General features: G+C 73.3%; 214 protein-coding genes, 4 tRNA genes, 1 other RNA gene, 3 pseudogenes and 1 riboswitch (1 of these 223 running past the window's edge). Of the genes and pseudogenes, 114 read left to right on the top strand and 108 right to left on the bottom strand.

What is annotated here, in order from left to right:
• A protein-coding gene (locus BGO37_RS09755; RefSeq protein WP_291754367.1) for an SDR family oxidoreductase crosses the window boundary here: on the bottom strand, positions 1-210 show its 5' portion. It extends 609 nt beyond the left edge of the window; only the first 210 of its 819 coding nucleotides appear in the window; it begins with the start codon at positions 208-210; its stop codon lies beyond the left edge, outside the window.
• 79 nt (positions 211-289) lie between these two features.
• Here BGO37_RS09755 and recQ point away from each other — a divergent pair, with 79 nt between their 5' ends.
• Positions 290-2,158: a DNA helicase RecQ gene (recQ, locus tag BGO37_RS09750; RefSeq protein WP_291754366.1), complete on the top strand. Its 1,869-nt coding sequence runs from the start codon at positions 290-292 to the stop codon at positions 2,156-2,158.
• Between the two features lie 13 nt (positions 2,159-2,171).
• Positions 2,172-3,068: a hypothetical protein gene (locus BGO37_RS09745; protein WP_291754364.1), complete on the top strand. Its 897-nt coding sequence runs from the start codon at positions 2,172-2,174 to the stop codon at positions 3,066-3,068.
• A 20-nt stretch (positions 3,069-3,088) separates the two neighbouring features.
• Here BGO37_RS09745 and BGO37_RS09740 read toward each other — a convergent pair whose 3' ends face one another.
• On the bottom strand, positions 3,089-4,138 hold the full coding sequence (locus tag BGO37_RS09740) for an aldo/keto reductase (RefSeq protein WP_291754362.1): 1,050 nt from the start codon (positions 4,136-4,138) through the stop codon (positions 3,089-3,091).
• Positions 4,139-4,197: 59 nt separating this feature from the next.
• Here BGO37_RS09740 and BGO37_RS09735 point away from each other — a divergent pair, with 59 nt between their 5' ends.
• From BGO37_RS09735 to BGO37_RS09720, 4 genes are all read left to right on the top strand, one after another.
• Positions 4,198-4,656: a tRNA (cytidine(34)-2'-O)-methyltransferase gene (locus BGO37_RS09735; RefSeq protein WP_291754360.1), complete on the top strand. Its 459-nt coding sequence runs from the start codon at positions 4,198-4,200 to the stop codon at positions 4,654-4,656.
• Positions 4,657-4,721: 65 nt separating this feature from the next.
• The gene (locus BGO37_RS09730; protein WP_291754359.1) at positions 4,722-5,483 is read left to right on the top strand and encodes an ABC transporter ATP-binding protein; all 762 of its coding nucleotides are present in this window, start codon (positions 4,722-4,724) and stop codon (positions 5,481-5,483) included.
• A 61-nt stretch (positions 5,484-5,544) separates the two neighbouring features.
• A complete protein-coding gene (locus BGO37_RS09725) occupies positions 5,545-5,907 on the top strand; it encodes a helix-turn-helix transcriptional regulator (protein WP_291754358.1) in 363 nt (120 codons plus the stop codon).
• Positions 5,904-6,359 (top strand): SRPBCC family protein, encoded by a 456-nt coding sequence (locus tag BGO37_RS09720; RefSeq protein ID WP_291754357.1) that lies wholly within the window; start codon positions 5,904-5,906, stop codon positions 6,357-6,359. Before BGO37_RS09725 ends, BGO37_RS09720 begins: the two co-directional genes overlap by 4 nt.
• Here BGO37_RS09720 and BGO37_RS09715 read toward each other — a convergent pair.
• From BGO37_RS09715 to BGO37_RS09670, 10 genes are all read right to left on the bottom strand, one after another.
• Positions 6,356-7,852 carry an amino acid permease gene (locus tag BGO37_RS09715; protein WP_291754355.1) on the bottom strand — a complete coding sequence of 499 codons (1,497 nt, stop codon included), beginning with the start codon at positions 7,850-7,852 and terminating at the stop codon, positions 6,356-6,358. The two genes, BGO37_RS09720 and BGO37_RS09715, sit on opposite strands and share 4 nt — an antisense overlap.
• Positions 7,849-9,315 carry a serine hydrolase gene (locus tag BGO37_RS09710; protein ID WP_291754354.1) on the bottom strand — a complete coding sequence of 489 codons (1,467 nt, stop codon included), beginning with the start codon at positions 9,313-9,315 and terminating at the stop codon, positions 7,849-7,851. The genes BGO37_RS09715 and BGO37_RS09710 overlap by 4 nt, the downstream gene beginning before the upstream one ends.
• Positions 9,316-9,446: 131 nt before the next feature.
• The gene (locus BGO37_RS09705; protein ID WP_291754353.1) at positions 9,447-12,026 is read right to left on the bottom strand and encodes an ATP-dependent Clp protease ATP-binding subunit; all 2,580 of its coding nucleotides are present in this window, start codon (positions 12,024-12,026) and stop codon (positions 9,447-9,449) included.
• A gap of 226 nt (positions 12,027-12,252) precedes the next feature.
• Positions 12,253-13,047 (bottom strand): hypothetical protein, encoded by a 795-nt coding sequence (locus tag BGO37_RS09700; RefSeq protein WP_291754352.1) that lies wholly within the window; start codon positions 13,045-13,047, stop codon positions 12,253-12,255.
• Positions 13,044-13,589, bottom strand: coding sequence for a sigma-70 family RNA polymerase sigma factor (locus tag BGO37_RS09695; RefSeq protein WP_291754350.1), 546 nt, complete (start codon positions 13,587-13,589; stop codon positions 13,044-13,046). Before BGO37_RS09695 ends, BGO37_RS09700 begins: the two co-directional genes overlap by 4 nt.
• Positions 13,590-13,758: 169 nt before the next feature.
• Positions 13,759-14,676 (bottom strand): alpha/beta fold hydrolase, encoded by a 918-nt coding sequence (locus BGO37_RS09690; protein WP_291754349.1) that lies wholly within the window; start codon positions 14,674-14,676, stop codon positions 13,759-13,761.
• 44 nt (positions 14,677-14,720) lie between these two features.
• A complete protein-coding gene (locus BGO37_RS09685) occupies positions 14,721-16,070 on the bottom strand; it encodes a glycoside hydrolase family 36 protein (protein WP_291754348.1) in 1,350 nt (449 codons plus the stop codon).
• 93 nt (positions 16,071-16,163) lie between these two features.
• Positions 16,164-16,586, bottom strand: a complete 423-nt coding sequence (locus tag BGO37_RS09680; protein WP_291754346.1) for a hypothetical protein — start codon at positions 16,584-16,586, stop codon at positions 16,164-16,166.
• Positions 16,583-16,882, bottom strand: coding sequence for a hypothetical protein (locus BGO37_RS09675; RefSeq protein WP_291754345.1), 300 nt, complete (start codon positions 16,880-16,882; stop codon positions 16,583-16,585). The genes BGO37_RS09680 and BGO37_RS09675 overlap by 4 nt, the downstream gene beginning before the upstream one ends.
• A 198-nt stretch (positions 16,883-17,080) precedes the next feature.
• On the bottom strand, positions 17,081-17,284 hold the full coding sequence (locus BGO37_RS09670) for a cold-shock protein (protein WP_291754343.1): 204 nt from the start codon (positions 17,282-17,284) through the stop codon (positions 17,081-17,083).
• Positions 17,285-17,515: 231 nt separating this feature from the next.
• Between BGO37_RS09670 and BGO37_RS09665 the strand changes: the two genes are divergently transcribed.
• The 4 genes from BGO37_RS09665 (at position 17,516) to BGO37_RS09650 (ending at position 20,719) form a co-directional block, all read left to right on the top strand.
• A complete protein-coding gene (locus BGO37_RS09665; protein WP_291754342.1) occupies positions 17,516-18,268 on the top strand; it encodes a Sir2 family NAD-dependent protein deacetylase in 753 nt (250 codons plus the stop codon).
• 66 nt (positions 18,269-18,334) lie between these two features.
• Positions 18,335-18,985 carry an ElyC/SanA/YdcF family protein gene (locus BGO37_RS09660; RefSeq protein WP_291754340.1) on the top strand — a complete coding sequence of 217 codons (651 nt, stop codon included), beginning with the start codon at positions 18,335-18,337 and terminating at the stop codon, positions 18,983-18,985.
• Positions 18,986-19,051: 66 nt separating this feature from the next.
• Positions 19,052-19,756, top strand: coding sequence for a purine-nucleoside phosphorylase (deoD, locus tag BGO37_RS09655; RefSeq protein ID WP_291754337.1), 705 nt, complete (start codon positions 19,052-19,054; stop codon positions 19,754-19,756).
• Positions 19,757-19,864: 108 nt separating this feature from the next.
• A complete protein-coding gene (locus tag BGO37_RS09650; RefSeq protein WP_291754334.1) occupies positions 19,865-20,719 on the top strand; it encodes an HAD hydrolase family protein in 855 nt (284 codons plus the stop codon).
• Positions 20,720-20,815: 96 nt separating this feature from the next.
• On the opposite strand, the gene BGO37_RS09645 is transcribed toward BGO37_RS09650, so the two are convergent.
• The 8 genes from BGO37_RS09645 to BGO37_RS09610 form a co-directional block, all read right to left on the bottom strand.
• Positions 20,816-21,340: an O-acetyl-ADP-ribose deacetylase gene (locus BGO37_RS09645; protein ID WP_291754331.1), complete on the bottom strand. Its 525-nt coding sequence runs from the start codon at positions 21,338-21,340 to the stop codon at positions 20,816-20,818.
• A 728-nt stretch (positions 21,341-22,068) separates the two neighbouring features.
• The gene (gene dtd / locus BGO37_RS09640) at positions 22,069-22,500 is read right to left on the bottom strand and encodes a D-aminoacyl-tRNA deacylase (protein WP_291754329.1); all 432 of its coding nucleotides are present in this window, start codon (positions 22,498-22,500) and stop codon (positions 22,069-22,071) included.
• 3 nt (positions 22,501-22,503) lie between these two features.
• Positions 22,504-22,887: a DUF2516 family protein gene (locus BGO37_RS09635; protein WP_291754327.1), complete on the bottom strand. Its 384-nt coding sequence runs from the start codon at positions 22,885-22,887 to the stop codon at positions 22,504-22,506.
• Positions 22,884-23,324 (bottom strand): type II toxin-antitoxin system VapC family toxin, encoded by a 441-nt coding sequence (locus BGO37_RS09630; protein WP_291754324.1) that lies wholly within the window; start codon positions 23,322-23,324, stop codon positions 22,884-22,886. The genes BGO37_RS09635 and BGO37_RS09630 overlap by 4 nt, the downstream gene beginning before the upstream one ends.
• The gene (locus BGO37_RS09625; protein ID WP_291754323.1) at positions 23,324-23,587 is read right to left on the bottom strand and encodes a type II toxin-antitoxin system prevent-host-death family antitoxin; all 264 of its coding nucleotides are present in this window, start codon (positions 23,585-23,587) and stop codon (positions 23,324-23,326) included. The genes BGO37_RS09630 and BGO37_RS09625 overlap by 1 nt, the downstream gene beginning before the upstream one ends.
• Positions 23,588-23,700: 113 nt before the next feature.
• A complete protein-coding gene (locus BGO37_RS09620; protein WP_291754321.1) occupies positions 23,701-25,023 on the bottom strand; it encodes an aromatic acid exporter family protein in 1,323 nt (440 codons plus the stop codon).
• Entirely contained in the window at positions 25,020-26,129 is a 1,110-nt protein-coding gene (locus tag BGO37_RS09615; protein ID WP_291754320.1) for a glycine cleavage T C-terminal barrel domain-containing protein, read from the bottom strand. The genes BGO37_RS09620 and BGO37_RS09615 overlap by 4 nt, the downstream gene beginning before the upstream one ends.
• The gene (locus BGO37_RS09610) at positions 26,126-26,683 is read right to left on the bottom strand and encodes an FABP family protein (protein ID WP_291754319.1); all 558 of its coding nucleotides are present in this window, start codon (positions 26,681-26,683) and stop codon (positions 26,126-26,128) included. The genes BGO37_RS09615 and BGO37_RS09610 overlap by 4 nt, the downstream gene beginning before the upstream one ends.
• A 146-nt stretch (positions 26,684-26,829) precedes the next feature.
• Here BGO37_RS09610 and BGO37_RS09605 point away from each other — a divergent pair, with 146 nt between their 5' ends.
• A complete protein-coding gene (locus BGO37_RS09605; protein ID WP_291754318.1) occupies positions 26,830-27,189 on the top strand; it encodes a DsrE family protein in 360 nt (119 codons plus the stop codon).
• A 40-nt stretch (positions 27,190-27,229) separates the two neighbouring features.
• Here the strand turns inward: BGO37_RS09605 and BGO37_RS09600 are convergent, their stop codons facing one another.
• Genes BGO37_RS09600 through BGO37_RS09590 form a run of 3 tightly spaced genes read right to left on the bottom strand, consistent with a single transcriptional unit; the run spans position 27,230 to position 29,045 of the window.
• On the bottom strand, positions 27,230-27,805 hold the full coding sequence (locus tag BGO37_RS09600) for a DUF4395 domain-containing protein (RefSeq protein ID WP_367188099.1): 576 nt from the start codon (positions 27,803-27,805) through the stop codon (positions 27,230-27,232).
• A gap of 38 nt (positions 27,806-27,843) precedes the next feature.
• Positions 27,844-28,320 carry a thioredoxin family protein gene (locus BGO37_RS09595; RefSeq protein WP_291754316.1) on the bottom strand — a complete coding sequence of 159 codons (477 nt, stop codon included), beginning with the start codon at positions 28,318-28,320 and terminating at the stop codon, positions 27,844-27,846.
• A complete protein-coding gene (locus BGO37_RS09590; RefSeq protein ID WP_291754315.1) occupies positions 28,317-29,045 on the bottom strand; it encodes a hypothetical protein in 729 nt (242 codons plus the stop codon). The genes BGO37_RS09595 and BGO37_RS09590 overlap by 4 nt, the downstream gene beginning before the upstream one ends.
• Positions 29,046-29,160: 115 nt before the next feature.
• Here BGO37_RS09590 and BGO37_RS09585 point away from each other — a divergent pair, with 115 nt between their 5' ends.
• A complete protein-coding gene (locus BGO37_RS09585; protein ID WP_291754314.1) occupies positions 29,161-29,895 on the top strand; it encodes a response regulator transcription factor in 735 nt (244 codons plus the stop codon).
• Here the strand turns inward: BGO37_RS09585 and BGO37_RS09580 are convergent.
• Positions 29,892-31,124 carry an alpha-amylase family protein gene (locus tag BGO37_RS09580; protein ID WP_291754313.1) on the bottom strand — a complete coding sequence of 411 codons (1,233 nt, stop codon included), beginning with the start codon at positions 31,122-31,124 and terminating at the stop codon, positions 29,892-29,894. The two genes, BGO37_RS09585 and BGO37_RS09580, sit on opposite strands and share 4 nt — an antisense overlap.
• Positions 31,125-31,264: 140 nt before the next feature.
• Here BGO37_RS09580 and BGO37_RS09575 point away from each other — a divergent pair, with 140 nt between their 5' ends.
• Entirely contained in the window at positions 31,265-32,185 is a 921-nt protein-coding gene (locus BGO37_RS09575; RefSeq protein WP_291754311.1) for an alpha/beta fold hydrolase, read from the top strand.
• Here BGO37_RS09575 and nth read toward each other — a convergent pair.
• Positions 32,175-32,900, bottom strand: coding sequence for an endonuclease III (nth, locus tag BGO37_RS09570; RefSeq protein ID WP_291754309.1), 726 nt, complete (start codon positions 32,898-32,900; stop codon positions 32,175-32,177). The two genes, BGO37_RS09575 and nth, sit on opposite strands and share 11 nt — an antisense overlap.
• A gap of 139 nt (positions 32,901-33,039) precedes the next feature.
• On the opposite strand from nth, the gene BGO37_RS09565 reads away from it, so the two are divergent.
• Positions 33,040-33,453 (top strand): hypothetical protein, encoded by a 414-nt coding sequence (locus BGO37_RS09565; RefSeq protein ID WP_291754307.1) that lies wholly within the window; start codon positions 33,040-33,042, stop codon positions 33,451-33,453.
• Between the two features lie 58 nt (positions 33,454-33,511).
• Positions 33,512-34,186 (top strand): Crp/Fnr family transcriptional regulator, encoded by a 675-nt coding sequence (locus tag BGO37_RS09560; RefSeq protein ID WP_291754305.1) that lies wholly within the window; start codon positions 33,512-33,514, stop codon positions 34,184-34,186.
• Between the two features lie 21 nt (positions 34,187-34,207).
• On the opposite strand, the gene BGO37_RS09555 is transcribed toward BGO37_RS09560, so the two are convergent.
• From BGO37_RS09555 to BGO37_RS09545, 3 genes are read right to left on the bottom strand one after another with little or no spacing between them, the layout of a single operon-like run.
• Entirely contained in the window at positions 34,208-34,693 is a 486-nt protein-coding gene (locus BGO37_RS09555; protein WP_291754304.1) for a RidA family protein, read from the bottom strand.
• A complete protein-coding gene (locus BGO37_RS09550; protein ID WP_291754303.1) occupies positions 34,693-34,851 on the bottom strand; it encodes a hypothetical protein in 159 nt (52 codons plus the stop codon). The genes BGO37_RS09555 and BGO37_RS09550 overlap by 1 nt, the downstream gene beginning before the upstream one ends.
• A gap of 23 nt (positions 34,852-34,874) precedes the next feature.
• The gene (locus BGO37_RS09545; protein WP_367188101.1) at positions 34,875-35,171 is read right to left on the bottom strand and encodes a WhiB family transcriptional regulator; all 297 of its coding nucleotides are present in this window, start codon (positions 35,169-35,171) and stop codon (positions 34,875-34,877) included.
• A gap of 332 nt (positions 35,172-35,503) precedes the next feature.
• On the opposite strand from BGO37_RS09545, the gene BGO37_RS09540 reads away from it, so the two are divergent.
• The 4 genes from BGO37_RS09540 (at position 35,504) to BGO37_RS09525 (ending at position 39,767) form a co-directional block, all read left to right on the top strand.
• On the top strand, positions 35,504-37,978 hold the full coding sequence (locus tag BGO37_RS09540; RefSeq protein WP_291754300.1) for a transglycosylase domain-containing protein: 2,475 nt from the start codon (positions 35,504-35,506) through the stop codon (positions 37,976-37,978).
• Positions 37,978-38,931: a metallophosphoesterase gene (locus BGO37_RS09535; RefSeq protein ID WP_291754298.1), complete on the top strand. Its 954-nt coding sequence runs from the start codon at positions 37,978-37,980 to the stop codon at positions 38,929-38,931. The genes BGO37_RS09540 and BGO37_RS09535 overlap by 1 nt, the downstream gene beginning before the upstream one ends.
• 89 nt (positions 38,932-39,020) lie before the next feature.
• A tRNA-Pro gene (locus BGO37_RS09530) sits at positions 39,021-39,094 on the top strand.
• Between the two features lie 280 nt (positions 39,095-39,374).
• The gene (locus tag BGO37_RS09525; RefSeq protein WP_291754296.1) at positions 39,375-39,767 is read left to right on the top strand and encodes a hypothetical protein; all 393 of its coding nucleotides are present in this window, start codon (positions 39,375-39,377) and stop codon (positions 39,765-39,767) included.
• Between the two features lie 56 nt (positions 39,768-39,823).
• On the opposite strand, the gene BGO37_RS09520 is transcribed toward BGO37_RS09525, so the two are convergent.
• Complete coding sequence (locus tag BGO37_RS09520; RefSeq protein ID WP_291754295.1) at positions 39,824-40,441, bottom strand: TMEM175 family protein; 618 nt, start codon at positions 40,439-40,441, stop codon at positions 39,824-39,826.
• A gap of 60 nt (positions 40,442-40,501) precedes the next feature.
• Between BGO37_RS09520 and BGO37_RS09515 the strand changes: the two genes are divergently transcribed.
• Together BGO37_RS09515 and BGO37_RS09510 are read left to right on the top strand one after the other, a co-directional pair.
• Positions 40,502-40,975, top strand: a complete 474-nt coding sequence (locus BGO37_RS09515; RefSeq protein ID WP_291754294.1) for a nitroreductase family deazaflavin-dependent oxidoreductase — start codon at positions 40,502-40,504, stop codon at positions 40,973-40,975.
• A 302-nt stretch (positions 40,976-41,277) separates the two neighbouring features.
• Positions 41,278-42,435 (top strand): endo-1,4-beta-xylanase, encoded by a 1,158-nt coding sequence (locus BGO37_RS09510; protein ID WP_291754293.1) that lies wholly within the window; start codon positions 41,278-41,280, stop codon positions 42,433-42,435.
• Positions 42,436-42,530: 95 nt separating this feature from the next.
• On the opposite strand, the gene BGO37_RS09505 is transcribed toward BGO37_RS09510, so the two are convergent.
• From BGO37_RS09505 to BGO37_RS09495, 3 genes are all read right to left on the bottom strand, one after another.
• Complete coding sequence (locus tag BGO37_RS09505) at positions 42,531-42,926, bottom strand: VOC family protein (RefSeq protein WP_291754291.1); 396 nt, start codon at positions 42,924-42,926, stop codon at positions 42,531-42,533.
• Positions 42,927-43,053: 127 nt separating this feature from the next.
• Positions 43,054-44,166 carry an aspartate-semialdehyde dehydrogenase gene (locus BGO37_RS09500; RefSeq protein ID WP_291754290.1) on the bottom strand — a complete coding sequence of 371 codons (1,113 nt, stop codon included), beginning with the start codon at positions 44,164-44,166 and terminating at the stop codon, positions 43,054-43,056.
• Positions 44,163-45,422, bottom strand: coding sequence for an aspartate kinase (locus BGO37_RS09495; protein ID WP_291754288.1), 1,260 nt, complete (start codon positions 45,420-45,422; stop codon positions 44,163-44,165). Before BGO37_RS09495 ends, BGO37_RS09500 begins: the two co-directional genes overlap by 4 nt.
• Positions 45,423-45,615: 193 nt before the next feature.
• On the opposite strand from BGO37_RS09495, the gene BGO37_RS09490 reads away from it, so the two are divergent.
• The gene (locus tag BGO37_RS09490) at positions 45,616-46,653 is read left to right on the top strand and encodes an ABC transporter ATP-binding protein (protein WP_291754287.1); all 1,038 of its coding nucleotides are present in this window, start codon (positions 45,616-45,618) and stop codon (positions 46,651-46,653) included.
• Positions 46,650-47,771, top strand: coding sequence for an ABC transporter permease subunit (locus tag BGO37_RS09485; protein WP_291754286.1), 1,122 nt, complete (start codon positions 46,650-46,652; stop codon positions 47,769-47,771). Before BGO37_RS09490 ends, BGO37_RS09485 begins: the two co-directional genes overlap by 4 nt.
• Positions 47,772-47,830: 59 nt before the next feature.
• Here the strand turns inward: BGO37_RS09485 and BGO37_RS09480 are convergent, their stop codons facing one another.
• The gene (locus BGO37_RS09480; RefSeq protein WP_291754285.1) at positions 47,831-49,042 is read right to left on the bottom strand and encodes a glutamyl-tRNA reductase; all 1,212 of its coding nucleotides are present in this window, start codon (positions 49,040-49,042) and stop codon (positions 47,831-47,833) included.
• A gap of 126 nt (positions 49,043-49,168) precedes the next feature.
• Between BGO37_RS09480 and BGO37_RS09475 the strand changes: the two genes are divergently transcribed.
• Positions 49,169-50,221: a TIGR03118 family protein gene (locus tag BGO37_RS09475; protein WP_291754284.1), complete on the top strand. Its 1,053-nt coding sequence runs from the start codon at positions 49,169-49,171 to the stop codon at positions 50,219-50,221.
• Between the two features lie 62 nt (positions 50,222-50,283).
• On the opposite strand, the gene hemG is transcribed toward BGO37_RS09475, so the two are convergent.
• Together hemG and BGO37_RS09465 are read right to left on the bottom strand one after the other, a co-directional pair.
• The gene (hemG, locus tag BGO37_RS09470; protein ID WP_291754283.1) at positions 50,284-51,687 is read right to left on the bottom strand and encodes a protoporphyrinogen oxidase; all 1,404 of its coding nucleotides are present in this window, start codon (positions 51,685-51,687) and stop codon (positions 50,284-50,286) included.
• Positions 51,684-52,820 (bottom strand): TIGR04053 family radical SAM/SPASM domain-containing protein, encoded by a 1,137-nt coding sequence (locus tag BGO37_RS09465; protein ID WP_291754282.1) that lies wholly within the window; start codon positions 52,818-52,820, stop codon positions 51,684-51,686. The genes hemG and BGO37_RS09465 overlap by 4 nt, the downstream gene beginning before the upstream one ends.
• A gap of 93 nt (positions 52,821-52,913) precedes the next feature.
• Here BGO37_RS09465 and hemE point away from each other — a divergent pair, with 93 nt between their 5' ends.
• From hemE to BGO37_RS09420, 9 genes are all read left to right on the top strand, one after another.
• Entirely contained in the window at positions 52,914-53,984 is a 1,071-nt protein-coding gene (gene hemE, locus BGO37_RS09460) for a uroporphyrinogen decarboxylase (protein WP_291754281.1), read from the top strand.
• Between the two features lie 52 nt (positions 53,985-54,036).
• The gene (gene hemQ / locus BGO37_RS09455; protein ID WP_291754280.1) at positions 54,037-54,726 is read left to right on the top strand and encodes a hydrogen peroxide-dependent heme synthase; all 690 of its coding nucleotides are present in this window, start codon (positions 54,037-54,039) and stop codon (positions 54,724-54,726) included.
• On the top strand, positions 54,723-55,769 hold the full coding sequence (locus tag BGO37_RS09450) for a ferrochelatase (RefSeq protein WP_291754279.1): 1,047 nt from the start codon (positions 54,723-54,725) through the stop codon (positions 55,767-55,769). The genes hemQ and BGO37_RS09450 overlap by 4 nt, the downstream gene beginning before the upstream one ends.
• Positions 55,766-56,689: a hydroxymethylbilane synthase gene (gene hemC, locus BGO37_RS09445; RefSeq protein ID WP_291754278.1), complete on the top strand. Its 924-nt coding sequence runs from the start codon at positions 55,766-55,768 to the stop codon at positions 56,687-56,689. Before BGO37_RS09450 ends, hemC begins: the two co-directional genes overlap by 4 nt.
• A complete protein-coding gene (gene hemB / locus BGO37_RS09440; RefSeq protein ID WP_291754276.1) occupies positions 56,686-57,654 on the top strand; it encodes a porphobilinogen synthase in 969 nt (322 codons plus the stop codon). Before hemC ends, hemB begins: the two co-directional genes overlap by 4 nt.
• Before the next feature lie 118 nt (positions 57,655-57,772).
• Complete coding sequence (gene hemL, locus BGO37_RS09435; protein ID WP_291754274.1) at positions 57,773-59,092, top strand: glutamate-1-semialdehyde 2,1-aminomutase; 1,320 nt, start codon at positions 57,773-57,775, stop codon at positions 59,090-59,092.
• Positions 59,093-59,112: 20 nt separating this feature from the next.
• The gene (locus BGO37_RS09430; protein ID WP_291754273.1) at positions 59,113-60,204 is read left to right on the top strand and encodes a uroporphyrinogen-III synthase; all 1,092 of its coding nucleotides are present in this window, start codon (positions 59,113-59,115) and stop codon (positions 60,202-60,204) included.
• A 167-nt stretch (positions 60,205-60,371) separates the two neighbouring features.
• Positions 60,372-60,575, top strand: coding sequence for a DUF6767 domain-containing protein (locus tag BGO37_RS09425; protein ID WP_291754272.1), 204 nt, complete (start codon positions 60,372-60,374; stop codon positions 60,573-60,575).
• A 231-nt stretch (positions 60,576-60,806) separates the two neighbouring features.
• Positions 60,807-61,745 (top strand): hypothetical protein, encoded by a 939-nt coding sequence (locus tag BGO37_RS09420; protein WP_291754271.1) that lies wholly within the window; start codon positions 60,807-60,809, stop codon positions 61,743-61,745.
• A 67-nt stretch (positions 61,746-61,812) separates the two neighbouring features.
• Here the strand turns inward: BGO37_RS09420 and BGO37_RS09415 are convergent, their stop codons facing one another.
• From BGO37_RS09415 to ffs, 4 genes are all read right to left on the bottom strand, one after another.
• Complete coding sequence (locus BGO37_RS09415; RefSeq protein ID WP_291754269.1) at positions 61,813-62,376, bottom strand: DUF5063 domain-containing protein; 564 nt, start codon at positions 62,374-62,376, stop codon at positions 61,813-61,815.
• A 13-nt stretch (positions 62,377-62,389) separates the two neighbouring features.
• Positions 62,390-62,989, bottom strand: a complete 600-nt coding sequence (gene recR, locus BGO37_RS09410; RefSeq protein ID WP_291754267.1) for a recombination mediator RecR — start codon at positions 62,987-62,989, stop codon at positions 62,390-62,392.
• Positions 62,990-63,051: 62 nt separating this feature from the next.
• Positions 63,052-65,688, bottom strand: a complete 2,637-nt coding sequence (locus BGO37_RS09405) for a DNA polymerase III subunit gamma and tau (RefSeq protein WP_291754264.1) — start codon at positions 65,686-65,688, stop codon at positions 63,052-63,054.
• A gap of 142 nt (positions 65,689-65,830) precedes the next feature.
• Positions 65,831-65,927, bottom strand: an RNA gene (gene ffs, locus BGO37_RS09400) — signal recognition particle sRNA small type.
• A 158-nt stretch (positions 65,928-66,085) separates the two neighbouring features.
• Between ffs and BGO37_RS09395 the strand changes: the two genes are divergently transcribed.
• From BGO37_RS09395 to BGO37_RS09380, 4 genes are all read left to right on the top strand, one after another.
• Positions 66,086-66,613, top strand: coding sequence for an NAD(P)H-dependent oxidoreductase subunit E (locus BGO37_RS09395; protein ID WP_291754263.1), 528 nt, complete (start codon positions 66,086-66,088; stop codon positions 66,611-66,613).
• Positions 66,613-69,717: an NADH-ubiquinone oxidoreductase-F iron-sulfur binding region domain-containing protein gene (locus tag BGO37_RS09390; RefSeq protein WP_291754261.1), complete on the top strand. Its 3,105-nt coding sequence runs from the start codon at positions 66,613-66,615 to the stop codon at positions 69,715-69,717. Before BGO37_RS09395 ends, BGO37_RS09390 begins: the two co-directional genes overlap by 1 nt.
• A gap of 12 nt (positions 69,718-69,729) precedes the next feature.
• The gene (locus tag BGO37_RS09385; RefSeq protein WP_291754259.1) at positions 69,730-71,547 is read left to right on the top strand and encodes an NADH-dependent [FeFe] hydrogenase, group A6; all 1,818 of its coding nucleotides are present in this window, start codon (positions 69,730-69,732) and stop codon (positions 71,545-71,547) included.
• 201 nt (positions 71,548-71,748) lie between these two features.
• Positions 71,749-74,937: an NAD(P)-binding protein gene (locus BGO37_RS09380; RefSeq protein ID WP_291754257.1), complete on the top strand. Its 3,189-nt coding sequence runs from the start codon at positions 71,749-71,751 to the stop codon at positions 74,935-74,937.
• Between the two features lie 51 nt (positions 74,938-74,988).
• Here the strand turns inward: BGO37_RS09380 and BGO37_RS17845 are convergent.
• Positions 74,989-75,096: pseudogene (locus BGO37_RS17845) on the bottom strand (hypothetical protein); the annotation flags it as partial.
• Between BGO37_RS17845 and BGO37_RS09375 the strand changes: the two are divergent.
• The 9 genes from BGO37_RS09375 to BGO37_RS09335 all read left to right on the top strand — a co-directional run bounded on the left by BGO37_RS09375 (position 75,047) and on the right by BGO37_RS09335 (position 83,452).
• Positions 75,047-76,048, top strand: a complete 1,002-nt coding sequence (locus tag BGO37_RS09375; protein ID WP_367188098.1) for an ABC transporter substrate-binding protein — start codon at positions 75,047-75,049, stop codon at positions 76,046-76,048. The pseudogene BGO37_RS17845 and the gene BGO37_RS09375 overlap by 50 nt on opposite strands.
• Before the next feature lie 28 nt (positions 76,049-76,076).
• Positions 76,077-76,811 (top strand): ABC transporter permease, encoded by a 735-nt coding sequence (locus BGO37_RS09370; RefSeq protein ID WP_291754255.1) that lies wholly within the window; start codon positions 76,077-76,079, stop codon positions 76,809-76,811.
• Positions 76,808-77,389, top strand: a complete 582-nt coding sequence (locus BGO37_RS09365; protein WP_291754254.1) for an ATP-binding cassette domain-containing protein — start codon at positions 76,808-76,810, stop codon at positions 77,387-77,389. Before BGO37_RS09370 ends, BGO37_RS09365 begins: the two co-directional genes overlap by 4 nt.
• Positions 77,390-77,451: 62 nt before the next feature.
• The gene (locus BGO37_RS09360; RefSeq protein ID WP_291754253.1) at positions 77,452-78,261 is read left to right on the top strand and encodes an LLM class flavin-dependent oxidoreductase; all 810 of its coding nucleotides are present in this window, start codon (positions 77,452-77,454) and stop codon (positions 78,259-78,261) included.
• Between the two features lie 222 nt (positions 78,262-78,483).
• Positions 78,484-79,173, top strand: coding sequence for a hypothetical protein (locus BGO37_RS09355; RefSeq protein ID WP_291754251.1), 690 nt, complete (start codon positions 78,484-78,486; stop codon positions 79,171-79,173).
• Between the two features lie 92 nt (positions 79,174-79,265).
• A tRNA-Ser gene (locus BGO37_RS09350) sits at positions 79,266-79,350 on the top strand.
• A 284-nt stretch (positions 79,351-79,634) separates the two neighbouring features.
• Positions 79,635-80,597: an AAA family ATPase gene (locus tag BGO37_RS09345; RefSeq protein ID WP_291754249.1), complete on the top strand. Its 963-nt coding sequence runs from the start codon at positions 79,635-79,637 to the stop codon at positions 80,595-80,597.
• A gap of 116 nt (positions 80,598-80,713) precedes the next feature.
• Complete coding sequence (locus BGO37_RS09340; protein ID WP_291754246.1) at positions 80,714-83,182, top strand: S8 family peptidase; 2,469 nt, start codon at positions 80,714-80,716, stop codon at positions 83,180-83,182.
• Between the two features lie 48 nt (positions 83,183-83,230).
• Positions 83,231-83,452 carry a hypothetical protein gene (locus BGO37_RS09335; protein WP_291754244.1) on the top strand — a complete coding sequence of 74 codons (222 nt, stop codon included), beginning with the start codon at positions 83,231-83,233 and terminating at the stop codon, positions 83,450-83,452.
• 12 nt (positions 83,453-83,464) lie between these two features.
• Here BGO37_RS09335 and BGO37_RS09330 read toward each other — a convergent pair whose 3' ends face one another.
• Both BGO37_RS09330 and BGO37_RS09325 read right to left on the bottom strand, forming a co-directional pair.
• The gene (locus BGO37_RS09330; protein ID WP_291754242.1) at positions 83,465-85,321 is read right to left on the bottom strand and encodes a hypothetical protein; all 1,857 of its coding nucleotides are present in this window, start codon (positions 85,319-85,321) and stop codon (positions 83,465-83,467) included.
• Positions 85,322-85,650: 329 nt separating this feature from the next.
• Positions 85,651-86,397, bottom strand: coding sequence for an SDR family NAD(P)-dependent oxidoreductase (locus tag BGO37_RS09325; RefSeq protein WP_291754240.1), 747 nt, complete (start codon positions 86,395-86,397; stop codon positions 85,651-85,653).
• A 222-nt stretch (positions 86,398-86,619) separates the two neighbouring features.
• On the opposite strand from BGO37_RS09325, the gene BGO37_RS09320 reads away from it, so the two are divergent.
• Both BGO37_RS09320 and BGO37_RS09315 read left to right on the top strand, forming a co-directional pair.
• Positions 86,620-87,168, top strand: a complete 549-nt coding sequence (locus tag BGO37_RS09320; RefSeq protein WP_291754237.1) for a hypothetical protein — start codon at positions 86,620-86,622, stop codon at positions 87,166-87,168.
• Positions 87,169-87,293: 125 nt separating this feature from the next.
• Positions 87,294-87,674, top strand: a complete 381-nt coding sequence (locus BGO37_RS09315; protein ID WP_291754235.1) for a VOC family protein — start codon at positions 87,294-87,296, stop codon at positions 87,672-87,674.
• A gap of 145 nt (positions 87,675-87,819) precedes the next feature.
• Here BGO37_RS09315 and BGO37_RS09310 read toward each other — a convergent pair whose 3' ends face one another.
• From BGO37_RS09310 to BGO37_RS09290, 5 genes are all read right to left on the bottom strand, one after another.
• Positions 87,820-88,152 carry an SHOCT domain-containing protein gene (locus tag BGO37_RS09310; protein ID WP_291754234.1) on the bottom strand — a complete coding sequence of 111 codons (333 nt, stop codon included), beginning with the start codon at positions 88,150-88,152 and terminating at the stop codon, positions 87,820-87,822.
• Between the two features lie 121 nt (positions 88,153-88,273).
• A complete protein-coding gene (locus BGO37_RS09305; RefSeq protein WP_291754232.1) occupies positions 88,274-88,939 on the bottom strand; it encodes a response regulator transcription factor in 666 nt (221 codons plus the stop codon).
• Positions 88,936-90,333 carry a histidine kinase gene (locus BGO37_RS09300; protein WP_291754230.1) on the bottom strand — a complete coding sequence of 466 codons (1,398 nt, stop codon included), beginning with the start codon at positions 90,331-90,333 and terminating at the stop codon, positions 88,936-88,938. Before BGO37_RS09300 ends, BGO37_RS09305 begins: the two co-directional genes overlap by 4 nt.
• Before the next feature lie 177 nt (positions 90,334-90,510).
• Positions 90,511-91,773: an MFS transporter gene (locus tag BGO37_RS09295; RefSeq protein WP_291754229.1), complete on the bottom strand. Its 1,263-nt coding sequence runs from the start codon at positions 91,771-91,773 to the stop codon at positions 90,511-90,513.
• On the bottom strand, positions 91,770-93,122 hold the full coding sequence (locus BGO37_RS09290; protein WP_291754227.1) for a GH1 family beta-glucosidase: 1,353 nt from the start codon (positions 93,120-93,122) through the stop codon (positions 91,770-91,772). The genes BGO37_RS09295 and BGO37_RS09290 overlap by 4 nt, the downstream gene beginning before the upstream one ends.
• 255 nt (positions 93,123-93,377) lie before the next feature.
• Between BGO37_RS09290 and BGO37_RS09285 the strand changes: the two genes are divergently transcribed.
• Complete coding sequence (locus tag BGO37_RS09285) at positions 93,378-94,754, top strand: FAD-binding oxidoreductase (protein WP_291754226.1); 1,377 nt, start codon at positions 93,378-93,380, stop codon at positions 94,752-94,754.
• Positions 94,755-94,799: 45 nt separating this feature from the next.
• Here the strand turns inward: BGO37_RS09285 and BGO37_RS09280 are convergent, their stop codons facing one another.
• Positions 94,800-96,356 carry an MFS transporter gene (locus BGO37_RS09280; RefSeq protein ID WP_291754225.1) on the bottom strand — a complete coding sequence of 519 codons (1,557 nt, stop codon included), beginning with the start codon at positions 96,354-96,356 and terminating at the stop codon, positions 94,800-94,802.
• Between the two features lie 60 nt (positions 96,357-96,416).
• On the opposite strand from BGO37_RS09280, the gene BGO37_RS09275 reads away from it, so the two are divergent.
• From BGO37_RS09275 to BGO37_RS09260, 4 genes and pseudogenes are all read left to right on the top strand, one after another.
• Positions 96,417-97,040 (top strand): TetR/AcrR family transcriptional regulator, encoded by a 624-nt coding sequence (locus tag BGO37_RS09275; protein WP_291754224.1) that lies wholly within the window; start codon positions 96,417-96,419, stop codon positions 97,038-97,040.
• A gap of 168 nt (positions 97,041-97,208) precedes the next feature.
• Positions 97,209-98,942 (top strand): ABC transporter ATP-binding protein, encoded by a 1,734-nt coding sequence (locus BGO37_RS09270; protein ID WP_291754222.1) that lies wholly within the window; start codon positions 97,209-97,211, stop codon positions 98,940-98,942.
• Positions 98,939-100,931, top strand: a pseudogene (locus tag BGO37_RS09265) (ABC transporter ATP-binding protein). Before BGO37_RS09270 ends, BGO37_RS09265 begins: the two are co-directional and overlap by 4 nt.
• Complete coding sequence (locus BGO37_RS09260) at positions 100,928-101,509, top strand: GNAT family N-acetyltransferase (RefSeq protein WP_291754221.1); 582 nt, start codon at positions 100,928-100,930, stop codon at positions 101,507-101,509. Before BGO37_RS09265 ends, BGO37_RS09260 begins: the two are co-directional and overlap by 4 nt.
• Here the strand turns inward: BGO37_RS09260 and BGO37_RS09255 are convergent.
• Together BGO37_RS09255 and BGO37_RS09250 are read right to left on the bottom strand one after the other, a co-directional pair.
• The gene (locus tag BGO37_RS09255; RefSeq protein ID WP_291754219.1) at positions 101,506-102,465 is read right to left on the bottom strand and encodes an LLM class flavin-dependent oxidoreductase; all 960 of its coding nucleotides are present in this window, start codon (positions 102,463-102,465) and stop codon (positions 101,506-101,508) included. The two genes, BGO37_RS09260 and BGO37_RS09255, sit on opposite strands and share 4 nt — an antisense overlap.
• 92 nt (positions 102,466-102,557) lie before the next feature.
• Positions 102,558-103,886, bottom strand: a complete 1,329-nt coding sequence (locus BGO37_RS09250; protein ID WP_291754217.1) for a S53 family peptidase — start codon at positions 103,884-103,886, stop codon at positions 102,558-102,560.
• Between the two features lie 176 nt (positions 103,887-104,062).
• Here BGO37_RS09250 and BGO37_RS09245 point away from each other — a divergent pair, with 176 nt between their 5' ends.
• The 3 genes from BGO37_RS09245 to BGO37_RS09235 all read left to right on the top strand — a co-directional run bounded on the left by BGO37_RS09245 (position 104,063) and on the right by BGO37_RS09235 (position 106,333).
• The gene (locus BGO37_RS09245; protein ID WP_291754216.1) at positions 104,063-104,938 is read left to right on the top strand and encodes a pyridoxamine 5'-phosphate oxidase family protein; all 876 of its coding nucleotides are present in this window, start codon (positions 104,063-104,065) and stop codon (positions 104,936-104,938) included.
• A gap of 114 nt (positions 104,939-105,052) precedes the next feature.
• Positions 105,053-105,460 carry a VOC family protein gene (locus BGO37_RS09240; RefSeq protein WP_291754214.1) on the top strand — a complete coding sequence of 136 codons (408 nt, stop codon included), beginning with the start codon at positions 105,053-105,055 and terminating at the stop codon, positions 105,458-105,460.
• Between the two features lie 153 nt (positions 105,461-105,613).
• Entirely contained in the window at positions 105,614-106,333 is a 720-nt protein-coding gene (locus tag BGO37_RS09235) for an SRPBCC family protein (RefSeq protein WP_291754213.1), read from the top strand.
• On the opposite strand, the gene BGO37_RS09230 is transcribed toward BGO37_RS09235, so the two are convergent.
• Complete coding sequence (locus tag BGO37_RS09230; RefSeq protein WP_291754211.1) at positions 106,313-106,681, bottom strand: GntR family transcriptional regulator; 369 nt, start codon at positions 106,679-106,681, stop codon at positions 106,313-106,315. The genes BGO37_RS09235 and BGO37_RS09230 overlap by 21 nt on opposite strands.
• On the bottom strand, positions 106,678-107,481 hold the full coding sequence (locus BGO37_RS09225; RefSeq protein WP_291754210.1) for a hypothetical protein: 804 nt from the start codon (positions 107,479-107,481) through the stop codon (positions 106,678-106,680). The genes BGO37_RS09230 and BGO37_RS09225 overlap by 4 nt, the downstream gene beginning before the upstream one ends.
• Before the next feature lie 54 nt (positions 107,482-107,535).
• Here BGO37_RS09225 and BGO37_RS09220 point away from each other — a divergent pair, with 54 nt between their 5' ends.
• From BGO37_RS09220 to BGO37_RS09210, 3 genes are all read left to right on the top strand, one after another.
• The gene (locus BGO37_RS09220; protein ID WP_291754207.1) at positions 107,536-108,114 is read left to right on the top strand and encodes a hypothetical protein; all 579 of its coding nucleotides are present in this window, start codon (positions 107,536-107,538) and stop codon (positions 108,112-108,114) included.
• Between the two features lie 92 nt (positions 108,115-108,206).
• Positions 108,207-108,503 carry a type II toxin-antitoxin system VapB family antitoxin gene (locus BGO37_RS09215; protein WP_291754206.1) on the top strand — a complete coding sequence of 99 codons (297 nt, stop codon included), beginning with the start codon at positions 108,207-108,209 and terminating at the stop codon, positions 108,501-108,503.
• A 38-nt stretch (positions 108,504-108,541) separates the two neighbouring features.
• Positions 108,542-109,129, top strand: coding sequence for a LytR C-terminal domain-containing protein (locus BGO37_RS09210; RefSeq protein WP_291754203.1), 588 nt, complete (start codon positions 108,542-108,544; stop codon positions 109,127-109,129).
• A 68-nt stretch (positions 109,130-109,197) separates the two neighbouring features.
• Here BGO37_RS09210 and BGO37_RS09205 read toward each other — a convergent pair whose 3' ends face one another.
• Positions 109,198-110,523, bottom strand: coding sequence for a solute carrier family 23 protein (locus BGO37_RS09205; RefSeq protein ID WP_291754202.1), 1,326 nt, complete (start codon positions 110,521-110,523; stop codon positions 109,198-109,200).
• A 131-nt stretch (positions 110,524-110,654) separates the two neighbouring features.
• On the opposite strand from BGO37_RS09205, the gene BGO37_RS09200 reads away from it, so the two are divergent.
• Together BGO37_RS09200 and BGO37_RS09195 are read left to right on the top strand one after the other, a co-directional pair.
• A complete protein-coding gene (locus BGO37_RS09200) occupies positions 110,655-111,953 on the top strand; it encodes a glycosyltransferase 87 family protein (RefSeq protein ID WP_291754200.1) in 1,299 nt (432 codons plus the stop codon).
• A 166-nt stretch (positions 111,954-112,119) separates the two neighbouring features.
• On the top strand, positions 112,120-112,848 hold the full coding sequence (locus BGO37_RS09195) for a hypothetical protein (RefSeq protein WP_291754198.1): 729 nt from the start codon (positions 112,120-112,122) through the stop codon (positions 112,846-112,848).
• Between the two features lies 1 nt (position 112,849).
• Here the strand turns inward: BGO37_RS09195 and BGO37_RS09190 are convergent, their stop codons facing one another.
• Positions 112,850-113,206: a VOC family protein gene (locus BGO37_RS09190; protein ID WP_291754196.1), complete on the bottom strand. Its 357-nt coding sequence runs from the start codon at positions 113,204-113,206 to the stop codon at positions 112,850-112,852.
• 121 nt (positions 113,207-113,327) lie between these two features.
• Between BGO37_RS09190 and BGO37_RS09185 the strand changes: the two genes are divergently transcribed.
• Positions 113,328-114,305, top strand: a complete 978-nt coding sequence (locus tag BGO37_RS09185) for a zinc-binding dehydrogenase (protein ID WP_291754193.1) — start codon at positions 113,328-113,330, stop codon at positions 114,303-114,305.
• Positions 114,306-114,374: 69 nt separating this feature from the next.
• Here the strand turns inward: BGO37_RS09185 and BGO37_RS09180 are convergent.
• Positions 114,375-114,464: transfer RNA gene (locus tag BGO37_RS09180), tRNA-Ser, on the bottom strand.
• 61 nt (positions 114,465-114,525) lie between these two features.
• Between BGO37_RS09180 and BGO37_RS09175 the strand changes: the two genes are divergently transcribed.
• Positions 114,526-115,380, top strand: coding sequence for a Sir2 family NAD-dependent protein deacetylase (locus BGO37_RS09175; protein WP_291754190.1), 855 nt, complete (start codon positions 114,526-114,528; stop codon positions 115,378-115,380).
• Here the strand turns inward: BGO37_RS09175 and BGO37_RS09170 are convergent.
• A complete protein-coding gene (locus BGO37_RS09170) occupies positions 115,370-115,855 on the bottom strand; it encodes a nucleoside deaminase (protein WP_291754187.1) in 486 nt (161 codons plus the stop codon). The two genes, BGO37_RS09175 and BGO37_RS09170, sit on opposite strands and share 11 nt — an antisense overlap.
• A 154-nt stretch (positions 115,856-116,009) precedes the next feature.
• Between BGO37_RS09170 and upp the strand changes: the two genes are divergently transcribed.
• Positions 116,010-116,645 carry a uracil phosphoribosyltransferase gene (gene upp / locus BGO37_RS09165; protein WP_291754185.1) on the top strand — a complete coding sequence of 212 codons (636 nt, stop codon included), beginning with the start codon at positions 116,010-116,012 and terminating at the stop codon, positions 116,643-116,645.
• A gap of 148 nt (positions 116,646-116,793) precedes the next feature.
• On the opposite strand, the gene BGO37_RS09160 is transcribed toward upp, so the two are convergent.
• A complete protein-coding gene (locus tag BGO37_RS09160; protein ID WP_291754183.1) occupies positions 116,794-118,731 on the bottom strand; it encodes a sigma-70 family RNA polymerase sigma factor in 1,938 nt (645 codons plus the stop codon).
• A gap of 136 nt (positions 118,732-118,867) precedes the next feature.
• On the opposite strand from BGO37_RS09160, the gene BGO37_RS09155 reads away from it, so the two are divergent.
• A complete protein-coding gene (locus BGO37_RS09155) occupies positions 118,868-119,629 on the top strand; it encodes a hypothetical protein (RefSeq protein ID WP_291754182.1) in 762 nt (253 codons plus the stop codon).
• 132 nt (positions 119,630-119,761) lie between these two features.
• The gene (locus tag BGO37_RS09150) at positions 119,762-120,520 is read left to right on the top strand and encodes a phosphotransferase (RefSeq protein WP_291754181.1); all 759 of its coding nucleotides are present in this window, start codon (positions 119,762-119,764) and stop codon (positions 120,518-120,520) included.
• A 139-nt stretch (positions 120,521-120,659) separates the two neighbouring features.
• Here the strand turns inward: BGO37_RS09150 and BGO37_RS09145 are convergent, their stop codons facing one another.
• The 10 genes and pseudogenes from BGO37_RS09145 to BGO37_RS09100 form a co-directional block, all read right to left on the bottom strand.
• On the bottom strand, positions 120,660-121,424 hold the full coding sequence (locus BGO37_RS09145; protein ID WP_291754179.1) for an FAD:protein FMN transferase: 765 nt from the start codon (positions 121,422-121,424) through the stop codon (positions 120,660-120,662).
• A 1-nt stretch (position 121,425) separates the two neighbouring features.
• The gene (locus BGO37_RS09140; RefSeq protein ID WP_291754178.1) at positions 121,426-121,941 is read right to left on the bottom strand and encodes an FMN-binding protein; all 516 of its coding nucleotides are present in this window, start codon (positions 121,939-121,941) and stop codon (positions 121,426-121,428) included.
• Between the two features lie 52 nt (positions 121,942-121,993).
• Entirely contained in the window at positions 121,994-123,391 is a 1,398-nt protein-coding gene (locus BGO37_RS09135; protein ID WP_291754177.1) for a ferredoxin reductase family protein, read from the bottom strand.
• A gap of 69 nt (positions 123,392-123,460) precedes the next feature.
• A complete protein-coding gene (gene nrdF, locus BGO37_RS09130) occupies positions 123,461-124,438 on the bottom strand; it encodes a class 1b ribonucleoside-diphosphate reductase subunit beta (RefSeq protein ID WP_291754175.1) in 978 nt (325 codons plus the stop codon).
• Positions 124,439-124,470: 32 nt separating this feature from the next.
• Positions 124,471-126,569 (bottom strand): annotated as a pseudogene (nrdE, locus tag BGO37_RS09125) (class 1b ribonucleoside-diphosphate reductase subunit alpha).
• The gene (gene nrdI / locus BGO37_RS09120) at positions 126,548-126,943 is read right to left on the bottom strand and encodes a class Ib ribonucleoside-diphosphate reductase assembly flavoprotein NrdI (RefSeq protein ID WP_291754174.1); all 396 of its coding nucleotides are present in this window, start codon (positions 126,941-126,943) and stop codon (positions 126,548-126,550) included. The pseudogene nrdE and the gene nrdI (BGO37_RS09120) overlap by 22 nt, the downstream one beginning before the upstream one ends.
• Positions 126,944-127,173: 230 nt before the next feature.
• On the bottom strand, positions 127,174-127,419 hold the full coding sequence (nrdH, locus tag BGO37_RS09115) for a glutaredoxin-like protein NrdH (RefSeq protein WP_291754172.1): 246 nt from the start codon (positions 127,417-127,419) through the stop codon (positions 127,174-127,176).
• A gap of 468 nt (positions 127,420-127,887) precedes the next feature.
• Positions 127,888-129,690, bottom strand: a complete 1,803-nt coding sequence (locus BGO37_RS09110; RefSeq protein WP_291754171.1) for an AAA family ATPase — start codon at positions 129,688-129,690, stop codon at positions 127,888-127,890.
• A gap of 146 nt (positions 129,691-129,836) precedes the next feature.
• Entirely contained in the window at positions 129,837-131,141 is a 1,305-nt protein-coding gene (locus BGO37_RS09105; RefSeq protein WP_291754170.1) for a hypothetical protein, read from the bottom strand.
• A gap of 6 nt (positions 131,142-131,147) precedes the next feature.
• Positions 131,148-132,041, bottom strand: coding sequence for a MurR/RpiR family transcriptional regulator (locus BGO37_RS09100; RefSeq protein ID WP_291754168.1), 894 nt, complete (start codon positions 132,039-132,041; stop codon positions 131,148-131,150).
• A 140-nt stretch (positions 132,042-132,181) separates the two neighbouring features.
• Here BGO37_RS09100 and BGO37_RS09095 point away from each other — a divergent pair, with 140 nt between their 5' ends.
• The 9 genes from BGO37_RS09095 (at position 132,182) to BGO37_RS09055 (ending at position 142,099) form a co-directional block, all read left to right on the top strand.
• Positions 132,182-133,756, top strand: coding sequence for an ABC transporter substrate-binding protein (locus BGO37_RS09095; RefSeq protein ID WP_291754166.1), 1,575 nt, complete (start codon positions 132,182-132,184; stop codon positions 133,754-133,756).
• 79 nt (positions 133,757-133,835) lie between these two features.
• Positions 133,836-134,804, top strand: a complete 969-nt coding sequence (locus BGO37_RS09090; RefSeq protein ID WP_291754163.1) for an ABC transporter permease — start codon at positions 133,836-133,838, stop codon at positions 134,802-134,804.
• Positions 134,801-135,706 (top strand): ABC transporter permease, encoded by a 906-nt coding sequence (locus tag BGO37_RS09085; RefSeq protein ID WP_291754160.1) that lies wholly within the window; start codon positions 134,801-134,803, stop codon positions 135,704-135,706. The genes BGO37_RS09090 and BGO37_RS09085 overlap by 4 nt, the downstream gene beginning before the upstream one ends.
• Positions 135,703-136,605 (top strand): N-acetylmuramic acid 6-phosphate etherase, encoded by a 903-nt coding sequence (gene murQ / locus BGO37_RS09080; RefSeq protein WP_291754158.1) that lies wholly within the window; start codon positions 135,703-135,705, stop codon positions 136,603-136,605. Before BGO37_RS09085 ends, murQ begins: the two co-directional genes overlap by 4 nt.
• The gene (locus tag BGO37_RS09075) at positions 136,605-137,786 is read left to right on the top strand and encodes an anhydro-N-acetylmuramic acid kinase (RefSeq protein WP_291754155.1); all 1,182 of its coding nucleotides are present in this window, start codon (positions 136,605-136,607) and stop codon (positions 137,784-137,786) included. Before murQ ends, BGO37_RS09075 begins: the two co-directional genes overlap by 1 nt.
• Positions 137,783-138,271, top strand: a complete 489-nt coding sequence (locus BGO37_RS09070; protein ID WP_291754154.1) for a GNAT family N-acetyltransferase — start codon at positions 137,783-137,785, stop codon at positions 138,269-138,271. Before BGO37_RS09075 ends, BGO37_RS09070 begins: the two co-directional genes overlap by 4 nt.
• Complete coding sequence (locus BGO37_RS09065; RefSeq protein WP_291754153.1) at positions 138,268-139,374, top strand: mandelate racemase/muconate lactonizing enzyme family protein; 1,107 nt, start codon at positions 138,268-138,270, stop codon at positions 139,372-139,374. The genes BGO37_RS09070 and BGO37_RS09065 overlap by 4 nt, the downstream gene beginning before the upstream one ends.
• A gap of 5 nt (positions 139,375-139,379) precedes the next feature.
• The gene (locus tag BGO37_RS09060; RefSeq protein WP_291754150.1) at positions 139,380-140,486 is read left to right on the top strand and encodes a serine hydrolase; all 1,107 of its coding nucleotides are present in this window, start codon (positions 139,380-139,382) and stop codon (positions 140,484-140,486) included.
• Positions 140,483-142,099 (top strand): ABC transporter ATP-binding protein, encoded by a 1,617-nt coding sequence (locus tag BGO37_RS09055; protein ID WP_291754148.1) that lies wholly within the window; start codon positions 140,483-140,485, stop codon positions 142,097-142,099. The genes BGO37_RS09060 and BGO37_RS09055 overlap by 4 nt, the downstream gene beginning before the upstream one ends.
• Positions 142,100-142,112: 13 nt before the next feature.
• Here BGO37_RS09055 and BGO37_RS09050 read toward each other — a convergent pair whose 3' ends face one another.
• The 7 genes from BGO37_RS09050 to BGO37_RS09020 form a co-directional block, all read right to left on the bottom strand.
• On the bottom strand, positions 142,113-142,532 hold the full coding sequence (locus BGO37_RS09050; protein ID WP_291754147.1) for a helix-turn-helix transcriptional regulator: 420 nt from the start codon (positions 142,530-142,532) through the stop codon (positions 142,113-142,115).
• A gap of 5 nt (positions 142,533-142,537) precedes the next feature.
• The gene (locus BGO37_RS09045) at positions 142,538-143,509 is read right to left on the bottom strand and encodes a DnaJ C-terminal domain-containing protein (protein ID WP_291754145.1); all 972 of its coding nucleotides are present in this window, start codon (positions 143,507-143,509) and stop codon (positions 142,538-142,540) included.
• A gap of 28 nt (positions 143,510-143,537) precedes the next feature.
• A complete protein-coding gene (gene grpE, locus BGO37_RS09040) occupies positions 143,538-144,164 on the bottom strand; it encodes a nucleotide exchange factor GrpE (RefSeq protein WP_291754143.1) in 627 nt (208 codons plus the stop codon).
• Complete coding sequence (gene dnaK / locus BGO37_RS09035; protein ID WP_291754142.1) at positions 144,164-146,026, bottom strand: molecular chaperone DnaK; 1,863 nt, start codon at positions 146,024-146,026, stop codon at positions 144,164-144,166. Before dnaK ends, grpE begins: the two co-directional genes overlap by 1 nt.
• A gap of 244 nt (positions 146,027-146,270) precedes the next feature.
• Positions 146,271-146,927: an MBL fold metallo-hydrolase gene (locus BGO37_RS09030; RefSeq protein WP_291754140.1), complete on the bottom strand. Its 657-nt coding sequence runs from the start codon at positions 146,925-146,927 to the stop codon at positions 146,271-146,273.
• 86 nt (positions 146,928-147,013) lie between these two features.
• Positions 147,014-148,024, bottom strand: a complete 1,011-nt coding sequence (locus BGO37_RS09025) for an alpha/beta hydrolase fold domain-containing protein (protein WP_291754137.1) — start codon at positions 148,022-148,024, stop codon at positions 147,014-147,016.
• Positions 148,021-149,532: an alpha-N-arabinofuranosidase gene (locus BGO37_RS09020; RefSeq protein ID WP_291754134.1), complete on the bottom strand. Its 1,512-nt coding sequence runs from the start codon at positions 149,530-149,532 to the stop codon at positions 148,021-148,023. Before BGO37_RS09020 ends, BGO37_RS09025 begins: the two co-directional genes overlap by 4 nt.
• Positions 149,533-149,648: 116 nt before the next feature.
• Between BGO37_RS09020 and BGO37_RS09015 the strand changes: the two genes are divergently transcribed.
• From BGO37_RS09015 to BGO37_RS09005, 3 genes are all read left to right on the top strand, one after another.
• Positions 149,649-150,956 carry an MFS transporter gene (locus BGO37_RS09015; RefSeq protein ID WP_291754131.1) on the top strand — a complete coding sequence of 436 codons (1,308 nt, stop codon included), beginning with the start codon at positions 149,649-149,651 and terminating at the stop codon, positions 150,954-150,956.
• An 84-nt stretch (positions 150,957-151,040) separates the two neighbouring features.
• A complete protein-coding gene (locus BGO37_RS09010; RefSeq protein ID WP_291754129.1) occupies positions 151,041-151,649 on the top strand; it encodes a ClpP family protease in 609 nt (202 codons plus the stop codon).
• Positions 151,646-152,230 carry an ATP-dependent Clp protease proteolytic subunit gene (locus BGO37_RS09005; RefSeq protein WP_291754127.1) on the top strand — a complete coding sequence of 195 codons (585 nt, stop codon included), beginning with the start codon at positions 151,646-151,648 and terminating at the stop codon, positions 152,228-152,230. The genes BGO37_RS09010 and BGO37_RS09005 overlap by 4 nt, the downstream gene beginning before the upstream one ends.
• An 82-nt stretch (positions 152,231-152,312) precedes the next feature.
• Here BGO37_RS09005 and BGO37_RS09000 read toward each other — a convergent pair whose 3' ends face one another.
• The 3 genes from BGO37_RS09000 to BGO37_RS08990 form a co-directional block, all read right to left on the bottom strand.
• On the bottom strand, positions 152,313-152,768 hold the full coding sequence (locus BGO37_RS09000) for a helix-turn-helix domain-containing protein (protein WP_291754126.1): 456 nt from the start codon (positions 152,766-152,768) through the stop codon (positions 152,313-152,315).
• An 81-nt stretch (positions 152,769-152,849) separates the two neighbouring features.
• Positions 152,850-153,290, bottom strand: coding sequence for an NUDIX domain-containing protein (locus tag BGO37_RS08995; protein ID WP_291754568.1), 441 nt, complete (start codon positions 153,288-153,290; stop codon positions 152,850-152,852).
• Positions 153,291-153,443: 153 nt separating this feature from the next.
• A complete protein-coding gene (locus BGO37_RS08990; protein WP_291754124.1) occupies positions 153,444-154,067 on the bottom strand; it encodes a hypothetical protein in 624 nt (207 codons plus the stop codon).
• A 69-nt stretch (positions 154,068-154,136) separates the two neighbouring features.
• Here BGO37_RS08990 and BGO37_RS08985 point away from each other — a divergent pair, with 69 nt between their 5' ends.
• Positions 154,137-154,469 carry a NifB/NifX family molybdenum-iron cluster-binding protein gene (locus BGO37_RS08985; RefSeq protein ID WP_291754122.1) on the top strand — a complete coding sequence of 111 codons (333 nt, stop codon included), beginning with the start codon at positions 154,137-154,139 and terminating at the stop codon, positions 154,467-154,469.
• A 191-nt stretch (positions 154,470-154,660) separates the two neighbouring features.
• Here the strand turns inward: BGO37_RS08985 and BGO37_RS08980 are convergent, their stop codons facing one another.
• From BGO37_RS08980 to BGO37_RS08970, 3 genes are all read right to left on the bottom strand, one after another.
• A complete protein-coding gene (locus BGO37_RS08980; RefSeq protein ID WP_291754120.1) occupies positions 154,661-157,489 on the bottom strand; it encodes a sulfide/dihydroorotate dehydrogenase-like FAD/NAD-binding protein in 2,829 nt (942 codons plus the stop codon).
• On the bottom strand, positions 157,489-162,474 hold the full coding sequence (locus BGO37_RS08975; RefSeq protein ID WP_291754118.1) for a 2-oxoacid:acceptor oxidoreductase family protein: 4,986 nt from the start codon (positions 162,472-162,474) through the stop codon (positions 157,489-157,491). The genes BGO37_RS08980 and BGO37_RS08975 overlap by 1 nt, the downstream gene beginning before the upstream one ends.
• Positions 162,475-162,692: 218 nt before the next feature.
• Positions 162,693-163,997 (bottom strand): Nramp family divalent metal transporter, encoded by a 1,305-nt coding sequence (locus BGO37_RS08970; protein ID WP_291754116.1) that lies wholly within the window; start codon positions 163,995-163,997, stop codon positions 162,693-162,695.
• A gap of 182 nt (positions 163,998-164,179) precedes the next feature.
• On the opposite strand from BGO37_RS08970, the gene BGO37_RS08965 reads away from it, so the two are divergent.
• Positions 164,180-165,256: a GNAT family N-acetyltransferase gene (locus BGO37_RS08965; protein WP_291754114.1), complete on the top strand. Its 1,077-nt coding sequence runs from the start codon at positions 164,180-164,182 to the stop codon at positions 165,254-165,256.
• An 81-nt stretch (positions 165,257-165,337) separates the two neighbouring features.
• Here the strand turns inward: BGO37_RS08965 and BGO37_RS08960 are convergent, their stop codons facing one another.
• The 4 genes from BGO37_RS08960 to BGO37_RS08945 form a co-directional block, all read right to left on the bottom strand.
• Positions 165,338-166,075 carry a hypothetical protein gene (locus BGO37_RS08960; RefSeq protein WP_291754113.1) on the bottom strand — a complete coding sequence of 246 codons (738 nt, stop codon included), beginning with the start codon at positions 166,073-166,075 and terminating at the stop codon, positions 165,338-165,340.
• Between the two features lie 161 nt (positions 166,076-166,236).
• Positions 166,237-167,394 (bottom strand): ABC transporter ATP-binding protein, encoded by a 1,158-nt coding sequence (locus BGO37_RS08955; RefSeq protein WP_291754111.1) that lies wholly within the window; start codon positions 167,392-167,394, stop codon positions 166,237-166,239.
• A gap of 94 nt (positions 167,395-167,488) precedes the next feature.
• A complete protein-coding gene (locus BGO37_RS08950; RefSeq protein ID WP_291754110.1) occupies positions 167,489-169,177 on the bottom strand; it encodes an iron ABC transporter permease in 1,689 nt (562 codons plus the stop codon).
• A gap of 137 nt (positions 169,178-169,314) precedes the next feature.
• Positions 169,315-170,394 carry a thiamine ABC transporter substrate binding subunit gene (locus BGO37_RS08945; RefSeq protein ID WP_291754109.1) on the bottom strand — a complete coding sequence of 360 codons (1,080 nt, stop codon included), beginning with the start codon at positions 170,392-170,394 and terminating at the stop codon, positions 169,315-169,317.
• A 51-nt stretch (positions 170,395-170,445) separates the two neighbouring features.
• A riboswitch (TPP riboswitch) is annotated at positions 170,446-170,552 on the bottom strand.
• Between the two features lie 80 nt (positions 170,553-170,632).
• Between BGO37_RS08945 and BGO37_RS08940 the strand changes: the two genes are divergently transcribed.
• Together BGO37_RS08940 and BGO37_RS08935 are read left to right on the top strand one after the other, a co-directional pair.
• Positions 170,633-170,887 (top strand): DUF4235 domain-containing protein, encoded by a 255-nt coding sequence (locus BGO37_RS08940; protein ID WP_291754107.1) that lies wholly within the window; start codon positions 170,633-170,635, stop codon positions 170,885-170,887.
• 231 nt (positions 170,888-171,118) lie between these two features.
• The gene (locus tag BGO37_RS08935) at positions 171,119-173,302 is read left to right on the top strand and encodes a (Fe-S)-binding protein (RefSeq protein ID WP_291754106.1); all 2,184 of its coding nucleotides are present in this window, start codon (positions 171,119-171,121) and stop codon (positions 173,300-173,302) included.
• A gap of 135 nt (positions 173,303-173,437) precedes the next feature.
• Here the strand turns inward: BGO37_RS08935 and BGO37_RS08930 are convergent, their stop codons facing one another.
• Entirely contained in the window at positions 173,438-174,001 is a 564-nt protein-coding gene (locus BGO37_RS08930) for a MarR family winged helix-turn-helix transcriptional regulator (RefSeq protein WP_291754105.1), read from the bottom strand.
• A gap of 88 nt (positions 174,002-174,089) precedes the next feature.
• Here BGO37_RS08930 and BGO37_RS08925 point away from each other — a divergent pair, with 88 nt between their 5' ends.
• Positions 174,090-176,000, top strand: coding sequence for an ABC transporter ATP-binding protein (locus tag BGO37_RS08925; protein ID WP_291754103.1), 1,911 nt, complete (start codon positions 174,090-174,092; stop codon positions 175,998-176,000).
• A gap of 19 nt (positions 176,001-176,019) precedes the next feature.
• On the opposite strand, the gene BGO37_RS08920 is transcribed toward BGO37_RS08925, so the two are convergent.
• Entirely contained in the window at positions 176,020-177,063 is a 1,044-nt protein-coding gene (locus tag BGO37_RS08920; RefSeq protein WP_291754102.1) for a hypothetical protein, read from the bottom strand.
• A 10-nt stretch (positions 177,064-177,073) separates the two neighbouring features.
• On the bottom strand, positions 177,074-177,649 hold the full coding sequence (gene dcd / locus BGO37_RS08915; RefSeq protein ID WP_291754099.1) for a dCTP deaminase: 576 nt from the start codon (positions 177,647-177,649) through the stop codon (positions 177,074-177,076).
• A 129-nt stretch (positions 177,650-177,778) separates the two neighbouring features.
• Between dcd and BGO37_RS08910 the strand changes: the two genes are divergently transcribed.
• On the top strand, positions 177,779-180,247 hold the full coding sequence (locus BGO37_RS08910) for a glycosyl transferase (protein WP_291754098.1): 2,469 nt from the start codon (positions 177,779-177,781) through the stop codon (positions 180,245-180,247).
• On the top strand, positions 180,248-181,222 hold the full coding sequence (locus tag BGO37_RS08905; protein ID WP_291754096.1) for an aldose epimerase: 975 nt from the start codon (positions 180,248-180,250) through the stop codon (positions 181,220-181,222).
• Positions 181,223-181,273: 51 nt separating this feature from the next.
• On the opposite strand, the gene BGO37_RS08900 is transcribed toward BGO37_RS08905, so the two are convergent.
• Positions 181,274-181,861, bottom strand: a complete 588-nt coding sequence (locus tag BGO37_RS08900; protein ID WP_291754092.1) for an N-acetyltransferase — start codon at positions 181,859-181,861, stop codon at positions 181,274-181,276.
• A gap of 62 nt (positions 181,862-181,923) precedes the next feature.
• The gene (locus tag BGO37_RS08895) at positions 181,924-182,676 is read right to left on the bottom strand and encodes a sulfite exporter TauE/SafE family protein (protein ID WP_291754090.1); all 753 of its coding nucleotides are present in this window, start codon (positions 182,674-182,676) and stop codon (positions 181,924-181,926) included.
• A 344-nt stretch (positions 182,677-183,020) separates the two neighbouring features.
• Between BGO37_RS08895 and BGO37_RS08890 the strand changes: the two genes are divergently transcribed.
• Both BGO37_RS08890 and BGO37_RS08885 read left to right on the top strand, forming a co-directional pair.
• Positions 183,021-183,094: transfer RNA gene (locus BGO37_RS08890), tRNA-Gly, on the top strand.
• Positions 183,095-183,320: 226 nt separating this feature from the next.
• Positions 183,321-184,601 (top strand): DUF4143 domain-containing protein, encoded by a 1,281-nt coding sequence (locus BGO37_RS08885; RefSeq protein ID WP_291754088.1) that lies wholly within the window; start codon positions 183,321-183,323, stop codon positions 184,599-184,601.
• A gap of 122 nt (positions 184,602-184,723) precedes the next feature.
• On the opposite strand, the gene BGO37_RS08880 is transcribed toward BGO37_RS08885, so the two are convergent.
• Positions 184,724-185,713, bottom strand: coding sequence for an HNH endonuclease signature motif containing protein (locus tag BGO37_RS08880; protein ID WP_291754086.1), 990 nt, complete (start codon positions 185,711-185,713; stop codon positions 184,724-184,726).
• Between the two features lie 538 nt (positions 185,714-186,251).
• Here BGO37_RS08880 and BGO37_RS08875 point away from each other — a divergent pair.
• From BGO37_RS08875 to BGO37_RS08845, 7 genes are all read left to right on the top strand, one after another.
• A complete protein-coding gene (locus tag BGO37_RS08875; RefSeq protein WP_291754085.1) occupies positions 186,252-186,488 on the top strand; it encodes a toxin-antitoxin system antitoxin subunit in 237 nt (78 codons plus the stop codon).
• A complete protein-coding gene (locus BGO37_RS08870) occupies positions 186,485-186,901 on the top strand; it encodes a type II toxin-antitoxin system VapC family toxin (protein WP_291754083.1) in 417 nt (138 codons plus the stop codon). The genes BGO37_RS08875 and BGO37_RS08870 overlap by 4 nt, the downstream gene beginning before the upstream one ends.
• A gap of 359 nt (positions 186,902-187,260) precedes the next feature.
• Positions 187,261-188,181 (top strand): HNH endonuclease, encoded by a 921-nt coding sequence (locus BGO37_RS08865; protein WP_291754082.1) that lies wholly within the window; start codon positions 187,261-187,263, stop codon positions 188,179-188,181.
• Positions 188,182-188,282: 101 nt separating this feature from the next.
• Positions 188,283-189,245: a nuclease-related domain-containing protein gene (locus BGO37_RS08860; protein ID WP_291754080.1), complete on the top strand. Its 963-nt coding sequence runs from the start codon at positions 188,283-188,285 to the stop codon at positions 189,243-189,245.
• A gap of 70 nt (positions 189,246-189,315) precedes the next feature.
• Positions 189,316-190,155, top strand: coding sequence for a sulfite exporter TauE/SafE family protein (locus BGO37_RS08855; protein WP_291754078.1), 840 nt, complete (start codon positions 189,316-189,318; stop codon positions 190,153-190,155).
• On the top strand, positions 190,152-190,640 hold the full coding sequence (locus tag BGO37_RS08850; protein ID WP_291754075.1) for a DUF1634 domain-containing protein: 489 nt from the start codon (positions 190,152-190,154) through the stop codon (positions 190,638-190,640). Before BGO37_RS08855 ends, BGO37_RS08850 begins: the two co-directional genes overlap by 4 nt.
• A gap of 3 nt (positions 190,641-190,643) precedes the next feature.
• Entirely contained in the window at positions 190,644-191,399 is a 756-nt protein-coding gene (locus tag BGO37_RS08845; protein WP_291754073.1) for a GntR family transcriptional regulator, read from the top strand.
• Here BGO37_RS08845 and BGO37_RS08840 read toward each other — a convergent pair.
• Positions 191,372-192,208, bottom strand: a complete 837-nt coding sequence (locus tag BGO37_RS08840; protein ID WP_291754071.1) for an MIP/aquaporin family protein — start codon at positions 192,206-192,208, stop codon at positions 191,372-191,374. The two genes, BGO37_RS08845 and BGO37_RS08840, sit on opposite strands and share 28 nt — an antisense overlap.
• Positions 192,205-192,963, bottom strand: a complete 759-nt coding sequence (locus tag BGO37_RS08835) for an SDR family NAD(P)-dependent oxidoreductase (RefSeq protein ID WP_291754069.1) — start codon at positions 192,961-192,963, stop codon at positions 192,205-192,207. Before BGO37_RS08835 ends, BGO37_RS08840 begins: the two co-directional genes overlap by 4 nt.
• 258 nt (positions 192,964-193,221) lie before the next feature.
• Here BGO37_RS08835 and BGO37_RS08830 point away from each other — a divergent pair, with 258 nt between their 5' ends.
• Together BGO37_RS08830 and BGO37_RS08825 are read left to right on the top strand one after the other, a co-directional pair.
• Positions 193,222-195,804, top strand: coding sequence for a glucosidase (locus BGO37_RS08830; RefSeq protein ID WP_291754067.1), 2,583 nt, complete (start codon positions 193,222-193,224; stop codon positions 195,802-195,804).
• A gap of 169 nt (positions 195,805-195,973) precedes the next feature.
• Positions 195,974-197,248: a DUF4143 domain-containing protein gene (locus BGO37_RS08825; RefSeq protein ID WP_291754066.1), complete on the top strand. Its 1,275-nt coding sequence runs from the start codon at positions 195,974-195,976 to the stop codon at positions 197,246-197,248.
• 113 nt (positions 197,249-197,361) lie between these two features.
• On the opposite strand, the gene BGO37_RS08820 is transcribed toward BGO37_RS08825, so the two are convergent.
• From BGO37_RS08820 to BGO37_RS08810, 3 genes are all read right to left on the bottom strand, one after another.
• The gene (locus BGO37_RS08820; RefSeq protein ID WP_291754064.1) at positions 197,362-197,952 is read right to left on the bottom strand and encodes a hypothetical protein; all 591 of its coding nucleotides are present in this window, start codon (positions 197,950-197,952) and stop codon (positions 197,362-197,364) included.
• 211 nt (positions 197,953-198,163) lie between these two features.
• Complete coding sequence (locus BGO37_RS08815) at positions 198,164-198,934, bottom strand: SDR family oxidoreductase (RefSeq protein ID WP_291754063.1); 771 nt, start codon at positions 198,932-198,934, stop codon at positions 198,164-198,166.
• Between the two features lie 66 nt (positions 198,935-199,000).
• Positions 199,001-199,405 (bottom strand): hypothetical protein, encoded by a 405-nt coding sequence (locus tag BGO37_RS08810; RefSeq protein WP_291754060.1) that lies wholly within the window; start codon positions 199,403-199,405, stop codon positions 199,001-199,003.
• Positions 199,406-199,628: 223 nt separating this feature from the next.
• Here BGO37_RS08810 and BGO37_RS08805 point away from each other — a divergent pair, with 223 nt between their 5' ends.
• Positions 199,629-201,695, top strand: a complete 2,067-nt coding sequence (locus tag BGO37_RS08805) for an MDR family MFS transporter (RefSeq protein ID WP_291754055.1) — start codon at positions 199,629-199,631, stop codon at positions 201,693-201,695.
• A gap of 55 nt (positions 201,696-201,750) precedes the next feature.
• A complete protein-coding gene (locus BGO37_RS08800; protein ID WP_291754053.1) occupies positions 201,751-202,374 on the top strand; it encodes a TetR/AcrR family transcriptional regulator in 624 nt (207 codons plus the stop codon).
• Here the strand turns inward: BGO37_RS08800 and BGO37_RS08795 are convergent.
• From BGO37_RS08795 to BGO37_RS08780, 4 genes are all read right to left on the bottom strand, one after another.
• Positions 202,260-202,682, bottom strand: coding sequence for a hypothetical protein (locus BGO37_RS08795; RefSeq protein WP_291754050.1), 423 nt, complete (start codon positions 202,680-202,682; stop codon positions 202,260-202,262). The two genes, BGO37_RS08800 and BGO37_RS08795, sit on opposite strands and share 115 nt — an antisense overlap.
• Positions 202,683-202,990: 308 nt before the next feature.
• Positions 202,991-204,124 carry a hypothetical protein gene (locus BGO37_RS08790; protein WP_291754047.1) on the bottom strand — a complete coding sequence of 378 codons (1,134 nt, stop codon included), beginning with the start codon at positions 204,122-204,124 and terminating at the stop codon, positions 202,991-202,993.
• 22 nt (positions 204,125-204,146) lie between these two features.
• Complete coding sequence (locus tag BGO37_RS08785) at positions 204,147-204,389, bottom strand: thioredoxin family protein (protein ID WP_291754044.1); 243 nt, start codon at positions 204,387-204,389, stop codon at positions 204,147-204,149.
• Positions 204,390-204,415: 26 nt separating this feature from the next.
• On the bottom strand, positions 204,416-205,471 hold the full coding sequence (locus BGO37_RS08780) for a permease (protein ID WP_291754042.1): 1,056 nt from the start codon (positions 205,469-205,471) through the stop codon (positions 204,416-204,418).
• Between the two features lie 170 nt (positions 205,472-205,641).
• Between BGO37_RS08780 and BGO37_RS08775 the strand changes: the two genes are divergently transcribed.
• The 4 genes from BGO37_RS08775 (at position 205,642) to BGO37_RS08760 (ending at position 208,418) form a co-directional block, all read left to right on the top strand.
• Entirely contained in the window at positions 205,642-205,971 is a 330-nt protein-coding gene (locus BGO37_RS08775) for a helix-turn-helix transcriptional regulator (RefSeq protein ID WP_291754040.1), read from the top strand.
• 103 nt (positions 205,972-206,074) lie between these two features.
• Positions 206,075-206,854 carry an ABC transporter ATP-binding protein gene (locus tag BGO37_RS08770; protein WP_291754037.1) on the top strand — a complete coding sequence of 260 codons (780 nt, stop codon included), beginning with the start codon at positions 206,075-206,077 and terminating at the stop codon, positions 206,852-206,854.
• On the top strand, positions 206,847-207,617 hold the full coding sequence (locus BGO37_RS08765) for an ABC transporter permease (protein ID WP_291754034.1): 771 nt from the start codon (positions 206,847-206,849) through the stop codon (positions 207,615-207,617). Before BGO37_RS08770 ends, BGO37_RS08765 begins: the two co-directional genes overlap by 8 nt.
• Positions 207,618-207,680: 63 nt before the next feature.
• Positions 207,681-208,418 carry an FkbM family methyltransferase gene (locus BGO37_RS08760; RefSeq protein ID WP_291754032.1) on the top strand — a complete coding sequence of 246 codons (738 nt, stop codon included), beginning with the start codon at positions 207,681-207,683 and terminating at the stop codon, positions 208,416-208,418.
• 83 nt (positions 208,419-208,501) lie between these two features.
• Here BGO37_RS08760 and BGO37_RS08755 read toward each other — a convergent pair whose 3' ends face one another.
• Genes BGO37_RS08755 through BGO37_RS08745 form a run of 3 tightly spaced genes read right to left on the bottom strand, consistent with a single transcriptional unit; the run spans position 208,502 to position 210,406 of the window.
• Entirely contained in the window at positions 208,502-208,849 is a 348-nt protein-coding gene (locus BGO37_RS08755; protein ID WP_291754030.1) for a DUF1801 domain-containing protein, read from the bottom strand.
• Positions 208,846-209,370: a DUF664 domain-containing protein gene (locus BGO37_RS08750; protein WP_291754027.1), complete on the bottom strand. Its 525-nt coding sequence runs from the start codon at positions 209,368-209,370 to the stop codon at positions 208,846-208,848. Before BGO37_RS08750 ends, BGO37_RS08755 begins: the two co-directional genes overlap by 4 nt.
• A 16-nt stretch (positions 209,371-209,386) precedes the next feature.
• Complete coding sequence (locus BGO37_RS08745; protein ID WP_291754567.1) at positions 209,387-210,406, bottom strand: ABC transporter ATP-binding protein; 1,020 nt, start codon at positions 210,404-210,406, stop codon at positions 209,387-209,389.
• 66 nt (positions 210,407-210,472) lie between these two features.
• On the opposite strand from BGO37_RS08745, the gene BGO37_RS08740 reads away from it, so the two are divergent.
• From BGO37_RS08740 to BGO37_RS08730, 3 genes are all read left to right on the top strand, one after another.
• Positions 210,473-211,129: an ABC transporter permease gene (locus tag BGO37_RS08740; protein ID WP_291754025.1), complete on the top strand. Its 657-nt coding sequence runs from the start codon at positions 210,473-210,475 to the stop codon at positions 211,127-211,129.
• Positions 211,126-211,815 carry an ABC transporter permease gene (locus BGO37_RS08735; RefSeq protein WP_291754022.1) on the top strand — a complete coding sequence of 230 codons (690 nt, stop codon included), beginning with the start codon at positions 211,126-211,128 and terminating at the stop codon, positions 211,813-211,815. The genes BGO37_RS08740 and BGO37_RS08735 overlap by 4 nt, the downstream gene beginning before the upstream one ends.
• Before the next feature lie 150 nt (positions 211,816-211,965).
• A complete protein-coding gene (locus BGO37_RS08730) occupies positions 211,966-212,988 on the top strand; it encodes a glycine betaine ABC transporter substrate-binding protein (protein ID WP_291754020.1) in 1,023 nt (340 codons plus the stop codon).
• 54 nt (positions 212,989-213,042) lie between these two features.
• Here the strand turns inward: BGO37_RS08730 and BGO37_RS08725 are convergent, their stop codons facing one another.
• On the bottom strand, positions 213,043-214,479 hold the full coding sequence (locus BGO37_RS08725; protein ID WP_291754018.1) for an NAD(P)/FAD-dependent oxidoreductase: 1,437 nt from the start codon (positions 214,477-214,479) through the stop codon (positions 213,043-213,045).
• 153 nt (positions 214,480-214,632) lie between these two features.
• Positions 214,633-214,839 (bottom strand): hypothetical protein, encoded by a 207-nt coding sequence (locus BGO37_RS08720; RefSeq protein ID WP_291754016.1) that lies wholly within the window; start codon positions 214,837-214,839, stop codon positions 214,633-214,635.
• Positions 214,840-215,067: 228 nt separating this feature from the next.
• On the opposite strand from BGO37_RS08720, the gene BGO37_RS08715 reads away from it, so the two are divergent.
• On the top strand, positions 215,068-215,553 hold the full coding sequence (locus BGO37_RS08715; protein WP_291754010.1) for a flavodoxin domain-containing protein: 486 nt from the start codon (positions 215,068-215,070) through the stop codon (positions 215,551-215,553).
• Between the two features lie 12 nt (positions 215,554-215,565).
• Complete coding sequence (locus BGO37_RS08710; RefSeq protein ID WP_291754007.1) at positions 215,566-216,084, top strand: GyrI-like domain-containing protein; 519 nt, start codon at positions 215,566-215,568, stop codon at positions 216,082-216,084.
• On the opposite strand, the gene BGO37_RS08705 is transcribed toward BGO37_RS08710, so the two are convergent.
• Together BGO37_RS08705 and BGO37_RS08700 are read right to left on the bottom strand one after the other, a co-directional pair.
• Complete coding sequence (locus tag BGO37_RS08705; RefSeq protein ID WP_291754004.1) at positions 216,081-216,500, bottom strand: TIGR03667 family PPOX class F420-dependent oxidoreductase; 420 nt, start codon at positions 216,498-216,500, stop codon at positions 216,081-216,083. The genes BGO37_RS08710 and BGO37_RS08705 overlap by 4 nt on opposite strands.
• A 75-nt stretch (positions 216,501-216,575) precedes the next feature.
• Positions 216,576-217,076: a hypothetical protein gene (locus BGO37_RS08700; RefSeq protein WP_291754001.1), complete on the bottom strand. Its 501-nt coding sequence runs from the start codon at positions 217,074-217,076 to the stop codon at positions 216,576-216,578.
• Between the two features lie 140 nt (positions 217,077-217,216).
• On the opposite strand from BGO37_RS08700, the gene nrdI (BGO37_RS08695) reads away from it, so the two are divergent.
• From nrdI (BGO37_RS08695) to BGO37_RS08675, 5 genes are all read left to right on the top strand, one after another.
• On the top strand, positions 217,217-217,669 hold the full coding sequence (nrdI, locus tag BGO37_RS08695) for a class Ib ribonucleoside-diphosphate reductase assembly flavoprotein NrdI (protein ID WP_291753998.1): 453 nt from the start codon (positions 217,217-217,219) through the stop codon (positions 217,667-217,669).
• Between the two features lie 164 nt (positions 217,670-217,833).
• Positions 217,834-218,238 (top strand): GntR family transcriptional regulator, encoded by a 405-nt coding sequence (locus BGO37_RS08690; RefSeq protein WP_291753995.1) that lies wholly within the window; start codon positions 217,834-217,836, stop codon positions 218,236-218,238.
• Positions 218,235-219,116, top strand: a complete 882-nt coding sequence (locus BGO37_RS08685) for an ABC transporter ATP-binding protein (protein WP_291753992.1) — start codon at positions 218,235-218,237, stop codon at positions 219,114-219,116. The genes BGO37_RS08690 and BGO37_RS08685 overlap by 4 nt, the downstream gene beginning before the upstream one ends.
• On the top strand, positions 219,113-220,189 hold the full coding sequence (locus tag BGO37_RS08680) for a hypothetical protein (RefSeq protein ID WP_291753989.1): 1,077 nt from the start codon (positions 219,113-219,115) through the stop codon (positions 220,187-220,189). The genes BGO37_RS08685 and BGO37_RS08680 overlap by 4 nt, the downstream gene beginning before the upstream one ends.
• Positions 220,186-221,286, top strand: coding sequence for a hypothetical protein (locus BGO37_RS08675; RefSeq protein ID WP_291753986.1), 1,101 nt, complete (start codon positions 220,186-220,188; stop codon positions 221,284-221,286). Before BGO37_RS08680 ends, BGO37_RS08675 begins: the two co-directional genes overlap by 4 nt.
• Before the next feature lie 52 nt (positions 221,287-221,338).
• On the opposite strand, the gene BGO37_RS08670 is transcribed toward BGO37_RS08675, so the two are convergent.
• A complete protein-coding gene (locus BGO37_RS08670) occupies positions 221,339-222,631 on the bottom strand; it encodes an alpha/beta fold hydrolase (RefSeq protein WP_367188097.1) in 1,293 nt (430 codons plus the stop codon).
• Positions 222,632-222,684: 53 nt separating this feature from the next.
• Here BGO37_RS08670 and BGO37_RS08665 point away from each other — a divergent pair, with 53 nt between their 5' ends.
• Positions 222,685-223,098, top strand: coding sequence for a nitroreductase family deazaflavin-dependent oxidoreductase (locus BGO37_RS08665; RefSeq protein ID WP_291753983.1), 414 nt, complete (start codon positions 222,685-222,687; stop codon positions 223,096-223,098).
• 99 nt (positions 223,099-223,197) lie between these two features.
• Entirely contained in the window at positions 223,198-223,884 is a 687-nt protein-coding gene (locus BGO37_RS08660) for an HNH endonuclease family protein (RefSeq protein ID WP_291753980.1), read from the top strand.
• A 25-nt stretch (positions 223,885-223,909) separates the two neighbouring features.
• On the opposite strand, the gene BGO37_RS08655 is transcribed toward BGO37_RS08660, so the two are convergent.
• A partial coding sequence (locus tag BGO37_RS08655) for a DUF2993 domain-containing protein (protein WP_291753977.1) occupies positions 223,910-224,613 on the bottom strand: 704 nt, incomplete at its 5' end.

The raw sequence follows: 224,613 nt of genomic DNA, 5'->3' as shown, positions 1-224,613 counted from the left end.
GACCAGTGGTTCGAGCTGGTCGCGCTGCGACAGGTCGGCGACCATCACCTCGGTCCGCACGCCGGCCGCGGCCTCCAGCTGCGACGCCAGGCGGTGCAGGCGTTCGCCGTCGCGCGCGACGAGGACGACGTCGTGCCGCGCGGTCGCCAGCTGCCACGCGAACTCGAGCCCGAGGCCGGCGCTCGCGCCGGTGACCATGGCTGTACCCATGGGGCCACCCTACGGACCGGGCCCGACCGCTGTGGAGAGGGCCGCGCCGGGCGTCGGTGGGGTTCCGTACAGTGACGGCGTGCCGCCCGCCACCGTGACCCCGCACGACGCAGCGAACGGCGTGCTGCGCACGGTCTTCGGGTACGACGAGTTCCGCGGCTTCCAGGCCGACGTGATCGACCACGTGGTCGGCGGCGGGGACGCCGTGGTGCTCATGCCGACCGGCGGCGGCAAGTCCCTGTGCTACCAGATCCCGTCGCTGGTGGGCGAGGGCACCGGGATCGTCGTGTCCCCGCTGATCGCGCTGATGCACGACCAGGTGGACGCGCTGACCACCGCCGGCGTGCGTGCCGGCTACCTCAACTCCACGCAGGGGTACGACGAGCGGGCGGCGACCGAGCGCGCCTACCTCGCCGGCGAGCTGGACCTGCTGTACCTCGCCCCGGAGCGGCTGCTGTCCCCCGAGACCCTGGACCTGCTCGGCCGCGGCACGCCGGCGCTGTTCGCCATCGACGAGGCCCACTGCGTGTCCCAGTGGGGGCACGACTTCCGTCCGGAGTACCTGCGGCTGGCGGTGCTGCACGAACGATGGCCCGGCGTGCCACGGCTCGCGCTGACGGCAACCGCCACGGCCGCCACCCACGCCGAGATCCGGGCCCGGCTCCAGCTGCCGGACGCCCGCGACTTCGTCGCCAGCTTCGACCGGCCCAACATCCAGTACCGGATCGCCCCCAAGGACAACCCTCGGGCCCAGCTGCTGACGCTGCTGCGCGACGAGCACCCCGGCGACGCCGGGATCGTCTACTGCCTCACGCGGGCGTCGGTCGACGAGACCGCGGCCTGGCTCGCCGGTCAGGGCGTCGATGCGCTGCCGTACCACGCAGGCCTGGACCGGTCGGTGCGCGCCCGCAACCAGGCGCGCTTCGCGCGCGAGGACGGCGTGGTCATGGTGGCGACCATCGCGTTCGGCATGGGCATCGACAAGCCCGACGTCCGCTTCGTCGCGCACCTCGACCTGCCGAAGTCGGTCGAGGGCTACTACCAGGAGACCGGCCGCGCCGGCCGGGACGGCCTGCCCGCGACCGCCTGGCTGGCCTACGGGCTCGCGGACGTGGTGCAGCAGCGCCGGCTGATCGAGATGTCCGAGGGCGACGAGCAGCACAAGCGGCGCCTCGCGCAGCACCTCGACGCGATGCTCGCGCTCTGCGAGACCGTCGGCTGCCGGCGCCAGCAGCTGCTCTCGTACTTCGGCGAGGGGTCCGCACCCTGCGGCAACTGCGACACCTGCCTGAACCCGCCGTCGTCGTACGACGGAACAGTGCCCGCGCAGAAGCTGCTGTCGACCGTGGTGCGCCTCGACCAGCGGGGGCAGCGGTACGGCGTCGGGCACGTGGTGGACGTGCTGCGGGGCAAGACGACCGAGCGGGTCCGCTCGCTCGGGCACGCCGAGCTGTCGACGTTCGGCATCGGCGCCGACCTGTCCGACGGCGAGTGGCGCGCCGTGGTGCGCCAGCTCGTCGCCGCGCGGCTGCTCGGCGTCGAGCCGGAGCACTCCACGCTGCACCTGACCCCCGACTCCGCCGCGGTGCTCCGCGGCGAGCGCGAGGTCCGGCTGCGGCACGACGCGGCGGCCGCCGGGCGCTCCCGTCGCGCGGGTCCCAAGCCCGCCAAGGCGACGGCCGACCTTCCCGCCGCGGACGCGGACCTGTTCGAGCGGTTGCGGGCCTGGCGAGCGGGAGTCGCCCGAGAGGCCGGCCTGCCGGCGTACGTCGTGTTCCACGACGCCACGCTGCGGGAGGTGGCGACGCGACGCCCGACGACGCTCGACGAGCTGGCCGGCATCGGCGGCGTCGGCACCGCCAAGCTCGACCGCTACGGCGCGGGCGTGCTCGGCGTGGTGACGGGCGAGGCCGTCGCGAAAGACGACGACGGCGTGGATCCGTCCTGACAGGCTGGACGTCATGTTCCGCTGGGTGACCGACGTCGAGCGCGGCGGCTGGGTCGCCGACCGGCTCGGCCCGTTCGGCGGCTGGGTCGGATCGGTCGTGCCCCGCGGCTTCGACGCCTACGCGCGCGTGCTGCACCGGGCGAGGGGCCGCGGGAACGAGCCGGTGCGGTGGGTGGAGGTCGCCGCGAGCGTCGGCACCGTGGTGCACCCGACCGCCCAGTGGTGGAAGGTCGCGCGACGGCCGGACATGGGACGGCACCAGGGCGGCTGGCCGGGGGCGGATCCGGTGCCGGGCGAGCTCGACCCGGGGCAGCTCGCCGCGCTGGTCGCCGTCCTGCGGGGGTTCACCGGGCCGGACGCCGTGACGGCCGCGTTCTGGGAGGGGTCCGGTTGGCAGACGTCCGTGCTCCTGACCGCCCGGCACGACGGCGATGCGGGCGTGCCTCTGGGCATGCGGCTGCGCAGGAGCGGCACCGGCGTGGGCGCGCGGCTACGCCGGCGCGGCGCCGCCCGAACGTCCCGCGGGCCCGCCGTCCTCGGCGACCCGACGCCGGATCCCGACGTCCTCGTCGGGCCGATGCTCGATCCCGGCGTCCTCGGCGGCCCGATGCTCGAGCTGCCCGGCCGCCACCACATGCTGTTCGCCGGCTCGCTCGACGACGTGGGGGCGCTCGCCGAAGGCGCGGCGAGGGCGGACGTCCGGCCCTTCCGACCGGGCACGCGCACCCCGTCGCTGCTGTGGCCCGACGACCGCAGCTGGTGCGTCGCCACGGAGGTGGACCTCGACTCCACGCTCGTCGGCGGCCCGCGCCGGCTCATCGACACCGTGCTGGCGGACGAGACCCTCGAGGCCCTCGAGGTGTCCGAGAGCGACTCCCTCATGGTCGACGGCGACCAGGTCAACCCCTAGGCCGGCGGCCCGCCTACCCGTCAGCGGGCCCCGGTGCCGTCCACCGCCCACTGCTCGAGGGCCGCGATCTCGTCGGGCGTCAGCGGCGGCGCCGCGAGCGCGGCGAGGTTGTCCTCGAGCTGGGCGACCGACGACGCGCCGATCAGGGCGGACGTCACCCGCTCGTCGCGCAGCAGCCAGGTCAGCGCCAGCTCGGCGAGCGTCTGGCCGCGACCGCGCGCGAACTCGTCGAGCGCCCTCGCACGCTCGAAGTACTCCGGCGTGAGGTTGCGCTCGGTGAGGAACCGGCCCTGCGCGACACGGGAGCCGGCGGGCACCGAGCCCGAGAGGTAGCGGTCGGTCAGCAGGCCCTGGGCGAGCGGGGAGAAGACGATAGTCCCGACGCCGAGGTCGCCGACGACGTCCAGCAGCGTCTCGGTCTCACCCGGGCCGACGAGCTCGACGTGCCGGTTGAACATCGAGTAGCTCGGCTGGTGGATGAGCAGCCGCACGCCCATCTCGGACAGGATCCGGTACGCCTCGCGGGTGCGCGCCGGCCCGTAGTTGGAGACGCCGACGTAGAGCGCCTTGCCGGAGCGGACCGCCTGGGCGAGCGCGCCCATGGTCTCCTCCAGCGGCGTGTCGGGGTCCGGGCGGTGGTGGTAGAAGATGTCGACGTAGTCCAGGCCCATGCGGCGCAGCGACGCGTCCAACGAGCTGAGCAGGTACTTGCGCGAGCCCCACTCCTGGTACGGGCCGATCGGGCCCGGCCCCATGTCGTAGCCGGCCTTCGTCGAGATGATCAGCTGGTCGCGGTACGGGCGGAAGTCGGCGGCGAGGTGGCGGCCGAAGTTCTCCTCCGCCGCGCCCGGCTTCGGGCCGTAGTTGTTCGCCAGGTCGAAGTGCGTGATGCCGAGGTCGAACGCGCGGCGCAGGGTGGCGCGCTGCGTGCCGAAGAGGTGCTCGTCGCCGAAGTTGTGCCACAGCCCCAGCGACAGGGCTGGCAGCTTGAGGCCGGAGCGGCCCACCCGACGGTAGGGCATGGCCTCGTAACGGTCGGGGGCGGCCTGGTACGGCTCGAGCGTCGGCATCGACGGTCCTCTCGTGGGGTGTACGACCAGGCTAGTGACCCGGTGGCAGGATCCCGACCGTGCTGCACGTCGTCTTCTACGAGCCGCGGATCGCCGGCAACACCGGCAACGCGATCCGGATGGTCAGCGGCACCGGTGCCGTGCTGCACCTCGTGGAGCCGCTCGGCTTCGACCTGGCGGAGGCCAAGCTGCGGCGGGCCGGGCTCGACTACCACGACCTCGCCCAGGTCGTCGTGCACCCGGACCTCGACGACGCGCTCGCCGGCGTCGGCCGGGTCTTCGCCTTCACCACCCAGGCGACGCGCCGGTACACCGACGTGGAGTGGGCCGACGAGGACACGCTGCTGTTCGGCCCCGAGCCGACCGGGCTGCCGCCGGAGGCGCGGACGCACCCGCGCGTCACCGACCAGGTGCGGATCCCCATGCTGCCCGGGCGCCGCTCCATGAACCTGTCGAACGCCGCGGCGGTCGCCACGTACGAGGCCTGGCGCCGGTTGGGCTTCCCCGGCGGCGTGTGAGAACGTTCCGGCGGGCCCGGCCGTTGTGGGACTGAGCCCCGGCCGGGGCACGACGAGGGGTTGGCATGGCACAGCTGCAGGCACGGGACATCTGGGCGGGCTTCGGGGCGGCCGACGTCCTGTCGGGCGTCGACCTGACGCTCGGTCCGGGCGACGCGGTCGGGCTCATCGGCCGGTCCGGCGTGGGCAAGTCGACGCTCGTCGAGATCCTCGCCGGCACCGCCGGACCGACCCGCGGGTCCGTGACGTTCGACGGCCGGAAGGTGTTCAAGCCCGCCCGCCGGGACAAGAAGGCGCTGCGCGCCCGCGTGCGGGTGGTGCACCAGAACGGGCACGGCGCCGCCGACCCCCTGTTCACGGTGGAGAAGGCCGTCAAGGGCGCGCTGGACGAGGCGCGGGCGGCCGGCCGGTCGACCGGCCTGGGCGTGGAGTCGGCGCTCGCCGACATGGAGCTGCCGCACCACCTGCTGACCCGGAAGGTCGGCACCCTGTCCGGCGGCGAGCGGCAGCGGCTGGCCCTCACGCTCGCGCTGGCGACCCGCCCGGAGATCCTGCTGCTCGACGAGCCCCTGACGGCGATCGACCAGACGACGCGCTACCGGCTGGCCGGCGTCCTCGCCGACCGGCTCGCCGCCGACGGCGCCGGCCTGCTGCTGGCGTCGCACGACGTGCGACTCGTCGAGCAGCTGACCACGACGGTGCACGTGCTGGCCGACGGCACGCTCGTCGAGCACGGCCCCCTGCGCGAGGTGCTCGCCGACCCGCAGCACCCGGACACCCGGGAGTTCGTCGCCGCCCTGCCGGAGGCGACGCTGCGCTGGTCCTGACCCGCGGCTCGTCGACCCCCGAGGGTTGCGCAACACTCAAGCAACCGCTTTACTAAAGCACATGCTTGACCAAGAGCGGCAGCTGGACCTGGCGTTCCAGGCCCTCGCCGACCCGACCCGCCGCGCGATGCTCGACCGGCTGACCGCCGGACCGCGCTCCGCCTCCGAGCTCGCCGTCGGGTTCACCATCACGCTCGCCGCCGTGCTCCAGCACCTGCGTGTGCTCGAGGCCGGCGGGCTGGTGCACACCCAGAAGGAAGGGCGGGTGCGCATGTGCAGCGTCGACCCCGCCGCACTGCGATCCGCAGAGGAGTGGATCGCCGCCCGGCGCACCGCCTGGGAGCGCCGGCTCGACCGCCTCGGAGCACTGCTCGCCGACACGGCGACCGACCCGAAGACCGCCACGGAAGGACCCCGTCCATGACCACGTTGGTGCACAACACGTTCCAGCTCGAGCGCGACTACCCCGTGCCGCCCGCCACGGTGTTCCGCCACTTCGCCGACGAGACCCTCAAGCAGAAGTGGTTCGGCACCGACGAGGGCTGGACCTCCCTCGGGCACGGCATGGACTTCCGGGTGGGCGGCGTCGAGTACGACGAGGGCCGGTGGGCCAACGGCACCACGTCGCGCTTCGAGTCCCGGTACCTCGAGATCGTCGACGACCTGCGCCTCGTCTACGTCTACGGCATGGTCGTCGACGACGTCCGCCTGTCCGACTCGCTGGCGTCGATCGAGCTGACGCCCACCGACGCCGGCACCCGGCTGACGCTCACGGAGCAGGGCGTCTACTACGACGGCCACGAGGACCCGGCGCTCCGCGAGCAGGGCACGGGCTGGATCCTCGACAACCTCGGCCGGGCCTTGACGACCGCCTAGCCCACGTCCTGCCGCACGGCCGGCTCGCCGCTCTGGTGCAGCCGGCTGTGCCGGTAGGAGTAGGTCCCGTAGACCACGGCGCCGACGACGAGCCAGACGAGGAACCGCAGCCACGTCAGCGTCGTGAGATTGAGCATCAGCCAGAGGCACGCGACGCCCGCCAGCACGGGCAGCACCGGCGACCACGGCACGCGGAACCCGCGCGGCAGGTCCGGGCGCCGCCGGCGCAGCACCACGACACCGAAGCTGACCAGCACGAACGCCGACAGCGTGCCGATGTTGATCATCTCCTCGAGCAGGTCGACCTGCGACAGCGCGGCGATGACGGCCACCACGACGCCGGTGCCGATCTGGAGCCGCGCGGGCGTGCCGAACCGCGGGGAGGTGTGCGACAGCGCACGCGGCAGCAGCCCGTCCCGGCTCATCGCGAAGACGATCCGGGTGAGCCCCAGCATGAGCACCATGAGCACGCTCGTCAGGCCCAGGACGATGCCGACCGAGATGACCTTGCCCGCCCAGTCGGCGCCCACCAGCTCGAACGCGGTGGTCAGCGACGGGGACTTCGACGCCGCCAGCGCCGTGTAGGGCACCATGCCCGTCACGACGATGGCCACCAGCACGTAGAGCACGGTGGTCAGCGCGAGGCCGCCGAGCATGCCGCGGGGCATGGTCCGCTGCGGGTCCTTCGTCTCCTCGGCCGTGGTCGCCACGACGTCGAACCCGATGAACGCGAAGAACACCAGGGCCGCGCCCCCGAGGATCCCGGAGACGCCGTAGATCGACGGTGCCGCGCCGGCGACCCAGTTGACCAGGGACTCGTGCAGCACCGAGCCGGTGGTGGAGGGCTGCGACGGCGGCACGAAGGGGTGGTAGTTGGCCGCCTTGACGTAGCCGAACCCGGCGACGACGACGAAGAGCGTGATGCCGACCTTCAGCACGGTGAACACGGCGTTCACGCGCGACGAGAGCCGCGTGCCGAGGGCGAGCAGCGTGGTGAACAGCGCGACGACGAGCAGCGGTCCCCAGTCGACCCGCAGCCCGCCGAGGTGCACGGTCGACGGCAGGTCGACGCCGAACAGGTGGAAAGCGTCGGCGAGGTACACGCCCCAGAACTTCGCGATGACGGCCGAGCCCAGCAGCATCTCGAGGATGAGGTCCCACCCGATGATCCAGGCGACGGCCTCGCCCATCGTGGCGTAGCTGAACGTGTACGCCGACCCGGCGATCGGCAGTGCCGACGCGAACTCGGCGTAGCACATGATCGCCAGCCCGCAGACGACCGCGGCGATGATGAACGAGACGATGACGGCCGGACCGGCGTAGTCCGCGGCCGCCGTGGCGCCGACCGAGAAGATGCCGGCGCCGACGGCCACCGCCACGCCCATGACCGCGAGGTCCCAGGCCGTCAGGCTGCGGCGCAGCGAGCGCTCGGGGTCGGCGGACGCCGCGAGGGCCGACTCGACCGACGGGCGCCGGAGCAGGTTGAGGCTCATGCCCGCACCGCCCCGGAGGCGATCCGCCCGGTGAACGGCCCGAGCTCGGTGGGGCCGAAGGACACGTTCGCGTGCGCGGCCACCACCACGCGGTCGCCGTCCACGTCGACGTCGAGCGTCAGCGCGTGGGGCGTCTCGACCCAGCGCACCGTCAGCACGTAATGATCGGCCCCGGTCCACGTGCCGCTGACGAGGGCCTCCGGCGAGTGTCGCCGCTCGAACGGGCTCGGCACGCGCTGCGCGACCGGCTCGCCGTGCCCGGCCCGCAGCGCCACGGGCTCTGCGGCGCCCCGTCCCGCGTCACCTTCGCCAGTAGTGCGTACGACGAGGTCGTCGGCCTCCTCGCCGGCGACGAACGCCACCGAGACCGCCCCCAGCGGCGTGCCCTCCACGACGAGGACCGAGCCGGAGAGGCGCCGGGCCGTGCCCGTCACCGCGTCGCCCGTCGGCGGGTCGAGCCGCAGCGCCCCGAGCCGCGCCTCGAGTGCGGCACGGCCCTCGTCGTCGGCCACCACCGGCTCGTCGTGCAGCCCGGGCAGCAGGTGCGTCCACACCGCGTCCAGGACCGCGCCCGTGTCCCGGAAGCCGCCGGTGATGGCGACCACGGCGTCCTCGTCGGGCAGCACCAGGGAGAACTGGCCGAACGCGCCGTCCGCGCGGAACCCGTGCTGCGACCGCCACATCTGGAAGCCGTAGCCCTGCTGCCAGTCGGTGCCGCCCCAGTGCGCCGTCGAGACCTGTGCGGCGGAGGCCTGGGCGACCCAGCCCTCCGGGAGGATCCGCCGGCGCTGCCACATCCCGTCCTGCAGGTAGAGCAGGCCGAGCTTGGCGGCGTCCTCCGTGGTGATCGACAGGCCGGTGCCGCCGAGGTCGACGCCCTGCGGGCTCACCTCCCACCAGGCGCCCTCGATGCCGAGCGGCTCGAGCAGGCGCGGCGTCAGGTAGTCGAGGAGGCGCTGCCCGCTGAGACGCTGCACGATCGCCGACAGGACGTGCGTCGCCGGGGTGTTGTAGATGAACCGCTCCCCCGGCTCGTGCACCAGCGGCGTCGCCAGGAAGGTCGCCACCCAGTCGCCGGGCGTGTCGATGACCGTCGGCTCGGGGTCGTGGCCGGTGGACATGGTGAGCAGGTGGCGCACGGTCATCCTGGCCAGCCGCTCGTCGGGCTGTGCCGGCGCCTTGTCCGGCAGCAGGTTCGCCACGGCGTCGTCGAGCCGCAGCAGTCCCTCGGCGGCGGCGAAGCCGACGGCCGTGGCGGTGAAGGTCTTGCTCAGCGAGTAGACGGTCTGGCGGCGGTCGGCGGCGAAGGGGTGCGCCCAGCCCTCGGCGACCACGTGGCCGTGGCGCACGACCATGATCGAGTGGATCTCGGGGATGGCGGCGATGGCCTCGAGGGTGGCGAGGACGGCGCGCGGGTCGACTCCCTGGGGTTCGGGGGCGCTGCGCGGCAACGGCGATGTCATGGGTGCACACCCTGCCACCCGGGCGGGGGAGCGGCGCAGGCGTCTCGGCCGACGACCGGGCGCCGTGACCGTGCCGGCACGACGAAGCCCGGCCCCCTCGGGGGGGCCGGGCTTCGTTCGTCGTGCGGGTGCTACGCCGGCATGAGGCCCGTGCCGCTGTCGCCGGCCACGTGGCGGGGCGACGCCGGCACGTTGGTGCCGGAGCCGGAACCACCGACGCCCGCCGGCACCGGCTCGGGCGCGACCTTGCCGCGCTCGCTGATCGGCACGCCCCGGAAGGTGAACTCCCCGAGCAGCCCCTCGCCCTCGGCGTCGACCAGCACCAGCTGGCCGGGCTTGAGCTCGCCGAACAGGATCTTCTCGGACAGCGTGTCCTCGATGTCCCGCTGGATCGCGCGGCGCAGCGGCCGGGCGCCGAGCACCGGGTCGTAGCCCTTCTCGGAGAGCAGCTTCTTGGCCGTGGGCGACAGCTCGACGGCCATGTCCTTGTCCTTGAGGCGCGCGTTGAGCTTCGCGACCATGAGGTCGACGATCTCGACGATCTCCTCCTGGCTCAGCTGCGGGAACACCACCACGTCGTCGACACGGTTGAGGAACTCGGGCCGGAAGTGCTGCTTGAGCTCGTCGTTGACCTTCGCCTTCATGCGCTCGTAGCTCGTCGACAGGTCGCCGCCGGCCTGGAAGCCGGTCATGACGCCCTTGGCGATGTCTCGGGTGCCGAGGTTGGTGGTCATGATGATGACGGTGTTCTTGAAGTCGATCACCCGGCCCTGGGAGTCGGTGAGGCGACCGTCCTCGAGGATCTGCAGCAGCGAGTTGAAGATGTCGGCGTGGGCCTTCTCCACCTCGTCGAACAGGACGACGGAGAACGGCTTGCGCCGCACCTTCTCGGTCAGCTGGCCACCCTCGTCGTACCCGACGTAGCCGGGGGGCGAGCCGAAGAGCCGGCTGACGGTGTGCTTCTCCGAGAACTCGGACATGTCGAGCTGGATGAGCGCGTCCTCGTCCCCGAAGAGGAACTCCGCCAGCGCCTTGGCCAGCTCGGTCTTCCCGACGCCGGTGGGGCCGGCGAAGATGAACGACCCACCGGGACGCTTCGGGTCCTTGAGGCCGGCCCGGGTGCGGCGGATGGCCTGCGACAGCGCGTGGATCGCCTGGTCCTGCCCGACGACGCGCTTGTGCAGGTTCTCCTCCATGTGCAGGAGCCGGCTGGACTCCTCCTCGGTGAGCTTGAACACGGGGATGCCGGTCGCGTTGGCCAGGACCTCGGCGATCAGCTCCTCGTCGACCTCCGCGACGGCGTCCAGGTCGCCGTTCTTCCAGGCCTTCTCCTTCTCCGAACGGCGCAGGCCGAGCTGCTTCTCGGTGTCGCGCAGGCGCGCGGCGCGCTCGAAGTCCTGCTCGTCGATCGCCGACTCCTTGTCGCGGCGTGTGGACGCGATCTGCTCGTCCAGCTCGCGCAGCTCCGGCGGCGCCGTCATGCGACGGATCCGCAGGCGCGCGCCCGCCTCATCGACCAGGTCGATCGCCTTGTCCGGCAGGAACCGGTCGTTGACGTACCGGTCCGCCAGCGTCGCGGCCGCCACGAGGGCGGAGTCCGTGATGGTGACGCGGTGGTGCGCCTCGTACCGGTCGCGCAGGCCCTTGAGGATCTCGATGGTGTGCTGCAGCGTCGGCTCGGCCACCTGGATGGGCTGGAACCGGCGCTCGAGGGCCGGGTCCTTCTCGACGTACTTGCGGTACTCGTCGAGCGTGGTGGCGCCGATGGTCTGCAGCTCGCCACGGGCGAGCATCGGCTTGAGGATCGACGCGGCGTCGATCGCGCCCTCGGCGGCACCCGCACCCACGAGGGTGTGGATCTCGTCGATGAACAGGATGATGTCGCCGCGGGTGCGGATCTCCTTGAGCACCTTCTTCAGGCGCTCCTCGAAGTCGCCGCGGTACCGCGAGCCGGCCACCAGCGCGCCGAGGTCCAGCGTGTACAGCTGCTTGTCCTTGAGCGTCTCCGGCACGTCGCCGCGGACGATGTCCTGCGCCAGGCCCTCGACGACGGCCGTCTTGCCGACGCCGGGCTCCCCGATGAGCACCGGGTTGTTCTTGGTGCGGCGGGACAGCACCTGCATGACCCGCTCGATCTCTTTCTCACGTCCGATGACCGGGTCGAGCTTGCCGTCGCGCGCAGCCTGCGTCAGGTTGCGGCCGAACTGGTCGAGCACCGCCGACCCGGACGGCTGGCCCTCGGCGGGGCCGCCGGCCGCGACCGGCTCCTTGCCCTGGTAGCCGGAGACCAGCTGGATGACCTGCTGGCGCACCCGGTTGAGGTCCGCGCCGAGCTTGCCGAGCACCTGGGCGGCGACGCCCTCACCCTCGCGGATGAGGCCGAGGAGGATGTGCTCGGTGCCGATGTAGTTGTGGCCGAGCTGCAGCGCCTCGCGCAGCGACAGCTCCAGCACCTTCTTGGCGCGCGGCGTGAAGGGGATGTGCCCGGAGGGGGCCTGCTGGCCCTCGCCGATGATCTCCTGCACCTGCGCGCGCACCGCCTCCAGGCTGATGCCCAGCGACTCGAGCGCCTTGGCGGCGACACCCTCACCCTCGTGGATGAGACCCAGGAGGATGTGCTCGGTGCCGATGTAGTTGTGGTTGAGCATCCGCGCCTCTTCCTGGGCGAGGACGACCACCCGGCGGGCCCGGTCCGTGAATCTCTCGAACATGTGCACTCCTCACGGGGCTTGCGCCTACCGCTTGTCCTATCGGCAACTGGCTGCCGCGGGCGTAGAACGGCCGGCTTGTTCGATGCTAACCGTGGGGTGTGGCGCCACAGTCCCCTGTTCGCCGCAGGCGTGACGCAGTGCCCGCCTCAGGTGGCGGACGACGAGAGTGCCAGGCGCGTCGCGACAGCCGCACCGGCCCTCCGACCGGCCAGGATCCGCCAGGTGGTCAGCACTGGCTCGGCAGCACCCCGGGTGCCTCACCGCAGACCACGGCGGACGACGGACCCTCTCCTCCGGCGTTGAACGCCGTCACACGGAAGTAGGCGCGATCTCCGCTGATCGCTTCGATGTACTGGAGGTCCAGGTAGTCGCCGCCCTGTGGCTGCCATATCTGGATGGACTCGTAGAAGTCGGTGAAGGCGACGGTCGTCCGGCCGGTGGCCACGTCATAGCTCGCTGAGAGGGCGAACGGGCCCGTCGCGACGGCCGACCTGTACACGCGGTAGCCGGTCGCACCCGCCGTCGGAGCCCAGGTGACCATCACCTCACCCGACCCTCCGCCCGGGCCGGAGTAGACGACCGTCACCACGCCCGGGGGCTCCGGGAGCGCAGTGGCCGGCGGGGCCTGGGTCGCCTGGTGCGTGGGTAGCGCCGCGGTGCTCGTCGGCGGCGGTGATGTCGGCGTCGCCGGAGGGACGGGCGTCGCCGTCGGAGCGGAGGTCGGCGTGGCTGTCGGGGTCGGCGTCGCCTCGATCGTCGGAGAAGGGCCGGCCGAGGGGGCGGACGAGGTGCCGACGGGCGTGAGCGGGTCCGGTGGTGCGAGGTGGCTGGCGCCGATGAGCACGGCGCCGACGACCACCACACCTGCGACCGCCAGCGAGGCCCCGCCCACCGCCCGGCGGCGCCGGACGTCGCGCACGTACCGGCGGAGCATCTCGACCGAATAGGGGCGCTCGGTCCTCGCCGCACCCTCCTGCTCGAGCGCGGCCGCACGGAGCAGTGCGGACAGGTCGTCGCTCATCGCGGTCTCCTTCCGCTCGTGTACACGGGGACGCTCGTCGCGTCACCCACCTCGGCGGTGGTGCCGAGCAGGGCATTGAGGTGGTGGATGCCGTCACTCAGGTATCGCTTCACGGCGCCGTCGCTGAGTCCCAGCTGGTGGGCGATCTCCGGCACCGTCAGGTCGTCGTAGAACCGCAGCACGACGCACGTCCGTTGCCTCCGCGGCAGCGTGACCAGGGCGGCACGCGCGTCCAGCCGCGCGGCGACCTCGTCGGGCCCCTGGTCGGAGTCCGTGCCCCCAGCCATGCGCGGCAGCGCCGTCAGCCAACGCCGCCGCGAGCGGGCACGGTCGATGAAGATGCTCGCGATCGCACGGCGCACGTACGCGTCGGCGGCGTTCACGTTCGGCAGGGCACGCGGGCGGCCGAACGTGCGGACGAGCGCGTCGTGCACCAGGTCCTCCGCCGCGCAGCGGTCGCCCGTCAGCAGTGACGCGTAGGCGACCAGCGCCGGTCGGCGTTCCCGCAGCAGCTCCTCCAGGAGTCCTTGCCACGCGGCCATGGACATCCCCCCGGATCCCTCGCGGCCACACGCCAGGTCGCACCGATCATCTCGCGTTATGAACGCCGGCGACCCGCGGAACGTTGTGCGTTCGTGCGCGGATGGTGCGCCGCGCAAACGCGCGCGACGCCGTCCCTCCCGTGCCCGCGCCGTGACGAGGGCACCACGCTCAGGCGAGCGGGGCACCCGTCACGTGGGCCACGGCGGCCGCCACGACCGTCGGGTCGGCGAGGATCCGCTCGTGGCCCAGCCCGTCGGTGCTCACCAGCCGCGCGTTGGGCCAGGCGGTCGCGATCGCGGCGCCCTCGGCGTGGGCGACCTGGCGGTCGCGGCGGTCGTGCACCACGAGCGTGTCCGGCATCGCGCCGTCGACGCCGAGCGGCGCGATGTCGAAGTCGGCCAGCCGGTGCCCGGTGGCGTCCTCGAGGGCGCCGCGCAGCACGTCCGCCGTGCGGTCCCGCAGGCCCAGCGCGCCGGCGAACCGGGCGACGAGGTCGACGAAGCTGCCGTTCGGCGCGACGAGGACGAGCTTCTCGGCGGCGAAGCCCTCGTGGATCACGTGCGCGGCGGACGTGGTGCCGAGCGAGTGCGCGACGACGCCCGCGGCCGGGCCGAGCTCGCAGCCGACGACCTCGAACGCCTCCATCAGCTCCATCAGCGTGCCGCGGTCCTCGCCCAGCATGCCCGGATCGGCGTCGCCGTGACCGGGCGCGTCGAACGCCACCACGCGGTGGCCGGCCGCGACGAGCGGTCCGACGAACGCGCCGAGCTGGCCGCGCCAGCCGCCCCACCCGTGAACCAGGTAGACGAGCGGCCCTTCGCCCCAGCTCTCCACGACGACGTCACCGGCGCGCACCGCCGGCAGGCGCACCACCTCGCCCGGCCCGGGCCGGTTGTCGCGCGAGCGCGCGCCCTGCGGGTACGTGCACCACAGGTCGACGGCCTTGCGCCCGGCCGCCCGCGGAGCCACCACCTGCAGCACCTGGAGCTGCGCCCTGGTCGCCGCGAGCGCGGCGACGGCCCGGGTCCGCCGAAGGGTGCGCCGCGCCGTCGTCGTGCGCCGAGAAGGCGGGGGCGTGGCCGGCACCCGGCGACGGTAGCACCGCGTCGCCGCCGGTCACCGGCGTCCCGCTACGCCTCCGGCCACCCCGCCGCGGCCGCGGTGAGCAGCTGCCGCGTCCGGTCCAGCCCCCAGGCGTCGAGCGTCCCGAGGCGGTCGCTGCTCACCACCGCACCGCGTGTCGCCGCGACGTGGTCCGCCCAGCCGCCGCGGTCGGCGACGTGCTCGGCGACGATGAGGCAGTCGGGGTCGTTGACGAACAGCACGCCGTTCATGAACTGCCGCCCCCGGCCGCCGAGCCGCGCCGCCGCCTGGCTCGGCTGGCTGTAGTCCCCGTCACCCGGCTCCATCTCGGCGTCGGTGTCGGCGGAGACGCGCAGCGAGTCGACGAGGCCGACCGACGGCAGCACCGGGGCGCCGCAACCGAGCAGGTGGGCGTCCGGACCGAGCGCGTCGCGCAGCAGCCGCAGGCCCTCCCGGTAGGCCGTGACCGGGTCGGCGCCCGAGTGACGGAGCCCGGGGACCGCGCCGGCCGCCAGGAAGTCCGCCTTGAGGTAGTCGACGCCCCAGCCGACGAAGGTCGTCACCACGCCGTGCAGCCACGCGGCCGCGTCCGGGTGCGTCACGTCGAGGGCGCACAGGTCGCGGCCCCAGTTGTTCCCGGCGTGCACCGGGGCGCCGTGCGGGCGTCGGACGAGCCAGTCCGGGTGCTCGGTGGCGAGCGCCGAGTCGGCCGCGGCGAGGAAGGGCGCGATCCAGATGCCCGCGCGCCGGCCGGAGTCGCGGATGCGCCCGACGAGCCCGGCGAGGTCCGGGAAGCGGTCCGACGGGACGAGCCAGTCGCCGATGCCGGCGCTGTAGCCGTCGTCCAGCTGGACCACGTCGACGGGCAGCTCCAGCGCGTCCATCGCCGCGAGGTTCTCGTGAACGTCCTCCGGGCGGACCCCGCCGCCGTACGTGTACCAGGAGCACCACGCCGTGGGGGCGGGACGGGGCGCCGGAACACCAGCGCCCGCCGCGGCCTCGCCTGCCCAGGTCGCCAGTGCGCCGTCGAGCCCGCCGGCCACGGTCGTCACCTGCACCGGGCCGTCTGCGTCGACGACGAGACTGGCCGCGCGCCGGCCGTGGTGCACCTGGGCGCGGATGCGGGTGGCGGTGGCGAACGGGTCGACGCCGGAGATCACGTGCGTGGCGCCGAAGGCGTCCTCGACGGCGAGCAGGCCCTCGCCGAAGAACGCGTCGGCGCCCGGGGCGGAATCGTGCCGGTAGTTGAGGATCCGGTTGCGCTCGGAGGCGGGCCGCAGGGGCCGCTCGCCGATCCGGTAGGCGTGCGAGGGGGAGAAGGACTGCCAGCCGTGCTCGTAGACGCGCGCCGCCGGGGCGACGGCGATCTCGCAGGCGGGCTGGAAGGGGCTGGTCACTCGGGGGATCCTGTCACGCCTCCGGGAGAAGTCCTGGACGGTGACACGCGTCGGGGGACCCGGTGCGGGTCCCCCGACGTGGGTCGGCGGCGGTCAGCTGGCAGAGGGCGACGGGGAGGGCGTCGGGCTCTTCGGGCCGGGCGCGTAGTAGTGACGCCCAGGACCCATCGGCATGCCCGGCCGCTTCGGGTTCTCCGGGAGCTGGTACGTCCGGCCGTCCCGGCCGGGCCCGGGGAGGAAGAACATCCGGCCGTTGGGCCCGACGACGCGGCTGATGCTGGCCGTGGTGTGGTCGTGGACAAAGGCGGCGGTGGCGCCGACCGAGCCGACGAGCAGCACCACGGCGACCACGAGCGCCGCGATCAGCGCGCCACGGCTCGGGACCCGCCGGCGCGGCGCGGTGCCCGGCGCCGGTGTGGCAGCGGGGGCCGGTGCCGGGCTCGCCGGCGCGGCGGCGGCAGGCGGGACCGCGGGCGGCGGGCCGACCGGCGGCTGGACCGGCGGCTCGGTGCTCACTGCGGGCCCCCACGTGACTGGACCAGCGCCGCACGCAGCTGCTGGTACGTCGCGAGGTCGATCTCACCGGTGGCCAGGCGCCGATCGAGGATGAGGAACGCCTCGCCGTACGGCGTCACCGGGGGCACGCCTCCCGTGGCCATCGGAGCGGACGCTCCGTAGCCCACGGGCCCGGGTGCCACGAGGCGCCGCGTGGCCTCGTCGTGCCGCGGCCGTGCGAGCTGCACGACGAGCCACACGATCACCGCGATCAGCAGCAGCCAGAACAGGCCCATGCCGAACAACCCGAAGCCCATGCCCCACCGCATCGTCGTCTCCGTCGCGCTCGGTGCCGGCGCCGCCGGCACGCCATCCCTGCGAGGCAACGAGCGTAGGACGGCCGCCTGTGGCCAGCCTGGGAGTCCCTTCCGGTCCCGGGCTCTCACCCGGCCGGGAACGACGACGGGCGCCGCGGACCGCGAGGTCCGGGCGCCCGTCGAGGTGTTCGGCGAGGATCAGGCCGGCGTGACGTTCGCCGCCTGCGGGCCCTTCGGGCCCTGCGTGACGTCGAAGTTGACGCGCTGGTTCTCCTCGAGCGAGCGGTAGCCGCTCGCCGTGATGGCGGAGTAGTGGACGAAGACGTCCGGCCCACCCTCGTCGGTCGCGATGAAGCCGAAGCCCTTCTCGGCGTTGAACCACTTCACAGTTCCGCTGGCCATGTCGTTCTCATCTCTGTGGGGGGACAGCCCCGCTCCGGGGCCGGTACTCACTGCGGTCGTCATCCGTCCTGAGGACACGACAACCGGGGTTCACCCCACAGTGGCCAGGACAAGCGATGCACTGCGACTACCGCTCCAGCCTACGGCAGAAGAGGCAGAAGGCCCAACGGCTCGAACCAGGAGATTCGGACCTGCGTGCGGCGACGGCGTCCGCGTAGTGTCGGCCGCCTGATGTCGCACTCCCACGACCACCATCACGACACCCCGACGATCGCCGTCCTGACCGGAGCCGGCATCTCCACGGGTGGGGGCATCCCCGACTTCCGCGGCCCACAAGGCGTGTGGACGGCGGACCCGAACCAGGCCGAGCTGCTCGACATCGACGCGTACATGTCCCGCGTCGAGGTCCGCGAACGGTGCTGGCGGATGTGGCGCGACCACCCCGCGTGGCAGGCCCACGCGACGGCCGCCCACCGGGCGATCGTCGAGCTCGAACGGGCGGGTGACCTCATCGCCGTGCTGACGCAGAACTTCGACGGCCTGCACCAGACCGCGGGGCAGTCGCCCGGCCTGGTCGTCGAGCTGCACGGCAGCCTCGGCACCACGTCCTGCCTGCGGTGCGGCGAGCGGTGGCTGACGCGCGACGTCCTGACGCGGCTGGACGACGAGCCGGACCCGCACCACGCCGGGTGCGGCGGCGTGCTCAAGCCGGACGTCGTCTACTTCGGCGAGCTGCTGTCCGACACCGCCCTGGAGCGCGCGGTCGCCGCCGCCCAGGACGCCGAGGTGTTCCTCGCGATCGGCACCACGCTCCGGGTGCAGCCGGTGGCGAGCCTTGCGGCGATCGCGGCAGACGCCGGCGCGGAGCTGATCATCGTCAACGACCAGGCGACGCCGTACGACGAGCTGGCGTCGCGGATCGTGCGCGACCCGATCGACGACGCGGTGCCGGCCCTCGTCGCGGAGCTCCTCGCGCGGGGCTGACGGCCGCACCGGATCTCCACGTGGATCGCCCGGGGCGGTCACCGACGGCCCCGTAGGCTCGTCGACGTGCCAGCCCCACGACGTCGCCGCCTCCGCAGGATCCTGTGGGCGGCCGCCGTGCTCGTCGTGGTCTTCGGCGCCGTGCCCGTGGCGGTGGTCCAGCTCATGGGCCAGTCCAGGCTGCGCGGCTCGATCGACGGGCTCGACCCGCGCCCGGTGGTCATCGTGCCGGGTGCCGGGCTGCGGCCCGACGGCGGGCCGTCCGTCTACCTCGAGCGTCGCCTCGCCGCGGCCCGCGACCTGTACCGCGCCGGCACCGTGCAGTGGATCCTCGTCTCCGGCGACGCGTCGACGCCGTACCACGACGAGCCGACGTCGATGCGCACCTGGCTGCTCGGCCAGGGGGTGCCGGCGTCCGCCATCGTGCGCGACGGAGGCGGCCTCGACACGCACGACACCTGCGTGCGCGCGCACACCGTGTACGGCGTGGACCGCGCGATCGTCGTCTCGCAGGACTACCACGTGCGCCGGATGCTCTTCTCCTGCCAGGCGGCGGGCATCGACGCGGTGGGCGTCGGCGTCTCCGCGACGAGCGTCACGCCGACGCAGGCCGTCGTGTGGCGGCTGCGGGAGGTCCCCGCGTCGTGGAAGGCGTTCCTCGACGCTGCGCTGCGCCGCCCGCCCGTCATCTCCGGCCCGTTCCCGACCTCCCGCTGACGGCACCCCTCACTAGGATCGGGCGGCTGGCACCCGCGCTCGGCGGGTGGTCGGAGAGGAGCCGTCGTGGGAACGCCGCACATCGCCGCCGAGGCCGGTGACTTCGCACCCGACGTGCTCATGCCCGGTGACCCCCGGCGCGCACGCCGCATCGCCGACCTGGTCCTCGAGGACGCGCGCCAGGTGACCGACGTCCGCGGCATCCTGGGCTTCACCGGCACCCACGAGGGGCGGCCGCTGTCGGTCATGGCCTCCGGCATGGGCATGCCGTCGTTGACGATTTACGCGACGGAGCTCATCCGCTTCTACGGGGTGCGGCGGATCGTCCGGGTCGGCACGTGCGGCGGGATGTCGCCCGACGTCGACGTCAACGACGTGGTCGTCGCCCTCGCGGCGCACACCGACTCGGGGATGACCGCCAGCCGCATCCCGGGCGTCCACTTCAGCCACGTCGCCACGTTCGACCTGGTCCGGCGCGCCGCCGCGCACGTCGTCGCCGGCGCCCGGACCCACGTCGGCGCCGTGCTGACGTCCGACCACTTCTACCTCGAGCGCCCCGAGCTGTTCCGGCTGCTGACCGCGCACGGCACGCTCGCGGTCGAGATGGAGGCCGCGGCGCTGTACGCGGCCGCGGCCGCCGAAGGGGCGCAGGCCCTGGCGGTCCTGACGGTCTCGGACCACCTGCTCACGGCGGTCGAGCTCACGGCCGACGAGCGCGAGCGGGCCTTCCACTCGGCGCTCGAGGTCGCGCTCGCCGCCCTCGCCGACTGACCTCCCCTCCGCGACTGGCTTCGCCGACCGACCACGTCGCCCCGACGACCGGCTCCGCCGCCTTCGCCGACCACGCGGTGCGCCGGCCCCGTCGGGGAGAATGACCGCGTGCCCGCCGTGACCGCTCCTCCCCCGCTGGGCGTCACGCCGGACATCCGCCTCGTCGCCGTCGACCTCGACGGCTCGTTGCTGGACGACGCCAAGCGCATCCACCCGTCCTTCTGGCGCCTGCTCGACGCGCTCGACGAGCGCGGCATCCTCCTCTGCCCCGCGTCCGGGCGGGCGTACCCGACGCTGCGCCGCGACTTCGGGCGCGACGACCTGGTGTACGTCGCCGAGAACGGTGCGTACGTGATGCACCACGGGCGCGAGGTGTCGTCGGACACGGTCCCGTGGGAGCACGCCGCCCCGGTGCTCGCCGCGGCCCGCGGGTACGCGGCCGGTGGCGCGGACGTCGGCACCGTCCTGTGCGGCAAGCGCGGCGCCTACGTCGAGCGCACCGACGCCCCCTTCCTCGCCCAGGTCGCGCCGTACTACGCGCAGCTGGCCGTCGTCGACGACCTCCTGGCGGTCCGCGACGACGAGGTGCTCAAGGTCGCGGTCTACGACTTCGGCTCCGCCGAGCGCGGCGTGGGCGCCGCCCTCGCGCCGCTCGACGGGCCCGTGCGGGTGCTCGTCTCCCAGGAGCACTGGGTCGACGTCATGAGCCCGACGGCCGACAAGGGCACCGCGCTGGCGGCGGTGCAGCGGGCGCTGGGCGTCACCCGCGGGCAGACGATGGCGTTCGGCGACTACCTCAACGACCTCGGCCTGCTGGCAGCCGCCGAGTGGTCGTTCGCCATGGACAACGCCCACCCGGCGGTGCGGGCCGCCGCCCGCTTCGTCGCCCCGGGGAACAACGACAACGGCGTGGTGCGCACGATCGTGGCGTCCCTCGGCCTGACGGGCGTCCTCGCGGCGTGACCCCGGCCGCCCGCCGTGGCACGGGCCGCCCAGCACGGCAGGCGGCGTGAACCGGTCCGCCCGGCGGCACCGGCTGCCCCTGGTGAGCTACCGGCCCTACGCGCCGAGCACGTCGGCGAACGCCCCGAGGGCGGCCTCGGAGAACAGCACGAACGTCACCACGGCGACGCCGGCCTCGTCGTGCGCCGCCGCCCAGTCCCGGGCGGACCCGACCGCGACCCGCGCCACCTCCCCCACGTCCCAGCCGTAGACGCCCGCGCCGACCGCGGGGAACGCCACCGTGCGCGCGCCGAGCGACGCGGCGACGTCGAGGCTCGACGAGAAGCACGACGCGAGCTGGGCGGGATCGGTCTGGCCGGCGTGCCGGTTCGGTCCCACGGTGTGGATCACCCACCGCGCCGGAAGGTCGAACCCGGGGGTCGCCACCGCGTGCCCCACGGGCAGGCCGGCCGGCAGCTGCGTGCGGCGCAGCTCGCGGCAGGCCTCCAGCAACCGCGGTCCCGCGGCCGCGTGGATCGCCCCGTCGACGCCGCCCCCGCCGAGCAGCGAGGAGTTCGCCGCGTTGACGATCGCGTCGACGTGCTCGGCGGTGATGTCCCCTGCGACGGCCTCGATGCGCATGACCCCATCGTCGCGCCGAGTCCACCGAGAGACGACTCGGCCCCTCGGACGCTTACTCCGAGGGGCCATCTCGGCTGACACGGTAACCGGGGAAAGCGCCCGATCAGGTGAACGACACGCGGCGGGATCCACAATTTTCGTCCACACCCCTGTGGCCACCGGACGTTCCCGCAGGTCATGTTGTGGACATCCATGTGGAGTCAACGGTGGATAAAGAAATCCTCCAGAACCACTTGTGGCGGTTCGGTGAACGCGACTAGAACTTAGCCATCGGCCTCGACACCGATACTCGAAGACGAAGAACTCCCCCCGGGGAGGACGGAGTCGGGCAGGGCGGAGTCGGGGACGGACCGACCGGAGAACGGGCGGCCACATCGATGGGGTAACACTCATCGACTCGCGGACGATGCCGCGGGGGCCTCCTGCGACCGGGCGGCCGATCGCAGTGGTCCCGACTGACGGGATGGTTCACCGGTTCGCCGGTGACCTCCGAAGGAACGGACTCAGCCGCACCATCGGAGCGGTGTCCGCCTCCGGGCGGCAGGGGCTTCGCCCCCGGGCAACCGGGGCGCCGAGGTTCCCGGCCACCGGCGGCACGCGACCTGCGGTCAGAGGAAGGCCCCTCGGACGCTTACTCCGAGGGGCCTTTCCTCATGTCCGGGCACGTTCAGCGCGGGCATCGCCGCGGCGCCCTCCCGGCTTCGTCGCGGCGCTCCTCGCGGCCTTCGTCACGGCGCGGACTCCAGCAGGATCGTCACCGGCCCGTCGTTGACCAGCTCGACCGCCATGTGCGCGCCGAACACGCCGGTGACCACCTCGAGCCCCCTGGCCCGCAGCGCCGCCACCAGCCCCTGGACCAGCGGCTCGGCCACCGGGCCCGGCGCCGCCGCGTTCCACGTCGGGCGCCGGCCCTTGCGGGTGTCGGCGTAGAGCGTGAACTGCGACACCACCAGCACGGGCGCGCCGACGTCCACCGCCGACCGCTCGTCCCGCAGGATCCGCAGCTCGGCGACCTTGCGCGCTACGTGCTCCACCTGCGCGGGCCCGTCGCCCGGCGTCACCCCGACCAGCACGACGAGCCCGGGCCGGTCGATCGCCCCGACGACCTCGTCGTCCACCGTGACCGAGGCGCGCGAGACGCGCTGCACCACCGCCCGCACGGGCTACCAGCCGCCGCGCGAGGGCCCGCCGCCCCGGCCGCCCCGCCCGCGCCGGCGGGAGTGCGGCGCCACCGCCGGCCGGACGTCGACGAGGTACACGATCGCGCCGACGACGCCGATGAAGGCGAGGAAGCCGAAGAACGACGTGCCGCCGCCCAGCGGCAGGGCGACGAACGACACCGCGGCCGCGATCGCGGTGATGAGCAGCCAGAACGTCTTGGTCCGCTTGCCGGCGGCCGGGAAGGCACGCGTCGGGCGCAGCAGGCAGTCGACCAGCGCCCAGGCGCACAGCAGGAAGATCACGACGTACAGCACGAGGAACAGGAGCTGCTGCGCCGAGACGATGCCGACGAAGATGCTCGCGGCGTGGACCACCGAGGACGTCACGTCGCCGAGCCTACGGGAGCCGGTTCGGGCACCACGCGGAGCCCCTCCGCCCGGGCGGCCGCCGCCAGCGGCTCGTCCCAGCACGCGACGAGCAGGTCGTCGGCCCGCAGCGTCAGGGCCGAGGCGAGGTGCAGCGCGGCGGCGGCACCGATCGGGTGGCGCACGACGAGCGACGCGGCCTCGTCGAGCACGGATGCGCCGGGCTCGACGACGTAGAGGCCCGCCCAGAGCCGGTCCCACTCCTCCAGCGCGGCCCGGGCCCTCGGCAGGGCGCCCGCCCGGAAGGCCTCCGCGACGGCGGCGCGCAGCTCGGCGTCCGCGAACCGGGAGGTCGCCACCACGTCGGCGCCGTCCCACAGGGCGCCGGCCAGCGCGCTGCCCTGCTCCGGCAGGCAGAGCTTCACCAGCGCCGTGGTGTCGAGGTAGACGAGGGACATCAGTGGCGCAGCCGGCGGATGAGGCCGGTCACGGCGGCGGCGGGGCGGCCGGCAGGCTCCTCGACGCGGGCGGCGGGACGATCCGTGGCCGGCGCCGTCAGCAGGCCGTCGCGCTCGAGGCGGGCGACGAGGTCCGCGGACTCGACCGCGCTGAGCCGCGCCACCGGCAGGCCGCGTTCCGTGATCACCACGTCGGTGCCCGTGCGGGCCGTCTCGATCCACTGCCTGAGCTCCGCGCGCAGCGCGCTGACCGCGACCTCCACGGGCTCACGGTAGCGGCGCCCTGCTCCCTCACCCGTCGAACACGGCAGTACGCGCCCAACACGGCAGTCCTGCCTGCCGTGCTCGGACCCACGTGACGTGCTCTCGAGAGGGGTCAGAGCTCCGGGAGCGCGGCGCGGGCCTCCTCGGGGGTGGCCCCGGCCGCCTCCAAGGCGTCGACGAGCGGCGAGCGCAGCAGCAGCACCAGCGCCTGCACGTGCCACGAGCCGGCGCCGACCGTGCGGGGGTCCGTCTCGGCCGCCACGGAAGTGAGCTGCCGGCGCGCCGGCGACAGGTCGCCGCCGGACCCGACCGCGTTCGTCAGCAGGCGGATCCCCGCCGCGAACCGGTCCGTGAGGTCCGCGACGGCGGTCAGGTCCTCGTCGACCACCGAGGGTGCGCGGCGCGCCAGCACGCGCACGGTACGCATCGCGCGTTCGACGAGCACCGCCTGCTGCTCCAGCCGCATCAGCTCGTCGCGCCACGGCCGTGCCGCGCTGACGCGCGCGAGCTCCACGCCGTTGCGCGCCGACGTGCGCCACTCGGTGAGCACCGGGTCCGCGGCCCGCCCCCGCACCAGCGCGCTCGCCAGGCCGTCCACGTCCTTGCTCCGCATGCCTCGCGCGACGAGCTCGAGCGTCTCGGCGAGCTCGGTCGTGGCGTGCACGCCGAGGGCTCGCGGCCGGCGCCGGGTGTCGCCCGGCCACAGCACCGCGACCAGGAGCGCGAACGCGCCGCCGACCAGGGCGTCCGTCCACCGCCCGAGGGGCCCGCCGGACGCCACCGGCAGCCCCACGATGACGATCGCCTGGGTCCCGGCCTGCATCGTCAGCATCGCGCCGGGGCCGACGATCCGGGCGACGAGCGCGGCGACGAGCAGCACCACCGCGACCTGCCACCAGCCCGTGCCGATCCAGTGCACGACGAGGTCGCCCAGCCCCACCCCGAGGCCGACCGCCAGTGCCAGCTCGCCCACCTGCCGCACGTTGCGCTGCAGCGTGAAGCCGAGGCACGCCCACGCCGCGATCGGCGCGAAGAACGGTTGGTGGTGGTGCAGCACGTAGTAGGCGAAGGCGAACGCCGCCCCCGCGGCGAGGGCCGCCTGCCCGATCGGCAGCAGCCCGACGCGGGCTCGCACCAGGCCCTGCCGCAGCCGGGTGCGCAGCAGCAGCCGGCGCAGGGCCGCGCTCGCGACCTGGAGCGCCGTGGCCTCCTCGGCGCCGGCCGGGGCGACGTGCGTGCGGTCGAGGGGACGGCGCGCGACCTCGTCGTCGGCCAGCCGCGAGGCGTCGTGGTGCAGGCCGCCGGTCCCGGCGCCCGGCGGCGGTGTCGGGGCGGGCTCGGCGCCCGGCGGCGGTGTCAGGACAGGCTCGGCCCCCCGGCTCGCCGTCGGGACGGGCTCGGCGCCCGGCGGCGCTGGCGGGACGGGTTCGGTCACAGGAGGGTGTGGGGCCGCAGCCCGGGCGTGAGCGGCCCTCGCGCCGGCGGCCGGGACGGGGACTGGCCCTCGGCCGCCACGATCGCCTCTTGTCCGGCCGCCACGGGTCCGGACTCGTCGTCCACGGTCAGCACGGCGTCCACCGGCACGGACCGCCGGACCACCGCGAGCGCCACCGGTCCCAGCTCGTGGTGGCGGGCGGCGCTGGTCACGTGACCCATCTCGGCGCCGTCCGGCAGCCGCACGGCGGCGCCCGCCCTCGGCAGCACCTCGGCGTAGCCGTCGAGGTGGAGCATGACGAACCGCCGCGGTGGCCGCCCCAGGTTGTGCACCCGTGCGACAGTCTCCTGCCCGCGGTAGCAGCCCTTGTCGAGGTGCACGGCGGTGCGCAGCCAGTCCAGCTCGTGCGGGATGGTGCGGTGGTCCACCTCGAGCGCCGCGCGCGGGCGCCATGCGGCGATGCGGAGCGCCTCGGAGGCCCAGGTCCCCGCGAGCGTCGCACCCGACGAGCGGCGCGCCGCCACCTCGTCGGCCAGCGCCCCGCGCGGGACGAGCACCAGCCGCCACTCCCGGTCGAGACCGGGGTGCTCGTCGTCGGGCGGACCGTAGCGGGTGCCGCCCGGGGCCACGCGTGGCCACGGGTCGCGCCACACGACCGGCCCACCGGCGACGCCCTCCTGGCCCGACGGCTCGCCGAGGGCCGCCCACTCGTCGGTGACGTCGGCGACCTCGACACGCAGCATGAAGCGCATCGACGTCAGCCAGGCGGCCAGTCCGGGTGCCGTCTCGGTGATCAGCCACGTCGACTCGCCGTCGTCCACCACGCCAGCGGCGTGCTCGACGTGCCCCTGGGGCGACAGCACCAGCGTCTCCGTCGATCGGAACGGCGCCAGGCGGTCGAGGGCCTGCGAGGTGATCGAGTTCAGCCAGCTCAGCCGGTCCGGGCCGGTGACCCGCACGACGCCCACGTGCGACTGGTCGACGACCGCGCGCCCCCGCTCCAACGCCCGCTGCTCGGCGACCGGGTCGCCGTAGTGCCACGCGACGCCCGCGTCGACACCGGACCCCGGCACGGCGCCCGGCAGCGACAGCAAGGGGCTCGTCATGACTCCACCCGGGACAGCCGCGCCGAGGCGTAGGACTGCAGCGGCTGGCCGAATGCCGCCAGGTCGTGGGCCCACATGAGCTCGCCGTTGACCAGGCCGTAGAGCCGCCGTCCGGCCGTGACGTCGGCGCCCGTGGCGGTGCGAGCGACCAGGTCGCTCACCAGGTCGATCCGGCCGTTGCCGACCGCGCCGACGTACACAGCGACGTGGCCCGACGGGTCCGCGACCAGCAGCTCGACGGGGTGGCTCCCGGGCGGGACGTCGTCGGGCCGCTCGGGGGGCACCCGCCAGTAGCCGGTCTCGCTGGCCCAGACGGCCGCCTGCTCCGGCTCGCCGTCGTCCAGGGCGGAGACGTCGTCGGGCACCTCGACCAGGCGGATGGTCGACGAGTAGGCGAGGTACGGCCCGCCGTCCGAGGCGACGACGAGCTCCTGGCTGAACGTCGCCTCGTCGATGCCGGGATAGGCGACGACACCCTCGCCGCGCCAGGTCCCCACCAGCCACGCCAGCGGGTAGACCTCCGGGGCCAGCCCCTCGGGCAGGACGAAGGCCATCGACTAGCGCTGACCCTGGAACAGCTTGTAGACGACGAGTCCCGCCACGAAGGCGATGGCCAGCGTCGTCACGCACAGCAGGGTGACGAAGAACACCTCGAGCCCGGACATGCCCCCATGCTAACGGCGGTGCGTAGCCTGGGCCGATGCGCTCGCTCGTCGTCAAGACCACGTGTGGCACCGATCGCCCCGAGGCGGCGAACCAAGCCTTCACGGTCGCGGCCGGCGCGGTGGCCTCCGGTGCCGACGTCTCGCTGTGGCTGACGGGTGAGGCGGCATGGTTCGCCCTCCCGGGCCGCGCGGCCGAGCTGGTGCTGGACCATGCGATGCCGCTGGCCTCCCTGCTGGAGACGGTCCTCGAGGGCGGCCAGGTCACGCTCTGCACGCAGTGCGCCGCGCGCCGCCACATCACCGCGGAGGACGTCATCCCCGGCATCCGCATCGCCGGCTCGGCGCTGTTCGTCGAGGAGGTCCTCACCGAGGGTGCCCAGGCGCTCGTCTACTGACGCGGCGCGGGGTCGAGAGGCCGCGCGGGCTGCGGGCGCGTCAGGCGTTGGCGCGGGCGGCGCGCAGCCGCACGCCGAGCAGGTACAGCTCGCAGCCCAGGCACAGACCGAACGCCGCGTTGAGGAACGAGGCGACGAGGACCAGGGCGGCGGCCACGGGGATCGCCGGCCCGACCCCCAGCAGCCCGAGCAGCACCCCGAGGCCGCTGATGACCAGCCCGACGAGCTGGGCGAAGCGCGGTGGGCGGGGGTCCTCGAGCTCGTCGGGCGGCGCGAGCCGCGGCCGGACGAACCGGCGGAACAGCCGGCTCTGCCACGTGCCGGTGACCCCGCGCACGACACCGAGGCCGAAGCTGGCCGCGAGCACGGCGAGCACGACGAGCGCGGCCGAGCCGGTGCCGAGAAGCAGCGCGACGACCGTCAGCACGGCCGTGAGGGCGGCGACGAACCGCGGCCCGCGCGGGTCGATGCCGGCCGAGCCGGACACGGCCGACGAGCCGGCGCGCGCGGCGGGCGGGGACCCGGCGGCCGAGCCGGTGCGCACGGGCGACTCAGCGGCCGGCGACGGCGCGATGGGCGCCACACCGGCGGCGGCATGCAGGGACGACGAGGACATGGCGGTCTCCCAGGAGGACGGCGAGGGACGGGCGCGCGTCAGGCGATGACGGGACAGCCGGCGTCGAGCGCGTCGAGCGCCTGGCGCCGGTCGGTCGCCCCGGACATCCGGCCGACGACGGCACCCCGGCCGTCGAGCAGCAGGATCGTCGGGGTGCGCATGACGTCGAACCGTCGCACCAGGTCCAGGTGGGTGGCGACATCGAGGTCGACGTGCGAGACATCGTTTCGTTCCGCCGCGATGGCGGCGAGCACCGCGTGCGTGCGGCGGCACGGCGTGCACACCTCGCTCGAGAGCTGGACGAAGGTCGCCCTCGACCCGAGCGCCGCGTCGATGTCCGAGGTGGTGAGGCGGGCGGTCGTGGTCTCGTCGTGCGCCGGATCGGCACCCGCGGCCGCAAGGACGGCGGGCGCCACCGGGCTGAACCGCCCGTTGCGGGCCCGCCACAGGGCGCCGAGCGCCGTCGCGAGGCCGAGGACGACGACGACCAGCGCGACGCGCGCCAGCGGGCTCATCCGGCGAGGACCCGTCCGACGATGTAGACGACCGCGCCGCTGACGGCCACCGGCAGCGCCGCCGCCGACAGCGACGGCAGCACGCGCTTGAGCTCGACGAGCGAGTCGAACAGGGCGTCGAGCGCGGCGACGAGCACCCCGACCGCGATGCCCAGCACCGCACCCGCGGTCAGGCTGATCGTCGGGAGCACCAGGCCGGCCAGCGTCCCGGCCGCGGTCGCCGCGAGCGCCGTGGACACCGCGCTCAGCCAGCGGGGCAGCTCGAACGCGGAGACCGCGGCGCCGAGCGCGAGGGCCAGCGCGCCGGTGACCACCACGGCCTCGCCCCCGGCGAGCGACTCCGTCGCCACCCAGCACGCGGTGCACAGCGCGAGCACGCCGCCGGCGACGGTGCCCGAGACGGACTCCACCATGCGGGTGCGCCCGTCACGACGCAGCAGCTCGTTGACGAACGCCACCATGAGCCCGCAGGCGAGCACCACCGCGAGCCCGGAGAGCCCGGTGCCGGTGTAGCGCACGGCGACGACGCCGCCGACGCCGACGAGGCCGACGACGGCCGCCGAGCCGGGGCGGAACGGAAGGCCGGCCAGCTCCGGCCAGCCGAGGGCGACGACGACCACGAGCGCGGCCGCCACAGCGAGCAGCGCGACTGGGTGGAAGTACCCGGCCAGGGCCGCCGCGGCAGCGAGCGCGGCCGTGACGACCGAGCGGGTAGCGAGCGTCACGGCGGCGATTCTCGCAGATCGGGCGACCGGCTCACCGCGGTGCGGACGGACGCTCACCGCGTGCTGGACGTGCGCGCGGTACCGTGTCCCCACTCGCGCACGCCTGGAGGTCCCGGTGGCAGACCTGCTGCTCCTCACCCCGGCGTCCGGAGGCTCAGCACAGGTGCTGCCCGCACTCGGCTTGCTGTCGCACCGGGTGCGGGTGCTCCCCGTCGAGCCGTCCGCCCTGGTGGACGCACCGGACGCGGACATCGTGGTGCTCGACGCGCGCCGCGACCTCGTCACCGCGCGCACCACGTGCCGGCTGCTGCGGGCCACCGGCCTGACCGTGCCGCTCGTCCTCGTGCTCACCGAGGGCGGCCTCACCGTCGTCACGGCCGAGTGGGGCGCGGACGACATCATCCTCGAGCACGCCACGCCGGCCGAGGTCGAGACCCGGTTCCGGCTGGTCATGGAGCGCGCCGCGGCGGCGACGTACGACGACGCCCCGCAGGAGATCAGCTCGGGCGAGCTGACGATCGACGCGGGCGGCTACTCCGCCCGCCTGCGCGGCCGGCCCCTCGACCTGACCTACAAGGAGTTCGAGCTCCTCAAGTACCTGGTGCAGCACCCGGGCCGCGTGTTCACGCGGGCGCAGCTGCTCCAGGAGGTGTGGGGCTACGACTACTACGGGGGCACCCGCACGGTCGACGTGCACGTGCGGCGCCTGCGCGCCAAGCTCGGCCCCGAGCACGAGCAGCTCATCGGCACGGTCCGCAACGTCGGCTACCGGTTCGACCCGCCGAAGGAGCAGCGCCGGCCGGCCGAGGACCGCTCCTCGGCGACCGTCCCGCTGACCGCCGACCTCTAGCCCCAGGCGAAGAGCACGTCCCCGCCGGGCCCGAGCACGCGCGCGGTCGGTGTCGTCGTGACGTCCAGCTCCACGGTGAGGGACGACGAGCCGTCCGACGTCTCGTAGACGTACCGCGTGTTGGTCGTCGTCACGGCCCTCGTCCGGGCGCCGACGAGCCACGGGTGCCGGCGCCGGAGCCCGACGAGGTCCTGGTGGGCACGGAACACGCGCTCCCCCTCGGCGCCAGGCTGCGCCGGGAACGGCGGACGGATCGCGTCGTCACCGCCGACCCGCTCCTCCTTGACCCCCGTCAGCCCCCACTCGTCGCCGTAGTACACGGACGGCACGCCGCCGACCGTCATGAGCACCACGAGACCCAGCACGGCCGCCTCGGTGCCGACCCGGCTGGCGATGCGCGTGACGTCGTGGTTCCCGACGAAGGTCTGCGGCAGGAACGTCGCGAGGAACTCGTCGTGCCGGCGCATCGACCAGTCGAGCTCCCAGAAGTTCCGGTCGGCGAGCGACGACCAGATCGCCTTCCACAGCTCGTACTGCGTGAGCGAGTCGAGCGTCGAGTCGCGGACGTAGCCGGCGTAGTCGCCGTGCAGCACCTCGCCGACGAACCAGGCGTCGGGATGGGCGGCGCGGACCCCGGCCAGCACGCCCGCCCAGAACGCCGGCGGCACGCGGTACGCCGCGTCCAGCCGCCAGCCGTCGACCCCGCGGTCCAGCCAGTGCGTCATCACGTCGCCGACGAACCGCGCCACCTGCGGCGACCCGTGGTTCAGCTCGACGAGGCCGGCGTGCCCCTCGAAGACCTCCGGCCAAGGGCCACCCGGCGCGGACCAGTCGATGCGGAACCAGCCGGCGAACGGCCCGTCGGGACCCTCCGCCAGGGCCCGCGCCACCAGGGGGTGGCCGGCGCCGAGGTGGTTGAAGACGCCGTCGAGGACCACGCGCAGGCCCCGCGCGCGGCACGCCGCCACCAGCCGGTCGAAGGCCTCGTCGTCCCCGAGCCGAGGGTCGATCGCCAGGTGGTCGAGCGTGTCGTAACCGTGCGAGGCCGAGGCGAACACCGGTCCCAGGAGGAGCCCGTTCGCGCCGAGCGCCACCGCGTGGTCGAGCCACCCGAGCAGCCGGTCGAGCCGGGGCGCGGGCGGCGGCGCGACGTCGGGCTCGCGGATGGGCGCCCCGGTGAACCCGAGCGGGTACACGTGCCACCACACCGCGTGCTCCACCCAGGTCACGCTCGCGACCGTAGCCGCCGAGCGCCCCGTTCGTCACCGAGACCGGGCCTTCCGAACGTCGAACGGGACGGTCTCGGTGACGAAGGGGGCGCTCGCGAAAAGGGGTGGGTCCCCCGGCGGGCGGGGTAGGTTCGGCACCGATGACCGCCGTCGACTCCGCCGAGCTCGCCGTCGAGGGCCCCTGGCAGCACCGCTTCGTCGCGGCCAACGGCGCGCGCTTCCACGTCGCCGTCTCGGGGCCCGACGACCGCGACGCACCCCTCGTCGTGCTGCTCCACGACCTGCTGCAGTACTGGTGGGCCTGGCGGCACCAGCTGACCGCCCTCGCCGAGGCGGGCTACCGCGTGGCGGCGATGGACCTGCGCGGCACCGGCGGCTCGGACAAGCCGCCGCACGGCTACGACACCCCGACCATGGCGACGGACGTCGCCCGCGTCATCCGCTCCCTCGGCGCCGACCGGTGCGTGCTCGTCGGCTCGGGCACGGGCGCCCAGGTGGCGTGGGCCACCGCGGCGATGCACGACGACGTGGTCCGCGCCGTCGGCGCGCTCGCCGCCGCCCACCCGCTGGACTCGGTCTTCGCCCCGATCCACCCCGGCGCCGCCCGGCGCATCGCGCTGGCGCTGGTGCCGTCCGTGCCCGAGCGACGGCTGGCGGACGCGCTCGTCGTGCGCCGCCTGCTCACCGCCGGCGCCGGCGCGCGCGGCTGGCCGGACCGCGAGACGTCCGAGCGCTACGCCCGCGCGCTGCGCGTGCCGTTCGCCGCCCACAGCCAGCTCGAGCAGCTGCGCTGGCTGGTCCGCTCGCGCCCGCGGCCCGACGGCCGGCGCTACCTCGGCGCGTTCGAGCACGCCCGTCCCGTCCCGACGCTGCAGGTGCACGGCGACCGTGACGGCGTCCGCTCGCCCACGGCGGCGGCGATGCACGGGCGCACCCGCCGCCTGGCCGACCCGTACCGCTGGGAGCTGCTCGCCGGCGTGGGGCACTACCCGGCCGAGGAGGCGCCCGAGCTGCTCAACGCGCTGCTGCTGGACTGGCTGGCGGAGACCCTCACGGCTTGACGAGCTTCGCCGCCTTGACCGGGTCGTTCTCGCCGATGCCCGCGGAGGGGCACAGCGCGAACACCGGGCACGCCCCGCACGCCGGCTTCCGGGCGAAGCACGTGCGCCGCCCGTGGAAGATCAGGTGGTGGCTGGCCATCACCCAGTCGGCCCTCGGCAGCAGCGCCGTGACGTCCTTCTCCACCTGCACCGGGTCGTCGCTCGTGGTGTAGCCGAGGCGGTTGGACAGCCGCAGCACGTGCGTGTCGACCGGCAGGCCCGGGATGCCGAACCCGTTGCCGAGCACCACGTTGGCGGTCTTGCGCCCGACGCCCGGCAGCGTCACCAGGTCCTTCATCCGGCGCGGCACCTCGCCGCCGAAGCGCGCCACCAGCTCGGCGGACAGCCCCTGCACCGCCCGGGTCTTGGCGCGGAAGAACCCCAGGGGCTGGAGGATCGCCTCGAGCTCGTCGGGCGACGCCGCCACCATCGCCGCCGCGTCGGGGAAGCGGGCGAACAGCCCCGGGGTGGTCAGGTTGACCCGCACGTCGGTGGTCTGGGCGGACAGCACCGTCGCGACCAGCAGCTCGAACGGGTTGCGGAAGTCCAGCTCGATGCGAGCGTCGGGGTAGCGCTCCGCGAGCGCCCGGTCGATGCGGCGGGCCCGCCGCGTGCGCGCGAGCTGGGTCTCGGCGGCGAAGGCGGTGGCGAAGCCCGCCGGGGGGCGTCCTGGCACGCGGGCAGCGTACGCGCGGCCGCCGACACCCCTGCTCCCGACGAGTGATTGTCGGAGCGCCGTCTCAAGGTGGTGCCACCTCGCGTCGATCCTGGCTCAGTGCCCGCGTCCTGGCGGGCCGGGAGCCCCGGGGGGGTCCATGCCCGCACCGACCGAGCAGGAGATCCGCAGCCTTCGCCTGGACCATCGCGCGCTCCGGGCGGAGAAGTCGCGGGTCGCCTGGTGGCGACGCCTGGTGCGGGCACGCCTCGACCTCCTCGTCGCCCGGACGGTCGGCCCGCAGGCGCTCGGCGAGGAGATCGCCTTCGCGCTGCCGATCGAGGTAGGGCTCGAGGTGCCACGACCCTCCGAGCTGTCCCAGGTGCTGGGCCAGCGGGACCCGTCCGACGTCTCGCAGCTCGAGGCGCTGCGCGCCCTCGACAAGCGGCTCGCCCGGTATCAGGCCGGCGTGGAGGAGGCGTTCGTGCGGGCGACGGACGCGCTCATCGACCGCCTCGCGACCGACCCCGAGGCCCTCTTCGGATCCGTCGCGGAACACGACGAAAGCCTCTGACCAGCGGCGTGGCGAGTACGGCAGACTGGGGAGCCGACAGCTCGCGGCAGGAGGTCCGATGGTCGAGCCGGTGGTCGACTCCCCGTTGTTCGCGGGGCTTGACCCGCAGGAGGCGCGGTCCGTCCTGGACTCGCTCCTCCGGGTGCACGTGCCGCGCGGAGACGTCCTGTTCCACGAGGGCGAGCCGGGCGACACCCTCTACGTCATCCAGTCCGGCAAGGTGAAGCTGGGCCGGCGCTCCAACGACGGCCGCGAGAACCTGCTGGCCATCCTCGGCCCGGGCGAGCTCATCGGTGAGCTGTCCCTGTTCGACCCGGGGATGCGCACGGCGACCGCGACGGCGATCACCGACGCGTTGGTGCTGCAGATGGGGCACGACGAGCTGGCCCGGTGGCTCGCCACGACACCCTCCGTCGCCGAGCACCTGCTGCGGACGCTGGCGCGCCGGCTGCGGCGCACCAACGAGGCGCTGGCCGACCTCGTCTTCACCGACGTCCCCGGGCGCGTCGCCAAGGCGCTGCTCGACCTGTCGCACCGGTTCGGCCAACCCGTCGCCGACGGCCTGCGGGTGGCGCACGGCCTCACCCAGGAGGAGCTGGCGCAGCTCGTCGGCGCGTCCCGCGAGACGGTGAACAAGGCCCTGGCCGACTTCGCCACCCGCGGCTGGATCCGCCGCGAGGGCCGCGCCGTGACGCTGCTCGACCTGGATCGGCTGGAGCGCCGCGCGCACTGAGGCGCGGACGACGAGCCCGCGTCAGCGGGTCTCGACGACGATCTCCACCTCGACGGGCGAGCCGAGCGGCAGGGCCGCGACGCCCACCGCGGAGCGCGCGTGCCGGCCGGCGGCGCCGAACAGGTCCCCGAGTAGCTCGCTGGCGCCGTTGACGACCCCGGGCTGACCCGTGAACGCCGGGTCGCTGGCGACGAAGCCGACGACCTTGACCACGCGGGCGACGTGCTCGAGCGCCGCGGCAGGCTCCTCGCCGGTCTCCTCGGCCAGCAGCGCCGCCACGGCGGCGACCGCGTTGAGCGCCGCGATGCCGGCCAGGTGCCTGGCGCTCTCGGGCGTCACGCCACCGCCGACGAGGCCGGTGAGCGGCAGGGCGCCGTCGACGAACGGCAGCTGTCCCGACGTGTGCACGAGCGCGCCCGACCGGGCGGCCGGCACGTACGCGCCGACCGGCGCGGCCACGGCGGGCAGGACCAGCCCGAGCTCGGTGAGGCGGTCGGCGACCGACATCACGCCTCCTTGGCCCGCTTGAGGTACGCCACGAGGCCGCCGTCGGGCCCCGGGATGACCGTCACGAGCTCCCAGCCGTCATCGCCCCACTGGTCGAGGATCGCCTTCGTGGCGTGGATCAGGAGGGGGATCGTCGCGTACTCCCAGCGTGTGGCCATGGCCCACACCCTAGGGTGACGCGTCAGCAGACGCCCAGCGAGGTGTCGGCGCCCGCCACCAGCTCGGCGCGCCACGAGTGGACGTCCGGCCGGCGACGCCGCAGCGCGCGCCGTTCCCGCTCGGTCATCCCGCCCCACACGCCGAAGTCCGCCCGCGAGTCGAGCGCGTCGGCGAGGCACTCCAGGCGCACCGGGCAGGTGGCGCACACGCTGCGCGCCTCCCGCTGCGCCGATCCCTCGACGAACAGGGCGTCCGGAGCCACCCTGCCCGTCCCGCACGCCGCGCTCGCCGTCCAGTGACCGTCCCGCATCGCCCCCACGCTCACCGAACGCCCTCCCCCCTGCTCGTTCGGGCATCCGCCCCCATCGGCGGACGCTAGCGGCTCGACCGTCGTGTGACGAGAGCCTGAAAGGGGGTCATATCAGCAGCCCGGTGCCCTCGTCAGCCCCCCGGGCGGGCGATTGGAAGCGTTCTCACGACGGATCCCGCACGCGGACTGCTCGGGACCGTGGCGACAGGGCCGAACGTCCTGGCGCAGGCCCGTTCCGCACGGGATGAACGGACGTGCACCGTGTGCAGGTCCGGTGGAGGTCCCCACCGGCCGGCTGACCCACCCCGCCGCCCATGGCATCGCCAACTACGCTCGCACCCATGTCGTCTCGTCCGCGCTCGACTGGCCGGTCCGGCCGCGCCGCCCGCGCCACCGGTCGCGCGGCCCAGGGCATCGCGCTCCTCGTCTCGTTCGTCCTCATCGCGGGCATCGGCGGCATCCTCGCCGCGGGCCTAGCGCTGCCCGCCGTGGCCCTGGCCAACGGCGCGACGAACCTGACGACCCAGACGTTCAACGACCTGCCCACGGACCTCAACTTCACCGAGCTGCCGCAGAAGTCGGTGATCCTGGCGGCGGACGGCACGCCGCTGGCGACGTTCTACGACCAGAACCGCGTCATCGTCCCGCTCTCGCAGATCGCGCCGATCATGCAGAAGGCCGTCATCTCGATCGAGGACAAGCGGTTCTACGAGCACTCGGGCATCGACCCGCAGGGCATGATGCGGGCACTGGCGAAGAACCTGGTCGGCGGCCAGACGCAGGGCGCCTCGACGCTGACGCAGCAGTACATCAAGAACGTGGAGATCCAGGCCGCCGAGAACATCGCCGACCCGGTGGCCCGGCAGGCCGCGATCGTGGCCGTGACCGTCGACACCGGCACCGACGGCTACGCGCGCAAGCTGCGCGAGGCGAAGCTCGCGATCTCGCTCGAGCAGCGGATGAGCAAGGACCAGATCCTCGAGGCCTACCTCAACATCGCGCAGTTCGGCGCCAGCTCGATCTACGGCGTCGAGGCCGCGGCCGAGTACTACTTCGGCGGCACGAAGGCCAGCGACCTCACCTACCTGCAGGCCGCGACGATCGCCGGCATCACGCAGAGCCCGTCGAAGTGGGACCCGACTCTCCACCCGGACCTGTCGCAGATCCGCCGCAACACCGTGCTCGGCACCATGCACGACCAGGGCTACATCACCGACGCCCAGTACCAGGCCGGCATCGCGACGCCGATCGCCAGCACGCTGAACCCCAAGCCGGTCCAGCAGGGCTGCATGAAGGCCGGCGCGAACGTGCCCGGCTCGGGCTACTTCTGCGACTACGTCACCAAGGTCATCCTCAACGACCCCGCGTTCGGCAAGGACGAGGCGACCCGCCGGCAGCTGCTCTACAAGGGCGGCCTGACGATCACGACGACTCTCGACCCCGCCGAGCAGGCGCTCGCGCTCAAGTCCGTCAACGACAAGGTGCCGCCGACCGACCCGTCCGGGGTGGGGGCCGCCATCTCGGTCGTCGAACCCGGCACCGGCAAGATCACCGCCATGGCGCAGAACCGCGACTACTCCGCGGTCCAGAACCCGGGCCCCGGGCAGACGTCGGTGAACTGGAACACCGGGGGCAACTACGGCGGGTCGAGCGGCTTCGCGCCGGGATCCTCGTTCAAGCCGTTCACGCTCGTCGAGTGGCTCAAGACCGGCCACAACCTGATGCAGACGTTCGACGGCACGCTGCGGCCGCTGCCGCTCTCGTCGTTCACCGCCTGCGGGGCGCCGTACGCCAAGACCGGCGTCTACAAGTTCGGGAACTCCGAGGGCAACGGCGGCATCATGGACGCCCTCGACGCCACCCGGAACTCGGTGAACTCGGCCTACCTGGTCATGGCGCAGCAGGTAGACCTGTGCAACGTCATGCAGGACGCGGCGGACCTCGGCGTGACGCAGCCCTCCGGCAAGGACGCAGGTCAGAACATCGCCCCGCGCCCCGCCAACGTCATCGGGTCGGACAACGTGACCCCGCTCGCGATGGCCGGCGCGTTCGCGGCCTTCGCCGCCAACGGCACGTTCTGCCGGCCGATCGCCATCACCCGCGTGGTCGGCCCGGACGGCAAGGACATGCCGGTCCCGTCGGCGAACTGCCAGGAGAAGCTCGAGCCCCGCATCGCCTCGGCGGTGAACTACACGCTGAAGAACGTCTGGCGGGGCACCGCGGCCGCGCTCGGCCAGCCGAAGTACCCGGCCGGCGGCAAGACCGGCACGACGACCCAGAGCGAGTACCTCTGGTTCGTCGGCTACACGCCGATCCGGGCCGCCGCGGTCTGGGTGGGCAACCCGGACGCCATGACGCCGCTCCACGGCATGACCATCGGGGGGAAGTCGTACAAGACTCGATACTCCGGCCCCTACGGCGCCGACATCCCCGGGCCCATCTGGCGTGAGTTCATGGACCAGTTCATGGCCGGCAAGAACGTCCCCGACTTCTCCGCGCCCGGCACCAAGGAGGTGTACGGCGACATCATCTCCGTCCCCTCCGTCGTCGGGCTGCCGCAGGACCAGGCGACGTCCGTGCTGCAGGGGGCCGGGTTCCAGGTGAAGATCTCCGCGACCCTGGCCACCGACCCCTCGCCCGCCGGCACCGTCGTGAGCCAGTCGCCCACCGGGACGGCGCCGCGGGGTTCCACGGTCACGCTGACGCTGTCGGACGGGCAGGGGCAGCAGCCGCCACCGACGGACCAGCCGACGCAGCCGCAAGGGCCCGGCCAGGGCAACAACCAGGGGAATCCCCACAACCCGGGCGGAGGCTGATGCCCGACCATTCGTCGTCGGCGGCGCGGGTCGTCAGGACGCTCGCGATCGCCGGTGCCGGCGCCCTCGCCTGGGGCGCGCTCGTCGAGGTCCGCTGGTACGTGCTGCGGCAGGTCGTGGTGCCGGTGCTGCCGCCCGGCCAGAAGCCGCTGCGGGTGCTCCACATCAGCGACCTGCACCTGACGCCGGCGCAGCGGCGCAAGGTCGACTGGGTCCGCGACCTGGCGACGTGGCGCCCGCACCTCGTGGTGAACACGGGCGACAACTGGGCGCACCTCGACGCGATGCCCACGCTGCTGGAGGCACTCGAGCCGCTGCTGGCCGCCCCGGGTGCGTTCGTGCTGGGCTCGAACGACTTCGTCGGGCCCCAGCCCAAGAACCCCGCCCGCTACCTGCTGCCGGACGCCCGGACCACCGCGGTCGACCCGGTGAAGCTGCCGTGGCGCGAGCTCGTCGCTCGCTTCACCGCGGCCGGCTGGCTCGACCTGGACAACCACCGCGGCACCCTCGACCTCGACGGGCGGCGGGTGTCCCTCGTCGGGACCGGGGACGCGCACCTCGACATGGACGAGATGCCGCCCGCGGGCGGGCCCGACGACGCCCGAACGGCCGGTGGGGTCGACCTGCACATCGGCGTGACGCACGCGCCGTACCGGCGGGTGCTGGACGCGTTCCACGCCGACGGCGTGGACCTCGCGATCGCCGGGCACACGCACGGCGGGCAGATCGGTGTGCCGTTCCTCGGGGCGCTCACGACGAACAGCGACCTCGACGCCGCGCGCGCGAAGGGCCTGCACGGCTGGCCGGCCGCCCGCCCGGACCGCTCGGGCGGCGCCGACTCGATGTGGCTGCACGTGTCCGCCGGCCTGGGGACGTCGCCGTACGCGCCGGTCCGCTTCGCCACGCGCCCGGAGGCGACGCTCCTGACGCTCACCTCGACTTCATTTTCCTGAACTCTCGGTCGTGATCCACGCCCGGAAGTTCAGGGAACCGTGGCGTTTTCGTCGCCGGGCCGCGATCCGTTAGGCTGAGCGGGCTTCAACGGGGTGTGGCGCAGCTTGGTAGCGCGCTTCGTTCGGGACGAAGAGGTCGTGGGTTCGAATCCCGCCACCCCGACGTGAAGTGAAGGCCCCTGACCTGCGGCGACGTCGGTCGGGGGCCTTCCTCGTCCCGCCGGACGAGGCGACGACCAGGGCGCGGCTCTTCGGACGGGCCCCGTACACGGACCGAGTGTGTCAAGCTCCCCGCCATGGCGACGACGGGGGGCCGCAGACGCGCGGGCACGCGGCCCGGGCGTGGGCGTGACCGCTCGTCGCCGGCGGGCCGCGCCGCCGATGCCGACGAGGTCGTCTACGAGGACAGCACCCGCCTCGGGTTCATCCCCCTCGGGGCCGTCGTGGCGGCGCCGATCATCCTCCTGCTGGTGACTGTGGGCGTGTCCTGGTGGCTGGCTGCCGCGACGGTCGTTCCGGCGACGCTCGTCGCGGCGCACCTAAGCATGCCCCGGCGATCGCTCCGCGTCGGCCCGGACCTCCTCGCGCTTCGTGAAGGGCGCAGGCCAGAAGTCCGCCTTGCCCTCTCCGAGATCGAGGAGGTGGAGCGGGTGTGGGTTCTGCGCGCCGGGTACCACCTCGAGTTCCGCGCCGCAGGGGCGATCATCGAGATCCGCGGTCTCGGCACGTTCAGCGAGCCGTTTCTCCACGAAGTCGGCGCCAGGCTCTTGCGCACCGCGTCGCCGCAGCTCCGATGGGGTCCGGTGGAACGCCGCCTGCTCGGGATCGCCGAGTAGGCGACCGCGACCGGGGCCGGCCGGCGCAGGCGGCGGTCCTCGGTCGTGCTGCGGCGTCAGGTGGCTGCGCCGTGCTCCTCGGCGAGCACGCGCTCGATGCGGCGGTCCGGGACGAGCCACATCACCGCGACCGCCACGAAGAAGGCCAGCGCGACCCAGACCGCGACGTCGAGAGGGCTCCGGCTGAGGGCCGCGGAGGCGATGCCGGCGATGTAGAGGGCCGGCGACAGCTTGCCCTTGAGGTCGCGGCCGACCGCCCGTGCGAGCGGCGAGCCGGCCGGCTGGCGGCGCAGGATCGCGCGCTCCAGCACGAAGTAGGCGATCGCGGCGCCGAGCAGGTCGACGCCGAACACCATCACCGGCACGCGGGAGAAGTCGCTCCGGTCCATCCAGGCGGTGCTGAACGGGAACAGCGAGAGCCAGAAGAGCAGGTGGAGGTTGGCCCACAGCACCACGCCGTCGACGCGCTCCGTCAGCTGGAACATGTGGTGGTGGTTGTTCCAGTAGATGCCGACGTAGACGAAGCTCAGCAGGTACGTCAGCAGCGAGCTCGCCGCGGTGTCCCACAGCGCCCGCAGGTCGCTGCCCGCCGGCACGTTCAGCTGCAGCACCATGATCGTGATGATGATGGCGAGCACGCCGTCGCTGAACGCCTCGATCCGGCTGGTCGGCACGCCTCAGCGTAAGGTGCCGACCTGCGCCGCCGTCGTCCTGGCGGCACCCAGAATGGCCGGGTGCTCCCCCGCTTCCTGCGCCGCCCCGTCGCTTGGCTCTCGCGGACCCGGCTGTTCCGCGCCGTCGGCCCCCGCGTCATGCCCTCGCTGGAGCGGGCCACGCGGCTGCTGACGGGCGGAGGGACCCCGCTCTCGGGGGCGCTTGTGCCGTCGCTGGTGCTCCACACCATCGGCGCACGGACCGGCGAGCCGCGGCGCACGGAGCTCATGTACTGCCCCGACGGCGCGGACATGCTCGTGGTCGGCAGCAACTTCGCGCGCGACCGGCACCCCGCCTGGACGGCGAACCTCCTGGCCCACCCGCACGCAGCCGTGGACGTCCAGGGGCGGCGTGTCGAGGTGACCGCCGCGCGCGTCGGGCCCGACGAGCGGGAGGCGACCTGGGTGCTGCTCGAGCGCAACTGGCCCGGCTACCGGGGCTACGAGCGTGCCGCGGGTCGCCCGCTGCGGATCTTCCGGCTCACGCCGAGCTGACGACGTCGCCCACCTCCGGACCCGCACCACGATGTCTCGCCGCTCGCCACCGTGAGCCAGCCGGCGGCCGTCGAGGTTGCGGCCCGCGCCTCGACGTCCCGGCGGATGTATTCGGTGACGGGTCGATCGTCTCCTTCCCTGTGCCGTGACCTGCGGCGGGGGCCCGGACCGCGCAGACGGGCCGGTCCGGGCCCCCAACCTTGCGGGCACGACTGGCAGAACCCCCGCAGGTCGCCGACGACCGGCGGGGAACCACGGCCGCAGCTTGACCGCGAGCCGCGGGCGCCCCCTAGGCTCGAGGCGTGGCGGGGACCCCGACGAGGTGGCCGCGAGCCCTGGTGGCGACCGTCGTGGCGCTGCTGGCGCTGGGGGCATGCACCGGGCCGGCCGAGCCCCCGCCCACGTCGACGAGCACCGAGCCCGTCGCCTCGGAGCCTCGGCCGTCGGCGTCGCCGACGGTCTCGCTGCGTACCGTCGCGCCGAAGGACCTGCTCATCGGCTCGTCCGTCGTCGGCGGCGGGCACCTGTCCGGGACCGACCACCCGCAGCCGCTCGAGTCCGATGCGGCGTACCGCCAGCTGCTGGCGACGCAGTTCGCCACGCTGACACCCGAGAACGCGCTGAAGTGGGCCTCGGTCGAGCCCGCGCGCGACACGTACGACTTCGCCGCGGGCGACGCCGCCGTCGCGTTCGCCGAGCAGCACGGCGAGCAGGTGCGCGGGCACAACCTCATGTGGCACCAGTCGAACCCCGCCTGGCTCACCGAAGGCGGCTTCACCCCCGACCAGCTGCGTCAGATCCTGCACGACCACATCAGCACCGTCGTCGGCCACTACCGGGGCAGGATCGCGGCCTGGGACGTCGCCAACGAGATCTTCGACGACTACGGGCGGCTGCAGGCCGGCGACCCGTTCACCGACGCGCTCGGCGTCGGCATCGTCGCGGACGCGTTCCGCTGGGCTCACGAGGCCGACCCCGCCGCCGTGCTGTACCTCAACGACTACAACGTCGAGTCGAGCGCCGCGAAGCGGCAGGCCTACCTCGACCTCGCGCGACAGCTGCTCGCCCAGGGCGTGCCGCTCGGCGGCATGGGCATCCAGGGGCACCTCTCGCTGCAGTACCCGCCCTTCCCACCGGACTTCCGCAGCACGCTGCAGGCCTTCGCCGACCTGGGCCTCGACGTCGCGATCACCGAGCTCGACGTCCGGATGGCGCTGACCGGCGGCGAGGCGACCGGCGACCAGCTGGCCACGCAGGCGGACTGGTACCGGCAGGCGGTCGCCGGGTGCCTGGCCGTCGCGAGGTGCGTCTCCGTCACCATGTGGGGGCTGCCCGACACCTACTCCTGGGTGCCCGCGACCTTCACCGGCCAGGGCGCCGCCACGCCGTTCATCGACGATTCGACGGCCAAGCCGGCGTTCGACGCCCTGGTCGCGGCCCTGCAGGCCGGTCGCACGTAGGCCCGCACCGTCGTCACGCAGGGCCAACGCCCGAGCACGCCAGGGATTCGGGCCCGGCGCGCCCGGACGTTGCGTGATGGACGGGGCGCTGCGCCTCAGGCCGGGGCGACCGGCATCGTGGCGACGCAGAGCACGTTCCCGTCCGGGTCCTCGAACCACGCCGACCGCACGTCGCCGTCGGTCAGCACGCCGTCGGACCACGAGCCCGTCGGCGCATCGAACGTCATGAACTTCACGCCGTTGGCGCGCAGTCCCTCGATCTCGCCGGCAAACCCCTCGTCGCTGACCGTGAACGCCATCGCGGTCGCGTGGTTGGTGCCGGCGTTGGGGGTCGCGAAGACGAGGAAGGGCGTGGACCCGGCCTGGAACATCGTCCCCTGAAGCTCGTCCCCCTCCCGGACGACCGGGAACCCGAGCCCCTCGTAGAACGCGCGCGCACGAGCCATGTCCGCGGTGGGGAGCGTGGCCATGGCGGGGAAATTGGCGAGCATGATGCCTCCCGCGCCGACGGCCCGACCGTCGGGCGGTCGGCATGATGACGCTACGTCACCACCCGGGCCAAATCCAGACGAACCGGGACATTCTTCGCGAGGGGTGCTGGCCGGCGACGCGCGCGGTTCAGGCCGGCGTGAGCCTCCGCGCCGCGAGCAGCTCGGCGATCTGGATCGCGTTGAGGGCCGCGCCCTTGCGCAGGTTGTCGTTGGACACGAACAGCGCGAGGCCCCGGCCGTCCGGCGCACCCTCGTCGGCCCGGATCCGCCCGACGAGCGACGGGTCGATGCCGGCCGCCGCCAGGGGCGTCGGCACGTCGCCCTCCGCCAGCTGGACGCCCGGGGCCGTCCGCAGCAGCTCGTAGGCGCGCTCCGGCGAGATCGGCCGCTCGAACTCCGCGTTGATCGACAGCGAGTGGCCGGTGAACACGGGGACCCGCACGCAGGTGCCGCTCACCAGGAGGTCCGGGATCCGCAGGATCTTGCGGCTCTCGTGGCGGAGCTTCTGCTCCTCCTCGGTCTCGCGCAGCCCGTCGTCGACCAGCGCGCCGGCGAAGGGGATGACGTCGAACGCGATGGTCCGGGGGAACTTCAGCGGCTCGGGGAACTCCACCGCGCGCCCGTCGTGCGTCAGGGCGGTGGTGTCCTGCGTCACGGCGGCGCGGACCTGCAGGTCGAGCTCCTGGACGCCGGCGAGCCCGGCACCCGACACCGCCTGGTAGGTCGAGATGACGAGGCGGCGCAGCCCGGCCTCGTCGTGCAGCGGCTTGAGCACCGGCATCGCGGCCATCGTGGTGCAGTTCGGGTTCGCGACGATCCCCAGCGGGATCTCGTCGAGCGCGTCCGGGTTGACCTCGCTGACGACGAGCGGGACGCGCGGGTCCTTGCGCCAGGCCGACGAGTTGTCGACGACGACCGCGCCCGCCGCCGCGAACCTCGGCGCGTGCTGCTTGGACGTGCCGCCGCCGGCCGAGAACAGGGCGATGTCGATGCCCGACAGGTCGGCGGTGGCGACGTCCTCGACCACCACGTCGGTGTCGCCCCACGGCAGCGTCCGGCCCGCGGAGCGCGCCGAGGCGAAGTAGCGGATCGAGGCGACCGGGAAGTCCCGCTCGTCGAGCAGCCGGCGCATGACGCCGCCGACCTGCCCGGTCGCGCCGACCACAGCAACGGACAACCCGCTGCTCGGGGCCCCCGCGGAAGCGCGAGCGGAGCGAGCGATTTCGTGGGGTGTGCTCATCGTCCTGTCCCTCCGTACACCACGGCCTCGCCCGACTCGACGTCCAGCTCGAACGCCGTGTGCACCGCGCGCACCGCGTCGTCGAGCGAGTCGGCCCGGGTGACCACGGAGATGCGGATCTCCGAGGTCGAGATCATCTCGATGTTGATGCCGGCGGCCGACAGCGCGCCGAACAGGCGGGCCGAGACCCCGGGGTGCGACTTCATGCCCGCGCCGATGAGCGAGAGCTTGCCGATCGAGTCGTCGTACTGCAGGGACTCGAACCCGATCTCGGGCTGCACGCCGCGCAGGGCGGCGGTCGCCATCGCGCCGTCGCTCGCCGGGAGCGTGAACGAGATGTCCGTCAGGCCGGTCCGGGCGACGCTGACGTTCTGCACGATCATGTCGATGTTGGCGCCGGCCGTGGCCACCACCTGGAAGATCTGCGCCGCCTTGCCCGGCACGTCGGGCACGCCGACGACCGTCACCTTGGCCTGCGACCGGTCGTGCGCGACGCCGGAGATGATCGGCTGCTCCATGGCTTCCTCCTCGATGACCAGCGTCCCGGGATGCGTCGAGAACGACGAGCGCACGTGGACCGGGACCTTGTAGCGGCGCGCGTACTCGACGCTGCGCAGCGCGAGCACCTTGGCGCCCGAGGCGGCGAGCTCGAGCATCTCCTCGTACGTGACGCGGTCCAGCTTGCGGGCGGTCGGCACGATCCGGGGGTCGGCGGTGAAGACGCCGTCGACGTCGGTGTAGATCTCGCAGACGTCGGCGCCCAGGCCGGCCGCGAGCGCGACGGCGGTGGTGTCCGAGCCGCCACGGCCCAGCGTGGTGACGTCGTTGGTGTCGCTCGTCACGCCCTGGAAGCCGGCGACGATCGCCACCTGGCCCTTCTCGATCGTCTCCCGGATGCGGTGCGGGACGACGTCGACGATGTGCGCCCGGCCGTGCACGGCGTCGGTGATGACGCCGGCCTGCTGGCCCGTGAAGCTCTTCGCCTTGACGCCCAGGTTGTTGATCGCCATGGCGAGCAGCGCCATCGAGATGCGCTCGCCCGCGGTGAGGAGGATGTCGAGCTCGCGCTGCGGCGGCAGGGGCGTCACCTGCGCCGCGAGGTCGAGGAGCTCGTCGGTGGTGTCCCCCATCGCGGAGACCACCACCACCAGGTCGTTGCCGGCCCGCTTGGCCTCGGCGATGCGCTTGGCGACGCGCTTGACGGCCTGGGCGTCGCTGACGGAGGACCCGCCGTACTTCTGCACGATGAGTGACACGTGCGTGCTCTTCCTCCTCGCCGGCCACCGTGTCTCTCAACGGCCCGCCGGGAATGGTTGGGTGCGCGTCGATGGTAGGCGGCGGCCCCGACGAGCAGGTACGAGATTCCGCCACGTGGACGACCTCGCAGGCCGCGGATATCAGACCTTGGGCCGACGCGGCGATCCTGGGAGCCCCCTTAGCGTGGCCGTCATGCCGAGTGCCGCGCCGCCGCCAGCCTTGTCGCCGCCGCAGGGGGGCATCGTCACGCGAGGGGTGGCGCGCGCGTTCGGCTCCGTCCAGGCGCTCGCCGGCGTTGACCTGGACGTTCGTCCAGGTGCCGTCACGGCGCTGGTCGGGCCCAACGGCTCGGGGAAGACCACGCTGCTGCTGGTCCTCGCCGGGCTGCTAGCCCCGGACGCGGGGTCCGTGTCGGTCGCCGGCGTGGACCCCGCATCGGACGGGCTCGCGGCGAGAGCCGTCACGGGCTGGATGCCGGACGCGTTCGGCACCTGGGACTCCCTCACGGCGCGCGAGGTGCTCGCTACCTTCGCCGAGGCCTACCTGCTGCCCCCGGCCGTGATCCCGGGGCGCGTCTCGTCCCTCCTCGACACCGTGCACCTCGCCGAGTACGCGGACCGCCCGGCCTCCGTGCTCTCGCGGGGGCAGAAGCAGCGGCTCGGGCTCGCGCGGGCCCTGGTGCACGACCCGCGCGTGCTGCTCCTCGACGAGCCGGCGGCCGGGCTGGACCCGCGCTCGCGCGTCGACCTGCGGCTGCTCGTGCGGCGGCTGGCCGACGAGGGGCGCACGGTGCTCATCTCGTCGCACGTGCTGTCCGAGCTCGACGAGATGGTCGACGACGCGGTGTTCCTGTCCCGCGGGCGCACGGTCCCCGGGGCGGGGCTGGCCGCGGCGACCGAGGGCCGGCGCACGTGGCACGTCCGGTCGCTGCGGGTCGGCGCGCTCCAGGCGTGGCTCACGTCGGTGGGGGCCGCGTGGCGGTCCGACGACGAGTCGCCCGCGCCCGCGTCGGGCACGCCGTCCTCGCCGTACGCGCGGCCCGTCCCGGCGACACCGCCGGCCCCGGCGGACGACGAGCCGGGCGGCGTGCTGCTCGACGTGGACGGTGACGAGGGCGCGGCGCGGCTGGTGCGCGACGCCGTGGCGGCCGGCGTGCCGCTCGTGTCGCTGGCGCCGGCGGGTGGCGCGCTGGAGCAGGCCTACCTGGCGCTGGAGGAGGAGCGACGATGACCGTCGAGCTCGAGGACTCGCCGCGCCCGGCGATGGTGGGCCGCCACGGACCGTGGCACGTCACGTGGCACGGGGTCCGCACCGTCGCGCGGCTGGAGCTGCGGCAGCGGGTGCGGTCGACGCGCTGGATCGTCGCCCTCGTCGTGTGGTTCGTCGTCGTCGGCGCGATCACGCTGCTGGCGACCGGCGCGATGGGTGCGCTCGGGGGCGGCACGCCCAACCCGTCGCGCGGGCCCGTCCTCTTCGCCGTCGTCTCGTTCCTGGTCCTGGGGCTCGGGCTGCTGGTGACGCCCACGCTCACCTCGACGTCGGTCAACGGCGACCGCAACAGCGGCACCCTGGCGACGCTGCAGGTGACGCTCCTGTCGCCGGCCGAGATCGTGCTCGGGAAGGTGGTCGCGGCGTGGGTCGCCTCGTGCGCGTTCCTCGTGGCCAGCGTGCCGTTCTTCCTGCTCGCGCTCGGGCTCGGCGGCACGCCCGTGCGCGCGGCGGGCGCGGTGCTCGTGCTCATCGCCGTGCTGCTCGCGGCGCTGTGCGGCATCGGCGTCGGGCTGTCCTCGCTCACCGCGCGGACGGCCGGGTCCACGGTGCTCACCTTCGTCGTCGTCGCCGGCCTGGCGGTGTTCACCCCGATCCTCTTCGGGCTGACGTACCCCTCGATCGACTCGCAGCAGACGGTCCAGGTGTGGGGCATGCCGGCCACCGGCTGGAACGGCACCGACAACCCGCCGCCGTGCGAGTGGCGCACCGAGACGCGGACCGTCTACCACACCGAGCGCACGTGGTGGCTGCTGGCGCTCAACCCGTTCGTGGTGGTCGCGGACGGCTCGACGGTGCCCGCGGCCGACGAGCCCTACGCCTCCACGTCGCCCTTCGCGGCGCTGCGGCAGGCGGTGCGCGAGGCGCGCCAGGGCGGGGCGCGGCCGGTCAACGAGTGCTGGTCGTCGCCCGTGGCGCTCCTGACGACGGGTGATGCCGCGCCGGCGCCGTCGACGGCGCCGATCTGGCCGTGGGGCCTCGGCTTCACGGTGCTGCTCGGCGCGGCCGGCGTGGCGACCGCGGTGCGGCGGCTCTCGATACCGCAGCACAAGCTCGCGAGAGGCACGCGCGTCGCCTGACGGGTCGTCCCGGCCGGCGCACGCCGGCCGGGGTCACGGCCGTGCGGCCCGCGTCGGGCTCACGTGCGGTCGGCCGCGCCCGGCCGGATCCCGTGCAGCAGGTCGAGCGCGGCGAGCACCTCCTCGGTGCGACCCGCGCCGGCCAGCTCGCGGATGCGCACCGAGGGCCGGTGGAGCAGCACGCTCGCGAAGTGGCGCAGCGCCGCCTCGGCCTCGTCGCCCGCGCCGCGCGAGCGCGCCCGCGCGATCTCGTTGTCGAGGGTCTCGAAGACCAGGCGGCGCAGCGCGGCGATCGCCGGCGCCACGGTCGCGTCCACCGCGAACTCGGCCGCGGCGGAGCCGACGAGCGCGCGGGCCTCGTCGTGCGCCTCGGTGTGGGCGAGCGGCGCGTGCACCCGCAGGGTGTCGAGGTCGAGGACGTCCACGCCGTCCATCCGCCGGACCGCCGGGTCGACGTTCCGCGGCATCCCCAGGTCGATGACGAGCAGCGGCCGGCCCGGCGGCACCGCCGACGGCAGCAGCACGACGCCGGTGCTGGCCGTCACGACGAGGTCGGCCACCGCCATGGCCGCGGGCAGGTCCGTCTCGAGGGTGAGCCCCCGCTTGGCGGCGAAGGCCGCGCCGTTGCCGGACGGGGAGAAGACGCGCACGTCCCCGGCGCCGCGGGCGTGCAGCGCGGCGACCGTGGTGCCCGCGTAGCGGCCCGTGCCCACCACCAGGATCGTCGCCCGGGACCAGTCGCCGACGCGCCCGGAGGCCAGGTCCAGCGCGAGCCGGACGAGCGAGCGTCCCGTGCCACCGATCGTCGTGCGGTTCTTGACGCCGCGGCTCGTGGACACCGCCCGCTGGAACAGCCGCTCGAGGTCCCCGGTGGTCGTGCCCTGCTCGCGGGCCGCCTCCAGGGCCCGCCCGACCTGACCCGCGATCTCCTCCTCGCCGACGACGACCGACTCCAGGCCGCTCGACACCGCGAACAGGTGGACCGCGACCGCGGCGCCCCGGTGCACCGACAGGGACGCCCGCAGCTCGTCGGCCGCCACGCCGCTGGCATCCGCCAGCGCGTCGACCAACGGCTCGGCCGCGACCACGTCGGTCCGGTCCGTCAGGTCGAGGTACGCCTCGAACCGGTTGCACGTCGCCAGCACCACGGCGCCGCTGCCGTCCGGGACGGCCTTGAGGAGCGCCTGCGTGGCCGCCGGGACGTCGACCGAGAGCCGCTCGAGCAGTCCGAAGCTCGCGTTGCGATGGTTCGCAGAGAGGCACAGGAGCACGGCACCAGTGTCCGCTCGATCCCTGGGTGCTCGCGCCGCGCAGGGCGACACGCCCAGCGCCTGAACCACCGGCCGTCGCACCTCGTTGCCCGCGAGGGGGGTAACCCGACCTCGAGGAGGCATGTCATGGTTGCCAGACTGGGCGTCATCGGAGCCGCGGTGACGGCGGCGTTGAGCGTGGTGGTCGCCGGGCCGGCGAGCGCGGCCGGCACGGGCACCTATCGCCAGGTGAACCTCGTGTCCGACCAGCCCGGCGTCGCGGCACTCACCGATCCGTCCCTCGTCAACGCGTGGGGCCTCTCGCACGGGCCGAACACCCCGATCTGGGCGTCCGACAACGGGGCCGACGTGACGACGCTGTACCGGACCGACGTGGCGGGCAGCCCCGCCACCAAGGTGCTGCAGGTCGCGATCCCCGGTGGCGCCCCCACCGGGCAGGTGTTCAACAGCACGTCGTCGTTCGTCGTCCCCGGCACCGTCAACCCGGCCCGGTTCGTCTTCGCCGGCGAGAACGGCGACCTGTCCGCGTGGAACGGCGGCGGCTCGGCCGTCCGGGTCCACCACAGCGACACCGCCGTGTACAAGGGCCTCGCCCTGGTGCAGGGCTCGTCGGGCCCGCTGCTGCTCGCGGCGGACTTCCACGACAACCGGATCGACGTCTTCGACGGGACGTTCACGCTCGTCTCGACGGTCGGCATGTTCCACGACCGGTTCCTGCCCGCCGGCTACGCGCCGTTCGACGTCGCCGAGATCGACGGCCAGGTCTTCGTGACCTACGCGAAGCAGGACGCGGCGCGGCACGACGACGTCGCCGGCAAGGCCCACGGGTTCGTCGACGTCTACACGACCGACGGCGGCTTCGTGCGCCGGTTCGCCACGCACGGCGTGCTCGACTCGCCGTGGGGCATCACGCTCGCGCCGGCGACGTTCGGCCAGTTCGGCGGCGACGTCCTCATCGGCAACTTCGGTGACGGCCGCATCCACGCGTTCGACCCGCGCACGGGCGCCGTCGTCGGCGTGCTGCGCGGCCCGTCCGGCGGTCCGCTGGTGATCGACGGCCTGTGGGGGCTGACCGTGGGTGACCAGGTCGCGGGCGGCGTCGACTCGGTGTGGTTCAGCGCCGGCCCGGACGGCGAGCAGCACGGCCTGCTCGGCCTGCTGCAGCCGCACCGCGGCTGACCCCGACAGCCGGGCGGTGGGGGCGCACCACGCGGCCCCTGCCGTCCGGCGGTCGTCGGGCGTCAGCGTCCCGGCGCCCCCGAGGCGACCTGGAGCGCGAGCGCCGCCTGGCGCCGTCCGTCCGCCACGCAGTCCGGGACGCCGACACCGCGCAGCGCGGAGCCGGCGACCCGCCACGCCGGCAGGTGCGCGAGCCCCCGCTCGGCGGCCGCCACCCGGTCGAGGTGACCGACCGTGTACATCGGCATCAGCGCGGGCCAGCGAGCCACGCGCGTGAGCTCGGGCGGCCTGCGCGCGCCGAGCACCGCGCCGACGTGTCCCGAGACGCGATCGACCAGGACGCCATCGGGCGCGTGCACGATGTCGCCGAGGCGCTGCGGCACGAAGGCCCGGATGAGCACGGTGCCCTCCGGCGCCCGCGCCTCCCACTTGGCGGAGCTCACGGTGACGCCGCTGACGGGCGCGGCGCCGGCCTCCAGCCAGCCGTGCGTGTCCACCGGTCGTGGGAAGGCGTCGGCCGCGTAGGCGAGCGTCACGACGACGGAGGTGGCCAGCGGCACGCCGGCCAGCGCCGCCGCCGCAGCGGGCGCGCTCTCGCCCAGCAGCGCCGACGACGAAGCCACGCCACCGGCGAGCACCACGGCGTCGACCTCCTCGACCGACCCGTCGTCGAGCACCGCCCGGGCACCGTCACCGGCGGGACGCAGCTGCGCCACCGAGGTCCCGAGCCGGACGTCGACCCCCGCCTCGGCCAGGCTCCGGCCCAGCGCCGCCACCAGGGCCCCCATACCGCCGCGGAACGTCCGGAAGGGCGAGCCGGGGCCGCGGCCGGTGCGGGCGGCACGTCCCGCGGCGAGGGCCGCGAGCATGAGGCTGCGGTGGGCGGCCTCGTCGGCGCGCAGCGACGGCAGCACGGCGTCCAGGCTGAGCTCGTCGACGCTCGCGCCGTAGATCCCGCCGATCATCGGGTCGGCGAACCGCCGGACGATGCCCCCGCCGAGCCGGGCGCGCAGGAACGCGCCGATCGCGACGTCCTGGCCCTCCCGCAGCCGCCGCGGCAGCACAAGGTCGAGCCCGGCGCGCAGCTTGTCCGCCGGCGACAGGATCCCCGTGGTGACGAACGGCCCGAGCCGGGTCGGCAGCACCATGCCCATGCCCGCCGGCAGCGGGCGCAGCCGGCCGCGGGAGCGCAGCGAGACCACGCGGGCGCCGGATGTCCCGATGACCTCGCCGGTGAGACCCACCTCGTCGGCCAGCGCCAGGGCCGCGGGCCGGTAGCCGACGAACGAGTCCGGCCCGTGCTCGACGAGCAACCCCTCGGTCGCCTCCGTGTGCAGCTTGCCGCCGAGCCGGTCGGAGGCCTCCACGAGGAGCACCTCGGCCGGGGGCCGGCCCTCGGCACCGCGCACCGCCTCCCAGGCGGCCGCCAGCCCCGTGATGCCGCCGCCGACGACGAGCAGCCTCATGCCGCCCGCCGCGGCTGGTACGGGCAGAGCGGGTCGGACTCGAGCGGGTCACCGGTCCAGGCGTACGCGCGGGCGCGGGAGCCGCCGCACCAGTCGTGGAACTCGCAGACACCGCAACGGCCCTTGAACCCGTCCGGGTCGCGCAGCGAGCGCATGAGCGGGTCGTCGCGGTACAGCTCGACGAGCGACCGCTCCTTGACGTTGCCGACGCTCAGCGGCAGGAAGCCCGACGGCATGACCTCGCCGAGGTTGGACACGAACACGATCCCGTTGCCGTCGCGCACGCCGAACCCGCGCGCCATCGGGTGCGCCTCCACCTCCGCCCGGGACCTGCCCGCGTGGAGCAGGGCGGCGGCCGACAGCCGCCGGTAGTGCATGGCCTCCGTGGTCCGGACGCGGAACGGCGCGTCGCGCCCGACCTTCTGCGCCCACAGCAGGGTGCGCTCCGCGGCCCCGGGGGAGAGCTCCTCCAGCTCGGCGCCACGGCCGACGGAGATGAGGAAGAACAGGCTCCACTGCTGCAGCGTGTGCCCGGTGAGCAGCTCGAAGGTGGCCGGGAGGTCCGGTGCGGTCGCCGCCGTGACGAGCGTGTTCACCTGCACCGGCAGGTGCGCCTCCGCCGCGGTGTCGAGGGCCTCGAGCGTGGCGTCGAACGTTCCCGGCACCATGCGGACCCCGTCGTGGTAGGCGGCGTTCGACCCGTCCAACGACAGCGAGATCGCGTCGACACCGGACTCCTTCATCCAGAAGATGCGCTCCCGGGTGAGCAGCGGCGTCACGGCGGGTGCCAGGGACACCCCGATGCCGCGCTCGCGGGCGGCGGCGACGAGCTGCGGCAGGTCCGCCCGGCGCAGCGGGTCGCCGCCGGTCATGACGATGTGCGGCACCGCCTCGCCCGGGCCCGCGAAACCGAGGATGTCGTCGAGGAGCGCGATCCCCTGGGCCGTGGACAGCTCGCCCGGCATCGGGTCGGGCATCGCGGTGGCCCGGCAGTGCCGGCACGCCAGCCCGCAGGCGTTGGTGAGCTCCCAGTACACGATCATCGGCGCCCGCTGGTACGCCCAGCCGTCGGGCTTGACCGAGCCGATGCCGGACGGACGGGCGGGCGTCGGCTGGACGGTCGGGTCAGGCATCGGGGCTCCTCGCTCGGGTGGCCGGCGCGGGACGGCGCGGTGAACCTCGGACACGTTAGTGCCGCCCCGGACCGCCGAGTACCGTCCCGTCGCGTGACGGCTCCCGCGGACAACCCGCTCGTGACAGGTCGGACCGCCGGCTCGCCGCTCGTGCGCGCGTGCCGCGGCGAGCGCCCCGCGACCCCACCCGTGTGGTTCATGCGGCAGGCCGGCCGGTCGCTGCCGGAGTACCGCGCGGCGCGCGAGGGCATCGAGATGCTCGACGCGTGCCTGACGCCCGAGCTGGCCGCCGAGCTGACGCTCCAACCCGTGCGCCGGCACGGGGTCGACGCCGCGGTGTTCTTCAGCGACATCGTGGTGCCCGTCGCCCTCGCCGGGGTGGACGTGCGCATCGTCCCCGGCCGGGGGCCGGTGCTGGGCTCGCCGGTCCGCACGCCAGACGACGTCGCGGCGTTGCCGCCGCTCGACCCGGGCGCGCTGGCGCCGATCGTCGCCGGCGCCGCGGGCGCGGTCGCCCAGCTCGGCACCACCCCGCTCATCGGCTTCGCCGGGGCGCCGTACACGCTGGCGTCGTACCTGGTGGAGGGCGGTCCCTCCCGTGACCAGCTGCGCGCCCGCGCGCTCATGCGCACCGACCCGACGACCTGGGCCGCGCTGCTCGACTGGTGCGCCGACGTGTCCGCCGCGTTCCTCATGGCCCAGGTCACCGGCGGCGCCTCGGTGGTGCAGCTGTTCGACTCCTGGGCCGGCTCGCTGTCCGTCGCCGACTACGCCGGACGCGTGGCACCGCACTCGGCGCGGACCCTGACCGGCGTCCGAGCGCTGGGCGTGCCGGTGATCCACTTCGGCGTCGGCTCGGGCGACCTGCTCGCCGAGATGCACCGAGTCGGCGCGGACGTGGTCGGGGTCGACTGGCGCCTGCCGCTCGACGAGGCCTCCCGCCGGCTCGGCGGCGCCGTGCCGCTGCAGGGCAACATCGACCCGGCGCTGCTGGCGGCGCCGTGGCCGGTGCTCGCGGACCACGTCGAGGACGTGCTGCGACGCGGGCTGGCGGCGCCCGCGCACGTCGTCAACCTCGGGCACGGCGTGCCGCCGGACACCGACCCGGCGGTGCTGACCCGCGTCGTCGAGCTGGTGCACGGCTGGCGTTCGCCGGTTATCTGACGCGACGTTCACTTAGTTTCTTCGTCGGGCGCCGAAGCAGGACCATGGTCCCGTGACCGAACTCTCCGCAGCACCCGGCACGCCCACCGCCCCCGGGGAGGTGCTCGGCTACACCCTGTGGGCCGTGCTCCGCCGCGACTCGCAGCGCGCCGGCACCGGCGACCTCGCCCCCGCGCTCGCCGCCGTCGAGGCCTCGGGCGTCACCCTCCGCGGCTTCTACGACGTCTCGTCGATCCGCGCCGACGCCGACCTCATGATCTGGCTGCACGGCCCGTCGCCCGAGCGGCTCCAGGCGGCGCTGCGCACCCTGCGGCGCAGCGACCCCCTCGCCACGCTCCTGCCGACGTGGAACGTGCTCGGCGTGCACCGGGAGGCCGAGTTCAACGCGGCGCACGCGCCCGCGTTCCTGCGCGGCCTCCCGCCGCAGCGCTGGCTGACCGTCTACCCCTTCGTCCGCTCGTACGACTGGTACCTGCTGCCCACCGACGAGCGCCGCGAGATGCTCGCCGACCACGGCCGCAAGGGCGCCAGCCACCGCAGCGTGCTGTCCAACACGGTCGCGGCCTTCGGCCTCGGCGACTACGAGTGGATCCTCGCGCTCGAAGCGCCCGAGCTCGTCGACCTGGTGGACCTCATGCGCCACCTGCGCGAGACCGACGCCCGCCGGCACGTCCGCCGGGAGACGCCGTTCTACGCCGGCCGCCGCATCGAGGTCGAGGAGATCGCCGAGGTCCTCGCGTGAAGGTCGACGCGATCCTCCTCGCCAGCTTCGGCGGGCCGGAGGGGCAGGACGAGGTCATCCCGTTCCTGCGGCGCGTGACGAACGGCCGGGGCGTGCCCGACGAGCGCCTCGAGGAGGTGGCGCACCACTACCGCGCCAACGGCGGCGTGAGCCCGATCAACGCGCAGAACCGGGCGCTCAAGGCGGCCCTCGAGGCCGAGCTCGACCGCCGCGGGATCGAGCTGCCCGTCTACTGGGGCAACCGCAACTCGCCGCCCTCCATGGCGGACGCCGTGGCGCAGGCGCACGCGGCCGGCGACGACCACCTCCTCGCACTGGTCACCAGCGCGTACACCTCCTACTCGGGCGTCGGCCAGTACCTCGAGGACTTCCAGCAGGCGCTCGACGAGACCGGCCTGGCCGGCGAGGTGAGCATCGCCAAGCTCCGCGAGTACTTCGACCACCCGGGGTTCGTGGCGCCGTTCGTCGAAGGCGTGCGCGACGCGCTGGCACGGATCGAGGCCGAGCGGCCGGGTGCCCGCACGCACGTGCTGTTCGCGACCCACTCCATCCCGATGGTGGCCGCCCGGGCGTCGGGGCCGTCGCTCGGCCCCGGAGGCGCGTACGTGGCGCAGCACCTCGCGGTGGCGCAGGCGGTGCTGACGCAGGCGGTGCCGGACGGCACGCCGTGGAGCCTCGTCTACCAGTCGCGCAGCGGCTCGCCCTCGGTGCCCTGGCTGGAGCCGGACATCAACGCAGCCATCGACGAGCTGGCCGCCGACGGGGTCGAGGCCCTGGTCATCGTGCCCATCGGGTTCGTCAGCGACCACATGGAGGTCATGTGGGACCTCGACACCGAGGCCGCCGAGACGGCCGCCGCGCACGGGATGCTGGCGATCCGGGTCCCCACCCCGGGGACGCACCCGGCGTTCGTGGCGGGGCTCGTGGACCTCGTCGTCGAGCGGCTCGACGACGTGCCCGACGACCAGCGCCCGCACGTCACCGAGCTCGGCCCCTGGCCGGACCTGCCCGCGCTCGGCGCGGTCGCCGGGTCGGTGCGATGACCACGACGCTGCGCGTCGGGACCCGCGGCAGCGCCCTGGCCGTCGCCCAGACGACGACGGTCGCCGACGCGCTCAGCGGCGCGACCGGGCGGCCGACGACGATCGTCACGGTCCGCACCGAGGGGGACGTCTCGACGCGCCCCCTGGCCCAGCTGGGTGGCACCGGGGTGTTCGCCGCGGCGCTGCGCCGGGCCCTGCTCGACGGCGTGTGCGACCTCGTCGTGCACTCGCTCAAGGACCTGCCGACGGCGCCGGAGCCCGGCCTCGTCGTCGCCGCGCTCCCCACCAGGGCGGATGCCCGCGACGCACTCTGTGCCCGCGACGGGCTGACGCTGGCGGGGCTGCCGGCCGGCGCGCGCGTCGGCACCGGGTCGCCGCGCCGCGTGGCGCAGCTGCTGTCGCGGCGGCCGGACCTGGAGGTGGTCGGCGTGCGCGGCAACGTGGACACCCGGCTCGCCTCGGTGGCGGACCGGCGGCTCGACGCCGTCGTGCTCGCCGCGGCGGGGCTCGACCGGCTCGGCCGGTCGGATGCGGCGACCGAGCGGTTCGACCTCGGCGACTGGCCCACCGCGCCCGGCCAGGGCGCGCTGGCGGTCGAGGTGCGCGCCGGTGAGGAGGACCTCGTGGCCATGCTGGACGACCCGGCGACCCGCGTCGCCGTCGAGGCTGAGCGCCGCGTGCTGGCGCTGCTCGAGGCGGGGTGCTCGGCACCGGTGGGCGTGCACGCCTGGTGGGCCGACGACGAGCTGAGGCTCGACGTCCGGGTGTACCGGCTCGACGGGAGCGCGTCGTTGTCGTCGTCGGCGGCCGCCGCGCTGCCGACGCCGTGCACGTCGGACGCGGTGGAGGTGCTCGCCTCGCAGGTGGCGCGTGAGCTGCTCGACGCCGGTGCCGCGGAGCTGGCGGGGGTGGGCGCATGAGCGGCGTGCACCCGCGCACCCTGCGCGCGACACCGGCCATGCGCCGCCTCGTCGCGCAGACGCGGATCCATCCGGCCCAGCTGGTGCTGCCGATGTTCGTCCGCGAGGGCATCACGTCGCCCGTGCCGATCGCGTCGATGCCCGGCGTGGTCCAGCACTCGCTCGACTCCCTCCGCCGGGCCATCGCCGAGGCCGCGGAAGCGGGCATCGGCGGCGTCATGCTCTTCGGCGTGCCGGAGCACAAGGACGCCGTCGGCTCCGGCGCCACCGACCCGGACGGGATCCTCAACGTCGCCACCCGGGTGGCCGTCGCCGAGGCGGGCGACGCGCTCGTCGTGCAGACGGACCTGTGCCTCGACGAGTTCACCGACCACGGCCACTGCGGCGTGCTCGACGAGCGCGGGCGGGTGGACAACGCCGCGTCGCTGCTGCGGTACCGGGAGATGGCGCTGGTGCAGGCGTCGTCGGGCTCCCAGCTGCTGGGCCTGTCGGGGATGATGGACGGCCAGGTCGCGGCCGTGCGTGCCGCGCTGGACGACGCCGGCTTCGAGGACACCGCCATCCTCGGCTACGCCGCCAAGTACGCCTCGGCGTTCTACGGCCCCTTCCGCGAGGCCGTGCAGTCGTCGCTGCAGGGCGACCGGCGCACCTACCAGCTCGACCCGGCCAACCGCCGCGAGGGGCTGCGTGAGGTGACGCTGGACCTCGCCGAGGGCGCCGACGTCGTCATGGTCAAGCCGGCGATGAGCTACCTCGACGTCCTGGCCGACGCCGCCGCCGTCAGCACCGTCCCGGTGTGGGCGTACCAGGTCTCCGGCGAGTACTCGATGATCGAGGCCGCCGCCGCGCACGGCTGGATCGACCGGCGCCGGGTGGTCGAGGAGTCGGTGCTGTCCATCCGCCGGGCGGGAGCCGAGGCGGTGCTCACCTACTGGGCGGTCGAGCTGGCCGCCTGGCTGCGATGATGATGCCCGAGGAGCCTGGAGACCCGGCTGCCCAGCAGATGGACGGACCTCCGAAGGCGGCGAACGACGCGCAGGTGATCCCCACGCAGCGCACCACCGACGATGCGGACGGGACGCGATGACGAGCAACGACGCGGAGTTCGCCCGCGCGCAGGCCGTGATGCCCGGCGGCGTCTCGTCGCCGGTGCGCGCCTACCGCTCCGTCGGCGGCACGCCGCGGTTCCTCGTGTCCGGGTCCGGCCCCTACGTCACCGACGTCGAGGGCCGCCGGTACGTGGACCTCGTCGGGTCCTGGGGTCCGGCCCTCCTCGGGCACGCCCACCCTGCCGTCGTCGACGCGGTCCAGGCCGCCGCCGCCCGCGGGCTCGGCTTCGGCGCCTCGACGCCCGGGGAGACGGAGCTCGCGGAGCTCGTCCGCGACCGGGTCCGCCGCGACGGCACCGGACCCGTCGAGCGGCTGCGCCTGGTGTCCACGGGCACCGAGGCCACCATGACGGCGATCCGCCTCGCGCGGGGTGCCACCGGACGCGACGTGCTCGTCAAGTTCGCCGGGCACTACCACGGCCACTCCGACGGGCTGCTGGCCGACGCCGGCTCGGGCGTCGCCACCCTGGCCCTGCCGGGGTCGGCGGGCGTGCCGGCGGCGATCGCCGGCCAGACCCTCGTCGTGCCCTACAACGACCTCGACGCCGTCCGCGCGGTCTTCGCGGCGCACGGCGACCGGATCGCGGCGGTCATCGTCGAGGCCGCGCCGGCCAACATGGGCGTGGTCGAGCCGTCCCCGGGCTTCGACGCCGCGCTGGCCGGCATCGCGCACGAGCACGGCGCCCTGCTCGTCCTCGACGAGGTGCTCACCGGGTTCCGCGTCGGCCCCGCCGGCTGGTGGGGCATCGACCCGGTCCCGTTCGCGCCCGACCTCGTGACCTTCGGCAAGGTGATCGGCGGCGGCCTGCCGCTGGCGGCCGTGGGTGGCTCCGCCGCGCTGATGTCCCTGCTGGCGCCGCTCGGACCCGTCTACCAGGCCGGCACGCTCAGCGGGAACCCGCTGGCGGTCGCCGCCGGCCTGGCCACCCTGCGTGCCGCGGACGACGAGGTCTACGCCCGCGTCGACGCCGTCGCGGCCACGGTCTCCTCGGCGGCCTCTGCCGCGCTGGCCGCGGCCGGCGTGGTGCATGCCGTCAGCCACGCCGGGAACCTGTTCTCGGTCGCCTTCCGCGACGCCCGGCCGCGGGACTACGACGAGGCCCGCGACCAGGAGTCCTTCCGGTACGGCCCCTTCTTCCACGCGATGCTCGATGCCGGGGTGTCCCTGCCGCCGTCCGTCTTCGAGGCGTGGTTCGTCTCCGCCGCGCACGACGACGAGGCGGTCGCCCGTGTGCTCGACGCCCTGCCCGCGGCCGCGCAGGCGGCGGCCGCCGCGACGCCCCCGGGTCAGTGACACCGCAGGGCGAGCCCGCGGTGCCGAGCGACGACCGTCCGCGGCGCGCCGCCGACGACGAGTCCGACCGCGCGGGCCAGGCACGGACCAGCGCCGCCCCGGACGATGTCGACCGCACCAGCGACGCCCCGGACCGTGTCGACCGCGCGGGCCAGGCACGGACCAGCGCCGCCCCGGACCGTGCCGACCGCGCGGGCCAGGCACGGACCAGCGCCGCCCCGGACGAGTCCGACCGCACCGGCGAAGTAGGGACCAGCGCCGCCGCGGACGATGTCGACCGCACCAGCGACGCCCCGGACCGTGCCGACCGCGCTGGCGGCCAGGCCTCGACGCGGCCCGGTGCGGGCAACGCTCGCGACCTGGCCGGGCTGCGCGTGCTGGTGCCGCGGGGCGGGCCGTGGGGCGAGGCCGTGGCCGCCGACCTGCGCGCCCGCGGCGCCGAGCCGCTCGTCGTGCCGCTCATCGGTTTCGCCCCTCCGGAGGATCCGGCCGCGCTCGAGACCGCGCTCGGCCGCCTGCGGCACGGCGGCTTCGACTGGCTCGTGGTGACGAGCGCGACGACGGTCGAGGTGCTCGTCGAGCGCGGTGCGACGGTGCCACCGGGCACCCGGGTCGCGGCAGTGGGCGGGGCCACGCGCGCCGCCTGCGAGCGCGCCGGGATCGCCGTCGACCTCGTCCCGGAGGCCGACCACTCGGCTCTCGGGCTGGCCGGCGAGCTGCCCGGCGACGCCGGTCGGGTGCTCCTTCCCCAGTCCGACATCGCCGACCCCGGTCTCGGCCGCGCGCTCGCCGCTCGCGGGGCCGACGTCACCGCCGTCGTCGCGTACCGCACGGTCGCGGTCGGCATGGACGACGCCGCTCGCGCCGCGGTCCGCGATGGTGCAGACGCAGTGCTGGTCACCTCGGGATCGGTCGCCCGCTCGGTCGCCGTGCAGCTCGGCCCGCTGCTGCCAGGGACCGTCGTCGCCTGCCTCGGCCCGCGCACCGCAGCCGACGCGGCGGCCGCAGGCCTCCGTGTCGACGTGGTCGCCGCCGATCGCACGGTCCCCGCGCTCCTCGACGCGCTCGCCGCGCACGTCGCCGTCGGACGACCGGGCACACGAGGCGGGTAGCGCTCGCCGGTGAGGACCAGTCGGCGCCCTGCCGGGAACCCGCCGGGCGACCCTGGGTGGACAGGCAGGCACCCAGCGACTGGAAGCCCACCCACCACCACCGCCCGGCGGCCGGAGCAGCGACCGGCAACGCCCGCGCCCGAGACGCGCGACATGAAGGAGCACCGATGGGACGCCCGGAGCCGAAGTGCCCGATCCGGCCGGGGGACACCTGCTCGCTGTGCTTCCCCGGCGCGGACGGCCCGCACAACTGTGGCCTGGTGTGGCTGGTCATGGACGACGAGGACCAGCGCGAACAGCTCCACGAGATGACGCTGGCCCGCCGCCCGCAACGCACGACTCCCCCGCACTCGCCCCCCGCGCACCCCTGACCACTCGACTCCCCCGCGCCCTGACCACTCGACTCCCCCGCGCCCTGACCACTCGACCGCCCCATCCCGGTCCCGGTCCCGGTCCACCGAGCGCAAAGTTCATCGCCGAACTCACGCCTTCCGGTGCACGGAAGGGTCGATGTGGCCGACCAACGATGCGCTCGGCGAGGAGTCGGCGGCGCTTGTGGATGCGTAGCGCCACGCCAGGAGGAGGGGTGCCACCGTTGGCCGGTGGACGAACCCCTGCGGGCCGCGGCCCTTCTCCGCATCGCCGAGGCCTCTGCCTCGCAGGCGGATGCGCTGCGACGTGCCGCTCGCCGGGACGACCTCCGCCGCGTGCGCCGCGGCGCCTACGTGGGCAGCGACCACTGGAGCGAGATCGACGACACCCAACGTCATCTCATCGCGGTGCGCGCCAACGTCGCCGCACTGCGGGCTGATGCCGTCGTGTCCCACCGCTCGGCGGCGGCCGTCTGGGGTCTGCCCGTCGTCGGCTGCCCGAGCGACGGCGTCCACGTCACCTTCCCCGGACGGTCGGGCGGCGTCTCCCGCGCCGACCTGGCCCGTCATGCCACCGACCGACCGCTTGCGCACCAGGTCGTGGATGGCATCGACGTCACGAGCGTCGCCCGTACCGTCGTCGACCTCGCCCGCGCGCACGGGTTCCTTGCGGGCGTCGCCGCAGGTGACGCTGCCCTCCACCGGGGCATCGTCACGCTCGACGAGCTGTGCGCCGAGGCCGACTGCGCCGGAAGCCGGCGCGGCTCGCGGGTCGCCCGGGATGTCGTCGGTTTCGTCGACGGCCGCTGCGAGTCCCCGGGCGAGTCCCTGAGCCGCGTGCGGATGCGCGAGCTGGGCCTCCCCACACCCGAGCTGCAGCACGTCGTCCGGGACTCCGACGGCTTCGTCGGACGCGTCGACTTCTGGTGGGACGACGCACGCGTCATCGGCGAGTTCGACGGCCGCTCCAAGTACGGGATGGAGGAATCGATTCCCCAGGCGGCCGATCGCTTGTGGGACGAGAAGGTCCGCGAGGATCGGCTGCGCCGGACGGGTACGACGGTCGTCCGCTGGACCTGGGCCGACGCGTGGCGCGGCGCCCCGATGGCCGCCCGCCTGCGTCAGGCCGGCGTCAGCGGCGCCCGGAGCCACCGAGCGCATAGTTCATGAGCGAGATCGACCCTTCCGGGCACCGAAACCCTGGAGCTCGTCGACGAACTATGCGCTCGGCGCCGCGCTACGGCTGGAGGGCGTCGTACTCCGCCTCGGCCGCGACGTCGTCGTCCACGTCGAGGCGCAGGTGCGTGAGGATCGACTGGACCGTCGCCAGCACGGACGTCGCGCGCGCACCCCAGTCCGAGAGGTACGAGAACTGCCACCACCACAGGGCCTCGAGCACGCGGCCCAGCTCGTAGTGCCTGAGCCCCTGGGCGAGGGCGCCCGCGATGGCGACGAGCTCGCCGGACACGGTGGTCTGCTCCACCTCGGGCCCGACGACCGGGTCGACGATCTCGTGGAAGTCGTCGATCCCCTCGAACACGTTGGCGAGGTTGGCCCGCAACGCCTCGACGTCGGGGTCGGGCCCGGCGTCGGGCTCGAAGCGCTCGTCGGGCACCACGTCGGTGGTCGCACCGAGACGTGCGCCCGCCGACAGCAGGTCCGAGACCGCCAGCAGCAGCAGCGGCAGCGACGCCTCCGGCGCGCTCCCGGCGGCCACCTCCGTCACCGTCGTCAGGAAGCCGCGGGCCTCCTCGGCCGTGGCGTCGGCCAGCGAGGCCAGGTCGGCGGCGCTCTCGGTCATCTCGTCCCCCTCGTCACGCACTGATCTTGCGCCGGCCCTCGAACGCGCGGCCGAGCGTCACCTCGTCGGCGTACTCCAGGTCGCCTCCCACCGGCAGCCCCGACGCCAGCCGGCTGACCGTCAGCCCCATCGGCACGAGCATCCGCGCGAGGTACGTCGCCGTGGCCTCGCCCTCCACGTTGGGGTCGGTCGCGAGGATGACCTCGGTGACGCTGCCGTCGGCCAGGCGCGACATGAGCGAGGCGATCCGCAGGTCGTCCGGGCCGACGCCGGCGATCGGGTTGATGGCGCCGCCGAGCACGTGGTACCGGCCGCGGAACTCCCGGGTGCGCTCGATCGCCACGACGTCCTTCGGCTCCTCGACCACGCAGATCACCGCTGGCGAGCGCCGCGGGTCGCGGCAGATGCGGCACCGCTCCTCCTCGGCGACGTTCCCGCACACCTCGCAGAACCGGACCTTCGCCTTGACCTCCGTGAGGGCGTCCGCCAGGCGGTGCACGTCGGCCGGGTCGGCCGCGAGGATGTGGAAGGCGATGCGCTGGGCGCTCTTTGGGCCGACGCCGGGCAGCCGGCCGAGCTCGTCGACCAGGTCCTGCAGCGCGCCCTCATACACGTGGACAGCCTAATCGGCGCGTCCGACGAGCCCGACGGGCGCGCTGGGCACGGTGGTCCTCGTCAGCGAGGTTCGTCCACCTGCTCCTCGATGACCGTGCCCCCCAGCAGCCGCGCGACGAGCGGCGCGCCGACCAGGTTGGAGCCCTCGATGAGCGGGTCGTCCGGCGACGGCTCGTCCTCCTCGGGTGGCCGCGGTGCGCCGATGTCCTCGGGCGGGAGGTCCTCCGGGAACTCGTCCTCGGGCATGTCGATCGGCGGTTCGTCGGGATCGTCGTCCTGGTCGTCGGACCCGGCGGGGTCCGCAGCCGACGACCGGGTCGCCGACGACGATGCGCCACTCCCCGGCCCGGCGGCCGACCCGGCCGACCTGGCCGACGACGAGCCACGGACCGCCGACGCGCCGCCTCGGCCCACGGACGACGAGGCGGCGGACGACGCCCTGTCGCGGTCCACCGACGACGTCGTGCCCGACGAGGAGCTGCCGCCCGCCGACGACGAGCGACCGCGCGCGGGTTCGCCGCGGCCCGCTGGTCCACCCGCCCCCGCGTCCGACGGCGAGCGTTCTGCGGCCGAGGGCGAACGCCCACCCGTCCCGCCGGCGGTGCTCGTGCCGCCGCCGGCCGACGAGCCTCCGGACGGCCGCGCCGGCGCGTCCCAGGACGCGGCGGCCTCCTCGGCCGAGGGGATCCCGTGCGGCGGTGTGCCGACCGACGTTCCCGGGCCGGCCGGTGTCGCCGAGGTCGAAGGCGCGCCGCCCGACGAGCCCGACGGCTCGGGCGCCCCGACCAGGACCGCCTGGACGTGGACGTCGAAGCCGAGCGTCTCCCGCACGGCCCGCGCGACGACGTCGGCGTGGTCACGGAACCGGTCGACCATGCCCGCCGAGGGGAACGACAGCCGCAGCACCGACGCGTCCAGGTCGTGGACCTGTGCGTTCTGGCCGACGAGGATCCACGTGACCCGGCGCAACCCCTTGACGGTCTCGAGCACCTCGGGCCACCGCCGCCGCAGCATCTCGGTGTCCTGCCCCGATCGTGCCGGCGCGGCCGCCACCGGGGTCGGTGCGGCTGGTACCGGTGCAGATGCCGGCGCCGGCGACGTCGAGTGGGGCTCGGTGGAGCCGGGCGACGTGTCCGGCGGCGTGTCGCCTGCCGACTGGCTCCACTCCACGTCGGGCGGCTCCACGTCCGTGTCGGACGGCTCCACTCGCGGCTCGGGCGCGCCCGCGGGCTCCACGTGGAAGTCGGCTGTCTCCACTCGGGCGACGGGCGGCCCCGACGGCTCCCCGGCGGTGCCGGACCTCTCCACGGCCGACCTGGATGTCTCCACTCCGGTGACGCCCGCCGCGGCGGTGGGCGATGCCGTGGGCGCGGGTGGTGGCGCAGCGGTGTGTGCGGCAGTCTCCCGCACCGGCCCAGCAGGCGCGGCCGATGCCGACGCCGCCGACGCGGGGGCCGGCGCCACCGATGGCGCTGCCGGCACGGGCGCGGCCGGCACAACCGCCGGCGCGGCGGAGGCGGCACCCGGCACCCACCCGCGCTCCAGCCGGTCCAGCCGGGCGCCGTAGCCGGCCGATCCGTCGTCGGCCGCGGGCAGCAGCAGCCGCGCCATGAGCAGCTCGAGGTGCAGCCGCGGCGAGGTCGCCCCCACCATCTCGGTCAGCGCGGCGTTCGCGAGGTCGGCCGAGCGGGACAGCTCCGCGGAGCCCAGGTGCTGTGCCTGCGCCGCCATCCGGGCCAGCTGGTCCTCCGGCAGCGACCCCAGGGCCGCCGACGCCGCCTGCCCGGACGCCGAGATGACGATGAGGTCGCGCAGCCGTTCCAGCAGGTCCTCGACGAAGCGCCGCGGCTCGTGCCCGGTGGCGATGACGCGCTCGACCACGGCGAACGCCGTCGCCCCGTCGCGCGCCGCGATCGCGTCGACCAGGTCGTCGAGCAGCGTGGCGGGCGTGTAGCCGAGGAGCGCCACCGCGGCGTCGTACTCCAGCCCGGCGCCGCCCGACCCGGCCATGAGCTGGTCCAGCACGGACAGCGAGTCGCGCACCGACCCGGCACCGGCGCGCACGACGAGCGGCAGCACGCCCGAGCCGACGGCGACCCCCTCGGCGTCGCAGACCTGCTGCAGGAACGGCACCAGCACGTCTGGCGGCACCAGCCGGAACGGGTAGTGGTGGGTGCGCGAGCGGATCGTCGGGATCACGCGGTCCGGCTCGGTGGTCGCGAAGACGAACCGCACGTGCGGCGGTGGCTCCTCGACGATCTTCAGCAGCGCGTTGAAGCCCTGGTTCGAGACCATGTGGGCCTCGTCGATGATGAACACCTTGTAGCGGTCGCGCGCGGGGGCGAACGTCGCCCGCTCGCGCAGCTCCCGGGCGTCGTCCACGCCGCCGTGCGAGGCTGCGTCGATCTCCACCACGTCCAGCGAGCCCGGCCCGCCCGTGGCCAGCTCGACGCACGAGGGGCACACGCCGCACGGCGTGTCCGTCGGATGCTCGGGGGTGTTCTGCTCGCAGTTGAGGATCCGCGCGAGGATGCGCGCCGAGCTCGTCTTGCCGCAGCCGCGCGGGCCGCTGAACAGGTAGGCGTGGTTCACCTGGCCGCTCCGCAGCGCCGCGCGCAGGGGCGCCGTGACGTGGTCCTGCCCGATGACCTCGGCGAAGGTCTGGGGCCGGTACCGGCGGTACAGCGCTGTCGTCACGGCGGAAACCCTACGTGCCGCCACCCACGCCCGCGCACCCGTCGGCGCGACCGCCGGGACCCCGGCGCACCCGCGTCCGCGCGCTGCCCGACGAGGAAGCGTCCGACGCCTCGAGCACGCCGTTGCCGGGTGGCGGCAGGCATGCGAGGACCCCTCGCACACCCGTCAGAGCCTGCCTGCCCTTGCTGCCTTCCGGCCCTGGGGGGGTTCAGCGGGATGACGCCGCACGAGGGGTCGAAGACCAAGCCTACCGTCCGCGCGCGGCGGCGCGGGTTCGGGGCTCTGACCAGGTCCACGACACATCTGGGTCGGAAGTCCGCTGCCCCGTGGCGAGACGTCTGCTTATCGTTCGGATAGGAGCAAGTTCTAGCTTTCACAAAGTTGGACTGGGGTCTCGATGACGACGACCGAACTCTCCCCCGCCTCGCCGGGCACGTCCGCACGGCCTGAGCTGCCGGACGACATGACCGACGACGTCCGGACCCGGTTGGGGCAGATCGTCGCCAGGCACCAGGACCACCCCGACGAGCTGATCCAGGTGCTGCACGAGGCCCAGGCACTGCTGGGCTGGCTGCCTCACGAGATGCTCACCACCATCGCCACCGGGATGGGCCTGCCGTACTCGCGGGTGCGCGGCGTGGTGACCTTCTACTCGCTGTTCACCACGGTGCCCCGGGGGCGTCACACGATCCACTCCTGCCTGGGCACCGCCTGCTACGTGCGGGGCGGCCGGGACGTGCTGGCCAAGCTGAGCGACACCCTCGGCATCGACGAGGACGAGACCACGCCGGACCGGCGGTTCTCCCTCGGCGTCGTGCGCTGCGTCGGCGCGTGCGGACTGGCACCGGTGGTCACCGTCGACGACGACGTCCACAAGCGAGTGAACCCGAACAAGATCAACGACCTGCTGGAACGGTACGTGTGATGAGCGAGACCACGGTGCGGGCGATCACGACGGCGGACGACCTGGACGCGATGCGGGACGACTACCTCGAGCGCACGAAGGACGTCACGCTCACGGTCATGCTCTGCTCGGGGGCCAGCTGCCTGTCGTCGCAGGCCGACGAGATCGAGGACGCGCTGGCGCGGGAGCTCACCGCGGCCGGGCTCTCGGGAACGGCACTCGTCAAGCACACCGGCTGCATCGGGGCGTGCGGCGTCGGCCCGGCGCTGATCGTGGAGCCGGACGGCGTCTTCTACTGCCACCTGAAGCCGGGCGACGTCCACGAGATCGTCACCGAGCACCTGGTGAACGGACGGGTCGTCGAGCACCTGTGCTACCACGACCGTGACACCGGCCAGGCCGTCCCGGCGTTCGACGACATCCCGTTCTTCGCCCGGCAGCGTCGCATCGTGCTGCGCAACTGCGGACGCGCCGACTACGGGGACCTGGGCGAGTACATCGCCCGCGGCGGCTACCGCGCCGCCTTCAAGGCGATCACGGAGATGACGTCCCAGCAGGTGGTCGACGAGATCACCGCCTCCGGGCTGCGCGGGCGAGGCGGGGGCGGCTTCCCGACCGGCCGCAAGTGGGCGATGGCCGCCGCGCGCCCCGGCGACGAGAAGTACGTGATCTGCAACGGCGACGAAGGAGACCCCGGCGCCTTCATGGACCGGAGCGTCCTCGAGGGCGATCCGCACAGCGTCATCGAAGGCATGCTGGTGGCCGGCCGCGCGATCGGCGCGCGCCACGGCGTGGTCTACGTCCGCGCGGAGTACCCGCTGGCCGTGGAGCGGCTGAAGGCCGCCCTCGACCAGGCCCGCGACGTCGGGCTGCTGGGCGAGCACCTCTTCGGCACCGAGCAGGCCTTCGACATCGAGATCCGGATCGGCGCCGGCGCGTTCGTCTGCGGCGAGGAGACCGCCCTGATGAGCTCCGTCGAGGGCCGGCGCGGGGAGCCCCACCAGAAGCCTCCCTACCCGTGCGACTCGGGGCTGTTCGGCCGGCCGACGATCATCAACAACGTCGAGACCCTGGCCAGCGTCGCGCCGATCATCTCCCGGGGCAGCGCCTGGTACCGGTCGATCGGGGTCGAGGGCAGCCCGGGCACCAAGGTGTTCGCGCTGGCCGGCGACATCGAGAACACCGGCCTGGTCGAGGTCCCCATGGGCGTCACGCTCGGGGAGGTCGTCTTCGACATCGGCGGCGGGATCCTGGGCGGCAAGCAGTTCAAGGTCGCCCAGACCGGAGGGCCCTCCGGCGGCTGCCTGACGGCCGAGCACCTCAACACCGCGATCGACTACGACTCGCTCGTCAAGCTCGGGGCGATCATGGGCTCCGGCGGCCTCGTGGTCATGGACTCCGACACCTGCATGGTGGACGTGGCCAAGTACTTCATGCAGTTCTGCGCGAACGAGTCCTGCGGCAAGTGCGTGCCGTGCCGCATCGGCACCACGCGCATGCTCGAGATCCTCACGCGGATCACCGACGGCGAGGGGCGCGAGGGCGACGTCGAGCGCCTGATCGAGCTGTGCGACGTGGTCAAGGACACGGCGCTGTGCGGCCTGGGCCAGACCGCGCCGAACCCCGTGCTGTCGACCATCAGGTACTTCCGCGAGGAGTACGACGAGCACATCCGCGACCACTACTGCCGGGCGGGCAAGTGCTCGGCGCTCTTCGTCGCGCCGTGCGTGAACGCATGCCCCGCCCACGTCGACGTCCCCGCCTACCTGTCCCTGGTCGCGGCCGGACGCCCGCTGGACGCCTACCGGCTGATCCGCCAGGAGAACCCCTTCCCGTCCGTGTGCGGCCGGGTGTGCACGCACCCCTGCGAGCTCGCCTGCCGGCGTGGCCAGCTCGACGAGCCCATCGACATCCGCGCCGTCAAGCGGTACGCCGCCGACACCGCCTACGAGTCGGGAGCGGTGGGGACCGAGCCGATCCCCGGCCACCGCGACGGGTCCGTCGGCATCATCGGCGCCGGCCCCTCGGGGCTCACCGCGGCCTACTACCTGCGGCTGCGCGGGTACGAGGTGGACGTCTACGAGGAGCAGCCCGTGGCCGGCGGCATGCTGGCGGTGGGCATCCCCGAGTTCCGGCTGCCGAAGAGCGCCCTGCAGCGCGAGATCGACACGATCCGGGTGACGGGCGTGCGCATCCACACCGGCGTCGCGGTGGGCCGGGACGTGAGCTTCGACGATCTGATGACCCGTCACGACGCGCTGTACGTGGCCGTCGGCACGCAGCTGTCCTGGACGCTGGGCATCCCCGGCGAGGACCTGCCGGGCGTGGTCCACGGCCTGGAGTACCTGCGCCGGGTGAACCTGGGCGGCACCTCACCCCAGTCGGGCTCGGTGGTCGTCGTCGGCGGCGGCAACACCGCCGTGGACGCCGCCCGCACCGCGCTGCGTGAGGGCGCCGAGCACGTCACGATCCTCTACCGGCGTCGCATCATGGACATGCCTGCGGACGCCGAGGAGATCGCCGAGGCGCGCGACGAGGGCGTCGTCATCCGCGAGCTGGTGTCCCCCGTCGCGATCGAGGCCTCCGACGGACGCCTCGCCGTGCACTGCCAGCGCATGGCGCTGGGCGGGTTCGGCAAGGACGGCAGGCGCCGCACCGTGCCGGAGCCGGACGCCGACGAGGTGTTCATGGCCGACCTGGTCATCCCCGCCGTCAGCCAGTTCGTCGACTCCTCCTTCACCAGCCCCGCCGGCGTCCGGGTCACCTCGGTGGGCACGTTCGAGGTGGACGGCACGACGTCGATGACGAACGTGCCCGGCGTCTTCGCCGGCGGCGACGCCCTGCGCGGCCCCGACGTGGTGATCACCGCGATCGCGGACGGCAAGAAGGTCGCCAGCTCCGTCGACCGGTACCTGGGCGGCGACGGAGAGCTCTGGAAGGGGCCCGCCATCGACGTCCCGGAACCGGTGCTCGACGACGGGGACACCCGGGAGCACGGACGCTTCGGGATGTGCTACCTGGCACCCGAGCGGCGCGGCCGCAGCTACGACGAGGTCGCGCAGGGCTACCACCGCGTGGACGCGGTCGCGGAGTCGATGCGCTGCCTGCACTGCGACCGGCGATAGGAGAAGGCCGTCATGGTTCATCTGGAGATCAACGGCCACGTCACCGAGGTCGAGCCCGGGACGACGATCCTGCAGGCCGCGCAGCGGGAGCACATCGAGATCCCCACCATGTGCTACCTGGAGGGGGTCAACCAGGTCGGGGCGTGCCGGATGTGCGCGGTCGAGGTCGAGGGCCGTCCGCGCCTCATGACGGCGTGCGAGACCGAGGCGACCGAGGGCATGGTCGTGCGGACCAACAGCGCCCGCGCCCGCCACGCGCGCGAGGTGCTCTTCGAGCTGATGATGTCGGACCACCCGGCGGACTGCCTGCACTGCGCGCGGGACGGGGACTGCGAGCTGCAGGACCTCGGCCGGACGCTGGGCGTCTCGACGTCGCGGTTCGCCGGGAAGATGTCGCGGAGCCAGGTCGACGACAGCTCGCGTGCCATCGTGCTTGACGCCTCCAAGTGCATCCTGTGCCGTCGCTGCGTCTCCGTGTGCAACGAGGTGCAGGGCGTCGGCGCCCTCAGCGTGCAGAACCGCGGCTTCCACAGCCAGGTCGGGCCCGGCGACCTCCTGCTGGACCAGGCCGCGTGCGCCCTGTGCGGGCAGTGCACGGTGGTGTGCCCGGTCGACGCGATCCACGAGGCCGACGGCACGCGCGCCGTCTGGCAGGCGCTGGCCGACCCGTCGAAGACGGTGGTGGTCCAGGCGGCTCCCGCGGTCCGTGCGGCGCTGGGCGAGGAGTTCGGGCTCCCGGCCGGCACGCTGGTGACCGGCAAGATGGTCAGCGCGCTGCGCGAGCTGGGCTTCGACCACGTCTTCGACACCAACTTCGCCGCCGACCTCACCATCATGGAGGAGGGCTACGAGCTCCTCGGCCGCCTCGTGGCGCACTTCCGTGGGCTCGGGCTCGTCGACGACGAACAGGTGGCGGCCCTCGGGCTGGCCGACCTGCCGGAGCCGACGCTGCCGATGATCACCAGCTGCAGCCCCGGCTGGATCAAGTACGTCGAGCACTTCTACCCCGAGCACCTCGCCCACCTGTCGTCCTGCAAGTCGCCCCACATGATGCTGGGGGCGCTGACCAAGACGTGGCTCGCGCAGCGCCAGGGGCTCGATCCGCACGACGTCGTCACGGTCTCGGTCATGCCGTGCACCGCCAAGAAGTTCGAGGTCGGACGCCCCGAGATGTCGCGCGACGGCATCCCCGACGTCGACGCCGTCCTCACCACGCGCGAGCTCGGCCGCATGCTCCACCAGGCGGGCGTCGACTTCACGCACCTGCCCGACGACGAGTTCGACAACCCGATGGGCGTGTCGACGGGGGCGGCCGACATCTTCGGGACCACCGGGGGCGTCACCGAGGCCGCGCTGCGCACGGTGTACGAGGTCGTCACGGGCCGGGTGCTGCCCTACGACGCGATCCAGCTGACGGCCATCCGGGGCCTGGAGCGGATGAAGTCCGCGACCATCCGGCTGGAAGGCGTGCTGCCGCAGTGGTCCTTCCTCGAGGGCGTGGACGTCCCGATCGCGGTGACCAGCGGGCTCAAGGGTGCGGCGGTGCTGATGGACCAGATCGTCGCCGGCGACAGCCCGTACCTGTTCATCGAGGTGATGGGGTGCCCCGGTGGGTGCATCAGCGGTGGCGGGCAGCCTCGCCCCACGACCGACGAGATCCGGCGCCGGCGCATGGCGGCGCTGTACCGGGAGGACGCCGGCAAGCCACTGCGCAGGTCGCACACGAGCCCTGCGATCCAGCAGGTGTACGCGGAGTTCCTCGGCTCGCCCGACGGGCACGTCTCGCACGAGCTGCTGCACACGCGGTACACGGCCCGACGGCCGGTCTGACCGGGGTGGCGGCCCGCCGGTCACGGTCGGGCGGCCGGATCCCGCGGCAATGAGGGGATGTCTCTAGGTCGGAAGTCCGGTTCGCCTTGTGAAGCATTTCCCTAGCCTGGTGTGTGGACAGGGGGCACACCGCAGACCCCCTTCGGACCAGGGCTGGGCCGCTCGGACGGCGATCCCGCCCGCCCATGGAGGTCGGGGGACTTGACCACAACGGCCCAGCTGGACACCGTCGCCGACGACTCTGCCCAGGGCATCGTCACCGTCACGGTGAACAACCGTGAGATGCAGGTGGTCGAGGGCCTGACCATCCTGCAGTCGCTGACGCAGGAGGGGATCGAGATCCCCTCGCTGTGCCACGACCCCCGCCTCGCGCGCTCCAACGCGAGCTGTGGCCTGTGCGTCGTCGAGGTCGGCGAGGACACCCCGCGCGACGTCAAGGCGTGCCTGACGCCGATCCGCGCCGGCATGACCATCACCACCCACAACGAGCGCCTCGACGCGTACCGCAAGGTCCGCCTCGAGCAGCTGCTCTGCGACCACAACGCCGACTGCGTCGCCCCCTGCGTGGAGGCCTGCCCGGCGAACGTCGACATCCAGACCTACCTGCGCCGCGTCGGCGACGGCAACTTCGAGGCCGCGGTCCGCGTCATCAAGGACCGCAACCCCTTCCCCTCGGTGTGCGGCCGCGTGTGCCCGCACCCGTGCGAGGCGGCGTGCCGGCGCAACCTCGTCGACGAGCCCGTCGCCATCAACTACGTCAAGCGCTTCGCGGCGGACTGGGACATGTCCCGCGAGACGCCGTGGGTCCCGCGCGTGGCGGCCCCGACCGGCAAGGCGATCGCGGTCGTCGGCGCCGGCCCCTCCGGCCTGGCGGCCGCGTACTACGCCGCCCTCGCCGGTCACGCCGTCACCGTGTTCGAGAAGCAGCCCCACGCCGGCGGCATGATGCGCTACGGCATCCCCGAGTACCGCCTGCCCAAGGCGACGCTCGACAACGAGATCGGCGTCATCCAGAAGATGGGTGTGCAGATCGTCACGGGCAAGGCGCTCGGCACCAACCTCTCCCTCGAGGACCTGCAGCGCGACTTCGACGCCGTGTACCTGGCGATCGGCTCGTGGCGCGCCACTCCGCTGCGCATCGACGGCGACAACCTCGACGGCGTGTGGATGGGCATCCAGTACCTCGAGCGCGTGGTCAAGGGCGACACCATCCCGCTCGGCCGCACGGTCGTCGTCGGCGGCGGCAACACCGCGATCGACTGCACCCGCACCGCCCTGCGCAACGGCGCCGAGAAGGTGACGCTCGTCTACCGCCGCTCGCGCGACGAGATGCCGGCGGAGCCGTACGAGATCGAGGAGGCGGAGCACGAGGGCGTCGAGATGATGTACCTCACCGCCCCGACGAAGATCACCCTGGGCCCGGACGGCCGCAAGCAGCTGCACTGCCTGCGCATGGAGCTCGGCGAGCCCGACCGTTCAGGCCGCCGCCGCCCGGTCCCGGTGGAGGGCAGCGACTTCGTCATCGAGGCCGACACGATCATCGGCGCCATCGGCCAGAGCACCGACACGGGCTTCCTCTACAACGACCTGCCGGTCCGCCTGAACAAGTGGGGCGACATCGACGTCGACGGCCGCACCATGAAGTCGTCGGAGACCAAGATCTTCGCCGGCGGCGACTGCGTCACCGGCCCGGCGACCGTGATCCAGGCCGTCGCCGCCGGGCGGCGCGCGGCGGTCGCGATGGGCGACTTCATCACCCGCGGCTACATCCGCCCGAGCCACGAGGACTACACGTGCTCGCGGGGCACGCTCGAGGACATGCCGCAGGACGAGTTCGCGGCCATCCCGAAGGTCAAGCGCGCCACGATGAGCGCGCTGCCCGTCGAGAAGCGGATCAAGAGCTTCGCCGAGGTCGAGGCCGGGCTCACCGAGGAGCAGGCCCGCGCCGAGGCGCGCCGGTGCCTGCGCTGCGGCTGCACCAAGCGCGACCACTGCTCGCTGCGCAACGAGGCCTCGGCCCACGACGTCGTGTTCGAGACCCCGCTCCACGTCCGGCCGTACTCCCCGAAGGTGTCCGACCACCCGTTCATCATGCGGGACAACAACAAGTGCATCTCGTGCGGCCGCTGCGTGACGGCGTGCGCCGAGGTCGAGGGCGTCGGCGTGCTGGCGTTCCAGTACTCGAACGGTCAGCTGCGGGTCGGCACGCACAACGGCCTCCCGCTGTCGCAGACCGACTGCATCAGCTGCGGCCAGTGCGTCCGCGCGTGCCCGTGCGGTGCGCTGGACTACCGCCGCGAGCGCGGCAAGGTGTTCCGGGCGATCAACAACCCGACGAAGAAGGTCGTCGGGTTCGTCGCGCCGGCGGTCCGCACCGTCATCGCCGCCGAGTACGGCCTGACGCCGCAGGAGGTCGGTCCGTTCATCGCCGGCCTCATGCGCAAGGTCGGCTTCGACAAGGTCTTCGACTTCACCTTCGCCGCCGACCTCACGATCATGGAGGAGGCGACGGAGTTCCTGGGCCGTGTGGAGCGCGGCGGCGTCATGCCGCAGTTCACGAGCTGCTGCCCCGGCTGGGTCAACCTCGTCGAGCGCCGCTACCCCGAGCTGATCCCGCACCTGTCCAGCTGCAAGAGCCCGCAGCAGATGATGGGTGCCACGGTGAAGAACCACTTCGCGAAGACCGCGGGCATCGAGCTGGACGACCTCTACGTCGTGTCGATCGTCCCCTGCATGGCGAAGAAGACGGAGGCCGCGCGCGACGAGTTCGCGCCCGACGGCATCCGCGACGTCGACGCCGTGCTCACCACCCTCGAGTTCCTCGAGATGGTCAAGTTCCTCCGGCTGCAGAAGGAGGAGATCGAGCCCGGCGAGTTCGACGAGCCGTACCACCAGGTGTCCGGCGCCGGCATGCTGTTCGGCGCCTCCGGCGGGGTGGCCGAGGCCGCGATGCGCATGGCCGTCGAGACGCTGACCGGCGAGGTGCCGGAGAAGCTCGACTTCGAGGAGCTGCGCGGGTTCGAGGGCGTCAAGACCGCGACGTACGTGGCGGGCAGCACCACCGTGCGCGTCGCCGTGGTCTCCGGCCTCAACAACGCCGCACCGCTGGTCAAGAAGGTCGTGGCCGGTGAGGACGTCGGCTTCGACCTCATCGAGATCATGGCCTGCCCCGGTGGGTGCATCAACGGCGCCGGCAACCCGGTGGCGACGAGCAGCCGCGAGGCGGTCGCCCGCCAGAAGGTCCTGGTCAACATCGACAAGACCTCGCCGCTGCGCACCTCGCAGGGCAATCCCGACATCCTTCGGCTCTATGACGAGTACTTCGGCGAGCCGAACTCGGAGCTGGCTCATCACCTGCTCCACACGGAGTACGCGCCCTTCCGGCGCTGACCTTCGTACCCGGCGGCGCCGCCGGCGCCGCCACCAACGCTCCCGGAAGGCTCACACGCCCATGAAGCGGCTCGCTCGCGCCCTTTTCGGCTCCGTCGCGGTAGCGGCGTTGCTCCTCGGCTGCTCCACGCAGACGGCAGCTCCCAGCACCACCACCCCACCCGCCACCACCCCCGCCACCGCGGCCACGACGCCGGCCGAGCGGGTCACCATGAACATCGCGTCACTCAAGGGCCCGACGACGATGGGCCTGGTCAAGCTCATGGACGACGCGTCCAAGGGCCTGGGCAAGCAGGACTACAAGGCCACGATGTACGGCTCGCCCGACGAGGTCGTCCCGCTCGTCGTGCAGGGCAAGGTCGACGTCGCGCTGATCCCGTCCAACCTCGCCGCGGTGCTCTACAAGCAGACGAAGACCGACGCCGGACCGGCGCTGCAGGTGGCGGCGATCAACACGCTCGGCGTCCTCAACCTCGTCGAGAACGGCGACTCGGTCCACAGCTGGGCCGATCTCAAGGGCAAGACGATCTGGACCACCGGCAAGGGCACCACGCCGGAGTACACGCTCGACTACCTGTTGGCGAAGAACGGGCTCGACCCGGCCAAGGACGTCACCGTGCAGTTCGAGGCCGAGGCCACGGCGCTCGGCTCGCGCCTGGTGGCCACGCCCGGCACCCTCGCGGTGCTGCCGCAGCCGTACGTGACGGTCGTCGAGAAGCAGACCGCCACCGCGCGCACCGTGTTCGACTTCACGTCCGAGTGGACCAAGGTCAGCCCGGCCGGCTCGCAGCTCATCACCGGCGTGCTCGTGGTGCGCACCGCCTTCGTCAAGGCCCACCCGGCCGCGTTCGCGGACTTCCTCGCCGACTACCAGGCCTCGACCGCCTACACGAACGACCAGCCGGCGGCGGCCGCCGCGCTCATCGCCGCCGCGGGCATCGTCCCGGCGGCGCCGATCGCGCAGGCCGCGATCCCCGGCAGCCACGTGACGTACCTCGCCGGCGCGGAGATGAAGACGGCACTCTCGCACTACCTGCAGGTGCTGTTCACCGCAGATCCGAAGTCGGTCGGTGGCAGCATGCCCGGCGATGACTTCTACTTCGGCGCCTGAGGCTGCGGCTCGTCAGGACCCCTGGCGGGTGGCGCGCCCGCTGCTGGCCATCGCCTTCTGGCTGGCCGTGTGGCAGGGCGCGTCACTCGTCGTCGGCTCGCGCGTGCTGCTCGTCGGGCCGTGGGAGGTCGCGGTCCGGCTGACGCAGCTGGTGCCGACGCTCGACTTCTGGGCCGCGGTGTGGCGGACGTTCGGCCGGATCACGCTCGGCTTCCTGCTGGCGGCGGTGGTCGGCGTGCTGCTCGCCGACCTCTCGGCCGCCTCCCGCTGGACGCAGGCGCTCGTCGCGCCGCTCGTCGCGACGATCCGGTCCACGCCCGTGGTGAGCTTCATCATCCTGGTGCTCATCTGGGCGGACCCGTCGCGCCTGGCGACGATCGTCTCGTTCCTCATGACGGTGCCGATCATCCATGCGACGGTCTACTCCGGGATCCTGGCGCGGGACCGGTCGCTGCTGGAGATGGCGTCGGTGTTCCGGGTGTCCGGCTGGCGCCGGCTGCTCGCGATCGACGTCCCCGGTGTGCTCCCGTTCTTCGGTGCCGGCTGCCGCACCGGCGTCGGGCTCGCATGGAAGAGCGGCATCGCGGCCGAGGTCATCGGCCTGCCCACGGGGACCATCGGCGAGCGGCTGTACCAGGGCCGGGTGTTCCTCGAGACCGCGGACGTGTTCGCGTGGACCGCCGTGGTGGTGCTCGTCGCGTTCGCGTTCGAGCGACTGGTGCTGTGGCTGCTGTCGCTGCTGGAACGGCGGCTGGCCGCATGATCACTTTCACGTCCGTCACCAAGGCGTTCGGCCCGCTCGTCGTGCTGCGCGACCTGTCGCTGACGCTCGCCCCCGGGACGGTGACGGCCGTGCTCGGGGCCAACGGCTCGGGCAAGACGACGCTGGGCCGGCTGCTGCTCGGCCTGGACACCCCCACGTCGGGGACCATCTCCGGCCTGTCCGGCATGCGCGGCGCCGCGGTGTTCCAGGACAACCGGCTCGCCCCGCACCTGACGGCGGTGGGCAACGTGCGGCTGGTGCTGCCGCGGTCCGCGACGCGGGCGTTCGTGGAGGACGCGCTCAAGGCCGTCGGGCTGGCCGACGAGTCGCTGCGCAAGCCGGTGCGGTCCCTGTCCGGGGGCCAGCGGCGGCGGGTGGCGATCGTGCGCGGGGTGCTGGCGCCCTCCGACGTGCTGGTGCTCGACGAGCCCTTCACGGGGCTCGACACGGACGCGAAGGCCCTCACGCTGGCGTGGGTGCGCGACCGGCTGGACGGACGCACGACGCTGCTCATCACGCACGACCCGGCCGAGGCGGTGTTCCTCTCGGCGACCGTGGTGCGGCTGCCCGCCCCCTGACCTGGTGTCGGTGGGCGTGGGTAGCGTCGCTCGTCGTCCGACGAGGCCGGCGGGGGGATCAGGTGAGGTACGGCATCGAGGTGGTGCCGCTCGGGGCGTACGCGGAGCCCGGGCCGGTGGTGGAGCTGGCGGTGGCGTCCGAGGCGGCGGGCTGGGAGGCACTGGCCGTCTGGGACCACTGCACGTTCTGGGGCGGCGTGGGCGACCCGTGGGTGACGCTGACCGCGGTGGCGGCGGCGACGTCCCGGCTGCGGCTGGTCACGGCCGTCTCGCCGATCCCCCGGTACACGCCGCAGCTGCTGGCGCGGTCGGTGCACGCGCTGGATGCCTTCTCCGGCGGGCGGGTGACGCTCGGCGCCGGGCTCGGCGTGGACTTCGACCTCGCCGCGTACGGGGAGCTCCGGCCCGCCGCGGAGCGGGCGGCCATGGCCGACGAGGCGTTGTCCCTGGTCGCGCGGCTCTGCAACGCCGAGACGGTGACGTTCGCCGGCGCCCACCACACGGTCACCGGCGCGCAGGTCGCCTCCCACGCGACGCAGTCGCCGCGGGTGCCGGTGTGGATCGGCGGGTCGAGCCGGCCCGCGCTGCGGCGGGCCGCCCGGTGGGACGGCTGGGTGATCGGGTCGATCGACGAGACCCAGCGCGTGGTGTACCCGCCGGAGAACGTCGCGGCCGACCTGACGTACCTACGGGCTCACGGGCCGCACGCCGGGTTCGACGTCGCCGTGATGGGGGCGACGCCCGCCGGCTCCCCCGGCCTCGCGCCCGCCTACGCCGAGGCCGGCGCAACCTGGTGGTTCGAGTCGCTCTTCGGCCTGCGCGGCACGCACGAGGAGATGCTCGACCGGGTGGCGGCAGGCCCGCCGCGATGACGGTGCGGCCGCCGCCGGGGCGGCACGGCTCCGCGGTCGGGTCCGGGCCCTCGTCCGGCCGGGGCGGCTCCAGCATCCGGCCTCGAGGTTCTGCTGATCCCTCGGGCGGTGGGCACCCCTGGGCGCTCCCGGTATGCCGTTTCGCTGACGCGATGATCACGTGGGTTCTACAGTCCGGCCGTGGACTCGCGTGCGGCAGGCCGCCCAGGACGCTCCACCCGAGTGCGCCGTGACCGGGCCCGCGCGGCGGACCGAGCCCGAGGTGGTGCTGCCGCCGGCCTGGCGATCACTGTGGCGATCGGCGCCGCACTGTGGGTCCGGCGTCTCGCCCAGATCGGCCCGAGATACAGCATCACCGGCATCGTCGTCGGCTCATGCGCCGCCGTCCTGGTCGGGCTGGCCGTCGCCACTCGACTGGACCTGACCGCCGCGACGAACGTGCTGTCACGGCGGCTGCGCATCGAACACGGTGTCGCCCGACGACTGCATGCGGTTCGTGGTCTCGTCGTGCTGCACGACCGCGCGGTGGCCGGTTCCGCGCCGCTGTCCCACATCCTCGTCGGCTCTGGCGGCGTGCTTGTCGTCGTCGATGCGTCCGAATCCCGTTGGGCTCCGTGGCGCCCCCAGGCCGGTCGAGGGCCTGAGACCGCCTCCGTCTGGCAGGCCTGGATCGACGCGTCGACCGCGTCGATCGCGCTCAACGCCACCCTCGCGGCCCTCGAGAGCCCGCCACCGGTGAAGGCCGCGGTGGTCACGGACGTCGCCAACCTGCCCGGCTGGGCGCACCGTCTCCCCATCTATCAACTCAGCGAGCTCCCCGCGGCGATGGGCATCAGCGGAGCGCCCAGGACCCGCGAGACCCACGAGCTCGTGACACTCCTGGCGGAGGTCACGACGCCCGCCGCTCCGTAGGCCGACCGAGAGCCTGGCGGGTTCCTCACCCGCCTCGCCCGTCGCTGCGCGTGCTTGGTCCCAGGTCAGGGTCCGGTAGCATCGTCCGGCCGGGAGGATTCGCCTAGTGGCCTATGGCGCACGCTTGGAAAGCGTGTTGGGGTAACACCCTCGGGGGTTCGAATCCCCCATCCTCCGCTGTTGGAAGGGCCTGTAACCTGCGGTTGCGCGGGGAGCGGGCCCTTCGGCGTTGTGGCGTCGGGTCGCCCCCGGCGGTGTAGTTGCAGTTCTGGTTGCAGTTCCCGACACCGAGGTCCGTTGACTCAACTTCGTTGTCGTGTCCGCCACAGCCCCGCGGCCGATGTCTGCCCTCGGTGGTTCGGTGAGCAGTGGAGTCAAGCACGGCCACGCCAGGGACCCAACGAGGCTTGCGGCCCCCGCCCCGGCTGTAGAGTCGCGCGCAAGGACCGCAGGGAGGGTTGATGGCGCGCTCTGACCTTGTCGTGGACCTCGTCGAGGCGCAGCGCCGGGGCGACAACGCTAGGTTCACCGCCCTCGTCGAGGCGATCATCGCCGAGGAGCGAAGCAACCAGCATCACTTGGTTGCCGACAGGCTCGCGGAACTCATAACGACTGCCGGCTCCGCGGGTCTGCTGAGTCGTGATGACTCCACGCGGCCTGTGGCGGACTTGCTCCTTGAGCTGGTTCCACGTCGGCGCCTCTCGGACCTCCAGCTGGACGAGCGGGTGTCTGCCACAGCGTCGGAGGTTGTTGAGGAACATCGCCGATCGGAACTGCTGCGGAGTCATGGCCTCGAACCGCGCAACCGGCTTCTGCTCGACGGCCCGCCGGGCAACGGCAAAACCAGTCTCGCCGAGGCGATCGCAACGGACTCGATGCTCCCCTTCTACGTCGTGCGGTATGAGGGCATCGTGTCCTCCTTCCTCGGCGAGACAGCAAGTCGACTCGACCACGTGTTCGAGTTCGCCAGAACGCGTCGCTGCGTGCTGTTCCTCGACGAGTTCGACACGATTGCCAAGGAGCGCGCTGATGCGCACGAGACCGGTGAGATCAAGCGTGTCGTGTCAACTCTTCTGCTCCAGATCGACCGGCTGCCCTCACATGTGATCGTCGTCGCCGCCACCAACCACCAGGAGTTGCTGGACCGAGCCGCATGGCGCCGGTTCCAGGTTCGGCTCTCCCTCAACGCACCTACACGAGAGCAGGCAACCAGATTCCTCGAGCGGCTCTCCGCGCGACTCGGCGGCGAACTCGGCCTTGCACCGCGAACGCTCGCGGACAGGCTGATCGGCGCGAGCTACGCCGAACTTGAGCAGTTCGCGATCGACGTTCGCCGGCGCTACGTGCTGGATCTTCCCTCTGCTGACCTCGTGGGGATCGCCAGAAGTCGACTTGAGCGGTGGCGAACGCAGACCCACCGATGAGTAGTGATCCGCGCCCTCTGTTGGCCTTCCCGCCACCGTCTGTTGGGCCCATCCCGGCGGGCCGACCGCAGTTCTCTCAGGCGTCACGACCAAGCGCCTCCCGGCAGGGCCAGCGGTTGGCACCGCGGTTCCAGGAGCTTCAGAACGCACTCGCCCGCGGGCGCGCGCTTGCGACGAGCGCAACTACCGAGCCTGACCCGGAACTCGTCGTCGTCTTCGAGGTCGCCGGCTCCGTCGACAACTTCCTCCGCGCGACGCGGGGGGTGCCCGGCCTGGAGTTCCTGGCCGCTCTCGACGACGGCACGCGTGAGCCTGACGACGACTTCCACTTCGTGAAGAACAACGGGCGAACGGTGACCGCCGTGCCGGAGACGCTCTACCTGGTCATGTCGAACGCTGCGGCAGTGGGACAGCTGATTCGGCTCTTCGAACTCTGGCGAGCAAACCCGAAAGTTACGTTCGAGCGAGGCCTTGCCCCGTTGAAGGACGTGTTCGCACAACTGCGCGATCTTCGACGCTGGAACGCCATTGACCGCGTTGCCGAGACGGGATTACTCGAACAGTGGCGCGAGGACGTCGCCATCGTCGGCGGACAAGGCACCAAGCGGGTCGAGGTAGATCTCTGGTACCGAAGCGACCCAGGCAGACGGCTTGCTGCGCAAACCGAGGTTGAGCAGCTAATTGCTCGAGCCGGGGGCACCGTCCTCAAATCTGTCTTGATCGGCGCGATCGACTACCACGCACTTCTGGCAGACCTTCCATATGACCAGGTTCAGGCCGTTCTCGACAGAGGACCCGAGGCAATCCAGCTCCTCACGGCCGACTCTGTGATGCTGGTGTCACCGGCAAGACCCATGGCTGTGCCGCTGGAGTCCAGCGAGGCTGCTCCCCCGGCGGGGCGCACCTATGCACCACCGGCGGTTGTCGACGAGCCGCCGCGCGTAGCCCTGATTGACGGGCTCCCTCTGTCGAATCACTCAGCCCTTGCCGGCCGCCTGCTTGTGGATGACGCCGACGGCATCGCGTCGGCCTACACCACGTCGCAGCAGGTTCACGGCACTGCCATGGCCTCACTGATCTGCCACGGCGACCTGACGGCCGTCGACCCCCCGATCTCCCGGAGGCTCTACGTCCGCCCTGTCCTCCGGCCACATGAGTTCTTCTCAAGCGAAGTCGTCCCATCTGACGAGCTCTTCGTTGACCTCCTTCACCGCGCGCTTCGGCGAATGTTCGAGGGCGATGGCAGCCATCCTCCGGCAGCGCCCGGCGTGCGGATCGTCAATCTCTCTATCGGCGACGCGGTCCGAGTCTTCAACCGTCGACTGAGCCCCGCTGCCAGGCTGCTTGATTGGCTCGCTGTCGAGTACAACATCGTCATCGTCGTCAGTGCCGGCAACCACGACAGCACGCTCGAGGTCGACGCTTCCCTCGTCGATGATCCCGTTGCCCTTCAGCACGCGGCGTTCGCCTACATCCGCGATCGGGCGCGTCTGCGGCGCCTCCTGTCACCGGCCGAGGCAGTCAATGCAGTCACCGTTGGAGCGGTGAACAGCGACGCTGCGAGGCCCCCGCTGACCGACGCGGTGGTCGACGCCTGCGGTGACGGTAAGCCAGCGCTCTACTGCGCCGTCGGCTTCGGACACCGTCGTTCCGTCAAGCCCGATTTACTCATGCCCGGGGGCAGGGAACTCCACCAGCGCCCAGCACCCGGCGCATCCGGGCTCGTCACGCTCCACCCCGCGACACTCAGCAGGATGGGACCTGGGTTGTGGACCGCGGCGCCCGATCCAACCGGCGGTCCCAACGGCTACGCGTACTCGTACGGCACCAGCAATGCGGCGGCACTTGCGACGAGAGCGGCTGGGCAACTCCTGGATGTCCTGGCCGATCATGCGGACGTACATGGTGAGTTCCCTTGGCCCGACGCGCAGTACCACCCCGTGCTGGTCAAGGCACTGCTCACACACGCAGCTGGATGGGGCGACCTCCGCCACCGCCTACGAAGCGAGCTCGACGTGGATCCGCAACGGTTCCGCGCCGAAGCGACGCGGTTCCTGGGATACGGCCCTGTCGACATGTCGCGGCTCGGAACGGCTGCAGCCAACCGTGCAACGCTGATCGGCGCGGGATCGATCAAGGAGAAGCAGCGCCACACGCTCTCGCTGCCGCTCCCAACTGCACTCGCCGCAACGACGGACTGGCGCCGGCTCACGGTGACCTTGGCTTGGCTCTCCGAGATCAACCCGCGATCTCTGCGGCACCGAATGGCGCGCCTCTCTTTCGACAGCAACGAACGTGCTCTCGCCGTCTCCCGACAAGAGGGTGACCCACACGCGGTGAAGGCGGGCACAATCCAGCACGAGGTGTTCGAGGGCAGCCAGGCGGTGTCCTTCCTGCGTGGGGCGTCCCTCGAGATACACGTCGACTGCAAGCCCGACGCCGCCAACCGACTTGAACGACCTGTCCGATACGCGGTGGTCGCATCGCTGGAGGTTCAGGAGACAGTCAGGGCGGACATCCACGCCGAGGTCTCCGAGGCTCTTCGGACCCAGGTCCGGCAGCGACTCGCCCAACGAACGCGGTGATGTCCTGCAGCACCGCGCAGCAACGGCAACTCCACGCACCACAGGCGGATGAAGGCCGGGTTCCGCGGACTCAGCGTCGAGGCGTTCTGGATCGCCAACACCCCTGCCTTGCTCGCCGCGATCGCGGCCGGCTCGATGCAGGTCGTCCCCCAGGGACGCCAGCCAAGCGGCGCACCCCGCCCGAACAAGTTCAAGATGCGACCCAGGCAGGCTCGGGCCGCGAACGGCGTTCGGATCGCGAGCTTCGAATGGCCGGCCCCGACGACTTAGGCCACGAAGTATTCAGTTGAGCCCGGCGGTCTTCATGTTCGTCAGGTGGGGCCCGATGTAGCCGACAATGATCGACCCGGTTGCCCCGCTGGTGTCGTCATAGAAGTGCAGGCGAGGGTCACGGTTCGCAATGCGCGCGAGGCGCAGGTGCTGCTCCATCACGCGATGGCCAGATGAGTCCACCGAGAGGGGCACGGGGAGGTCGCGTTCGTGGCCCCATCGATCCATCGTCTCTTTGGTCTCCGTCGGCGCATATGCCTGTGGCGGAAAGGTGGGGAACCCCTGGGGCTGCGCGTTGAGGTACGCGCCGAAGCCGCCGTCGAAAGCCCCTTCGCGCTTGGCCCGCACATATCCAGCCAGAGCGCGCAGGCCGCGCCAGGTCGCCTCGAGCGCCCTTCCATCGAGGTCGAGACCATCGAGGTCGACCATGACGTCGCGGTCCGCGGTGATGACGACGCTATGCGCCGCCCACTCGTCCATCCGATTCACGAGGTCCTGCCACGACCCTGGCTGCTCCGGCGCATCCAGCTCGGACTCAAGATGTGATTCGTCAACCCAGACCTGAGCCACTCCGTGCTCGGCGAGCAACCGCGCGAGCCGGCGATTGCGCCGGTCCATGCGCTGGATCTCCTCGTCGAGATCCACGGCATCCTGGCGCGCATCCCATGCCTCCCGCTTGGCTTCTTCGAGCTCGACTTCTCGGAGTTCCAGTGCATCTTGAAGTGAGTCGATCCGGTGGATGGCCTCTGACAGCTGTTCGGGATCGAGTCGTGGCGCGGTTGCCGCGTCCGCCAGCGCTTGCAGTGTCTCGTCCGACACGTCGGGCAGGCTGAGGATCGTTCGGATCCGCTCGACCTCCGCCGTAGCGACGATGCCTTCCGCCTCGACGACAACAGCGGCGTCGGCGACTACGGCGGCGTCGAGCGCCGTCGCTGCCTGGAATGAAGCTGCACCCGCAAGATTCGAAAGCGTGCTCGCGACGTCACGGCTATCCAGACGGTCGAAGGTCCGCCTCCATACGGCCGCCCGACGAGGCTCGGGCTGTTCATCGAGGATGCTGCGCGCGAAGAGCCCGATGAGGCGCGCAAGGTAAGCATCGCGCTCGCGTGCGAGTGTCGCCGTGCCCAGGGTGCGATGCCCACGGAGGGTTGCCGGCGACGCGGGATCGAGTCCTGGCCTGAAGGTGCGGATGGTCCAGGGGGAGACCCGCATCGCGCCGTCTGCTTCCGCGCCCAACGACTGCGTGGCAACGGGGTCTAGAACGACGACGTGCGCCAATCCCACCGCCTGCGACGTCCATCCTTTGACCTGCTGGACGTACTCCTCAAAGACCGGGGCCCCCGGATAGGCGTCCGTGCCTGCGACGAAGACCGCGCCGCGCCGGTCACCGACGATCAAGTCGAGGACCCCCTCGACATCGTGGCCTCTCTCAACGAGCGGTTCGGATCGCACCTGGTAGGGGCCGTCCCGAAGGTCGAGCACGTCCAGCAGATTGCGGGCGATCCTCGGCGCCGAAGCGATCCTTCGGCCGTCGTTGACCACACGGACGCCAACCCATCCGACCTCCGCCCCCTCGACGGTGGTCACCGTTGTAGTCCAGTGGCCTCCCTCATTCGTCTCGGACAGCACGAGACGAAAGGCGTCTTCACCGTCCTTGTGGTGGCGACGAATACGGAGGAGTCGCTCCCCTTCGGTGACCACCGCGTCCGACGTCAGGTCGACGTCGAGTCCCTTCCATCGCAGCCACGCCGTCAACTGATCGATTGCGTCGCTAAGCCATCCGGGCGCCGCGGGAGTCGTCAGCCAAGCGTTGTAGCCGCCGCTGTCCCGCAGCCCTGCGGGGCCCTCGACGGCGATTTCCGTGCCCATGTCCCCCATTCCTAGTCGCTTGCACCGACACGGTGTGCGGTTTCGGCTCTTGAGTTGGACTGTCCTCGCCGCGTGCGGCGACACCAACGCGGTTGCAGTTCTGGTTGCAGTTGGTGCCGATCTGGCCCGATCCGAGAACGTCGCTCGTCCACCCAGCAGCCCGCCAACCTGCACCAGAGTGTCCGCCGTCGTCCGCCTCCACCCCCGACCGAGCACTTGGAAAGCGTGTTGGGGTAACACCCTCGGGGGTTCGAATCCCCCATCCTCCGCGCCGACGGCCTCTCACCTGCGCTAGCGAGGTGAGAGGCCGCATCCATCTCAGCGCGCACCTACCAGGGCGCCACCGTCCCGTCGTAGGAGAACAGCACGCCGGTCGGCCCGTCCGCCGGCAGGTCGAGCAGAGCGACGATTCCCGCGGCCCCCTCGGCCGGGTCGCCCCCACGCGCCGCGTTCAGACCCACACCCTGCATGCCGGGGTTGAGATGGGTGCGACGTGCACCCGGAGCCAGGGCGCTGACGAGGAAGCCTTCGGACGCGAGCGCTTGCGCGTAGTAGAGCGTCAGCGCGTTGAGCGCCGCCTTGGAGGAGCGGTAGACGGCGAACCGGCCCCCGTTGTTGGCGGCGGCCTCGTAGTCGAACTGCGGGTTGGGGCCCGTGCTCCACCCGAAGGACGCGGTGCCGCTCGAGACGTTGACGATGCGCGGCGAGGCGGAGCGCCGCAGCGCCGGAAGCAGCGCGTTGGTCACCGCCACGACGCCGAACACGTTGGTCTCGTACGACTGGCGGAAGAGGTCGGGGCCGGCGTCGAGCAGGCCCACGCCGAAGTCGGGCTGGATCCCCGCGTTGTTGACGAGCGCATCGAGCCGGTCGACGGTCGCGGCGGCCGCCGCGATGCTCGCCCCGTCGGTGACGTCGAGCTGGAGGGCTCGGCCTCCGACCTCGGCGGCGGCCCGGGTGGCGCGCTCCATCGTCCGTCCGGCGACCCACACGTCCCAGCCGGCCTCGACCAGCTGCGCGGCGGCGCTGAGTCCGATCCCCGAGGTCGCTCCCGTGATGAGAACGCTGCGTCCGGTCATGTCCGCTCCTCCATCTCGTCGACTATGCGGAGGCGCCTCCGCTTCGGCCACGATACACGTCAACCGGAGGCGCCTCCGGTCGGAGTCTCGTCGAGCACACGGGCGTCACAGCGGCACGGCTTCTGCCGGCGGGCGAGCTGGGCAGCACCGGGTCGCTGGAGTCGTCCGGCGGCACCCATCCGGCCCTAGCTCGATGCCGACGCAGCTGCGAAGCTCGCGCCCGTGGGCGCGCAGCACCACCGCTTCGTGCGCAGCCACTTGCTCCCGGCAGAGGCTGCTGAAGTGGCACGCGTCGACGCGATCGCCAGCCAGCTCACGGCCCATCTCGATGCGGTCGTGGCGGAGATCGATCTGGTGCACGTGCACCGCGCGCCGAGCACCAGGGTGCAGGACATCGTGGCCGAGCTCCTGACGGACCGGTTGGGGTTCCGCTCCGAGGTCGTGCTCACGCCCGACGAAGGCTTCGTGACGAGGGCGCGTCCCGACTTCATCTTCAGCCTCGCCCCGGGGCGAGGCGTGATCGCGGAGGTCGAGCGCGGCGGCACGACGACCAACAACCACGACCTCAAGGACCTCTGGAAGACACACATCGCGCTGGACGCGCAGCATCTCTTCCTCGTCGTACCCAATGCCAACTGGAACGAGGCCGGCGACGCGCGTGAGCATCCCTACCACCGCGTCGTGCGCCGGCTCAGCAGCTTCTTCGGCGATCCCCGCCGCGAGGTCGACGTGCTGAGCGCCCACGTCTTCGGATACGGGCGCGAGCTCTAGGCGAACGGGGCGGCCAGGGACGTGTCCGGCGGCGGCTTCGACCTCGGGCGCCGCCCGCCGTGCGGGCGCCGAGCCCCGCCCGCAGACTGGACCGCGCACCTCCCACCGAACGGAGATCAAGGGCGATGGTCGATCTGGGCACCAGCTTCAGCGGCTTCTCCGTCGACGACGTCGACGCGGCCCGCACCTTCTACGGCGACGTCCTCGGCCTCGACACGGTCGTCGAGAACGGGATCCTGCGGATCCGGTTCGCGGACGGGCACCACGTGATCGCCTACCCGAAGGGGCCGGCCCACGTCCCCGCGACGTTCACGATCCTCAACTTCTCGGTCGACGACGTCGCCGCCACCGTCGCCGAGCTCCGCGCTCGCGGCGTGCCGTTCGAGCGGTACGCGGGAACGCCGGCCGAGACCGACGAGGACTTCGTCTTCCGCGGCGGCGGGCCGCTGATCGCGTGGTTCACCGACCCCGCGGGCAACATCTGCTCGATCATCGCGGCCGACTAGCAGCCCGCGACCAGCGACGTCGACCAAGGCCGGCCCCGGCTGACCGGGCACGAGGACGCACAGCATCCGCGCCCGGCCCGCCGAGGTCGTCGGACGGCCCGGACGGCGCCGCCGGGCCACGCGCGGCGGCCCGGCGGCGCGTCGGTCAGGCCTGCGGCCGCTGCTCCGTCGCGAGCAGCGTCTCGAGCCGGGCGCGGTACTCGGCCTCGTCGATCTCACCGCGGGCGAACCGCTCGGCGAGCACGGCCGTCGCCGGGCTGCGGCCCACCGGGCCGGACCACGGACCCGACCACGGGCCCGACGGACCCCAGGGGCCGCGGCCGGTGGCGGCCCAGCGGCGCCGGCGGGTCGCGAAGAACACGATGAAGCCGACGACGACGAGGAACCAGAACAGCGGGAACAGCAGGAACCACGGGCCGGGCCACCACCCACCGTACGCGACGGGGTGGGCCAGCGCGCTGGCGAACGTGGTGAGCATGACGAACCTCCGGGTGTGGCGTGCGACCGGACCTCGGCCGCAGCTCCACGCTCCCTCGGCAGGGCGGTCCCCGTCGTCGTCCCCGCGGAGCCTTCCGGACGCTCCAGACGGAGCAGGAGGCTCAGGTCGCCCACCCCGGCCGGACCAGTCCGGACTCGTACGCTGCGACGACGAGCTGCGCCCGGTCGCGGGCGCCGAGCTTGCCGCTCGCGCGCAGCACGTGCGTCTTCACGGTGAGCGGGGAGAGGAACAGCCGCTCGCCGATCTCCTCGTTCGACAGGCCCTCACCGACGAGCACGACGACCTCGCGCTCCCGTGCGGTCAGCTCGGCGATGCCCGGCAGCGGCGGCGCGCCGCGCGTCGCGCGTGCCACGCGCTCGAGCAGCCGGCGCGTGACCGTGGGCGACAGCAGCGCCTCCCCCGCGGCGGCTACCCGGATCGCCCTCAGGAGCTCCGCGGGCTCGGTGTCCTTGACCAGGAACCCGCTCGCGCCGTTCCGGATCGCCTCGCCGACGTACTCGTCGAGCTCGAACGTCGTCACGACGACGACGTGCACGCCGCCCGCGCGGGCGTCCGCGACGATGCGGCGCGTCGCCTCGAGCCCGTCCAGGCCCGGCATGCGGATGTCCATGAGGACGACGTCGGGCAGCAGGTCGAGCGTGCGCTCGACCGCCTCCGCGCCGGTCGCGGCCTCGCCGACGACGACAAGGTCGGGCTCGGCGTCGACGAGGGCGCGCAGGCCGGCCCGGATCAGCTGCTGGTCGTCGGCCAGCAGGACGCGGATCACGCCGTGCCCCGCGGCAGCTCGACGGCGACCGCCCATCCGGTGCCACGCGGGCCGGCATCGACCGTCCCACCCAGCGCCTCGACGCGTTCCCGCATGCCGCGCAGGCCGAAGCCGGCAGTCCCGCGGGAAGCCCCGTCGTTCGTCGCCGGCTCGTCCGCGGCCGGCGCGCCACCGGCGTTGGCGATCTCACGGGCTCCCCCGTCGGCCAGCGGCGGTTCGTCAGTCGGTGCACCGCCGTGGCCGGTGGCCTCATGGCCCGACTCGTCACTCGTCGGCCGCGCGCTCGTCGGCCGCCCACCACCGTCGTCGACCACCTCGAGCCGCGCGGCGCCGGACTGGACCCGCACGCTCGCGGTGACCCGTGCGCCCGCTCCGGCGTGGCGGCGCACGTTCGTCAGCGCCTCCTGCAGCGCGCGCACCAGCACGCTCGCCCGGTCGGCGTCCAGGCCGGCGAGGACCGCCGGGTCGAGCTCGTCGTCCACGGTGACGCCCGCCGCGCGCGCCGCGTCGAGCAGCGCGGGCACGGCGTCCGCCGGAGCGGTGACGGCAGGTTCCCGCGGCGCCGCCTCCCCCTCGGCGCGCAGGATGCCGAGCACCTGGCGGACCTCGTCGAGCGCGTCGACGCTCGTCGTCCGGATGTTGCGCAGCGCGTCGCGCGCCCGCTCCGGCTCGCGGTCCATGAGGTGCAGCCCGACGCCGGCCTGCACGCTGATCGCCGACAGGGAGTGCGCGAGGACGTCGTGCAGCTCCCGCGCGATGCGCAGCCGCTCGGCCGTCGCGGCCGCCTCCTCGCGCGACACCCGCGCCGCCTGGACCGCCCGCACGCGCTCGCCGCGACCACGCGCGCCCTCGCCCAGCAGCCCGCCGACCAGCAGCGCCGCCGTCCACAGGATCACCGCGGTCGGCCACGCCGACGCGTCGGTCAGGCCGCGCGCGACCACCGCGGCGATGCCCAGCCCGGCGACGGTCCAGGAGACCCCGCGCCGCCGGCGGGCGCCGAGGACGACGACGATGACGACGAGCGGCAGCACGACCGGCCCGAACGCGTAGCCGAGCAGCAGGTACGCCCCGACCGCGACCGCCGCGACGATCCCCGCGACCGCGCCCACGCGACGGCCGAGCGCAGTCGCCGGCAGGCACGCCGGGGCGACGAGGAGCAGCAGGTAGCCGAGTGCGTCGAGCGGCCGCGGCGGGGTCGAGAAGTGGTTGGCGACGGACGAGCCCCCGAGCGCGATGACGGCGAGCACGGCCGCCGGGAAGGTCAGCGCCCACGCGCGTACGCGGCGGCGCTGCTCGGGGTCGAGGTCACCGCGCATCCAGGGCGGGCCCCACGGCCCACCGCGCATCCCCGGCGGCCCCCACGCGCGGGGGTCGTGCTGGCCCGGGTACGGCATGCGGCCACGCTAGCCGCCAGCGCCCGCGACAGGCGTCCTCCAATGGGAGCGACCGTTCGCTCCGTACGGACCGGAGCCGCAGGCCCCACAGGGCCGGATCCGGCACTGCCCGGGACGCTGCCGGCGACGCCGCCCGAGGGCACTGCACGACGCGGTCGCGGGGCCCGGGGTCGACGCTCAGGCCAGCGACCGGATCCGCACCACCAGCACCGACCCCAGCACGCTGACGACGGCCGCCAGGATGTACAGCCCGCGGTACCCGAACCCGAGGGCCAGCACGCCCGCCGCGAACGCCGGCGCCAGCACCTGCGGCAGGGCGTTGGCGATGTTGATGACGCCGAGGTCCTTGCCGCGGTCGCGGGCCGCGGGCAGCACCTGCGTGATCATCGCGAAGTCGACCGCCTGGTAGGCGCCGAACCCGATGCCGAGGACGACGGCGGCCGCGTACGCGGCGGGGATCGTCGGGACCAGCGCGAACAGCAGGAGCGCCGCGGCCGTGATCAGGCCGGACCAGATGACGAACACCTTGCGCCGGCCGACCCGGTCGGACCACCGGCCGCCGACGATCGCGGTGACGACCGTGACCAGGCCGTACACGGCGGTCAGCCGGAACACGCCCGTCGCGGCCTCGTCGTCGGACAGCCCGACCGCGTCCGTCAGGTAGTACAGGAGGTACAGGATCAGGAACGCGTTGCCCAGGTTCATGAGGAACCGCGTGAACCAGGCCCACCCGTAGTCCGGGTAGCGCCGCGGCGAGACCCAGAAGCCGCGCCAGAACCGGCCCCAGTCGAACGGTGGGCGCAGCTCGACCGGCAGAGCGATGTCGTGCGAGCGCAGCGAGTACGGCACCGTCGTCACGACGAGGACCGCGGCGATCGTGAGGTAGCCGACGGCGATGCTGCCGGTCGCCGCCGCGATGCCGGAGCCGACGACGACCCCGGCGGTCTGCGCGATCGAGACGACGCCCCCGACGGTGGCGCGCTCCCTCGTCGGGACCTGATCGGGGACGGCGGCGGTGATCGCGGCGAGCATCGCGTTGAGTGCCGCCTGCGCCAGCGCCCAGCCGACCACCATCAGCCAGATGCTGTGCGCCACCGAGAGCACGACCATCGCGACCGCGCCGCCGGCCGCGCCACCGACGACCCAGGGCAGCCGGCGGCCGACGCGCAGCGTCGTCCGGTCGGAGAACGCGCCCCAGATGGGGTTCGACGCCATCGAGACGGCCGCGCCGATGCCCGTGACCAGCGACAGCACCGCGGCCTTGTGGTCCGGCGAGATCGCCGCCGCCTGCTCGGCGAGCAGCACCTGGATCGGGCCGAAGAAGCCCGACCACAGGCCGATGCTGGCGAGGACGACCCACGCCACCCAGAGCTTCGACGTGCTCTCGGTGGGCTCCGCGAGGGCGCGGTGGAGCGGCGCGACGGGCGGGGTGACGGTCACGGCCGGGCCGCGTGGTGCGCGCGGACGAGGTCCGCGTACCAGTCGAACGACCGCTTGGGCGTGCGGACGAGCGTGTCGTAGTCCACGTGGACCAGCCCGAACCGCTGCGTGAACCCCTGGGCCCACTCGAAGTTGTCCATCAGCGACCAGCAGTAGTACCCGCGGACGTCGACGCCGCGGGCCACCGCGTCCGCGACGGCCCGCACGTGGGCGTCGAGGTAGTCGATGCGCGGCTGGTCGTCGACGACGCCGTGCTCGTCGGGCCCCATGCCGAACGAGCAGCCGCTCTCGGTGATGACGATCGGCGGCGTCGTCGAGTACCGGTCCCGGAAGTCCACGAGGAGGTCGGTGAGGCCCGACGGGACGATCGGCCAGCCGAAGTCCGTCGTCGGGTAGCCGGTGAGGTCGGCGTACTCGAACGGGATCGGCGACCCCTCGGGTGCGGCGCGCACGCCGATCGGGTTGTAGTAGTTGAGGCCGTAGAAGTCGAGCGGCTGCGAGATCAGGGCGAGGTCCTCGTCGACCGGGCCCGGCATGGCCTCGGCGAAGATCTCAGGGTAGCTGCCCAGCAGGATGGGGTCGGCGAAGAGCCGGTTCCACAGCAGGTCGAGGAACCCCGCGGCGGCCACGTCCGCCTCGTCGTGCGACAACGGCCAGACCGGCACGTGGTTGGTCGCGGTGCCGACCTGGCCCGACGCGCGGGCGCGCAGGGCCTGGACGGCCAGGCCGTGGCCGAGCAGCAGGTGGTGTGCGACGGGGAGCGCGCCGAACAGCAGGCCGCGCGCCGGGGCCAGCTCGGTCAGCGCGTAGCCGCTCATCGTGACGACGTTCGGCTCGTTGACCGGGCACCAGTGGGCGACCCGGTCGCCCAGCCGCTCGCCGACGATCGCGGCGTAGTCGCCGAACCGCAGCGCGGTGTCCCGGTTGAGCCAGCCGCCCGCGTCCTCCAATGTCTGGGGCAGGTCCCAGTGGTACAGCGTCGCCATCGGCTGCACCCCGGCCTCGAGGAGGGCGTCGACGAGTCGGTCGTAGAACGCCAGCCCGGCCTCGTTCACCCGACCCGACCCGGTGGGCTGGACCCGCGGCCACGCGATCGAGAACCGGTAGCCGTCGGCACCCAGCCGGCGCAGCAGGTCCACGTCCTCGCGCCACCGGTGGTAGTGGTCGCACGCGACGTCCCCGGTGCTGCCGTCGACGATCCGGTCGGGCTGCGCGGTGAACGTGTCCCAGATGCTCCGACCCTTGCCGTCCTCGGTCGCGGCGCCCTCGATCTGGTAGGACGCGGTGCTCGTACCGAAGCGGAAGTCCGGCGGGAGGCCGACGGCCGCGGAGGGAGATGTGCTGGTCACGGGCTCAGCTCCAGTCACTCGTCGACCGTCGTCGTTGACGGTCGAGGCGAGCGTAGGGCGACCGCACCCGGGGGACCAGTACGTGGAGCGGTGACGGATGTCGAGCCGCCGGCCCGGGCAAGGCCACCGCCGCGGAGGGGGACCATTGACCCTTCCTAGGGCCGCGCGCACACTCAGGCGACAGCGATACGGGCCGAGATCGTCGCGGACTCCCGGTCGAGGGTCTGTGGTCTCGGATTCCCAAAGGAGGGAATCATGTCCACGTCTTTCGATGCTCTGCGGGAAGTCGTGCGGGGCGCGGTCATCGAGCCCCAGGATTCTGAGTACGAATCCGCTCGGCACGTCTTCAACGGCATGACCGACAAGCACCCAGCGGCGGTGCTACGGGTCTCGCAGGTCGCCGACGCCATCGCCGCGGTGCGCTTTGCGCACGAGCGTGCGCTCGATCTCGCCCTGCGGGGCGGCGGGCACAGCGCCCCCGGGTTCGGGACGGTCGACGACGGACTCGTCCTCGACTTCTCGGCCCTCCGCGGGGTGCGCGTCGATCCGGCGGCACGGCGGGCTTGGGTGGAGCCCGGCGCCACGTGGGCCGACTACAACCATGCGACGTCCGCGTTCGGGCTGGCGAGCCCGGGAGGGATCATCGGGTCGACGGGGGTCGCCGGGCTCACGCTGGGCGGCGGCATCGGATACCTCGCACGCAAGTACGGGCTGGCGTGCGACAACCTCGTCGCGGCCGACGTCGTGCTCGCCGACGGGAGCTTCGTCCACGCCGACGCGGAGCACCACGCCGACCTGTTCTGGGCCCTGCGCGGCGGAGGCGGCAATGCCGGTGTCGTGACCTCGTTCGAGTTCGAGCTGCACCCCGTGGACATGGTGCACGTGGGACTGATCTTCTACGACGCCGCGCGTGGCGTGCAGGCCGGGGCGGCCTATCGCGAGTGGCTCCCCTCCCAGCCCGAGGAGATGGGCGCCTTCTACGGGTTCCATCAGGGCCCGCCCGTGCCCTTCCTGCCCGAGGAGTGGCACAACCGGCCGGTCGCGGTCGTGGGCGGCATGTGGACCGGCCCGGTCGACGAGGGACCGGCCCACTGGCAGCCCATGCTCGACGCCGCCCCCGTGCTCGGATCCTTCTTCGCGCCCCTGCCATATCCGGCGCTCAACGTCATGTTCGACGGTCTCAGCGGGGTCCGCGGGCTGCAGGGCTACTGGAAGGCCGACTTCCTCCGCACCTTGAGCGACGACGCGCTGAGGGTGGCGGTCGAGCACGCGCCAGGGATCCCGACCCCCCACTCGGCCAACCACTTCTACCCCATCGACGGGGCGGTGCAACGTGTCGCCCCGGACGCGACGGCGTTCCCCTACCGGGACGTCGGCTTCGCACCGGTGATCGCGGGCCAATGGCCCGACGCCGCCGAGAACGCGAAGAACGTCCAGTGGGTCCGCGACTACTGGGCAGATCTGCACCAGTACTCCGAGCCCGGCGGCTACATCAACTTCCAGGACGCGGACGACCAGTCGCGCATCCAGGACAACTACGGGGCGAACTACGCCCGGCTCGCGCGGATCAAGGCCACGTACGACCCGGACAACCTCTTCCACGTCAACCAGAACATCAAGCCGGCGGCCTGACCCCGGGGAACGCCGCCTCGGGTCTGCCGCGGGCCCGGCCGAGGCTCAGCTTCTCGTCGACGAGCGCCCGACGCGGGACGGAGCCGCGGCCCTGCGCCCGCGCAGCAGCACGGTCACGACGGCGGCCGCGAGGAGCGCCGCCCCGGCGGCCACCAGCAGGGCGAGGTGCAGTCCGTCGACGAAGGCCGCACGCGCGGGCTCGACCACCGCCCCACCGACGGCCGTCGCCATGGCCAGCGACGCCTGGGCGGCCTCCGCCGCGCGGGCCGGCACGCCCGCCGGCAGCTGCAGCTGGGCGCGGTAGGCACCGTCGAGCAGGCTTGCCAGGACGGCGATACCCAGCGCCCCGCCGAGCTCCCGGCCCAGGTCGTTGACCGCCGAACCGACGTTCTGCAGATGCTGAGGCAGCGCGTCGGTGATCGCGGTGGTGGCCGGTGGCATCGCCAGACCGAGGCCGGCGCCGAGCATGACCAGTCCCGTGGCGACCATCGGGTACGGGCTGTCGACGCCGAGCTGCGCCAGCAGGGCCAGACCGGCACCGACGGCGACCAGGCCGAACGCCCACGGCGCCGGCGCACCGAACCGCGCCGTCAACGCCGGGCTGAGCCGGGACATCGGCACCATGCCCAGCGGCATCGCCAGCAGGCTCAGCGCCGCCCGGAGCGCGCTGTCCCCCCGGACCAGCTGCAGGTACTGCATGAGCACGAACATGAATCCGAACAGGGCGAAGAACTGCAGCGTGATCGAGATCGACCCGGCGGCGAACCGGCGGTTGCGGAACAGGCGCGGATCCAGGAGCGGGTGCTCGCGGCGCAGCTCCCAGACGACGAACGACGCGAGGAGCACGGCCCCGACGACCAGCCCCGCCAGGGTGCCGTGGCTGCCCCAGCCGTCCGCCGGCGCCTGGATCACCGCGTGGACCAGCACGCCGACGGCGCCGGCGGCGAGCAGCGCACCGACCACGTCGAGCCGCGGCGTCCCGGCCTCGGCCGATTCGGGGACGGCGACCAGCGTCCCGGTCAACGCCACGACCACGAGCGCTGCGTTGAACCAGAACACCGCCGGCCAGGTCCAGGCCTGCAGCAGCAGACCCGACGCGAGCAGCCCCAGCACTCCGGCCGCTCCCGCCACCGCCGCCCAGATGCTGACGGCCCGGGCCCGCTGCTCGCGCGGGAACGTTCCGGTGATGGTGGACAACGTCGCCGGCATGACCAGCGCGGCGCCCGCCCCGGCGACGCCGCGCAGCGCGATGAGGACCTCCGGGCTCGTCGTCAGCGCGGCGCCGACGGACGCTGCGCCGTAGACGAGCAGGCCCACGACGAGGGCACGGCGCCGCCCGAACCGGTCACCGAGGGCACCGGCCGGCAGCAGCAGGGAGGCGAACACCAGGCTGTACGCGTCGATGATCCACGACTGCTGGGTCTGGTCGGCATGCGTCTGCACCGCGATGTCCGGCAGCGCGACGTTGAGGGAGGCCATCGCCGAGACGACGACCCCGAGGGCGAGGCACGTGACGGCGAGCACCACTCCGGGCCGGGCGGTCCGCCTCGTCGTCGGGCCGCCGAGCGCGGGGGTGGTGTTCTGGGTGCTGACGTCGGCCATGGGGCTCCTCGGGTGGGCGGGACCGGGCAAGCGTCCGCCGCCGCGCCTAACATCTCAACCATGATGAATTCTTCGGTGACGCGCGGCCGTCGGCCCGGGACGCCGGACACCCGCCGCCAGATCCTCGACACCGCCCGGCGCCGCTTCCTCTCCAACGGCTACCGCGCGACGACGGTCCGGGGCGTCGCGGCCGAGGCGGGGGTGGACGTCGCGCTGGTCAGCTACTACTTCGGCTCGAAGTCCGGGCTGTTCGCCGCGTCGGTCACGGCGTCCGCCAACCCGGCCGGCACCATCGCCCGAGCGGTCGAGGGCGGCCTGGACGGCCTGCCGGAGCGGGTGCTCGGCGGCGTCCTGGCGCTCTGGGACGACCCGGCCTCCGGTGGACCGCTCGTCGCGATGCTGGGCAGCATCCATGACGACCCGGCGGTGGCGGAGCGGTTCCGGGAGATGCTGGAGCACGAGCTGCTGGCACGCGTCGCGATGCGGCTGCGCGGGCCGGACGCGACCCTGCGGGCGGCCGCCTTCTGCACGCAGATCGCGGGGATCGTCGTCACCCGGTACGTGCTGCGACTGCGGGTCGTGGCGGCGATGTCGTCGGACGACGTGGTGCGCACGTTCGCGCCCGGCCTGCGCGCCACCCTTCTGCCGTCGCGACCGGCGGCCACGGCCACCCGCCGGTCCTGACCCCTGCCGTCGTCGGCGGCCCCCCGCCGTTCGTCGTCGGCGAAAGGGGGTGCCCTTTGTCGGTGGTGGAACCTAACCTGCGGGGGACTCGTTCAAGCCCCCGGCCTGTGGGCCGGCTGTGCCGCCCGCCACAACTCCAGAACCAGCCCCACCGACCGGGAGACCCGCGTGCTTCGACGACTGCTGTGGCGCTACATGCGCCCGTACCGCTGGCTGCTGGCCGGGGTGCTGGTGTTCCAGTTCGCCTCGGCGATGGCCATGCTCTACCTGCCGAGACTCAACGCCGACATCATCGACAAGGGCGTGTCCCAGGGCGACACCGGGTACATCTGGCGCACCGGCGGCCTGATGCTCGCGATCTCGCTCGGCCAGATCCTCGCCGCGATCATCGCGACGTTCCTCGCGGCGCGCGCCGCCATGCAGGCCGGCCGGGACATCCGCGACGAGGTCTACGAGCGGGTCAGCGGGTTCTCCGAGCACGAGATCTCGCAGTTCGGCGCCGGCTCGCTCATCACCCGCAACACCAACGACGTCCAGCAGGTGCAGATGCTGGCGATGATGGGCTCGACGATGCTGGTCAGCGCCCCGCTGCTGGCGATCGGCGGCATCATCATGGCGCTGCGGCAGGACGTCGGGCTGTCGTGGCTCATCGGGGTGTCCGTGCCGGCCCTGCTCATCATCGCCGGCCTCGTCATCAGCCGGATGGTGCCGCTGTTCCGGTCCTACCAGGTCAAGCTCGACACGGTGAACCTGGTGATGCGCGAGCAGCTCACCGGCGTGCGCGTGGTCCGCGCCTTCGTCCGGGAGACCATCGAGGCCGAGCGGTTCCGCGCCGCGAACACCGACATCATGGTCGTCGGCCGCAAGGTCGGCTCGCTGTTCGTCGCGCTGTTCCCCATGGTCATGCTGGTGCTCAACGTCACCATCGTCGGCGTCATCTGGTACGGCGGGATCGAGATCGACAAGGGCGGCGTGCAGATCGGCACGCTCCTGGCCTTCATGCAGTACGTCGGCCAGATCCTCTTCGGCGTGCTCATGGCCTCGTTCATGACGGTCATGATCCCGAGGGCCTCCGTGTCGGCCGAGCGCATCTCCGAGGTGCTGGCCAGCACCTCCACCCTCGTGGAGGCCGCCCACCCGGTGCGCGAGCTGCCTCGCCCCGGCGAGATCGCGTTCGAGGACGTCACGTACGCCTACCCGGAGGCCGAGCACCCCGTGCTCGCCGGCATCACCTTCACCGCCGAGCCGGGGCAGACGGTCGCGCTCATCGGCTCCACCGGCTCGGGCAAGACGACGCTGGTCTCGCTCATCCCCCGGCTGTTCGACACCACGAGCGGCACCGTGCGCTTCGCCGGGGTCGACGTCCGCGAGCTCGAGATGGAGACCCTGTGGGCGGGCATCGGCCTGGTGCCGCAGCGCCCGTTCCTGTTCGCCGGCACCGTCGCGTCGAACCTGCGGCTCGGCCGCGAGGACGCCGACGACGGCGAGCTGTGGGAGGCGCTCGAGATCGCACAGGCCAGCGACTTCGTCTCGCAGATGGAGGGTGGGCTCGACGCGCGCATCGCCCAGGGCGGCACCAACGTCTCCGGCGGGCAGCGGCAGCGGCTGGCGATCGCACGGGCGATCCTGCGCCGGCCGGCGGTGCTGATCTTCGACGACTCGTTCTCGGCGCTCGACCTCGCCACCGATGCCCGGCTGAGACAAGCGCTGTGGCGGGAGCTGCCCGAGGTCACCAAGGTCGTCGTCGCCCAGCGCGTCTCGACCGTCACGGACGCGGACGCGATCCTCGTCCTCGAGGACGGCCGCATCGCCGGCATCGGCACGCACGCCGAGCTGCTGGAGACCAACGAGACCTACCGCGAGATCGCGGAGTCCCAGCTCGCGGTGGAGGCCGGCTCATGAGCGACCAGACGCTGACCGAGGACGAGAAGGTCGAGGCCGAGCTCGGGGAGCAGGCGCGCATCGCGTCGGACACCTGGGGCAGCGTCGCGCCCGGCAAGGCGGACAACTTCAAGGCGTCCTTCACCCGGATGCTCGGCCTGCTGAGCCCCTACAAGATGGCGCTCGTCGTCGTCACGATCATGGGCACCGCCGGCGTGGTGCTCACCGTCATCGCCCCCAAGATCCTCGGCAAGGCCACCGACGTGGTCTTCGGCGGCTTCGTCTCACGCCTGCCGGTGTGGCACGGCGTGACGTCGCAGGCGGAGGCCGTCGCGGGGCTGCGCGCCGCCGGCCAGGGCAAGCTCGCCGACCTGGTCGCCGGGCTGGACAACTTCGTGCCGGGCGCCGGCGTCGACTTCAACCGGCTCGGCCGGCTGCTGCTCATCGTCCTCGCGCTGTACGTCGCGGGCGCCCTGCTCACCTGGGGCCAGGGCTTCATCATCAACATCGTCATGGTCCGGGCCATGTGGCGGCTGCGCGAGCAGGTCGAGGAGAAGATCAACCGGCTGCCGCTGGCGTACTTCGACCGGGTGCAGCGCGGCGAGCTCATCTCCCGCGTGACGAACGACATCGACAACATCACGCAGACGATGCAGCAGTCGCTGTCCGGCGCGCTGACCGCGGTGCTGACCGTGCTCGGCGTGCTGGTGATGATGTTCTCGATCTCCTGGAAGCTGGCGCTCGTCGCGCTGGTGTCCCTGCCGCTCATGGGCGTGATCTTCGGGGTCATCGGCCCGAAGTCGCAGAAGGCGTTCGGCGTGCAGTGGCGCAAGGTCGGCCGCCTCAACGCCCGCGTGGAGGAGTCGTTCTCCGGGCACGCGCTCGTCAAGGTGTTCGGTCGGCGGCGCGACTTCCACGCCAAGTTCCGCGCCGACAACCAGGAGCTGTACCAGGCGTCGTTCCGGGCGCAGTTCCTGTCCGGGATCATCTGGCCGGGCATGTCCTTCGTCGGCAACCTGACGTACGTCGGCATCGCGGTGCTCGGCGGCCTGATGGTGGCCAACGGGACGATGCGCCTGGGCAGCGTGCAGGCGTTCATCCAGTACGCGCAGATGTTCTCCCAGCCGCTGTCGCAGCTCGGCGGGATGGCCGCGGTGGTCCAGTCCGGGACGGCGTCCGCCGAGCGGGTGTTCCAGCTGCTCGACGAGGACGAGCAGAGCCCCGACCCGGCCGACGCGCCCGCCCCCGCGGAGGGCGACGGCACCATCGAGTTCGAGCACGTGGCGTTCTCGTACACGCCCGACAAGCCGCTCATCACCGACCTGTCGTTCACGGTCCGCCCGGGTGAGACCGTCGCCATCGTCGGGCCGACCGGCGCCGGCAAGACGACCCTCGTCAACCTCCTCATGCGCTTCTACGAGCTGGACGGCGGGCGCATCCTCGTCGACGGCCAGGACATCGCGACCCTGACCAGGCACGACGCCCGGGCGCGCACCGGCATGGTGCTCCAGGACACGTGGCTGTTCGCCGGCACCATCCGGGAGAACATCCGCTACGGGCGCCAGTCCGCCACCGACGAGGAGGTGCTGGCGGCCGCCCGCGCCACCTACGTCGACCGGTTCGTCCACTCGCTGCCGCACGGGTACGACACCGTGCTGGAGGAGGATGCCGCGAACCTGTCGGCGGGCGAACGCCAGCTCATCACGATCGCCCGTGCCTTCGTCGCGCAGCCCTCGGTGCTGATCCTCGACGAGGCCACCTCGTCCGTCGACACCCGGACCGAGCGGCTGCTGCAGCACGCGATGGCCTCGCTGCGGCAGGGGCGCACGTCGTTCGTCATCGCCCACCGGCTCTCGACCATCCGCGACGCGCACCTCATCCTCGTCATGGAGCACGGCGCGATCGTGGAGCAGGGCACCCACGAGCAGCTCATCGCGGCCCGCGGCGCCTACTACCCGGCTGTACCAGTCGCAGTTCGCCGGTGCCCTGGTCGACGAGGAGGTGGCATGACGGAGCACGTGATCGAGCCCCTGACACCGGAGACCTGGCCGGCGTTCGCCGCGCTCGCCGAGAAGCACAACGGCGTGTGGGGCGGCTGCTGGTGCTGCTGGTTCCACGCCGACGAGCCGAAGGGCGCCAAGCACGAGCTAGGTGGCCGCGCCTTCAAGCAGCGGATGGTGGAGGAGGGCGTGGCGCACGCCGCGCTCGTCTTCGAGGGCGACGCCGCCATCGCGTGGGCGGAGTACGGGACGCCGGCCGAGCTCCCGCGCATCTACTACCGCAAGGAGCACGACGAGGGGCTCGTCGAGCCGGCCGACTACCGGATCACGTGCTTCTTCACCGATCGCGACCACCGCCGGTCCGGGGTCGCCGCCGAGGCGCTGGCGGGTGCGCTGGACCTCATCGCACAGGCGGGCGGCGGGCTGGTGGAGTCGTTCCCGCAGGACACCGAGGGCGCGAGGAAGAGCGCGTCGTTCCTGTTCAACGCCACGCGGACGCTGTTCGAGGAGGCCGGGTTCGAGGTGCAGCGGCCCCTCGGCAAGGCCAACCACTACCTCATGGTCAAACGGGTCGCGCCGGCGTCCTAGGCGTCGAGCAGGGCGAGCACCGGACCCAGCGACGAGATCGCCGGCCCGGTGATCGGGTCGAGGACCAGCTGGACCTCGGTGACGCCGGCGTCGGCGTAGGCGCGCAGCCCGTCCGCGACCTGCTCCGGGGACCCGGTCAGCGGGGCGATCCGCCCGAGCTCGGACGGGTCGCCCTGCACCCGGCCCGTGCCGCCCGCCAGCTGCACGAGCACCGCGACGGTGCGGGCGACCTCGTCGGGCGCCCGGCCGGCGGCGGCGAGCGCGGCGGAGAGCGACGACGCCGCGGACGCGACCCCCGTCGCCGCGTTGCCCGTGTCCGCGAACCAGGCGTTCCAGGCGTCGACGTGGGGCGCGGTCGCGGCCAGCATCCGCGGGCCGATCGACCCGATCATCAGCGGCGGACCGCCGGGGGTCGGCCCGCGCGGCACCAGCTCCGCCTCCCGCGCCGAGCAGTACCGCCCGACGAAGTCCACCGACCCGTCGCGCAGCAGCGACCGGACGATGGTGAACGCCTCCTCGAACCGGGCGATGCGGTGGTCGAACGGCGCGCCGAGCGCCGCGAACTCCACGGGGTTCCACCCGGCCCCCAGGGCGAGCACGAACCGCCCAGCGCTCACCTCGTCGAGCGTCGACGCCTGCTTGGCCAGCAGGAACGGGCTGCGGAAGGCGGTCGCGGCCACGAGCGGGCCCAACGTCACCCGCGAGGTGACGGCCGCGAGCGCCGCCAGCAGCGTCCACGACTCCCACGGCCCGCGCGTCGAGCCGTCGTCGAACCGGTAGAGCAGGTGGTCCCCGACCCAGATCGAGTCGAGGCCCACGTCCTCGGCCCGCCGCGCCATGTCCGCCAGCTCCGGCCAGCCCACCGAGCGCTCGACCTCGGGCAGCTGGACCCCGACGCGCAGCGGCCGACGAGCCGATGCGGTGGAGCGGCGGGGGTAGCGGGGCTCGTCGGGCACGCCCCGACGGTAGCCACACAGGGCGACGGCCCGCACACCACCAGGGTGCGGGCCGCCGCCGGTAGGTGGGCCGGCTCAGCGCCGGCCGGGTCTCACTGGAGGGCCGACACCAGCTTCGCCACGTCCGGCGAGCCGAGGCCCGTCGGGATGTCGTAGCCCGACTTCGCGGAGTAGCCCGGGCCGTTGAAGTTGTTGCTGCCGACCGTCACGTCGTGGAACGCCGCCGGGTGGGCGGCCGCCGCGCCGTACAGCTTGGCGTTGAGGTCGGCGAGCGAGACACCCGCCGCCTTGGCGAGCGCTCCGATGGCGGCCCACTGCGGCGAGCCCGAACTGGTCCCGCCGTAGAAGTAGAAGCCGTTGTCCGCGGGGTTCGGGTAGAACCCGGCGTACACCAGCACGGATGTGTAGACCGAGGCGTTGTAGGAGACGTCGGACGTGGTGCGCGCCGTCAGCCCGCTCACCGCACCCTGGAAGGTCGACGCCGCGAACAGCTTGCTCGGCGCCCCGCCGGTCGCCCCGAAGGCGCCGTCCGTGCACCCGAAGGGGCACTGCGCCGGGTCGCCGTCGTTCCACACGGTCTCGCTCTGGTAGTTCCCCGCGTCGTCGGTGAACAGGTTGGTGCCGCCCACCGCGATGACGTTCGGGTCGGACGCCGGGTAGCCGGCGTTCGTCACCGAGAACCCGTCCGTCGCGCCGCCGTCGCCGGAGGACGCGAACACCGCCATGCCCTTGCCGACGGCCGACGAGAAGATCTGCGTCGCCTGGTTGACCTGGGCGTTGTTGGCGTTGTTGCCCTTGATGTACGCCTCGTCGACGCCGTACGACATCGAGAGCACGTCGCCGAGGTTGTGGGCGACCGCCCACTGCACCGCGTTGTCGAGCACGTTGCCGCCCGGGTTCGCGGCGACGACCAGGTTGATCGTCGCCTCCGGGGCGATCGCGTGGGCCCACTCGACGTCCAGGGTGGTCTCGCCCGCCCAGCCGAGCGGGACGCTCGCGTGCGCCGTCAGCGTCGGGGGCTTGCCGCCGGGGTAGTAGACGTGGAGCGTGCCGGAGTCGTACGGCAGGCCGAACGCCGCCGAGAACGTCGCGAGGTCCGACTGGATGGTCGGGCTGCCGTAGGCGTCGACGATGACGATCGAGGTGCCGGCACCGGTGTAGTCGGCGGGGATGTCGTAGGCCGTCCGGATCTCGGCCGGCGTGTAGCACGCGATGCCATAGGCGGCGACGCACTGCGACGGCGTCGGGAAGGCGGCAGGCGCGCTCGCGGACATGAACTTCGACAGCGGGTGCACGGTGTAGACGAAGCTGCCGCCCCCGGTCGACGCGGCCGAGGCCGGTGCGGCGAGGGCGGCGGCGGCGAACGCCGTCAGCAGGGCGACGCCGGCGGCCAACGCCGCACGGCGCGAGTGGTTCCGCATACGCATTTCCTCGGATCGGGGCTGGGGCCGCGGTGCGCGGCCGGGTGTCCGAAACGTACGACTGGTCTGTTTCGCCCGAAAGTCGGGCCGATGCCGTGGTGAACGGTTCACCCGAATGGCGTAATCGGGCCGTTCGGCCCTGGGGTGCTCCTCGTCGGCCAGCCAGCCTCGTCGTCATGCGGATCCCCGCGAGCCACGCCGACCTGCTCGACCGTCCGCTCCCGGCCGCGCTGACCACCCACTTCGGGCGTGGTCGGCTGCAGTCGTCCGTCGTCTGGTTCTGGCGCGAGGGCGACGACGTCTGCTTCACGACGATGACGGAGTTCGTCAAGGCGCGGAACCTGCGCGAGAGGCCGCACGCGACCCTGCTCGTCTGGGACGCCGACGGGCGGTGGCTCGAGCTCCGCTGCGGGGTGACCGAGGTGGTGCAGACCCCGGCCGAGGCGCTCGCCACGTGCGACGACGCCGGCTTCCGCTACTGCGGCGTGCGGCCGTACTTCGGCGCGGTGGTCCCGGCCGACTGGGCCGAGAAGGAGCACCCGGTCACGTTCCGGTTCACCCCCGAGGCGGCGTCGTCCGGCACCCTGGCGCACGACGAACCCGCGGCACCCGGCCGCGCGACCGCCCACGACGAGCCCGAGCCACCCGCTGCCACGGCGCGTGCCACGCGCGCCGGTCTCGGCGACGCGGCCGGGCCGCTCCCTCTCGACACGGCCGCCACAGCCGCCGCCGACCACCGTGAGGTTCCGCTGCCCGCGAGCCACCGGGCGCTCCTCGAGGGACCCGCCGTCCCGCTGCTCGCCACCCGCGACCCGGCGGGCCACGCGCGCGTGCAGCCGGTCGCGACCTCGCTCGTCGGGCACCGCCCCGCGGTGCGGCCGGGCGACGAGCAGGCCGAGGACCTGCGACGCGACCCGCGAGCGACGCTCCTGGCCGTCGACCCGCGCGACACCGCCCGCTGGATCGAGGTGCGGGCCGACGCAGCCCCCGCCGGCGACGGCTGGTGGCGCCTGGTGCCGCGCCACGTCGTCGTGGACGCGATCCACCCCTGACCGCCGGCGTTCGTCTCGACGTCGTCCGCCGTACCTGCCGCGTGTCAGTGGTCGCGCCTAGCGTGGGCTGGCGGCCGGGATGGTCCGGCGGGGCGGTGACGGAGGGGCGACGCCATGGACGTTCGCGTGCAAGAGGTGGTGTTCGACTGCGCCGACCCGGCGGGTCTCGCCGAGTTCTGGGCGCAGGTCCTGGACGCCCGCTGGGGCATGGTCGACGACGAGTGGGCCGTCGTCGACGCGGCGCCCGTGATGCTGGGCTTCCAGAAGGTGCCCGAGCCCAAGCAGTCCCCCAAGAACCGGCTGCACCTCGACGTGCAGGTGGGCGACGCGCTGGCGGCCGCCGCGCGGGCGGAGGCCCTCGGCGCACGTCGCACCGGCTTCGCGCGGCTCGGCGAGGACGGGAACGGCTTCGTCGTGCTGCAGGACCCGGAGGGCAACGAGTTCTGCTTCGTCGTCGACCGCGACGGTGGCTGGGACGAGACCCTGCGGCGGGCGCTGGAGGCCGGCCTGCCGGTCGCCTGACGGGTGCGGCGCCGCCGGCGCGGCACGAGTCGGTGCGGGATCCGTCGGCGCGGGACCCGACGGGCGCACGGTCTCGCGGCGGTCGTGCCCACGCGGACCCGGTGGGACGTTCGGCCCGGGCCCGGGCGCCCGGGGCGGTGGTCCACTGCGGACATGGCCCGCCTGCCCCGCCCGTCGGACCTGCTGCCCCGTCCGAACGAGCTCCTCCCCCCGCCGCCCCCGAAGCCGCCGCGTCGCACGGTCGTCGCGGCCATCGCCTTCGCCGCCGGCGCGAGCCTCCCGCTGCTGCGCACGTGGATGCTGACGTTCGGCTCGACCGAGGACGAGCTGGACGCCGCGCTACCCGGGGACGCGATCCTGGCGAAGCCGGACCTCGTCGCCACCCGCACGGTCGGCATCACGGTGCCCCCGGCCGCCGTCTGGCCGTGGGTGGCGCAGCTCGGCCAGGGCCGCGGCGGCTTCTACTCGTACGACGAGCTGGAGAACCTCGTCGGCTGCGACATCCACTCGGCCGACCGGATCATGCCGGAGCTCCAGGACATCGCCGTCGGCGACGAGGTCCACCTCGCCCCTCCCGTCGCGCTCGAGGCCGTCGTCGTCGAGCCGGGCCGGGCGCTCGTGCTGCGCGGCGCTGCGGCGCCGGGTGCCGACGCGCCGCCGTACGACTTCACCTGGGCGTTCGTGCTGCGCCCAGGCCGCGACGGTGGGACGCGGCTCGTGGTGCGCGAGCGCTACCTGTACCGGGCCGGGTGGGCGCGGCTGCTCGTGGAGCCCGTGAGCGTCGTCAGCTGGTTCATGAGCCAGAAGATGCTGCGCGGCATCCGCGACCGGGCGCAGGCCGCGTACCGCTGGTCACCACCGCCGGAGGGCTGAGTCCAGCGCCCGGTGCGCCGCGTCGTCGGTGATGCCGAGCTGGCGCACGACGAGGGCGAGCGCGTCCGCCGCGTCGGCCAGGTCGGAGTGGCCGAGGCCGGTGCGCCGCGCCGCCTGCTGCACCACGGTGCCGTGGCGCCCGGCCGTGCGCACCAGCCCGTCCCGGGCCAGCTGCTCGTAGACCTTGTTGACGGTGCCGCGGGCGATCCCGAGGTCGGTCGCCAGGTGCCGGATCGGCGGCAGGGTCGCGCCGGGCGCCAGCTGGCCGGACACGATGAGCCGCTCGATCTGCGCCCGGAGCTGCTCGAAGACCGGGACCGGCGAGGCCGCGTCGACGTGGACGATCACGTGGGCTGCCGCCACGAGGACGGCGGCCGCGGCGCCGCCCGGTGCGTGTAGACCCACGCCAGGACGAGCCCCACGAGCCAGACGAGCCAGCGCAGGGCCGTCGGCACGGGGCCGGGCGCGGGAACCGAGGCGACGACGCCCGTGACCACCAGCAGCGCGGCCGCGAGCTGCAGGTTGGCCACGCTCCGGCCGGCGAACGCCCGGATCCTCGCATCGAGCTCCCGGGCACGGAACGACAGCACCGGGCGGCGGCGGCCGACGATCCGGGCCCGCGTGGCCTCGGCCAGGCCCGCGACCAGGAGCCCTGCCACCGCGAGCAGCACGGTGGCCGTGTCGCGGACCCAGAGGCTGAGCGCCACGGCTCCGAGCGTCGCCGCCGCGAGGAGCCCACGCGCGGTCCAGACGACGCCCGGCAGCGGGGCCGGGTCGCGCGGCTCGAGCGAGGCGACCGCCGCGGCACCACCGCGGGGGCCCAGCCGGTAGGACTCGGCGAACAGGGTCCCGACGAGCACGCCCGCGATGCCGCCGAAGAGCAGCGCGGTGAAGCTGACCGACCCCTGGTACCGGAAGGCCGCCACGGTCGTCGCGACGACGCCGACGAGCCCGCCGGCCATGCGGAGGCGTCGGTGCCGCGCGAGGTACCGGCGGACCACCTCGGCCTCGTCGTCGGGCACGATGCCGGCGCCCGCGACCCACGCGACGTCCCGCTCCCGCGGCGCCACCCTCGCCCACAGCGCCGCGACGAGCACGACGAGGACCGCCGCGAGCACGAAGGCCACACCGCCGAGCAGCACCCGCACGTCCCCTTCCGTATTGGCCTATTGGCATAGTACGTTGCGCCAATGAGTCAGGCAATGGCCGACCCCACCCTCGAGGCGCTCGTGCCCCGGCCGTCCCGCCGGGGCGGTGCCGCCCTCGTCGTGCTGGCCCTGGCCGTCCTCGTCGCCGCGTGGGTCGTCCCCGCGCTGGTCCGGCCGACGATCGGCACCGGCTCGTCGGCCGCGGGCAGGGAGTTCCCCGCCGAGCGCCGCGAGCTCGTGCTCGCCGAGATCACGCCGGGCGGGTGGGGCGGCGTCACCGTGAACGGGGTCGACGACGTGCCGGGGGCGCACGTGGTCGGCGCCTGGGCGGTCGAGGGCGTCAGCGACGCCCTTCGCACCATGCCGGCCGTCGACGTGGCCTCGGACGAGTACGTCACGCGCCTCGGCGTGACCGACGCCGACCGGCTCCCCCGCCGCGTGGCCCCGGGCCGGTCCGCGACGCTCGTCGTGCTGTGGCAGATCGACAGCTGCCGGACCGCTGCCGACGGTGGGGCGGTCAGCACCCCGGTGCACCTGCGGGGCCCGCTGGGGAACGCCCGCGTCGAGACAGTCCCGGCCTCGCCGATGCTCGGCGGCACCGAGTGGAGCGACGGCACGCCGTGCGTGCCCTAGGGCCTCCCACCCGCACCTCCGCCTTCGGGCGGGCGGCCAGTCATCCCTTCGTCGGAGGCAGTCGCAAGGGCCTTCACCCTAGACTCGCACCCGTGATCTTCAAGGCTGTGGGGGACGGCCGGCCCTATCCGGACCACGGGCTGACGACGGCCAAGCAATGGGCCGACGTACCGCCGCGCCAGGTCAGGCTGGACGAGCTGGTGACCACGAAGCGAACTCTGGACCTCGACGCGCTGCTCGCGGACGACTCCACGTTCTACGGCGACCTCTTCGCGCACGTCGTGCAGTACCGCGGCGTGCTCTACCTGGAGGACGGCCTGCACCGCGCGGTCCGTGCCGCCTTGCAGCAGCGCCCGACGCTCCACGCCCGGGTGCTGGTGCTCGAGTGAGCGAAGCGGAGCGCGCCCGGAGGCTGCGCCGGCGCCACATGCACGAGCGCCAGGCCGTGATCTTCGGCGTGCTCCTGTCGTTCCTCGCGCTGTCGTTCGTCGTCGCGGCCGCCGTCTACACGGGCAACCTCAACGTGCCGTTCTTCAGCCGTGCGTTCACGGCCAAGCCGAGCCCCACCGCCACGCACGACCCGCAGCCGTGCCCCCCGGCGGGCGCGCTGCCGGTGGCGGCGGGGAGCATCACGGTGAACGTCTACAACGGCACCAGCGCCACCGGCCTGGCGAAGTCGACCGGTGACGCGCTCACGCAGCTCGGCTTCAAGGTGCAGACCGAGGGGAACGCGATCGCCTCCTACATCGGGACGGCGCGCATCTCCTTCGGCATCCAGGGCATCGCGCAGGCCTACACGCTGGCCGCGCACGTCGACCACGCCGAGCTCCAGCTCGACACCCGCAAGGACGCCTCGGTCGACATCACGCTCGGCTCGGCGTTCGTCTCCCTCAAGCCCACGGACAAGGTGACGCTCGACCCGAACACCCCGCTCGCCGCGCCGGTGGGCTGCGTGCCCTACGACCAGCTGGCCACCGCGCCGGCCGCCACCCCGACGGCGACCAGCAAGGGCTGATACCCCGACGCAGCGCGGCCGGCCGATCCCGTGGGACCGGCCGGCCGCGTCGCGTTCGGGGCTGCGTGTCAGTGGTGCAGCATCGCCGGCTCCTCGCCGCCGGGCACCGAGGCCGGGGTCGCCGGCTCCTGGCCCGTGCCGCGCCACGCGGCGATGACCCGCATCACGTGGTAGATGACGATCGCGGCGGCCGTGCCGAGCGCGATGCCGGTGAACGACAGGTTGCCGGAGGTCCAGGTGTAGTTCGCGATGCCGACGATGAGCGGGATCGCGGCCGTCGTCAGGTTGACCGGGTTGGAGAAGTCGACCTTGTTCTGCAGCCAGATCCGGGCGCCGAGCAGGCCGATCATGCCGTAGAGCATGGTCGCCGCCCCGCCGAGGACGCCGGCGGGCACGGTGGCGACCGCGGCGCCGAACTTCGGGCACAGCGACAGCACGAGCGCACCGCCGCCGGCGACCCAGTAGGCGGCCGTCGAGTACACGCGGGTGGCCGCCATGACGCCGATGTTCTCCGCGTACGTCGTCGTGCCCGAACCGCCGCCGAGGCCGGCGAGGGTGGTGGCCAGGCCGTCGGAGAACAGCGCCCGGCCCATGACGGGGTTGAGGTCGTGCCCGGTCATCGCGGACACGGACTTCACGTGCCCGATGTTCTCGGCGATGAGGACGATGACGACGGGGAGGAACACGGCCCACACCGAGGGCTTGATCGAGGGGGCGACGAACTGCGGCAGGCCGACCCAGGCCGCCTTGGAGATCGCCGAGTAGTCCACCTCGCCCTGGATCGCCGCGACGACGTAGCCGACGACGACGCCGAGCAGGATCGACAGGCGCCCGAGGATGCCGCGGAAGAGGACGGTGATGAGGATGATCGCGCCCAGCGTGACGATGGCGGTGACCGGCGCGGTCTTGAAGTTGTTCCAGGCCGAGGGCGCGAGGTTGAGGCCGATGAGCGCGACGATCGTGCCGGTGACCACCGGCGGCATGACGACGTCGATCCAGTGCGCCCCGGCGAAGTGCACCACGACGCCGACGATCATCAGCAGGACGCCGGTGACGAGGATGCCGCCGACGGCCGCGGACTGTCCGCCCTGGTTCACGGCCACCCCGATGGGGGCGATGAACGCGAACGACGAGCCCAGGTAGCTCGGCAGCCGGTTCCCGGTGACGACCAGGAACAGGATCGTGCCGACGGCCGAGAAGAACAGGGTCGTCGACGGCGAGAAGTGCGTGATGAGGGGGACGAGGAACGTCGCGCCGAACATGGCGACGATGTGCTGCAGGCCGATGCCGACCGTGCGGGGCCACGTCAGTCGCTCGTCGGGCGCCACCACGTCGCCGGGAGGCACCGAACGCCCCGTCCCGTGCAGTCTCCAGCCCCACCGGAACTCCGCCATTGAGTCCTCCTCGCGCCCGTCTTCACAATCCCCGCACCGGGGCTGCACGAACCTTACTGATCCTCTGTTTCCGTCAGGCTTCGTCGCCCAGGAATCTCACAACGACCTCCTCTACCCTGGAGAGGTTCTCCGTGCCGACGCCCTGGGAGGCTGCTCTGTCTCGCGCTCTGCTCCGCAGCCGGACCGCCGCCTGGGGCGCCTTCCTGGCGGTCCACGCGTGGCTGGCGTTCCTCGGCGTCGTCGTCATCCCGAACGCGGCGTTCTGGGACCTGCAGCTGTACCGGTACTGGATGTGGCTGGGCGTGCACGTGTCCCAGTGGCCGGGCCTGGAGGCGGCGTGGGTCTACCCCGCGGGTGCGACGGTGCCCATGCTCGTCGCCGGCATCGGCGGCCTGGGCTACGGCAGCGGGTACGCGATCGTCTGGTCGCTGATGATCACCGCGCTCGACGCGGCCGCGCTCGCGGTGCTCATGCGCCGGCGCAACGGCCTGGCGGCGGCCTGGTGGTGGACGGCGTTCCTGCTGCTGCTCGGGCCCGTGGCGATGGGCCGGCTGGACGCGGTGGTCGCCCCGCTCGTCGTCGTCGGCCTGGTGTGGGGTGTGGACCGCCCGGCGGTCGCCTCGTTCCTGCTGACCGTCGGCGCGTGGATCAAGGTGGCGCCCGGCGTACTCCTCGCCCCGCTGTTCCTCGTCGCGCGGCGCCCCTGGCGTGACGTCGTCGTGCCGGCCGCGGCGTTCTCGGCGGTCGTCGTCGGCACCGTCGTCGGCCTCGGCGGCGGCGCCTACGCGTTCTCGTTCCTCTTCGAGCAGGGCGCCCGCGGGCTGCAGATCGAGTCGGTCGGCGCGACGCCCTGGCTGCTCGTCGCGCTGTTCTCCAAGAGCATCACGCGCTGGATGAACCAGGACATCAACACCTGGGAGATCTACGGGCCCGGCACCACGCAGATGGCGACCCTTCTCGGCGGGCTGTTCGACCTGGCGATCGTCGCCGTGGTGGTGCTCCTGTGGCGGCGTCGGCAGACCCTCGGCGACCGCCTCTGGACCGATCGCGGCGAGCGGCACGAGGTGCTGGTCCGCGGCGCGCTCGTCTTGACGCTCGCGATGCTCGTCTTCAACAAGGTGCTCTCGCCGCAGTACATCGGCTGGCTCGCCGGCCCGGTGGTCGTGGCGGTCGCGCTCGGGCTGCCCGGCTGGGACCGCACGCGCAAGACGGTGCTCGCGGTCGCGGGCGCGACGCAGGTGATCTTCCCCTTCCTCTACAGCCAGATCACCTACGGCGGCGCCGGCACCACGCTGGTGCTCGCCGCCCGCAACGTCGCGCTCGTCGTGCTCCTTGCCTGGTCGGTCACCGCGCTGCTCGGCCGGCGGGACGACGAGGCCACCAGCATCGAGCGGTCGGGCGCGCGGGTCGCGGCGCACGCCACCCCCTGAGGCCGGCCGCGGCGAGCGGGTCCTCCCGCCCCTGAGCCCGCGTCCGTTCGGGTGACAAACGGGGCACTCTCGTGCGCCCCTGCCCTCAGCACACGTCGTGCGCCGCTAGGTTTCCGGCGACCGGCGGGCGTCCTGGCCACGGCGGTGACAACGAGCAGGGGGCTCCATGCGCTTCAACCCGCCCACGTCCTGGCCCGACGTCCCCGCCGGCTGGATGCCGCCGGTCGGCTGGATGCCGAATCCCAGCTGGCCTCCGGCACCTGCGGCCTGGCCGTTCTGGCTGTCCGACGACGGTCAGCCGCTGCCCGTGACGTTCGCGCCCGACGTGCCGGCGTGGGACCCCCGAGCAGTCGTGCAATCGGGCTCGCCCTCCGCCGCCGGGACATGGCCGCTCGCGGCACCACCCGTCTCGGACGACGCCCTCCACGCGCGGCGGCGCGCACTGGTGATGTTCGGCATCGGCGTCGCGGCGTTCCTCGTCGGGGCCGTGTCGGCGATCCTCGCCGGCCGGTCGAGCAGCGGCGGCTGGATCTGGACCGGCGGCATGATCGTCGGCGCCGGCCTGTTCGTGCGGTCGCTGGTGCAGTACCGGGCGACCCGGACCGCCGGGCCGGCGAAGCCGCGCTCGGTGGCACTCGTGGCCCTCGGCCTGCTCGTCTGCGTCGGGACCGGGGTGGGCGCACTCGTCTCGGTCGTCAACCCGCCACAGGTGCCGCACGAGGCCGGCTCGTGCTGGACGACGCTGAAGGGCGACAGCATTCAGGCGGTGCCGTGCTCGGGGAACCACCAGTACAAGGTGACGCAGCTCGTCGACGACCAGGCGGCCTGTCCCGACGCGTCCGTCTTCTACGTGACGCTGGACTCCGGGAAGATCGGCTGCCTGGTCGACGACTGACCTAGACGGTCCCCTCGAACAGCCCCATGAGGTTGCCCGACGGGTCGCGCACCACGGCGAACCAGCTGGTTTCGCTGATGGGTGACTTCGGGGTGGCCACCGCCCCGCCGAGGCCCTCCACCGCCGCGAGCGCGGTGTCGATCGAGTCGACCTCGACGTAGCTGCGTGGCTGCGTGAAGTCCGGGGTGCGGGTCGCCAGGCCGCCGCCGCTCACCTGGTTGGGCGCCCGCCACATGGGGTAGTCCGCGTACTCGGGCAGCGAGGCGATCTGCCAGCCGAACAGCGTGCTGTAGAAGGTCTTCGCCTTGTCGACGTCGTCGACCGGGATGTCGATGTGCGTGATGTCGCCGTGGGCCATGGCTGCGCTCCTTCGTCGTGCACCTCTCGGACCCCGCCACGCTAGGCAGCACCACCGACAGCCGCACGACGAGCCGGCTCGCGGTTGAATGGCGGAGGTCCGTCCAGCCGAAGGAGATCCCATGCGCGCCGTCGTCCACCATCGCTTCGGCGACCCGTCCGAGGTGCTCGGCGTCGAGGACGTCCCCACCCCCGAGCCCGGCCCCGGGCAGGTGCGCGTGCGGCTGCTGGCCTCGCCCATCCACAACCACGACCTGTGGACGGTGCGGGGCGACTACGGCTACAAGCCCGAGCTGCCGGCGCGGGCCGGCACCGAGGCGGCCGGCGTCGTCGACGCGCTCGGCGAGGGCGTCGAGAACGTCCAGGTCGGCCAGCGCGTCGCCACCGGCGGCACCTTCGGGGCGTGGGCGGAGTACTTCGTGGCCGGGGCCGCCGGGCTCGTCCCCGTCCCCGAGGCCCTGCCCGACGAGGTCGCCGCGCAAGTGGTCGCGATGCCGTTCAGCGCGATCAGCCTCGTCGACTTCCTCGACCTGCACGAGGGCGACTGGTTGGTGCAGAACGCCGCCAACGGCGCCGTCGGGCGGCTCGTCGCGCAGCTCGCCGCCACACGCGGCCTGCACGTGCTCGGCCTGGTGCGCCGCGCCGGCGCGGTCGACGAGCTGGCCTCCCAGGGCATCACCGGGGTGGTCGCCACGGACGACGACGGCTGGCGTGAGCGCGCGCACGAGATCACCGGCGGGGCACCGCTCGTCGCCGGCGTCGACTCGGTCGGCGGTGCCGCCGCCGGCGACGTCGCCTCCCTGCTCGCCGAGGGCGGCACGCTCGCGATCTTCGGCAGCATGGGCGCCGGCACCCTGCAGATCGCCGCGGGCGACGTCATCTTCAAGCAGCTCGTCATCAGGGGCTTCTGGGGCAACCGCGTCAGCGCCGCGATGGCGCCCGCCAAGCGCGCCGCCCTCATGGGCGAGGTGTTCCGAGGCCTGGCCGCCGGCACGCTGACCCTGCCCGTCGCCGCCACGTACGGCCTCGACGACATCGCCGCGGCTGCCGCCGCGAGCCTCCACGCCGGACGGGTCGGGAAGGTCCTCCTGCGGCCCTAGCCTCCCGGCGCCGCCGGCCCGGCGGGACGAGAACGGCCCCGGCTCGTGGGAGCCGGGGCCGTGATGCGATGGCGGTGGCGGTGGGATTCGAACCCACGGTGGACTTTCACCCACACACGCTTTCGAGGCGTGCTCCTTTGGCCGCTCGGACACACCACCAGACGCCCGGCAAGAGTACCGGGTCAGTGGGCCGCAGTCCGAATCCGCCTACCGTGGGTCCATGGGCACCCTGGACGACCTCGTCGGAGTCCTCGAAGGGCACCGGCTGGCCGTCCTGACCGGGGCCGGGGTCTCGACCGACTCCGGCATCCCCGACTACCGCGGGCCGGACTCCCCGCGGCGCACGCCGATGACGTTCCAGCAGTTCGTCGGCGACGAGCGGTTCCGCCGGCACTACTGGGCGCGCAACCAGGTGGGCTGGCGGCACGTCGCGACCCGCCGGCCCAACGCGGGGCACCGTGCGCTGGCCACCCTCGAGCGGCGCGGGCTCGTCGCCGGCGTCATCACGCAGAACGTCGACCTGCTCCACGAGACCGCGGGGTCGCAGCGCGTCATCGACCTGCACGGCCGGTACGACGAGGTCCGCTGCCTGCGCTGCGGCGCGCGGTACTCGCGCGACGAGGTCGCGGACCGGCTCGACGAGCTGAACCCGGGGTTCGTCGAACGGGTCGGCGAGGTGGGCGACGTCGAGATCGCCCCGGACGCCGACGCCGTCGTCGAACGGACCGCGGACTTCGTGATCGCCGCGTGCTGGGCACTTGACCCGGACGGGCTCCCGGGGCCGTGCGGCGGGATCCTCAAGCCGGACATCGTCTACTTCGGCGAGACCGTGCCGCCGGCGCGGGTGGCGGCCGCCTACGCGCTGGTCGACGAGGCCGACGCGCTCCTCGTCGCGGGCTCGTCGCTCGCCGTGCAGTCCGGGCTGCGGTTCGTCCGGCACGCCGCGGCCGCGGGCACGCCGATCGCGATCGTCAACCGCGGCGCGACGCGCGGCGACCGGTACGCCAAGGTCACGATGCACGCCGGCACGTCGGAGGTGCTGGCCGCGCTCGTCTGGCTGCTGCCTAGTCGATGAGCCGGTGCTCCTCGAAGAAGTGCTGGAGGAGCAGCGCGGACTCCTCCGCGCGCACGCCGCCGACGACCTCGATCCGCGCCGTCGCCCGGCGGTCGCGGATGACGTCCCACTGCGAGCCGGCGGCACCGGCCTTGGGGTCCCACGCGCCGAACACCACGCGGCGCACGTGCGACAGCAGCGCCGCCCCGGCGCACATGAGGCACGGCTCCAGGGTCACGACGAGCGTGCACTCGTCGAGGTGCCACCGGCCGAGGTTCTTCGCGGCGTCCCGCAGCGCGACGATCTCCGCGTGGGCGGTCGGGTCGGCCTCGTCCTCCCGGGCGTTGTGGCCCCAGCCGACCACGTGGGCGCCCGGCGCCACGACAACGGCCCCGACCGGCACGTCCCCGGTGAGCAGGGCCCGGCGCGCCTCGTCGAGCGCAACCCCCATCGCCCATGCGTCGACCGGCTGCACCGGCCTGCCGGCCTGACCCATGCCGTCATCATCGTGGATGGGGCCGCGCCCGCCGCGCAGGCGATCGGTGGCGTCATCGCACTGCGCACCGTGCAGTGACGGACGGACCACCGGGTCCGACGAGGGACGGATGGCCGGCCCGGGGGCACGGACCTCCGCCACTAGGCTGGCGGCCATGCGCCTGCACGTCGCGGACCACCCCCTGGTCACCCACAAGCTCACCATCCTGCGCGACGCGAAGACGCCGTCGCCGACGTTCCGCCAGCTCGTCGACGAGCTGGTGACGCTGCTGGCCTACGAGGCCACGCGCGACGTCGCCACCCACCCCGTCGAGATCGAGACGCCGGTCGCCAGGACCACCGGGCGCAAGCTCGCCGACCCTGCGCCGATCGTCATCCCGATCCTGCGCGCCGGCCTGGGCATGCTCGAGGGCATGACCCGCCTGCTGCCGACGGCGGAGGTCGGCTTCCTCGGCCTCAAGCGCGACGAGGAGACCCTCGAGGCGATCACCTATGCGAACCGGCTGCCCGAGGACCTCACCGGACGCCAGGTGTTCATCCTCGACCCGATGCTCGCCACCGGCGGCACGCTCGTCGCCGCGATGGAGTACGTGTTCGAGCGCGGTGCGCGCGACGTCACGGCCGTGTGCCTCATCGCCGCGCCCGAGGGGCTGAAGACCGTCGAGGCGTACGTCGGCGAGCGCGCCGACGTCCAGGTCGTCGTCGCGGCGCTCGACGAGCGGCTCAACGAGAAGGCGTACATCGTGCCGGGCCTCGGCGACGCCGGCGACCGGCTCTACGGGATCGTCTGACACCCGGCCGCCCGAGATCGGGCTCCCGCCGCCGGCACCGAGCCAGGCACCCGGCCGGCTCGCCACCGCCTGTGCCGTCGGTCGTCGCGCGCCCGCATCGGGCTAGCCCGCCGCCGGCACCACCGGTCCGCGGCGTGACGGCACGCGGCTAGCTCGCCGCCGTCGGCCTGGTGTTGCCCGGGCCGCCGTTGCCGTTGTCGTTCCCGTGCGGCCAGCACGTGCGGTCCCAGCGCGGGGTGCCGGCCCACCAGGGCGTCGAGGTGCTCGCGGCGCTGCAGGTTGGCGTCGGGGTCGGCGTGGGGGTCGGCGTCGGCGTGGGGGTCGGCGTCGGCGTGGGGGTCGGCGTCGAGGTGGGGGTCGTGGTCGGCGTGGGGCTGGAGGTCGGGCTGGGCGACGCCCACGGCGTGACCGTCAGGCTGCGCGGGTGGTTGAGGGTGCGCGCGACGCCGTCGGCGCTGACCTCCCACGTCACCTCGCCCCCCGTGAAGTCCTGCGCCACGGCCACCGCGATGGCGACGTGCGCCACCTGGCCCGCGTCGAGCACCGGCAGCGCGCACCGCACGCCGGTGCCGACGATCACGCAGTCCCACGCCGAGGCGAGGTGCACCGCGTACCGCCCGACGACCTGCTGGGTGACCGCCTCTGCGGTGACGCCGGCCGGCAGGTCGACCTGCGCGACGAGGTTCGTCGCCGGGCCGGCACCGGCGTTGGTCACATCGACACCGAGTCCCTGACCGCCCTCGCCCGCGGCCAGGACCGCGTCGGGAACGCTCACGACGAGGGCCGGGGCCCCCGCGGTGGTGCCGCCGGAGCCGCCGCTCGATCCGGACCCATCAGCCGCCACGACCGTCGAGACGTCGGAGGCGCCGCTGGTCGACGTGCCGGCATCCGCCGTGGTCGCGGCGCCGGGCGTCGACGCCGGCGCGCTGGTCGGGTCGTCGACGACGACGGACGCGGGCGGGAGTGCGGACGGGTTCGGTGTTGCCGTCACGGTGCTGGTCGCACTCGCGGACGACGGCGTGTCGTGCGGGGCGTTGAGCGCGAGCGCACCGAGCGCGATGCCCGCGACGACGACGACACCGGCCACGCCCGCGGCCACCGCCGTCGGGACCGTGCCGAGGAAGGCGCCGATCGCGGCGAGCATGCCGCCGGACGCCGCGCCACCCGACGCACCCGCGGCTCCGGCGGCGACGCCCACGCCGGCGCCGGCTGTGCCGGCCGCACCGGCGGCGGCGCCCGCCGCACCGCCGACTGCGCCACCCGAGCTCAGCGCCGCGGTGCCCGCGGCGAGGCCGCCTGCGGTCGGCAGCGCGAACCCGAGGGCACCCAGACCCGCCGCGCCGAGCACGAGCGGCGCGATGATCACGCGCAGGCCGTGGTTGACGTCGCGCAGCTCGAGCAGCAGGGCCCGGCACTCGCCGCACGTCTCGAGGTGCGCCTCGACCTGGGTGGTGTCTCGCGCGCCGAGGCCGCCACGCACGTAGCCGCCGAGCTTGCCGGCCACGGACCGGCACCCGTCGGGCAGCTCGTCGGACAGGTGCTGCTGGAGGTACGCCTGCCGCAGCCCCTCCCGCGCGCGGTACGCGAGCGCGGCCGTGCTGTTGGCGGTCAGGCCCAGCAGCGGCGCGATCTCGGCGGGTGTCTGCCCCTCGATCTCGCTGTGCCACAGCACCGCCTGCCACCGCTCGGGGAGGCTGGCGAACGCGCGCGCGACGATCGACCGCTCGAACCCTTCGAGCGCCGGCTCCTCCGCCGCGGCGACGGAGACCGTGCCCGACTCGAGGACGGCCACGTCGTCGGTCGGGTCGGCCCGGCGCCCACGCTCGCGCTGGACGGCCGCGGCCCGGCGCACGACGGTGAACAGGTAGGCGCGGAACGCGTCGGTGGGACCCGAGCCGCCGCGCAGCGCCGACCACACGGCGGCGAACGCGTCGGCGACAGCGTCCTCGGCCTCGGCCTTCCCGGACGTGTACTGCCGCGCGACGATCAGGGCCGCGCCGGCGTGGCGCTCGTAGAGCACACCGAAGGAACCCGCGTCGCCCGATCGCGCCGCCATGATGAGGTCGGCGTCGGAACGCAGGTCCATCCCCGTACCACGACCGGCTTCCACACCGCCCTCCGATACGCCCGGTATGTCCAGGACGAGTGTTTCACACTCCTCCGCAAGGGTGAATCGGCGAAAACCAGCGTCACCCTGAGCCCACAGGCCCCTCTCATTCCACGTGACGACCGACATGCGCCCCATGCCGCACCTGCCGGAGGGCCTGCGCGACCGTTGGCGTGCCAGCAGCGTCGAGTCCGTGTGGCTGCGGCCCGCGGACTGGTACCACCCCGCCGTCGACGTCCTCGTCGACGCGGTGCTGCGCGACGCCGACCCGTGCGCGGCCGCCGAGGAGCTCGGGCGGGCGCGCGGCTACGAGGGCGTGGGCATCGTCGAGACCCTCGACGACCTCGCCTGCCTGTACCGCACGGCGGGCGTCGCCACCCCACCCCTCGACGCGATCCGGGCCCTGTCCGGGGGCTGGGCGGACGGCTCGTCGGCCGGTATCGGCGCGGCCTCCGCGTTCGATCCCGAGACCGGGCTGCCGACGCGCTCCTACCTCGAGCTGCGCCTCCGTGAGACGTACGAGGGTGGGGAGCACACGTCGCACCGGCTCGTCGTCGTCGACGTCGCGGCGGGCGAGGTCTCCGGCTTCCTGCGCGCCGCGCGGTCGGCCGCGACCGGGGCGGCGCTGGCCTCCGCCTTCGGTGCCGGGCACCCGATGGGCACGCTCGGCGGCGGGATGTTCGCCGCGCTGATCCGCCCTGGGGACGACCTGGAGCGCCGGCTCGACCTCCTCCGTGCAGACCTCGCCTCGCGCTGCGCCGACATCGAGGTGCGTGCGACGACCCGGCAGCCGGTCCGTGCCTGGACCGAGCCCCTGCCGGACACGTACGACGGCGCCCTCTGCCTGCTCGGACGGCTGGTCCGCTTCGACGGCTGACCGGGTGACCGACGGCTGCACGGACGGTCAAGACTTCACCACGGCTTCGTCGCACATTGCTCCCCCGCTGGTCAGAGAGAAGTTTCACGAAGGGCTTGGCGAACCCCCGGCCGGGCGCCTACCGTCGTTAACGTGACCCCCAGTGGACTGGCGCCGACCGACCCGGACGTGCCGCACACCACGGACCGTGTGGTGCCGGCGCAGGGCCATGCCGCGGACCTGCCGGACGCGCCGGGACCGCTCCTCGCGGCCGGCGACGCGGCGGACGTCTACGCGTTGTCCGAGCACCAGGTGCTGCGGCGGTACCGCCAGGGCGGCGACGCCTCCCGCGAGTTCGCGCTCATGCGGCACGTCGCCGCGCACGGGTTCCCGGTGCCGGCGGTCCAGCACCTCGGCGGCCCCGACCTGCTCATGGAGCGGCTGCACGGGCCCACGCTGCTGCAGGCGCTGGCGGCCGGTGAGCTGAGCCTGCGCAACGGCGCGGCGCTGCTGGCGGACCTGCACCACCGGCTGCACGCCATCCCCGCCCCGACGGGCGGCGTCGTCATCCACCTCGACCTGCACCCGGGCAACGTCATCCTGTCCGAGTCGCGCGGACCCGTGCTCATCGACTGGGCGAACGCCCGCGGGGGTGCGGCGTCGCTGGACACCGCCACCACGGCGCTGATCGTCGCCGAGGTGGCGGTCGACGCGGGCGGCGACTACTCGCAGGCGGCCCGGGCGCTGCTGGCGGCGTTCGTCGGCGCGGTCGACGAACCCTTCCTCCCCTCGCTCGACGAGGCCATCGACATGCGGTGCCACGACCCGGCGCTCATCGCCGGGGAGTGCGACCTCGTGGAGCCCGCCGGCGCGCTGGTGCGCACGTTCGCCGAGCTCGCCGCCCACCGCTGAGCCCCGCGGCACCCGCTGGAGAGCACGTCCACCTGGGCGGGCGCGTTGCCGCTTCCGCTCGTGCGCGGCCGCTTCCGCTCGTGCGCGCGTTCGCCGAGCTCGCCGGCCACGGCTGAGCCTCGCGCGGCGGCACCGCTCGTCAGCCCGCGGCCGTCTCCATCGGCACGCCCTCCGGGGACGCCACCAGCATCGTCGCCGGGCCATCCACCGGCACCGCCAGCACCGCGGCGGCGCCGTGCGCGATCGCCCACGCCGGGCCGGGGTCGCCCATCGCCAGCACCGTCGTGGCCAGGACGTCCGCCACGGTGAGGTCGGCCGCGACGACGGTGGCCGCGACGAGCGGGACGTCGCGCGAGCCCGTGCGGCCGTCCCACACATGGGCGCCGCGCTCGTAGGTGCCGGACGTGGCGACCGCCCCGTCACGCACCGTGAGCACGGCGAGGACCGCCAGCGGGTCGGTCGGGTGCCGCACACCGACCTGCCAGGCCTGCCCCGGCTCCGGCTCACCTCGCGCGACGACGTCGCCACCGGCGTTGAGGAAGAAGTCGGCGATCCCGGCGGCGACGAGCCCGTCGGCCGCGCGCTGCGCGGCCCAGCCCTTGACGACGCCGTTGGTGTCCAGACGGCCGTCAGGCGTGTGCACGTCGAAGACGCCGTCGGAGTCCGTCCGCGCTCGCTCCGCGATGGCCAGCACCTCGCGCATGTCGGCGCTGAGCTCGTCGTCGGCCAGCTCGCCCCGGTCGAGCCGCGAGAGCTCGCTGTCGGGGCGGAAGGGACTGAATCGCTCGTCGGCCTCGTGCAGCACGGCGAAGGCGTGCTCCATCGCCGCCTCGGTGGCGACGGGGTCGGCGTGCCGCACGTCGAGCGACACGACCGTCCCCATCACCTCCTCGACGCGGCGCATGTCAGCCGTGCTGGTCGATGGCGGCCTGCAGGGACTGCGCGTAGGCCTGCGAGGTGAACGTCGCGCCGGAGACGCCGTTGATGTTCGCGGAGTTGGCGGCGACTGCCTGCTGGTTCAGCTGCGGGATCGCGTACTGGTTGAGCTGCACGGAGTAGCCGTGCCAGTTGGGGTACTGCAGCGCCTGCACGTTCGTGATCTTGGAGCCGCTGAACGTCACCGAGAGCTGCAGCGGGCCGTACGGGGTCTGCACCGTGCTGCCGACCACCGTGACGGTGCCGCTCGTCGTCGACGACTTCGAGGTGGAGGCGGGGCCCGACGAGGTGCCCGTCGAACCGTTGGCGGCCGTCGAGGCGGACCCCGACGTGCCCGCGGTGGTCGAGCCGGCCGTCGACGACCCGGTCGCCAGGTGAGGGGCGGCGTTGGCGTCGGCCCCGGCGAACCGGGTGACGGCGGTGGCGGCGATGGCGGCTATGCCGCCGACGAAGATCAGCGTGCCGCGCCAGGGGGTGGTGCTCATCTCGGGGCCCCCGCTCGTTCGTGAGCGCAGCGAGCGAGTTCGTGGGGTGAGTTCATGCGAGGCTCAGCTCCTCGGTGTGGATGGCGGACCGGGGCACACCCAGTGCCCGGACGGACGCGACGACGGTGTCGACCATCGCCGGCGGGCCGCAGACGAAGACGTCACGGGAACGGACGTCCGGGACCAGGCCGGCGAGGGCGGAGGGGACGAGCGGGTCGTAGCCCAGCTCGCGGCGGCGACCGGCGACGGGCACGTAGCGCAGCCGCGGGGCGTCGGGGAACTCGGAGGCCAGCGCCAGCCGCTCGGCGGAGTGGGCGCGGTGCACCACGACGACGTCGTGGCCGGAGTTGACGAGGTCCTCGGCCAGGGCACGCACCGGCCCGATGCCGGCGCCGCCGGCGACGAGCAGCACCCGCCGGGAGCGGGCGCGGTCCGCCGTCATGCGGCCGAACGGACCCTCGAGGAGCACGGGGGTGCCCTCCTTGAGGTGCTTGACGGCCGACGAGTGGTCACCGAGCGCCCCGACCGTGAACCGGAGGTGGTCACCCGTCGGGACCAGGGACAACGAGTAGGGGTGGGCCGTCAGCAGGTGCCCGGGGGCGAGGAAGCGGACGAGGAAGAACTGCCCGGCCCGCGGCGCCAGCCGGTCCATCCCCTTGCCTTGCAGCCACACGCTCGTGGTGCCGACGCTCTCCTCGACGACCGCGGCGACGCGGACCCCGAGGGTGACGTGCCGGGCGATCGGCTGGATGACGCGGTACCAGAGGATCGTCCACGCGGTGGCGCCGTAGAGCACGAACCAGGCGGCCCGCGCCAGCGGGACCCCGACGAAGTTCACGCCCGCGTTGACCTGGTGCACGAACGTCAGCGCGATCGCGCCGTAGACCGTGAAGTGGATGCCGTACCACCACTCGTAGGACAGCTTGCGGCGCAGCAGCCGGGCGCTCGACAGGCCGACGGCGAAGAAGACGGCGGTGCCGATGAGGGCCCACCACAGGTCGGCGATCGTGTGGAGGAGCGTCACCAACGACCCCCACGGCGTCTGGCCCTGGATGAGCTGGTAGCCCACGATCATGCCCAGCACGTGGACGACGATGAGCAGGATCACGGTGGTGCCGAGCGACTTGTGCCACGACACCAGCCGGTCCATGCCGACCGACCGCTCGAACCACGGCACACGCGCCACCAGCAGCAGCTGCGCGCAGACGAGCACCGACGCGATCAGGCCGGTGAGCTCGGCGATCGCGACGATCGCGCCACCGGGCGTGCCGCCCGCGGCGGCCGGCGTGCCGTGCCACCAGAAGAGCGTGACGGCGATGCACGCCGCGACGATCGCCGACCGCACCGGGTAGCGTCCCTCGGGCTCACGCCGTGGCGTGCTGCCCCGCGGTGCCGGCCGGCTGGTTCGTCGTGCGTCCGCCGCTTGGCGGGGCGCCGTCATGCTCGTCATGGCACCTACAGTGCCCGCCGCGCCTCGGTGCCCGCTTCGCGCTTCCTGTCAGCCGGCTGTGAGGGTAGGTCAGAAGTCCCAGTCCTCGTCCTGCGTGTTGACCGCCTTGCCGATGACGTACGACGAGCCCGACCCCGAGAAGAAGTCGTGGTTCTCGTCGGCGTTGGGGCTCAGCGCCGAGAGGATCGACGGGTTGACGTCGGTCTCGTCGCGCGGGAAGAGCGCCTCGTAGCCGAGGTTCATCAGGGCCTTGTTGGCGTTGTAGCGCAGGAACTTCTTGACGTCCTCCGTGAGGCCGAGGTCGTCGTAGAGGTCCTGGGTGTACTCCACCTCGTTGTCGTACAGCTCGAAGAGCAGCTCGAACGTGTAGTCCTTGAGCGCCGCGCGCTGCGCTTCGGAGACCTGCTCAAGGCCCTTCTGGTACTTGTAGCCGATGTAGTACCCGTGCACGGCCTCGTCGCGGATGATGAGGCGGATCAGGTCGGCCGTGTTCGTCAGCTTGGCGCGCGACGCCCAGTACATGGGCGCGTAGAAGCCGGAGTAGAAGAGGAACGACTCGAGCATGGTGCTGGCGACCTTGCGCTTGAGCGGCTCGTCACCCCGGTAGTACTCGAGGACGATCGCCGCCTTGCGCTGCAGGTTCGCGTTCTCCTCGCTCCAGGCGAAGGCCTCGTCGATCTCCTTCGTGGAGATGAGCGTCGAGAAGATCGACGAGTAGCTCTTCGCGTGCACCGACTCCATGAACGCGATGTTCGTGTAGACGGCCTCCTCGTGCGGCGTCAGCGCGTCCGGGATCAGGCTCACCGCACCGACCGTGCCCTGGATGGTGTCCAGCAGCGTCAGGCCGGTGAAGACGCGCGTGGTCATCGTCTTCTCGGCCTCGCTCAGCGTGGCCCAGCTCTGGATGTCGTTGCTGACCGGCACCTTCTCCGGCAGCCAGAAGTTGCCGGTCAGCCGGTCCCAGACCTCGAGGTCCTTGTCGTCCTCCAGGCGGTTCCAGTTGATCGCGGTCACGCGGTCGATGAGCTTGAGCTTCGGGGGGGTCATCGGGTTCCTTCGCCAGTTCCGTTACGGACGCGTCACAGCATGCAGCTGACGCACCCCTCCACCTCGGTGCCCTCGAGGGCCATCTGGCGGAGTCGCACGTAGTAGATCGTCTTGATGCCCTTGCGCCAGGCGTAGATCTGCGCCTTGTTGAGGTCGCGGGTGGTGGCCGTGTCCTTGAAGAACAGCGTCAGGCTCAGCCCCTGGTCGACGTGCTGCGTCGCCTCGGCGTAGGTGTCGATGATCTTCTCGGGGCCGATCTCGTACGCGTCCTGGTAGTACTCCAGGTTGTCGTGGTCCATGAACGGCGCCGGGTAGTAGACGCGGCCGATCTTGCCTTCCTTGCGGATCTCGATCTTGCTGGCGATCGGGTGGATCGAGCTCGTCGAGTGGTTGATGTAGCTGATCGAGCCCGTCGGCGGGACGGCCTGGAGGTTCTGGTTGTAGATGCCGTGCTCGCGGACCGACGCCGCGAGGGCGCGCCAGTCGTCCTGCGTGGGGATGCGCACGCCGGCGCCCGCGAAGAGCGCGGCGACGCGCTCGGTGCGCGGCGCCCACTCCTTCTCGATGTACTTCGCGAAGTACTCGCCGCTGGCGTACTTCGAGTCCTCGAAGCCGTCGAACGCGCGGCCGCGCTCGATCGCCAGCGTGTTCGACGCGCGGATCGCGTGGAACGCCACCGTGTAGAAGTACATGTTGGTGAAGTCGAGGCCCTCGTCGGACCCGTAGAAGATGCGCTCGCGGGCCAGGTACCCGTGCAGGTTCATCTGCCCCAGGCCGATCGCGTGGCCGCCGGCGTTCGCCTTCTTCACCGAGGGGACCGACTCGATCGACGTCTGGTCGCTCACCGCGGTCAGCGCCCGGATCGCCGTCTCCACCGACTTGCCGAAGTCGGGCGAGTCCATCGTCAGGGCGATGTTGAGCGAGCCGAGGTTGCACGAGATGTCACGGCCCACCTCGGCGTACGACAGGTCCTCGTTGAACCGGGACGGCGTGGAGACCTGGAGGATCTCCGAGCACAGGTTCGACATCGTGATCTTGCCCTTGATCGGGTTGGCCCGGTTCACCGTGTCCTCGAACACGATGTAGGGGTAGCCCGACTCGAACTGGATCTCCGCCAGCCGCTGGAAGAACTCGCGGGCGTCGATCTTCGTCTTGCGGATGCGCTTGTCGTCGACCATCTCGTGGTACTTCTCGGTGACGTTGATGTCGGCGAACGCCACCCCGTAGACGCGCTCGACGTCGTACGGGCTGAACAGGTACATCGGCTCGTTCTTGCGGGCCAGCTCGAACGTGATGTCCGGCACGACGACGCCGAGCGACAGCGTCTTGATGCGGACCTTCTCGTCGGCGTTCTCGCGCTTGGTGTCGAGGAACCGGAAGATGTCCGGGTGGTGCGCGTGCAGGTACACCGCCCCCGCGCCCTGGCGGGCGCCGAGCTGGTTGGCGTAGCTGAACGAGTCCTCGAGCAGCTTCATGACGGGGATGACCCCGGAGCTCTGGTTCTCGATGTGCTTGATCGGCGCGCCGTGCTCGCGGATGTTCGACAGCAGCAGCGCCACGCCGCCGCCGCGCTTGGCAGGAAGCAGCTGACGGGCTCGCCGCGCTGCGCCTTGCCGAGGTTGAGGAACGTCGGCGTCGCCGGCTGGAACCGGCCGGCGATCATCTCGTCGACCAGGGAGATCGCGAAGTCCTGGTCACCGTCCGCCAACGCGAGCGCCACCATGCAGACCCGGTCCTCGAACCGCTCGAGGTAGCGCTTGCCGTCGAAGGTCTTCAGCGTGTAGCTCGTGTAGTACTTGAACGCCCCGAGGAACGTCGAGAACCGGAACTTCTTCGAGTACGCGTAGTCGAACAGGCTGTGCAGGAACGGCCGGTCGTACTTCGCCAGCACGGCCGGGTCGTAGTACTTGTTCTCGACGAGGTAGTCGAGCTTCTCGTCGAGGTCGTGGAAGAACACCGTGTTCTGGTTGACGTGCTGCAGGAAGTACTGCCGCGCCGCCTCGCGATCCTTGTCGAACTGGATCTTCCCGTCCGGTCCGTACAGGTTGAGCATCGCGTTGAGGGCGTGGTAGTCCAGCCCCGTCGTGTCGACCCGAAACTCGGTGACCGTCATCGCCACATCCGTTCCCATCCCGTGCGGACGCGCTCCACGTCACGCTGTGTACCCATGAGCTCGAAGGCGTACAGGTAGGGAACACCGCACTTCGCCGCGACGATGTCGCCGGCGAGGCAGTACGCCTTCCCGAAGTTGGTGTTGCCGGCCGCGATCACGCCGCGGATCAGCGACCGGTTGCCCTCGTCGTTGAGGAACGTGACGACCTGGCGCGGGACCGCCCCGCCCTCGTTGCCGCCGCCGTAGGTGGGCACGACGAGCACGTACGGGTCGTCGACGCGCAGGAACCCCTCGGTCGGCCGCAGCGGGATGCGGTGGGCGGGCAGCCCCGTCTTCTCGACGAACCGGTGGGTGTTGTTCGAGACGGACGAGAAGTAGACCAAGGCCGGCATGACTTCTCCTTCCGCTCGTCGTGCCCTCGGGCGTCGTGCCCTCGGGCGTCGTGCCCTAGGCCGAAAGTCCTGGGTCCCGGGACAGAGACCTCTGCCCGGGACCTTCGTGCTGCTGGTTGTGCCCCGGTCCACCGGGGGTGTGCGGCGCAGGACACCTGCCCGCCGGGCCGGCGCGGGCTGTGCTCACGCCGGCCCGGGGAGTGCGGTGGCCCCCTCAGGGGGCGGTGGCGTCAGGCGACCGAAGCCGCCACGCGGTCCGCGAGCGCCTTGATCTTGTCGGGCCGGAAGCCCGACCAGTGGTCGCCGCCGGCCATGACGACCGGGGCCTGCAGGTGACCCAGCGACATCACGTAGTCGCGCGCGTCGGCGTCCTCGGTGATGTCCACGACCTCGTACTCGAAGCCCAGCTTGTCGAGGGCGCGATACGTCGCGTTGCACTGGACGCATGACGGCTTGCTGTAGACCGTGATCGTCATCGTGGGCTCCCTCGGGCTGGTGCAGTGCTTCTGGTACAACGTTCGGGCGACGCGTCCGCTTCCTTGCGCGTCGGGATTCGACACTAAACCTTGTGGTCTCGGTTGCCAACTACCACTAGGGCTTGTGTTACACGGATGTGGTTTTTCACCCTGTGCACACGTCGTCGAGGCTACCGTCCACCACCGACACGACCCCCTGGGCTGCGCCGTCGCGCCGCGTCCGGCGCGTCGCCCACAGCCCGTCAACAGCGCCCGGCGCGCCGTCCACAGGCCCGCCCACCGGCGTGTCGGCCTCGCCCACACCCCGCCGGGCAGTCGTCCACAGCCGGCCGCCGCCCCGGCGGCCCCGACTCGTCGGTTCGACGCCGACCCGGCGGTTCACACCGACGAACTGGCGTCGAACCGACGACCCGGCGGGTGGGGTCAGGCGACCGTGCGGGGCGACGTCAGGGGATGAGGCGGCGGCGGTCAGGCGATGCGGAGGCGGGGGGTACCGGGCTCGCCGGGCGCCGCCGTGCGGGCGGCCACGGCCGCCTCCAGGACGGCGGTGATCTCGTCGCCGATGAGCTCGTGGCGGTCGATCAGCGCGTCGCGCAGCGCCGCGGCCAGGTCGCTGTTCGCCGCCAGCAGCCGGCGCACGGTGGCCCGGGCCTCGTCGAGCACACGCTCGACCTCGTCGCGCGCCCGGGTGTCCGCCAGCACCGACTCGACGAGGTCCCGGCCGCTCGCGGCGAACGAGACCAGCGAGCCGCCCATCCCCGCGGCGCCGACCATCTGCGCCGCCGTGCGGGTCGCGGCCGCCAGGTCGGAGGCGGGCCCCGTCGTCGTCTCGCCGAAGAACAGCTCCTCGGCCACCCAGCCGCCCATCGCGATCTGGACCAGCGCCCGCAGGTCGTCGCGCGTGTGCGTGTAGACCTCCTCGAGGTCGTCGTGCGCCAGCAGCCCGAGAGCCTCACCGCGCTTGACGACGGTCAGCACCTCCATGTGCCGCTTCGGGGCGACGAGCCAGGCCGTAGTCGCGTGGCCGGCCTCGTGCGTGGCGATGAGGCGCAGCTCGTCGGGCGTGTACGTCACCGGGTGTCCGAGGCCGACCATCTCGGTGATGCGCGCGTGCTCGACGTCCGCGAAGCTCATCGAGCCCGCCCCGCGGCGCAACGCGTTGACCAGCGCCTCGTCGAGCAGGTGCTCCACCATCACCGGGGTCCAGCCGTTCGTCGCCGCGGCGACCCGGTCGCGCACCGCGGCGTCGTCGAGCTCGTCGTCGTGCGCGCGGGTGGTAAGGAAGTGGTCGACGAGCGCACGACGACCCCGCGCGTCCGGCGCCGGGAACGTCAGCCGCCGGTCGAACCGGCCGGGGCGCAGCAGCGCGGGGTCGAGGGCGTCGCCACGGTTGGTCGCGGCGATGAGCAGGATCGGGGCGCGGCGCACCGGGTGCGCGTGCAGGCGCCGCTCCGCCGGCAGCAGCAGGTTGAGCGACTCGCGCACGCGCCCGACGAGCCTCTCGACGCCCACCGGCTCGTCGAACGACTGCATCTGCACCAGGAGCTCGTTGACCACGCCGCCGGTGCCCTCCGAGACGACGCGCTCGACGCGCGGTCCGGGCGCGACGGTGGCCGAGGACGAGAGCAGCGACCCGCGCCGCATGGCGATCGCGTCGATCTCCTCGATGAAGCCGATCGCGCCGCCCTCCGCGCGCGCCGCGCGCCGCAGCGCCCGGAAGTACGAGCGGATCTTGCGGGCCGTCGCGCCGTAGTACATGGACTGGAAGCTCGTCGCCGAGACGAAGAGGAACGGCACGCCGGCCTCGGCCGCCATCGCCTTGGCGGTCATCGTCTTGCCCGTGCCCGGCGGCCCCTCGAACAGGAGGCCGCGGCGCGGGGTGCCGCCCATCTGGTCGGCGAACCGGCGGTAGGTCCAGAACAGGTCGATGGAGCGGCGCACGTCCTCGACGATCGGGTCGATGCCGATGACGTCGTCGAGCCGCACGTCCACCTGCTCCGGCCGGACGACGCTGTGCGGCGAGCGGCCCGCACCCATGGTGGTGCCCACCATCACGGCGATGAGCGCGACGAAGAAGAGGATCGGGACGACGACCAGCGGGTCGACGTGCAGCGTCGGCAGCGCCGGCCGGCCCTGCAGGGCGCGCAGGACGAGCCACGCGTTGAGGACCATGAGGGCGACCGCCAGGCGCAGCAGCCGCCGGCGGCGCTGCCGCTCGCGGTCCAGCGCGACGTCGTTGAGCTCCCGCTCCTGCTCGGGGACGCGGCTCATGGCGGACCTCCGCTCGACTCACCGTCCCCGGGCGGTTCCGCGAGGCGGTCGCTTCATCGTGAGCGCACGCGACGAACCCGACAACTCGGGCGAACCGACCAGGCCTGGGCGCACGAGCCCGGACCGTGCGCCGGGCGGGTGGCGGGCTACCGCCGGGGCGCCGCCCGCCGGTCCGGCACGGCGGGTGCCGGGCGCGCGGCGGCGGGCCGCCCCATGAGCACCCATGAGGCCAGGGCCAGGGCCAGGCACGCCGTCGCTGCCGAGACGAACGTGGGCGCGCTGCTCGGCGGCCCGAGGCGGAGCACCAGCGCCGGGAGGAGGCTGCCGCCCGCCGCCCCGGCGGCGACGAGGGGGCCCGTCCAGCGGACTGCCGACGGCCCGTCGAGGCGGTCCAGCGCGGCGCCGAGCAGCCGAGGGTAGGCGGGGGCGACGACGAGGACGGTCGCGGCGCACGCGGCGACGACCGCCACCGGCGCGCGGCCGCCGGCCGCCGCGCAGACGAAGAGCCCCGTCGCGACCAGGGCGCGCACCATCACGCCGCCGCGCGTCCGCGCACCCCACGCCCGCCCGGCGGACATGAGCACCCAGAACGCCGACGCCCCGAGCGCGGCGAGCGCCGGGTCCGCGCCGAGCAGGTCGTGGACCAGCACGGCGGACCAGCCGGACAGCACCGTCTCGACGCCGACGTACAGCGCGAGCGCCACCCCGGCCGGGGCGAGGACCCGCACCAGCCCGCCCCGCCCGGGCGGCCCGCTCGGGGCGGACGCGGTGCTCGTGACGGCGGCCTCCTCAGGCTGTCGGTCCGGCCCGGGTTCCCGGCCCGGCCCACCGGGCGGGCGCACCGCGCTCGTCACCGTCCCGCTCGTCCCACCGGCGGGCACCGCGCTCGGTGCCGGTGCGACGGGCGACGCCGGGCTCCTCGTGCCCACCGCGGGGCGGAGCGCGACGACGGTGGCGGGGATCGCGGCGACCAGGAGCGCCGCGTCGGCGACGCCGGCGCGCGTCGCGGCGAACGCCAGCACCGGGAGCACGGCCGCCGTGGCGGCGGAGACGGCGAGCAGCCCACCGAGCCGGCGGTCGGTGCCGGCGCCCGCCCGGGCGGCCAGGCTCGTCGCGCTCTCGGTGACCCCGAACGCCACCCCCGACACGGCCGCCACCACCACCACGGCACGCACCGAGCCGGCCGTGGTGCCCCGGCCGGCCAGGGCGAGTCCGACCAGCGCCAGCGCCTGGGCGGCGGTGGAGCCGCGCAGCACCCGCCCCGGGCCGAACCGTGCCAGCACGGGGACGGCCGCGAGCACCCCGACGAACAGGCCGGCGAACATCGCGGGCACGGCGGCGAGCACGCCGTCGCCCGCACGCTGGGACCAGGCGGGCAGCAGGGCTGGGACGACCGAGGCCTGCGCGCCCATGCCGGCGAACGCCGCGACGAGCGTGCGGGACGCGCGCACGCCCGGCTACGCCTCGGGGCGCGCCCGGTGCACCGCGACGTACGTGCGGCGCAGCGCCTCCATGGACGCGTCGTACGTCGCCTGCGCGACACCGATGAACAGGCAGTCCACCACCATGAGCTGGGCGATCCGGCTGCCGAGGGCGCCCGAGCGGAAGGACGTCTCGCGCGCCGCCGTCGTCAGCACGAGGTCGGCCCGCTGCGCGAGCGGCGAGGCGCCGTGGTTGGTGATCGCCACCGTCGTCGCCCCGGTGGCGCGCGCGATGCCGAGGAACTCGATCGTGTCGGCGGTCGCGCCCGAGTGCGAGATCGCGATCGCCACGCATCCGGGTCCGAGCGTCGCCGCGGACGTCCAGGCGGCCTGCGAGTCGGACCACTCGAGGGCGGTCCGGCCGATGCGGACGAGCTTGCGCTGCAGGTCCAGCCCGACGACGGCGCTGGCGCCGACACCGAAGACGTCGACGCGGCGGGCCCGGGTCACGGCGTCGACGGCCGTCGCGAGCACGCCGACGTCGAGGGCGGAGACGGTGTCGGAGATGGACAAGGTCTCCGCGAGCGAGACCTTCGCCACGATGTCCGCCAGCGAGTCGTTGCGGTCGATGTCGCCGGAGACGGTGGCGAGCCCGTCCGTCTCCATCGTCTCCCGCATCGCGGCGCGGGTGACGTCGAGCCGCAGGTCGCGGTAGCGCTCGTACCCGACCCGACGGCTGAACCGGACGACGGAGGCCGTCGAGGTCGAGCAGCGCGCGGCCAGCTCGGCGATCGACAGCGCCGCGGTCTCGGCCGGCGCGGTGAGGAACTGCTCGGCGATCCGGTTCTCCACCGGCGTGAGCTCGGGCCGCAGCGCGCGCATGCGGACGAGCACCGTCGGCCCGGCGCCCTCGACGGTCGTGAGGCTCACGGTCCCGGCCTTCCTCGTGTCACAAGTCCGTAACTTTATTACGCCATGATCCTATCCGTCGTACCTTCTGTACATCGACCTGCGGCGGGTGCTTCACTGTCCGCCAACCCGCACCGAACCACCATCATCGAGGAGTTCACATGCAACGTGGCTCTCGCCGCGGCGGCCTCTTCGCCGCCGGGTTCGCAACTCTCGCGCTCGTGCTCGCGGCCTGCTCGGCGACACCGCAGCCGTCCGACACGTCGTCCGCCGGCGCTCCGGCGACGACGGGCGCGGCACCGGCGGCCGGAGGCAACCTCGTCGTCGGCGTCACCTCCGACCCGAACACGCTCGACCCCTGGAAGGCGACACAGTTCCAGGCCGTCGCCGTTCTCCAGACCCTGTACGGCACGCTCACGGAGTTCGACAAGGACCTGAACGTCGTCCCCGGGCTGGCGACCTCCTGGGACGTCTCGTCCGACGGCCTGACCGTCACGTTCCACCTGCGCCAGGGCGTCACGTTCTCCGACGGGAGCACGCTCAGCTCCGCCGACGTCGTCTCGTCGCTGACCAAGATCAAGGACAAGGCGACGGCCGCGGTCGCCGCCGCATCGCTCGCGTCGGTGGCCTCCATCGCGGCACCCGACGCCAGCACGGTGGTCCTGACGCTGTCCGCGCCGGACGCGGCCCTGCTGGCCAACCTCGCGGTCATCAACATGGCCATCGTGCCCGCCAAGGCCGACGAGGCCACCCTGGCCACCACGCCCGACGGCACGGGGCCGTTCGTCCTCAAGGCCCACACGCCGAACCAGTCGCTCACCGTCGCGCGCAACGCGGCGTACTGGGGCGACAAGGCGCTCCTCGACACGGTCGAGTTCCGGGTGATCCCCGACCAGTCGTCGATCGTCTCGGCCATGCAGTCGGGCAACGTCCAGATGTCGGTGCTCGACGACCCGCTCGTCGCCCAGACGGCGGCGGCGGCCGGGCTCACCATCCAGAAGACGCCGCAGCTCAGCTACCACGTGCTGCAGCTCAACGCGAGCCGCAGCGTGCTGTCCGACGTCAACGTGCGGCTGGCGATCCAGTGCGCCATCGACCGTCAGCAGGTGCTCGACACCGCCGCCCTCGGCGAGGGCGAGGTGACCGGGCCGATCACGTCCCCGGCCTACAAGTCCGACCCGAACGACCGGCCGTGCCCGACGCGCGACGTCGCCAAGGCGAAGGACTACCTCGCGAAGGCGGGGAAGTCCGGCGGCGTGACCATCGACACGATCGTCTCGACCGGTGAGTACTCGACCTCGGTCAACGAGGCGCAGAACCTGCAGTCGCAGCTGGCCGAGGCCGGCATCACGCTCAAGCTCGAGGTGCTCGAGTCCGGCGCCTACGTCGACCGGTGGGTCGCGGCTGACTTCGACGCGGCCGTCGCGCTCAACGGTGGGCGCCCCGACCCGGACGGCATGTACTCGCGGTACTTCACCAGCACGGGGAACCTCAACAAGGTCGCCGGCTACAGCTCGCCCACCCTCGACCAGCTGTTCGTCCAGGGCCGCGCGAGCTCCGACCCGGCGGTCCGCAAGCCGATCTACAAGAAGATCGGCGAGGAGCTGGAGAACAACGCCGCCTGGGTGTGGCTCTTCACGGGCTACAACTACACGGCGACCGTCAAGGGCGTCACGGGCTTCGTCCCCATGGCGAACAACTCGCTGCAGTTCCTGCGCACCACCGGGCTCTCCTAGCCCGCATCCTGCCGGTGGTGTGCGGCAGCCCCCGCCGCACACCACCGGCACCCCCAAGCCCCGTCCCGAGAGAGCGGCCGTGCGCACCCTCCTTCGCCACACCCTGGTCCGGCGGCTCGTCACTGCGCTCGCGACCCTGTTCGGCGTCGCGGTCGTCGTCTTCGTCATGCTCCGCGCCATCCCCGGCAGCCAGATCACGGCCAACCTCGGGATCGAGACCGCGGCGCTGACGCCGGAGCAGCGCGCCTCGCTCGAGGCGTACTACGGGCTCGACCGGCCCCTGGTCGTCCAGTTCTTCTCCTGGCTCGGCGGGCTGCTGACGGGCAACCTCGGCTGGTCGTCGCGGGCCCACACCTCGGTGCTGGCGCTGACCGCGCAGGCCCTGCCCGTCACCCTCGAGCTCGCGCTGCTGACCATCGTGCTGTCGCTCGTCATCGGCGTGCCGCTGGGCATGCTCTCGGCCTCCAAGCCCAACTCCGCACGGGACGCCGCGGGCCAGGTCGTCGGCCTCGCCGGCCTGTCGATCCCGGCGTTCCTCCTGGCCACCGCGCTGCTGTCGGCGCTGTCCGCCTGGCTGCACTGGAACCCCAACGGCGCCGGCTACGCGTCACCGGGCAAGGACCTCGGCCTCAACCTGGAGCAGATGGTGCTGCCGGCGCTGACGCTCGCCTTCGGCATCGCGGCGCCGATCATGCGCACGACGAGGTCCGCGGTGCTCGAGATCCGGTCCGAGGACTTCGTCCGCACGGCGCGCGCCAAGGGCGTGCCACCGCGGCGGCTGCAGGCGCGGCACGTGCTGCGCAACGCCCTCGTGCCGATCGTCACCATGACGGGCCTGCAGTTCGGCTACCTCCTCGGCGGAGCCGTCGTCGTCGAGCAGGTGTTCTCGCTCCCCGGCATCGGGCGGCAGGTGCTCCTCGGCATCCAGCAGAAGGAGTACGCGACCGTGCAGAGCACGGTGCTCGTCATCGCCCTGGCGTTCGTCGTCGTCAACCTGCTGACCGACGCGCTCTACCGCCTCATCGACCCCCGGGTGCGTGCCGCGTGACCGACCTGACGACACCCCTCGCGGGTACTGCGACCGCCGACCTTCCCCCCAGCGCGGGGCGCGTCGCGGGCCGCGTGCGCGCCTTCCTGCACAACCCGACTGCCCTGGCCGGCGGCGTGATCACCCTCGCCCTCGTGCTGCTCGCGCTCGCCTCGACGTTCGGCCTGCTCCCCCACGACCCGGTCGCCCAGAACCCGCCCGCGCGGCTGAAGGCCCCCTCGGCGGCGTACTGGTTCGGCACCGACCAGTTCGGCCGGGACATCTTCGCCCGCGTCGCCGCCGGCGTCGCCAACTCCGGCCTCATCGCCGTCACCGCGGTGGCGTTCGCCGCCGTCGTCGGGACCCTGGCGGGCGTGGTGGCGGGCTTCTACCGCGGCTCCTCGGACGCCGTGATCAGCGGGCTGACCAACGTGCTCTTCGCCTTCCCGCCGCTGCTGCTGGCGCTGTCGCTCGCCTCGGTGTTCACGCGCACCTGGTTCACGGTCGCGGTGGCGATCGCCATCGTCTACGTGCCGATCTTCATCCGCGTCGCACGCGGGCCCGTGCTGTCCCTGCGCGAGATCGACTACGTGCGCGCCGCGACGAGCATCGGCGAGCCCCGGTGGGCCGTCATGGTGCGGCACGTGCTGCCGAACATCTCCTCGATCGTCATCGTCCAGGTCACGCTCGCGCTGTCGTGGGCGGTGCTGACGGAGGCCTCGCTCAGCTTCCTCGGGCTGGGCGCCCCACCGCCGGCACCGTCGCTCGGCTCGATGATCTACGAGTCGAAGACCCTGGTGACCATCGCGCCCTGGACGATGGTGGCGCCCGGCGTCGTCATCGTGCTCTTCGTCGTCGGGCTCAACCTGCTCGGCGACGGCATGCGTGACGTGCTCGATCCTCGTGGCAAGGACTGGCGATGAGCGACGACCTGGCGACGCTGGCCACCGAGGCGACCGACCCCCGGTTCGCCCAGATCGACCGGATGAGCGTGGCGGACCTCGCCGCGACGATGAACGACGCCGACCGCACCGTGCCGGACGCCGTGCGGGCCGCGCTGCCGCAGGTGGTCGCCGCGATCTCGGCGGTGGCGGAGCGAATGGCGCGCGGCGGTCGTCTCATCTACGTCGGCGCCGGCACCCCGGGCCGGATCGCCGTCCTCGACGCCTCCGAGTGCCCGCCGACCTTCAGCACCCCGCCGGACCTGGTCACGGCGATCATCGCCGGTGGGCCGTCCGCGATCGTCACACCCGCCGAGGGGGCTGAGGACGACGCCGGCGCCGGTGCCGCCGCGATCGACGACGCCGGGGTGGGGCCTCTGGACTCCGTCGTCGGGATCGCGTCCAGCGGCCGCACGCCCTACGTCGTCGCGGCGGTGAGCCGGGCGCGCGAGCTGGGCGCGTTCACCGTCGGCCTGACCTCCAACGTGGGCTCCGACCTCGCGGGGGCCGCCGAGCAGCCGATCGAGGTCGTCGTCGGGCCCGAGGTGATCTCCGGGTCGACACGGCTCAAGGCCGGCACGGCCCAGAAGCTCGTGCTCAACATGATCTCGACGATCACGATGGTGCGGCTGGGCAAGACCTACGGGAACCTCATGGTCGATGTGCGGCCGACGAACCACAAGCTGCGCGAGCGCGCGGTCCGCATCGTGCGCCAGCTGACCGGTGTGGACGCCCCCGCGGCGCGTGCCGCGCTGGGGACCGCCGGCTGGGACGTCAAGGTGGCGGCGGTGACCCTCCGGCTCGGGCTCGACCCGGCGGCCGGCCGCGAGCGGCTCGAGGCCGCCGGCGGCCGCCTGCGCGAGGCCTTCGGGGAGGTGTGATGCGGGTCCTCGGCATGATCTCCGGCACCTCGATGGACGGCATCGACGCGGCGGTCGTCGACTTCGCCCTCGACGGCGGGACGCTGCACGGTCGCGTGCTCCTGGCCGGCACGACGCCCTACCCCGCGGACGTGCGGGCCCGCCTCGCCGCGGCGCTGCCGCCCGCCGCGACCTCCCTCGAGGAGGTGTGCCGCCTCGACACCGCCGTCGGCCAGGCGTTCGCCGCCGTCGCCGCGGCCGCCGCCACCGAGGTCGGCGGCGTGGACCTCGTCGTCTCGCACGGGCAGACCGTCTTCCACTGGGTCGAGGGCGGGCACGCCCTCGGCACGCTCCAGATCGGGCAGCCGGCGTGGATCGCCGAGCGCGTCGGCGCGCCGGTGCTGTCCGACGTCCGCATCCGGGACGTCGTCGCGGGCGGCCACGGCGCGCCCCTGGTGTCGTACCTGGACTCCCTGCTGCTGGCCGGGCGCGGTGGGACGGCCGCCGCCCTCAACCTCGGTGGCATCGCCAACATCACCGTGCTCCGGCCGGACGGCACGCTCGTCGCCTACGACACCGGTCCGGCCAACGCGCTGGTCGACGCCGTCGTCGCCGCGGACCGGCTCGACCCGGCGGGCTTCGACACCGACGGCCGGATCGCGGCCGCCGGGCACGTGGACGAGACCCTGCTCGCGGTGCTCCTCGACGACCCGTACTACCGCCTGCCGCCACCACGCAGCACCGGCAAGGAGCACTTCCACCTCCCGTACGTGCGGGACGCCGTGCGCCGCGCCGGCACCGATCCGACGCCCGAGGACCTGGTCCGGACGCTCACCGAGCTGACGGTGCGGACCGTCGCCGACGAGGTGCGCCGGCAGGGGGCGACGTTCCTCGCCACCTCCGGCGGCGGGTGCCACAACCCGGTCCTGGTCGACGGCCTCCGCGCCGCGCTTCCGGGGGTCGCAATGGTGCCCGCCGACTCCCTCGGAGCCGGCACCGACGACAAGGAGGCCATCGCCTTCGCCCTCATCGGCTGGTGCACCGCGCACGGGCTGCCGGGGACGGTGCCGGCGGGCACCGGTGCCAGCGGCGCCCGCATCCTCGGCACGCTGACGCCCGGCGCCGGCCCGCTCCGGCTGCCCGAGCCCCTGGCCGCCGGCCCGGACCGCCTGCTGCTGCACGACGAGCGGGGCCGGGCATGACCCCGACGCTGCGACCGGCGCGGCCGTCCGACCTGGCCGCCGTCCTCGACGTCTTCCTCGCCTGCTGGCGGACGGCCTACCGGGGCGTCCTGCCGCAGCAGACCCTCGACGCCATGACCGACGAAGCGGCGGCGGCCCTGTGGGCCGAGGCGCTGCGGGACGCCGGGTCCGAGGTGCTGGTCGCCGACCTGGCGGGAACCCTCGTCGGGGTCGTCCGCTGGACGCTGGCCGACGGGACCGTCCAGTCGCTGTACGTCGATCCGCGCCACCAGGGCCAGGGCACGGGCGCCGCGCTGCTGGCCGCCGCGACCGGCTCCTTCGCGCAGCACGGCCTGCCGCAGGCGCGGCTGTGGGTCTTCGAGGCGAACGCCGCCGCTCGCCGGTTCTACGAGCACCAGGGCTGGGTCGCCGACGGGACGACCCGTGTCGAGGAGCGGTTCGGCGCGCCCGAGGTGCGCCTCGAGCGCCCGCTGGGGGGACCGTGAGCATCGCCGGCCTCTCCTGCCACCGGATCCGGCTGCCGCTGGTCTCGCCGTTCGTCACGGCGCAGCGGGTGGCGTCGCACGTCGAGGCGGTGCTCGTGCGGGCGGTCGACGACGACGGCGTGGACGGCTGGGGCGAGGCCGTGACGACGTGGCGCGTCACCGGCGAGAGCTCGGCGAGCGTCGCGGCGGCCGTCGAAGGACCCCTGGCCGACGCGGTGCTCGGCGCCGAGCCGTCCGACGTCGCGTCGTGGGCGCCGACGCTCGAGCACGCCGTGGTCGGCAACGCGGCGGCGCGCAGCGCGGTCGCGTCGGCGCTCGTCGACGTCGCGGCGCGGCAGGCCGGCGTCCCCCTCGCCGAGCTCCTCGCCGGCGCGGGCGCCAGCGGTCGGGAGCGCCCGCGCGGCGCCGTCCGCACGGACATGACGCTGGCCGCCGTGCGCACGCCGGACGAGCTCGACGGCCTGATCGCCCGGGCGGTGGCGCACGCCCGGGCCTTCGGCACGCTCAAGGTCAAGGTGGTCGACGCGCCGGTGACGCGTGACGTGCTCGTCGAGCTGCGCCGTGCCCTCGGCCCTGAGGTGCGGCTGCGCGTCGACGCCAACCAGGCGTGGGACGCCGGGACCGCCGTGGACGTCATCGAGCACTGGCAGGACCAGGGGGCGCGCATCGAGCTCGTCGAGCAGCCCGTGGCGGCCGCGGACCTCCCGGCCCTCGCGGCCGTCCGGGCCGCCGGGCTGACCGCGGTGCTGGCCGACGAGGCCGTGCACACGGTCGCGGACGTCGACGCCGTCGCGCGCCACGACGCCGCGGACGGCGTCAACGTCAAGCTCAGCAAGTCGGGCGGGCCGGTGCAGGCGCTGCTCATCGCCGACCGGGCGCGCGCGCACGGCCTCGACGTGCTGGTGGGCTGCATGATGGAGAGCACCGTCGGCCTCGCGACCTCGGTCGCGGTCGCGGCGGTGCTCGACGCCCGCGGCGGCCCGCGCGTCCACGACCTGGACGCCGGGATGTGGCTCGCCACGCCCGACGACTCACGGGTGCGCTACGAGGGCGACGTGCTGGTCCGGTCGGACGGCCCCGGCATCGGCGGGGGCCTCTCGTGAGCGCCGTGCCCGCGACGGAGCTCGAGGACCGGGCGGCCCGGGTCGCCGCGGCCCTCGTCGAGGCGCCCGCCGGCTCGCCGCCGCCGGGCGTCGTCGTGGGCTATGCCGTCGCCGGGGAGCGCGCCGTCGTCGCGCACGGCAGCACCGAGGCCGCGGGGGCGCCGATGGGCGCGGGGCTCCGCTTCGACGCCGCCTCCGTGACGAAGGCCGTCGTCACGACGGTCGCGCTGGCCACGCTCGTCGAGCGCCGCGCGCTGTCGTTCGACGCCCCGGTCCGGTCCGTGCTTCCGACGTTCCCCGGCCACCCGGGGACCACCCTCCGGCACCTGCTGCAGCACCGCGGGGGGCTGCCGGCCTGGCAGCCGCTGTACCTCGCGCCCGGCGCCGCCGACGATGCCCGCGCCGTGCTCGACACGGTGACGCCCGAGGCGCCGCTCGACGCCGCGCGCACCTACTCCGACCTCGGCTTCCTGCACCTCGGCCGCGTCGTCGAGGCCGTCGCCGCGACGCCCCTCGACCGGGCGGTGCACGAGCTCGCCCTGGTTCCGCTCGGCATCCCGGCGGCCGGCTTCCTGCCCGCGGGGACGCCCGGCACCGCCGCGGGGTGCGCCCCGAGCTCCGTCGGCGACCGCGCCGAGCGCGCCATGGTGGACAGCGGCGAGCCGTACCTGGTCCGCTGGCACGACGACGGGTTCGCCTGGCGGTCGCACGTGCTGCGCGGCGAGGCGAACGACGGCAACTGCTGGCACGCGTTCGGCGGGGTCGCGGGCCACGCCGGCCTGTTCGCCACCGTCGACGAGCTCCTCACCGCCGGGCGGGCGCTCGCGCTCTCGGTCACCGGCGACGGCCCGCTGCCGGCACCGGTCGCGGCCGAGCTCGTGGCCGCGGGGCCCGACGCCGAGCAGGCGCTCGGCTGGCGCCGGGACGGCCGCTGGGCGTGGCACCCGGGCTACACCGGGTGCGCCGTCGGCTTCGTCCCGGGCCGGCCGGTCGTCGTGGCCGTCGCCTCGAACCGCCTCCTGCCCGACGGACCTCCCGCGCCGACGGCCGCGCTGTGGCGTGCGGCCGTCGCCGGCCTCGAACCCTTGCCCGCCCTCCGAGGAGCGTCATGACCGCGGCCCCGCCGACGACCCCCGTCCTGTCGATCCGTGACCTGTCGGTGAGCTTCCGCACCGCGGCCGGGCTGGTGCCCGCCGTCGTCGGCGCCTCCATCGACGTGCACGCGGGGCAGACCGTCGCCCTCGTCGGCGAGTCCGGCTCGGGCAAGTCCACCACCGCCGCGACCGTCAACCGCCTGCTGCCGTCCAACGGCCGGATCGTCGGCGGCGCGGTCTGGTACGAGGGCACGGACATCGCGGACCTGCCCGAGTCGCAGATGATCCACCTGCGCGGCGCGAACATCGGGCTCGTCCCGCAGGACCCGATGTCCAACCTCAACCCGCTGATGCGGATCGGCACCCAGGTGGCCGAGACCCTCGAGGTCCACGGCCGGGCGACGGGCAAGAACGCGTGGGCCGGGGCGGTCGAGCTGCTGTCGATGGTGGGGATCCCCGACCCCGAGCGGCGCGCCCGGCAGTACCCGCACGAGTTCTCGGGCGGCATGCGGCAGCGCGCCCTCATCGCGATCGGGCTGGCCTGCCGACCGCGGCTGCTCATCGCCGACGAGCCGACGTCCGCGCTGGACGTGACCGTCCAGCGTCGGGTCCTCGACCAGCTCGACGAGCTCACCGACCAGCTCGGCACGGCGGTGCTCCTCATCACCCACGACCTGGCGCTCGCCATCGAGCGCGCCGACCGTGTGGTGGTCATGCACGGCGGGCGGGTGGTCGAGCAGGGCGGGTCGCGGGAGATCCTCGGGCGGCCGAACGACGACTACACGCGGGAGCTGCTGGCGGCCGCGCCGAGCCTGGCGTCGGTCCGCACCCGGCCGGCCCCGGCGTCGGCCCCCGTCCCGCTCGTCCAGGTCCGCGGCCTGCGCAAGGAGTTCGCCCTCCGGGGCGAGCGCGAGACCCTCACCGCGGTCGACGACGTGACGTTCGACATCCCGCGCGGGCAGACCGTCTCGCTCGTCGGGGAGTCCGGCTCGGGGAAGTCGACCACCGCCAACATGGTGCTGGCGCTCGAGACCCCGACCGCCGGGTCGATCCTCTTCGACGGGGCGGACGTCGCCGGGTTCTCCCGGCCGCAGATGTTCGACTTCCGCCGCCGGGTGCAGCCGGTGTTCCAGAACCCGTACGCGTCGCTCGACCCGCGGTACACCGTCGCCGCGATCGTCGCCGAGCCGCTGCGCGTGCACCGCGTCGGGGACGGCTCGCAGCGGCGTCGCGCGGTCGGGGACCTGCTCGACCAGGTCGCCCTGCCCGCCGCGCTGGCCGAGCGGTACCCGCACGAGCTCTCCGGCGGCCAGCGGCAGCGCGTCGCGATCGCGCGGGCGCTCGCCCTGCGCCCCGACCTGGTGGTCCTCGACGAGGCCGTGTCCGCGCTGGACGTCCTCGTCCGGGCCCAGATCCTCCGGCTGCTCGACGACCTGCAGCGCCAGCTGCAGCTCACCTACCTGTTCATCAGCCACGACCTGTCGGTGGTCCGGATGATCTCCGACGAGGTCCACGTGATGCACCGCGGCCGCATCGTCGAGTCCGGGACGCCCGACGACCTCTTCGACCACCCGCAGGACCCGTACACCCAGGAGCTCCTGGCGGCCATCCCGGGACGCGCGGCCGGCTGAGGACCGGCCGGCCTCAGGACTGGCGCGAGCTGGGGCCCGGCAGCAGGCGGCGCATGCGGACGGTCGTCGTGCGCACGGTCTCGGCCGGGCGCCGGCGGTCGGCGACGACCGTGCCGGTCGGGTCGGCCGTGAACACACGGCGCCCGGGGTCGAGCATGTCGCGCAGGAACTCCACCTGGCGGCGGGCCATGGTCAGCTCCTCCTCCAGCTCGAGGATGCGCTTGACGCCGGCGAGGTTGACGCCCTCGTCCTGCGACAGGCGCTGCACCTCACGCAGCAGCGCGATGTCACGCAGCGAGTAGCGCCGACCCCGGCCGCGGGCGCGGCCGGGGCTGACCAGGCCGAGCCGGTCGTACTGCCGCAGCGTCTGCGGGTGCATGCCCGCCAGCTCCGCCGCCACGGAGATGACGAACAGGCGCGCGTCCTCGTCCATGCGGCTCACACCCGGGCCCTCGCCATGAGCTCGGCGCGCGGGTCCTCGCCCGACGTCGCGATGCCGAACGCCTGCACCGCCTCGCGCGCCGCCGGCGTCAGCTTCTGGGGCACCACAACCTGGACGGTCACCAGCAGGTCGCCGGTGGCCCGCGGCGTGACGATGCCCTTGCCCTTGACGCGCAGCGTGCGGCCGGAGGGCGTGCCGGCCGGCACCTTCACCTTGACCGTCGTGCCGTCGAGCGTGGGCACCTCGATGGTCGCGCCCAGCGCGGCCTCGTCGAACGCCACCGGCACGGTGACCTTGAGCGTGGTCCCGTCGGCCGTGAACACCGGGTGCGGCTCGACCGTCACGGTGATGACCAGGTCGCCGGGCTCGCCGCCCGGCTCCCCGGGGCGGCCCTTGCCGCGCAGCCGGATCTTCTGGCCGTCCTTGACCCCGGCGGGGATGCGGGCGTTGACCGTCCGCCCCTCGACCGACAGGGAGACCGTGGAACCGGCGGCCGCCGTGCGGAACGGCAGGGTCGTCGACGCCGTCAGGTCGATCCCGCGCCGCGGCCCCCGCGGCTGGCCGAAGCCACCGCCGCCGAAGAGCCCGCCGAGGACGTCCTCGAAGCCGCCGCCCGTGGAGGTGCGCACCCGCGTGCCGCCGCCGCCCCCGAACAGCCCGCCGAACAGGTCCTCGAACCCGGCGCCGCCGCCCGGAGCCCCGGCACGGCTGCCCGCGGTGAAGCGGGCACCGCCGGCCATCGCCCGCAGCTGGTCGTACTGCTGGCGCTGCTCGGGGTCGGAGAGCACCGAGTAGGCCTCGCCGATGTCCTTGAACCGCGCCTCGGCCTTGGCGTCGCCCGGGTTGTGGTCCGGGTGCAGCTGGCGTGCCAGCTTGCGGTACGCCTTCTTGATGGTCGGCTGATCGGCATCCTTGGGCACGCCGAGAACCGCGTAGAAGTCCTTCTCCAGCCAGTCCTGGCCGGTCACGGCGCCTCCCTCCTGCCTCGTCCGATGCTCAGCCCTGCGCCCCCTCCGGGTCCACCACCGCCACGCGGGCCGGTCGTAGCACACGGTCCGCGGTGCGGTACCCGGGCTGCAGCACCTCCTGCACCGTGGTCGTCGCGACGTCCGCCGAGTGCCCGTGCATCAGCGCCTCGTGGACCGTGGGGTCGAACTCCTCGCCCGCCACGCCGTACCGCTCCACGCCGAACCTGACGAGCGTGGCCTCGAGCCGCTCGGCCACCGACTGGAACGGGCCCGTCAGCTCACCGTGCTTGCGGGCGAGCTCGATGTCGTCGAGCACGGGGATCAGCGCCTCCGCGAGCGCGGCGGCGCCGCGGTCCGCCGCCTGGGCGAGCTCGCCGCGCGTCCGCTTCACGTAGGCGTTGTACCGCTGGTCCAGGTTGTACAGGTCCGCCTGGGCGCGCTGGAGCTGGTCCAGCCGCTCGGCGGCGAGCTCCTGCGCCTCGGCGAGCGCCTCGGCCGCGGGGGCCACGGGCTCGAGCGCCTCGTGCGCCGCGGCAGCGCCCTCCCGGACCTCGAACGTCGTCGGGTCGATCTTCCGCTTGTCCACCACGTGCGGACCCCCCTCGTCGGGGCCGGCCGAGGCCGACCCCGACCGGGGCTCGTCGAATGCCGCCATCACTTGGTGCTGTCCTCGTCGTCGACGATCTCGGCGTCGACCACGTCGTCCTCCGGCGCGGTCGATCCGGTCCCGGCGCCGGCGGTGCCCGGCTCGTCCGACCCGGCGCTCGGCTGGGCGTAGACGGCCTCGCCGATCTTCTGGGCCGCGGTGACGAGCGCCTCGTGGGCGGCCTTGACGCGGGCGGTGTCGTCACCCTCGAGCGCCGAGCGGACCTCGGCGATCTTGGCCGTGACGTCGTCCTTCACGGCTTCGGGCAGCTTGTCGCCGTTGTCCTTGAGGATCTTCTCCGTCGAGTAGGCGAACTGCTCCGCGGAGTTGCGGGTGTCGGCCTCCTCGCGGCGCTTCTTGTCCTCGTTCGCGTGCGCCTCGGCGTCCTTGACCATGCGGTCGATGTCCTCCTTGGGGAGGGCCGAGCCGCCGGTGATCGTCATCGACTGCTCCTTGCCCGTGCCGCGGTCCTTGGCGGACACGTGCACGATGCCGTTCGCGTCGATGTCGAAGGTCACCTCGATCTGCGGCACGCCGCGGGGCGCCGGCGCGATCCCGGTCAGCTCGAACGTGCCGAGGGGCTTGTTGTCCCGCGCGAACTCGCGCTCGCCCTGGAACACCTGGATGAGCACGGACGGCTGGTTGTCCTCGGCGGTGGAGAAGATCTCGGACCGCTTGGTCGGGATGGCCGTGTTGCGCTCGATGAGCTTGGTCATGACGCCGCCCTTGGTCTCGATGCCGAGCGACAGCGGCGTGACGTCGATGAGCAGGACGTCCTTGCGGTCGCCCTTGATGACGCCCGCCTGCAGCGCGGCGCCGACGGCGACGACCTCGTCCGGGTTGACGCCCTTGTTGGGCTCCTTGCCACCCGTGAGGTCGCGGACCACGTCCGTGACCGCCGGCATGCGGGTCGAGCCGCCGACGAGCACCACGTGGTCGATGTCCTCGAGCTTGATGCCCGCGTCGCGGATGACCGCGTGGAACGGCGCCTTGGTGCGGTCGAGCAGGTCCTGCGTCATCTGCTGGAACTGGGCGCGCGTCAGCTTCTCGTCCAGGTGGACCGGCCCGTTCTCGCTCATCGACAGGTACTGCAGCGAGATGTTCGTGCTGGTCGCGGACGACAGCTCCTTCTTCGCCTGCTCGCTGGCCTCACGCAGCCGCTGCAGGGCGATGCGGTCCTTCGACAGGTCGACGCCCGTGGAGTTCTTCACCTGGCCGACGAGCCAGTCGACAATCCGCTGGTCCCAGTCGTCGCCGCCGAGGTGGTTGTCGCCGCTCGTCGCGCGCACCTCGATCGTCGAGAACCCGTCGTCGTCCTTGCCCACCTCGAGGAGGGAGACGTCGAACGTGCCGCCGCCGAGGTCGAACACGAGGATGAGCTCGTCCTCCTTGCCGCGCTCCAGCCCGTAGGCGAGCGCCGCCGCGGTGGGCTCGTTGATGATGCGCAGCACGTTGAGGCCGGCGATGGTGCCGGCGTCCTTCGTCGCCTGCCGCTGGGCGTCGTTGAAGTACGCGGGGACCGTGACCACGGCGTCCGTGACGGGCTCGCCGAGGTACGCCTCCGCGTCGCGCTTCAGCTTGCCGAGGATGCGGGCGCTGATCTCCTGCGGCGTGTACTTCTTGCCGTCGACCTCCTGCGTCCAGTCCGTGCCCATGTGGCGCTTGACCGACGAGATGGTGCGGTCGACGTTGGTGACGGCCTGACGCTTGGCGATCTCGCCGACGAGCACCTCGCCGGTCTTGGAGAACGCCACGACCGACGGCGTCGTGCGCGACCCCTCCGCGTTGGCGATGACCGTGGGCTCTCCGCCTTCGAGGGTGGCGACCACCGAGTTGGTGGTGCCGAGGTCGATGCCGACTGCTCGTGCCATGTCTGTATGCCTTCCTTGCCGTGCCGGGTTCGTGCGGGATGCCGATGATGACTCGAGGTATTGAGTCGAACCGGCTCAAGTCTGCAGCGCTAGGTCGCGGGGCGCAACCTCCGTTGGCCAATCTTGAGTCTAGAGGGCTCAACTCTCGACGAGCCCGCGGTGTTCCCGACCCGCGGCACGGATCGACCGCCGGCGGCGCCCGCACGCGTCCCCGGGCGCTCGTCCGGGCCCCGGACGAGCCGGGTCAGAGGGTGAGCGTCTCGCCGGCGGCGAGCCGGCGGTACTGCGCCACCCCTCCCGTGACCTGCGGGATCACGCGGTCCACCAGCCCGCGGCCGGCGTCGCTGAGGATGGCGTCGTGGATCGGGACGGCGATGCCGGGGGCCACCGCCTGCAGGTAGTCGGCCGCCTCGCTGAGCTTCATCCACGGCGCGCTCACGGGCAGCAGCAGCACCTCGACATGCACCCCGGCGGGCGGCCGGGTGAACGAGTCGCCCGGGTGCAGCAGGGCGCCGTCCACCAGGTAGGCCACGTTGGCCACCACCGGGATGGACGGGTGGATCACCGCGTGCCGTTGGCCGACGGCCTGCACCGTGAACCCCTCTGCGGTGAACACGTCACCCTCGGTGACGGCGTGCAGGCGGTCGGCGGAGGCGCCCGCGGCGAGGAGCAGGTCCACCACCGCTCCGGGGGCCCATACCTGCAGCTCGGGTGCGGCTGCGAGCGCGGCCGTCAGCGTGTCCGGCACCACGTGGTCGACGTGCTCGTGGGTGACCAGCACCGCGCCGGCGCCGTCGAGCGCCGCCGGGTCGCTGAACCCGCCGGGGTCGAGGACCAGCACGTGCCCGTCCTTCTCGAGCCGGATGCAGGAGTGGCCGAGGCTGCTGATGGTCGTGGACATCGTTCTCCCTCCGTGGCGCCCGGCGGTGAGCACCGCCGACCAGTGTCGCCCCGCGCCGGGCACGGCGGCGCTGCGCTCCGTTTCGATCAGTGCGCCGCCAGCCGCCCGGCGAGCGCGTCCAGCGTCGCTGCGGCCGGGGCGAAGCCGACGAGGTCGAGGTGCCCGTGCGGCACCCCCGGCCGAGTCACCTCGACGACGTCGACGCCGGCGGCCCGCAGCTGCCCGGCGAACCGGTGACCGCTCGCCCGGAACGCGTCGAGCTCGTTGTTCTCCACGTACGTGGGCGGGAAGGTTGACAGATCCTCGCTGAGCCCGGCGTAGGCGTACGGCGTCGCCGTCTCGCGGCCGCCGCCGAGCATCGCCCGGTCGATCGCCTCCGACATCGCGGGCGGGAACGTCAGCGCGGCCGGGGCCGCGGCGAGCGCCTGTGCGAGCTCGGCGTCCGGCTCCGGCACGCCCGGGTGCAGCAGCGGGTAGACGAGCAAGCACTGCCACGGCGGGCGACCCTGCTCGCAGGCGCGCACCGTCACACCCGCCGCGAGCGCGGCGCCCGCGCTCGCCCCGCCCATCGCCACGCGCGCCGGATCCACGCCGAACCGCGCCGGGTCGGCACGCACCGTGTCCAGCACCGCCGCGCAGTCGTCCTGCGGCACCGGGAAGCACACGGGCCGGCCGTGCTCGTCGAGCCTGTCGTCACCCGAGCCACCCAGCTCGCGCGGCACCGGGCACAGCCGGTAGTCGACGGAGACGACGACGGCGCCCGCGCGCCCGGCGACCCCGCGCGCCACCTCGTGCGCCTCGGGCATGTCGAGGTCGCCCCAGGCGAAGGCGCCGCCGTGCATCCAGACGAGGCAGGGCCGGCCGCCCGGAGGGGCGGGGGTGGGCGGCGCGTAGACGCGCACCGGCACCGGGCCGTGCGGCCCGGCGACCGTCGTCGCCACCACCGTCAGGTCCCAGGCCTCGGGCGGCCCGAACGGCGCCTTCCACCGTGCGTTCACCTCGTCGGGCAGCTCGGCGAACGAGGCGTACCCGGCCAGCAGGTGGCGACGCGCCTCGAGCTCCGGGACCAGACGGTGGGCCCCGGGCACCACGCTCACGCGCGCGCCAGCCGCACCATCGACCACGAGACGGGCGGCAGCTCGGCGTGCGCCCGGCCGTCGCGCACCGCGGCGGTGTCGTTGGCCCGCGGCAGCACCGACGTCGAGTCGTCGGCCGTCGCCGCCCACGTGTGGTCGGGGTTCGACAGCGTCAGCGCCTCCGCGACCACCAGGTCGCCGAAGCCGCGCAGGTCCAGGTCGAGCGCCAGCGGCTCGCTCGTCGAGCGGTTGACCGCGAAGAGCACCACCTCGCCCGTCGCCGCGTCGTAGGTGACGACGGCGTCCAGCGCGGCGACCTCGCCGTACCTGGCGGTCGCCAGGGTGGGACCGTCCACCGCGGCGCGAAGCACCTGGCCGGCCGCGTGCCGCGCGGTGAGCGCGAACGGGTGGAAGGTCGTCTGCTTCCACGAACGGCCGCCGGGCTCGGTCATGATCGGCGCGATGACGTTGACCAGCTGCGCCAGCGACGCCGCGTGCACGCGGTCGGTGTGCCGGAGCAGGCTGATGAGCAGGCCGCCGACGACCACCGCGTCGGCGACCGTGTAGCGGTCCTCCAGCAGCACCGGCGCCACCGGCCAGTCGTCGCCCGACGGCGGCTGCGACTCGGCCCGGTCGATGTACCAGACGTTCCACTCGTCGAACGAGATGTTGATGCGCTTGGTGTGGTTGCCGGCCGCGCGCACCGCGTCCGCCGTCGCCACCACGTCGTCGATGAACCGGTCCATGTCCACCGCCGAGGCGAGGAACGAGCCGAGGTCCCCGTCCTCCTCGTGGTAGTAGGCGTGCGCCGAGATGAGGTCCACCTGGTCGTACGCCTCGGTGAGCACCGTGTGCTCCCACGTGCCGAACGTCGCCATGCCGCGGCCCGACGAGCCGCACGCGACGAGCTCGACGCCGGGGTCGATCATCCGCATCGCCCGGGCGGTCTCCGCCGCCAGGCGGCCGTACTCGTGCGCGGTCTTGTGGCCGGTCTGCCACGGCCCGTCCATCTCGTTGCCGAGGCACCACAGCCGGATGCGGTGCGGCTCGTCGGCGCCGTTCGCCCGGCGCAGCTCGGACAGCCGCGTGCCGCCCGCGACGTTGCAGTACTCCAGCAGGTCCAGCGCCTCCTGCACGCCGCGCGTGCCGAGGTTGACCGCCATCATCGGCTCGACCCCCACGACGCGGCACCACCGCACGTACTCGTCGACGCCCACCCAGTTCGGCTCGGTCGAGTGCCACGCGAGGTCCAGGCGCGCCGGCCGCTGCTCGCGCGGGCCGACGCCGTCCTCCCACCGGTAGCCGGAGACGAAGTTGCCGCCCGGGTACCGGACCGTGGTGACGCCCAGCTCGCGGGCCAGCTCGACGACGTCGCCCCGGAACCCGTCCGCGTCCGCCGTGGGGTGCGCGGGGTCGTGGATCCCGGTGTAGACGCAACGCCCGAGGTGCTCGACGAACGAGCCGAAGGTCCGCGGCCGCACCGGGCCGATCGTGAAGGCGGGGTCGACGGTGAGGACCGAGGTACGCATCTGATGAGGCCGTTCGTGGGAGCAGGCGGGAGGCCGGCCGCGTTGTGCGCCGGCGAGGGCAAACCTATCCGTCGCGCGCCCTCAGGCCGGCCCTGTCCTGCGGCTAGGGTGCAGCGATGCTGCGAAGGGTCGTCGAGGTCGTGGTGCCGCGGCGGCTCGGCACCAGCTTCCGGTGGCTCGTCGGCGCCATCTGGTCGATGAACCTCGGCGACGGCCTGCTGCTCGCCGCCGGGCCGCTCCTGGTCGCCTCCCGCACGCACGACGCCTTCCTCGTCGCGCTCGCCGCGATGGTCGAGTGGCTGCCGCCGCTGCTGTTCGGCCTGTGGGCGGGAGTGCTCACCGACCGGCTGGACCGCCGCCGGCTCGTCATCGCGGTCGACGTCGTCCGCGTCGTCGTCCTGCTCGCCCTCGCCACGGCCGTCGCGCTCGACGCCGCGCCGATCGCCCTGGTGCTCGCCGCGCTGTTCCTCCTGGCCACGGCCGAGACGTTCGCCGACAACACCACCGGCACCCTCGTCCCGATGCTCGTCCCGCGCACGGACCTCGCCGTCGCCAACGCCCGCGCACAGGCCGGGTTCATCGGGATGAACCAGCTCGTCGGGCCGCCGATCGGCGCCGCGCTGTTCGCGCTCGCGCAGTTCTCGCCGGTGGCCGTCGACGCCGTGCTCATCGCCGCCGGCGCCGTCCTCGTCTCGCGCGTGCGGCTGCCCGAGCACGGCACCAGGCCCGACGAGCGGCGGCGGGTGCGCGAGGACGTCGTCGAGGGCGTCCGCTGGGTGTGGCGCCACGCGGCGGTGCGCACGCTCGTGCTGACGATCCTCATCTTCAACGTCACGTACGGCGCCGCCTGGTCGGTGCTCGTGCTGTACGCGCGCCAGCGCCTCGGGCTCGGCGCCGTCGGCTTCGGCCTCATCACCACCATGCAGGCGCTCGGCGGCCTCGTCGGCGTGCTCGCCTACGGCTGGCTGACCAGGCGGATCACGCTGGCGAACCTCATGCGCATCGGGCTCGTCATCGAGACCTGCACGCACCTGGCCCTCGCGCTGACCACGCGGGCCTGGCTGGCGATGGCCATCTTCTTCGTCTTCGGCGCCCACGCCTTCGTCTGGGGCACCACGTCGATCACCGTGCGGCAGCGCGCGGTGCCGACCGCCCTGCAGGGGCGCGCGAACTCGGTCAACCTCGTCGGGGTGTTCGGTGGGCTCGTCGTCGGCTCCGGCATCGGCGGCGCGCTCGCCCAGCGCTTCGGGGTCACCGCGCCGTTCTGGTTCGCGTTCGGGGGCTCGGCCGTGTTCGTCGTGCTCATCTGGCGGCAGCTGCGGCACGTCGCGCACACCGACGCGCGGCCCGACGAGCCTGGGCCCGAGGCCGGCCGACCGCACGACGAGCCCGACGAGCTGACCGCCGAGCGACCCGCGGGCTGACGCCGCCCGGGGCTCTGCCACGGGCAGATCCGCCCACGGCAGCACGGCCCCCGCGTCAGGGCACCCGCGTGTCACGGTGGCCGCATGACCGAGACGACACCCCGGGTGGACGACGAGCTGACCACCCGCCTGCTGCAGCACCGCATCCTCGTCATGGGGACGGCGCTCGACGAGGCGCTGGGCAACCGCCTGTGCTCCGCGCTGCTCCTCCTCGCCGCCGAGGACCCCGACCGCGACATCACGCTGCTCATCAGCTCACCCGGTGGGTCGGTGCCCGCGATGCTGGCGATCCGTGACGTCATGCGCCTGCTCCCCTGCGACGTCGCCACCGTGGCCGTCGGGTGGGCCGCGAGCGCGGGGCAGTTCCTGCTCTCGTCGGGCACCCCCGGGAAGCGGTTCGCCCTGCCGCACGCGCGCGTGCTGCTGCACCAGGGGTCCTCGGGCATCGGCGGCACCGCGGTGGACATCGAGATCCAGGCCGACGACCTGCGCTACACCCGCGACACGATCCTGGCCCTCGTCGCGCAAGACACCGGGCAGCCCATCGAACGGATCCGGGAGGACTCCCGGCGCGACCGGTGGTTCACGGCCACCGAGGCCCTCGAGTACGGGTTCGTCGACCGCCTGGTCGACGACGTGTCCGTGCTGCTGCCGGGCGTCGGCTCCCGCGTCGGCTTCGGGGTGACCCGATGATCGTCCCCTACGTCGTCGAGCGGACCTCGGCCGGCGGCGAGCGCGCGCTGGACGTCTACAGCCGGCTGCTCGCCGACCGCATCGTCTACCTCGGGTCGCCGATCGACGACGAGGTCGCCAACGTCGTCGTCGCGCAGCTGCTGCACCTGGAGTCGGCCGAGCCCGGCAACCCGATCGACCTCTACGTCAACTCCCCGGGCGGGTCGCCGTCGGCGATGCTCGCGATCTACGACGCCATGCAGTACGTCCGGTCCCCCGTGTTCACCACGTGCGTCGGGCAGGCCTCCGCCGACGCCGCGGTGCTCGTCGCCGGCGGGGCGGCCGGGCACCGGGCCGTGCTCTCGCACGCGCGCATGGTGCTGCACCAGCCGGGGACGCAGAGCCATGGTGACGTGCCGGACCTCATCCTGGCGGCCGACGAGATCGTCCGCGTCCGTGCCGAGCTCGAGGAGATCCTGGCGCGGCACACCGGCAAGGACGTCGAGACGCTGCGGCGCGACACGGACCGGGCCCTGGTGCTCACGGCGGACCAGGCCGTGGCCTACGGGCTGGCGGACGAGGTGATCACCGCCCGCCGCTGAGCCGCGACGCCTGCCCGGGGTGCTCACCGACCGCCGCTCAGGCGGCGACCAGGGTCACGGGCGCTGGGCGCGCTGGTCAGGCTCAGGCGGCGAGCAGCGTCACGGACCCGCGTGCGCCGCTCCGGGCGGGCACCGAGGCCTCGGCCGAAGCGCCCTCCCCGCGCGGCCCGCCGAGCGATCGGAGCTCGACGAGGCGCGACGCCTCGCGGAGCCCGTCGAGCGCGGGCAGCTCGCGGCTGTGCGGCCGCTCCCGCCGCCGGTCGAGCGACGAGAGCTCGCTGCGGAGCCCGTCAGCCACCCCGAGCGCCAGCTCCGTGAGCGAGGAACCCAGCGCGTCGGTCACCGCGCCGAGCACCTCCGACGACGCCTCCTTGCGGCCGCGCTCGACCTCCGAGAGGTACTGCGTGGAGACTCCCGCGCGTTCGGCGACGTCGGACAGGCGCAGGCCCTGGTCGGTGCGCCACTCGCGCAGCACGCCGCCGACGGCCCTGCGCCAGGCGCCCCGCCGCCGGCTCTCGAGCCTGACCACCTCCGCCATGGGGCGACCGTAACCGCGGACCGTCGCGACCGGACCGGCGTTCCGCTCAGGGCAGAGCGGTGCGTTCCGCCGCGCGAGCGGTCACGGCGCCTCCGCGAGCAGCTGTCGCAGGGCGTCGAGCGCCGGCGCCTGACCGGCGACGAGCCTGGTGCGGGCCACCGGCACGTCGAACCACGCGACCCGGTCGACCTCGGGGAACTCCTGGCGTCGGCCCGAGCGCGGCGGCCACTCCATCTCGAACGTGCCAGGGCGGATCGCCTCGAGCGGCACGTCCGCCTCCACGGCGAAGAGCACGACGACCTTGCCCGACGAGTACCGGTACTCCCCCAGCCGCCGGTAGGCGCCGGTGGGCGCGGCGATGCCGAGCTCCTCGGCGAACTCCCGACGGGCGGCGGCGAACGGCTCCTCGCCGTCGTCGAGCTCACCCTTGGGGAAGGACCACGCGTGCTCGTCCTTCCGTGCCCACAGGGGGCCCCCCATGTGCGCGCAGAGCACCTCGATGCGTGGCGCGGCGCGGGCCATACCCTCGTCGGCCGCCGCTTCCTCGTCGCGCGCCGCCGGCGTCGCCCCGGGGAGCGGCGCGGGCTCGTCGGGCACGCGGCGGTACAGCACCAACCCCGCGCTCACCCGTGCCACCTCGCCGACGCTACGCCGCGCCGCCGACGCGCCGCCCGGTCAGGCCGCGACCTCCCGCACCCAGCCCTCGGGAGTGGCCGCGAAGCCGACGCGGGTGAGGTAGTCGGACTGCTCGGGACCGCCGGCGGCGACGAGCCGGCGGAAGCCCCGCGCCGCGAACACCCCGCTCTGGCGGTACACGAACTCGCCCGGCGTGAAGTCGCGGAACCGGGGCGTCACCCAGTCGAGGTCGACGTGCCCCACGCCGTCGCCGAGGTCGGAGACGAGGACGACTCCCACGGTCTCGTCGCCCCGCACCACGAGGAACGCCAAGCGACCGCCACCGGCATCCGAGGACGGCGCCGCCGATCCGAACCGCGCGATGTCCGTGGCGTGCACGGACATGACGTGGGCGAGGTAGGCGTCGTCGGGCGCGAGCTCGACGACGGCGTAGACGGCCTCGTCGTGCCGCTCGCTCACGAGCCGCCGCAGCCAGTAGACGTTGATGACGGCGATGACGCCGTTCATGGCGACGAAGGGCCAGATGCCGAACACGGCGTTGTACGCCGTCGCGAGCACCGAGCCGACGAGGTTGAGCCACCGGAACCGGAGCACGCGCGCCTGCATGAGCGAGAGGACGACGAGCGCGGACCCGCCCCAGCCGACGATCTGCCACCACACCATGCCCGGCACGCTAGCGGCCCGGACCCGGCCTGGTCAGGGTCCCCCGCCGGTGCGGGCATCATGGGACACATGAGCACCGTCGTCGCGCTGTCCCTGGTCGGTCCGCAGGTCGGCGGGGGGTGGGGCAAGGCGCAGCGCATCGCGCTCGCGACCGTCGACGACGGGACGATCACCGACTGGGCTGAGCACGACGTGCGGTGGGACCTGGCGCACGACGAGGGCACCGAGGGCTCGCACCACGCGCGCGTCGTCCGGTTCCTCAGGGAGAACGGCGTGCAGGTGGTCGCCACCGGGCACATGGGCCCACCGATGGCGCGCATGCTCGCGACGATGGGTATCCGCGCGGTCACGGACGCCACCGGCGACCCGCGCACCGTTGCGGTGGCCGCGGCGCAGGCGTAGCCGGGCACGACGCCGACCGCCCGTCGCGCGTCCGCTCCGCGGCGCACGCAGCGCGGCGCGGGCGCCCCGACTTTGCTGAACTCTGGGTCGCGAATCACGACGGGAAGCTCAGGAAAATGCAGTCATGGGGGTGACGCACGCCGGCGCCGACGGGACGAGTCCCGGCCGGCGCCGACGAGGGGTGCGGCGCGCTACAGCCCGTGCCGCGCCCGAGCGGCCTGCTCCTGGGCCTTGAACAGGCCGAACCTCGGCAGGAACTTGTCCCAGTCGATGGTGTGCGAGTCGATCTCCGGCCCGTCGATGCACGCGTGCTTGCGGACCAGCTTGTCCTCGATCACGACGGGCACCATGCACGCGCCGCACATGCCGGTCGCGTCGACCATGATCGAGTTCAGCGAGGCGACGGTGTGCACGCCGTAGAGCTTGGTGAGGTCGGAGACGCCGCGCATCATCATCGGCGGGCCGATGGTGATGACCTCGGCGATCTCGCGCCCGGCCTCGAGCATGTCCTGCAGCGGCTTGGTGACGAAGCCCTCGACGCCGTAGGAGCCGTCGTTCGTCGCGTAGACCACCTCGAGCTGGTCGCCGAACTCCGCCTGCAGGGCCGGGACGCGCTCGTCCTCGCCCGTCCAGAACATGAGCTCCTTGGACCGGAAGCCCGCGATGAGCGTGACGTGGTTCCCGAGCCGCAGGTGCTCGCGCATGATCGGGTGCACCGGGGGCAGGCCGAGGCCGCCCGCGGTGAACACCACGGTCTGGTCGTCCGCGTAGCGGTGCAGCTCGGACGGCCGGCCCAGCGGGCCGGCGATGCCCGCGAGCACGTCGCCCGGCTTCATCGCGTTGATCTCGATCGAGCTGACACCCATGGCCTGCACGACGAGGCAGATGGTGCCCGCCTCGGCGTCCCAGTCCGCCAGGGTCAGCGGGATGAGCTCGCCGCCCACGCGCGGGAACACGCGGACGAACTGGCCCGCCTGGGCGGACCTGGCGATGACCGGCGCCCGGACGACGAGCTCCTCGATGCCCGGCGAGAGGTTCCGCTTGGTGAGGATGACGCAGTCGGAGGCGGCCATGTCGGTGTACTTCTTCGCCGACTTGACCATCCGCTTGACGTCCGCCGTCGGCACGTCGATGTCGCCGAGGATCTCGCGCGCCGCCGCCTGGCCGTCTCCGGCCGCGTTGATCGCGGTGGACCCGCCGCGGGTCGCGTCGCCGCCGGAGTAGATGCCCTCCAGCGTGGTCTGCTGCGACCCGGACTCCGCCAGGTTGAGCGTCCCCCACTTCGAGGTCTCCAGCCGCGGCTCGGAGTCCTTGATGATCGGGTTCGACGAGTTGCCGAGCGCCATGATCACCAGGTCGGCCTCGACCTGCTCGGTGCGACCCGTCGAGGAGGGACGACGACGGCCGGACGCGTCCGGCTCGCCGAGCTCCATGACGTCGAGCGTCGCCGCCTTGACGAAGCCGGTGTTGGTGTCGCCGAGGAACTCCGACGGCGACCGCAGCGGCAGCAGGTGGATGCCCTCCTCGAGCGCGTGCTCCAGCTCCTCGACACGGGCGGGCATCTCGGCGCGGGTGCGCCGGTAGACGATCGTCACGTTGCCGCCGAGCCGGCGCGACGTGCGCGCCGCGTCCATCGCGGTGTTGCCGCCACCGATGACCAGGACGTTCTTGCCGGCCACGAAGGGCAGCGGCGTCTCCTGGTCCTCCCAGTTGGCGTGCATGAGGTTGACGCGCGTGAGGAACTCGTTCGCCGACATGACGTTGAGCAGGTGCTCGCCCGGGATGTTCATGAACATCGGGAGGCCCGCGCCGGTGCCGACGAAGATCTTCCAGAAGCCCGCGTCACGCAGGTCCTGCAGCGACGCCGTCTTGCCGACGACGAAGTTGGTCACGAAGCGGCCGCCGAGCAGGCGGATCTTCCGCACCACGTCGTCGATCAACTCGTTCGGCAGACGGAACTCGGGGATGCCGTAGCGCAGCACGCCGCCGAGCTCGTGGAACGCCTCGAACACGGTGACCGGGAAGCCCTCGGCCGCCAGGAGGTAGGCGTTGATGAGGCCGGACGGGCCCGAGCCGACGATCGCCACCGGCGGCTTGGCCGCCATGGTCCACGGGTTCGGGTACGAGGCGAACCGCGCGGTGTCGCCGTCCGGGTTGACGAGCTTGTCGCGCTCGGGCAGGAACCACTCGAGCTGGCCGATCGACATCGAGGTCTTGTGCAGGCACGCGGCCTGGCACTGCAGCTCCTGCGGGCAGACGCGTCCGGTGACGTCCGGCAGCGGGTTGCACGACTGGAGCAGCTCGAGCGCCTCCTGGAACCGCCCGGTCCCGATGAGCTCCATCATCACGGGGATGTGGATCTTCACCGGGCAGCCGTACTTCGGCGGCTTGTGGGCCTCGAGGAACACGCCGAGCTCGCAGGGCGCGTCGGCGCACTGCTTGTCGCGGATCGCCTCGAGCCAGACGAGCAGGTCGATGTCCCGCCGGGTGAACCCGAGGTCCATGTACCCGAGGTAGCCCTTGTTCACCAGGCCGAAGTCCTCGGCCCGGTCGTCGGCCTCACGGATGTACGGCGGGATGGTGCTCCCCGCCGGCCAGTCGTTCGACAGGCCCTCGAACATCGGGTAGCGGTCGGACAGGTGGGTGTCGATCGCCTTGATGAACAGGCGCTTCTTGCCGAGCGGCAGGTCCCAGATGAACCGCATGAGCACCGTCGACACGTCGTCGTCCCGCAGGAGCATGTCCCACAGGCGCACGACGAAGTCGTGCGACAGCTCGCTCTGGCGGAACTCCCACGCGACCGCCGCCATGCCGTCCGCGATGAACATGTCACGGAACGTGCGCGGGTCGGCGACGAGGCGGCGCTCGAGCAGGTCGAGCTGGTTCCGGAAGGTGGAGACGCCCTTCGTGGCGTTGAGCGTCTCCACCTCCTCGCGCGTGGCGTCGAGGGCGGTGCGTGCCCCGACCCAGCGCAGGACGTCGTCCTGGCCGGCCGGGCGTGCAGGCGTGTCGGTGCTCATCAGTGGATGATCTCCGCGTCGCAGGTGGACTTGACCCGGGCGATCCGCTTGGCGATCTCCGGGGTGACCTCGAAGCCGTCCAGCGCACCCGCCTTCATGCGGCCGACGACCCGTGCCTGCCCGTCGACGACGATGGTCGCCTTCTCGAACAGCGCCGGCAGCTCCTGGTAGCAGGTGCCGCAGTCGTTGCACTTGGCCTCGTCGGCCGGGTCGAGCCAGATCGGCCTGTCCGCCACCGCCGTCGCCGCCGCGGCCGGGGCCGGGGCGGCCGAGGCCGCCGGGGCGCCGCCGCCGAACGAGAACGCCGGCATGCTCGCCGGGGCCGCCGACGACGCGGCCAGCTCGGCCATCGCCGCGGCGATCTCGTCGAGCGACGCCTCACGCGCGGTGGACGCCGCCGCGTACCTGGCGGTCATGTCGGCCAGCTCGGCCTTGTGCTCCGCCGTCAGGCGCGCCTCGCCGAAGCCGGCGAGGTACTGCAGCGTCTGCCAGTGGTGCTTGCGGTCCTCGACGAGCGTGACGATGGCCGGCTGGCAGGCGACCTTGATGAGGTGCTTGTCGTCGTCCGTCGCGTAGACGAAGGGGACCTTGCCGACCCGGGCCTCGTCCGACAGCTCGACGAACTCGGCGATCGGGACGAGCGTGGCCTCGTCGGCGCCCTTCAGCTTCTTGAACTGCTTGGCGAAGCGGACCTCGCCGAGCGCGAACTCGGCCGGCGTCAGCGGGGTCTGCATGAGCTGCAGGTTGCCGCTCTCGTCGACGTACTCCAGCGTCGAGCTGGTCCACAGCTTGTCGACGTCGGGGTTGCCGTCGAGGTTGAACCGCTCCGGCAGCGTCGAGCCCTGGCGCGGGTCGTGCACGAACAGCGGGCTGACCCGGCTCTCGACCGCGAGCCGCGAGCGGCGGTTCGACAGGTCCTCGGGGATCCCGTTCTCCGTGCCGCAGGGGGCGTAGATCTCCATGAGCGCCGCGCCCTCGCGGTACCCGAGCATGCTCATCGCCGCGCCGAGGAAGTGCCCGTGCAGCGCCGTGGCGGTCGTCGCGACGAAGACGTTCGGGTGGAACGCCGCGATGACGCCCATCTCCTTGCGCACCTCGCGCTTGCCCGCGTGGGCCTTGCCGTAGCGCGCCAGGTCGGCGTCCTGGCCGGTGAGGCTGGCCGTCGACGCCTGCCCGCCGGTGTTGGAGTAGCCGCCCGTGTCGAGCACCAGGGCCTTGATCGGGGTGCCGCTGGTCAGCACGCGGGACATCGCGCCGAAGCCGATGTCGTACGACGCACCGTCGCCGCCGATCGTCAGGATGTTCGGCAGCAGCGCCAGCTCGTCGGGCGTGAACTCGTGCCACGTCAACGTCGCGCCGGCCTTGCCGTGCACGGCGGGGTCGTAGGCGTCGGCCAGCTCGAGCTTCGCGTCGCGCAGCGCCCGGACCTCCGGGACGAGCTGGCTGGCGAGGCCCTCGTAGATGCCGACCGCGAGCGGCTGCGCGTCCTGGAACAGGCTGTTGACCCACGGGTCGAGGTACGGCTGGAACGGCATCGTCGAGGCGTAGACCGACGAGCAGCCGGTCGAGTTCGCGATGACCGTCGACGCCGGGCCGGTGCCGGTGGGGCCGCCCTCGTAGAGGTACAGCGCCTTGTCGAGCTCGACGACGAGCTGGCCGAGGTGCTTGCGGCGCGCCGCGTCCTCGACCGTGTCGAGCTTGGCCGTCAGCTGCGCGATGGCCTGCTCCAGCTCGGCGACGTGCGAGCGCTTGCGCTCCTCGCCGAGCGCCTTGGACATCGCCGTCATCAGGCGGACCGCGGTGACCTCGCCGCAGCCGCGGCAGGCGCCGTGGCCACCGGTCATCGCGTAGTAGTTCGCGTGGTCGAGGACCATGCGCTTGACGTCGCCCTCGGGCGTCACGGCGTCGGCGACGAACCGCTTCGGCGTGTTGGGCAGGGCGGCCATCGTCTCGAACCGCTGCTCGAGCATGTCGAGGAGGTTGTCGTCCTGCTCGGCGGCGGTCAGCGCGTGCGGGCCGCAGACGTCGACGCACTGGAGGCAGCCGGTGCACTTCCACGGGTCGACGACCGCCGAGAACAGCGCGCCGGTGCCCGGCGTCTGCTTCTCCATCGCGTCGAAGAACGGACGCGTGCGCGCCACCGGGAAGGCCGCGAGCTGCGCGACGACCGCGTCGGCGTAGCGGGCGAGCGCCCGCTCGTCGGTGTCCGGGACCGCCGTGGCGGCGACCGCCGCGAGCGACGTCGCGTCGGCGTCCGCCCGGAACTCCTGCCGGATCCGCTCCGACCAGGTGTAGGCCACGGCACGCAGCGCCTCGCGCTGCGGCTCGGGGGCGTCCACCTGGCCGATGGCCGTCAGCACGAGGTCGTGGATCTCGTGGAGCGTGTTCGGGATCGCCGCGTCGGGGCAGGCGATGCCGCACTCGAGGCAGCCGGTGCAGGCGGTCGGGTCGAACACCGGCACGCTGCGCCGGAAGATGCCCTTGTCCTTGTTGACGCCCGTGCCGACCGGCATGAACAGGCCGGCGCCGGGGAGCACCGGCGACTCGCCGATGGTGCCCTCACGGAACGGGCGGGCGGCGAGGTCCTCGTAGTAGGCCGGGTCGAAGAGCGCCGTGGCGCGCGGCTCGGCCGCGACCGGGCACATCGACGCGGACAGCGCCACGGTCCGGGTGCGGACGGCGGCCGGCTCGGCGTCGACGGCGACGAACTCGTCGGCCTCGTAGTCGATCGGGGTGATCGCCGCGATGGCGTCGGTGATGACCGCCATGTTGGAGTTGACGATCGCGTCGCCCTTGCGGCCGAACTTCTTCGTCAGCTCGTGGCGCACCTTCTCGAGGATCGCGTCGCGCGAGGCGCCCTTGGACACCCGGTCGACGTAGCCGACGACCGCACCGATGAACGCGATGCCCATCATGCGGGTCTCGAGCTCGGGCTTCGGTGCGTGCACCTTGGCCACCCGGAACGCGTCCATCACCAGGAAGGTGATGTGCTTCTCGCGGATGGTGCGCCGCGCGTGCGCCGGCAGGCTGCGCCACACGTCGATCGGCTCGAGGTCCGACTGCATGATGAACGTGCCGCCGACCGCCAGGCCCTTGAGCGGGTTCGTGTGGATGAACGCCTTGTGGTCCGGGGAGATGACGACCTCGACGTCCTCGAGCTCGGCGTTGGTGAGCAGCACCGGCTCCGGCGAGAGCGTGATGTAGAAGTTGGTGGCCGCCCCGGACTTCTCCGAGCCGTACTTCGGCGCCGACTTCGAGTACATGCCCAGGACGCCGGCGAGGATGTCGGTGAGCAGCTTGCCGGTGGCGATGGTGCCGTAGCCGCCGACCGAGTGGAACCGGATGCGCAGCGCCTCGTCCGGCAGCACCTGCGGGTTGGCCTCGGTGGTCAGGGCCATGAGCTCGGTCTCGGGGTACGCGGCGCGCAGACGGTCCTGGACGGCGGCGAGCTCGCCCGACGCGGCGTCGCTGAAGAACTGCGAGCCGATGTAGACGAGCGGGGCGCCGGTCGGCGACACCATGTTCTTGAACGCGGCGACCATGTGGCGCGGCTGCACGTCGTGACCGCCGAGGCCGTAGATCGCCGTCGTCAGGCGCGGGCTGGTCGCCAGCGCCGGGATGCCCGGGAACTCGCCGGGGTTGCTCGCGTTGGCGCGGGCCCGGAACAGCGACTGCGTCACCAGGCGGGTCAGCGCGGTGTCGTCGGACCGCTCGAGGACCGTGACGGCCTTGGCCGTCTTCAGCGCCTCGACGAGCTCGGCCTCGGGGAACGGCTGCAGGATCTTGACGGAGACGACGCCGACCTTGAGTCCCTGCGAGCGCAGGTAGGGCAGCACGGCGCGGACGTCGTCGGTGATCGAGCCGAGGCCGACCATGACGTAGTCGGCGTCCTCGCAGCCGTACGCCATGACGGGCTTGTACTCGCGGCCGGTCAGCTCGGCGTACTCGGCCATCGCCTGGCGGGCCAGCCCAGGCACCGCGGAGACGAAGTGCGTGCGGTGGTCCACCGCGCCGGCCTGGAAGTCGGGCTGGTTCTGCACCGGGCCGGTCAGGCCGGGGTTGTGCGGGTCGACGAGCGCCGGCACCAGCTGGCGCGTGCCCTTCGCCCACGCGTTCACCCACGCGCGGCGCCATTGCGCCCGCAGGTCCTCGGGCACCCACGTGGTGGTCTCGGCGACGAGCGCACCCTCGTCGTCGGCCTCGATCGCGTCGGCCTTGGCGGCGAGCTGGGCGCGGAGCGCGGCGAGGTCGTCGGGCGCGAAGTCCGCGGCGTGACGGTCGAGGTACTGACCGAGCTGGAACACGCGGCCCTTGGCGCCGAAGAGGATCTCCTGCGCCACCGTCGGGGACGCGATGCGACCGGCCGGGTCGCCCAGGTACTCCTTGAGCAGCTCGGGCTCCGGCAGCAGCACCTCGCTCATCACGTGGCTGGTGGCGAAGCCGTCGAACGTGTTCGCGACCGGGATCAGCGACAGGGACGACGTGCGGTACGCGATCGCCGCGAGGTCGGAGGCCTCCTGCGGGTTGGACCCGAACAGGACGGTGTAGCCGGCCGGCAGCAGCGAGTAGATGTCGTCGTGCCCGGCCATGACGTTGAGCGAGTGCTTGGACACCACGCGGGCCGCGACCTGCAGCACGAAGCCGCCGATCTTCTTGCCCACGGTGACGTAGTGCGACTCGAGGGCGTAGAGGATGCCCTGGCTCGACGAGGCGTTCGAGATGAAGTTCCCGCCCGTGAGCGCGGCGCCCAGCGCGCCGCTCTGCGCCGAGTGCTCACCCTCCGCCTCGACGAAGAACGCGTGCTTGCCCCAGACGTTCAGCTGGCCCTCGGCGCGGGCGGCCTCGAAGGTCTCGACGATCTCGGTCGAGGGGGTGATGGGGTATCCGATGACTCCGCCGCACACGTGCTTCATCACGTGAGCCACGGCGCCGTTCCCGTTGATGACGTCCGGGAGGCCGGGGTACTTGGGCTGATCAGCAGTCACTGTGCGCGTCCGGGTGCGAGGAGTGGACCGAGCCTCGAGGACCGGCTCCTGGACGACGCCGACGCGGGGCGACGGCGACGTCCACCCCGTCGCACGAACGACGGACGAGGGGCTTCATTGCGGTCCTCACAGGCCCAGCAGGGACATTGCCAGCGTAAGTTCGTGTCAGGGGATGATCTGGGACTGAAGGCCCTGCCAGGGCGCCGGACGGGCCACGGTCATCCGATGATCAGCACGCTGAGCAGGGCGAGGTTGAGCGCGACGACCAGCGCGACCACCGCCCACAGCACCGCGTGCTGGGCCCGGCCGGTGCGCCGCTCGCCCATCACCGCCTCGTCGTGCGCCAGCCGGACGAGCGGGACGAGCGCGAACGGGAGGCCGAAGCTCAGCACCACCTGGCTGACGACGAGCGTCAGGGTCGGGTCGGCGCCCAGCGCCAGGAGCGTGATCGCGGGCACCAGCGTCACGGAGCGCCGCACCAGGGGCGGCACGCGCCGGTGCAGCAGGTCCCCCATGACGACGGCGCCCGCGTAGGCGCCGACCGACGTGGACGCGAGGCCCGAGGCCAGCAGCCCCACGGCGAACGCGATGCCCACCCCGGTGCCCAGGGTGGCGACGATCGCGTGGTGCGCGCCCGGGATCGAGTCGGTGCCGGGCACGCCCGACAGGCCGGCGGCGGCGAGCAGCAGCAGGCCGACGTTCACGGCTCCGGCCACGGCGAGCGCCGCCCCCACGTCCCACCTCGTCGCCCGCAGGAGGAGGTCGCGCTGCGGGCCGGCCTCGGCGTGGCCGTGCCGGTCGCGCGCCAGGGCGGAGTGGACGTAGACGGCGTGCGGCATCACCGTCGCGCCGAGCATGCTCGCGGCCAGCAGCACGGAGTCGGAGCCGCGGAACCGCGGGAGCAGGCCGGCGGCGACGCCGGCGGCGTCGGGCGGGCGCAGGACGAGGCCGGCGAGGAAGCCGATGACGATGACGGCCAGCAGCGCCATGACGACGAGCTCGAACCGCCGCTGGCCGGACCGGCTCTGGGTGGCGAGCAGCGCCAGCGAGACGACGCCCACGACGAGCCCGCCCGCCGGGAGCGGGAGGCCGAGCAGCAGCTGCAGCGCCAGCGCCCCGCCGACGACCTCGGCCAGGTCGGTCGCGGCGGCGACGAGCTCGGCCTGCGCCCAGTAGGCGATCCGGCCACGGCGACCGAGGCGTTCGCCGACGAGCGCCGGCAGGGAGCGGCCGGAGACGATGCCCAGCGCGGCCGAGCGGTACTGGATGAGGGCGGCCATCACGCTGGCGGCGACGAGCACCCAGAGGAGGAGGTAGCCGTACCGCGAGCCCGCGGTGAGGTTGGCGGCGACGTTGCCCGGGTCGACGTAGGCGATGGCGGCGACGAAGGCCGGGCCGAGCAGCGGCAGGCTGCGGCGCAGGAACGCGCGCCGGCCACGCTGGTCGTGCCGGCCCTGGTCGGGGCGGGGCACCCCCGCACGCGCGGGTGTCACCGATGGCGGGCCCGAGGCGGTCGCGGTCATGTGACCTCCGAAGTTCGGAGATCCGAACTCTATGCCCGTCTCCGCCCGCACCGGCCAACCCGCCCGCGATTCACTTTCCTGAAGTCCGGGTCGTGATCCACGACCGGGGAGTCAGGAAACTGAACCGGGGGTCGTCGGAAATTCCATGGCCGGCGCCGCGGGGCGGGGGCGATGGTGGTGACGTGAGCGACCGGTGGACGATCCACGAGGTGCCGGCCGATCCGTCGCACGCCGACGAGATCGCGGCGCTCGTCGACGTCCGCACCGCCGTCGTCCGCGACACCTGGGCCAACGCCGACATGGCCGAGCCGGTCGACGTGGAGCTCGCCGCCCTGCGCGACCAGTCCTGGACACGGCACGGGTACCTGGCCGCCGTGGAGGACGGGCGCACGGTCGGCGGCGTGTTCCTCGAGCTGCCGATGAGGGACAACACGTCGACGGCGTGGATGAACCTGCTGGTGCTGCCCGAGGAGCGAGGCCGCGGCATCGGGTCGGCGTTGCACGACGAGGCGCTGGCATGGCTGCGCACGCAGGGGCGCACGGTGGCGCAGGCGTCGACGGACCAGCGCGCGGAGCCGCCGGCCGGTCCCCGGACGATCGCGCCCTCGACGGGCGCCGGGCGGGTGCCGGCCGATTCCGACGACGTGCGCTTCATGGCGCGGCGTGGGTGGTCGCTCGAGCAGGTGGAGCGCCGCTCGGTGCTGCCGCTGCCGCTGTCGGACGGCATCGTCGACCGGTTCGCCGCGGACGCCCGGGCGGCGGCCGGGGACGACTACCGGCTCGTGCCGTGGGGCACCGACGCCCCCGACGAGTGGGTGGACCAGTACGGGTACGTGCTGTCGCGCATGTCGACCGACGCACCCGTCGGCGGCATGGACTGGGGCGAGCAGGCGTGGGACGCGCAGCGGGTCCGCACCATGGAACGGCGGGCCAGTGCCGGCGGCTACCGGCTCCTGGTGCTGGCCGCCGAGCACGTGCCGACGCGCACCCTGGCCGCCTTCACGCAGCTGTGGGTGCCGTCGCACACGGACGAGGTGGTCCACCAGGGCGACACCCTCGTCGTGCCCGAGCACCGGGGACGGCGGCTGGGGATGCTCGTCAAGGCGGCCAACCTCCGGCGCCTGGTCGACGAGCTGCCGGGGACCCAGCGCGTCGACACGTGGAACGCCGAGGAGAACCGCTGGATGCTCGGCATCAACGTCGCGCTGGGGTTCCGCCCCTCGGGCGGCGCCGGCGAGTGGCAGCTGCGCCTGGACTGACCGTCGGCGTCGTCGGCCCCAGGCCGTCGGGCGCGGGCTCGTCGGCCGGGATGCTTGCCGCGCCCCGGCCCGTCGCGCGACTCAGGCGCGGACAGGCGTGCGCCACCAGCGGGCCCAGCGCTCGCGGGCGGCCTCGAGGGCCTCGTCGTCCAGCCCGTAGGTGGACCAGAAGGCGCTCACCGCGCCGTACGGCTTGTGGCTTGCCGCTCTCGCGACCTGCACGACGAGGAGCGAACCACCCCGCAGGGCGACGCCGAACTGGTGCGGCGTCGAGTACTCGAGCGTGCCGCCGAGCAGCGTGCCGTCCGGGCGGTGGATCTCCACAGCTCCCCCGACGGGCACGCCCCGGACGCCGTGGAGCCCGACGCGGTAGAGCAGCTGGTCCGGCCGCTCGGAGTCCAGGCCCTGCATCGCGAAGGCGTGGCGTTCCTCGCCGAGGTGGTAGCTGACCGCGTAGTGGAACTGCTGCATCCAGGTGATCCAGCGCTCGTCGGCCTGGTCGCGCACCCCGTCGTAGGAGGCGAGGACGTCGTAGTTGAGGCGGCGCACGACGAGCGTCGTGTGGGGGCGCGAGCCGAACCCGCCGCGCGCCTCGATGAGGTCGTGGTTGTGCCATCGCAACCAGCCCATCGGGATGCCGCTCTCCGGCCGGCGCACGGCGGCCTCGTGGAGGAAGACGCGGTTGATCTCGTCGTCCAGGTCGGGCTCGTCCCAGCCGTACCAGCGCCGGATGAGCTCGGGGCGGCGCAGGTGGACCCACGCCGTGTCGAACGGGACCGGCACGTCGATGCTGATCACTTCACGAGATGCGAGCACCATCGCGCTCACCTCCGATGCCGTCCACGTTAGCGAGACGGATGGTTCCGTGCATCAGGGCTGGTCGGGTCGGTGTGTCGGGTTCGTCACGTCGGGATCACCGCCGATCTTCGGTATCCCCGCAGGTGAAGTGCCCTTTTGGGGTTGCCTGTGGGTGGTGATCCCTACGGCAGAAGGGCGACGCCATCCGGGTCGGCGCGCAGGAGGACCCTGGCGCCCGCCGCGGCGGACCAGCCGGCGGGCGCGAACGCGGTGAGCCTCCCGACGGTCGGAAGGTCGACGGTCACCTCGGTGCGGCCTCGTCGTGCACCGATCGCGACGACCGTGCCGGGCAGGTCGTCGACCGGGCGCGTCCCGTCCGGCACGGCCGCCGTGGTGGCGTCCGGACCACGGAGGACCAGCGCACCCGCCGCCAGCGCGAGGGTGCGAGGGTCGTCGTCGGCGAGGTGGAGCGCGGTCCGCCAGCGCGTGGCGGCGGGGGCGGACGCCGGGATGAAGGCCTCGTAGCCGAGGAATGCCGCGACCTCGCGAGAGGCGGGCGCTCGCCACAGCTCGCCGGGGGCGGCGACCTGGAGCAACCGACCCTCCGACATCACGGCGATGCGGTCGGCGACCGCGAACGCCTCGTCCTGGTCGTGGGTGACGAGCACAGCCGTCGTACCGGTCGCGAGCAGCGCGGCCCGGAGGTCCTCCGCCAGCCGCTCCCGCAACGCGCGGTCGAGGGCGGACAGCGGCTCGTCCAGCAGCAGCAGCCGCGGCCGAGGGGCGAGCGCACGCGCGAGCGCGACCCGCTGCCGTTCACCGCCGGACAACGTCGCCGGGTCCCGGTGCTGCTGGCCTGGCAGCCCGACGAGCTCCAGGAGCTCCGCGACGCGCTCCGCATCCGACTCCCGGGAGGTCCGTGCGCCGCGCAAGCCGTAGCCGACGTTGCCCGCGACGTCGCGGTGCGGGAAGAGCTGCCCGTCCTGGAACAGGAGGCCGAAACCACGCCGGTGAACGGGAACGCCGACGACCGACACGCCGCCCCAGGTCACGTCGCCGGCCGCGAGCGGCTCGAGCCCTGCGATCGCGCGCAGCAGCGACGACTTGCCGGAGCCCGAGGCTCCCAGCAGCGCGACGATCTCACCCGGCGCGACGTCAAGGGTCACGCCATTGACGGCGGTTGCGGAGGAGCGGCGTCGGCCCGGCACGCTGTAGCGCACGACGACGTCGTGAACGCCCAGCCCAGTGCCCCCGGACGCGCGTCCGTCCGGGGCTGCCGCCCGCACGGTCGTCGTCCTCTCGGTCGTCGTCCTCTCGGTCGTCGTCTCGACGGTCGCCATCTCTGCGGGCGTCATCCTTCTGATCGGGAGCTGTGCCGCCGTCGCCGCGGCGACCGTCACCGGATCACGGGGGTCGGTCCTCGTCCTGCGCACCTCAGATCACCGTCCCCGCCGCTCGCGGAACCCGCTCGAACCCCGCGACCACCAGCGCCGTCACCAGGGCGAGCACCACCGAGGCGGCGAGCGCCATGCCGTACGTCTCGACGCCGGGGCGGCCGATCAACCGGTAGACGAGGACCGGCAGCGTCGGCCGGTCGGGCCGGGCAAGGAAGCTCGTCGCGCCGAACTCTCCCAGCGAGGCGGCGAACGCCAACCCCGCCGCGAGGCCGATGGCCCGCAACGCCACGGGCCCGTCGACCGTGCTCACCACGCGCGCCGGTGACGCGCCGAGGGTCGCGGCGACCTGCCGCTGGCGCGGGTCGATGGCGCGCAGCACGGGGAGCACCGTCCGCACCACGAGCGGGACGGCGACCACCGCCTGCGCCACCGGCACCAGCAGCGGGCTCGTCCGCAGGTCGACGTCCAGTCCGAACGGCCGGTCCATGACCAGCAGGAAGCCGAAGCCGACGGTCACCGCCGACACCCCCAGCGGGAGCATGAAGGCGGCGTCGAGGCCGGCGACGAGGCGCCGTACGGCGCCGGCGCGGGGCCGGCGGGACACGACCAGGGCGACGAGGCCGCCGACGACGAGCGACAGCACGGTCGCGTCGAGGGCCACCCGGAGCGAGGTGACCGTGGCGTCCCACACCGACACGGGCAGCGCACCGGCCGGGCGGGACAGGGCCGCGTAGTTGGCGAGCCCCCAGCCGTCCGGGGTGCGCAGCGAGCGGACGACGAGCCCGACGAGCGGCAGCGCGAGGAACGTGATCGCGAGCGCGGTCGCGGCGGCGGCAACCCGGTCCAGCCCGCGGAGGTCGTCGGGCCCCGCTCCCCCGGCCCGCGGGCGCGGCAAGCGAGAGGGGCGCCGCGGGAACAGGGACGGCGCGTGCGCCGACGAGACCGGCGCGGCCAGCGACAGGGCGCGCTCGTTGCGGGAGCGAGCCCGGCCGGCGACGAGGAGCGCGCCCACCACCACGACGAGCTGCACCACCGACAGCACGGCGGCCGCCCGCAGGTCGAGGAACTGCGTCGTCTGGATCCAGATCTCGGTCTCCACGGTGCCGAAGCGCAGCCCGCCCAGCACGAGGACGGTGCCGAACGCCGTCGCGCAGAAGAGGAACGTGAGCGACGCCGCCCCGGCGATCGCGGGTGCCAGGGCGGGAAGGGTCACCGTGCCGAGGGCCCGCCACGGCGACGCGCCCAGCGCACGGGCGGCCTGCTCGGCGCGCGGGTCCAGCCGTTCCCACAGCCCGCCGACCGTGCGCACGACGAGCCCGTAGTTGAAGAAGACCAGCGCCGCCACGATCGCCGTGAACGTCCCGTCCAGGTGGAGGAAGGCCAGCAGCCCCCCCGGCGCCAGCAGCGAGCGGAACGCGACCCCGACCACGACCGTCGGCAGCACGAACGGCACGGTGACGAACGCCCGGAGGAACCCGCGTCCCGCGAACCGGCACCGGTAGAGGAGGTACGCCCCGGGGACACCGAGGAGCCCCGACACCACCGTGCCGAGCGACGCCTGCGCCAGGGTGAGCCACACAATCCGCCAGGTGCGCGCCCGGGAGAACACCTCGGAGAACGCCCCGAGGTCGAGGCGGCCGGAGCTGACGAACCCACGCCCCACCATCGCCACCACGGGCCAGGCGAAGAAGACGGCGAGGAAGACGAGCGGCACGCCGGCCGCCAAGCCCCACGCGAGGTACCGAGCCCACCGTCGCGCACCGGGTCGCGAGGGGCTCGAGAGCGGCCCATGCGTCAGTGAAGGCCGGTGGCCGCCCCCCGGTGACGGGCCAAGGGGGGCGACCACCGGGGTCTGCGGCCCCGTCAGCCGAGCGCCACGTCCGACCACTGCTGCAACCAGTCGGAGCGGTGCGCGGCGATGTCCGCGGCGGGGACGGACAGCGGCTGGGTGGCGAGCGGTGCCCACTGCGCCCAGTCGGTGGGGACCTTGACGGACGAGCTGACCGGGTACATGTACATCGAGCCCGGGATGTCCGCCTGGACCTCGTCGGACAGCAGGAAGTTGACGAACGCCGCGGCACCCGCGGGGTTCTTCGCCCCGGCGATGACGCCCGCGTACTCCACCTGGCGGAAGCACGTGTCGAGGAGGGCGCCGGTGGTCGGCGACGTGCCGCCCTTCGGCACGGTGTCCACCGGGGACGACGAGTACGACAGGACGATCGGGAACTGCCCGTTGCCGCCGCCGGCGGTGTAGTCGACGTTCCAGGCGTTCTCCCAGCCGTCGTCGATCTTGACGCCGTTGGCCTTGAGCGCCTTCCAGTACGCCTGCCAGCCGTCGCCCTTCGCGGCGATCGTGGCCAGGAGGAACGCGAAGCCGGGCGACGAGGTCGTCGCGCTCTCGGTGACGAACAGGCCCTTGTACGCGGGCTTGACGAGGTCGTCGAGCGAGGCCGGTTCGGTGAGCTTGTGCGCGGTGAACCACGCGTGGTCGACGTTGACGCACACGTCGCCGACGTCGATCGGGGTGAGCGCGCCGGCCGTGTCGCTCGGGACGCGGTACTGGGCGCCGTCCTTCACCGCGGCGGCGGTCAGGGCCGGCGAGGGCGGGACGACGACCTTCTCGTCGAGCGCCCGCGAGGCGAACGTGTTGTCGATGCCGAACGTCACGTCGCCGACCGGCGCGTCCTTGGTGAGCACGAGCTGGTTGACGAGGGTCCCGGCGTCCCCGGGCTGCACCACGTTGACCGTGTAGCCGGTCTGCTGGGTGAAGTCCTCCAGGATGCCCTTGCTCAGGGCGAACGAGTCGTGCGTCACCAGCGTGATCGCCCCGCCGGCCGCGCCGGTGCTGGTGGGGGCCGTGGGCGACGGCGGTGCCGCCCCGACGGCCGAGCACGCCGCGAGCGCGGGCACGACGAGCGTGCCGATCAGCAGTCTCTTCCTCATGTGTGGTCCTCCTCTCGGAGGGCCCGCCGCGGGCACACATCTCCCGCGACGGGGAGATGATCTTCGACTCCCTACGCCGGTTCTGGCCGGATCAGGTTCGAGGGTCTGCGGCGGTCCGCACTCTCAGCGCCCGTGACGGCGCTCCCCTGTCGTTCACGGTGATCGTAGCCCCGCGGACGGGCGGCGTCCGCAGGCCGCGGGCACTAACGTCGGCGTCAGACCGACCCCGGAGGTTGCGATGCCCGAGAAGTCACCGACCGTCCTGCGCGTCGCCGGCATCGGCGCCGGTCTGCTCGGCGCCTGGTTGGTCCACAAGGTGCTTGACGCCGCCTGGCGCAGCGCGAGCGGGCACCCCACCCCCGACCCGGCCGACCGGGACGCGCCGCTGGCGGAGGTCATCGTCGCCACCGCCCTCACCGGGGCGCTGGTCGCGCTCATGCGCCTGCTGGCGACGCGCGGCACGCAGCGTGCCGCCGGCGCGGCGCACCACTAGCCCTCGACGCGCGGGGCCGCGAGCGCAGCACCGGCCCCGGAGGCGCTCGGCCGCGAGGCGCAGCACCGGCCCCGGAGGCGCTCGGCCGCGAGGCGCAGCACCGGCCGCGGAGGCGCTCGGCCGCGAGGCCCCCCAGGCCCTCGTCGGCCGGCGTGAGCGCGCGCTCGGCGCCCCCGGCCGCGCCTGCCCACCTCACCGGGCGGGCGCGACCGCGCCCGGTACCGTGGCCCGGTGAGCGCGCTCCGGGCGACCAGCCTCGCCCTCGTCGTCGTCGCGACCGTCGTCGGTGTCGCCGTCTTCGTCCGTGGCGTGTGGCGCATCACCGCGACGATCCGCGCCGGGCGGGCCCTCGCCGGCCGCTGGCGGCCCGTCGGCCCGCGGCTCGCGTCGACGTTGCGCGAGGTGCTCGGCCACGAGAAGTTCGCGCACAACCTCCACGTCCGGGTCGCGCACTGGACCGTGATGGTGTCCTTCCCGATCCTGTTCATCACGCTCGTCGACGGCTACGGCGAGATCACCGACGCCCGGTGGACCGTCCCGGTGATCGGGCACTGGCCCATCGTCGACTGGGCCGTCGAGGGCTTCGCCTGGCTGTCGCTCGCCGGCATCCTCTGGCTGATCGTCCGGCGCCAGCTGCTCCGGCCGCGGGCGTCGCGCGACGAGCGGGCGAACCGCGCCTCACGCTTCTTCGGCTCGTCGCAGGCGCAGGCCTACGTCGTCGAGGCGACGGTGCTCGTCGTCGTCCTGGCGGTGCTCGCGCTGCGCGGGCTGGGCTACGCGATCGCCCGGCAGGACGGCGGCACGCTCGCCTCCTCCTGGCACTTCCCGCTCACCGCCTGGTACGGCGCGGCCTGGGCCGGCGCGCCGACGAGCACGCTCGAGGCGTGGGTCACCGCGATCGCGACGGTCAAGATCCTGTGCTCGATGGCCTGGTTCGTCGTCGTCGGCGTGCAGCCGACGATGGGCGTCGCCTGGCACCGGTTCCTCGCCGTGGTGACCTTGTACACCAAGCGCTACCCCGGACGTACGGTCTCGCTCGGCCCGGCCGAGCCGATCCGGGGGCCCGGCGGCGACCCGCTCGACCTCATGGCGCTCGACGAGCTCCCGGAGGACCTGGTCCTCGGGGCCGGCACGCCCGCCGAGCTGTCGTGGAAGGCCGCGCTCGACGCGGCGACCTGCACCGAGTGCGGCCGCTGCCAGGTCGTCTGCCCCGCGTGGGCGACCGGCAAGCCGCTGTCCCCGAAGCTCTTCATGCTGTCGCTGCGCGACGCGCTGGCCGATCCCGCGACGCGCGGCGAGCCGCTCGTCGGAGGCCCCATCGACACGGACGTGCTGTGGGCCTGCACCACGTGCGGCGCGTGCGTGCAGGAGTGCCCGGTCGACATCGAGCACGTCGACACGATCCTCGACCTGCGGCGCCACCAGGTGCTCGCCGCCTCGGAGTTCCCCCGCGAGCTCACCAAGGCCTTCACCGGCATGGAGCGGCAGGGCAACCCCTGGGGGGCGCCGGCGCGCAAGCGCCTCGACTGGACCAAGGGCCTCGACTTCGCCGTGCCGGTCGTCGGGCGCGAGGTGGCCTCGCTCGCCGACGTCGACTACCTGTTCTGGGTCGGTTGCGCCGGCGCGTACGACGAGCGGGCGGGGCGCACCACCCGGGCGGTGGCCGAGCTGCTGCACGCCGCCGGCGTGACGTTCGCCGTGCTGGGCGAGGCCGAGCAGTGCACGGGCGACTCCGCGCGACGCGCCGGCAACGAGCTCCTGTTCCAGCAGATGGCGGCCGGGAACATCGCGACCCTCGACGCGGCCGGCGCCCGCCGGATCGTCGTCACCTGCGCGCACTGCTTCAACACCATCGCCCGCGAGTACCCGGCGCTCGGCGGCACGTACGAGGTGGTGCACCACACCGAGCTGCTCAACACGCTCGTCGCGGACGGGCGGCTCGTCCCGCTCCCCGCGTCCGACGCGCGCACGGTGACGTACCACGACCCCTGCTACCTCGGCCGGCACAACGAGATCTACTCCCCGCCGCGCGAGCTGCTCGCGGCGGCCGGCATCAGCGTGTCCGAGATGCCGCGTCACGGCGCCGACGCCTTCTGCTGCGGCGGCGGCGGTGCACGCGCATGGATGGAGGAGACGATCGGCACGCGGATCGGCACCACCCGCGCGGCCGAGGCCATCGGGACGGGTGCAGCCGCCGTCGCGACGGCCTGCCCCTTCTGCACGACGATGCTGACGGACGGCGTTGCCGCGTGCGGCACCTCGTCACCCGTCGGCGCCGTGCCCATCGAGGCGCCGACCTTCCGCCCGACGGGCGGCTCGACGAGGCCCTCGGCGGACGCCCCGGCGGTCGGGGTGCCCGAGGTGGCCGACATCGCGGTGCTGCTGCGCGACCGCCTCACGGGCGCCCGCCCCTGACGCCATCCGCCTTCCGGGTCGCACCGGCCATCGGCGGCGGGAATGTCGGCGCCCCGCCGCCCGGCGGGCGACGATGCTGCCGTTCATCGCGCGGACCTTCCGTGGACGACGAAGCTCCCGCAGCCGCCGCGAGCGTCAGGGTGCAGGGGTGGGGGTGCAGCCGGCGGGCGGCACGGGCGATGCCACCACGCGCAGCAGGCGGAGCAGCTCCGCCCGCTCGTCGGGGGCCAGCCGGGCGAGCCGCTCGGCAGCGCCGACGCTCCGTTCCGCGGACGCCTGCGCGAGGACGTCGCGGCCGGCGGGCGTGAGCTCGACGAGGGTGGCCCGGCGGTCGGCCGGGTCGGGCACGCGGCGGACCTGGCCGTCCGCCTCGGCCTGGTCGACCTTCGCCGTGACGGAACGCGGGGCGACGTCGAGCACCTGCGCCAGCTCGCCGAGACGGCTTGGCGCGCCCGCCCGCTGCAGCGCGCGCAGGAGCCGCTGCTGCCCCGGCGTGGTCGCGGTGGGGCCGAAGTGCTCGGCGGCGTCCCGGCGCAGCCCGTGCAGCAGGGCGTGGACGAGCTCGTTGAGCTCGGCGGCCTCGTCGGGCACCGCGGTCACTGTGGGTACCCCCAGCGGCTCGGCGGCCTCGTCCGGCACCGCGGGGGCGGGCACGGCGAGCGGCGGCCGCTCGCCCAGGTCTTGCTCCCCTGCCTCCACGGCGCCGAGGCTAGCGCGCGGACGGATGGTTGTGAATGAGACACATAGTGAGTTAACCTCAGCACCGCTCACCACGCGGGAGGTGCCGATGTCTCACCAGATCCCCGGCGCGGGCATGGGTGGCGGCCGCATGCTCCGCACGTTCGCGCAGGACTCGTCCGTGACGAACAAGAGGCTCGGCCGCGCGACCCTGCGCCGCATCCTCGGCTTCGCCCGGCCGTACCGCTGGCAGCTGGCCCTGTTCGTCCTGCTCATCGCGGTGGATGCCGCGGCCGGTGCGTTGACGCCGTGGCTGCTGCGCATCCTCATCGACCACGGCATCGCGGCCCACCGTGGGGACGTCGTCGTCGGCGTCGCCGCCGCGGTCGCCGCGCTGGCGGTGCTGGGAGCCGGCCTGTCGGTCGCGGAGCGCTGGCTGTCGTCGCGCGTCGGCGAGGGCCTCATCCTCGACCTGCGCACCGCCGTCTTCGACCACGTGCAGCGGATGCCGCTCGCCTTCTTCTCCCGCGCCCGCACGGGCGCGCTGGTCCAGCGCCTCAACGGCGACGTGCTCGGCGCCCAGCAGGCGTTCACCTCGACGCTGCAGAACGTGGTGAGCAACACGCTCACCGTCGTCTTCGTGCTCGGGGCGATGCTGTCGATGTCGTGGCAGCTCACCCTGCTGTCCCTCGTGCTGCTCCCGGCGTTCGTCCTGCCGGCGCGCTTCTTCGGGCACCGGATCGCCGCCATCACGCGGGAGTCGTACGAGCTCAACGCCGACGCCTCGCAGTTCATGCAGGAGCGCTTCAACGTCGCCGGCGCGCACCTCGCCAAGGTGTTCGGCGACCCGGACCGGGAGTCCGCCGCCTACCGCGCGCAGGCCGGCCGGGTCCGCGACATCGGCGTCCGGCTGGCGATGAACGCCTCCTGGTTCCGCATCGGCCTGACGACCGTGGCGTCGATCGGCGTCGCGATCGTCTACGGGCTCGGTGGCTGGCAGGCCGTGCAGGGCCAGCTCACGGTCGGCGTCGTCGTCGCGCTCGCCTCCTACCTCACCCGCCTCTACGGCCCGCTCACCGCGATGTCCAACGTCCAGGTCGACGTCATGACCGCGCTGGTGAGCTTCGACCGCGTGCTCGAGGTGCTGGACATGGTGCCGACGGTCGCCGAGAAGCCCGACGCGGTGGACCTGCGGGCGGCCGTCCACGCGCACGGCGCCGGCGTCACGCTGGACGGCGTCGGCTTCCGCTACCCGTCGGCCGACGAGGTCTCCCTCGCGTCCCTCGAGGCGGTCGCGACCCTGCGCGCCGACCCGCCCGCGGACACGCTCCACGAGGTGTCGTTCACCGTCCCGCCGGGCTCGATGGTGGCCCTCGTCGGCCCGTCGGGGGCAGGCAAGACGACGATCTCGCAGCTCGTGACCCGGATGTACGACCCGACGCGTGGATCCGTCCGCATCGCCGGGCTCGACCTGCGCGACGTCACGGCAGCCTCGCTGCGGGCCACCGTCGGGGTCGTGTCGCAGGAGGCGCACCTGTTCCACGACACCATCCGCGCCAACCTCCTGTTCGCCAAGCCCACCGCGAGCGACGACGAGCTCGAGCTCGCGCTGCGGGAGGCCCAGATCTGGGACCTCGTCGCCGGCCTGCCGGAGGGCCTCGACACGGTCGTGGGCGACCGCGGCTACCGGCTCTCGGGGGGCGAGCGCCAGCGGCTGGCGATCGCCCGGCTGCTGCTCAAGGCGCCCGACGTCGTCGTGCTCGACGAGGCGACGGCCCACCTCGACTCGGAGTCGGAGGCCGCGGTCCAGGCGGCGCTCGATGCCGCGCTCGTCGGCCGCACCAGCCTGGTCATCGCGCACCGGCTGTCGACCATCCGTGCCGCGGACCGGATCGTCGTGGTCGACGACGGCCGCGTGGTGCAGCAGGGCACGCACGAGGAGCTGCTCGCCGCGGGCGGCCTCTACGCCGACCTGTACACGACCCAGTTCGCCGCCCGGACGCCGACCGCGGCCGGCTGACCCTCGGCGGGCGCCCGGGCTACAGGGTGGACGGGTCCACGGGGAAGTCGGACGCGTCGAGGATCACGCCGCCGACCACCGCCTGCAGCGCGCGGGCGACCCCCCGCACCTGCGGCGCGGCGCGGCCTCGGGCGACGCGGTGCGCCAGCGAGGGTCGCTCGAGCTCCAGCTCGACGAAGTCCGTCGGCTCCCAGTGGACCCGGTAGGCGACGACCCCGTCCCGCGTCCAGGGCAGCGACGCGAGCACCAGGGGCACCTCGTCCAGCCCCGCGACCTCGACCGTGAGGATCCCGTCCACGCCGAGGTTGGCCTCGATGCCGTAGCCGGTCGCCTCCTGCGGGTGGCTCATCATGTAGGCGTCGTAGGCGGCGGCCTCCGCCGCGAGCCGTGACCGCTCGCGCTCGTCCTGCACGCCGTGCCGCTCGAGGTGCGCCTCGAGGCGGGGGTCGAGGGGCTCGTCGTGCCCGAGGTAGCGGTTCCCCGCGCCGGACGCCCGCACCCGCGGCACCACCTGCCGCGCCACCGCCAGCAGCTCCGCCGGCTCGATCCAGCCGTCGGTGTGCACCGTGAGGTCGATCTGGGCGGCCGGGTCGGGCGTCAGCACGGTGCCCGTCCCGCCGATCCGCACCGAGCCGGCGAGGCGGCGCGCGACGGCGACCAGCCACTGCACGGCGCGTTCCTCCTCGCGCACCGGCAACGCGTCGGGGAACGCACGCTTCAGCCCGTCCCGGTCTCCCCCGGGGCCCGGCGCGTCTCCGCGCTCCACGGGGCAGTCGAGCTGCCAGGCCGAGGCCGGTTGGCCCGGCACGCGCAGCTGCGCCTGGTCCGCCGCGGTCAGCAAGAAGGGGCCGACCAGCCTCGACAGCCGGCCGAGCCGCAGGGCGCGGACCGGCGCACCGCCGGCGGCGCGGGCGAAGGCGGCGTCCACGTCCTCCCAGCGCGCCGCGGCGAACCGGCACACGGCGAGGGTGCCGACCTCCGCCGCGTCCGGCCCCTCCGGCAGGACGAGCAGGTGGCGGGAGAGCGCGGCGGCGTCGGCCGTGAGCCGGGGACCGTCGGCCATCAGCCGACCGTCACAGGGGCGTCCGGTGGAAGCTCATCCACGAGCGGGATGCCGTCGGCCCGCGCTGTCCCTGGTACCGCGAGCCGTTCGCCCCGGCGCCGTACGGCTCGTCGGCCGGCGAGGACAGCCGGAAGAAGCACAGCTGGCCCACCTTCATGCCCGGCCAGAGCTTGATCGGCAGCGTCGCGACGTTCGACAGCTCGAGCGTGACGTGCCCGGTGAACCCGGGGTCGACGAAGCCGGCGGTCGAGTGCGTCAGCAGGCCGAGCCGGCCGAGCGACGACTTGCCCTCGAGGCGGGCCGCCACGTCGTCGGGCAGCGTCACGGCCTCGTAGGTCGAGCCGAGCACGAACTCGCCGGGGTGCAGCACGAGCGACTCGCCGCTGGGCACCTCGACCAGGCGGGTCAGCTCGGGCTGCTCCTCGGCCGGGTCGATGACGGCGTAGCGGTGGTTGTCGAACAGGCGGAAGTACTTGTCGAGCCGCACGTCGATGCTCGACGGCTGGATCATCGCGGGCTCGTACGGGTCGAGACGGACCCGGCCGGACTCGAGCTCGGACCGGATGTCGTGGTCGGAGAGCAGCACGTGCCCACGGTAGTGGCCCGCCCCGCGCGGGGGGCCTGGCGGCCGTCTGTCGGGTGGTGCACCGGCCCGCTATGCTGGCACCCGGAGCGTGGGAGCGCTCCCTCAGCGAACACCGAGAGGCGCCAGCTCATGCGCTACGGCCACTTCGACGATGAAGCTCGCGAATACGTCGTCACCACGCCGCACACGCCCTACCCGTGGATCAACTACCTGGGCTCGGAGCGGTTCTTCTCGCTCATCTCGCACCAGGCGGGCGGGTACTCGTTCTTCCGCGACGCCCGCATGCGCCGGCTGACCCGGTACCGGTACAACAACATCCCCGCCGACGCCGGCGGCCGGTACCTCTACGTCAACGACGGCGGCGACGTGTGGACGCCGTCGTGGCTGCCCGTCAAGGCCGACCTCGACGCCTTCGAGGCGCGCCACGGCCTCGGCTACACGCGCATCACGGGGGAGCGGGGCGGCGTGCGCGTCGACACCCTGCACTTCGTGCCGCTCGGCGAGGACGCCGAGGTCCAGAAGATCACGGTGACCAACACGTCGCCGGCGGCCAAGCACCTCACGCTCTTCACGTTCGTGGAGTTCTGCCTCTGGAACGCGCAGGACGACCAGACGAACTACCAGCGCAACCTCTCCCTCGGCGAGGTCGAGGTGGAGCAGGACGGCCCGTACGGGTCGGCGATCTACCACAAGACCGAGTACCGCGAGCGCCGCGACCACTACGCCGTCTTCGCCGTCAACCAGCACGCGGACGGCTTCGACACCGACCGCGACACGTTCGTCGGGCCCTGGAACTCCCTCGGCGAGGCGGCGGTGCCGCGGGCCGGGGCGTCGGCGGGCTCGGTCGCCTCCGGCTGGTACCCGATCGGCTCGCACTCCGTGGCGGTGGACCTGGCGCCGGGCGAGTCGCGCGAGCTCGTCGTCGTGCTCGGTTACGTGGAGAACCCGGACGAGGAGAAGTGGGCGGACGACGCCCACCAGCTCGTCAACCGCGACCGCGCGCACGCCCTGCTGGGCCGGTTCGCCACCGCGGCCCAGGCGGACGCCGCGTTCGAGGCGCTGCGCGCCTACTGGACCGGGCTGCTCTCGACGTACTCGGTGACCAGCGGCGACGAGAAGCTGGACCGGATGGTCAACGTCTGGAACCAGTACCAGTGCATGGTCACGTTCAACATGAGCCGCTCGGCGAGCTACTTCGAGACCGGCATCGGCCGCGGCATGGGCTTCCGCGACTCGAACCAGGACCTGCTCGGCTTCGTCCACCTGGTCCCGGAGCGCGCGCGCGAGCGGATCGTCGACATCGCCTCGACGCAGCTCGCGGACGGCTCGGCGTACCACCAGTACCAGCCGCTGACGAAGCGCGGGAACAACGACATCGGCTCCGGCTTCAACGACGACCCGCTGTGGCTCATCGCCGGCGTCGCGGCGTACATCCGGGAGACGGGCGACTGGCCGATCCTCGACGAGCCCGTGCCGTTCGACAACGAGGTGGGCTCCGAGGTTCCCCTGTGGGAGCACCTGACGCGCAGCTTCGAGTTCACGGTGGCCCACCGCGGGCCGCACGGCCTGCCGCTCATCGGCCGCGCGGACTGGAACGACTGCCTCAACCTCAACTGCTTCTCCACCACGCCGGGGGAGAGCTTCCAGACGACCGAGAACAAGGCGGGCGGCGTCGCGGAGTCCGTGTTCATCGCGGCGATGTTCGTCAAGTACGGAGCCGAGTACGCGGAGCTCGCCGAGCGCCGGGGGCTCGGCGACGCCGCGTCCCGGGCCCGCGCCCTGGTCGACGAGATGCGGCACGCCGTGCTGACCGACGGCTGGGACGGCCGGTGGTTCCTGCGCGCGTACGACTACTTCGGCAACCCCGTCGGCACCGACGCCAAGCCCGAGGGCAAGATCTGGATCGAGCCGCAGGGCTTCGCCGTGCTGGCCGGCATCGGCGTGGGCAGCGGGCCGGACGACGAAGGGGCGCCGGCCATCCAGGCGCTGAACTCGTCGGCCGAGATGCTCGGCACCGAGCACGGCCTGGTGCTGCAGTACCCGGCGTACACCACCTACCAGGTGGAGCTCGGCGAGGTCTCGACGTATCCGCCGGGGTACAAGGAGAACGGCGGCATCTTCTGCCACAACAACCCGTGGGTGATCATCGGCGAGACGATCGTCGGCCGCGGTGACGTCGCCTTCGACTACTACAAGCGGATCACTCCGGCCTACCGCGAGGACATCAGCGACGTGCACCGGCTCGAGCCGTACGTGTACGCGCAGATGATCGCCGGCAAGGAGGCCGTGCGGCACGGCGAGGCCAAGAACTCCTGGCTCACCGGCACCGCGGCCTGGAACTTCGTCGCGGTCTCGCAGCACCTGCTGGGCGTGCGGCCCGACTTCGACGGGCTCGTCGTCGACCCGCAGATCGGGCCGGAGGTGCCGAGCTTCACCGTCACCCGGGTGGCCCGCGGCGCGACGTACGTCATCGACGTGACGAACTCCGGCGTCCGCGGCTCCCGCGGACGGCTCGTCGTGGACGGCACGCCGGTCGAGGGCAACCTCGTCCCCTACGCGCCCGCCGGCACGACGGTCCACGTGCACGTGACCCTCTAGATGGCGCTCGACGAGCTGCGCCGCCCCGCGCCGGCGACGTCCCCCATGCTCACCGTGCGCAGCGCCCGGTGGGAGGTGGACGTGCTGCCCGGCACGGGCGGCGCCCTGGCGGCGGGCCGGGTCCGGACGGCCGACGGGCTGTGGCGCGACCTGCTGCGCCCCACGCCGCGCAGCCGCCGCAACGAGCCGGAGCGGACCGCGAGCTTCCCCATGGTGCCGTGGTCCAACCGGATCGACGCCGGGGTGCTGCCGTTCGCGGGGCGGCGCTGGCAGCTGCAGCGCAACGGTGCCGACGGCACGGCGATCCACGGCGCGCTGCGCAACGCGCCCTGGGCCCTCGTCGCGCGCGACGACGACGCCGTGGTGCTCGAGGCCGTCGCCTCCGACATGGTGGGGGTCAACTTCCCCTGGCGCTTCACCGCGCGCGTGGGATACGCCCTGGTCGGGGACTCCCTCGAGGTGACGACCACCCTGCGCAACACGGACGACGAGCCGTTCCCCGCCGGGTTCGGCCACCACCCCTACTTCCGCCGGTCGCTCGTCCCGGTCGGGGCCCCGCTGCCCGACGAGCCGGGCCGGCCCCTGCTCCGGGTCGCCGCGAACGCGGGCTACCTGCTGCGCGGCGGGCTGGCGCTGGACGCCGCGGGGGCGATCCCGCCCCGTGCCGACTTCCGGGCGGAGCGGCGCGTGAGCGTCATCCACGTCGACGACGTCCTCACCGACCGCTCGCCGGGGCCGCTGGCGACCCTGCGCTACACCGACCCCGACGTCACGGTGACGATCGACGCCGACGAGACCTACTCGCACGTCGTCCTCTACGCGCCGCGCGGCCGCGGCCACCTCGCCGTCGAGCCGACGACGCACGTCAACGGAGGCTTCGCGCTGCACGCCGCCGGGGTGCCCGGGACCGGGGTCGTCGTGCTGGAACCGGGGGAGGAGCTGGCCGCGGCCTTCCGGATCACGGTCGAGGGCTGACCGGCCGCACCAGCGTTCCGTCGGCGGGTCCGCGGGCGTCGGCCCGCCGCATCACGGTCGAGGGCTGACCGGCCGCACCAGCGCGCCGTCCTCGCCGGGGGTGAAGCCGAGGCGGTCGTAGAACGCGAGGGCCGGCGTGTTCCGCGGGTCGACACGCAGGTGCATGCCAGGCACGCCGCGCTCCGCGAGCGCCGCGGCGAACGCCTCGATGAGCCGGCGCCCCCAGCCCTGGCCCTGCCGGCGGGGCAGCAGGTCGATGTGCAGGTGCGCCGGGTAGCCGGTCGGCGGCTCGTCGTGCGGCGGGTGGTGCAGCAGCTCGACGAGGCCGTGGTCCGCCGTGCCGTCGTCGGGCCCGAGCGGGTAGCGCGCCCGCAGCGCCGGCCACCAGTGCTCGTCCTCCCACGCCGCGAAGGCGGCGCTGTCCGCGGTCCCGACGAGGTAACCGGCGAGTCCCTCGTCGTCCATCACGACGAGGCTCAGCGACGGGTCGGCGGTGGGGTAGGGGCCGCAGTAGACGTGCGCCAGGAGGTCGGGGTCGCGGTACAGCGCGGTGGCGTCGCGGCCCGCGTCGCCAGTCAGCAGGCAGATGCGGTACATCGCGGGAAGGTCGCCCGTTCGGTAGGTGCGAAGCTCCGGCACGTCCCCAGGATCGCAGGCCCGCACCGCCGAGGCCTCCGCCCCGCCCGGGTGGCCGGCGGCAGTCAGCGCCTGGCCAGCCACGCCATGACGCCGGCCATGAGGACGCCGAAGACGACGATGCCCGCCCGGAACGGCCCGGTCGGGATCTTCTTGGCCAGCGCCGCGCCGACCGGGGCGCCGACGAGCGACCCGATCGCCACCATCGCGGCGTACCTCCAGGCGACGCCTGCGGTGACGACGAGGAAGACGGCGGCGACGAGGTTCACCAGGGCCTGGAGCACGTTCTTCACCGCGTTCTGCTGCTGCAGGCCGGAGGCGAGGAACAGGCCGAGCAGGCCGAGCAGGATCACGCCCTGCGCGGCGCTGAAGTAGCCGCCGTAGACCCCGGTGAGGAAGACCCAGAACGTCACCTGCCTCCAGCGGGTGCGCTCGGTGGGCTTGGTGCGCCGGACGATGAGCGGCTGCAGCCCGACGAGCAGCGCGGCCGCCAGGATGAGCACCGGGACCGCGGCGGCGAAGGAGCTCTTGGGCAGCCGGGTGAGCAGCGCCGCGCCGCACACCGCACCCGCCAGGGACGCCGCGCCCAGACGCAGCAGCAGCGGGCGGGTGCCGCCGAGCCGGTCGCGGTAGCCCCACGCGCCCGCCAGCGACCCCGGGACCAGGCCCACCGTGTTCGCGATGTTGGCCGTCACCGGCGGCACGCCGAGCAGCACCATGACCGGGTAGGTGATGAGGGACCCCGAGCCGACGATCGTGTTCACGGCGCCCGCGCCGAAGCCCGCCGCGGCCACCGCGATCCACTCGATCAGTGACATGTCTGCGCCTTCAGGGTCGCACCGGGGGCACCGGTCGCAGGTCGCGCCGACGCCCGGTCGTACGCCGGTGGCCTCGAAGAGCGCGCCGGCGCCTGGGAGCATCATCTCGACGTCCTCGAGCTTGCCGGTCGCGGCGCGGCTGCCCGGCGCTCGCACCGCCGGCGCCGGCGCCCCCGTCGGCACCGGTTGCCAGGAGGAGCTGCCGCCCACGAAGACCACCACGCGGTGGGGCCCGCGGTTGCCGGCGCGGCCGCAATCGCAGGTCGGAGCGGCGTCGAGGCGGCCTGCGCCGACCGGGTAGGATCGGGGCCGCAGCGCGTCCGGGACCTCCCGGGTGCCGCCGCGCGGGTGTAGTTCAATGGTAGAACTTCAGCTTCCCAAGCTGAGAGCGCGGGTTCGATTCCCGTCACCCGCTCCATCGTTTCCGCAGTTCAGAGTCATTTCGAGACTCTGTCAGACCTCCCTGAGACCCTTGTGCGGGTCGGCTCGGCGCTCTTCGTCGAGCTCGCGCCCGAGCTCAACGAACTCTTCGAGTACGTCACCGTTCGGCGTCCCGCGTTCCGTAGCGCCATGGGGCCGCGTTCTGTAGCGCTTGGGGCCGGCGAGTTGTAGCGCAGACATGCCGCGATCTGTAGCGTTGGCCCGTGGGCAACTCCGACTCGTACACGCGGCGCGTCATCGATGGCGAGCTCGACGAGCTGCTTCCGTACCTGCCTGCCATCGCGCTCGACGGCGCCAAGGGAGTCGGAAAGACCGCGACGGCCGGTGGCCGGGCGGTGACCACCTACCGCCTGGACGACCCCGCGACGCGCGAGCTGCTCGCGGCCGACCCGACCCGGCTGACCGCAGCCCGCGAGCCGATCCTCGTCGACGAGCATCAGCGTTGGGAGCCCGCATGGGACTTCGTGCGCCGATCCGTCGACGACGACTCACGCCCCGGGCGCTTCCTGCTGACCGGGTCCGCGACGATGCCGCACCCCAGCTCCCACTCAGGTGCAGGCAGGATCGTCCGGCTGCCGATGCGACCGATGACGCTGCCCGAACGAGGCCTCACGACGCCGACGGTCTCCCTGGCCGGCCTGCTGAGCGGCACCGCGCGCATCGAGGGCAGCACCGGTTTCGCCCTCGCCGACTACACCCGGGCCATCGTCCGCGGCGGTTTCCCCGGCATGCAGACGCTGCCCGACCGACCCGCACGCGCAGCGCTCGCGGGCTACGCCGACCTCATCGTCGACCGGGATGTGCCCGAGGCCGGCTTCGGGGTGCGCAACCCCGCCCAGATGCGCGCGTGGCTGCGCGCCATCGCGGCCGCCACCGCGACGACCGCGACCTGGGAGACACTCCGCGACGCGGCGAGCCCCGGACGCTCGGACCCTCCGCCGCGCTCGACCACCGGGCCGTGGACCGACGCCCTGACGCGAACCTGGGTGTACGACCCCCTGCCGGCGTGGCAGCCCGGCTTCAGTCACCTCACACGGCTCGCCGCCTCGCCCAAGCACCACCTGGTGGACCCAGCCCTAGCCTGCACGCTCCTGGCACTGACGGCGGACGACCTGCTCTCCGGCGGTGGCCCGACGCCGGTGGTCCCGCGCGACGGGGTTTTCCTCGGGAGCCTGTTCGAGTCGCTCGCGACGCTGTCTGTCCGGGTCTTCGCGCAGGCGGCCGAGGCCCAGGTCGGCCACCTCCGTCGCCGTGACGGCGACCACGAGATCGACCTGATGGTTCACGGCACGGGCAGACGCAGGGTCGCGATCGAGGTCAAGCTCTCCCGACTGGTGACGGACACCGACGTCAAGCACCTGCTCTGGCTCAAGGGTCTGCTCGGCGACGAGCTCGCCGACATGGTCGTCCTGACGACGGGCGGCGACGCGTACCGACGACGCGACGGTGTCGCCGTGGTACCCCTGGCCCTCCTCGGACCGTAGATCCGAGCGACTCCTCCACGAAGCACCGCCGCAGCCTCCCACCCGGAGCGTCAGTAGGCCCTGAACTGCACCGACGCCCAGCGTCAGGCGCCAACTGCCGCTCGCGGGCCCCTCGCCAGGCCCTAGTCCGACGGCTGAGCATCGACGCGATGCTCCTGCCAGTGCTTGTCCAGCCAGTCGACCTGCTCGTCGTGAAGCCGCACCGTGAGGCGTTCGTCCTGGAGGCGCGCGTACTGGGGGTACTTCGCGAGCCCAGGCGCGACATCGATCCGCAATGTCGACGGGTGGACTGCGAGCGAGCCATCGTCGAAAAGTCGATGAATGTCCCGTCGTAGCATGAGTCCGCCGTGCTTGAAGTGCGTGCCCAGTTGGGCGTAGCTGTAGAGGTGACCGGCCTCAAGGACCCGCGCCGGGGCGCCCCCCGTGAGTGCGCACATGCTTCCCTGGGCCGCGAGCAATTGGTCTCGGAACTGCTGCTGGCCTCTACGGATCCGAACAAGTGCGTGAGTGAACCCCTGCGGTATCTCTATGGGCACGCTGGAATTCGCTGCCCAAGCGAGGTCGATTCGCGCCGTCACGCGATCGACGGCACTGCGAGCATCCTTGGCCATCAGCGCCTCGCGGAAGGCAACCCAGTCCAGCGATCGCATCGCGTTGAAGTCGCCGGTGTGGACTGCCAGGGACCGCATCTCGTCTCCGTCGAGGATCCCGTCCAGCGATGTCCATGCCGCGTCGTACCTCGCCTTGTACTCCAGCACCTCCACCACTTCGGTGCGCGGATCCTCAAATTCGGCGTGACATCTCATACACCGGTACCGCGGTTGGCTCCTCTTGCGTTCGCTGATCCGGCTCGTGTTGCACCTGGGGCAGCGATTGAGCAGCTTGAGGCCGTGCGCCGTGTCGATCGCCTCGATGACGGAGACACCGAGGAGACGCTCCTTGTCCCACAGTGCGATCGGATCCCCGACGGCAAGGCTCTTGTGGTTGGGAACGTTGCTGTCCCAGGAGTAATACGCATCGACCTGATCGTCGTAGCCGGAGTTGCCACCGTGGCCTCGGTTCTCGCCCGCGGCCATCAGCAACCACGCTCTTTGCGGGCCACCGCTCTCCATGCGCTACAGCTTCGCACGGCGACTCGCCGTTAACGCGCAGCCTGCAGTCGCCTGCGGTCTCGCGAATGGTGAATCATGCGCCGTTGCTGGCGCTGCTCTTCGGCGTTCCAGCGGCGCGACGGTGGACCGATCTGGAGGACTTCCTACGCCAAGCTCGAGTGATCCGGCACCTGGGCCGACGCTGACGTCCGGGAGGTGCTGGTTCAGGTCGGGACCTGCGGTTCGGCGGCGCCTGGGCGACCGCATCGTCGACCTGGTCGTGCTCACCACCGGGTCGCAGGCTTACCGCAGGTTGGACGGCATCGCGGTCGTCCCGCTCTCGGTGCTCGGCCCCTGACGCCCGGCCGCCGGTGAAGCGTCGGGAACCCGGTGTCCACACGCACCCGCCCTCGGCGAGGATGCAGCATGCTCACCCTCGAGGACGTCTTCCCGCCGTTCGCGCTGCGGATCGAGAGCGGTCTGTGAGAACTCCAGTTCTCACAGAGCCTCGGCCACCCTCGACCATGAGTGCTAGCATTGCTGTCAGGGGGTGGTCAGGATGGGAACTCTGACGATCCGTCAGCTCAACGAGCGCACCCACGCCCGGCTGCGCGAACGAGCGGCGAGTCATGGACGGTCGGTCGAAGCCGAGGTCCGGGCCATCCTCGACGCCACGACGGGCCGTCCCGAGTCGAACATTCTCGTCTCGCTGCACCAGGCCTTCGCGGCTGACGGCGGCGTCGAGCTCGACCTGCCGGAGCGCACCGACGCCTCGCGTGACGTGGATCTCGTGTGATCGTCGCCGACACCAACGTCGTCTCCGAGCTCATGAAGGACCGGCCCGACCCGGGCGTGCTCACGTGGGCGGCCGCGCTCGGCGAGAGCGAGGTGACGATCAGCGTCGTGACGGTTCAGGAGATCGCGCGAGGCCTGAGCCGCCTGCCGGACGGACGACGGCAGCGCACCCTGACCGGCCGCTGGCACCAGCTGCTCGAGTCTTACGCCGACACGATCCTCGTCTACGACCTACCCGCCGCACAGGCGGCCGCGACCGTCCTGGTCCACCGCGAGAGAGCCGGGCGGCCGATCAGCCTCGCCGACGCCGAGATCGCCGGGACCTGCGTGGCACAGGACGCCACCCTGGCCACCCGCAACACCGCCGACTTCACCGGCATCCCCGGCCTGACGCTCATCGACCCGTTCGCCTGACGCCTGAACCCTGAGTGAAGCCGGCAGCGACAGCTCGACTCGCGACGTCGCGTGCCGGCAAGCCGAACGTGCCGGACCCGACGGGATCAGTGCAGCTCGCACTCCCACGGCTCCAACGCAGGCTCTCCCGGCAGGAGGTCGCCCGTGCAGTACTGGCAGAGCCATGCCACCGCCCGTCGCTCGGCGTGCTTCTCGTTGAGCGGCTCACCGGCGTCGTCGAACTCGAGTACGTTCCCGACAATCGCAGAGCAGGCCTCCATCTGGCTCGGCGAGTGCTTGAGGTCAGCGCAGTAGTCGATCCACGGTTCACCCCGCGCCACCTCCCCAAGGCGCGAACGACCACGGCTAGCGTCTGTCCGGTGTGGGACGGTGATCGCGATGCACGCCTGCGGCGCGAGCTGATGGCGTGGCTGACCGTGCGGACTCACGACGGCGCTCAGCCGATCAGCACCACCGACCTCGGCGACTTCGCGTTCGACGGCGACCGATTCCGACTCATGGACCGACAGAGCGGGATCTGGAAGCCCAGCGTCCTCACCTCTGCGTTGAGCCTGCGGACGACCTACCGCGCTCCTGGCCAGCCGGCACCGTACGAGGACCGCCCCGGGTCCGACGGCTTGCTTCGCTACAAATGGCGCGGCGACGACGGCGACCACTGGCAGAACCGAGCGCTGCGGTCGGCGATGGGCGCCAGCGTGCCCCTGATCTGGTTCTTCGGGGTGGGCGAGGCGCTCTGGGTTCCGATCTTCCCGGTCTACGTCCTCGGAGAAGAGCCCGCGGAGCAGCAGTTCGTCGTCGACCCTGACGTGGGCCGGGGTCTCATCGCCCCTGGATCGCCGGTCGAAGAACACCTGCGGCGGTACGTGCTTGCGCAGACTCGGCGACGCCTTCATCAACCGGTCTTCCGGGCGACTGTCCTGCGAGCGTATGAGGGCCGCTGCGCCGTGTGCTCGCTCGCACATACCGAACTCCTCGATGCGGCGCACATCCTGCCCGACTCCAGCCCAGGCGGAATCGCCGCCGTCCGCAACGGCCTCGCGCTCTGCAAGCTGCACCACTCGGCCTTCGACTCCAACATCATGGGCATCGATCCGGACTTCCGGATCGCGATCCGGCCGGATCTGCTGGCCGAGGTCGATGGCCCGACGCTCCGGCACGGACTGCAGGAGAGGCACGGCGAGCGACTACGGAAGTTGCCCCACAGGCGCGCCGAATGGCCCGATCAGGAGTTCCTCGCCGAGCGGTACGCAACGTTCCTGGCCGCACCGAAGGCGAGCTGACCGCAGCGGGGGCCTCTTGGCGCCGAGTTGTCACCGACGCCCGCATACCTTCGCTGCTCCCTCGCCTCGTGTCTCGCCGCTGCGGCGCCGATACAGCACTCATGGGGGCATGGGAAGTGCAGCGGTGGCGTCGGTACGGCAAGGACAGGCTCTACGTCCACGGCGCCGACGGGACCGCGGTCGGGTGGCGCGACCTGCTGACGGGCGACGATCACGTCGACGCCCCGGAGCGGATCGGCGACCTTCGCGCGGCGATCGACCAGTGGCTCGCCACGGGTGACACCGTGGCGGGAGACGCAGCGGCGCCTCGGGCCCCGCTTGCTCCGTCGGGCGCCGGCGGACCGGGCCCGGACACACCGCTAGCGAGCGAAGCGGACGACGAGGCACCGGCCGCCACGCCAGAGCTCCCGGTGCCGACGCCGGCAGCACCGGCACCGTGGGACGACCTCGCCTCCCACCGCGCCGGCGAGATGGCCCGGGAGCAGGCCGTCGCCCTGAAGCAGGCCGCCCCCGTCCGGACGTTCGTCGCCCGGGTGCTCGGGGTCCACACCGACGAGCGGGCGTGGCGCATCGGCGCCGACGGGGAGGAGAAGGTCGCGGCCCGGCTCGAGAAGCTGGCGACGAAGGACCCGCGGTGGAAGTTCCTGCACGCCATCCCCGTCGGGGAGAACGGCTCGGACATCGACCACCTCGTCGTCGGACCCGGTGGCGTGTTCAGCCTCAACGCCAAGCACCACCCGGGCGCCCGCATCTGGGTCCGGGACAACGCCTTCCGCGTAAACGGCCAGCAGCAGCCGTACGTCCGCAACTCGCGCCACGAGGCGTTGCGAGCCGGCCGGTACCTGACGGCGGCCTGCGGCTTCCCGGTCGCTGTCACCGGGGTCGTCGTGCCCGTCGGAGCCGACGACATCACCATCAAGCAGCAGCCGGCGGACGTCGTCGTCGTCAACCGCATGGCGCTGACCAGTTGGCTCTGCTCGCGGCCGGTCGTCCTCGAGGACTCCACGGTCGAGGCGGTCTTCGAGGCTGCCCGGCGCTCGACCACCTGGCGACCGCAGCACTGAGCAAAGGACGGGCCGAACCGCCGCCGGCAGCTGGCGTCGCCGAACAGGCGAATGTACGTACAATCGGACTATGACGCCGTTCGACTTCGTGGCCTCCCTGGCGTTGATCTCGGTGGCGGCCGGTCTGCTCGGCTCGCTGATCGGCCTGGGCGGCGGGGTGGTGATCGTCCCCGTCCTCACGCTGCTGTACCACGTGGACATCCGCCTGGCGATCGGGGCGAGCATCGTCTCGGTCATCGCCACCTCGAGCGGCGCGGCCGCCGCCTACGTGCGGGAGCGCATGACGAACCTGCGGGCCGGGATGTTCCTGGAGCTCGCCACGGTGACCGGGGCGGTGAGCGGGGCGTACCTGACGACGGTGTTCCCCACCCGGGTCCTGTTCATCGTCTTCGGGCTCGTCCTCGCCTACTCGTCGTTCACCACGTTCCGGCGCCGGCACGCCGACCATCCGCTCACCGAGTCGAACGACCGCATCGCCAACTACTTCAACCTCCACGGTTCGTACTACGACCAGGCGGAGGGCCGGGAGGTCGCCTACAAGGTGGTCCGCACCAAGCTCGGGCTGACCCTCATGTACGTCGCCGGGCTGGTGAGCGCGCTGCTCGGCATCGGCTCGGGAGCCCTCAAGGTGCCGGCCATGGACAGTGCGATGCACCTGCCCATGAAGGTGTCGTCAGCCACCAGCAACTTCATGATCGGCGTCACGGCCGCCGCGAGCGCCAACGTCTACTTCGTCCGCGGCCAGATCGACCCCGTGATCGCCGCCCCGGTGGCGATCGGCGTGCTGGTCGGGGCCACCATCGGGGCCCGCGTCCTGGGCCGGGTGGCGAGCAGGACGGTGCGGCTGGTCTTCGTCGTCGTCCTCGTCGTCATCTCCCTGCAGATGCTCCAGAAGGGGATCCTCCCGTGACCGACCTGACCGGACCCGCCACCCCGTCGCAGCCGCAGCACCACGGCCGCTCGGGCCGTCGCCGCCCGCTCAGCCCCCAGGAGGCGCTGGCCATGGCGGCGAAGGTGCGCCAGGTCGAGCTGGCCATCAGCCTGGTGCTGCGGATCGGCGTCCTCGTCAGCGTCGCGATCATCACCGCCGGGCTCGTGGTGATGTTCGCCCACCACAGCGACTACCTGGCGCTCCGCGGCCCCGTCTCGTACACCACGCTCACGTCCACCTCGACGCCGTTCCCGCACTCGTTCGGCGCGCTGTGGCACTCGATCGCGCGGGGCGAGGGCCAGGGGATCATCCTGCTCGGCGTCCTCATCCTCATCCTCACCCCCGTGGTGCGGGTGGCCGTCGGCGTGCTGTCCTTCGTCTACGAGAAGGACGTGCCCATGGCCCTGGTGACGCTCCTCGTGCTCGTCTTCCTCGTCGGCTCGTTCTTCCTCGCCGGGGCGTGAGCGATGGCCGGCCAGGTGGTCCGGTCCAACCCGCTGCCGCTGTGGGCGCAGATCGTCGACGACCTCCGCCGGCGCCTGCTCGCGGGGGAGTTCGAGCGGCGCTTCCCCACCGACGAGGAGCTGACCGGGTACTACGACGTGAGCCGGCAGACCGTGCGTGAGGCCGTGCGCCACCTCGCGGCCGAGGGACTCGTGGTGCGCGAGCGGGGCCGCGGGTCGTCGGTCACCCCGCCCGTCCTCGAGCAGCCGCTGCACGCCCTCTACAGCCTGGCCTCGACGCTGCGGGCCGGCGGCCTGGCGGAGCGGAGCGAGGTGCTCGCGGCCGATCGCCGCCCCGTCCCGGCCGAGGTGGCCGCGCAGCTCGGGATCGCGGCCAGCGCCGAGGCCGTGTTCGTCGAGCGGCTGCGGTTCGCGGACGACGAGCCCATCGCGCACAACCGGTCGTGGCTGCCCGCGCCCCTGGCGACCGGGCTGCTCGACGCCGACCTCACGTCCGGCAGCCTGTACGAGCTCCTCGCCGGCCGCTGCGGCGTGCGCATCACCGGCGGCTGGGAGCGGATCCGGCCGGTGCTGCCCGAGCCGACCGAGCGGGCGCTGCTGCGGCTCCCGGCCACGGTGGCGGCCTTCTCGGTGGAACGCCTGGTCCGTGCCGGGCAGGCGGCCGTCGAGTGGCGCAGCAGCCTCATCCGGGGCGACCGCTACTCGATGGTCACGCAGTGGCCCGCCGGGACTCAGCCGGGGGCCGGCCGGCCGCGCTGACCCGGGTCGCCGGGGTGCGACGCGATCCGGGCCTGGTCGACCCGCCGTCCCCCGCGGCCCAGCGCGCGCGCCAGCCCCACGCCCGCGACCGCTCCCAGGGCGGGGCCGACCAGGTAGACCCAGGCCCCCTGCCACGTTCCGGTGACGAGGGCGGGGCCCAGGGTGCGGGCCGGGTTGGTGCTGGTCCCCGTCCACGGCGCCTCGAGCGACACCATCACCGCGTACATCGGGCTCATCGTCCAGGGCGTGAAGCGACGCAGCCGGGGACGGCCGAGGAACAGGAAGACGGTGCCCACCAGCACCAGCGTGCACAGCGCCTCCAGCGCCACCGCGAGCCACGGGGCGAGGCCGTGCACCGGCGTCGTCGCGCCGTACCTGAGGGGCGCGCCGAGCGGCTCCCAGGCCAGCACCACGGCGGCGCCGGCGACCGCGCCCACCAGCTGGCCGACGACGTACCGGGCCGCGTGCGACGCGCTGATCCTGCGCTCCAGGAGGAAGGCGAGGGTCATCGCCGGGTTGAGGTGCGCGCCGGAGTGCCTGCCGAGCGCGGACACCGTGACGAGCGAGCCGGTGAGGCCGAACAGCGCGCCCGCGATGCCGCGCGCCAGCCATCCCGGCAGCGACAGGGCGGCGACGGGCGAGGCGGGCGAGACGACGACGATCACGGCCGACAGGCCGCCCACCAGCAGCAGGGCCGTGCCCAGCAGCTCGGCCACGTACAGCGACCACGTGCTGCGGTCGGCGGCCCGCTCGAGGTCGTGCCATCGGCGCAGCGGGTCGCGCCACCCGCCGCCGGTGACGGTCCTCACAGACCGGGCGACGACTGCATCAGGCCGCCGTCTACGACCACGGTGGTGCCGGTGATGTACGACGCGGCGTCGCTGGCCAGGAAGGCGACCACGTCGCCGATCTGCTGCGGCTCGGCCATCTTGCCGAGCGGGATCGCCGCGTCCAGCCTCGTCATCGCCGCCGGGTCCGCGACCGTCCGGGCGTTGATCGGCGTGTCGACCGCTCCGGGGGCCACCCCGACCACGCGGATCCCGTGCGGGCCGAGCTCGACCGCGCTGTTGCGGGTGAGCATCCGCATCCCGCCCTTGGCCACGCAGTACGCCGCGTTGCCGGGCATCGGCCAGTCCTCGTGCACCGAGGAGACGTTGACGATGACGCCGCCACCGCCCTGGGCGACGAACTGGCGCGCCGCGGCCTGGGCCGCGAAGAACGCGCCCTTGAGGTCGATGCCGAGCACGCGGTCGTAGTCGGCCTCGGTGGTGTCCAGCAGCGACTGGCGGGTCTCGATGCCGGCGTTGTTGACCAGCACGTCGAGCCGGCCGTAGCGGCGCACCGCCTCGGCGACCAGCCCCTGGACCTGCGCGACGTCGCTCACGTCCGCCTCGAAGGCCTCGACCGAGCCGCCGACGTCCTCGCCCGCGAGCGTCGCGGCGAAGGCGACCGCCTGGGCGGGGGAGACGACGTAGTCGACGATCACCCGGGCGCCGGCCCGGGCCGCGCTCGTGGCGATCGCCGCGCCGATGCCGGTGGCACCGCCCGTGACGACCACCGTCATGCCTGCCAAGCCTGCTGCTGCCATGCCCGTGTCCCTTCGCGTGTCCTTCGCAGTCCTCGGACGTGAACCTCGCCGGGAGCGGCCGCCTCGCTCCGGCGGCTCCGCGGGGAGCCGCCTACGCTGAGAGGCGTCGTCCCGCCGAGCAGGGAGCAGGCCATCGCCACTGACGAGCCTCATCGTAGGTCGGCCGCCTCGGCCGGCGACCGGGGACCCGAGGGGGCCAGGGTCGCCGACCTCCCGGCCGACGCACCGTGGCGGATGTGGGGCCCGTACCAGTCGGGGCGTCAGTGGGGCACCGTCCGGGAGGACTACTCGGCCGACGGCGACGCGTGGGCGTACCTGCCGTTCGACCAGGCGCACGCGCGGGCGTACCGGTGGGGCGAGGACGGCATCGCGGGCCTGTGCGACTCCCACGGGTTCCTGCACCTGGCGGTCGCGCTGTGGAACGAGCGCGACGACCGGCTCAAGGAGCGCTGGTTCGGCCTGACGAACGGGCAGGGCAACCACGGCGAGGACGTCAAGGAGTACTGGTGGCCGCTGGACGCCACGCCCACCCACTCGTGGGGCCAGCTCCTCTACCGCTACCCGCAGGCCGCCTTCCCGTACGCCCAGCTGGTCGCCGAGAACGCGCGGCGCGGCCGCGACGAGCGGGAGTACGAGCTGGCGGACACCGGCGTGCTGGCCGAGAACCGGTTCTTCGACGTCACGGTCACGCACGCGAAGGCGTCGCCCGACGACGTCCTGGTCACCATCGCCGCGCGCAACTGCGGCCCGGAGGCCGCCCCGCTGCACCTGGTGCCGCAGCTCTGGTTCCGCAACACGTGGGCCTGGGGCCGCGACGACCGACGTCCCACGCTCGCGCTCGGCCACCACGAAGGGCCTGACGGGGTCCGGGTGGACGCCCACCACGACTTCCTCGGGGACTACCGGCTGGACGCGGCGGGCGCCCCGCGGGTCCTCTTCTGCGACAACGAGACGGACGCGGTGGCGCTGTTCGGCGCCGACCGCAACCCCTCCCCCTACCCGAAGGACGGGGTCGACGCGGCGATCGTGCACGGGGACGCGGCCAGGCTGAACCCCGACGGCCGCGGCACCAAGGTGGCCCTCGACTACCGCTTCGAAGCGGTCGCGCCCGGCGCGTCGGTGACCGTGACCCTGCGCCTGCGGTCGGCGGCGCACGACGAACCGGCGTTCGGGGACGGGTACGCGGCGGTGCTGGCGGCGCGCCGGGCCGAGGCGGACACGTTCTACGCGGGCGTGGTCCCCGCGCCCACGTCCGCGGAGGACGCGTCGATCGCGCGGCGGGCGTTCGCGGGGCTGCTGTGGGGCAAGCAGGTGTACCGGTACTCGGTCGCCGAGTGGCTCGAGGGCGACCCGGCTCAGCCGCCGGCACCGCCCGGGCGGCGCGCGCCCGAGCCGGCGGGGCGCAACACCGCGTGGCCGCACCTGGAGCTGGCGGACGTCATCTCCATGCCCGACGAGTGGGAGTACCCCTGGTTCGCGGCCTGGGACCTCGCCTTCCACGCCGTGACGCTGGCCCACGTCGACCCGGCGATGGCCAAGGAGCAGCTGCTGCTGCTCTGCCGGGAGTGGGCCCAGCACCCGTCCGGCCAGCTCCCCGCCTACGAGTGGTCGTTCTCGGACGTCAACCCGCCCGTGCACGCGTGGGCCGCCTGGCTGGTGTACGTCATCGACGGGTCGCGCGACCAGGCGTTCCTGGCCCGCATGGCCAGCAAGCTGCTGCTCAACATGGGCTGGTGGACCAACGTCAAGGACGAGCACGGCACCGACCTGTTCGGGGGCGGGTTCCTGGGGATGGACAACATCTCGGTGTTCGACCGGTCCCGCGACGTGCCCGCCGGTCACCACCTGGAGCAGTCCGACGCCACCAGCTGGGTGGCGTTCGCGTTCCTCGCGATGCTCCGCATCGCGCAGGAGCTGGCCCGGCACGACCCCGGCTGGAGCGAGCTGCCGACCACCTTCCTCGAGCGGTTCCTCGCGATCGCCGAGGCCAGCGAGGCCTTCGGCTCGGCCGGCACCAGCCTGTGGGACGAGGCCGACGGCTTCTACTACGACCTGCTGGTCGACGACCAGGGCGGCTCCGAGCCGATCCGCGTCCGGTCGTACGTGGGCCTCGTCCCGCTGCTCGCGGTCGCGGTGACCCCGGACTGGGTCGACCAGCTGGAGTCGTACGGCCAGCGCCGGGACTGGCTCGAGGAGCACCGCCAGGACCTGCTGCAGCGCAGGGTCGTCGTCCATCCCGACCGGGACCACCCCGGCGGCCTGGCGCTCGTGCCGCCGGCGCGGTACGTCCGGGTGCTGCAGCGCGTGCTGGACACCGGCGAGCTGCTCTCCCCGTACGGCGTCCGGTCCCTGTCCGCGGCCTACCGGGACTCGACCACGGTGCAGGTGGGCGGGCAGGCGCTGTCGATCCGCTACGCGCCGGGGGAGTCGGACTCGGGCCTCTTCGGGGGCAACTCCAACTGGCGCGGGCCGGTCTGGCTGCCGGTCAACGTGCTCCTGGTGGAGGCGATACGCACCTACGCGCGCGGCGCCGGCGACGATCTCCAGGTGGAGGTGCCCACGGGGTCGGGCCGCCGGCTGAGCCTGTCCGACGCCGCGGACGAGCTGTCGGAACGGCTCGTCGGCCTCTTCTGGGCCGGCCCCGGCGGTCGCCGGCCCAGCCAGCCGCGCGACCACCCCGACGACGACCTGTGGAACGCGCACCCGACCTTCAGCGAGTACTTCCACGGCGACACCGGCGAGGGGCTCGGCGCCTCCCACCAGACCGGCTGGACGTCCCTCGTGGCGCACCTCGTCTGCAGCCGCCAGGCGCCGTAGCGTCCAGCGGCCGCTGGTCCTGGCTACCCCGGCGGCCCGGCGCCGGCACACCGCCCGCCGGTGCGGCCCGGAGCACCTCCTCGATCGGTAGCGTTCAGGCCGACAGAAAAGTAGCCCATAAGAGAGCGAAACGGTAGCGTTTGGGAGCCCCGAGCGGTAGCCTCCAACTGTGCCCTACAGCCCACGGCTCCTTGACCGGCAGCTGGACCGACTGCTCATAGGCCTGCCGGCGGTCGTGATCGACGGGCCTAAGGCCGTCGGCAAGACGGTGACCGCGACGCGGCGTGCCGCAACCGTCCTGGCCCTCGACGACCCCCTCGAGCGGGACCTGCTCCAAGCCGACCGCGAGCGACTCACCACCGCGGACCGGCCGGTGCTGGTCGACGAGTGGCAGCTGTACCCGGCGGTCTGGGACCAGGTCCGGCGCGCCGTCGACAACGGTGCCCCCCCGGGGTCCTTCCTCCTCACGGGTTCTGCGGCGCCGACGTCCGCACCGACCCACACCGGAGCCGGCCGGATCGTGCGGGTGCGGATGCGTCCCATGTCGCTCGCCGAGCGCGCCCTCGTCGAGCCGACCGTCTCGCTCGCGGAGATGCTCGGGGGCACCAGGCCGACCGTCGCCGGGGCGAGCCCGGTGAACCTGCGCACCTACGCGGACGAGGTCGTGCGCAGCGGCATGCCGGGCCTGCGGGCACTCGACGACGACGTGCGTCCCGATGCCCTCGGCGGCTACGTGGAGGCGATCGTCGACCGGGACTTTCCCGAGCTCGGCCACGTGGTGCGCCGCCCCGCGACCCTCCGCCGGTGGCTCACGGCCTACGCGGCGGCGACCGCCACGACCGCGTCCTACAACTCGATCATGGATGCCGCGACGGCCGGCCAGAGCGACAAGCCGGCCAAGACGACGACGATCGGCTACCGCGACACCCTCGAACGCCTGTGGCTGCTCGACGAGGTGCCCGCGTGGACAGGGACGAGGTCCGCGATCGCCTCGCTCGGCCAGGCCCCCAAGCATCACCTCGCCGACCCTGCCCTCGCCGCTCGGCTCCTCGGCGTGAACGCGGCGGCGCTGGTCAGCTCTCCGAGCCCGGACGGCCCGCTCATCCCGCGCGACGGCACACTGCTCGGCGCACTCTTCGAGGGGCTCGTGACGCTGTCGGTCCAGGTCTACGCGGCTGTGGTCGGTGCACGGGTCAGTCACCTGCGCACGAAAGGGGGCGACCACGAGGTCGACCTGGTGGTCACCCGCGACGACGGGCGGCTCGTGGCACTCGAGGTCAAGCTCGCTCCGGTTCCGACGGACGAGGACGTCCGGCATCTCAGGTGGCTCAAGGAGCGGGTCGGCGACGACCTGCTCGATGCTGCGGTGATCACCACCGGGCCGGCTGCCTACCGACGGCCCGACGGGATCGCTGTGATCCCGGCCGCGCTCCTCGGTGCCTGATCTCAACGTCGTGCGACGTCCTGCGACCCCTCCTCGGTGGGCTCGCCTGCGGCGTCACACCGCCCAGCCGAGCGCGGAGCGCCGGCACAGCCCACGGGAACCGACCTCGTGGCTCAGGCCCGGTGCTCGCGCTGGGCGCCGCTCCACGGCACGCCGACGAGCGGGAGCACCCAGTTGTCCAGCCCGTAGTAGCCGGCGACCCGCCACGCCGCGATGATGGCGCCCGCGGTGAGGGCGAACGCCGGGTTGACGCCGGCACTGCCGCCGAACAGGAAGCTGACGTTCATCAGCAGCCCGAGCGCCGCGGCGACCCCGGTGAACAGCCCGAGCACCAGCAGCGTGCCGATCGTGAGCTCGACGAACGGGATGATCGGCCCGATCCAGCGGTAGCCGCCGTCGGCCACGTACTGCAGCCACGCCTTGTTCCAGCCGAACGTCCCGCCGATGACGCTGGGATGGGCACCCTTCATGCCGGCGAGCGCGCCCTTGGCGAACCCCTGCACGGCCGCCCCGCTGCGCCAGGGGCCGTAGCTGCCGAACTTCTCGAGGCTCGCCTCCAACCACTGCCATCCCAGCAGCACCCGCACGATCAGCCAGAACGTCCCCGAGACCGGGTTCCGCGAGGCGAAGAGCGTCCGCGCCCATGACCAGGTCTCGACCAGCGGTTGCGGAGTCGTCCGCGGATCAGTCGTCTGTGAGCTCATCTGCCCCACCTCTCCGTCGCGTCACACCCCCCCCCGGACCCTCGCGGCGTGAAGCCACGAAGCGCGAGGGGCTCGGTGGCGGCGCCGTTTACGACGATCGTGCGCTCGGGTGACCGTGTGCGCATCCCGTCGGTGGCCTCGCTCCGGACGGACGGCGTGCGGGGTGGCGGCCCACCGCCGACCAGGGTGGCCAGCGGGGCCTTCCGGGGGATCAGCCGCGCGCTTGGTCGACGAGCCACTCGTCGAAGGTGGTCGGCATGATGCGGGCGTCGGGGCCCGGGAGGAGCGCGTTGCCGGCCATGCTGGTGCCGAACGGTCCGTCCCAGGTGGGCACCAGCCGCACCGTCTCCTGCCGGACGGCGAGCGTGCGGCGGGCCATGTCGACGAGGTCCTGGGTCTGCGGCCCGGCGACGTCGATCCGCCGGTGCTGTGCGGCGCCGAGTGTGGTCTCGACCAGTGCGACGGCGACGTCGCCCGGGGCGACGGGCTGGACGAGCAACGGCGCGATCGTGGCGACGCCGTCCCGTCGGGTCCAGCCGACCACCATGGCGGCGAAGTCGTGGAACTGCGTCGCCCGGACGATCGTCCACGGCACCGGTCCGGCCATGACGGCGCCCTCCTGGGCTCGCTTGCCGGCGTAGTGCGGGTTCGTCGTCGGGTTGTCCAGGCCGACGACGGACAGGACGACGTGGTGGGCGACACCGACCCGGGACTCGGCGGCGAGGAGGTTCGCGGTGACGGTCGTGAAGAACTCGACGGCCTCGTCGGCGTCGGCCGCCGGCGAGTTGGTGGTGTCGATCACCGCGTCGACGCCAGCGAGGAGGCCGTCCAGTCCGGTGCCGGACCGTAGGTCGACGCCGCCGGCCCGGCTGATCTCGACGGCTTCGTGGCCGCGGGCACGCAGCGCCGCGACCGTGAGCGATCCGATGCGCCCGGTGGCGCCGGCGACCGCGACTCGCCTGACCTCCTCGGAGGATCCCATGCGTCGCAGGCTAACCGCCCTCGCGCGCGACGGGGTGCCGAGCGTCACGAGCGACCGGCAGGGCGGCTACCGGCCGTCGAGCAGGGCCTCCAGCGGAGCGACCGGGACCACGCCCTGCGCCAGCCGGGCAAGCTCGGGGTCGACGGTGACCAGCGCGTCGGCCTGCAGCCGGGTGATCGCCAGGTGCTCCGCGTCGCGCAGGGTCTGCCAGCCGTGCTCCCGGGCGATCCGCCAGGCCGTGCCGCGTGACACGCGGTCTCCGAGCAGCCGCATCTTCAGCTCGGTGACCCGCTCGTGGACCTGCAGGGCCGCCGCCTCGGTCCGCCGCCCGACCGCGACGTCCTGCAGCAGCCGCTGCAGCGCCTCGGACCGGATCGAGCTCGGCGCCACGAGCTGGACGCTCGGGTGGACGGCCAGGCCGTGGTCCACGAGGTGCAGCACGGTGGGGGCGTCGACGACGTAGCGAGCCATCGCCTCAGGCTAGTACGCCCGGGGGCGCGGCACCCGACCCGCGCCACCCGAGAACGCGTTGTCGACGACGAACTTGCGCAGTGTGTAAACTTGCACGCCCTGCAACCAGGTCCACCGGTGCACGGCATCCCCGACGACGACAGAAACGGGACTCCTCGTGCCCCACGCAGCAACCGGACGGCCCGCACGCGGTGCGGCGAGCACCGGATCCTCCGGCGCCGTCATGAGCCAGCGGCAGATCATGCTCGTGATCTACGCGCTCATGGCCGGCATGTTCCTCTCGTCACTCGACCAGACGGTGGTCGGCACCGCCATCCGCACCATCGGTGACGACCTGCACGGCCTCAACCAGCAGGCGTGGGTGACGACGGCGTACCTCATCACCTCGACGATCGCGACGCCGATCTACGGCAAGCTGTCCGACCTCTTCGGGCGCCGCCCGCTCTACATCTTCGGCCTGGGCGTGTTCATCCTCGGGTCGTTCCTGTCGTCGTTCTCCACCTCGATGATCATGCTGGCCGGCTTCCGGGCCTTCCAGGGCATCGGGGCGGGCGCGCTGATGTCGGTGCCGCTGGCGATCATGGGCGACATGCTCGCCCCGCGCGAGCGCGCCAAGTACCAGGGCTTCTTCCTCGCGGTGTTCGGTGTCTCCGCCGTGGTGGGCCCGCTCATCGGCGGCGTCTTCGCCGACGCGTCGCAGATCCTGGGGATCGCCGGCTGGCGCTGGGTGTTCCTCGTCAACGTGCCCGTGGGGATCGGCGCGCTCTTCATGGTGCTGGCGTTCCTGCACCTGCCGACGTTCCACCGGACCTCGGCGCCGCGCATCGACTGGTGGGGCGCCACGGCGGTGGTCGTCACGCTGGTCCCGCTGCTGCTCGTCGCCGAGCAGGGCCAGACCTGGGGCTGGGGGTCCGCGACCTCGATCGCCTGCTTCGTCATCGGCGGTGTGGGGCTGGCCGCCTTCGTCGTCATCGAGGCTGCCATGAAGGCCGACGCGATCATCCCGTTGCGCCTGTTCGGCTCCAGCACCTTCTCGATGGCGACCGTGCTGGGCTTCCTCGTCGGCTTCGGCATGTTCGGCGCGATGCTCACGCTGCCGCTGTACCTCCAGCTCGTCACCGGCCTGACCCCCACGCAGTCCGGGTTCGCGACGCTGCCCATGGTGGGCGGCCTCATGATCGCGTCGGTGGGCTCCGGGCAGGCCATCGCCCGCACCGGCAAGTACCGGGTCTTCCCCATCGCGGGCACGCTGGTCACTGCGGGCGGCTACGTCGTCCTCACGTTCATGACCGTCGACCGCCCGCTGTGGTTCCTCATGATCGCGATGTTCCTCATCGGGCTCGGGCTCGGCCAGCTCATGCAGTCCCTCACGCTCGCGACGCAGAACGCCGTGCCCGTCACGGACATGGGGGTGGCGACCAGCTCGGCGACGTTCTTCCGCCAGATCGGCGGCACGCTCGGCACCGCCGTGCTGCTGTCCGTGCTGTTCGCCGTCATGCCGACCAGGATCGGCACGGCGATGCAGAACCCGGCGGACCTGACGAGCGCGCTGGACGCGGCCCTCACGCCGTCGGTCGCCTCCGCACCGGCCAACCAGGGCGTCATGCAGCAGATCTGGGACCCGATCGTCACCGCGGCGAAGGCCCAGGTGCAGGCCGGCCTGGACAAGGGCGCGGCCGCCGCCACGCAGGCCGCCGACGCGGCGGTCACGCAGCAGGTGACCGCCGCCGTCCAGGCCCAGGTCGCCGCCGGAGCGCTGCCGGCGGCGGCGGCGCAGGGCGTCATCGACGCCCAGGTCGCCGCGGCCCGGCCCGCCGCCGAGCAGAAGGCGCTGCAGGCGGCCGCCGCGCAGGCGGGCGTCGCGGTGGTCGACGGCAAGCTCGCGGTGGACTACTCCGACACCACCCAGCGCGGTGCCGTGGTGGACAAGCTCGTCCCCACGTTGATCGCCACGCTCAAGAGCTCGCCGGTCCCGCCGGGCGCGGCGTCGAGCACCACCGACACGGCGTTCCTCACCGGCGCCGACGCACGGCTCACCCGGCCGTTCCTCGTCGGGTTCAACGGCTCCGCCGTGCTCGTCTACTGGATCGGCCTGGCCGTGATGCTCCTGGCGTTCGTGCTGAGCTGGTTCTTCAAGACGCCGCCGCTGCGCAACCGATCCGCGCTGCAGGAGCGAGCCGACGCGCTGGAGACGGCGGACGACCTCGAGGTCGACGCCATCGACGCCGCCGTGGGAGCCGGCGCCCCGACCGGGCCGGGTGCCGGCACGGTCCACACGCACCGGCCATGATGCGGAGGTGACGGGGACCCCCCACGGGTCCCCGTCACGCCGGGAAGGAGGCACCGTGTCCGAGCCTGCACCGCTCGCCGAGAAGCCGTGCACGTTGCGGGAGCAGAAGAAGCAGCAGACGCGCCGGGCGATCCACCACTCGGCGAGCCGGCTGGTGCTGGAGCGCGGCCTGCCGCACGTCACGGTCGCGGACATCTGCGCGGACGCGACGGTCTCCGACCGGACGTTCTTCAACTACTTCCCCTCCAAGGCCGCGGCCGCCCTCGGGCTGCCCGAGACCGCCCTGGCGCCGGACGACGAGCAGCGCTTCCTGGCCGCGCACGGCGGTCTGGTCGACGACCTGTGCGTGCTCGTCGCCGACGCGGCGCGGCTCCACCAGGAGGACCTGCCCCGGCTGCGCGAGATGATCCGCCTCGAGCCGGAGCTCCTGGCGGCCCTCAACCAGTGGACCGTCAGCGTGCGCCGGCGGATCGTGCATCTCGCCGAGCAGCGCACGTCGCCGGAGCAGGCGCGGCTCGTCGTCGCGCTCGTGTTCGCCGCGGTGATGCTGCACACCGACAGCGGCTACACGACGTGCGACCCCACCGCGAAGGAGCTGCGCGGGACCATCGCCCGCCTGGCCGCGGCGGCCGGCGAGCGCGAGCCCGCACCCCTTGGCGCGGGAGCCTCCGGCCGCTGAGCGGGCCGCCTGCCTACGGCCGTGCCCTCCACGTAGGCGGTCCAGCCGTCGTCCAGCACGCGGAAGGCCGCGTCGAGCGTGGCGTGGGGCTCGCGGCTGCCGAGCACCAGCAGCTGGAGCTGCATGACGAAGCGCGCGTCGGCGCGCACCTCGAGGCTCGGCGGGTCCTGGTTCAGCTCGGCCGCGATCACCTCGATGAGCGCGTCCTCGTGCCGCAGCCACATCCGCTGCGCGTAGTCGGTGAGCGCGGGCGTGCTGTCGATGAGCTCCATGAAGCGCTGGACCACGCCGTCGTCGTGGCGGGCCACGGTGTTGGCCAGCTCGGTGCCGTCGTAGGCGCGCAGCGCCGCCGTGATCGAGGTGCCCGCGGGCCGGTCGCGGACCGCGGCGACGAGCTGGGCTCGGGCTGGTCATGATGTCGGCCGCAGCGCTCGTGCTCGCGCGGGCCCGCTTCGACAGCCCGTCACGGCGCCCGGCCGGCTCGCGCGCCCACGACGACCAGGGCGTCGCGGTGCCCGCCTAGGTGGACCTGGGCAACCGCCCGGACAGCGCGGGATGCCGGTTCGGCCGATCAGGTGCACCGGGCCCCACGCGGGTCGCGCGCCGCGCGAGCCGGTCAGCGCTGCCAGATGCGGCCGCTGAGCACCCCCCGGACGGTGCGCGTGCCCACCACGGCCCAGACGACCACCAGGCCCACGTAGAGCACCGCGCCGACGGCGTCGAGCGCGGGGGCCTGCCAGGCCCGGGCGATGCCCAGCGTGGCCACGGTCAGGGCGCCGAGGGGGAACGTGAACGCCCACCAGCCGAGGTGGAAGGCGAAGCCGCCGGCCCGCAGGTAGCGCACGAGCAGGGCCACGGCCACGGCCAGCCACCACACGCCGAATCCCCACAACGCCGACGCGAACAGCAGCGAGGGGGTGGCGACGGCTCCGGCGGCACCGGGGACCGCCGCGGGCATCGCCCGTGCCAGGGCCAGGGCCGCCAGCGCGCCGACGCCGACGGGGCCGAGGGCGATCCACACGGTGGGCGCCAGCGCCGCGGGCGGCAGCGGGTGCAGCACGAGCCGGGCGAAGAGCAGCCCCATGGTGAGCAGGAACAGCACGAAGCCCATGCCGAACGTCGCGTAGCCCAGCGCCAGGAGGAGCCGGGCGTCGCCCGGGCCGACGTGCGGGACGAGGGCGGCGAGCGCGACCGGGATGATGATCGTGACGACCGGGGGGATGAACCAGCCGCCGTTCACCGACGCCGCGGCCACCTCCCCCGTGAACAGCGTGTAAGCGAACGCCACGCCGAGCACCAGCCCGATCGCCGCACCGAGGGCCAGCAGGGTCCCGGCCAGGGGCACGGTCACCGACGCCGGCAGGAACCGGGGACCGACGGCCGAGGTCATGACCGACAGGACGAGCAGCCCGGCGGGCAGGGTGGCATGCAGGGCACCCAGCACCGGGTGGCGCAGGTCGGCGCGGCAGGCGGCGGCGTGCCGCACCCACCGGACCGCGTAGGCCACGAGGAGCACGGCCCCCAGGGCATAGGCCAGCACCGCGAGCGCGACGCCGACGGTGTGCGCCGCAGGCTGGAGCGCGGCGAGGCCGCCCGGGTTGTCGTCGCTGGCGACCGCGACGATCCCCGTGCCCATCACCGCGGCGAACCAGCCGGGGTGCAGGTCGCGCATCCGGGAGGCCGCGGACGCCGCCGCGGGCGCGGGGGGCGCTGCAGCCGCCGCCGGGGAGGACGAGACGTTCGTCGTCATGACACCTTTCCTGGACGCTTGCTCAGGAGGCCAGCGGCGCGAGGATCTCGCGCACCTGGGCCGAGGTGGGGACGCGGCCGGACAGGACGAGCTGTTCGTCGACCACCAGGCCGGGGGTGCGCATGACGCCGTAGCCGGCGATCGCCCCGTAGTCGGTGACCTTCTCGAACTGCGCGTCGAGGCCCAGGTCGGCGGCGGCCTCGCGGGCCGCCCGTTCGAGGTTGACGCAGTTGGCGCAGCCGGAGCCGAGGATCTTGATGATCATGGTGGTGCCTCTCTCGTTGGTGCTGGTCAGGACGGGATCACGGCGTTGAAGAGGTAGCCGACGGCCACGATGCCGGCGGCGGTCACGGCGATGAACGTGGCGATGAGCGGCGGCTTGAGCACGCGGCGGAGCAGGATCATCTCCGGCAGGCTGAGGGCGACGACGGCCATCATGAAGGCCAGCAGCGTGCCCATGGGCAGGCCCTTGTCGTGCAGCACCTGGACCAGCGGCATGACGCCGGCCGCGTTGGAGTACAGGGGGATGCCGATACCGACCGCGATGAGCACGGCGAACGGGTTGCCGGCGCCGGCGTAGCGGACGAAGAAGTCCGCGGGAGCCCAGCCGTGGATCACGGCCCCGAGCCCGATGCCGACGAGCAGGTAGGGCCAGATCCGGCGCAGGATGGCCACGACCTCCTCGACGCCCATCTGGATCCGGTCGTCCCACGTCAGCCCGTTCCACGAGCTGATCGCCTGGCCGCCGAGCCGGGTCTCGAAGACGAACGGCTCGACCCAGCGCTCGAGCTTGAGCCGGCCGAGCACGAACCCGGCGACCACGGCGATGACGAGGCCGGCGGCGATGTACAGCGCGGTCGGCCCGATGCCGAACAACCCGAAGAGCAGGGCGATGGCCACCTCGTTGACCAGCGGCGACGCGATGAGGAACGACAGCGTCACGCCCAGCGGCACGCCGGCGGCGACGAACCCGATGAACGCCGGCACGGCCGAGCAGGAGCAGAACGGGGTGATGACGCCCAGCCCGGCCGCCATGACGTTGCCGATGCCCTCGCGCCGCCCGCCGAGCAGCGCCCGGGTGCGCTCCACGCTCATGAACGAGCGGAGCACCGTGACGACGAAGATGATTCCGACCAGCAGCAGCAGGATCTTCACCGAGTCGGACACGAAGAAGAGCACGCCGGACCCGAGCCTGCTGCCCAGGTCCAGGCCGACGAGGTCACCCACCAGCCAGGTCCAGAACCGGCCGTTCACCGCGTACAGCGCGAACCACACCACCGCCGCGGCACCGAGGCCGACCCAGCGGCGCAGCGGGGTGCGCGCACGGACGCGCTCCGCGATGCTCATGCGGCCACGGCCGATCCCGGCACCATGGCACGGTTCGCCTCAAGCGCCGTCGATTCAAACGGCGTTGTATCAGTCACGGCTGAAACGTAGCACCTCGACGCCTCGCGCCCGCCGGGACGTAGGTCCACGCGTCCGCGGCGCCTCCGCCGTCGGGCGCTTATGCTTCAAACGTGGTTGACACGGTGGTAGCCCTCGACGACCCGGTGGTGCGCGCGGCCGAGCCGCCCGGCCCGGCAGCGCAATCGGTCGCCCTGCTGACCGCCGTGGCCGACCCGATCCGCTGGGCCGTGCTGGCCCAGCTCGCCGACGGCAAGGCGTGCGTCTGCAACCTCCAGGAACACATCCCGATCGCCAGCAACCTGCTCAGCTACCACCTCAAGGTGCTGCGCGACGTGGGCCTCGTGACCACCTCACGGCGCGGCCGCTGGGTCGACTACACCCTGGCCGACGACGCACGCGAGCGGATGACCGCCGCGCTCCCGGGCGCCGATCCGGCCTGACGGGCCACCCCCGGCGCGTCACGGCGTCTCTCGGGGAACTCCCAGCCTGTGCTGCCACCATGCGGCGGGCGCCGCCGAGGGCGGTGGCGGGAGAGGCGGTTCCATGGCCGAGCAGGTCAGCGCTCCGATCCTCGAGGTCGAGGGCCTCGTCGTGCGGTACGGCACCCGCACCGCGGTGGACGGCCTGAGCCTCGCGGTGCGGCGCGGAGAGATCTTCGGGCTCCTCGGACCGAACGGCGCGGGCAAGACGAGCACGCTGTCCGCGGTCGAGGGACTGCTGCGCCCCGCGGCCGGCGGGGTCAGGGTCGTCGGGCGCGACGCGGCCTTGGAGCCGCTGGCGGTGCGCGCGCTCATCGGCGTTCAGCTGCAGGCCTCGAGCTTCCAGGCGGAGCTCACGCTCACCGAGATCCTGCGGCTGTACGCGGGCCTGTACGGGCTCGAGCTGCCCGCGGGCGAGCTCAGCGCGCGGCTGCACCGGGCCGGTCTGGACGACGAGGCCGGCAAGCGCTACAAGCAGACGTCCGGTGGCCAGCAGCAGCGGTTCTCGCTGCTCGTCGCGATGCTCCACGACCCGCCGCTGCTGCTGCTCGACGAGCCGACGTCCGGGCTGGACCCGCAGGCACGCCGGCAGCTGTGGGCGCAGATCGAGCGGGCACGCGGCGAGGGCGGCTCCATCCTCCTGACGACCCACTCGATGGAGGAGGCGTCGGCCGTCTGCGACCGGGTCGCGATCATCGACCACGGCACGCTCGTCGCGCTCGGCACGCCCGCCGAGCTGGTCGAGCAGCACCGCGCCGACCCGCGTGTGCTGCGCGCGGCCCACGGCGACGTGACGCTCGAGGACGTCTTCATCGGCCTGACGGGGGACGAGATCCGTGACTGACATCGCACTCCTCAAGCCGCCGTCGGTGTCCGTGGCGCTGCGGAGCCTGCTGCGCGCCGACGCCACCGTGCTGCTGCGCAACCGGCAGGCGCTGCTGCTGTCGATCGTGCTGCCGGTGGCGATCCTCTTCATCACCGGGTCCGGTGGCGGGCGTCGCCAGGTCCTCGACCCCGGGTACGTCATCGGCCTGTCCATCACGTACGGGCTGATGGCGTCCGGACTCTTCGGCTACCCCATGGCCGTGGCGCGCGACCGTGAGAGCGGCGTCTTCCAGCGGATGCGCGTGACGCCCGTGCCGATGTGGACCGTCTCGGTGAGCCGGATCGCGGTCCAGCTGGTGCTCTCGCTGGTGATGTCGCTCGTGGTCCTCGGGCTCGGCGGCGTGCGCCACCACCTGACGTTCGGCCTGGTGAACTGGCTGCTGGTGCTCGCCGTGTCCCTGCTGGGCGCGGCGGTGTTCCTCGCGATCGGGCAGGCCGTGGTCGGCCTGACCACCACCTCCGGCCAGGTGAACGCGTTCAGCCGCGTCCTCTTCGCGCTGCTGCTCGTCGTCGGGCTCATCGGCTCGTCGGGCCTGCTGGGCGACACGTTCAAGACCGTGGCCGGCTGGACCCCCGTGGGCGGGCTCTCCTACCTGTTCAACGCGGCGATGGGCGGCGTCGGGTGGGGCTCCGACCAGGTGATCGGGCTCGTCGCCTCCCTCGTGTACGCGGTGGTGTTCGGGTACATCGGGGTCCGCTGGTTCCGCTGGACCGTGCGCTGAGCGCCTCGGCCCTCCCGTGGGCCGCCCGCGCCCCTCGTCGCGCGCGTCGCTAGGGTGCAGGACGTGCCGCTCCACTCCTCACGACGTCTCGCCGCCTTGGCCGCGGCCCTGCGCGCCGGCGCGCGCCGGGCCCCCTTCGTCGAGGACGAGGTGCTCGGCCTGGGCGGGCTCGTCGGGCCGGGCGCCGTGTGCGTCGACGTCGGCGCGGAGTACGGGCTGTACACGTGGTCGCTCGCCGACCTCGTCGGACCCGCCGGCGCGGTGCATGCCGTCGAGCCGCAGCCCGACCTCGGCCGGCTGCTCCGCTTCGGCCGGTGGCTCGTCGCCGCGCGCAACGTGACGATCCACGGCCTGGCCCTGGGCGACGAGCCGGGCGCCGGCCACCTCTCGCAACCGAGCCGCGGTGGGGTGCGCGTGCACGGCCGCACGTTCCTGGCCGACGGCACGCACGGCCTCGGCTCGAACGCCGAGTTCAGCCGGCACCGGAGCATCGACGTGCGCGTCGACACTCTCGACGGGCTCGTCGACCGCCTGGGCCTGCCTCGGCTGGATCTCATCAAGGCCGACGTCGAGGGCGCCGAGGACCGGCTGCTCGCGGGTGGCGAGGCGACGCTGCGCCGGTTCCGGCCCCACCTGCTGGTGGAGCTCGAGGACCGGCACCTGGAGCGCTTCGACACCTCGGTCGACGCCGTGGTGCAGCGCCTCAAGGACCTCGGCTACGCCCCGTCGCACTGGGAGCGCGGCGAGTGGCGGCCCGGGATCGTCGGGCGCAACGTCCTGTTCCGGGCGCCCGCGGCCTGACGTCCAGCGGGGAACATCCGGCTCGCCGTACGGCCCACATGTTCCCCCCACCACCTGGCCCGCGCCGCGCGTCGGGCCGGTGGCTACGCGGACGCCGCGATGCGCCGGGCGAGCCGCTCCACCAGGTCGTACGGGACCGGGCCGGCGTACGGCAGGCGCACGGTCGAGCCGGTGGTCCGGTACGGCGCCAGCTCGGCCTCGAGCTCGTCGACCACGTGCACCGGGTACAGGCCCGCGTGCGCCGCCCAGCCGCCGAGGTTGAGCCACGTGCCCCCGAGCCGGAACGCCGCCATCTGGTAGCGGATGGCCTCCTGCGCACCAGGAGCGCCGCGCAGGATCGCCGCCCGCAGCCCCCGGAGCACGGCCTGGGCGGGCTCGCCGAACCCCGAGAGGTACTCCTCGACGGTGGCCGGCGGGGCCGGGGACGTCACCGTTCCGCCGGGGCGAGGCGCTCGAGCGACCCGCGGGCGAACGCCGCCTGGCCGACGTGCTGCAGGTCGTCCGCCACGACGCTCACCAGCCGCACGCCGAGCGTCACCGCCGGCGTCCAGCGCGTGTCGACGACGCGGTCGAGGTCCTCCGGCGTCACGCCCCGCAGCAGCTCGACCGTGCGCCGCCAGGTGGCCTCGTGGTACCCCAGCAGCAGCTCCTTGCTCGCGCCCGAGAGCGCCGCCACCTTCGCCGAGGTGTGACCGTAGCCGTGGTCGGTCGCCGGGAAGGGCAGCGCGAACCGCTCCGCCCAGCCCGCGGTGAGCCACACCTGCTCGACGCCGAAAGCCTTGGCGACGTGGTCGTCCTGCACCCGCGTCAGGTGCCACACGAGCCACGCGATCGAGTTGGCGTCGGGATCGAGCCGGGCGCCCAGCGTCGCGTCGTCGAGCCCGTCGAGGACGCCCTCGACCTCCTCGTGGATCCGGCCGAACGCGTCGATGAGCACGTCTGCGACCTGCATCGTCGTCCTCTCCCTGTCAGATGCCGGCGGCGCCGGCGGTCTCCTGCTCGTCGTCGGGCGCCTGCTCGACGACGCGCCGCAGCGCGTGCAGCACACCCTCGGCCGTCAGCCGCCCGACGACCCGCTCGCCGTCGCTCACGTCCACCGCGTCGCGCGCGACGAGCGCCGCCAGCGCGGCGTCGAGGCGGTCGCCCAGGTGGAGCACCGGCCCGTCCGAGGCGCCGGCCGCGGGCTCGAGGTCGGTCGGCTCGATCTCGGTGATCGGCAGCAGCCGGGCGGTCCGGCCGGCGCCGACGAAGTCGGTCACCATCCCCGGGGCCGGGCGCGCCAGCAGCGTGACGGCGTCGGCGACCTGCTCGGGGTGGCCGGGGGCGCTCATGACGACGATCCGGTCACCCAGCCGCACCGCCTCGTCGACGTCGTGCGTCACGAAGATCACCGTGGTGCCCACGGCGCGCTGGATGCGCCAGAACTCCTCCTGCAGCCGGCGCCGGCCGATCGGGTCGACCGCGCCGAACGGCTCGTCCATGAGCAGCACCGGCGGGTCGGCCGCCAGCGCCCGGGCCACCCCGACCCGCTGCTGCTCCCCGCCCGACAGCTGGTGCGGGTAGCGCCGGCCGTACGTCGCCGGCGGCAGCCCGACGAGGTCGAGCATCTCGTTCGTGCGCGCGCGCACGCGGTCCCGGTTCCAGCCGAGGAGCGTCGGCACGGTGCCGACGTTCGCGGCGACCGTGCGGTGCGGGAACAGCCCGACGTTCTGGATGACGTACCCGATGCGCCGCCGCAGCGCCACCGGGTCGCCCACCGCGACGTCCTGGCCGCCGACGAGCACCTGCCCTGCCGCGAGGGGGACCAGCCTGTTCACCATCCGCAGGGTGGTCGACTTGCCGCAGCCGGAGGGGCCGACGAGGACGAGCAGCTCGTGCTCGCGCACGGCGAGGTCGAGGTGCTCGACGGCCACCGTGCCGTCGCCGTACTCGGCGCGCGCACCCCGGAACTCGATCGCGGTCGTGCCGGGACGCGCGAAGGTCTCCAGGGTCACGGACGTCGACGCTACCCGCGCCGTCCGACATGTGTCGGTCGTCCCGGTTACCGTGCCTTCGTGGGTGCCCCCAACCCGTGGTTCTCGTGGGCCTATGTCCAGGCGAACCGCGACGACATCACCACGGCCCTGACCCAGCACGTGCTGCTGACGGTCGAGGCGGTGGCCATCGCCGCGCTCGTCGCGCTGCCGCTGGCGCTGGTCGCGTTCCGCCACCCGCGGCTGTCGGGTCTGGTCATCGGCACCTCCGGGGTGCTCTACACGGTCCCCTCGCTGGCGCTGTTCGCGGTGCTCTACCCGGTGCTGCGCGACCGGCGGACCACCGTCCTCGTCGGGCTCGTCGTCTACGCGCTGCTGGTGCTGGTGCGCAACGTGCTCGTCGGCCTGCGCGGCGTGGACCCGGCCGTGACGGACGCGGCCCGCGGGCTGGGGCAGAGCCCGGGCCGGATCCTCTTCACCGTCCAGCTGCCCAACGCCCTGCCGTCGGTCGTCGTCGGGCTGCGGCTGGCGACAGTGAGCACGGTCGCGCTCGTGACCATCGGGGTGGTCGTCGGCTACGGCGGCCTGGGCCAGCTGATGTACCGCGGGTTCACCAGCCTGTACCGGGCGGAGATCGTCACGGCCACCGTGCTGACGCTGGCGGTCGCCCTGGTGGCGGACGTGCTGCTCTGGCTGGCGGGGCGGCTGGCGACGCCGTGGGCGCGGGGGCGGCGATGAACGGCAACGGCGTGCTCGCCCAGACGCTGCGCTGGCTCAACGACCCGCTCAACTGGCAGGGCCCGCACGGCGTGCCGGCGCTGACGGTCGAGCACCTCGGCATGTCCGCCGCGGCGGTCCTCATCGCGGCGGTCGTGGCCCTGCCGCTCGGGGTCTGGCTCGGGCACCGGCCCCGCGGCGGCGGGCTCACCGTCGTGGCGTCGAACACGTCGCGCGCCCTGCCGACGCTGGCCCTGCTCTTCATCTTCGCGACGACCGGGCTGGGGTTCGGCAACCGGCCGACCGTGCTGGCCGCGGCGCTGTTCGCGATGCCGCCGATCTTGTCGCACGCGTTCACCGGCGTGCGCGAGGTGGACCCGGCGGCGCGCGACGCCGCCGGCGGGATGGGGATGTCGGCGGCGCGCGTGCTCGGCACCGTCGAGCTGCCGCTGGCGCTGCCGCTCATCGGGGCCGGCCTGCGCACCGCGGCCGTGCAGGTCGTGGCGACGGTGCCGCTCGCGGCGCTCGTCGGCGGCGGCGGCCTGGGCACCATCATCGTCACGGGCTTCGCCACGCAGCGGTACGGCCAGGTGGTCGCTGGCGGCATCCTCGTCGCCGCGCTGTGCCTGGCCGTGGAGGCCGTGCTGGCCTTCGGCCAGCGGGTGCTGACCCCACGGCCGATGCGTGCCGTGGCGGTCGGGCGCTGAGCTCGTCCGCCGGCCCGCGGGGCCCCGGCGCGCACGACGAGGCCCGGGCGCCGTCGCAGATGGTGACGACATTCGGGAAGCCGATGTCGGAGGCCGTGGTTACGGTTGACATTCGCGTGACCGACGGCCAACCGACCCTCGAGGAGTCCCATGCGTCGCCAGCCCGTCTTCGTCGCCCTTGCCGCCTCCGTCCTCGTGCTCGCCGGGTGCGGCACGCCCGGCTCGTCGGGCGGCGGTGGCGGGGCACCCACCCCCGGCGGCGGGACCACCGCTGGGGCCACCACCGCCGCGGCGGCCGCCTGCGCCCCGGTCGCGGGCAACCAGCTCGTCGTCCTGACGGACGACAAGCACCTGCAGACCGTCGACAACGTCATCCCCGCCGTCAACGCCAAGGCGGCGACGAGCTCACCCCAGCTCGTCGCGGTGCTCGACACCGTCTCCGCGGTGCTCGACACCCCGAAGCTCATCGCCCTCAACAAGGCGGTGGACGTCGACCGCCAGACGTCGAGCCAGGCGGCCTCGGCCTTCGTCGCCGCCCAGAACCTCGGCTCGCCCCAGAAGGTGGGCAACGGTGCGAAGGTGCTGGTCGGCGCGGCGAACTTCTCCGAGAACGCCACGCTGGCCGAGATCTACGCGGACGTCCTCAAGGCCGCCGGGTTCGACGCGTCGACCCAGACGATCGGCAACCGCGAGACGTACGAGCCGGCGCTCGAGCGAGGTGACCTCACCGTCGTGCCGGAGTACGCGGGCACGCTGACCGAGTTCCTCAACAAGAAGGTCAACGGCTCGAACGCTGCCGCCAAGGCCAGCTCGGACCTGACGGCGACGGTGACCGCGCTCCAGGGGCTGGGCCAGCAGGTGGGGCTGACCTTCGGCAAGCCCGCCGCGGCGCAGGACCAGAACGCGTTCGCCGTGACCACCGCGTTCGCCAAGGCCCACAACCTGACGACGCTGAGCGACCTGGCGAAGACCTGCAGCGGGATCGTGCTCGGCGGCCCGCCCGAGTGCCCGACGAGGCCCTTCTGCCAGCCCGGGCTCGCCCAGACCTACGGCCTGGACATCTCCAGCTTCGTCTCGCTGGACGCCGGCGGCCCCCTGACCAAGGCGGCCCTCCAGCAGGGCAAGGTGGCGCTCGGCCTGGTCTTCTCCTCCGACAGCAGCCTGGCGAGCTGACCGACCGGTGGTGCCGGGAGCGCGCCGACGGCCGCTCCCGGCACCACCGCGCCGTCAGAGGCCGTAGGCCTCGAGAAGCCGGAGCCACACCTCGCTGCGGGTGGGGTACGCCGGCACGGCGTGCCACAGGCGCGTGAGCGGGACCTCGCCGACGACGGCGATCGTCGCCGCGTGCAGCATCTCCGCCACCTCGGGCCCGACGAAGGTCGCGCCGACGATGACGCCCCGTCCCTCGTCGACGACGAGGGACGCCGTACCGGGATCCGCCGACGAGAACACGGCGCCGGCCGTCGAGTCGAAGCCGACCGTCACCACGCGCACGTCCAGGCCCCTCGCCCGCGCGGCCGCCTCGGTCAGTCCGACCGCGGCCACCTCGGGGCGCGTGAACACGACCTGCGGCACCGCACCGTGGTCGGCCGTGGCGCGGAAGCGCGACCAGTCACCGGCGGAGTCGACCGCGGTGGCGCCGAGCGAGCCGTGCTGGCCCCCGCCGAAGCGGTGCGCGATCGCGTCGCCCGTCGCGCGGGCGTCGTACTTGCCCTGGTGGGTGGTGTTGGTGCGGCCCGTGACGTCGCCCGTCGCGTAGAGCCAGCCGCCCGCGACGCCCGTGGCCAGGCCCGTGTCGTCGACCGCCACCGGACCGCCGGGCGTCAGCCCGATCGTCTCGAGGCCGAGGTCCCGCGTCCGGGGGCGCCGCCCCGTCGCGAGCAGCAGGCGGTCGGCCCGCGCGGTGCTGCCGTCGTCGATCGTCACCAGCACGCCGTCGCCGTCCGCCGCGACGGCCGTGGCGCTCGTGCCGAGGCGCACCACGACCCCCATCGCGGCGAGCGACGACGCCACGGCCTCGCCGGCGAACGGCTCCATGCCCGCGAGCAGCCGGTCGCCCCGGACCAGCATCGTGACGGTCGCGCCGAGGTCGGCCAGCGCCGTGGCCATCTCGCAGCCGACCACGCCGCCGCCGACGACGACCACCGAGCCCGGCACCTCGTGCATCGACGTGACCTCGCGGCTGGTCCACGGCGTGATGGTGTCCAGCCCGGGCAGGGAAGGCAGGACCGGCTCGCTCCCGGTCGACACGACGACGGCGTGCCGCGCCGTCAGCACCACGTCGGCGTCCTCGACCGCCACCGTCCGCGGCCCCGTGATCCGCCCGGCACCGCGCACGAGCGTCAGCCCGGCGCCCTCCAGCCAGCTCACCTGCGAGCCGTCGTCCCAGTGGTGGACGATCTCGTCGCGGCGCGCCAGCACGGCGCCGACGTCCAGGCCGCCGCTGATCGCGACCCCCGGCACCGCGCGCGCCGCGGTCAGCGCGGCGTTCGGTCGCAGCAGCGCCTTGGACGGCATGCACGCCCAGTACGAGCACTCCCCACCCACGCGTTCGTGCTCGACGACCGCCACGCTCAGCCCGGTCCGGGCGGCCCGGTCGGCGGCGTTCTCGCCGACCGCCCCCGCTCCGAGCACGATGACGTCGAAGGTGCGGGCATCCGGCATGGCGGCCTCCTGAGGCGGGGTGCTGACGCCGCCATCATCAGCAGGCCGGCGCGTCCCCGCATCCGCGACACAGCACGACGCCCGCGCCCGGCTGACGGTCCGGGCGCGAGCGTCGGTAGCGCGGCCAGGCTCAGGCCGCGCGTTCGAGGGGGATCAGCGGAAGATCGAGGCCAGCACGCCGATCACGACGAAGGTGGCGATCGCCCAGGCGAGCGCGCTGCCGACGACGTAGGCGGTGCGGCGCGCCTTCGCGCCGAGGCCGGGGCCGGCGGCGGGGGCCGGCGCGGAGTAGACGATCTCCGCGACGTTGCGGAGACGGCCGCCGACGCGGCGGAAGGTCGGCACGGGAAGCGCGGTCATCGGTTCTTCGCCATCCTTGTGGGAGGTGTCGTACGCACGAGCCGGGGTCACCGGCAAAGGCAATGATGACGCCTGACAATCGGCGGATGCAAGGACCGTAGTCCCAGGACGCCCGTGACATGGGCGAACGGTCTGCCAGGGTCGCGGCCACCGGACTTCTGTCCGTTGACCGGCCTGCGACCAGGGAGTTTGCTCGGGGGGTCAGGGCTCGGCACACGGAGGTAGTTGATGCGCATCCTGGTGGTCCACGGTTCCAAGCGCGGCGGCACGGCCGGCCTCGCGGACATGATCGGATCCGCCCTCGGCGGGCTCGGCCACGACGTGACCGTCGTGCCCGCCCGCACCGTCGGCACGCTCCCGGAGACGGACGCCGTCATCGTCGCGGGCGGCATCTACTCGGGCCGCTGGCACGGCGACGCGCGCTCCTTCGTCAAGCACCACGCCGCGGCCCTCAAGGCGCTGCCCGTGTGGCTCGTCGGCTCCGGCCCGCTCGACGACACGGCCGAGCAGGGCACCTTCAAGCTCGGTTCCTCGGTGCTCGACCTCGCCGAGAAGATCGGTGCGCGCGGGACGCAGGCCTTCGGCGGCTACCTGTCCCCCGACGCCAAGGGCTTCCCCGCGAGCTCGATGGCCAAGACCCACGCCGGTGACTGGCGCGACCCGGAGCACATCCAGCGCTGGGCCCGCGAGGTCGACGCGGCGCTCGCCGCCTGAGAGGAGAGCACCATGGCCAGGCTCGTGAAGTTCGACGTGCAGACGCTGCCGGCGCTCAAGGTCGTCGGGCGCGCGGTCCGCGTGCGGATGGCCGACGAGATGGAGGACCCGGTCCCGGAGCTGTGGGCCCGCTGCCACGGCGACGGCACCATCGACGAGCTCGAGGCGCTCGACACGTTCGACCCCTCGCCGGTCGGGTGGATGGGCGACTTCGACGCCAAGACCAGCAGCTTCGTCTACCTCTGCGGCGTGCTGATGCCCGCCGACGCCGCCGTCCCGGAGGGTTTCGACGTCCGTGAGATCGGGCCGACGAGCGCGGCGGTCGGCTGGGTCCAGGGCGAGCCCGACGAGCTGGTGCCCGTGGCGCAGGAGCTGACGGAGCAGGCGATGTCGGACGCGGGCGCGGCGGCCGACGACACGGCCGGCTGGGCGCTCGAGCTCTACAACGACGCCCGGTACGCGCACCCCGGGACCCAGGGGGAGGTCGTGCTCGACTTCTACATCCCGTGCCTGGAGCCGGCCGGCGCCTAGAACCCTCGGACCCGTTCGATCGTGATCCGCACCGGCACGTCGTAGCGCTGCGCGAAGCCGCCGACCTCGTCGTCGAGCGCGGCGATGTCGGCGGAGTACTTGGCGAGGTACTCGTCGTTCTCCTGCGGCGCCGGCGCGCCCGTCGCCAGCCGCGCCGTGCCGGTCAGCACGGCGAAGTCCATGCCGTCCGGCCCCGCCTGGAACGCCAGCGAGACCCGGCAGCCGTTCGCGAAGCGTTCGAGGCGCCGCGCGCGGTTGTCGTTGTAGACGAGCACCTCGTCGCCGCCGTCCCACAGGAACCAGACCGGGTTCGGCTGCGGCGTGCCGTCCTCGCCGACGGTGGTGAGCCAGACGAACCGGTCGTCGCGCAGCCGCTCGCGCACGCGGGCTCCGAAGGGCGTGTCCGGGATCGCCATGCGCCCACCGTAGGGGCGTCGGCCGCCTTCGTCACCGGGCGCCTCTCGTCGGCCGGCCGGCCGGTGCCGTCGCCCTCAGCCGGCGAGGCCGACGACCAGGCGGAGCTGCTCACCGAGCGAGACGTCCTCGACGCTGGGCCGGAGCCGCTGCACGGCTGGAAGCAGGCCCGGGAGCAGGCCCGGGAGCAGGCCGGCGGCCCGGTCGAGGTCGACCTCCACCACGGTCGCGCCCCCCTCGGTCCGCGCCGTCGCGACGTCGGCCGGGCCCTTGGCGAGCTGCTGCTGCACCGCCCCCGTCACGAAGGCCGACAGGTCGAACCGCAGCACCGGGTGCGCCACCCGCAGCTCCAGCCGCCAGGTCCGCCCCGTGACGCCGCGGTCGTCGAGCTGCGCCTCGAACGGGCCGGCGAACCGCGCCGCCGTCTTGATGCCGGGCGCGACGTCGGGCAGCTCGTGGACGTTCACGGAGGCCAGCACCGACGAGCCGCGGCCGGTGACGTTGGTGACGGCCTTCGGCAGCGTGCCGGTGGCGCGCAGCGCCGCGACGGCCTCGCCCAGCGGGACGGTCAGCTCCATGCGCTGCAGCCTACGGTCGCGCCCCACCCCCACCCCTCTCCGCAGTTTCCTGAGCTTTCGGTTGCGGATGACGACGCAGCCTTCAGGAAAGTGCGAGAACGGCGATCGGCACCCGCGCAGGCGGAAGGATGGCGCCCGTGGTGAGGCAGACCCCCGTGTACTACTACTCGTCGGCGTCCGGGCTGGTGCGCTCCTTCGCGGAGCGGCTCGGCCGGCCCGTGTTCAACCTCGCCGAGCGGGAGCACCGGCAGTCCGAGGCCGACGGCCCGTGGGTGCTGCTCACCCCGAGCTACAAGACCGGCAACGAGTCGAACGACACCATCCCCGAGGGGGTGCGCCGGTTCCTGCGCTCGGAGCACAACCGCCGGCTGATGGTGGGCGTGATGGGCTCCGGGAACCGCAACTTCGGGCGGTACTACCAGATGGCCGCGCGCCTCGTCGCGGAGCGCTCGCACCGGCCGATCCTCTTCGAGTTCGAGCTCGCCGGGACGCCGTGGGACGTCGAGGAGTGTCGCCGGATCCTCGAGGAGCTCGACGAGGCCCTGGCGGCCGCGCACGACGAGCGCGCGCCGTCGTCGTCCACGAACGGCTGACGAGCGGCCCCCGAGGGGTCTCCGTCTCGCCGTCCACCCGACCGCACCGCCGCGGCATCCTGCACAGCCGCGGCATCTCCGCCGTCCAGGCTTCGTCGAACCCCTTGCGCGCTCCCCGGTACCCGTGCCTACCATCTCCTCGGTTTATCTAGTTACCTAGATGAATGGGGGAAACGGTGATCGAGTTCCATCTCGACGCCAGGTCCGGGGTCTCGCCCTACCGCCAGATCGTCGACCAGGTAAGGCGCGCGGTGCGGCTCGGCATGCTCCGCGAGGGGGACCAGCTGCCGACGGTCAAGGAGGCCGTGGGGCAGCTGGCCATCAACCCCAACACCGTGCTCAAGGCCTACAAGGAGCTGGAGCACGCCGGGCTGGTCTCGGCACGCCCGGGCGTCGGCACCTTCGTCACCGCGCAGGTGCACGACGAGACCATCGCCGCCCACGGCCCGCTCCGCCGCGACCTCGTGGAGTGGCTCGACAAGGCCCGGTCGGCCGGGCTGGACGACGAGAGCATCGAAGCGTTGTTTCGCGACGCTCTCCAGGACGACATGACGCAGGGAGTGGCATGAACGCGGTTCTCGAGGCCGAGGGCCTCAGCAAGCGATACGGGCGCCGGTGGGCGCTCACCGACTGCGACCTGAGCATCCCCGCCGGGCGGGTCGTCGGGCTCGTCGGGCCCAACGGTGCCGGCAAGTCGACGCTGCTCAACATGGCCGTCGGCCTGCTGCCGCCGACCGAGGGCCGCCTCGACGTCCTCGGGCGCACGCCCAAGGCCGGTGCGGCGCTCGCCGGCGTCGGGTTCGTCGCCCAGGGCACGCCGGTCTACGCGGGCCTTTCCGTGGCCGACCACCTGCGGCTCGGCCGGCACCTCAACCCCACGTGGGACCAGGGGCTCGCCGACGAGCGCGTGGCACGGCTGCGGCTCGACCCGGCGCAGAAGGGCGGCAAGCTCTCCGGCGGCCAGCAGGCACAGCTCGCGCTCACCGTCGCGGTGGCCAAGCGGCCGGAGCTGCTGGTGCTCGACGAGCCGGTGGCGAGCCTCGACCCGCTGGCGCGGCGCGAGTTCCTCCAGGGGCTGATGGAGATCGTGGCCGACCAGGACGTCAGCGTGGTGCTGTCCTCGCACCTGGTCGCGGACCTGGAGCGCGTGTGCGACTACCTCGTGGTGCTCGTCGACTCCCGGGTGCGGGTCGCCGGCGACGTGGAGGAGCTGCTCGCCACGCACCACCTGCTCAGCGGGCCGTTCCACGACATGGATCGGCTGCCCCGCGACTGGGAGGTCATCCACGCGAGCCACACGCCGCGGCAGTCCACCCTGCTGGTCCGCACCGACCAGCCGATCCTCGACCCGTCCTGGACGGTCGACCAGGTCGGCCTCGAGGACCTCGTGCTGGCGTACATGAGCACGGGTGAGGGGACCTTGCGCCTGACGGGGACCGAGCGATGACCTGGGTCGCCTGGCGCCAGGTTCGCACGCAGGCCTTGGTGATCTTCGGGGGTCTCGCGCTGCTGGCCGCCGCGACGGTCGTCACCGGGCTGCAGATCCGGCACGTGGCGGAAGGCTGCGCCGCGACCGTCGACTGCAGCCAGCTCGTCGGGATCACCACCTCGGGCTTCACATGGGTGGAGCTCCTCCTCCGCGGCGCGGCGCTGGCGATGCCGGTGATCACGGGGATGTTCCTCGGCGCGCCCCTGATCGCCCGTGAGCTCGAGACCGGCACCCACCGGATGGTGTGGACCCAGGCGGTCTCGCGCTCGCGGTGGCTCGCGGTCAAGGTGCTCGTCGTCGGCGTGGTGTCCGTGCTGGCGTCCGGCCTGACCTCCTGGATGACGACGTGGTGGTTCGGCCCGGACGACTCCTGGCAGATGGACAAGTTCGTGGACTCGATCTTCAGCATCCGCGACGTGGTCCCGCTGGGGTACGCCGCGTTCGCCTTCGCGGTGGGCGTGACGGCCGGCCTCCTCATGGGACGGGTGCTCCCGGCGATGGCGACGACGCTCGTGACCTTCGTCGCCGCCCGCATGGTGGTCCAGCTGCTGGTGCGGCCACGCTTCGCGACGCCGCTCTTCTACGCGGGCGCGTTCCACCCCGGTCCGGGTGGTTCGGTCAAGGACGGGGCGATCCCCGCGGGGTCCTGGGTCGCCGACGGCCAGATCTTCGATCCGTCCGGGCATCCGGTCCAGGTGCTGCGCTTCGGCCCGGGGGACGCGTGCGTCGCGACCAACACCTGCCTCAACGGCTACACGCAGCGCGTCCAGTACCAGCCGTGGACCCGCTACTGGCCGTTCCAGTGGACCGAGACCGGGCTCTTCGTCGTGCTCGCGCTGCTCCTCATCGGGTTCTGCTTCTGGTGGATCAACGGCCACCGGCTCCCCGGCCGCGGGGCGCCCGTCGCCCGGGTCGCGGCGCCGCACGCCGCACCGCGGGTGCCCGACGAGCGGACGGCCCGCGACGGGCACGTCGACGGACGGGTTCCGGCCGGCAGCGACGAGCCGCGACTGACGGGGGTGGACCGATGACCTGGCTGACCTGGCGGCAGTTCCGCACGCAGGCGATCGTCATCTTCGGCGGCCTGTTGCTCCTGGCGATCCCGACCGTCATCACGGGGATCGGGGCCCGGCACTGGGTGACGACCTGCGCGACATCCGCCACCTGCCTCGGGAACGGCGCACCGGCCCAGCAGTACATGGGCCGCTTCGGGTGGCTGCAGATCCTGCTCGGCGGCGCGCTCCTCGTCCTGCCGGCGGTCCTCGGGATGTTCAGCGCGGCGCCCCTCGTCGCGCGCGAGTTCGACGCCGGCACCTACCGGCTGGCCTGGACGCAGTCCGTCAGCCGGGTCCGCTGGCTGACGGTCAAGGTCGCCGTCGTCGGCACCACGTCCGTCCTGGCGATCGGCCTGCTCTCCTGGATGACGACGTGGTGGTTCGGCCCGTCCGACAGCCTCACCCACGACAAGTTCATCGACTCGACCTTCGGGATCCGGGACGTCGCCCCCATCGGGTACGCCGTCTTCGCGTTCGCCCTCGGCCTGGCCGCCGGCGTCGTCATCCGCAAGGTGCTCCCGGCGATGGCGACGACCCTCGGCGTCTTCGTCGTCGTCCGGATGGTGTTCCAGATGTTCCTGCGGGCGCACTACGCCACCCCGTTGACGCAGGTCGGAGCGGTCACCAACGGTGGCAGCGACGTCGCCGTGAAGATCGGCAACAACCTGCCGCCGGGGTCGTGGGTCGTCTCGCTGCACTTCGTCGACGCCTCCGGGCGCCCCGCCGGGATCGTCGGCGGCCCCGACGCGCCGTGCTCAGCCACGAACTCGTGCCTCGACGGCATCACCCAGCACCTCGTCTACCAGCCGGGGAACCGGTACTGGCCGTTCCAGTGGACCGAGTTCGGGATCTTCACCCTGCTCGGGCTGCTGCTCATCGGTTTCAGCTACTGGTGGCTCACCGGTCACCGGCTGCCCGGGCGCGCGCCGCGGCCGGCAGCGGTCCGGCCGCCGACGAGCCGGACGACGACCGCCACGCCCGTCCTGGCGCACCGGGTGCCCGGATCGGGAGCCCCGGCCAGCGACGGCGCGGCCGTCGCGTCAGAACCGGACGGTGCCCACACGTCGACCTGACGTGCCCGGTGCGCGACGCCCGGTCACCGATGGGTGGCCGGGCGTCCCGCCGTCAGCGGCCGGTGACGGTCCAGCGGCCCGCGGCGAGGTCGACGAGCCTCGGCAGGATCTCGTCGCCGTGCACGCGCAGCCCGTCGTGCAGGTACTCGTTCGTCACCCACACCTGGGCGTTGCCGACGCGGTCCGCGGTGTCCAGCGCGAGGTCGAGGTCGACGTACGGGTCGTCGTAGTACTGCACCGCGGCCACCGGCACCTCGTTGGCGGCCAGGCGCGCGGCGTCGTAGAGGACGGGCCACTCGGTTCGCGCGGCCACCTCCTCGGCGGCGGCGCGGAACGGCCGCAGCGCCCCGACCTGCTCGTACGCCCAGGGGAAGAAGGCCTCGCCGGTCAGTCGGAGCGGTCGCGCCGAGGCCGCGAACGCCGGCCGGCGGGCCAGCTCGGCCGCTGCGGCCCAGCCGCCCGCCCGCGCGCCCTGGTGGTAGATCGCCTCCTGCAGCACCGCGTACAACGGGTTGGTGTCCCACGCGGTGCGGTGGCCGACCTCGTCGGCGAAGGCCTGCGCCACCCGGCCGTCGGCGTCGAGCGCGGTGTCGAGGAGCCAGTGCAGGTCGTCGAGCCCGGTCGACATGCCGAACGGCGCGCCGAGCGCCTGGAGGCGCTCGACGGTCAGCGGGGTGCCGTCGGAGAGCACGACCGACCCCGCGGCGCACTGGTCCGCGACGGCGTGCAGCACGTCGACGTCGTCCGGGAACGCCCGGGCGAACTGCTCGTCGCGCGCCAGCTGGCGGGGAAAAGTGCGGGAGTACACGTCCTCGGCGGTGGCGTCGATCCCGATGAGGCCGCCCGTGACGTAGCAGGCGGTCAGCGCCTGCGGGTGGGTCGACAGGTAGCGCAGCGTGAGGAACCCGCCGTACGACTGCCCGAGCGTCGCCCACCGGCGGCCGCCGTAGATCGTCGTGCGCAGGTGCTCCGCGTCCTCGACGATCGCGTCCTGGCGGAAGCACGCCAGGTACTCGGCGGCGGTCCGCCCGTCAGGGAACCGGGTGATGGCGCGCCCGTCGATCCGGGACGAGCGCCCGGTGCCGCGCTGGTCCAGCAGCACCACGCGGTGGGCCTTCAGCGCGGTGCTCCACCACCCGGAGCCCGGCATCGGCCGCGGCCCCATGCCGCCGGGGCCGCCCTGGAGGAACAGGAGCAACGGCAGGTCGTCGGCCGCCCTCGCCGGGTCGACGATCTCGCGGGCGAACACCTCGATCGACCCGAACCGCGCCGGGTCCGCCCAGTCGACGGGCACCTGGACCACGTGGTCGGTGACGACGAAGCCGGTCATCGCGTAGGGGGCCACGCCCCGAACCGTACCCGGGGAAGACGAGGCCGCCCGCTCGTGTTGGCCCGGGCATGAGCAACCCCCACGCCTGGGCCGACGACCAGGCAGCACTCTTCGAGCGGACCAACGGCGCGGAGGGCAGCACGCTGCGCGGCAAGCCGATCGTCGTGGTGACGACGACCGGCGCGAAGAGCGGCGCCCCCCGGCTGGTGCCCGTGATGCGGGTCGAGCACGACGGCTCGTACGCCGTCGTCGCCTCGAAGGGAGGCGCCCCACGGCACCCGGTCTGGTACCACAACCTCGTCGCGCACCCGCGCGTACAGCTGCAGGACGGCCCGACGAAGCGCGACTACGTCGCCCACGAGGCGTCCGGCGCGGAGCGCGAGGAGTGGTGGGCCCGCGCGGTCGAGGCCTGGCCGGACTACGCGGCCTACCAGACGCGCACGGAGCGCCTGATCCCGGTGTTCGTGCTCGACCCGGCCTGACCGGCGGCGAGCCGACCCCAGCCCGGCCACCACCGCGCGCCTTCCCGCGCACGACGAGGCCGCGCCGGACGTCCGTGCCCCGACCGCACCATGGCGCGCATGCGGGTGTCGCACGCGCCGCGCGCGGTGTGGGTGGGCGTGCTCGTCGTCGGCCTCGGCACCGGGCTCGGCCTGCCGTGGTGGACGTCCGCGCGCACCGCGGCGCGCTACCCGATCTCCGCCGCCGACCTGGCCGCGGCGCGGGCGGCGCTCGACGTGATCCCGGTGCGCGCGGCGGAGCCCGACGACGGGTACGCCCGGGAGCGGTTCGGCCAGGCGTGGGCGGACGTCGACGGCAACGGCTGCGACACCCGCAACGACATGCTGGCGCGCGACCTCGCCGACGCCCGGCTGGACCCGGGCGGGTGCCTGGTGCTCGCCGGCACGCTCGATGACCCGTACACGGGAACGGTCATCGCGTTCGTGCGCGGACCGGAGTCCGCCGCCGTGCAGATCGACCACCTCGTCGCCCTCGACGACGCCTGGCGCACCGGCGCCCGGTCGTGGCCCGCCGCGCGGCGGCTCGGATTCGCCAACGACCCCGCCAACCTCATCGCCGTCTCGGGCGACGCCAACCAGGACAAGGGCGCGGCGGACGCGGCCGGCTGGCTCCCGCCGCAGGCCGGGTTCGCCTGCGTCTACGTCGCGCGCCAGCTCCGGGTCAAGGCCGCCTACGGCCTGTGGCTGACGCCCGACGAGCACACCGCGGCGGACCGTGCCCTGCGTGGCTGCGTCGTCGTGCGCTGAGCGGGCCGATGCCGCGGCGGCCGGACTAGCCCGGCAGCACCACGTCGTGGCCGGTCAAGGTCACCTGGACCCCGGTGGCGACCACCTGCGTCCCGGTGACCGCCAGCCCCTGGGGCAGGCCGGTGACCGACACGTCGATGCCGGCGATGGCTTCCTTCACGGACGCCGGCAGGGCGTCGGCGCCCACCTGGACGCCGGCGATCTCGGCCGCCGTGGCGTCGGCCGTCACCCGGTCGCCGTCGGCCCGCGGCACCAGCGTCACGGTCCACGGCAGGCCGATGACCGTCCCCGACGCCTGGAGGTCCTGCCCTGCCACCGCGACGGCGACGTCGAGCCCCTTGGCCGCGAGGCGCTGCTGGATGACGGCGGTGGGCACCGTGCCGACGACGGTGACGTCCCGCGCGGTGTACGGCGGGCGGATCGGGACCCCGGCGGCGTCCATCCGCGCATCCGTCACGTCGGTGCCGTCGAGCGAGAGGTGGTCGGCCGTGACCGTGACGCGGTCCAGGCGGCCACGTGCCACCTGGAGCAGGAACGGGCGGTCCTCGGCGATGCGCACCGTCGCGCTGCCGTCGGCGCCGAGCGCCTGTCGGACCGGGCCGGCGACGCGCTGCTCGGCCACCGTGCGCAGCGCCTGGTCGGCGCCGACGACGCCCGCGCCGAGGACCAGCACCACGACCCCCGTCACGATCAGCGCGCGTCGCGCCATGCGTTCCTCCCTCGTCGTGC

The sequence above is a fragment of the Cellulomonas sp. 73-92 genome (assembly GCF_001898175.1).
GTDB lineage: Bacteria > Actinomycetota > Actinomycetes > Actinomycetales > Cellulomonadaceae > Cellulomonas.
This window is presented reverse-complemented; position numbering and strand designations above follow the sequence as displayed.

Bases quoted from the DNA above. Each gene is read 5' to 3' on its own strand.
- BGO37_RS09745 (WP_291754364.1), top strand. From the start codon at position 2,172: ATGTTCCGCTGGGTGACCGACGTCGAGCGCGGCGGCTGGGTCGCCGAC.
- BGO37_RS09740 (WP_291754362.1), bottom strand. From the start codon at position 4,138: ATGCCGACGCTCGAGCCGTACCAGGCCGCCCCCGACCGTTACGAGGCC.
- BGO37_RS09730 (WP_291754359.1), top strand. From the start codon at position 4,722: ATGGCACAGCTGCAGGCACGGGACATCTGGGCGGGCTTCGGGGCGGCC.
- BGO37_RS09725 (WP_291754358.1), top strand. From the start codon at position 5,545: ATGCTTGACCAAGAGCGGCAGCTGGACCTGGCGTTCCAGGCCCTCGCC.
- BGO37_RS09720 (WP_291754357.1), top strand. From the start codon at position 5,904: ATGACCACGTTGGTGCACAACACGTTCCAGCTCGAGCGCGACTACCCC.
- BGO37_RS09715 (WP_291754355.1), bottom strand. From the start codon at position 7,852: ATGAGCCTCAACCTGCTCCGGCGCCCGTCGGTCGAGTCGGCCCTCGCG.
- BGO37_RS09710 (WP_291754354.1), bottom strand. From the start codon at position 9,315: ATGACATCGCCGTTGCCGCGCAGCGCCCCCGAACCCCAGGGAGTCGAC.
- BGO37_RS09705 (WP_291754353.1), bottom strand. From the start codon at position 12,026: ATGTTCGAGAGATTCACGGACCGGGCCCGCCGGGTGGTCGTCCTCGCC.
- BGO37_RS09700 (WP_291754352.1), bottom strand. From the start codon at position 13,047: ATGAGCGACGACCTGTCCGCACTGCTCCGTGCGGCCGCGCTCGAGCAG.
- BGO37_RS09695 (WP_291754350.1), bottom strand. From the start codon at position 13,589: ATGGCCGCGTGGCAAGGACTCCTGGAGGAGCTGCTGCGGGAACGCCGA.
- BGO37_RS09675 (WP_291754345.1), bottom strand. From the start codon at position 16,882: ATGGGCTTCGGGTTGTTCGGCATGGGCCTGTTCTGGCTGCTGCTGATC.
- BGO37_RS09670 (WP_291754343.1), bottom strand. From the start codon at position 17,284: ATGGCCAGCGGAACTGTGAAGTGGTTCAACGCCGAGAAGGGCTTCGGC.
- BGO37_RS09665 (WP_291754342.1), top strand. From the start codon at position 17,516: ATGTCGCACTCCCACGACCACCATCACGACACCCCGACGATCGCCGTC.
- BGO37_RS09645 (WP_291754331.1), bottom strand. From the start codon at position 21,340: ATGCGCATCGAGGCCGTCGCAGGGGACATCACCGCCGAGCACGTCGAC.
- BGO37_RS09630 (WP_291754324.1), bottom strand. From the start codon at position 23,324: ATGTCCCTCGTCTACCTCGACACCACGGCGCTGGTGAAGCTCTGCCTG.
- BGO37_RS09615 (WP_291754320.1), bottom strand. From the start codon at position 26,129: ATGACGAGCCCCTTGCTGTCGCTGCCGGGCGCCGTGCCGGGGTCCGGT.
- BGO37_RS09610 (WP_291754319.1), bottom strand. From the start codon at position 26,683: ATGGCCTTCGTCCTGCCCGAGGGGCTGGCCCCGGAGGTCTACCCGCTG.
- BGO37_RS09605 (WP_291754318.1), top strand. From the start codon at position 26,830: ATGCGCTCGCTCGTCGTCAAGACCACGTGTGGCACCGATCGCCCCGAG.
- BGO37_RS09600 (WP_367188099.1), bottom strand. From the start codon at position 27,805: ATGTCCTCGTCGTCCCTGCATGCCGCCGCCGGTGTGGCGCCCATCGCG.
- BGO37_RS09595 (WP_291754316.1), bottom strand. From the start codon at position 28,320: ATGAGCCCGCTGGCGCGCGTCGCGCTGGTCGTCGTCGTCCTCGGCCTC.
- BGO37_RS09575 (WP_291754311.1), top strand. From the start codon at position 31,265: ATGACCGCCGTCGACTCCGCCGAGCTCGCCGTCGAGGGCCCCTGGCAG.
- BGO37_RS09565 (WP_291754307.1), top strand. From the start codon at position 33,040: ATGCCCGCACCGACCGAGCAGGAGATCCGCAGCCTTCGCCTGGACCAT.
- BGO37_RS09560 (WP_291754305.1), top strand. From the start codon at position 33,512: ATGGTCGAGCCGGTGGTCGACTCCCCGTTGTTCGCGGGGCTTGACCCG.
- BGO37_RS09555 (WP_291754304.1), bottom strand. From the start codon at position 34,693: ATGTCGGTCGCCGACCGCCTCACCGAGCTCGGGCTGGTCCTGCCCGCC.
- BGO37_RS09550 (WP_291754303.1), bottom strand. From the start codon at position 34,851: ATGGCCACACGCTGGGAGTACGCGACGATCCCCCTCCTGATCCACGCC.
- BGO37_RS09540 (WP_291754300.1), top strand. From the start codon at position 35,504: ATGTCGTCTCGTCCGCGCTCGACTGGCCGGTCCGGCCGCGCCGCCCGC.
- BGO37_RS09535 (WP_291754298.1), top strand. From the start codon at position 37,978: ATGCCCGACCATTCGTCGTCGGCGGCGCGGGTCGTCAGGACGCTCGCG.
- BGO37_RS09505 (WP_291754291.1), bottom strand. From the start codon at position 42,926: ATGCTCGCCAATTTCCCCGCCATGGCCACGCTCCCCACCGCGGACATG.
- BGO37_RS09500 (WP_291754290.1), bottom strand. From the start codon at position 44,166: ATGAGCACACCCCACGAAATCGCTCGCTCCGCTCGCGCTTCCGCGGGG.
- BGO37_RS09490 (WP_291754287.1), top strand. From the start codon at position 45,616: ATGCCGAGTGCCGCGCCGCCGCCAGCCTTGTCGCCGCCGCAGGGGGGC.
- BGO37_RS09485 (WP_291754286.1), top strand. From the start codon at position 46,650: ATGACCGTCGAGCTCGAGGACTCGCCGCGCCCGGCGATGGTGGGCCGC.
- BGO37_RS09475 (WP_291754284.1), top strand. From the start codon at position 49,169: ATGGTTGCCAGACTGGGCGTCATCGGAGCCGCGGTGACGGCGGCGTTG.
- hemG (WP_291754283.1), bottom strand. From the start codon at position 51,687: ATGAGGCTGCTCGTCGTCGGCGGCGGCATCACGGGGCTGGCGGCCGCC.
- BGO37_RS09465 (WP_291754282.1), bottom strand. From the start codon at position 52,820: ATGCCTGACCCGACCGTCCAGCCGACGCCCGCCCGTCCGTCCGGCATC.
- hemC (WP_291754278.1), top strand. From the start codon at position 55,766: ATGACCACGACGCTGCGCGTCGGGACCCGCGGCAGCGCCCTGGCCGTC.
- hemB (WP_291754276.1), top strand. From the start codon at position 56,686: ATGAGCGGCGTGCACCCGCGCACCCTGCGCGCGACACCGGCCATGCGC.
- hemL (WP_291754274.1), top strand. From the start codon at position 57,773: ATGACGAGCAACGACGCGGAGTTCGCCCGCGCGCAGGCCGTGATGCCC.
- BGO37_RS09425 (WP_291754272.1), top strand. From the start codon at position 60,372: ATGGGACGCCCGGAGCCGAAGTGCCCGATCCGGCCGGGGGACACCTGC.
- BGO37_RS09415 (WP_291754269.1), bottom strand. From the start codon at position 62,376: ATGACCGAGAGCGCCGCCGACCTGGCCTCGCTGGCCGACGCCACGGCC.
- BGO37_RS09395 (WP_291754263.1), top strand. From the start codon at position 66,086: ATGACGACGACCGAACTCTCCCCCGCCTCGCCGGGCACGTCCGCACGG.
- BGO37_RS09390 (WP_291754261.1), top strand. From the start codon at position 66,613: ATGAGCGAGACCACGGTGCGGGCGATCACGACGGCGGACGACCTGGAC.
- BGO37_RS09385 (WP_291754259.1), top strand. From the start codon at position 69,730: ATGGTTCATCTGGAGATCAACGGCCACGTCACCGAGGTCGAGCCCGGG.
- BGO37_RS09365 (WP_291754254.1), top strand. From the start codon at position 76,808: ATGATCACTTTCACGTCCGTCACCAAGGCGTTCGGCCCGCTCGTCGTG.
- BGO37_RS09345 (WP_291754249.1), top strand. From the start codon at position 79,635: ATGGCGCGCTCTGACCTTGTCGTGGACCTCGTCGAGGCGCAGCGCCGG.
- BGO37_RS09335 (WP_291754244.1), top strand. From the start codon at position 83,231: ATGAAGGCCGGGTTCCGCGGACTCAGCGTCGAGGCGTTCTGGATCGCC.
- BGO37_RS09330 (WP_291754242.1), bottom strand. From the start codon at position 85,321: ATGGGCACGGAAATCGCCGTCGAGGGCCCCGCAGGGCTGCGGGACAGC.
- BGO37_RS09325 (WP_291754240.1), bottom strand. From the start codon at position 86,397: ATGACCGGACGCAGCGTTCTCATCACGGGAGCGACCTCGGGGATCGGA.
- BGO37_RS09315 (WP_291754235.1), top strand. From the start codon at position 87,294: ATGGTCGATCTGGGCACCAGCTTCAGCGGCTTCTCCGTCGACGACGTC.
- BGO37_RS09310 (WP_291754234.1), bottom strand. From the start codon at position 88,152: ATGCTCACCACGTTCGCCAGCGCGCTGGCCCACCCCGTCGCGTACGGT.
- BGO37_RS09300 (WP_291754230.1), bottom strand. From the start codon at position 90,333: ATGCCGTACCCGGGCCAGCACGACCCCCGCGCGTGGGGGCCGCCGGGG.
- BGO37_RS09285 (WP_291754226.1), top strand. From the start codon at position 93,378: ATGTCCACGTCTTTCGATGCTCTGCGGGAAGTCGTGCGGGGCGCGGTC.
- BGO37_RS09280 (WP_291754225.1), bottom strand. From the start codon at position 96,356: ATGGCCGACGTCAGCACCCAGAACACCACCCCCGCGCTCGGCGGCCCG.
- BGO37_RS09275 (WP_291754224.1), top strand. From the start codon at position 96,417: ATGATGAATTCTTCGGTGACGCGCGGCCGTCGGCCCGGGACGCCGGAC.
- BGO37_RS09260 (WP_291754221.1), top strand. From the start codon at position 100,928: ATGACGGAGCACGTGATCGAGCCCCTGACACCGGAGACCTGGCCGGCG.
- BGO37_RS09250 (WP_291754217.1), bottom strand. From the start codon at position 103,886: ATGCGGAACCACTCGCGCCGTGCGGCGTTGGCCGCCGGCGTCGCCCTG.
- BGO37_RS09245 (WP_291754216.1), top strand. From the start codon at position 104,063: ATGCGGATCCCCGCGAGCCACGCCGACCTGCTCGACCGTCCGCTCCCG.
- BGO37_RS09240 (WP_291754214.1), top strand. From the start codon at position 105,053: ATGGACGTTCGCGTGCAAGAGGTGGTGTTCGACTGCGCCGACCCGGCG.
- BGO37_RS09235 (WP_291754213.1), top strand. From the start codon at position 105,614: ATGGCCCGCCTGCCCCGCCCGTCGGACCTGCTGCCCCGTCCGAACGAG.
- BGO37_RS09220 (WP_291754207.1), top strand. From the start codon at position 107,536: ATGGCCGACCCCACCCTCGAGGCGCTCGTGCCCCGGCCGTCCCGCCGG.
- BGO37_RS09210 (WP_291754203.1), top strand. From the start codon at position 108,542: ATGCACGAGCGCCAGGCCGTGATCTTCGGCGTGCTCCTGTCGTTCCTC.
- BGO37_RS09205 (WP_291754202.1), bottom strand. From the start codon at position 110,523: ATGGCGGAGTTCCGGTGGGGCTGGAGACTGCACGGGACGGGGCGTTCG.
- BGO37_RS09195 (WP_291754198.1), top strand. From the start codon at position 112,120: ATGCGCTTCAACCCGCCCACGTCCTGGCCCGACGTCCCCGCCGGCTGG.
- BGO37_RS09190 (WP_291754196.1), bottom strand. From the start codon at position 113,206: ATGGCCCACGGCGACATCACGCACATCGACATCCCGGTCGACGACGTC.
- BGO37_RS09185 (WP_291754193.1), top strand. From the start codon at position 113,328: ATGCGCGCCGTCGTCCACCATCGCTTCGGCGACCCGTCCGAGGTGCTC.
- BGO37_RS09175 (WP_291754190.1), top strand. From the start codon at position 114,526: ATGGGCACCCTGGACGACCTCGTCGGAGTCCTCGAAGGGCACCGGCTG.
- BGO37_RS09170 (WP_291754187.1), bottom strand. From the start codon at position 115,855: ATGGGTCAGGCCGGCAGGCCGGTGCAGCCGGTCGACGCATGGGCGATG.
- upp (WP_291754185.1), top strand. From the start codon at position 116,010: ATGCGCCTGCACGTCGCGGACCACCCCCTGGTCACCCACAAGCTCACC.
- BGO37_RS09160 (WP_291754183.1), bottom strand. From the start codon at position 118,731: ATGGACCTGCGTTCCGACGCCGACCTCATCATGGCGGCGCGATCGGGC.
- BGO37_RS09145 (WP_291754179.1), bottom strand. From the start codon at position 121,424: ATGCGCCGCGTCGAGGAGGTGATGGGGACGGTCGTGTCGCTCGACGTG.
- BGO37_RS09140 (WP_291754178.1), bottom strand. From the start codon at position 121,941: ATGAGCACCACCCCCTGGCGCGGCACGCTGATCTTCGTCGGCGGCATA.
- BGO37_RS09135 (WP_291754177.1), bottom strand. From the start codon at position 123,391: ATGACGAGCATGACGGCGCCCCGCCAAGCGGCGGACGCACGACGAACC.
- nrdF (WP_291754175.1), bottom strand. From the start codon at position 124,438: ATGACCCCCCCGAAGCTCAAGCTCATCGACCGCGTGACCGCGATCAAC.
- nrdI (WP_291754174.1), bottom strand. From the start codon at position 126,943: ATGCCGGCCTTGGTCTACTTCTCGTCCGTCTCGAACAACACCCACCGG.
- nrdH (WP_291754172.1), bottom strand. From the start codon at position 127,419: ATGACGATCACGGTCTACAGCAAGCCGTCATGCGTCCAGTGCAACGCG.
- BGO37_RS09110 (WP_291754171.1), bottom strand. From the start codon at position 129,690: ATGAGCCGCGTCCCCGAGCAGGAGCGGGAGCTCAACGACGTCGCGCTG.
- BGO37_RS09095 (WP_291754166.1), top strand. From the start codon at position 132,182: ATGCAACGTGGCTCTCGCCGCGGCGGCCTCTTCGCCGCCGGGTTCGCA.
- murQ (WP_291754158.1), top strand. From the start codon at position 135,703: ATGAGCGACGACCTGGCGACGCTGGCCACCGAGGCGACCGACCCCCGG.
- BGO37_RS09075 (WP_291754155.1), top strand. From the start codon at position 136,605: ATGCGGGTCCTCGGCATGATCTCCGGCACCTCGATGGACGGCATCGAC.
- BGO37_RS09070 (WP_291754154.1), top strand. From the start codon at position 137,783: ATGACCCCGACGCTGCGACCGGCGCGGCCGTCCGACCTGGCCGCCGTC.
- BGO37_RS09055 (WP_291754148.1), top strand. From the start codon at position 140,483: ATGACCGCGGCCCCGCCGACGACCCCCGTCCTGTCGATCCGTGACCTG.
- BGO37_RS09050 (WP_291754147.1), bottom strand. From the start codon at position 142,532: ATGGACGAGGACGCGCGCCTGTTCGTCATCTCCGTGGCGGCGGAGCTG.
- grpE (WP_291754143.1), bottom strand. From the start codon at position 144,164: ATGGCGGCATTCGACGAGCCCCGGTCGGGGTCGGCCTCGGCCGGCCCC.
- dnaK (WP_291754142.1), bottom strand. From the start codon at position 146,026: ATGGCACGAGCAGTCGGCATCGACCTCGGCACCACCAACTCGGTGGTC.
- BGO37_RS09030 (WP_291754140.1), bottom strand. From the start codon at position 146,927: ATGTCCACGACCATCAGCAGCCTCGGCCACTCCTGCATCCGGCTCGAG.
- BGO37_RS09020 (WP_291754134.1), bottom strand. From the start codon at position 149,532: ATGCGTACCTCGGTCCTCACCGTCGACCCCGCCTTCACGATCGGCCCG.
- BGO37_RS09015 (WP_291754131.1), top strand. From the start codon at position 149,649: ATGCTGCGAAGGGTCGTCGAGGTCGTGGTGCCGCGGCGGCTCGGCACC.
- BGO37_RS09010 (WP_291754129.1), top strand. From the start codon at position 151,041: ATGACCGAGACGACACCCCGGGTGGACGACGAGCTGACCACCCGCCTG.
- BGO37_RS09005 (WP_291754127.1), top strand. From the start codon at position 151,646: ATGATCGTCCCCTACGTCGTCGAGCGGACCTCGGCCGGCGGCGAGCGC.
- BGO37_RS09000 (WP_291754126.1), bottom strand. From the start codon at position 152,768: ATGGCGGAGGTGGTCAGGCTCGAGAGCCGGCGGCGGGGCGCCTGGCGC.
- BGO37_RS08995 (WP_291754568.1), bottom strand. From the start codon at position 153,290: ATGGCCCGCGCCGCGCCACGCATCGAGGTGCTCTGCGCGCACATGGGG.
- BGO37_RS08990 (WP_291754124.1), bottom strand. From the start codon at position 154,067: ATGGTGTGGTGGCAGATCGTCGGCTGGGGCGGGTCCGCGCTCGTCGTC.
- BGO37_RS08985 (WP_291754122.1), top strand. From the start codon at position 154,137: ATGAGCACCGTCGTCGCGCTGTCCCTGGTCGGTCCGCAGGTCGGCGGG.
- BGO37_RS08980 (WP_291754120.1), bottom strand. From the start codon at position 157,489: ATGAGCACCGACACGCCTGCACGCCCGGCCGGCCAGGACGACGTCCTG.
- BGO37_RS08970 (WP_291754116.1), bottom strand. From the start codon at position 163,997: ATGACCGCGACCGCCTCGGGCCCGCCATCGGTGACACCCGCGCGTGCG.
- BGO37_RS08960 (WP_291754113.1), bottom strand. From the start codon at position 166,075: ATGGTGCTCGCATCTCGTGAAGTGATCAGCATCGACGTGCCGGTCCCG.
- BGO37_RS08955 (WP_291754111.1), bottom strand. From the start codon at position 167,394: ATGGCGACCGTCGAGACGACGACCGAGAGGACGACGACCGAGAGGACG.
- BGO37_RS08945 (WP_291754109.1), bottom strand. From the start codon at position 170,394: ATGAGGAAGAGACTGCTGATCGGCACGCTCGTCGTGCCCGCGCTCGCG.
- BGO37_RS08940 (WP_291754107.1), top strand. From the start codon at position 170,633: ATGCCCGAGAAGTCACCGACCGTCCTGCGCGTCGCCGGCATCGGCGCC.
- BGO37_RS08925 (WP_291754103.1), top strand. From the start codon at position 174,090: ATGTCTCACCAGATCCCCGGCGCGGGCATGGGTGGCGGCCGCATGCTC.
- BGO37_RS08920 (WP_291754102.1), bottom strand. From the start codon at position 177,063: ATGGCCGACGGTCCCCGGCTCACGGCCGACGCCGCCGCGCTCTCCCGC.
- BGO37_RS08910 (WP_291754098.1), top strand. From the start codon at position 177,779: ATGCGCTACGGCCACTTCGACGATGAAGCTCGCGAATACGTCGTCACC.
- BGO37_RS08905 (WP_291754096.1), top strand. From the start codon at position 180,248: ATGGCGCTCGACGAGCTGCGCCGCCCCGCGCCGGCGACGTCCCCCATG.
- BGO37_RS08895 (WP_291754090.1), bottom strand. From the start codon at position 182,676: ATGTCACTGATCGAGTGGATCGCGGTGGCCGCGGCGGGCTTCGGCGCG.
- BGO37_RS08880 (WP_291754086.1), bottom strand. From the start codon at position 185,713: ATGGAGAGCGGTGGCCCGCAAAGAGCGTGGTTGCTGATGGCCGCGGGC.
- BGO37_RS08875 (WP_291754085.1), top strand. From the start codon at position 186,252: ATGGGAACTCTGACGATCCGTCAGCTCAACGAGCGCACCCACGCCCGG.
- BGO37_RS08860 (WP_291754080.1), top strand. From the start codon at position 188,283: ATGGGGGCATGGGAAGTGCAGCGGTGGCGTCGGTACGGCAAGGACAGG.
- BGO37_RS08855 (WP_291754078.1), top strand. From the start codon at position 189,316: ATGACGCCGTTCGACTTCGTGGCCTCCCTGGCGTTGATCTCGGTGGCG.
- BGO37_RS08845 (WP_291754073.1), top strand. From the start codon at position 190,644: ATGGCCGGCCAGGTGGTCCGGTCCAACCCGCTGCCGCTGTGGGCGCAG.
- BGO37_RS08835 (WP_291754069.1), bottom strand. From the start codon at position 192,963: ATGACGGTGGTCGTCACGGGCGGTGCCACCGGCATCGGCGCGGCGATC.
- BGO37_RS08830 (WP_291754067.1), top strand. From the start codon at position 193,222: ATGTGGGGCCCGTACCAGTCGGGGCGTCAGTGGGGCACCGTCCGGGAG.
- BGO37_RS08820 (WP_291754064.1), bottom strand. From the start codon at position 197,952: ATGAGCTCACAGACGACTGATCCGCGGACGACTCCGCAACCGCTGGTC.
- BGO37_RS08815 (WP_291754063.1), bottom strand. From the start codon at position 198,934: ATGGGATCCTCCGAGGAGGTCAGGCGAGTCGCGGTCGCCGGCGCCACC.
- BGO37_RS08810 (WP_291754060.1), bottom strand. From the start codon at position 199,405: ATGGCTCGCTACGTCGTCGACGCCCCCACCGTGCTGCACCTCGTGGAC.
- BGO37_RS08805 (WP_291754055.1), top strand. From the start codon at position 199,629: ATGAGCCAGCGGCAGATCATGCTCGTGATCTACGCGCTCATGGCCGGC.
- BGO37_RS08790 (WP_291754047.1), bottom strand. From the start codon at position 204,124: ATGACGACGAACGTCTCGTCCTCCCCGGCGGCGGCTGCAGCGCCCCCC.
- BGO37_RS08785 (WP_291754044.1), bottom strand. From the start codon at position 204,389: ATGATCATCAAGATCCTCGGCTCCGGCTGCGCCAACTGCGTCAACCTC.
- BGO37_RS08780 (WP_291754042.1), bottom strand. From the start codon at position 205,471: ATGAGCATCGCGGAGCGCGTCCGTGCGCGCACCCCGCTGCGCCGCTGG.
- BGO37_RS08770 (WP_291754037.1), top strand. From the start codon at position 206,075: ATGGCCGAGCAGGTCAGCGCTCCGATCCTCGAGGTCGAGGGCCTCGTC.
- BGO37_RS08750 (WP_291754027.1), bottom strand. From the start codon at position 209,370: ATGCAGGTCGCAGACGTGCTCATCGACGCGTTCGGCCGGATCCACGAG.
- BGO37_RS08735 (WP_291754022.1), top strand. From the start codon at position 211,126: ATGAACGGCAACGGCGTGCTCGCCCAGACGCTGCGCTGGCTCAACGAC.
- BGO37_RS08730 (WP_291754020.1), top strand. From the start codon at position 211,966: ATGCGTCGCCAGCCCGTCTTCGTCGCCCTTGCCGCCTCCGTCCTCGTG.
- BGO37_RS08725 (WP_291754018.1), bottom strand. From the start codon at position 214,479: ATGCCGGATGCCCGCACCTTCGACGTCATCGTGCTCGGAGCGGGGGCG.
- BGO37_RS08720 (WP_291754016.1), bottom strand. From the start codon at position 214,839: ATGACCGCGCTTCCCGTGCCGACCTTCCGCCGCGTCGGCGGCCGTCTC.
- BGO37_RS08715 (WP_291754010.1), top strand. From the start codon at position 215,068: ATGCGCATCCTGGTGGTCCACGGTTCCAAGCGCGGCGGCACGGCCGGC.
- BGO37_RS08710 (WP_291754007.1), top strand. From the start codon at position 215,566: ATGGCCAGGCTCGTGAAGTTCGACGTGCAGACGCTGCCGGCGCTCAAG.
- BGO37_RS08705 (WP_291754004.1), bottom strand. From the start codon at position 216,500: ATGGCGATCCCGGACACGCCCTTCGGAGCCCGCGTGCGCGAGCGGCTG.
- BGO37_RS08700 (WP_291754001.1), bottom strand. From the start codon at position 217,076: ATGGAGCTGACCGTCCCGCTGGGCGAGGCCGTCGCGGCGCTGCGCGCC.
- BGO37_RS08690 (WP_291753995.1), top strand. From the start codon at position 217,834: ATGGGGGAAACGGTGATCGAGTTCCATCTCGACGCCAGGTCCGGGGTC.
- BGO37_RS08685 (WP_291753992.1), top strand. From the start codon at position 218,235: ATGAACGCGGTTCTCGAGGCCGAGGGCCTCAGCAAGCGATACGGGCGC.
- BGO37_RS08680 (WP_291753989.1), top strand. From the start codon at position 219,113: ATGACCTGGGTCGCCTGGCGCCAGGTTCGCACGCAGGCCTTGGTGATC.
- BGO37_RS08675 (WP_291753986.1), top strand. From the start codon at position 220,186: ATGACCTGGCTGACCTGGCGGCAGTTCCGCACGCAGGCGATCGTCATC.
- BGO37_RS08665 (WP_291753983.1), top strand. From the start codon at position 222,685: ATGAGCAACCCCCACGCCTGGGCCGACGACCAGGCAGCACTCTTCGAG.
- BGO37_RS08660 (WP_291753980.1), top strand. From the start codon at position 223,198: ATGCGGGTGTCGCACGCGCCGCGCGCGGTGTGGGTGGGCGTGCTCGTC.